Below are 230686 nucleotides of genomic sequence, written 5' to 3'. Positions count from 1 at the left end.
CAAAATCGAATTGCAGAGTTGGCAAAAGCATTGGCACATCCTGCAAGGATTGCAATTATTCAGCATTTGTTGAAAGAAAAGTCGTGTGTCTGTGGGGATTTGGTTGAAATCTTACCACTTGCACAGGCAACTGTTTCGCAACATCTGAAAGAGTTGAAACAAATCGGATTGTTGAAAGGCGAAATTGATCCTCCAAGGGTTTGCTATTGCATTAATGAGGAAGTCTGGGCAGAGGCCAAATTTATTTTCGGTGCGTTGTTTGAAGCAGAAGTTTCCATTAATAAATGTTGCTGAGTTTTATATTAATTATTAATCGTAATATCGCAATGAATAGTTTATCTCCTTTAACCTGGCAGCATTTTAAAAAAGTGCTTCTGGAAAATACCGGAAAAGTTCTTCAATTTGAATATTCGGATGGTCAAACTGTAGATGCTTCCTATCACATTACTGAAATCAAACAGGCACCGATTGTTTCTGTTGATTGTGGTGGTTTAATGAATAGCTGGACAGAAGTGATCGTTCAACTTTGGGAACCGGCTGTAAAAGAGACTGAGCGGGCAATGAAAGTTGAAAAGGCAATGTCAATCATCAATCTGGTTGAAAAGCTGCTTCCGTTGAATCCGTTGGGCACTGTAAAAATTGAATTTGGAAACTCGAAATTTGATACCAGACAGATGTATCCGGGAGATTTTTTTGTTGATGAAGATTCTATTACGGTACAGCTCGTTCCCGACTTTACGCAATGTAAGGCAATGACCAGAAATCAGACATGTGGTATAAATTCAAAAAATGAAACACAGAGCGAACCGGAAAATAATATGGTTGATGTAGAATTGGCGGAGAATTTGTCGTGCCAGCCGGGATCAAATTGCTGTTAATTTAAAGATCAAAATATGGTTACTATCAGGATTTTGCAGCCAAGTGACTGGGAAGCGGTGCGTCAAATATACATGGAAGGAATTTCGACTGGCAACGCTACATTTGAAACGAAAGCTCCCGAATGGGAAAGCTGGGACCAATCTCATGTTTCCGGGTTAAGGTTTGTGGCGATAAATGACGAAGGCAAAATTATGGGCTGGGCAGCACTCACACCCGTATCGGGACGCTGCGTTTATGCAGGCGTGGCGGAAGTCAGTGTTTATATAGGCGCTGAGTTCCGTGGACAGAAAACAGGCGATTTTCTGTTGTCTTATTTAATAAGAAAAAGTGAAGAAAGCGGTTATTGGACATTACAAGCCGGGATATTTGAAGAAAATGCTGCAAGTATTGGTCTGCATCAAAAACATGGTTTTCGTATCATAGGATATCGTGAGAAATTAGGGAAAATGAATGGAACCTGGCGGAATGTGAATCTGCTCGAAAGAAGAAGTAAAACAGTTGGCATAAAATAAAACATATGAAAAAGATACTTGTATTGTGCACAGGCAATAGCTGTCGAAGCCAGATTGCCGAGGGATATTTGCAAAAATTTGCCGGAAATAAGGCATCCGTATATAGCGCAGGGGTAGAGACGCACGGCGTTAATCCAAGAGCGGTTAACATTATGAAGGAAGATGGAATAGACATTTCCAGCCACACTTCCAATCATATGGATGAATACAAAGACATCAATTTTGACATTGTAATAACTGTTTGTGACAACGCAAAAGAACGGTGCCCTTATTTCCCTGCCCGTGCTGAAAAGTTTCATTACAATTTTCCGGACCCTGCAAAAGCAACCGGAACAGAGGAAGAAATTACCAGCGAATTCCGTAGAGTCAGGGAGATGATTAAAAACTATTCGGAAAATTTTGTCCGGGAAAATCTCTAAACTTCATTCATGTCAGTCAATAAATGCACACCGGTTACCGGGCGAAAAAAACTCGGATTTTTGGATCGTTATCTTTCTTTATGGATTTTCCTGGCTATGCTTTTAGGAATTGGTCTGGGTAATTTCGTACCTTCTTTTCCTGATTTTGTCAATTCGTTTACCCGTGGAACAACCAACATTCCTTTGGCTATTGGACTGATACTGATGATGTATCCGCCGCTGGCAAAAGTAAAGTATGAAAAGATCAGTGAGGTTTTCAAAAATACCCGTGTAATGGCCGTTTCACTTGTATTAAACTGGATTGTCGGTCCTGTATTGATGTTTGTACTGGCCATTATTTTTTTACACAATCATCCCGAATATATGACCGGATTAATCCTGATCGGATTGGCCCGTTGCATTGCTATGGTCCTTGTCTGGAACGAACTGGCAGGTGGAAGCAGTGAGTATGCAGCAGGTCTGGTTGCGATTAACAGCCTTTTTCAGATTTTCCTGTACAGTTTTTACACTTATTTGTTCATTACTTTTCTACCCGGTTTAATTGGTTTAAAAGGCATGGCAATCAATATTTCGATAAAAGAAATTTCAACAAGCGTGGCAATATACATGGGAATTCCATTTATCGCCGGCATTTCAAGCCGTTTTGGATTGTCACGTTTGAAAGGAAAAGTTTGGTATGAAAAGAAATTTATTCCTTTCATTTCGCCTGTAACGCTTACTGCCTTATTGCTGACAATTGTCCTGATGTTTAGTTTGAAGGGAAAATTATTACTGAGCCTTCCCGGCGACGTATTACTCATTACAGTACCATTGGTGATTTATTTCGTCCTGATGTTTTTTGCAAGTTTCTTTTTGTCAAAGTTTATGGGGGCAGATTACGCGCAAAATGCCTCCATTACATTTACAGCTGCCGGAAATAATTTTGAACTCGCGATAGCTGTTGCCATAGGTGTTTTTGGGATCAACTCTGGTCAGGCTTTTGTAGGTGTTATTGGTCCGTTGGTCGAAGTTCCGGCCCTTATCGGGCTTGTCAATTTAATATTATGGCTGCAAAGGAAATTTTATAAAAATGAAGTTTGATAAAATAAAAGTAATATATCGAACAATAATTTTACTGGATTCTATATGACAATAGCGCACTAACCGTACATTATGCTATATTTAGGACTGCCATTAAAAAAGACTGGCATGCTCAACATGGTAGACCCTAAATATTTAAATAAAGTTTTTAATGCTTTTCCTGCGCCCGGCGTAGTGTTACTTCCGGATTCTCCCAAATTTACGGTTATTGAGGTAAATCAAGCCTATCTCGATATCACCAACATTGCACGCGAGGATTTTATAGGAAAGGGCTTTTTTGGAGCACTTAGTAGAAATTCTTATTTCAAAGCACATCTTTGGAAAGATCTTTTGGAAAGATCAATTCGGGAAAAACTGCCCATGCAAACGCCGGTTTTTGATTATGAGATACCTGTAAAAGGCACTTCTGATTTTGTAATCAAACAACTGGTAACTTCTATAACACCAGTTTTAGGCGATGATAATGAAATAGAATTTATTATCAGATCCGTCACGGATGTCACGGAAATGCTTGCTGTAAAAGAAAATGAAAAGGCGGTGATTGATAATCTGGCAAGGAATGAAAAATTTCTTGAAGAGACACAGCGTTTGGCAAGGATTGGAAGTTGGGAGGCTGATCTGGTAAACCGGAAGATCAACTGGTCGGATGTTGTAAGGGAGATACATGAAGTAGCAAAAGATTATATCCCTTATGAAGACGCACCGGTATATTTTTTCAAAGAGGGGGAAAACAGAAATTTATTTCAGGCTGCCGTTAATAAAGCGCTTGAAAATGGTTTGGGATTTGACCTTGAATTACAAATTATTACCGCAAAGGGAAACGAGCGCTGGATCAGATTAACCGGGGATGCGGATTTTAATGATGGAATTTGTACCCGGATCTACGGTTCTATCCAGGATATCAACGACAGGAAAATTAACGAGCAAGAACTTCTTGATTCAAGAAACCGGCTGGAATCACTGATACATACCGTTGACGGAATTGTATGGGAGGCTGATGCGCAAACTTTTGAATTTTCATTTATTTCAGATCAGGTAATCAATATTCTTGGCTATACTCCCCGGGAATGGCTTGCAGAACCTGATTTTTGGGCAAATCATATCCATCCATTTGACCGGGTACAAGCTGTTGCCTATTGTCGGAGATGGGTAAAAGACGGCCGGAATCATACATTTGATTACAGAATGATCCGGGCAGACGGGAGTATGGTCTGGATAAAAGATGTAGTTTCTGTAATCCGCGAAGATGGTAAACCAACATTGCTGCGCGGAATCATGATGGATATTTCAGATGGAAAGCGTTTTACTGAGCTGGAATCGCTCGAAAAAAAGATACTGGAACTAAATTCACATAAGGAAATAGCGATCAAGGATATTCTGACAGAATATCTCAAAGGAATAGAGGCAATTTTTCCGCATATGAAATGCTCTATCCTTCAGGCAAAAAATGGCCGTCTTTATAATTGGGCGTCGCCATCCTTACCTCCTGAATATGTTGAAGCGATTCAAGGTTTTGTAATCGGTAATAATTTTGGCTCATGCGGCTCGGCAGCTTTTTTGAAAAAACCGGTTATTGTGAGTGATGTAACAAAAGATCTGCGTTGGGCAGATTACAAAGATCTGGCTTTAAAGTATGGTCTGCGTGCATGTTGGTCTCATCCGATTTTAAATGCCGAAGGAAAAGTAATCGCCACCCTGGGAATTTATTATCACGAGGTGAAAGAGCCGGTAGAGGAAGAATTGAAAGTTATCGAAAAATCAAATGCCATTTTAAAAGTTATTCTGGAAAACCGGCAAAGTTCGGAAATGCTGGAAGAGACTTTCTTTTTAATGAATCAAGGGCAGGAACTGGCTCATTTTGGCAACTGGCAGTGGGATATTGTAAATAATATCGTAAGCTGGTCGGATACGCTTTATGACATTTACGGTTTAAATCGAGCCGGATTTAGGGCTACTTTTGAAGCATATCAGGAATTGTTGCATCCGGATGACAAAACGAGGGTTTATCATTTAATCCAGAGTGTATTACAAACCAAAAAGGATATTGTTTTTGAAGAAAGAATTATTCGTCCTTCCGGTGAAATCCGGCACCTCAAATCATGGGGAAGATTAAAAACGGACGAAAAAGGGAAACCTTTAAAAATGATTGGTGCCTGCCTCGACATTACCGAGAGCAGGAAAGTGCAGGAAGAATTACTTGCCAGTGAATCCAGGTTGAGAAGCCTGGTGGACGCTCAGACAAATTATGTAGTAAGGCTTGATCTGGCTGGTCGTTACACTTATTATAACAAAAAATACAAGCAGGATTTTGGATGGTTTTTTCCGGATCAAAATCTCATTGGACATGATTGTCTCGAAATCACTATACCAGAACATCACGCCCGGCTTTTGGAAGTTTGCGAGTTATGTAAAGAAAAACCGGGAAAAGTTTATCAGATCGAAATAGATAAAATTCCAAATGGCAATGGCATTATTTCGACGTTGTGGGATTTTGTATGTTTAATTGATTCCAACGGCAGACCATCCGAAATACAATGTACGGGGCTGGATGTAACCGACCGGAAAAAAATGGAAGATGCGCTGAAAAACAGTAATGAGCGTTATGAATTGGTAAACCGGGCCACAAATGACGCAATTTACGACTGGGATTTGACAACAGATCACATTGCCTGGGGAGACGGATATCGCCGTTTGTTCGGTTATGAGGTGACTGATGAAAGGTATCCCGTTGAAAAATGGTCATCAAATGTTCATCCTGATGATATTGAAGCGGTAACTCATAATCTTAACAAAGCGCTTGCTGATAAAACGCAGCAAAACTGGGCATCCGAATATCGCTACCGGACACTTGCCGGAACCTATGCCTTTGCGCAGGAAAGAGGTTTCATTGTCAGAAACTCTAATGCTGAACCTGTAAGGATGATCGGCGTACTGCAAGATATAACCGAACGAAAACAAACTCAGATAAAACTTCTACGTAAATCGAAATTTTTGGCTGCCATTGCTGAGGTCAACAACAGTCTTTTACAATATAGTGACTGGTCGGAAGCATTGGATAAATCATTCGGGATTGTCGGATTGGCCATTATTGTCGACAGAGTTTATTATTTTGAGAATTACACGGATGGTATTTCCGGACAGAAATTTGCTAGTCAGAAATTTGAATGGAATGCCGGCACATTTGATTCACAGGTTGATAATCCCCTGCTACAAAATGTGCCGCACGAAAAATTGGCAAGTTTTATAAATTTGCTCAATGACAACAAGCCATTTACCGCTATCGTAAGCCAGTTGCCGGAGTCAGATTTGAAAATTGATCTCATTGAACAGGATGTTAAGTCCTTAATGATTGTACCGGTTTTTGTGAAAAACAAATTCCATGGATATGTGGGTTTTGATGATTGCCGGCTGGAAAGATTATGGGATGAGGATGAAATTTCTTTCCTGAAAACCATAGCAGTGAACCTGGCCAAAGTAATTGAAGGGCAGGAGGCAGATAAGGCGCTGTTTGATGCTTTTGAAGAAAAAAATAAAACGCTTGAAAGTATTCAGGATGGTTTTTTTGCCGTGAATGAAGACTGGATTGTAACGTACTGGAATAAAGAAGCCGAGAACTTGCTAAACATCAAACGTGAAGAAATCGTAAATCATAACTTCTGGGATATTTATAACAAATCCATTTCATCGAGATTTTATTATCAGTACAACAAAGCATTAAAAGAAAATACACCAGTTCGCTTTGAAGAACATTTTACGCCTTTGGACCGATGGTTTGAAGTGAGCGCTTTTCCGGCCAAGGCTGGTTTAACCGTTTACTTCAAAAATATTACGGAACGAAAATTTGCGGAAGAAAAGTTGAAAGAGCTTCATCAGGAACTGGAAAGTAATCTAAAAGTCCTGGCGATTTCCAATGCCGAACTTGAACAATTCGCCTATGTTGCCTCGCACGATTTGCAGGAACCCTTACGGATGGTAACCAGCTTTCTTACACTTCTTGAAAAAAAATATAGTAACGCATTGGATGAAAAGGCAAAAAGATACATTTTTTTCGCTGTCGACGGTGCAAAAAGAATGCGACAGATTATTTTGGATCTGCTTGATTTTTCGAGAGTTGGAAAGTCGGAAGAGAAACTTGAAGAAGTTGATTTGAATGAATTGTTAGAAGAAATAATTCTACTGTACAGGAAAAATATCGAAGAAAAACAAGCCGTAATCAGATTTTCGGATTTGCCTGCCCTTGTTACATTTAAAACACCGTTAAGACAGATTTTCCAGAATCTGATCAGCAACGGATTGAAATATCAACCTGATAATAGAATTCCGGAGATAGATATTTCTTCAAAAGAGACCGGGTCACACTGGGAATTTGCCGTCCAAGATAATGGAATCGGGATCGATGAGCAGTATTTCGATAAGATTTTTATTATCTTTCAAAGACTGCATAATAAAGACGAATATTCGGGGACTGGCATGGGGCTGGCGATTACGAAAAAAATTGTGGAAAACCTGGGTGGGAAAATCTGGTTAAAATCAGTGGAAGGAAAAGAAAGCACTTTTTATTTTAGCATTGCAAAACAGCAACCAACAACGTTATGAAAAGTATACATATACTATTAGTTGAAGATAATGAGGGAGATATTTTGCTCACGACAGAAGCTTTACAGGAAGGCAGGATTTCAAACACGATCAGTGTTGTCAGAGACGGAGAAGAGGCAATTGATTTTTTGAACCAGAAAGGCAGACACGCACTGGCGGAACAGCCGGATCTGGTACTGCTGGATGTAAACCTTCCAAAAAAGAATGGTCATGAGGTACTTCAGTATATTAAGAAAAGTGATGATATAAAGCATATCCCTGTCATTATGCTTACAACGTCATCGTCCGAAAAAGATATCAACCTTTCTTACAAAAACCATGCAAATTGCTATATCACAAAACCCGTTGAACTGGATAGCTTTTTAAATGTGGTAACGCAGATCGAAAATTTCTGGATCAGTATTGTAACCCTTCCATCTGTAAACAAAAATTGATGGAAAAGGATAAAAATCTATACAAAATCCTGGTCATTGAAGACAACCCCGGAGATTTTGCTTTGATTGAAGATTTTCTTGACGAGCAGATGGTTTCTCCTGAGATTTTTCAGGCTAAAACATTTAAGGAAGGCCAGGCCCTACTTGTAGAAAAAGGATTAGCTGTAAATGTCATTTTGCTGGATCTATCACTGCCAGATAAAAGCGGTGAAAACCTGATTATGGAAATTGTCGCCCTGAGCGCCGGAATTCCAATCATTGTATTAACAGGTTACCCGGATATTTCTTTTAGTGTAAAATCGCTGTCACTTGGCGTTTCTGATTATTTACTCAAAGACGAATTATCTGCTTCCAATCTATATAAAAGCATACTTTATAGTATTGAACGCAAGAAAAAATCGGCTGAACTGGAAGAATCCGAAAAAAGATACAGTGATCTTTTCCAGCTGAGTCCGCAGCCCATGTGGGTTTACGATCTTGAAACTTTGAAATTTTTGAACGTTAACGATGCCGCGATCAGGCACTATGGTTATAGTCTTGAAGAATTTCGGGGTATGACAATACGTGACATAAGGCCGGTTGAAGAGCTTCCTAAACTAGAAGAAGCGCTGTATCTGACCAGACGCCAGTCGTCAACGTTTCATTACAATGGAATATCGAGGCACAGAAAGAAAAATGGAGAAATAATCCAGGCTGAAATTCAAAGTAACGGCATTTATATTGATGGAAGGAGAGCCAGGGTAGTTTTGATAAATGACATCACTGAAAGACTGCGTTACATTGAAGCCATTGAAAGCCAAAATCAAAAATTGCAGGAAATAGCATGGCTTCAATCACACGTGGTAAGGGCGCCAGTGGCAAGGTTAATGGGAATTGTTGATTTGATCAAAAATTATCAGCATTCTGAAAACGAGCAAAACGAATTGCTTGATCACATTCTTATTTCGGCCAATGAGCTTGACGGGATTATCAGGGATATCGCAAATAAGACCCAGCATATTTGAAGAACTATCCTGATTAAAAATTAATCTAAATTTTCAGGCACAATATCATTAATGTATAAAATCTATTAAATTTGTGACGCAGTTGGGAGGTCTGACGTATTAGACCGTGTAGAACATTGCTTCTCCTTGACTGCTTTTTTTATGCACTTACTATACTGCGATGAATCCGGTAGTGCACCTGACCCTAATCAAAAACATTTTGTATTAGCAGGTATTTCTCTTTTTGAAAGACAAGGTTTTGCAATTGCTAATGAATTAGACAAAATTGTATCAAGGGTAAATCCTGATGATACTGCTTCAACCGAACTGCACGGTAGTCCCATATACGGTGGTAAGAAATTCTGGAGACATTATGAACGTTAATATCGATATGAGATAATAAAGGATTCTTTAAGGGTCCTGGCGAATTCACATGTTTCAAACCGGATATTTGCTTGTATAATTAATAAAGAAAAAGTTTCTCCCCGGGATCCTGTTGAACTTGCCTTTGAACAAATTGCCAGCCGATTCGATCATTATCTTGCAAGGCTTTATAATCAAAATAATACTCAGAGAGGAATTATAATTTTTGATAAATCGACTTATGAAACAACTATTCAAGGGTTGGCCACCAATTTTCGTACAATCGGGCACTCATGGGGAGTTTTAAGAAACTTATCAGAAGTTCCATTGTTTCTTGATTCAAAAGCTTCAAGATTAATTCAATTAGCAGATTTAGTTGCTTATTCCATTTTTAGAAAATACGAGCACGGAGACACCCAATTCTTTTCTATTATTGAAAATCGATTTGATCAGGTTGGGGGAATTAAACATGGTCTTTGTGAAAAACTGTGAATAAGTGTAATTTTCCAAGGCGTTCTATTCAATCTAAGCTTTGGTTTTTTTTAATAAGTTACAATAAACACTGTAACCCGGCTTATTGTAACTTATCAAATTTTTTCTAGCTCCGATCCCAAAAAGCAGGCGGTTCAATGCCAAGTGCTCTCAGATAAACGTATCCTTGTGCACGGTGATGAATTTCGTTGTCGATGATATATAAAGTAGTAAAGTAAACCGGACCGTCATACTGGCCAAAAGCGGCATCCAGTTCATGGAAACGAGAAACAGGAATTTTTGGCCAAAGTGTGTTAATTTCTTCTGTAATTTTATCCCAAAGCATAAGAACTTCCTGTTTGGTAGCCGGTGGTTGTGATGCAAAATTAAGCGGAGGATCTCCGTAGGTCCATTCGCCTGAAAAAATCCCATTAATTCCCGGTCCGGAAAGAACCATGATTTCCATTACCAACTCGGCAAAAGTGCGCATGCCTCCAATAGAGAACGTATAAAACTGATCGTCGGGAAAAGCTTCAATTACTCGGCGGGTAATCCGGCGATGTCCCTGCCAGTGTTCCAACAAGGCGTCCTGTGTAATGAAAACTTCTGATGGAAGAAGTTCTTTTAATTCACTTGTGTTATTTTCCATTTTGCTGAAAGGTTATGTTGTTAATATTTCCATCACAAAGAAAATATCAGCCAGTGACAGCCCTATGTCAACAAGTTTTTAATCAATAAAAAAATATTTTGATGACAAGGGATAAATGAATTCTCCAAAAAAAACGCAAGAATCAGGTTTTGGCTACAACAGCAAAAGTATAGTTTTGACAAGACAAGAGATGAACAAACTTTAACATTATGATACTGCATGCGAGCCTGGGAACCAGTGAGATGGAAATTCGCAGAAATCTTGGAAGATTAATCAAAAATGGAGGTATTACACTTGGCGGATATAAAAAGGCCGGAATCTACGGCACATTAAATTGCCGTTCGGGGAAAAGAATGAAAATAGAAAACAGAGTTTTCTTTAAAGATGAGAAGGAGGCTATTTCAGAAGGTTACCGGCCATGCGCCCATTGTTTGCCTGAAAAATATAAACTTTGGAAATCAAGTCAGGAGAGGGAAGACTATTAATTCTTCTAAGGTAATTTTTTTGCGAGACTTCTCCATAAATAGAAAACAATATAACTTTCCCACCCGCTCATTCCCTTAAAAAAATCGAGAATCTGTAAATGGTCTTTCTTGTCCGTGATGATATTGTGCAGGAATAAAGCCTGCACTAAACCCGCGTCCCCGTACGGAATACTTGACTGCTCTTTTAAACTTTTCATAAGCGCATAATTAGCCGTCCAAATACCAATTCCTTTAACCGACATCAACATTTTTTGCCTGGCCTCCATGTCTGGGAGAGACATTAACATTTCCTTGCTGAGTTTTCCTTCATCAAAAAGTTTGGCGATACCGATGATGTATTCTGATTTTTTGCCTGAAAACTGCATTGCTTTCAAATCCGCCGGATCGGCGTGTGCTAGTATTTTGAATGAAGGGAAAAGGTGAAATATTTGATTCTCAAACTCAATTTTGCTGCCGTATTTTTCAACAAGCCTCCTTTTTAGTTTATAGGCAAAAGTCAGATTGATTTGCTGACCTGTGATACTCCAGCATAAGGCTTCGAAAAGATCCGGAATTCCAATCATTCTTAAACCCTTAAATTCCTCAACCATATAAGATAGTTGACGATGCTGGTTGAGAAGTATATAAAATGGCCTTAAATCCCGGTTGATATCAAGCCAGTCAATTACATAATTTTTGATAGCCAAACTGTCTTCAGTATTACAAACTCCCGATAAAATTTCGACTTCCAGTGAATCCGCCTTCTGATATATTTGTAATAAAAACGGCTTTTCGTTAATAAGGACCGCCTTCATTATTTTAGTATCAGCTATTGAATGCATGCAATCATCATAATTGCGATGAAGGAACCATAAACATTCTCCGAAACTGAAAGTTGAATTTATGGGTATTGAAATAGTTTTTGCGCTCATTATAGGCTCCGTATAGTTTAATGATTGCGGTAAGAAAGTAAAAATAGCGGAGTCTAATCTGGCAACCAATCTGGTTCTTGCTATATGCAGTATGTTGTGCAGGATATATTAATTGTACGGCACTTATTTTCTCTCACCAAATGAGCTTCTCAGTAAAAACTGATTAAACAAGTTTTGTAACACTGCATTACAAACATACCGTTTTCCACTTAGCACAAGTTCAACTGCCCGTATGAGTTCGGATGGGTCATTTTGTTTTAATAAGTAACCTTCGATTCCAAATTCGAGATAGGGCAGGGTTTTGAAATCATAAATTATTTCGTCGTATATAATTATTGGTGTGGCAGGATAAAGCAGTTTGACCTTATTATAAAGGCTCAGATCTTTCTTTTTAGCATTATCATTAATTCCTAAAATTATCAGGTCGGTTTTATTATTATTCTCTCTTTGCAGAATATCATCCGCAGATGATAACTCACTAATTTCAAGGTCCCTGAAGTGATTTTTTAACAAATTGGCAATTCCAGTACGTAGGGTCGGATAATTATCTATTATCAAAAATGAAGTCATTGAGCAAAGTTTAGAATAGCAAGTTATGCAATTATCGTGCCAAAAAATACATAGTAAATAATTTGGCCCGATTATTGCAAAATTCTTATACTTTTTCTTCAAATTAGCTTTGGCCAGTTTTCCTTGGTGCAAAAAGCCTATTAGCATGCATCGTTTATTCTTGTGAATATTACTGCTGATGCCTTTTGATTTTCAAAAAGTGCAGATCCGTAATCCTATTATTTTTATTTTATGCTATACATATTATCGCCAGTAGTTTTTAAACATTGCTGGTCAGTTATGCAAACAGAACCTAAACCGTAGGGAACAGTTCATCTTTAATAATTATGTGTATTAAATGTGATTAGATGTAAATCGAAGTAGGATTACCATCTTAGAAAGTTGCTTTCTCCCGTGGTGAGATTGTCCGGAAAGGAGTAGTGTACTGGAAGCTTAAGGAAGAAGGGATAGTGTGTGATGTAGTGCGGAATTGAACCCGATTAGCCTTCTACAATCAGACATTGCAAAAGATTGTCTGTTATCTGACTTTGTTTTTTTCCAGTCTGCCTCCTGGAACAAATTCTCCTTCGATCCAGCGGACGAAGTTTTTGGCATGTGTAAGATAAATGTTTGCCGCTAATGGCTTCAATTCGGACGACTGAATCTCGTTGATGTACATGTCGAGTAGCCGGCTGATTTCCGTTAATGATTCTGAATCGGTTTGCATGATGCTAGGTTAAATATGTGTGAAAATAATTATTGAATTCTAAGTATATACAGCATACTGAGGAATTGAAATAACGGGCCAATTTTATTTCAATTAAATTTAAAGCCCTAACCGTTAAATAAATACATGTGAAAGTTCATTCTTTTTACATAGAAAAAACATGTATTATCCTTAATATTTTTTCAGTTAGGCCTTTTGATCAGTTACTTCAGTTTAACCAGGCCGTCAGAAGTCGTTTTGCAGATAGCGTGCGGAAAGATTTACTAAATAAGTCAGTGACATCAACAATCTACGCATCTGTATTTAAATTAATTAAGATGGTATAGTATTTTATTCTGATTATTAAAATTATTTGAAATAAAATGTTGTTGTACAAAGAGCAAGGATTAATTTTGGACCATTATTCGATTTTAGTCGAAAAATAATTGATAGACAATGTTAAATAAAGATGAAATAATTAAGGCAAAAATTCTGGAAGGGGCTAACAAACTTTTTCTCAGGTATGGGTTGAATAAAACAACCATGGAAGATATTGCCAAGGATGCGGGGAAAGGGAAAAGCACGCTTTATTATTATTTTAAAAGTAAAGAAGAAATTTTTCAAGCCATTATCAGCAGAGAAAAGGATGACTTTTTTCTGATACTTCAAGGCGAGATTGCCAAATCACCAACAGCCTGGGAGAAATTCAAGACATTTTATCTGAAACGTTTTGAAATGATGAAGAAAATGGCAAATCTCTACACCGTGCTGGTATCAGAAACCAGAGAAGCAATGTTTGCAACGGGTGGAGATTGTCACTGGCGTAAAAAATATGACGAAAAGGAGATTGTAATCCTGAAAAGTATCCTGGAATACGGAATGATCAGTGGTGAATTCAGAATTTTGTCTGATACAGAACTCAACAGACTTGCCTTCGTGCTGACAAGTGCGCAGCGAAGCATTGAGTTTGATCTTATCATGTATGACAAACTGGATGAGATGCACGACTATTTGAACCTGCTTATGCAATTAGTAATGAATGGACTAAAAAAATAATATTGGGTTTATGCATCGACCAGGATACGTTATTAGTCCTTAGTTTCAAAAGTGAGAATTCTTTGACCGTAACCAGTCAAATAACTGTCAGAAAATTAAGTGTTTGAAGAAAGCCGGGACGTCTGACATTGTTTTAGAATAAGTAGATTTATCTGTTGCTTTATTTAATTGTGTCTTCACAAAAAAATAACAAAAAATTAAATAAAGATTAAAATAAACAGATATTGAAAAAGAAGGAGTGGAGAAGTACCAGAAAAATATTTTCTTTGCCAAGGTCTATCCGGTTGTGAAAATAATAATTCTATTTAACACAAAAATGGGTCTGTTTTTTCGGAAAGAAAGTATTAAAAATACAATTTTTATATCTTTGTAAAAATATAATAAAATCGGTTTTTAAATTTTCAAAAAACGAGAGATATACATCGAAAACATTGAAATATCACTTGTCTGGTAACTTTAAAAGGAATAATGGTACACTTGGTGCCAAAACAGGTTTTTGAGAAAAGTTTTCATAAGAACAGGTTTTAATTCCTGCACCAACTGAAAAAAACTGTTTTTGTTATAAATTATTTTAAATAAATTAATTCAAGTAAAAACCTTTATTGAAGTTAACATGTTAGGTAATGCAGGCGAAACAATGCTTTAACATTGCCGTAATATGCTTAAATTACTTTTTTAATGACGAAAAAAATGCATAACCCACTGGAACTAACTGGAAATCAGGAAGTAGGTGCATGTTTCTGACACTAAATATTTATGGGGAATAAACTACATGCCCGGGTTTCTGAATTCAGAGATTCGAAGGTAATTAAGGAAAGGGGTCTTTACCCTTATTTTAGGCCAATTGAATCAGGTCAGGATACTGAGGTAATCATTCATGGCAAAAAAGTGCTGATGTTTGGTTCAAATTCATATCTCGGCTTGACAAATCATCCTAAGGTAGTGGAAGCGGCACGTGAGGCAACTACCAAATACGGAACCGGGTGCGCAGGCTCACGTTTCCTGAATGGTACATTAGATATCCATGAAGAGTTAGAGAAAAAACTTGCAATCTACACCGGAAAAGAAGCTTCTGTACTTTTCAGTACCGGTTTTCAGGCTAATTTGGGTGCACTTTCAAGCATTACCGGAAGAAATGATTACCTGATCCTGGATGATGCAAATCATGCTTCTATTATTGATGGAAGCCGCTTATCGTTTTCGAAAGTGGTTAAATACAGCCATAATAATATGGATGATTTGAGAAACAAACTTAAAAATCTTCCTGAAGACGCTATCAAGCTTATTGCCACTGATGGTATTTTCAGTATGGAAGGTGATATCGTGAAGCTTCCTGAAATGGCGGCTATTGCAGAAGAGTTTGGTGCGAATATCATGGTGGATGATGCTCATAGTCTGGGTGTTATCGGCGTTAATGGCTCTGGAACTGCTTCACATTTTGGTCTTACGGATAAGGTGGATCTTATCATGGGTACTTTTAGTAAATCTTTTGCTTCACTTGGTGGGTTTATCGCTGCGGATGAAGAAACGATCGAATATCTGAAGCACCGTGCACGTGCTTTGATGTTCAGTGCCAGTATGACACCATCTTCTGTTGCAAGCGTTTTGGCTGCTCTCGAAATCATTGAAAATGAGCCTGAGCACATCGAAAGACTTTGGGCAAATACTCATTATGCTAAAAAATTGCTGCTTGAAAGTGGCTTTGATTTAGGGAAAACGGAAAGTCCGATTCTTCCGATTTATATCAGAGACAACGAAAAAACTTTCCATATCACAAAAATTTTGCAGGAAGACGGTGTATTTGTGAATCCGGTTGTATCGCCAGCGGTACATACTACTGAATCACTGATTCGTTTTTCTTTGATGGCAACACATACTTTCGATCAGATTGAAGAAGCGGTTGATAAAATGACCAAAGCCTACAAACAAATATATTCCGACCCTATTATTTCTGAAAGTGTATGACCCGAGTTTTACCCGTTACCTCTAATAAGGAGCTGGACCGTTTTGTTGATTTTCCGCATGACTTGTATAAGGATGATGTAAACTACGTTCCGGAAATATTTATTGGGCAAAAAGATTTGCTTTCCCCCGGTAAACATCCTTTTTATGAACATTCTTCCGCGCAATGTTTTTTGGCGTTTGACGAAAGTGGTAAAATAACGGGTAGAATTGCTGCAATACATAATGTGAATCATAACGAGTTTGTAGGAGCAAAAGACGGTTTTTTCGGTTTTTTTGATTGCATAAATGATCAGGAAACTGCGAACCTGCTTTTTGAAAAAGCAACGGAATGGCTTAAAGAGAAGGGACTTAACAAAATCCAGGGACCTGCAAGTCCGACGACCAATGATGTCTGCGGACTTTTGGTTGATGGTTTTGATTTGCCTCCGGTTGCAATGATGCCTTATAATGCGCCTTATTATCTGACGCTTCTGGAAAATATCGGATTTACAAAAAAAACAGATTTGCTGGCTTACAAAGTGATGCACGCAACTGTAAATGACAAATCGATAAGAATGCTTGATTTACTTCAGAAAAGATTACTGGAAAGAAACGGTATCGTGATCAGAAAGGTAAATATCAAGGATTTTAAGAATGAGGTTGTTAAAATAAGAGAGATATATAACTCAGCGTGGGAAGAAAATCTTGGCTTTGTGCCGATGACTGAACATGAATTTGAGTATCTGGCCAAGGATTTAAAAATGATTCTGAATCCTGATTACTGCTTGCTTGCAGAAAAGGATAACAAGATTGTCGGTTTTGTGCTTGCGATTCCGGATATCAATCAGATTCTGATAAAGATCAAAAAAGGAAGATTACTACCGACAGGGATATTTAAGCTTCTTTTCCTCAAAAAGAATATTGACATGCTGCGTATTTTAACGCTGGGTGTTATCGATGGATACCGAAAACTGGGTATTGAAGCCTGTTTGTATGGAGGAATCATCAAAAATTCAAAGGGAACAAAAATAAAAGGTGGGGAGTGCTCGTGGATGCTGGAAGATAATCACATGATGAACCGGGCACTGGATCAGATGAACGGAGAACTTTACAAGCGTTACAGATTGCTTGAAAAAGAAATATGAGTAAAAGGATATTGATAACCGGAGCAAGTGGATTTATAGGTTATCACCTCATAAAAGCTGCACAAAAAGCCGGATTTGAGGTAGATGCCGCAGTACGTTCATCAAGCAGGTTATCACATTTGAATGCTCTGGCACCTAATTTTGTGACACTGGATTTTGGTTCAGAGGAATCATTGAAGAGGAGTTTGGAAGAAGGGCAATATGCATATATTATTCATGCTGCCGGGGCTACCAAAGCTAAAAATTTAGAAGAATATAATTTAGTAAACGCTGAATATACCAGAAATCTGGCTCAGGCAACAGAGAAGGCAGATATTCCACTTGAAAAGTTTGTATTCGTCAGCAGCCTGGCCGCTATTGGTCCTTCTGATTATCATGACGTTAAACTTTTTACAGAAAACAGAAAGCCAAATCCGGTAACGGCATACGGAAAAAGTAAGCTTTTGGCAGAGGAATATTTATCAGACAGCACTTTGCCGCTTGCTGTTTTAAGGCCGACGGCTGTTTATGGTCCTGGCGAAAAGGATTTATATATCGTTTTCAAAATGTTGCAGGATGGACTGGATCTGTACATTGGTAAAAAACCTCAACGTTTCAGTTTTGTTTATGTTCAGGATCTGGTGAATGCGATTATGCTTTCAATGCAAGCTGAAAATAAGGCAGAACGGACTTACAATATATCTGACGGAAACGTTTATGGGCGTTATGAGCTTGCTGATACCTTTAAGGATTTACTGAGCAAGAAAACAATACGTGTACATATTCCCGAAGGTATTGTAAAAATAGCGGCAAATGTATTGGAACTGGCTTATATGAATTCTGAAAAATCGCCGGTTCTGAATAAAGAAAAGTTGAACGAGCTTACAGCACCAAATTGGGCTTGCAGCATCGAAGCAGCAAAAAAGGATCTGCATTATCGTCCGGCTTATAATCTGAAAACAGGTTTGGCAGAATCTATGCAGTGGTATACAAAAGGAAAGTGGCTTTAAATCACCTCTAAATTGAAGAACATGATGTATCAAGATCAACATATCAGGCCACCGGGATTATTAACCGGACATCCGGCTTAGCTGACCGAAGTCTGATGATAGTAAAATAATTTGAAATGTCAGGGACAAAATAGTTGGTTCGCTTGTCCGTGTTTTTGGAAGCAGGACCTTGTAGAATTGAAATAACCTGAGAATAATGAGTCAGTTGCATAAAATAATTGCAACATCCCTGGGGATAGGATATGTCGGGAAAGGTGGCGGAACAGTCGCAGCTGTATTTACTTGTATTTGCTGGTATTTTTGGCAGGTTCATTTTACACCATCAATCTGGTTTGGTTTTGGAATAACACTCTTTATTACGATAATTGGGACGATTTCTTCGGATGCAGTTGAGCCTTTTTGGGGAAAAGATGATAAAAAAGTAGTGATCGATGAGGTCGCTGGAATGTGCATCAGCTTATTATTTTTGCCTTCAACAGGTGCTTATATTATAACAGGACTTATACTGTTCAGGTTTTTCGATATTGTAAAACCTCTCTACATCAGAAAAGCGGAAAAACTGCCCGGTGGGTATGGCGTGATGCTTGATGATGTGCTTGCCGGTATTTGTGCAAACATCCTTCTACAAATAGCCTTCAGATTTAATCTTTTGTAAAATAATGTTAACGTTTATCAAGGCGCAAGCCTCTTCTTTGATTGCTACATTTCTCGACTTTTCGACTGCAATCGTTCTGGTGAACTTTTTTGGTGTGGAACCGTTTACTTCAAGTATAGCAGGAACGTTTTTTGGAGGGGTTGCTAATTTTACGATTAACAGGTACTGGGTGTTCGAGGCAGCGGAAGATAAAATTGGTGGACAAGCGCTGAAATATTTTGTTGTTTGGGTCGGAAATCTGGTTTTAAATGCAGGAGGAATGTATTTGTTGCTCGAAAAGACAAATTTGAATTATGTTATCTCCAAAGCCATTGTGGCACTTATTGTTGGCTTTGGTTACAATTACATGTTTCAGAAAAAAGTGGTTTTCAGATGATCGTCACAGAACATAAATGAGTATTCCCTGCCTGATTAAAATAAAAGCGCAGGAGAAGCTAAAAAAAAATTAAAATGTCAGTAAAATTTAAAATAGCAGGTATATTATTCTTTCTGATTCTGTTTGGCTCAGACCATGTCCGGGCGCAAACTACAATCATCAGAGGAGTGCTTACGGACTCTGCTTCGAAGGAAACTTTACCTTATGCCAATGTGCAGATACCCGGAACCACGCTTGGGACGCTCGCTGATGATGAGGGCCGTTATTCAATTAAGGTGGAGGGGAATTACACTAAAATCCAGTTTGGTTATATTGGTTATAATACGCAGGTGAAAACGATCACACCAGGTATTGATCAGGTGATCAACGTGAAACTTAGCGTAAATGCTTCCATGCTCACGGAGGTAGTTATCAAAGGAAAAGCCAGGTACAGAAATCGGAATAATCCGGCGGTGGAATTGATCCAGAAAGTGATTGACCATAAAAAGGAAAATCAGATGGACGCCAACGATTTTGTCCAGTACGAGCAGTACGAGAAAATATCTCTGGCACTAAGTAATTTGTCCGACAAATTCCGGGAAAAGCGGATTTTCAGAAATTACCAGTTTCTTTTCACAGAGCAGGATTCAAGCACGATTGGTGGTAAAAACATGCTTCCGGCCTATCTGAGAGAAAGACTTTCACAGATTTATTTCCGGAAAGATCCTTACAAAAAGAAGCAGCGCGTGCTGGCAGACCAGCGTGCAGAATATGATTCACGCTTCATTGATAATGATGGATTAAGCACTTATTTCAACAGACTTTATGAAGATATAAATATCTACAATAATAACATTTCCGTTGTAACCAATCTTCTGCTTAGTCCGATTGCAGGTTCTGCGCCGACGTTTTACAAGTTTTTTATTACAGATACTGTAAAAACGCAGCAGCCATGGCTTGTCGAATTGAGTTTTATCCCAAGAAATAAAACGGATCTTCTGTTCCAGGGAAAACTGTACATTACGCTGGATGGGCATTATGGCGTTCAGCATGCTTATCTGACTGTTAATAAAGATATCAACCTGAACTTCATGCGTGACCTTGAAGCGAAGCTGGAATTCGATAAAAGTTCTGACGGAAGATACCACCTTAGCAAAAGTACGCTGGGAATGGAATTCGCTTTTGGAGATAAGGGAGGCGGGATTTATGGTCAAAGAACGGTGACGTTTAAAGATTACGAAATCAATAAACCGCAGAATGACAGCATTTACAGAGGCCCGGCAGAGGAAATAATGTACAAGGAAGACGAAAAGAAAAGTCCGGATTTTTGGGTTAACTCACGTCACATTCCTTTGGAACACCGAGAAGTTGAGATTTACAAAAATGTTGATACGTTGCAGACAATCAAGTCTTTCCGGCGTACCATGGATATCGGAACGCTTTTACTGGCGGGTTATAAAGCACTTGGTCCGGTAGAAATTGGTCCTGTAAATACGTTTTACAGTTTTAATCCGGTAGAGGGTTTAAGACTACGTTTTGGTGGAAGAACAACTCCGATTTTCAGCAAACGGGTGTATTTTGAAACTTATGCCGCTTACGGTTTTAAGGATCAGAAGTGGAAATATTTTGCCAGCGGTACTTATTCGCTGAATAATAAATCTATCTACCATTTCCCTCTGCATTATTTCAGATTCAGCTATCAGCACGATACCAAAATTCCCGGACAGGAATTGCAGTTTGTGCAGGAAGACAATTTCCTTTTGTCGTTCAAGAGAGGAAAAAATGATAAATGGCTTTACAATGATATCTATAAATTCGAATACGTTCGGGAATTTCCAAGCAGATTGTCTTATAAATTTGGATTTACACAATGGAAACAGGCGCCTGCCGGTGCTTTGGTTTACCAGCGTTATGATGCAGGAAGTGATGGTCTGATCAATATTAATTCCCTTTCCAATGCAGAAGTGAGTCTGGAATTGAGATATGCTCCGCACGAACAATATTATCAAGGGAAATTATACCGGACGCCAATTCCGAACAAATATCCGATTTTCACGATGCGATACAGCAAAGGGATTAAAGGACTATTACAGGGAGAAACGAACTATCAGAACTTCACAGGGAATATTGCGAAAAGATTTTTCCTTTCCCAGTTTGGTTATGCTGACGTGACGGCAGAAGGCGGATATATTATCGGAAAAAATATTCCTTTTCCTTTATTGACAATCCACCGCGCCAACCAGAGTTACGCATATCAGCTGAGTTCTTATAACTTGATGAACTTCCTGGAATTTGTCAGTGACCATTATGCGAGTATGAACGTGGAATACTATTTGAATGGATTTCTTTTTAACAAAATTCCGTTGCTGAAAAGATTAAAACTTAGAGAAGTGGTTGCGTTCAGAGGATTGTATGGTGGTTTGAGAAATGAGAATAACCCGGCTTATAATCCGAATTTGTATAAGTTTTTGACAAATCCGGATGGCAGCTCGGCAACTTACTCGCTTAATAAAGAGCCTTACATGGAAGGAAGTGTCGGGATCGCGAACATTTTTAAGTTATTACGAGTTGATTTGGTTAAACGGTTCAACTATCTTGACAATCCTAATGTTGCAGAGTGGGGTGTCAGAGCGAGAGTAAAGTTGGATTTCTAGTTTAAAAGAGTTTAAAATGAACAAAGACGAGTTGCGCGTTGCTTTACAGCAAGGCATTTATAAGGTAATCAATCCGTTTGTTAGGTTTCTTATCAAAGCCGGATTAACACCTAACATGGTGACTACCATTGGTTTGGTATTAAATATTGGAGTAGCCGTCATTTTTATTATAGGTGTTGAAGAAGGTAACCGAGGGGATTTGACATATGTTGGCTGGGCGGGATTTCTGGTACTTTTTGCCGGAATATTTGATATGCTCGACGGGCAGGTTGCAAGGCTTGGCAATATGAGTTCAACTTTTGGAGCTTTCTACGATTCTGTTTTGGACAGATACAGTGAAATGGTGATGTTTCTTGGGATTTGTTATTATCTGGTTGGACATCATTATTTTTTCAGTTCACTCTTTGCATTTATTGCGCTGATCGGTTCGGTCATGGTAAGTTATACGCGCGCCAGAGCGGAAGGTCTTCGTGTTGAATGTAAAGAAGGATTAATGCAGCGGCCGGAGCGTGTGGTTTTGGTCGGTATTGCAGCAATTTCCTGTGGTGTAGCGTCAAATTACATTGGTGGTGATTATAAATTGTTTATTCCCGGCATACCTTTTCATGTTTTTGAAACGATGTCAATTTTTACAATTCCGATCACCGTCATGGCTGTTTTGACCAATATTACCGCGGTAAACCGTTTGTTAAGTGTAAAAAAAATATTGGATAAAAAAGATTCCGATGAGATTTCTATTAATCGCTAGTCTGATTGCATTTCTTGCAACAGGCAGCAACGCGTTCGCAGACAAAAAAATGAAGGAAAATCCGGCAGTAGCGGCAGTCGATACTTTTCCTGTACCAAAATTACCCAACCTCCTTTTTTATATTCAAAGAGACCCGAATACAAACACGATTTGCTACGAACTTAATGTAAATGATCAGGGCCAGCTGGATGAAGAAAACCCGGTTCACCCGTTTTGGATCAGATATCCCGAAGGCGGAGGACGTAAAGAACTCAATTATTTACAGAAAAAATTCGCTTATGGAATTGTTGTAAAAAAAGCAGGCAAGGATTATTTTCAGTTAAAATCAGTAGCATATTCGAAAACACCACTATATCTTAAAAAAGGTACCAATAATAAGTACCAGGTATTCATGGCAATAAACCAGAAGCAGTGCGTTTTGACAAAGATTTTTGTAAGGATCGATGGCGGAACTTTCTGGGTCCCAAATGTCAAGTATATCGAAGTTACGGGAACGGATCCCGCAACTGGTAAGACAGTAGTAGAAAGAATTAGTAAATTTTCCTGATGTTTCGTCATGGCCAAGAACTATGTATCCAACTCTAGAGAATCGGTTCGGATGTTCAAAAGCGATATCCTCGAATCGGTTTCAAAAGTGCACTTTTCTGTGCCTCTTTTCATTTTCATTCCTGTAATTCTTTATTTTGGCTGGAAGGCGATCTGGCAGGAAGAACTTTCTCCGCTTGAATTTTCCGGTTATTATCTTTTAGGATTATTTATCTGGTCGCTTACAGAATACGTTTTGCACAGGTTCATTTTTCATCTTGAACCAAAAAAAGGTAACAAAACGCTGGAACGAATCCATTTCATTTTCCACGGCGTTCACCATGATTATCCGAGTGACGCGCATCGTTTGGTAATGCCGCCTTCGGTAAGTATTCCATTGGCTACGGCTTTTTATTATCTGTTTTCGCTTTTTTTGAGAACAGGTCCTTTGGCAGCATTCTTTTCAGCTTTTATGACCGGATATTTAATTTATGATATGACGCATTATGCACTACATCATGCTAACTTTAAAAATAAATTCTGGAAAAGACTGAAAAAACATCATATGCTGCACCATTACGACGATGCATCCAAAGGATATGGAGTAAGTTCGCCGCTGTGGGACAAAGTTTTCAGCTCCGATTTTTTAAAAAATAAAAATGATTGACAATTTAGAAAGTGCGGTAAGCATCCCTAAAACCGATTTTTACGGCATAAAACCGATCATCACCATGTTGCTGATATCGGTGGTGTATCTGGTTTTGTCTGCTTATCTGGTTGGATTCCGGAGTGATCAGATTGTTCTTTTGGTCCTTACAAATGGTTTTTACTTTTTCTCGGAAGCAACACGCAAATTCATAACCGCATTTTCTATCTTTATCGTGTACTGGGTTTTGTTTGATTATATGAAGGCATTCCCGAATTATAATTACAACACGGTACATATAAAAAGTCTTTACGATCTTGAAAAATCAATCTTTGGTATAACGAGCGGAGCATCAATTATCACTCCGAATGAGTACTGGATTTTGCACCAGCATTCGTTTCTGGATGTCATGTCGGGCTTGTTTTATCTGACCTGGATTCCGCTTCCTTTATCTTTGGCGGGATATCTTTTTTATAAAAATAGAACTCAGTTTTTCAATTTCGCCTTTACCTTTTTACTGGTCAATTTGATTGGTTTTGTGATTTATTACCTTTATCCGGCCGCGCCGCCCTGGTACAGTCAGCAGTACGGTTTTGAATTTATGGCAAACACAAGAGGTAATACGGCAGGACTTTCCCGTTTTGATGCTTTTTTCAATGTGGGAGTTTTTAAATCGATTTATGAGAAGAGCTCGAATGTGTTTGCGGCAATGCCTTCGCTGCATTCCTCTTATCCGCTTATCGCTTTATATTATGCGGTAAAAAGTAAAATAAACGCCGGATTGGCCACGGTCATTGGAATTACGATGCCGGGAATCTGGTTTGCAGCCGTTTACACCAGTCACCATTATGTACTTGATGTGATCGCGGGTGTTACCTGCGCAATTACAGGTATCATTATCGTGAATCTGATTGCCGCTAAAAGATTAGATAAACAAAATTAAAATGATGATATGGTTAAAGTTGGAAACATCTTGGGTTTAAAGATGTTTCCAACTTTTTCATTTATAAACCGTGTCTGTTTTAATGTCAATAAGAAAGAAGATTCCAACCTTGGCGGCATTTCTGTTGTCATTAAATAACAAGAAAACGGGAAAATTTCCGTTTCAATAATGATTGCCTTTTTCTGAAAATACCCGAAAATTAATGATATCGATAATAATCTGCTCTGCTGACGCCGAAGAACTAAAACAAGTTTCAAAGAATATTGATCAGACCATAGGTGTTCCTTTTGAAATTATTGGAATCGATAATAGTGAAGGAAAGCGGGGGATTTGTGCGGTTTATAATGAAGGAAAAAGAAAGGCGAAGTTTGATATTCTGTGTTTCATGCATGAGGATATTGAAATAAAAACGGAAAATTGGGGAAATATTCTTCTGAACATTTTTTCAGAAAATAAGGAAATCGGTGTTGTAGGCGTGGCTGGTGGAGGTTACAAGGCGCTGGCGCCTTCGGGATGGTATTGTGTTGAATATAACTCGCCTGACAGGTCCTTCCAAAATGTAGTTCAGGGTTTTAAACTTAAAAACAAGGAAGAAATTCACGCTTACCACAATCCTTATCTGCAAAAACTAAGTGAGGTAGTATGTGTTGACGGGATGTGGTTTTGCGCCAGAAAAAATGTTTTAAAGGATAAGCCTTTCGATGAAGAATTGCTCCGAGGTTTTCACGGATATGATGTTGATTTTTGCCTGAGCATTTTTGGCAAACATAAAATTGTGGTGACCTATGACATCCTGATGAAACATTCGTCTGAAGGAAATTTCGACCGGGAATGGTTTGAAACCATTTTGAAGCTTCACAGAAAATGGAATGCGCATCTTCCGCTGACAACAACTAAAATTGTTGACGAAAAGGTTATTTACCTCACTGAAAAAAGAGCGATTAAAAATGTTGTTGAGCAAATGTTGGAATGGGGTTATTCTTTCGGTGAAATTCAAAAAATGCTGCTTTCCGGTGCAAAATCCAAAAGAATGCCTTTAAGACTTTTCTTCAAAGGATATATCCATTTGGTTGAACAGCATTTTGGATTTGGTGAGTAATAATTATCCAAAAATTCTTGCCCACAAAATTTTTGATTTCATTCCCCAGATATGCCGGAAAACATATGCTGACTGACTGGCTTTTTTGTATTTTGGAATATAATATAACGATTGATATTCCTCATTCAGTAAACGGGAGTAGCGGAATGATAAAAACGTACTCAACCTTTCTTCAAAAAGCGTCACAAGGCGATTTACAAAATCCTGATACTTGTTGAATTTGTAACTCTGGCAATGTTTCAGCCATTTCAGCTCTTTCTGCATTTTGAGAATATCCCGGTTCTCATGATATTTTTTATTGATCTTTTTTCTTTTGTTCATAATATCTGTCGAGCTGGTGCTATGCTGACGATATTGAACCAGAGAATCGTGGATCACTTCAATTTTACCAACATTAGCAGCCACGTAAGCCAGCCACTGGTCATGAAAGAAATCCTTGTGAAAGGGAAGCGCCCAAGGCAACAAATCTTTCCGGATCATACAGCTATGGCCGGAAATACAATTGAAAAAAAGAAAGGTTTTCGGATTGTCGCCACTGTAAAGGTTAATGATATCCGACATTTTCTTACCCGTCGGTTTTCCCTTCTCATCAATCAGCGTAGAATCATGATATACAAGCTGGCTGTCACCAATGGCTTCTACTTGCAGCCGGATTTTATCTAGATCCCAAATATCGTCCTGATCGGATAGTGCGATCAATTCGCCGTTGCATAAAGAAATTGCCTTTTCGAAATTCTTGACGTAACCTAGATTTTCTTCATTTTCGTAGAATGTAAAAAAAGGATATTTATCAGCATATTCCTTTAAAATCGCCAGAGAAGAATCCTTGCTGCGGTCATCGACGGCGATAATTTCCAGATTAGGATATGTCTGGTTAACAAGCGTTTCCAGCTGTTCTCTCATGAACTTTTCTCCATTATAAATGCAAAGTGCAATAGAGACAAGCGGTGTATTTTGTTGATCGTTCATTCCGGACTGGCAGTCTGATGGCTGCACTTTTAGGTTTAGGAAGGGATTATTTACAGGCACTCAAACAATACGTTTAGTGCCGGGTCCCCATATTTTTCTTAACGTAAAGAAGAACTTACTGGTCTTGTTTTTTTTCAATAAAAATAAAAGCGATTCTTCATTTTTCCAGATTTTCAAGCCATAGGAAAAATTAACAAAGGAAGAATTTCTTTTAAGACAAAGTTGATAAAGCTTCATAACCAAATCAAAATTGAAACCGCTACTATGCTCAGCGCAAACTTTCAGCCAGAGACTTTCCTGTTTCAGTTTTTCAATTTTAACTTCCTTGCTTGTCTTCTGGTGCTTGCTTCGAACGGCAAGTATATCGGTGGTATTTTTATCATGCTGGCGGTACTGAACCAGACATTTTTCAACATAATCAATCTTCCCTTTATCCGCAGCAATATAAGCCAGCCACTGGTCATAATGAAAACCATCAGGAAACGGGAAAATATGCGCCAGAAGTGATTTTCTGATTAGCACACTGTGGCCTGAAACGCAATTCATATACAAAAAAGGAAGCGGACTCTTTCCTTTGTAAAAATTGAATTTATCCGACATTTTAAAGTTGATCGGATTGCCTAGTGAATCAATAAATTCAGAATCATGATAAATTAATTCACTGTCGCCGATGGCTTCAAACTGAATTTTTATTTTGTCTTTATCCCAGATATCGTCCTGGTCGCACATGGCTATGAATTCGCCGCTGCACAATTTGATAGCCTTCTCAAAATTCCTGTTGTAGCCAAGATTTTTGTCGTTTCTGTACAGTTTTATTTTGATATGGTTCAGAACAAACTGATTCAGAATGAAGGCGGTATTGTCTGTTGAACAATCATCAACAACGATAATTTCGAGATTGGAATAAGTTTGCGACAGCAAAGAATTCATCTGTTCCTTAATGAATTCTTCACCGTTGAAAGTGCATAAAGCAATAGAAATTAATGGTAATTCTTCCATTTATACTTCTGTAAACTGCTGCATGTCAATCAGTTTTTTGTACAAACCGTGACTTGCCATGAGCTGCATATGATTTCCTGTCTCAATAATTTGTCCGTCTTCAAGCACCACAATTAAATCGGCATTTTGAATTGTACTTAATCTGTGGGCAATCACCAGAGAAGTTCTGTTTTTCATCAGATTATTCAAAGCTTCCTGCACCAGTTTTTCTGATTCGGTATCAAGCGCCGAAGTGGCTTCATCCAAAAGCATGATCGGTGGATTTTTCAAAACGGCCCTGGCGATACAAATACGCTGTTTTTGTCCACCTGAAAGTTTCATTCCACGATCACCGATATTGCTTTCATAACCATGGTCAGTTTGAAGAATAAACTCGTGAGCATTTGCAATTTTTGCTGCATTTTCAACCTGTTCCTGCGTGGCATTTGGCATACCAAAAGCAATGTTGTTGAAAATAGTATCATTGAAAAGCATCGATTCCTGATTTACAACGCCAATCAGTGACCAAAGCGATTCCATGGTAATGTCTTTTACATCAACATTGTCAATCGTGACTTTCCCTTTTTCGGCTTCAATAAATCTTGGAATCAAATCCATTAAAGTAGATTTTCCTCCGCCAGAGGGTCCAACCAATGCAATGGTTTTTCCTTTTGGAATAGTAAGATTAATAGATTTAAGAACCGTTCTTTCCGAGTATGTAAAGGAAAGATTTTCCAGACGAATGGCTTCATTAAATGAAGTTATGGCTACGGCATCAGGAGAATCAACAATGGTTGGTTTTTCGTCAATCAGATCCAGAACACGCTCTCCGGCAGCAATACCAGCGTGAATTGTACTAAACGAATCTGTGATTGCTTTTGCAGGACGCATAACCTGCGAGAAAATACCGATGTAGGAAATAAATGCTGCAACGCTCAGATCAGACTGATTATCAAGAATCAGAGAACCACCATATAAAACAATGGAAGTAACCATACTTACACCTAAAAATTCGGAAACAGGACCTCCAAGTTGCTGACGGCGAGCCATTTTTCTTCCAAGATCTGAATAGCGCACGTTTTCGGAATCAAATTTTGTTTTGATTGCCTGAGTTGCGTTAAAAGACTTAATGATTTTGATACCTGTTAAAGCTTCGTCCAGATAACTGATCATCAACCCAAACATTTCCTGGGCTTGTTTAGCCTGTTCTTTTAACCGTTTTACAATTTTGGATATAATAAATGCTGAAATCGGGATTACAAGAACGGCGAAAATCGTCAATTTGAACGAAATGGAAAACAGCATAAACACATAAGCCAGCAGCTGCAAAGGCTCTTTAAAAAGAACCTGCAAAGTTCCTGTCACAGAAAACTGGACAACGCCTACGTCTGAGGCAATTTTCGCAATGATATCTCCCTTACGCTGATTGCTGAAATAACCGACCTGAAGGTTCATTACATTGTTAAAAACCGTTTTACGCAGATTCAACAATGTATGTATCCGAAGGTTTTCCATAATTCTCTGGGAAAAATAACGGAAGATGTTTCCAAGAAGAACCGATCCTACAATCACTGCACAAACAAGTTGTAAAGCACCATAAGGGCCATAGGTAAGATTGGCCTGCTGTGCAAAATAATTCAAGTAATCGGCTACATCAAACCAGCTTTTTGGCTCTTTAATCAATTCTGTTCCTGCTGTTCCACTTTTGAACAAAGTCATCAGTAATGGAGCAAGCAAGGCTAAATTTAATGTAGTGAAAATTACACCAAGAACCGTGCAGATAAGGTATGGAATGGCGAATCGTTCAATAGGCCTGGCAAAAGATAATAATCGGAAGTATGTTTTCATTTTTTATATAAAGGCACAAAGATAAGTTTTTATGCCATAAGGGACAGAACCCTTTCAAGATTTATATTGAGACAAGATATTTAGTAACAAAAAAGTAACGGTTTTAATTTTAAATAGCACTCGGAATTGTGTTTTTTCGGGAAATGCGTTTTGATAGGAGACCCATCCAAAAAGAAATGGTTGGAAATGGAAGAATAAATTTCACCATTGGAATAACTTTTTAATACCTGACCTGAAAAACCAGGCTTATGAAAAATGAGATATCAAGGCGGGAGGCGATGATGCAGATTGGTTGCATAGGCGCAGCTGCGTTATTGAATTATGAAAATATCATGGCTGAAAACCAACAGACTATGTTGCAAAGAAATATTCCGGGTACAAAGGAAAAATTGCCAGTTGTGGGGTTAGGATCGTGGATCCAATTTGACGTGGGAGATTCTCCTTCTGAAAAGGAAGGATTAACCGAAGTTTTAACCAGCATGAATAAGTTGGGTGGAAAAGTAATTGATTCTTCCCCGATGTATGGAAGGGCAGAGCAAGTAATAGGCGATCTTACTGCGGGTCTGGATTTTAAAGATAATTTCTTTTACGCTACGAAAGTCTGGACAACAGGAAAACAGGCAGGAATTGACCAGATGAATGAATCTTTTCTGAAAATGAGAAGAAAAACGATGGATCTCATGCAAGTTCATAATTTGCAGGATTGGCAGATGCATCTAAAAACGATCAAGGGATGGAAGGAAGAAGGGAAAGTCAGGTACGCCGGGATAACACATTATTCCGTTTCTGCACATCAGCAGCTGGAACAGATTGTTAGGTCAAAGGTGGTTGATTTTGTGCAGTTCAATTATTCCATCAAGGTAAGAAATGCAGAGAAAAGTCTGCTTAAAACGGCTCAGGATAACGGTGTGGCCGTTATCATTAATGAGCCTTTTGATAGCGGGTCGCTTTTTAAAATGGTAAAAGGTAAAGCGTTGCCGCCGTGGGCAGGGGATTATGATATCAAAAGCTGGGCGCAATTTTTCTTAAAATACATTCTTGCAAATCCGGCTGTCAACTGTGTGATTCCGGGCACTTCTGATAAAAAACATCTAGTTGACAACATGGGAGCGGGTTTTGGAAAACTTCCTGACGAGGCCGGTTTGAAGATGATGTTAAAATATATTGAAACGGTTTGATCATTTCTTTCGGATATTTTTGAATTTCAATTCACTTTCCGGTTACTTCATGCCCAAACGTATAGTATAGTCCTCGAAAAAATTAAATTGAAATTAAATAAGAATCGGGTTGCATCATTCACGGTCTTTTTTTCGTACGTAGTAAATATCGGCACGACGTATGAATCGGAGGCCCCTGACAAGCTCTAAATCGTCAACATTACCATCTTGAAAAAATGTCCAAATTAAATATTGATGCAATAAATTTATCCAAACTGGTTCTTATAATTTCTCTTCTGGCATTTCCTTTTTTTGTAAAAGCTCAGGAAAGATGTGCTACCATGCCGCTTTTGGAACAAAGATTTTCTGCAAATCCAGGTTTAAGGCAAAAATTCAGTGAAAGAGAGGAGCAGCTTCGCAAGCTCGTTGCTGAGCGTATTGCAAGCAGAAAATCTATGAAAACAGGAGAGCTGGTAACTGTACCGGTGGTTTTTCACGTTGTGATGAGAAACCAGGCACAGGTAACGGACGCACAAATTCGGGCTCAGCTCGATACCATCAATAAAGATTATGCAGGATTAAACGCAGGTGCTTCTAAAATCCCGTCATATTTCAAAAGCTTGTTCGGCTCGTCGGGAATTCAGTTTTGTCTTGCTCAGCGCACACCAAACGATGAACCAACAACAGGAATTGTCAGATATAGTACTACCCAAACATCTTTTGACTATACCAGTAATTATGTAAAACACTCCGCAACAGGAGGTGCAACGGCCTGGGATCCGGATAGTTATTTGAATATCTGGATTTGTGTTTTGTCTAACAATACCTTAGGTTATGCTACTTTCCCAAATGATGGAAGTCCTGAGGAGCAAGGAGTTGTAATTGCCTATAATAGCTTGCCCGGTGGAAATGCAACCGGATTTAATGAAGGTAAAACACTTACACACGAAATAGGACACTACTTTAACCTGATTCATATCTGGGGTGATGATAACGGAAGCTGCGCAGGAAGTGACGGCGTATCAGACACGCCTAATCAGGGAAACAGTTCAAGTACTTGCAGAACGGGGGTTGTGACTGACAATTGTACAACAACTTCGCCAGGTATCATGTATCAGAATTATATGGATTATACAGCGGATGCATGCCTTTTGATGTTTACAGTCGAGCAGGTTGCCAGGATGGAAACTGCTTTTGCAAACTACCGGTCGATTTTAAGCTCATCAAAAGGTTGTCAGGCATTGGATTTGAAAGGCAAGGATGCATCGATTAAGCAAATTACCCAGCCGGATCAGCGTTTATGTGCGAATACGTTTACGCCTCAGGTTATACTCAGAAACCGCGGATCCGAAACCATCACATCGGTAACGATTAACACAAGCGTGGATAATGGTCCGGTGGTGAGCTACAAATGGACAGGTTCGCTGGCCAGCTACTCGGAAACGACTGTTACCCTGGCCAGTATTACGACAGTTGAAGGAAATCATGTTCTGACTGTTACTTCTGTCAATCCAAACGGCGCTCAGGATGAGGATACTTCCAATGATATGCTCAGTTTCGATTTTATTTATTATTTACCTTCCGCACCGCCGATTGTTGAAGGTTTTGAAGGAACATTTCCGCCAACGGCCTGGGATGTTGTCAATCCGGACGGCGGACAAACCTGGGAAAAAACAACGGATGCTGCAAAAACCGGAAATGCTTCAGCAAGGGTCAGAAATTTCGATTACTTAGCTATTGGCCAGAAGGATTATTTACGTAGTCCTACTGTGAATATAGCGGGTGTAGATTCTGCATTTGTATCGTTTCAAGTGGCTGCTGCAACCTACACTTCGTCAACCACTACGGGAAATGTATGGGATACACTTCAGGTAATGATCAGTACAGACTGCGGATTGACCTATACGAGTTTATACAAAAAATGGGGACCAAATCTAATAACAAGAACAGCTGCTACCAGAACCGCATTTGCCCCGACAGCATCAGAATGGCGTCAGGAAGAGCTTAATATTACCGATTATATTAGCAAAGGAAATGTGCTTATTGCCTTCGTAAATATCAATGGTAACGAGAATGATATTTATCTGGATGATATTAATATTCGAACCGTGACGGTCAATCCAAACCTCAAAGAAGCTGGTTTTCTTGTCACGCCAAATCCCACAAGCGGAGAAATATCGGTGCAGTTCTATCCGCATCCGACAGGTTTACAGTCTATTACAATTTATTCGGTCACGGGAAATGAAGTCGCAAAACTGACTTTGCCAAGTGGAGAGGTGAGTACCAATGTTTTTGATTTTAACCTGCAAAATTCAGCAGCAGGATTGTACATTGTAAAAGCTGTATTTGATACAAAAACGCTTACCAAGAAAATAATGAAATATTAAAGGGCTTTCGGCAGTCGGCAAAGGACTATCAACTTGTTGAAATAGTCATTCCGAAACCGTCAGCCGATAGTATATAAAAAGTTTAACCTACGCTCAATTGTTACGTAACGCTTTACTTAGATTTCGGTCGGTAAAGCGTTTTTTTTATTTAGCATCATCGTTAAAAACGGGAATCAAAATAATTCCAGCTGCTCCGGGTCGCGCGGTTTTCTGGGTTTAATTTCTGGTTCGCCAAAATTTGACAGCGAAATTCCCAGTAAGCGTACTGTCTTTTCTTCCATATCAACCTTTTCCAAAAGTTGTTTGGCTGTATTGAAAATGGTTTCAAAATCTCCCACGGGATGGGAATAGGAAAAGTTTCTGGTGATTTGTGTGAAGTCGTTATATTTAATTTTCAGCGTAATCGTGCGTCCTTTTAATTGACTTTTTTGCAATCTTCTGAAAACGGTTTCCGCAATAATATCAAGCTCCTTATGCATTTCATCGACGGTACTTAAATCATAAGTAAACGTATCTTCCGCTCCAAGAGATTTGGTTTCTCTGTGGGTCTGCACTTCCCGTTCATCTATACCCCTTACAATTTTGAAATAAAAATGTCCTGCTTTTCCAAAATGCTTAACCAGTTCATTTTCTGTTAGTTTCTTTAAATCAGCTCCTGTGAATAACTGCATATTATTCATTTTTTGAGCCGTAACTCTTCCCACGCCAAAAAATTTCTCAACCGGAAGATTGTTTACGAATGTCTCAATTTTGGAAGGTCCAATAAAAGTAAGACCATCAGGTTTATTGATATCGGAGGCAATTTTGGCAACAAATTTATTAGTGGAAACGCCCGCCGACGCAGTCAGGTTAAGTTCATCTTTTATTGCTTTTTTGATCTGCTTTGCAATTTCAAGAGCAGAACCGATTTGCAGTTTATCTTGTGTAACATCCAGAAAAGCTTCATCCAGCGACAGCGGTTCGATAATATCGGTATAACGCTGAAATATTTCCCTGATACTTCGGGAAACTGCTTTGTAGGCATCAAATCTTGGGAAAACAAAAATAATATCCGGGCAAAGCTGAATTGCTTTTCGGGAAGACATCGCTGAACGTACGCCAAATTTTCTGGCTTCATAGCTAGCCGTTGCTACCACGCCACGTCCTGTTGGGGAACCTCCCACGGCCAAAGGTTTTCCTCTGTATTCGGGAAAGTCGCGCTGCTCCACGGACGCATAAAATGCATCCATATCAATGTGGATTATTTTACGGTGCGATGGCGGTGAATCAGACATGGATTAAGAAACATAGCAATTTTTATTTATGTTCCTTGGCAAAATTTTTCTCACCGGCCTCAATTTTGGCCGTCAAATGGTTAGCCGCTGGTGGAATCGGGCAATGATACCCGTCGCTATATGCGCAGTATGGATTATATGCTTTGTTGAAATCCAGTTCCACCACATTATCCTTGATATCACCCGTTCTTAAATCAATATAGCGGCCCCCGCCATAGGATTGCAATCCATTGGTTTTATCCTTAAAAGGTAAAAACAAATAATCACGATATTGAGGAAGAGATTGTAAACTCAAACTTCTGTAAACAATGAGTGATTGTCTGCGGCCGTGCAGACGGAATTTAAGCTGACCGTATTTTACATAAGTTTTATTGGTATCGCTGTAAGTGGGCATTTCAAAAGGCCTGCTTTTTTCGATTCTTTTAAAAATTGCTTTGACGCGATAGGTGGAATCAGGCTCGAAAAAACGGAGATAAGCGAGATCGTCCTTTTTTAAAGGCGAATTTTTAGATTTTAAAAAATCTTCTTTATAATGCTTTCTGAAAAGTTCGGTTTCTTTTTCGAAGGTCTGGGCTTTTCCGGAAATACAAATAATTAATAATAAAGCTAGGTTAAGAATATTTTTCATAGTGAGTAAAAAAATAAATCCGGTAAAAAGTTACCGGATTTTGTGATTTTTTCCAACCGTATCCTTTTTGCAATACAGTTATGAACCGGCTTCAAATATTATTTAGCAGGATACTTTGCTATTTTACTTTCGTCGATATTATAGAATTTTTTAACCGCTTCGTAATCGCTGTAATCAACTGTACCGCTTTTTCTTGAACTGAAATCAGATGGAATGATAACAACACGGAAAGTCTGGTTAGAAGTCCAGTCAGTTGATAACTTCGAGTAATCAACATTTCCGTCAAGGAAAATAGAAAAATCTGTTGCTGTCCGATCAAAGTTATAAATCAAAGTTCCCAATCCTGTATTGAAAGTAGTTTGTGGTAACAAACGCCACGCGTCTAGTTTATTGCCAAGAACATCTTCCCCCCAGTAAATATAAATGAGTACCAGGTCGGATTCCAGAACTTTTACATTCGGTGAAGTCGCTGCAAAAGTATAACTGGTTAAGTACTTGTTTGCAGAGGTGAAATTGACCTTTGTAAGATCAAAAGTTGTCCCTAATACAGTTCCTCCATCTACACCCGGAGCACCGTCATCACCTTTACATCCCTGGAAAAGAATTGCAATAACGAATAATAATGGAATTAGCTTTTTTGTCATGACTATTTAAATTTTATGAGTTGTACTTGCACAAATGTGCGCTAAGTTTTTTAAAACCCCTAATAAAGTAGGGACGTTAACTTTTTATTGACAAAATAATGCCAGAGGTATCAAAACAGGTGTAGTATTAATAATTAAATAATTTGCATTGGTAATTGTAAGGTAGTATTTTTCCCATTGGTAAGTTAACACAACTAATTATTCAAAAAATAAATAAAAATATGATCAATCGTAGAGCAAATGCCGTTTGGAAAGGTACCGGAAAAGAAGGAACTGGTACATTGAGTACTCAAAGCACTGTCCTTGAAAATACACAATATTCTTTTAATACCCGTTTCGCTGACGGTGTGGGAACAAATCCGGAAGAACTTATTGCAGCAGCACACGCAGGATGTTTTGCCATGCAATTGAGTTTTCTTTTGAACGAAGCTGGTTTTACTGCTGATGAACTTAGCGTTTCTGCGGTTATTACACTTGATCCCTCACAAGGTGCGATCACAAAAAGCGCATTGGTTTTGAAAGGGAAAGTACCTGGTATTACAGCTGAAAAATTTGATGAAATTGCTCATGCGGCAAAAGAAAAATGTCCTGTGTCAAAAGTTTTAAATGCAGAAAAAACTTTGGAAGTTGAGTTGCTTGCGTAATTTCTAACCAGTTTTCCGGAACTGACTATTGGCATCTGAATGGTTTGTAAAAATCATTCAGATGCCAATATTTTTTTGCCTATACCAAAATAAGGTTTCCATCATTTCTTTACGCTTCTTTTTGAAATAGAATTAGAACTGGATAATAAAGCAAAAAAATAACTTTACTAATAATTCTCAATGTCAGATTGTTCAAATCGCTCCGCACTGTACAATTACTTCGAAAGACTTGTAATTCTAGTTTTATGGTTTCTCGATAATTGTCTACATATTGGTAAAATACAATATAATTAATTCTACAAAAATTCAAATCTAAGCTTTTTATAATCATTTTTGCGAAACTAGCTTAATACGATTACTATATTTGTTCCAGTTAATATGCTATATATAAGTGCTTTGTGATTTTGTTGTAAAATATTTGATACTACGTAATCCAAAATTAATCGTTTCACGTAAATACAGAGAATTTTTACATAAAATTAAAATAGTGCAATTATTAATCTTAACCTGGACTCTATGAAAACGTTTTTTAGATTAAATTATGTCAGACTTGCGAGCCTGATTCTTGCCAGTTTTTCTCTTGGTTTACAAAACCAGATTTATGCCCAATGTAATTCAACCGTAGCGCTTACAGTACCTGGAAATTATTTCGGTTCAGGATTTAATGGTAATGGAAATTTTAATGCGATTGTCTTTGGAAATCTGCATGCTACGGGTGGTGATACGGAGGGAAGACTGGCCGTGGCTGGTGATTTTACCGCACCTTCAAGTTATTCAGTTGGCCACGGATCTATTGGAGCTCCTGCGCCGGACAATACTGATAACTTTATTGTCAATGGAAATTTTAACAATGCTAACAACTATTCGATTGTAGGTAATTTTATTTATAACACAGTAACAGCGGGATCACAATATCCCACCCATGCCAGCGGACAGGGAACCAATATCGGGCCGATTACAAATCGCCTTGCATTTGGAACGCTTAAAACAAATTATGTTAACTTATCCACTACTTTAGCCGCCATTACAACAACGGGAACAGTCGTTTACAATGACTACGGCAATTATGTAGACATCCAGCTAAATGGTACAACGGCATCAACTAATGTATTCAGCCTGACGCTTCCAACGGGAAAAACTTTTGGTTTGACTTTCAATAGTATCCCGCCCAATTCTCAGATACTGGTTAACGTAACCAATAAAATTGTTGATATAAATGGTGGCTCGATGCCAGATGATTTAAGAACCAGAATGTTATTTAATTTTCCTTTGGCCACAAATATATCCTTAGCCAGTTATGCTTTACAGGCTGCGGTGCTGGCGCCATCAGCGGATTTGTCAGGAAATGGTGGCAGTATCAACGGGCAGGCAATAATCGGCGGCAATGTTGAACAAACCAATGGTTTTGAATTTCACAATTTGTGTTCTTCATTCATTACACCAACGACAACACCGCTTCCGGTTACTTTAACTTCTTTTTCAGTGCAAAAAGAAGGGATTCAGACAAGCCTGAACTGGGCTACAACTGCTGAAACGAATAGTGATCGTTTTGAAATACAGCATAGTGTCGATGCTAAAAACTGGAATTTGATAGGGACCGTTATCGCAAAAGGTGAAAGCACTGTATTATCGAATTATCAGTTTACGCACAGTAATCCTGCAAATGGAGAAAATTATTACAGACTTAAAATGATTGACAGGGATGCTACGTTTGCATATAGCCGCGTCGTTGAGATTTCTCTTGATTTGCCTTCGGCAGTTTCTGTTTATCCAAATCCGGTTGTAAGCCAGGCCACCATTGAAACGCAGGATTGGACGAAAGTAAAAGAAGTATCGGTGATCAATACAGCAGGAAAAAGATTTTCAATGTCCGCAGCTTCCGGCAAACTTGATTTGTCAAATTTTAGCTCGGGCATATATATTATTCAGCTAAAACAATTGAATGGCGCAGTGAGCAGCACCAAAATTGTGAAGCAGTAAAGACAGTACCTAACCTAAGTTGAACTTTGAATTTTAATCGAAATGGGGTGTGTGGAATCTTTGATTCTATACGCCCCTTTTGACATTTTTAGCTGTCAGGGTAATAGTGATTGGCTTTTAGTGATAATAGCTGGAAATCCTAGTCCAGGAACAAATCGCTCGCAACGCGGTCTGCGAATAGTTTTCCCGCCTGAGTTAGAAGAATTGTTCCGTTGTCAATAAATAACAAGCCTTTTTGGGCCATCATGGAAATTTCAGCGCGGTTTTGTAGTTCAAACTGATTGTCAGATAAGCTGTTGAGTGTTGAAATTTCACATCCCCATTTAGTCCGAAGTCCGGTAAGCAAATATTCATTTACCTGATCGGCCTGAGTAAGATTCTCTATTGTTGAAGGAATTTTATCCTGCTGAATTGCGGCGAGATACTGTGCGTTGTTCGATACATTATACTCCCGGCTCACGCCATTATACGAATGAGCACTTGGTCCTACACCCAGATAATGATGCTGTTTCCAGTAAGAACTGTTGTGCCGGCTGTATTTTTTATTTCTGGCAAAATTTGAAATTTCGTATTGCTCATATCCATTTGAAGCGAGCCCGGCTGTTAAAATCTCAAATTGCTGGGCTGCAAATTCTTCATCAATCGGCTTTATTTTTTTCTTCTTCAACCAGCTGCCAAAAGCAGTTTGCGGTTCAATAGTCAGGCAATAGGCAGAAATATGAGCGATGTCTAATTCAAAAGCTTTTTGAATATCAGATTCTAAAATCGTATGATCGGGAGCTGGAATGGCATAGATCAAATCGATGGAAATATTATTAATACCAACTTCCTGCGCAAGTTTTACGCAATTTCCAGCCTCGTAGGAATCGTGTATCCGGTTAAGATGCCTGAGGTGCGGTTCGTGAAAAGACTGGATTCCTATACTTAACCTGTTAATTCCGGCATTAAATAACTGAGTCAGTTTTTCTCTGTCAAGATCATCAGGATTTGCTTCAAGCGTAATTTCCGCATTTTCATCAACCTCAAAATGAGTACGAATTGTTTCCATTAAAAAAGACAATTCAGATTCATCAAGCAAGGAGGGTGTACCACCACCAAAATAAATGGTTTCCAGTTCTTTCGAGGATAAATAATTCTTTCTTATAACAATCTCTCTCGCAATGGCTTCCACAATAGCGCGTTTATTTGTTGTATTCGTGCTAAAATGAAAATCACAATAATGACAGGCTTGTCTGCAAAAGGGAATATGGACGTAGAGGTGCAATTTTTAATGGTTAATTGTTAAGGGTTAATAATTGCTCATTGACAATTTTTGGCCCAATTAGTCTTAATGGATTTGAAAGGAACAGGGGAAATAGATTTGGAGTTTCATTTTTGATAATCAAGCCGAAAAAACTAGCTCAAGAAACTACCCAAAAAGCAAATAGATAGATAAGTCGAAAAATCCCAAATCGCCATCATTAACAATTAACAATTTACCATTAACAATTATTTTTTCCATTCCCAGCCAACTTTCACCCCTGCCCAAAGATTGTTTTTTGGTGCGGCGTTGTAATAGCGGCCTCCGAAGGCGTTTAAGTCATAACCCAGACTATAAATGGCAGCGTTAACTTTTTCGGCTGAGGCAGAAACTTCGCTGTAAAAATGATTTCCCCAGCTTTTTTTCCAGGCAGCACGTGCTGTAAACTGGTTGTATGGCGTATTTTTGATTGTATTTGCGTCGTCCAGATAAAGGGTGCTACCGTGCTGATAGGTTGCATAAAGAGACAGACCATATCTGAATTTTGCATCAAGGCCTGTTGTTTGTATCAATCTTGGAATTCCTGGGATTAATTTTCCGCTCAAATTAACGTCACCGGACTGGTAGTTGTCATAGGTATATTTTGTATAAGTTCCCGAATCCCAGATTCTTAACAAAATAGCAGATTTCGGGTTTGCTACAAGGTCATATCCGAGATTCCATTCCAAGCCAATCTGTTTTGTTTTTCCTGCATTGATAAAATATTCAGAGCCGGCTTCGTTTGTCCTTCTCACAATGGTTTGTTTCAGACCAAAATGATATGCATTAATCTCTGCCGTAATTCGGTTACTGATTTTACGAATTCCAATTTCCGTATTCATACCACGTTCCGCTTCAAGATCTCTGTGAAATCCACCAGCCGAAGGACGCACTTCCTGTAAGGTAGGAGGGGAGAATCCGCTGCTGTAAGATGCGGTAACTGCCCAGGTTTTTGCAATGATTTTGTTCAGCGCAAATCTTGGAACAAAAATTCCGTCAAAGGTTCTTTGCTCTTTGCTGTATGGAAGCACAAAGAAACGTTCGTATTTATATTTTGATGTGTTATAACTTACGCCTGCTGTGACAGTTAAATCAGAAAAAAGAACTGCTTCCAGTTGGGTAAATGCCGTTAGCGCACTTGTGCGGACATCTTCAACAGTTTGTTGTTTTCCAGGAACGCCTCCATTATTGTCATAATTTCTTTGTGCTGATTTGCTGTATTGCCATTCAAAACCGGTTGTCCAGTTTGTCTTTACATTTCCGATTTGAGAAGTATTCTGCCAGATATTTCTTCCGCCCATTCCTTGTTCATCTCTTTTTTCATAATTGGAAATAAACGGATTGGCAAAATCATTTGTGGTAAGGTAAAGTGCGGTGCTTTGTGTCCAGTTGTCATTAAGATTTATAGAATAATTACCTCCTAAAAGAGCAAATTTGCTATAAATGGCCGCATGTTGTGCTTCACTTCCCGGAACTGTTGGAGAAGACTGACGGGCTAGTTTCGGATCTGTTCTATATTGAGCCAAAGTAATTCCGCCAGGGGTTTGGTACATCAGATCGGAATACATTCCTAATAAAGAAAGTGTACCTTTTCCAACTTTACTATTCGAGGTAAATCGGATTGCATCACGCACCATTCCACTTTGTTTGCGGTAGCCATCCTGTTCCTGGTGACCGTATTGAACAGAAATATCGCCAACTTGCAAAGTCGTGCTTCTGCTTTGGAAACCGTATTTTCCATAACCAACGCTTTGCTCAACCCTGTTCATGGATGGATTATCAGTACGGCTTTGCATTAAAACTACGCCGCCTGTTCCTGCTCCGTACAAACTGCTTCCTGGTCCTTTAATCACTTCCATACTTTGGACGGCTCCAAAATCCAGGGAATTTAAAGGTGTATTTCCCCCCGCATCAGTGAAAGGTATTCCATTCCAGTAAAATTTAACATTACGAATACCAAATGGCGAGCGTATTAAACTTCCACGAACGGAAAACCGGTAACTCCCGGGTGAACGTTCTTCCATTCTGACTCCGGGAATTGCGTTTACGGCATTGGTCCAAGTCGTTGAAGAAAATCTTTCTATTGATTTTGCCGTGAGTAAACCTACGGTTGCGGTGGTCGAAAGTCGGTTGGTTCTTGATTCAAAAGCGTTGACAGTAATTTCATCAAGTTGTTTTGCCGTCAAAGTATCACTTGGTAAAGCTGTTTGGGCAAAGCTTTGTAAAATCGGCAAACAGGAAAAAATGGAAATTAATAAATATCGTGACATAGGTTTTGGTTAGGAATGTAAAGCAAAGCTCTCCATTAAATACATAGTAACAAAAGTGATGTGATAACGAAAGGCATTTGTGACTAAAATTATACTTTTGGTCTAAAACAGGTTCTGCATTAATAAAGTTGATTTTTTCAGCTAAAATCGATGCTTATGAGTACGTTTTTCCACAGCAAAAGTTTTTTGGTAACTAATAAAGGGCTGGTAGGATATTTTTAACCTCATTCCTGAATGATTAAGTTGATTCAAAGTTTTAATTTAAACACAAAAAAAATGAAAAAAATAACCTGGATCGTAGCTTCAATGTTAACAATTGGAATGTTAACTTTTAGCAGTTGCTCTGAAAAGACTAAAAATTCTGCTGATGAAACTGCGGAAGCAGCCAAAAATGACGCAAAGGAAAATATTGATGACGCCAAAGAAGATTTGAAAGATGCAGGTGATGATTTCAAATCAAAATTCAAGGATGAAAAAGAATCTTTGAAAACAGATATTGATGGCGCTATCAGCAAAATAGATAATAAAATAGAAGAGGCTGATGCTAAAATGGATAAAGCGACGGCGAAGGAAAAAGACAAGTGGAAAGAACGCAAAAAAGAGCTGCAAAAAGAAAAAGAAGATTTGAAAGAATCTCTAAATAAATTACAGGCCGAAACAGATGAGAAATGGGATAATTTCAAATCTGAAACGCGTGCTAAAATGGATAAAGTTAAAGCAGATTTGAAAGATTAATCAAATCTTATTTTAAACGAAAAAAGGTCGATCTATAAAGGGTCGGCCATTTTTTGTTACTGACAAATATTTTTTATTTAAGCGGTAAATGAATTTCTGTCATCATACACCGCGCCGAACCACCCCCGTTTGTTTCGATTATGGAAAGGTCGGTATGAATGATTCGGGCATAATCGAGAAGAATTTTATGTTGTGTTTCCGTTAATGTTTCATAGGCCTGCGTCGACATCATCAAAAACTTATCTCCTTTCAAGTTTCTTACCATCAGCATATTTCCTGCGAAATGCCTTACCTGTTCAAGGGAAATTTCAATAATGTACTTGTTCGTTTCTTCCAGCATGTTTCTCACATTCTGGCGTTCATCAGGATCTTTAATTGATTCAAGGCAAACCACGGCGAAAATATCGCCGACACACATCAGCACATTCGTGTGATAAATTGCTTTGTCATTTTCGTCAGAAGCTGAAAAAGTAACAATTTCATAACCTAATGCATCCGCAAAAGCGTCCAGAACTTCGGGATGTGTTCTTGGTGAAAGACAGGCATAAGCAATTTTATATCGTCGGTCCAAAACCATACTTCCGGTACCTTCCAGATATTTTCCTTCATTTTCAAAATGAGTAAGATCGATCACTTCTTCGACCAGGAAATCTTTTTTTAATGCTTCAATAATATCCAGCCGGCGTTCCGCTCTGCGATTTTCTGCCATCATGGGATATAAAACCACTTTCCCGCTTTGATGAAAAGAAATCCAGTTGTTTGAAAAAACAGCATCCGGTCGGTACACATCATCCGTATCATCAAAAATATGCAGATCCAAACCTGTTAGCGACAATTGAGAAATCATCAGGTCAAATTCTTCACGTGCTTTTGTCTGAGTTTCTTCGCTGCTGCTATGATCAAAATCCTTTTGCTGAAATTCATTGCTTGCAGCAGTTTCAGTATTAAAACCAAACTGAACCGGCCGGATCATCATGATTCTGGCAGTTGATTGTGGTTGTGTATGAATGGAAGTGGCTATCGGGCGCATAGGAGTTATTGGTTTCAGTGGTTGGGAAGTATATGCAATTTACGATTTAAGTAGTCGGTTTGCAATCCTTCTTAATCTCTTAATATTGGCATACTCATGCAATGCGATCCGCCCCTGGCTCTTGACAATTCCGCCGACGGAAGTGTTATAAAAGTATTTGTTAAATTATCCGGGGAAAGCTCGTCATTTTCAAATTTTTGAATCAGATCTTTCGCCTTAATGATCCTGAAACCTTTTTCCCGGAAGGCGTCCAGCGTTTTATCATTCCGGTCATAACCGATCACAACGCCATCTTTTATCGCCAATAAATTACAGGAATCTGTCCATTGTTCGCGTTCTCCATAGGGGAATTCATTATTGCCGGAATAAATAAATTGTACTTTTTCCTCACTTTTCAAATCTTGTTTACTGATTTCAGTAAGCAGATCTTCCAGATTTTCGATTTCAACAGGATTTTGTTCTTGCCCTTTGATAAACTGTAAAATCTGAAAATCAGGATTATGGACTTTCGGAGCAAAAAAATGCAAAACATCTTTCTTTTTTGCTTCATCGCCAAGTCTTCCAATACTGCTGAGCAAAACCCAGACATTTTTTTTGACCTGAGTGAAAATGGTATCGATGTGCATGTAATCCCGTTTTTTTGGAATTTTTATGATCGAAATTTTCTCTACCACATTTTTCTCAAACAATATTTTCATCACTTGCTGTGCTGCATAAATCGAAGTGCGCTCGCTGCAACCGATAAGTAAATGGTTCGGAGCAACCATCATTACATCACCACCTTCCAAAGTACAGCGGTGGTAATCACTTGCTTTTTCATCATCAGGAAGCAAAAAATGGCGCTCGTTTTCCGGGATTTCAATGATGTTATCTTTAAACGAAGCAAACATTGGATGGTGAAAGAAAATAAATTGTGCTAAAATAGATTCTCTCGTCCGGGCAGATTTTGCCGGCTTGTTCAGCAAAATATGATCATTGATTACAATGCCAATATCACGCATGAAAATCAGATTGGGCAAAGGCGCAAACAACATCCGCTTATCCGACAAAGAACCGGAAATGAATATTTTGGCAAGTTCATTCGCATCAAAAGTATTCAGTTCCTTTTGTGTTTGATACGAACAACGTTCAATACCACAAATGGCGGCTGTTAACTTGACCCTGATATTTGCATCGAGCAAAATCTCGGCTAAAAGTTTCTGAATATCAACGACTTTGTCAGAATTGAAATATTTTTCCGACCCTGGAATAAAAAAAGAGCGGGATTTATCGTCATTTATTTCTTTTAATTTTCCTTTGATTTTTCCGGGATCGAGGAAATAGAGAAGCAGTTTTACGTAATAATCATATTCCTTTTTCCGCATCGTGTCCAGATGAACAATATCTTCAAAAAGCCAGTCCTGAGCCTTTGAAGGAACAACTTTGCCAAGTCCACGGTCAGGACTGTGAATTAATAGTCTTCTTAACCTGCCTACTTCCGTTGAAACCTGTATTTCTTGTGAGAGCGATTTATCTGTTTTTATCATAATATCAAACTTAAACCCGGGCCGCAAAGTAATGCGGATAATTTACAATTGGGATATTTGTTAATTGCTTTGCCTACTTTTATAATAAAGTCTGTCCAAAATATCCTCATTTATGGAACATTGATGCCTTGAAAAAGGTTAATAAAGATGTATTACCATAATGTTTGTTTGGAACCGGGGTGGTTATTTTCATATACGACCAAAGCTTACTACTTTTGCGGTAAAATACCAAGAACTACATATACAAGTATAAAATTAGTTATGCTCTCAATTAATGGATTGCGTGCCTCAATAGACGGCAAAGAAATATTAAAAGGCATTAATCTGGAAATCAAACCAGGTGAGGTTCATGCCATCATGGGGCCAAACGGATCAGGGAAAAGTACTTTGGCATCCGTATTGGCAGGAAGAGAAGAGTATGAGGTGACTGGCGGAAGCGTTACTTTTGGCGGAAAAGATTTATTGGACCTTGCAGCAGAAGAAAGAGCAGCAGAAGGAATTTTCCTTGCTTTCCAGTATCCTGTTGAAATTCCGGGTGTTACTACTATAAATTTCCTGAAAACTGCGGTTAACGAAATTCGTAAATATAACGGCGAAGAACCTTTGGACGCGGCACGTTTCCTTAAAATGGTACGTGAAAAAGCGAAACTGGTTAGCATGAATGATTCCCTTTTGAAACGTGCTTTGAACGAAGGGTTCTCAGGTGGAGAGAAAAAACGTAACGAAATATTCCAGATGGCGGTTCTTGAACCGAAACTGGCGATTTTGGATGAAACGGATTCAGGACTTGATATTGATGCCTTGCGTATTGTTGCGGAAGGTGTGAATTCACTTCGTTCTCCTGAACGTTCTGCGATCGTTGTTACTCACTATCAGCGTCTTCTGGATTATATCGTTCCCGATTTTGTACACGTACTTTATAAAGGAAGAATTGTTAAATCCGGAGGAAAAGAGCTTGCTTTTGAATTGGAAGAAAAAGGATATGACTGGATTAAAGCCGAAGTTGAGGCTCAGGAAGTAAACTAATAATCTGTCAGTTTTAATTTTCAGGTTATTGTTGGATTGACCAGCGGGTTGATCAAATAACATCACTTTCAATACCAAAACGGAATGAGTACCGAAACAATAGATTTAAGAACAAAATTAATCACTGACTTTCACGCACGGGAATCCGTGATGAATGGCGAAGCAAAATCTGCTTTTCACCAGAAAAAACGTGCTGCCATCGTTCAGTTTGAGGAATTGGGTTTCCCAACGCCTCAAAACGAGGAATGGAAATACAGCAATGTTCGTGACCTGATCAGTGCTTCCTATAACTTTAATACAAGCGACACACTTTCGGCTGAAGATCTTATTGATCTTAAAATGCCTGAGCAGGCTGCTAATATATTGTATTTTGTAAACGGTCATTACAACGCCGCACTTTCTACGGTGGTTTCTTCTACGGATCAGATCATCATAGATTCTTTGCAGAATGCCTACAAAAACAATCCGGATCTTGTCAATTCTTATTTTGATGAATTGGTGAAGAAAGATACGGATGCATTTACTTCACTGAATACTGCTTTTGCTCACGACGGAGTTTTTATTTATGTACCAAACAATCAGACTGTTGAGCATCCGGTAATTCTTCGTTTTGTTAGTGATGCACGAGTTGAAAATGTGGGAAGTCAGCCGCGTAATATCATTGCGGTTGGGAAAAATGCACATGTAAAAATTGCAGAAGCTTTCAGAACTATCGGTGAAGAGCGCTCATTTACGAATGTTGTTACCGAAATCAATGTTGGTGAAGAAGCAGGCGTAGAATATTATAAAGTGCAGAATGAAAGTGAAAATGCTTACCATATCGGAACCACGCAGGTTCGTATGCTGGAGAAATCGCATTTTTACGCGGCAACGGTAACTTTGAACGGAAAGTTTACAAGAAACAATCTGAATATCGTTATTGACGGCGAACATTGCGAGGCGCACATGTATGGACTTTACTTCCCGGATGGATCGCAGCATGTTGATAACCATACGGTTGCTGATCACTGCAAACCAAATTCTGAAAGTAACGAGTTATACAAGGGAATTTTGCGCGATAGGTCGAAAGGTGTTTTCAATGGTAAAATATTTGTACGTCCTGACGCTCAGAAAACCAACGCATTTCAGTCTTGTAAAAACATTGTTTTGTCAACGGATGCGACGATGTATACAAAACCTCAGCTTGAAATCTTTGCTGACGACGTGAAATGTTCACACGGAACTACAACCGGACAAATCGATGAGGAAGCATTATTTTACATGCGTTCACGCGGAATTTCGAAGCAGGAAGCGATGTCTCTTTTGATGTTTGCATTCTGTGCCGACGTAGTTTCTCAGATAAAAATCGATTCAATTCGTGAATATCTTGAAAATGTAATCGCAGAGAAACTTTCGAGGAGCTAATTCTCGTTCTGTCTTTACAAATACTTATTATAATGCCCAACCTTCTCTTCAATTGGGTTGGGCATTTTTCTTAATACTTCATTAAAATGACTGATTTCCCAGATATAGCGTCCATCCGTAATGATTTCCCAATTCTTAATGAGATAGTTAACGGAAAACAACTCGTGTATTTTGACAATGCCGCTACAACGCAAAAACCTCGTATTGTACTGGACGCGCTGTCGGGATATTACGAACATTATAATGCCAACATTCACCGCGGAATTCATCATTTAGCGGAAAAAGCGACGGGAGCTTTTGAAGACTCACGCCGCAGATTACAGAAATTTATTAATGCTGAATTGTCCGAGGAAGTTATTTTTACTTACGGCACAACTGACAGTATTAATCTGGTAGCGCAAACTTACGGACGGAAATTTCTGAAAGAAGGAGATGAAATTATCATTTCCACAATGGAACATCATTCGAACATTGTTCCGTGGCAAATGCTTTGTGAGGAAAAAGGCTGTGTTTTAAGAGTAGTCCCGATTAATGATGAAGGAGAGCTTTTGATGGATGAGTATGAAAAGATGCTTTCGGAAAAAACAAAATTTGTCTCCGTTGTACATGTTTCAAATGCCTTAGGAACAATTAATCCGGTTGCTGAAATCATTGAAAAAGCGCATAAAGTAGGAGCTAAGGTTTTGCTGGATGGGGCACAGGCAAGTTCACATTTGACCATTGACGTGCGGGCACTGGATGTTGATTTTTACGCTTTGTCACTTCACAAAATATACGGACCAACCGGAATGGGTATTTTGTATGGAAAAAAGGAATTGCTTGAAGCGATGCCTCCTTACCGTGGCGGCGGTGAAATGATCAAGCACGTAACATTTGAAAAAACGACTTATAACGAATTGCCTTATAAATTCGAAGCAGGAACGCCTAATATCGCGGATGTCGTAGCTGCAAAATATGCGATCGATTATGTTGATACACTAGGAAAACCAAACATAGCAAAACATGAAAATGATCTGCTTTTGTACGCAACAGAAGCGGTGAAAGAAATTCCGGGTTTGAGAATTATCGGTCAGGCGAAAGAAAAAGTAAGCGTACTTTCCTTTGTTGTTGACGGTCTTCACCATCAGGATATTGCTGTGATTCTGGACAATCAGGGAATTGCAGTTCGTACAGGTCATCATTGCACCCAACCTTTAATGTCACGTTTGGGAATTCTAGGAACCACCAGAGCCTCTTTTGCTGTTTACAACACAGTTGAAGAAATTGATGGTTTGATCAAAGGCCTTCATAAGGCGAAGAAGATGTTGGGTTGATTGACATTACAATTTTTTATATTTACACACTAAAATTTTTAAAAAATGAATACTCATATTATTGAAGCAAGGCGATATCTTGATAATGCCAGAGAAATTTTGACCGACAAGGCAAAAAAGGAAGATGGAATTTATCAGGACCAAAAATATGTGAAAATGGCTGGACACACTGCTTATGTTGGTGTCCTAGTAGCATTGGATTCATTTTTAGGAAAAAAGGGAAAAGGAAGAAAGGACGTTGATTGGTATAAGCAACAATTATCAGTTCTTGATAAAAAGTTACTAGGGAGATTTCTTGCAGTTTATGATACTTTACATTTATCAATGAGCTATGATGGAAATCCAAGTGCTTTAGTTGCAAAAGCCGGCTTTGACGAGGCGGAAGTAATTATTCATTGGTTGGAAAACCGAATGGCAAATGCTTAAAATAGAGAATTGTTAAATTATGACAATTAACGAAGCACAAGACGAACTAATCGACGATTTTGAATTGTTTGATGATTGGGACAGTAAGTACGAGTACATTATAGATCTCGGAAAGCAGTTTCCAGCTTTGCAGGAACAATACAAAACCGAAGAAAATATAATCAGAGGATGCCAGTCCAGAGTGTGGTTAAATGCCTATATGGATGGTGATCTTTTAAAATTTGAGGCTGATAGTGACGCAGTTATAACGCGAGGATTGATTGGAATGCTTGTAAAAGTATTGTCGGGACATACACCGGAAGAAATAGCGAGTGCAGACCTTTATTTCATGGAAAGAGTTGGTCTTCACCAGCATTTGGCTCAAACAAGATCTAATGGACTGGCGTCAATGCTGAAACAAATGCGGGCTTACGGGATCGCTTACCAGGCTGCCAATTAAAAAAATATCAAAAGTGAAAACTAAGACGCTTCACTTGCTGTTATCATAAGTAAAAAAGAAATGAGCGAATCAGAACTAAGGGAAGAAGTTGTTAAGGCGATCAAAACGGTTTACGATCCGGAAATCCCGGTTGATGTTTATGAGCTTGGTTTGATTTACGACCTGAAAATATTTCCAGTAAATAATGTTTTCGTTTCGATGACACTTACTTCACCTTCTTGCCCTTCTGCGGGTACTTTGCCGGGTGAAGTTGAACAAAAAATCAGAGAGGTGGAAGGCGTGAATGATGTAAGTATTGAGCTTACTTTTGATCCTCCGTACACAACTGAAATGATGTCAGAAGAAGCGAAGCTGGAACTCGGATTTATGTGATATGGCCGTCGGCTTTTAGCTATCGGCAATCAAATTACGGATAACAAATAATTTATATAGGTCGAAGGCTAAATTGCTAATGACTGACAGTTAATCAAATTTTAACTTTAAACTTTTATAAAATATGTATCCTCCACAGTTAGTAGCGCCTATGAAGGCGGAGTTGACTAATGTCGGTTTTCAGGATTTGACAAGTGCGGAAGAAGTAGACAACTTCATGCAAAATATGAAAGGCACTGCTTTGGTAGTGATAAATTCAGTTTGCGGTTGTGCTGCTGGTGCTGCCCGCCCGGGTGTTAGAGCTTCTTTGGAGCGCAGTGAAATCAAGCCGGATCAATTGGCTACTGTTTTTGCTGGTTTTGATACTGAGGCTGTTTCAAAAATGCGTGAGTATACTTTACCGTATCCTCCATCATCTCCTGCGGTTGCTCTTTTTAAAGATGGTGAGTTGATCCATTTTGTAGAACGTCATCACATTGAAGGCCGTTCTGCTGAAATGATTGCTCAGCATTTGCAAATGGCATACGAAGAATTTTGTGCAGAAGAAGCATAATTAGTTCTTTCTGATATTTTAAACGGCTACTTTCAAAATTATTCGAAAGTAGCCGTCTGTTTTTTGTAGATTTATTTTTCAAATCTGAGTTTTATGCAAGGACATCGTTTCACCAAATTTGTACCGGCGGAGCAAACCGGAAATAGCAAGTTTGATCAGCTTTTTGATATTTTTCAGCAACTATTGCTGATGACATCGGGTGATGTAAGCGAGGCTATGTCGTGGCTGAGTGAGTTGGACAGACAATATAATCTTACCAATGATTCTTATGGTATCGGCGACTTTTTCGATGATTTGAAGAAAAAAGGATACATCACGGAAGAAAAAGGAAACGGCGAGGGCAAGCTCATCATGACCCCAAAATCCGAAAAAAGCATTCGTAAAAGTGCTTTGGATGAAATTTTTGGTAAATTGAAAAGGTCGAAGTCAGGTGGAAATCATCATACGCCTTACATGGGGACGGGTGATGAGTTGAGCAGTGATATCCGCCAATTCCAGTTTGGTGATACGCTGGATCAGATTGCCATGACTGAATCGATCAAAAATGCGCAGGTGAATCACGGAATCGGTGATTTTATGCTGATGGAAAATGATCTGGAAGTAGTTGAGCGCGAGCAAAAAACCACTACGGCTACGGTTGTAATGATTGACATCAGTCACTCTATGATTTTGTATGGAGAAGACAGAATTACGCCTGCAAAGAAAGTGGCGTTAGCTTTGGCCGAATTGATCCGTACAAAATACCCGAAGGATTCGCTGGATATTATTGTTTTTGGAAATGACGCCTGGCAAATCCAATTAAAAGATTTGCCATATCTCGAAGTTGGTCCTTATCACACCAATACAGTCGCAGGTCTGGAACTGGCGATGGACATTCTTCGTCGCAAGAAAACCAGAAACAAGCAGATTTTTATGATCACGGACGGTAAACCGACTTGTCTGAAAGAAGGAATCAAATATTATAAAAATAGCTTCGGTCTGGATCGTAAAATTATTAGTAAAACCCTTACGCTTGCAGCGCAATGCCGACGTTTGGAAATTCCGGTTACGACTTTTATGATTGCTACCGATCCTTATCTAAAACAGTTTGTTCAGAATTTTACGAAGGTAAACAACGGACGGGCTTATTATAGTAATCTTCAAGGTTTAGGTGGATTTGTACTGGAAGATTTCCAGCGGAACCGCAGAAAAAATATGAAATAACCGGCTCTCACCGGTTATTTTTTTATTTCTTACCTACCGAAATCATATTGGCAAAAAGGCGATAGGCGCCTGTTACGCCTGCCGGAAGTTCCCGGAAAAAAGAAAGTCCTGTGTAGATGTAATGTCCTTTGCCATATTGGGCATAAAGCACACTTCCCTCTTTTAAACTTTCATCTGTATCATTGCTGGAAAAAATCGCTTCGTAATGCGTTTTATCCCAGTCGCTGGCATAGTATAATCCACGTTCCTGAATCCAGCCGTTGAAATCTTTCTGCGTGATTTTATTTGGGTAATTTAACAAAGTGTGCTCAGGCTTCAGAAACCGCATTTCCGCATCTTCCTCCGCCACCCGATCCTGACTCAATTGAATAGGATATGGACCGATTTGTTTTACTTTCACTCTTTGAGGAATCGTATATTGAACAACCATCGTTCCTCCATTTTTGACGTATTCCATCAATTTGTCCTGGTAATAAGCCAAACGGTTTTCCGTATTGTAAGCTCTGATTCCAACAACAATGGCGTCATATCCGCTTAGATCTTTGGAAAGTGCCGCTTCATTCAGCATGGTTACGGTACAACCCATTTGTCTCAATGCGGTTGGCACATCATCACCAGCGCCGGCGATATATCCAATATTTTTGACAGTCGTTTTCACATCCAGTTTGGCAAGTTTTGCTTCGGCAGGAGGAAATAATGTCTGACTTGGAATGTGGCGGTAATCGATTGTTTTGATTGATCTTTCATAGTTTTTTCCGTCAACAGTAGCGACAGCTTTAACAACTGCTTCTTCATTTTTTGTCGGCGGCGTGATGTTAAAAATATAAGTCTGTTCCTGATATTTTTCCGTCATATCAAAATTTACACTGGCCGGATCCGATTTCCATCCTTTTGGCAAATCCAGTTTCAAGCTTCCTTTTACATTGCTTTTCTGTGCTTCAACCATAACACTGAGTGTTTTGGAAGTTGTGTTTGGAAAGATGAAAACAGGCTCATTGATATTAGCTGTAACGGCTGGGCGAATTTCGAAAGGACGATAAATTTCTCCCGAAGCAGGATCGGTGAATTTATAAATCCATGGTCTTGAATAAGTAAATCTTTGACCATCAATTTCAAACATAAAATCAGTTTTTGTTTCTGGTCTGTTTTCAGGATATCCTATATCCTGCTGATTGTCAATCTGGAAGATTCCCTTGTCAATTGGTTTTAGTAACCAGTATGGTTGCGTTGTTTTTAAATCGGATGGTAAAACCGCTTTTTTATTAAAAGCAGTCATTTCATTTTCTCCCAAAGTCAGATTCAAAACGCTGTCTGATTTAATACCTGTCCAGTTCAGAGAAATTAATTTTACAGGATATTTTGAGCGCTTAACCACGGTCACCTTAATATCAGCAGCATCACCTGCCACAGAGGAAAACTCATTTGGATTTGTTTCAAAAAATAAGCCCAGACATTGCACCAGCAAATCAGATATTTCCTGTTTTTTGGCTTTTACGTAAATATTTGTAGTATCGAGTTTGGTCAATTCCTGATTGATTTTCAATAATGCAGGAACCGAAGCAGACGGATTGCTGATGTCATAAGTTTTGATCGCATCAGAAACCAGTGATTGTACTTTCTGGCTTCCATCTACCCGTTTCCAGGTAATATCAACATCGTCAAAAAGATTACTCTTCGCAGGTATTCCTTCCTTATGAAGAAAATAATCAATTCTTTCTCCCCTCACCGGCGCACTTCCAAACCCCTGGCTTCTGTGTTGACTGCGACTTTCCGCAGCTATTTCGGTATATGATTTTCCTAAAACCGGATTGTAGCCGCCAATTTCCAAAGAGATAAACGGATTTTTTTCTCCCTCTGGCTGCTTGTTGGTGAAACCTGGTGTGAAGGTATTCCAGACTAAACGTTTTGCCTGCCAGCCTTTTACAAATTTCAACTGATCGGGATAAGCATTTGGATCAGCGGCCAGTTTAAAAGCTTCTTCTGCAAGATAAGCTGATGTTTGATGATGACCATGACCCGCACGAGGATCAGGTGGAAAACGTGTGATAATAACATCTGGTTGAAATTTCCGGATCATCCAAACCACATCGCCCAGCACTTTATTTTGATCCCAAAAGTTTAGCGTTTCTTTTCTCGTTTTAGAAAAACCAAAATCATAAGCTCTTGAAAAAAACTGTGTTGCTCCATCTATTTTTCGGGCACCTAACAATTCCTGCGTCCGGATTACGCCAATATTGGCACCCTGTTCAGCGCCGATTAGATTTTGTCCGCCGTCGCCTCGTGTCAAAGAAAGATAACCAGTCCGAACCAGCTGATCTTTTGACATGTACGACAGCATCAGCGTGTTTTCATCATCCGGATGCGCCGCGATATGGAGCACGGAACCAAGAACATTTAATTTTTTGATTCCCTGATAAATTTCACTTGAAGACAGGGTAGGGACTTGCGCCCGGATTTGGAAAGAAATAAAAAGGAGAACTACAATCGTAATTTTTTTCATAAGGGATTTGGGCTTAGCAATATCTAAAACGGAAGACGATGACATCCGGTTTTGGTACTACAATGTACGGGTAAGGACGTAATCTTCAAAGACTTCATACTGAATCGAAATCGTTTCGCGTTTTTCTTGTCCAAAACTGACAGTTATTTCACCATCAGGTTTCGCCAGAAAAGGATTTACTGACATATGATTCCTTGGATCCAGGTCTTTTATTCCGGCAAATTTATAAACTGATTCTTTCGCGGACCATAGAATATTAATCAGGATGAAATCTGTCTTATCAACCCATAATTGCTCGTCGTCGTTCAGGAAAAAGTCAATTCCTTTGCCTATATCCGCTTTTATTTTCTGAATATCAACACCGGCAGATTTTCCTTTGACAAGATAAACGGCGGCATATTTTTCTGAATGAGAAATGGAAATTTCATAATCCGTTGAATTCAGAAATGGTTTGCCATTCTCATCATAACTGATTTCAGGTTTTCCTTCAAGCAGTTGATCTAACAAAAGACGAACGGCAAGCGACTCGCTTTTTCTTTTATTATTTATTTTTTTATCTAATTTTTCCAGTTCGAAATCGGATGGTTTTAGTTGTAACATGAGTTCTTCCAGTGATTCTGAAATTTCCCATAATCCCAAAATTGATCTTCCGTTCAATATCTTTTTGTAGACCAAGCCCATTTAATTTGTAATTTTACGTTAATGAAAAAGGGGTGAATGCGTTGCAGAGATATTTCACGGTTTGAATGTTATTCAAGAAATTTTGCCCCGAATTGTCGTTTCAGCTATATGTGGCCCAAAAATAAATCAATACGCACGTTACTAAAATCACTCATCGTAATTCTTCTCGTTGCAGGATTAGTATTTGGCCTTTTTATCTGGGCCGTCAAACTGCCTGCGCCAAAGATAACAAGTAATAAAACCCCTCAAAGTTATACACGGGTTCAGCTTGGTCCGGATTCTTACAAAGTTGATAATTGCTGGCTGAAAAAAAACAAATATGGCATTTGGGAAATGTATCTTGAAGGAAGTCCTTATGAACGAGGTCTGATTTATGGTGTACTGGCAAAGGAGCTAATGGAAAAACAGGAAGTCCATTTTGTCGACCAGATCAAGGAAATTATTCCCAATGCGTTTTTTCTTCAAATACTAAAAGGTTTTGTAGCCTGGTTTAACAAGGATATCTACAAGTATATTCAGGATGAAAACTTGCAGGAAATTTATGGTGTTTCCCAATCTTTTTCAGACAAATTCAATTACATCGGCCCTAAATATTACCGGATTTTGAATTATCATGCAGCCCATGATATAGGTCACGCGTTAACGGATCTGAATATGGTCGGCTGCACTTCTTTTGCAGTTAAAAATTCTCTTTCTGCTGATTCCAGTTTGTTGATTGGCCGAAATTTTGATTTTTACATGGGTGATGCCTTTGCAGAGGACAAGCTGATCGTTTTTATCAATCCTGACAAAGGATATAAATTTGCTTCCTATTCCTGGGCCGGACTTACCGGTGTTGTTTCCGGCATCAATGAAAAGGGAATTACAGTAACTCTAAACGCATCTAAATCAGATATTCCCTACGGAGCAAAAGAACCTATTTCTTTACTGGCAAGAGAAATTTTGCAGTATGCAGCCACAATTGAGCAGGCAGATTCAATCGCAAAAAAACGTGATACTTTTGTTTCTGAATCACTTTTGATCGGATCCGCAAACGATAATAAAGCTGCCATTATTGAAAAATCACCGACGAAGATGGACCTGTATTCTTCAAGTTCCGACTATCTGGTCTGTGCAAATCATTATCAGGGAACTGCTTTTATCAAAGACTCGGTCAATATAAAAAATATAGCCGACACAGATTCCAAAGCGCGTTTTGACAGAATGAATCAGCTTATGGTGCGTTCGTACCCGGTGGATGTGCAGGAAGCGGCTGATATTTTGCGGAATAAAGAGGGGGTGAATGATACTTTTATCGGTTATGGCAATTCAAGATCCTTAAATCAATTGATTGCGCATCATGGAATTATTTTCAAGCCGTCGGAAAGAAAAGTCTGGATTTCTACGCCACCTTATCAGCTTGGTGCATTCATTTGTTATGATTTGAAAGACGTTTTCAGTCACCCGGAAACTTGTCATGCCATTGATTCACTTGCTATTGCCGCTGATCCATTTTTGACAACCGATGCTTACCGGAGGTTTGAAGCTTTCAAGGTTACGAAGCAAAAGATCCATAAATATGTGATGCTGGGCATTCCTTATAAGTTAAGTGCCAAAGATGAATATGCGATGGTGAGTAATAATCCCGAAAGTTATGTCACGTATCTGACGTTGGGTGAATATTTTCAGAAGAAAAAAAACTACGAAAAGGCCATCCGATATTACGAGGAATCTTTACAACATGAGGTTTCTTCAAAGAATGAAATGCTGGCGATCAAAGCGAAAATTGAAGAATGTAAAAAAGAAAAATCTTGACAGATTTTGGCAAGACAGATTTTTTAAAAACTTTTGCATTGAATAGACGGTAATTTTGAATCCGGATATTTCCAAAAATATTCCAGCCCAAACGACTTATCCCAATTTATGACAACCGAAATCAGTCCGTTACAAAGCAGCAAGTTGACCGATATTCTTCGATATCTCAATAAAAATTCCAAATATTACCAGCGCATTTTCGGACAGTCGGGAGTTGATATTGAAACGATAAAAACATTTGAAGATTTAACAAAAATACCTTTCACAACGAAAGATGATCTGGCACTTTATAACGATGATTTTCTTTGTGTTCCAAAAAGTAGAATTGCCGATTTTGTAACAACTTCTGGTACGTTAAGTGATCCGGTTGCATTTTACCTTACTGATCAGGATGTTGAAAGGTTGGCCAATAATGAGGCAGAAGCTTTCAAATGTGCCAATGGTTCTGAGGATGATGTTTACCAGTTAATGACAACAATCGACCGGCGTTTTATGGCTGGTCTGGCTTACTGGATGGGGGCGCGAAAAATGGGTGCCGGCATGATCCGGGTTGGTCCGGGTGCACCTTTTTTGCAATGGGAATCCATCCAGCGCTTTTCTCCAACAGTACTTATCGCGATTCCTTCCTTTATTCCAAGGCTGATCGATTACGCTTTGGAAAATAATATCGACTTCAAATCCTCCTCAGTCCGATCAATTTTGTGCATCGGAGAGCCGATCCGTAATCCTGATTTTACTTACAATGAACTGGGAAAACGAATCACATCTCAGTGGGATGTGAAATTATATTCGACCTATGCATCCACAGAAATGGGTGCGGCATTTACGGAATGTCAGGAAGGAAAAGGTGGACATTTAAACCCGGATCTGCTGATTCTGGAAGTGGTTGACGAAGAGGGGAAACGGGTGGGTGAAGGAGAATTGGGCGAAGTTGTCGTGACGACGCTTGGCGTTGAAGGAATGCCTTTGCTTCGTTATAAAACGGGTGATCTTTGTAATGTTTATTACGAACCTTGTGCATGCGGGCGATCGTCTACAAGACTTGGCCCTGTCGTTGGAAGAAAACAGCAAATGATCAAATTTAAAGGTACAACGATTTTTCCACCGGCGCTTTTTGATGTGCTGGATATGGTGCCGGAAGTGGATTTGTATCAGGTGGTTGTTTCTAAAAACGAGTTCGGGAATGATGAGATTTCTATCCTGCTAACCATGAATCTCGAAACCCCTTTATTCAAGGAAAAACTTCATTCTTTGTTCAAATCCAGGCTTCGTGTTACACCTTTACTTAAATTTATAACCGCTCAAGAATTAAATCACCGGATATTCAAACAGGAAAAAAGGAAACCCGAAAAGTTGATATATATTTGATTTTTTATCATTAAAATCACCCCTGAGTATGAAAAAGAATACTTTTACCGCATTTTTAGTAGTTCTGTTTTTTGCTTTTCAAACAGGTTTCGCTCAAAGAGTTGATTTGAGATCTGGCGATGTTGATGTTTTGGCCGGACAAAAAATCGTGAATGTTCAATATGATTATTCTGAATTTGGTGTAGGCAAATTTGCTACGGAAAAAGAATATCTTGATAAAAAATCTGCTGAATATAATGCCAAGGAAGCAGGTAAGGGCGATGAATGGAAAAAAGCATGGGTGTCGGATCGTCAGAATAAATACGAGCCGAAATTTGAAGAACTTTTCAATAAAGGTTTGGAAGATAAAGGATTGAAAGTTAATCAGGGAAATGATGCCAAATATACTTTCATTGTTCACACTACATATCTGGAACCAGGTTATAATGTTGGTGTGATGCGTAAAAATGCTTATTTGAACTACAAAATTGATCTGGTTGAAACCTCCGGAAAGAAAGCTGTGGCAGAAATGGTTTTGACAAATGTTCCTGGCGGACAGTTCGGTGGCTTTGATTTTGATTCAGGTACACGTATCGCCGAATCCTATGCGAAAGCGGGAAAAGTCCTGGCTGCGTTTATTGATAAAAAATTAAAATAAAGGTTATAATTCTTACTTTTGAAAGGGTTAAATAGCATTATAAAAATTTCAATGTCATGAGAAAATCACTATTATTTGTTGTCGCATTATTTTTTGCCGGACAGACTTCTGCTCAAACTTTATCTGATTTATTTGCCGGAAATGCCAAATTGACTTTTCTTGGTTTAGACTTTACGCAGGCCAAATACATCGGACGCGCCGGTTTCGTTGATCCGGTGGCTATTAAAAATCAGCATCTTGCAAGCTGGAACAACCTGATCGAATATGAACCGAAAAAATTCTCTCTGCAGGAAGCTTTTAAATTAAAACCTGAAATGTACGAAACCAAGGTTGCCGATATGCTTAAATTGAATGAATCGGCTGAGGTGAAAGATAACATCACAGAAGACGATTATAAGATCACGGAAGATCAGGTTAAGAAATCAGTTTCCAAATATTCACTAAGCGTAAAAGACGGAATTGGTATTGTTTACGTTGTGGAAAGTCTTAATAAAAAAGCTGAAAAGCTATTTGCCTGGGTTACATTTATTGATCTAAAATCTAAAAAAGTACTTTATACCGAAAGAGTTGATGGAGCAGCAGGCGGTTTTGGCTTCCGTAATTACTGGGCCGGTGGTGTTTATAAAATCAACAAAGCTATTGATTCCAAATATTACAAACAGTGGAGTAAAACATTAAAATAATGTTAGATTGTAATAAATCAGTTCGTTTTTAAATTGATAACGTATTGATTTTTAACATAAAAAAATAATATTGCTATCAGAAGCTGTACATGGCTCTTTCAAACGGGGAGATGTACAGCTTCTTAATTAACTGATCGTCCGGGACTTTGAAAAGAATTTTTATCTTGCTGCTGCTAACTGCCTATTTTTTACAAGGATGTACGAAGATATTTTATCGTTCGGCAGAGAAGGCATATCAAAAAGGATTGAAGGTTCAGCCATATGACGTGATCATTGTACCTGGCTTTCCTTATCAGGGCAAAGAATGGGATATGGTCCATAAAATGAGAATTCATTGGGCATATTATTTATACAAAAAAGGGATCGCCAAAAATGTAATTTTCTCAGGATCTGCGGTCGCGACTCCTTATATTGAAAGCAGAGTGATGGCTTATTATGCTGAATCACTGGGCATTCCCGCAAAAAATATTTTTACAGAAGAAAAAGCGCAGCACAGTACAGAAAACGTTTACTATTCCTATCGGCTGGCAAAAGATCTTGGATTTAAGAAGATTGCCCTCGCTACGGATCCTTTCCAAAGCAGCTACATGGGAAAGTTTATGAGGAAATTTGAAATACCTGTTGCACTTTTGCCTACGGTAATCGATACATTGAAAATTCTCGATCTGTACGAGCCGAAAATAGATGCCAGTCCGGCGATGTTAAAGGACTTCGTCAAATTATCAGCAAGGGAAAATTTTTTCCAGCGATTCAAGGGCACGATGGGCAAATATATTATCTGGCACGAAGAGGATTTAAAAAAGAAAAAATACAGAAGACGATTTAAAGACCGGATGATACCTGCACCCGGTTCGAGTAAGGAACCTTAATTAGTACAATGAAAAAAGAACTATCGGCTATTGAAGCCAAGTATGAAGCACAGAAAATAGCATTTGGACCTATGTATTTTCAGTCTGTCATTGCATTGAGAGACTTAGGGATACTTGAATTTATCAATAATCACCGAAAAGGCGTAAGTATTTCGACGATTATTGAAAAACTGGATGTCTCGGAATACGGGGTAGATCTGCTGATTGAAGCTGCCGAAATATTAGGCGTTGTGGAATGTTTTGACGAGGGAAAAGTTAAAATTACCAAAGTCGGTTTTTTTCTTTTAAAAGATGAAATGACAAAAGTGAACGTCAATTTCATGAATGACGTATGTTATCTGGGGGCAAAAGCCATGACGGACAGTATCAGAAATGGCAAACCGGAAGGACTTAAAGTGCTGGGAGACTGGCCGACAATCTACGAAGGTCTTTCAATTTTGCCTGAACCTGCGAAAAAATCCTGGTTTGATTTTGACCATTATTATTCTGACGGAGCCTTTCCGTCGGCTTTGAAAATTGTTTTCACTAAAAAGACAGGTACAATTTTTGATGTAGGTGGAAATACCGGAAAATGGTCTTTTGCGTGCTGTGCACATGATCCTGATGTAAAAATCAAAATTCTGGATCTGCCCGTTCAGCTCAGAGTTGCCAAACAAAATGCAACTGAAAAAGGATTGCTCGACAGGATTGAGTTTTATCCGATCAATTTGCTGGATACGGAACAGAAAATTCCCCAGGGCGCGGATGTGATCTGGATGAGCCAGTTCCTGGATTGTTTTTCAAAAGAGGAAATTCTTAGTATCTTGAAAAATGCTTATCAGGCGGCTTCTGAGGAAACGCGGTTATTTATTCTTGAACCGTTTTTCGATAATCAGGACTACCCCGCGGCACATTTTAGTCTGGTTGCTACCTCGTTGTACTTCACAATTATGGCCAACGGTAACAGCAAAATGTACCGGATTGAGGTAATGAAAAGCCTGGTACGGGAAGCAGGTTTTGAGGTGGTTGAAACGTATCCGCTTATCGGCGATAGTTATCACACAATTCTGGAATGCAAAAAGAAGATTTAGATCCGGTTTTTGTCACTATTGATAAGAAAAATGTATTGATATGAAACCAGTCACGTTTTTTGGCTTTATCTTTATTATTCTTTTTTCGGCGTTCGCGAGTAAGGAAGTTGAGAAAGCTGAGTTTTACAAAGCTTTTTCCGGTAAAACTGAGGAAGAAATTGACGGGATGATTTCTATTCTGGAAAAAGAAAAATCATCTTCTCTGACGTTAGCATATCAGGGTGCGCTTTACATGAAAAAAGCTGATTTTGTAAAGGGTGTTAATAATAAGATCAAAACCTTTAAAAAGGGAGCACGTATACTTGAAGATGAAATTGCCAAAAAGCCTTCAAATGCTGAATACAGGTTTTTAAGACTAGCCGTTCAGGAACACGCCCCGAAGATTTTAAAGTATAATAAAAATCTGAACGAGGATAAAAAAGCAGTGGGGGAAGGTTTTAAAAGTTTTGATCCCGAATTGAAGAAAATAGTAAAAGGTTATGCAGCCAGTTCGGCTGTTTTGAAAATGGATGACTTACAATAACTGCATCTGAGTACTGAAAATCTGAATAAAATAGTTGAATGAAAAAGGTGCTTGTCATTAATTATTCGCAATCAGGACAATTGAACGAGATAATCGACAATTTCCTGTTGCCGTTTGATTCTGCTGAAATAGAGAGAAAACAAATTGAAACCGTGAAACCGATCGCATTTCCGTGGACAAGCGACGTGTTTTATAATACAATGCCTGAATGCGTTAATGAAGAAGCAGTTGCTTTAAAGCCGATAAATTACGCTTCTGAAAAATATGATTTGATCATTCTGGGTTATCAGCCCTGGTTTTTATCACCTTCGTTACCTACTACGTCACTTTTGCAGGATCCGGTTTTTCAGAAAAAAATGAAGGATACACCGATTGTAACGGTCATTGGCGGACGGAATATGTGGCTTAATTCGCAGGAAAGTATTAAGGCATATATCAAAAAAGCGGGTGGAATTTTAGTTGGTAATGTGCCGCTGATGGACCGTGAACCAAATTTGATCAGTGTATTAACAATTTTTCACTGGATGCTTACTGGTAAAAAAGAGCGTAAATGGAATTTGTTACCAGTTCCGGGTGTGAGTCAGGAAGATATTTTGAGCGCAGATAAATTCGGAAGTATTGTTCAAACCGCATTGCAAAGCGACGATTATACCGGTTTGCAGAAAAAACTTTTATCTCTTGGACTTATTGATATTCCTACCGATATCTGGTTTATTGAAATGAGAGGTAAGAAAATTTTCAGGGTTTGGGCCAGCTTAATCAAGAAAAAGGGGACGACGCCTGAAAAAAGAAAGTTTTATGTAAACCTTTTTAGTTATTATCTGTTGATCGCTCTTTTCGTAGCATCACCGATCATACTATCTGTTTACTTCGTTTTCTTTGCGCCCTTTTTACAAAAATCAATCAAGAGATCGAAGGAATACTATTACGGTGTCAGTTAAATAGTTTGGTCAAACCAAGAGCTGCATCAACTTATTAATTATCAATACTATTATTGCAATGTCAGAAGCATTTATTACCAGGGTTTCAAAGTTTGTTCCCAATGAGCCGGTTGCCAATGAGGAAATGGAAGAGTATCTGGGGTTTATCAATGGAAAGTCATCCAAATCAAAGGCGATTGTTTTAAGAAATAACAAAATAAAAAGTCGCTATTACGCATATACAAAAGAAGGTGTTCCAACACACACGAATGCTGAAATGGCCTCTGAGGCGGTTAGACAGCTTTTTACAGAAAATCCGGAGGAGTTAAAAGAAATAGATTTGTTGAGCGCGGGTACTTCCAGTCCGGATCAGATTATGCCTTCGCATGGTGTGATGATACACGGCTGGCTTCCTGAAACGGGTACAATTGAAGTGGTTTCGCCATCAGGGGTTTGCTGCGCTGGGATGCATGCGTTGAAATATGCGTATATGTCTGTGAAACTGGAAGATAAGGAAAAGGCCGTTGCTGTTGCTTCGGAGCGTTTTTCACCTTCTTTGCGTGCCGATACATTTGAGGAAGAAGTTCAGGAACTGATCCGTCTGGAACAAAATCCTTACGTCTCTTTTGACAAAGATTTTCTTCGCTGGATGCTTTCTGACGGTGCCGGCGCATTTTTAGTTGAAGGTAAACCTAATGAAACCGGAGATTCTTTGAAAATTGAATGGATCGATGGATGCTCTTTTGCAAATGAGGAGGAAGCATGTATGTACATGGGTGCCTACAAACAGGAAGATGGTACATTGAAAAGTTTCAAGGATTTTTCAAACGAAGAGATTTTCAATAAATCGATTTTTAGTATCAAGCAGGATGTGAAACTGTTAAGCGAGAAAATCGTTAAACTTGGTTTTAATAACCTGAAACAGATATTAGACAAAAAAGGATTTGACATGAACGAAGTGGATTATTTCCTTCCGCACATTTCAAGCTACTTTTTTGAAAGTAAAATTGAAGACGTCCTGATTGAAAATGGTATCCCGGTTCCAAAAGAAAAATGGTTTACGAACCTTTCAACGATGGGAAATGTGGGAGCTGCTTCAATTTATATGATGGTTGAAGAAATTTTTAATAGTGGTAAATTGAAAAAAGGAGAAAAAATCCTACTTGCCGTTCCGGAAAGTTCAAGATTTTCTTACATGTTTTGTTTGCTGACTGTTTGTTAATACATCAAATTTTATCATTCAGATTTTAATACTCATACCCGATGAAAAAAGAAGATCTGCCACAGGAACCAGGCGCACTTTCCAGATTAACGAGGGAATTGTGTTATGTGAAAAATGAGGATGGTAAATATGAAACAGCGCTGAGCAAGGGCTGGGATATTAAAAAAGAAGCGCTAGACAGTGCCTGGGTTGAGGTGAATGATCGGGTAGAGGAGGCGAGGAAGGCTGTGGCGAATGGAGAGAAAAGTCCGGTATATTATTTTATGGAGCTTAATCTGATGGATCTTGTGGTACTTTCAGGTTATACGGGCTTTTTTAGTTTTTTTATCAAACGGCATTTCAAGCCTTCGGTGTTTAAGACATTGAGTGATAAAAAACTTGAAAAATATGCTCAGGTTTTTGATATATCGGTCAGCGAATTGAAAAATTTTAAAGGTTAATGAAGTGAATATCGACACCAAAACAGAAGAATTTCATCACGTACATGCCGCCCATTGCGAAAATGGCGTAACGACGGCTTTATTACGTCATCATGGTCTCGATTTTATGACCGAACCGCTTGCTTTTGGTATGGGTTCTGGTCTTTTTTATATACAAATACCATTTTTGACTATCAATAATGGGCCTGCCATTTCATTCAGGACCATGCCGGGAGCTATTTTCAAACGGACTTGCAAAGCACTTGGTGTTGAAGTTACCCGGAATAAATTCAGCGATCCGGCAAAAGCACAGCTGTTTTTGGATAAAAAAATAAAAGAAGGTGACCCGGTTGGTTGTCAGGTCGGCGTTTTTCATCTTACCTATTTTCCAAAGGAATACCGGTTTCACTTCAATGCACATAATTTAATTGTCTACGGACAAGAGGATAACCGCTATCTGATCAGTGATCCGATCATGGAAGAAGTGACGACGTTATCTTCGGAAGAATTGTCCCGTGTGCGTTTTGCACAAGGGCCTCTTGCTCCAAAAGGTCATATTTATTTCCCTGAAAAAGTTGGGGTGATTACAGACGATCTGATCCGTAAAGGAATTGTAAAAGGCATTAAACGCAATGTCCGCGATATGATCAGTATTCCCGGCAATTTTGCTGGGGTGAATGGAATTCGTTATACATCCAATAATATCCGAAAATGGAGAGATAAACTTGGGCTGAAAAAAGCTGGTTTATACCTCGGTCAGATCGTACGGATGCAGGAAGAAATTGGTACAGGCGGAGGTGGTTTCCGTTTTCTTTATGGTGCGTTTCTGGAAGAAGCAGCTGCTTATTTACAAGACGATCGTTTGATCGGACTTTCTGAGGAATTTACAAAATCGGGTGATATGTGGCGCGCCAGTGCTATCCAGATGGCGGGTGTTTATAAGGGAAGATTAACCGAGCAGCAAAGTTTTGACGAAATTGCAGACCGGCTTCTTGAAATCCGTTCTGTTGAAAAAGAAGCATTTTTAAAACTTTCTAAATTGAATCTGGGGAAATAATTTATTTCCTCATTCAACATTTGCTTCACGATGTACAACGGCCCGTCAATTCAGATTGAAAATGTTACCAAAAGATATAAATCTGCACAGGAAGACAGTCTGAGCCGGGTAAATCTGCAAATAAATGAGTCGGATGTGTATGGTTTGCTTGGGCCAAATGGCGCAGGAAAAACGACACTTATTTCTATTCTGTGCGGAATCATTCCGCCATCTCAGGGAAATATAGCTTATTACATTAACGGGACTGAAATTTCAAGTCAGGAGCGTAGAAGCCGGTTGGGATTTGTGCCGCAGGAATATGCTTTTTATCAGGAGCTTACCCCAAAACAGAATCTTGATTATTTCGGAGCCATGTACAATTTGTCAAAAGCTGAATTGTCTGTGCGGATTGATGAATTGCTGGAAGAACTTGGTTTGACAAAAGTTGCAGACAAAGAAGTTTTCAAGTTTTCGGGCGGGATGAAAAGGCGTGTGAATCTTGCCATTGGCCTTATTCACAAACCTGCCATTTTATTTCTTGACGAGCCGACCGTAGGCGTGGATGTGCAAAGCAAAAACGCGATCATAAAATATCTTGAAGAAATTAACAAGGCTGGCACAACGATTGTGTATACTTCTCATCATATGTCGGAAGCGGAAGAATTCTGTAATCGCATTGCTTTGATCGATCATGGAAAGGTGGTCGCAGAAGGTGGAATGAGCGATTTATTAGCAGGAAATGATGCTTCAAGTTTACAGGATTTATTTATAAAACTGACAGGAGAGGAGTACCGAGATTAACCCTATGTTCAAGATTTTTTCATCCATTCGTAAGGAGTTTCTTCTGCTTGTCAGTGACAAAGTTGGCCTGGCGCTTATGTTTGTGATGCCGCTGATATTGGTTTTTATTATCACAATAATCCAGGACAGCGCTTATAAAATCGTGAATGAAAACGAGATCCCGATGCTGGTTGTCAATCATGATGAAGGAAGTCAGGGTGCGAAATTGCTGGACTTGCTGATCACATCCAGACTTTTCAAAATTGATACTTTAAACAGTCTGCCCGAAAAATCTTTGAAAAAGGAATTATTGGCAAGGGGAAAACTGATCGCTCTTTTTATTCCGCCAAATTTTACGAGCGGACTGAATAGTAATACAGGTGAAATTAGCCATATGATGATGCGTGATCTGGGTCTGGAAACAGATTCTGCCAGCGGAAATACTGAAAAAATGCCGGCATTATCTTTTTATCATGATCCTGTTTTACAAGAGAATTACAGCGCATCGGTTATGGGTGTTGTAGATTCTTATCTTGGTATGATTGAGAAATCGATGATGATTGAGCGAATTTATGCCGATATGGACATGGGTCCTAAGTCAGAAAAGCTGAATAAAAAGATGGAAATTAACCGGGTTAAGATAAATCAGATTGTCGCGACCAATAGTAATTCGGTTGTTGTCCCAAATTCAACACAACATAACGTTCCGGCCTGGACGATCTTTGCCATGTTTTTCATGGTGGTTTCTCTGGGAAGTAATATTGTGAAGGAACGTGTGAATGGCAGTTTTCTGAGATTGAAAACAATGCCGACCAGTTTTATGCTGGTTATGTTTAGCAAAATGGCTGTTTATGTAGTTGTAGCAATTTTGCAGGTTGCACTGACTTTTTCAGTCGGGGTATGGATATTGCCTAAAATCGGTTTACCAGAACTGACAATCCCGACAAACTTCCCAGCCTTTGCAGCAGTCGTTTTTATCAGCAGTATGGCCGCTGTAAGTTACGCATTATTAATAGGATCCTGGGCAAAAACACAGGAACAGGCCAATGGATTTGGAGCGATATCGATCATTATTTTTGGTGCAATAGGCGGAATTTTAGTCCCTGCATTTGTAATGCCCGAATACATGCAGTTTGCCAGTAATTTTTCACCTTTGCACTGGTGCCTGGAAGGATTTTATATACTCTTTCTCAAAGGCGGCAGCTGGCATGAACTCAGGTGGGTGATACTGTTTTTGGGAGTATTCATTTTGATTTGCCAACTTTGCACTTATATTAAACTTAGAATAGAAAAAATTATCTGATACTAATGGAAATTGAAAGCTTAAAGCCAGTTATAAAAACCCAGATTGTACAATATTTGAATTTGCTGGATGTTAACCCGGAAGATATCAAAGACGACGAGCCTTTGTTTGGAGGCGACCTGGGATTGGATTCTATTGATTCACTGGAACTGGTGGTTTTATTGGAAAGAGAATATGGCATCAAGATTACGAACCCGGCTGAGGGTAGAAAAATTTTGATTGATGTAAATCATATGGCACAGTATATTGTCAGTAATGCAAAAACAGCGTGAGGTAGGAAACAGGGTCTTTGTTACAGGAATTGGTCTGATTTCTGCGCTTGGAAACAATGTGGCGGAAAACCATTCCAGTTTGGCTGCGGGGAAAGATGGCATAACAAAGGCGGTTCATTTTGAATCACTTTATACAGAAACACTGCCTTTTGGAGAAGTAAAATTAAGCAATGATGAGCTGAAAGCATTGCTGCATCTTGAAAACGAATTCGGTTACACCCGTACTTGTTTATTGGCTGTCAAAGCTTTCGAGGAGGCGGTAAATGATTCAGGTTTAAGTGCGGAAGAATTATCTTCTTTTGACACCGCGTTGATTTCTGCGAGTACGGTTGGAGGGATGTGTCTGACTGACCAGCTTTATGATGATGCCAATATGAAATTCGAAGGTTCCGAATATCTGGAAGCTTACGGGTGTGCGGCGCATACTATGCGATTGATCGAAAAATATAAAATCAACGGATTTACAGATACCATTAATACGGCTTGTTCCTCATCTGCAAATGCTATTATGATGGGAGCAAGGCTTATAAAAGCTGGTCGTGCCAAACGTGTGATTGTGGGTGGTGTGGATGCGCTGGCAAAATATACTGTCAATGGATTTAATGCATTAAAAATCCTTTCTGAATTTCCTTGTAAACCTTTTGATGAAAATCGGGATGGCTTAAATCTAGGCGAGGCAGGAGCATATCTGGTTTTAGAATCGGAGGAAGTTTCAGTTGGAAAAAGAAAATATGCGGAGATCGCTGGCTTTGGAAATTCCAATGACGCGCATCATCCATCTGCTATGTCTGATGACGCGGTTGGCGCTATTATTTCAATGAAAACCGCTATTGAATCGGCAGGTATTGATGCCACTAAAATTGATTATATCAACACGCACGGAACTGGAACGCCAAATAATGATCGTGTTGAATTATTTGGAATTTCTCAAATTTTCGAAAAAGTACCACCATTCAGCTCTACAAAATCATACACCGGACATACCTTGGGCGCTTCGGGAGCTGTGGAAGCGATATTCAGTATTTTGAGTATTCAGTATTCTGAAATATATCCGAGCCTGCATATTGAAACAAATATGGAAGGTTTTGATGCTGCGCCAATTACTGAATTTCAATCGGATGTTTCGGTAAATTATGTGCTTTCGAATTCTTTTGGTTTTGGCGGGAATTGTACTTCGCTGGTAATTGGAAGGGTGAATTAGTCATCCATCAATTCCTTCAAAATCTTTTGCGCAGCCACAGAAATGATCGTTCCAGGTCCGAAAATACCTTTCACACCGGCATCATACAAAAACTGATAATCCTGAGATGGAATGACACCTCCTGCAATGACCATAATATCCGGACGACCAATTTTTTTTAGTTCTTCGATAAGCTGAGGAATCAATGTTTTGTGGCCAGCAGCCAGACTGGATGTTCCTACAACATGCACGTCATTTTCAGCAGCGTTTTTTGCCACTTCTTCCGGTGTTTGAAATAAAGGCCCGATGTCCACATCAAAACCAAGGTCAGCAAAACTGGTGGCAATTATTTTAGCGCCACGGTCATGTCCGTCCTGGCCCATTTTGGCAACTAAAATCCGTGGTCTCCGGCCTTCAAGTTCGGAAAACTGATCTGCCATTTCTTTTGCCAGACGGAAATTTTCATCATCTGAAACCTCCGATTTATAAATTCCGGAAACTGACCGGATCACGGCTTTATACCTTCCGAATTCTTCTTCCATCGCATCTGAAATTTCACCTAATGTAGCTCTTTTACGAGCGGCGTCCACAGCCAATGCCAACAAATTGCTGCTGAAATCTTTACCCCCGGATTTTTTGCAAGCGTCAGTAATGGCAATCAAAGCTTCTTTTACCTGTTTTTGATCTCGCTCGAATTTGATTTTTGTCAGTCGCGCTATCTGGGCTTCCCTCACGCTGTTGTTATCAATAGCACGAATTTCCAGTTCATCTTTTGAGTCTGTTTTAAATTTATTTACTCCAACGATAATATCTTTTCCGGAATCAATTCTTGCCTGTTTTCTGGCGGCAGCTTCTTCAATCCGCATTTTGGGTAAACCGGTTTCGATGGCTTTTGTCATACCGCCAATTGCTTCAACTTCTTCAATCAATGCCCAAGCCTTTTCCGCCAATTCATTTGTTAAGTATTCAACATAATAAGAACCGCCCCAAGGATCAACGGCTTTACAAATGTCAGTTTCATGCTGCAAAAATAACTGTGTGTTCCGGGCAATTCTCGCCGAGGAATCGGTTGGTAAAGCAATCGCTTCATCCAGAGAATTCGTGTGGAGCGATTGTGTATGTCCCAAAACTGCGGCCATCGCTTCGATGCAAGTTCTCGCTACGTTATTGTAAGGGTCCTGTTCGGTCAGACTATACCCGCTGGTTTGACAGTGCGTCCTTAAAGCCAGTGATTTTTCTGATTTTGGATTGAATTGTTTTACAATTTTTGCCCACAACATTCTACCTGCGCGCAGCTTGGCGATTTCCATAAAATGATTCATGCCAATTCCCCAGAAAAAGGATAATCTTGGTGCGAAATCATCAATTTCCATTCCAGCTTTTAAACCGGTTTTGATGTATTCCAAACCATCTGCAAGCGTATAAGCGAGTTCGATATGAGCAGGTGCGCCAGCCTCGTGCATATGATAACCGCTGATACTGATGGAATTGAATTTCGGCATGAACTGCGCCGTGTAAGCAAAGATGTCACTTACAATCCGCATCGAAGGCGCCGGCGGATATATGTAGGTATTGCGCACCATAAACTCTTTCAGAATATCATTCTGAATGGTCCCCGAAAGTTTTTCTGCGGATACGCCCTGTTCCTCAGCTGCCGCAATATAAAACGCCATAATCGGAATAACAGCACCATTCATCGTCATCGATACAGACATTTCGTCCAGTGGAATCTGATCAAAAAGAATTTTCATATCCTCAACTGAATCTATCGCAACGCCTGCTTTTCCGACGTCACCCGTTACACGCGGGTGATCTGAATCATAACCGCGGTGCGTCGCCAGATCGAACGCCACAGACAAGCCTTTTTGTCCGCCGGCAAGATTGCGCCTGTAAAATGCATTAGACTCCTCAGCGGTAGAAAAACCAGCATACTGGCGTATCGTCCAGGGACGATCAAGATACATACTGGCATAGGGTCCTCGAAGATATGGAGCAGTGCCTGCTCCAAAATGAAGATGTTCTGATGCTGATAAATCTTCGTTTTTATAAGAAGTCTTTAATTTTATTCCTTCCTGTGTTGAAATCGGCTTCGCTGACTTTTCAGGTATTGAACCCGTTGTTTCATTTGTTTGAAGCGCAATATTTTTAAAATCAGGCTTCATAGTTTCGTTTTTATTAAAAGCAGGTTGGACGATTTATTTCCTCAAAATCGCTGTTGGTAAATTTCTATTTGGCAAGAGCTTAGAATCTGCCTTATTATTTTCCAATGTATCAAAAGACTGGGATTCATCAATTTTTTCATTGGTTTTATATTTATTTACACCGATCATAACTTTTTCGTTATTGAAATCTGTGATTTTTTTCTCCCATGAATCTTCAATTTCAGATTGGATAAAACCATTCTGGAAACAGGGAATCAATCCACCTTTTTCTTCGGTTAGTAAAAATAATTTCCAGGCTGCATCAGCGATTTTTAGCGACATCATATCCAGTTGGTAAGAACCTGCGGCGGGATCGGCAACGGCGCTCAGATAACTTTCATTTCCAAGCAAAGAAGAAATATTTCTTGCAATTCTTTCGCTGAATTCAGTAGATAAATTCGAAGCATTATCCAATGGAATAACAGTCAATCCATCACATCCGCCAGTGACTGCACTCATAGCCTCGGATGTATTGCGTATGAGGTTATTTTCAGACGAATATGCTGAATCATAAAATGAAGAAGTTTGCGTGTGAATAAATACATGACAAAGCTCGTCCGGAATCTGATAAGCACGGCTGATCTTTCGATATAAAAACCTTAAAGCTCTGAGTTTGGCTATTTCAATAAGATATTCGGTTCCAACAGAAACAGAGTAAAAAAAACGGTTTAAAGCATGAAGCGGAGAAATCCCGGCATCCGTTAATTTATCGAGATAGTGAACGGTTGAAGCGAGTAAAAAAGCCAATTCCTGAACGACGTTAGCGCCTGCATTATGGAACACGTGACTTTCAATCATCAATGGCCGGAATTCGCGCATCATTTTTGTCTTTTCAAGGACATTACAAATATTTTTCTGAGCCTCCTGAAAATCATTTCCGGTATGCATCCAGTTTGCCAAAGGGTCGTTATAAATCCCGCCTTTCAGGTAATATCCGGCTCCGCGAGGAATTTCTTTAAATAATTTTTCAGAATTATTTGTGGTACGAAAAAAAATGGCTGTCTCACTAAGTCTTATACCGTGCAGTGTTTTGGAGAGCTCTGATTTTACCAGATCAGTTTCTTTCAGATCAAGAATTGCCGCATCGGCTCCGGATTCCAAAGAAGATTTTATTTTGGTATTGGTTGCCCAGGCATTGTCAAAAGAAATGAAAGGTATGTTGAGCCAGCCCGGTATTTTTTTCTGAGCTTTTTGCAGGTTAGAGATCTGCTCATTGTCAACATCTTCCGCTGTATAATAGGGATCTACAAATAAATCAGAAGCAATTTCCCAGCTGCCAATTTTCGTTTTATTTTCTCCCAATTCTTTTTCAGCCTGCTTTTTCCATGCTTCTTTTTGAGAAGAATTGAATTCTGAAAAATGCAATTTTGACATAATTTTCAATTTGACAGAACAATTTTTTTAACTGGTAAGGCAGGCTGGCAAAGCTACAAATTTGGTATTACATTTTTTCAATTCGTATGTTACCAGACAGGAAATTGGGCGTCAATACGTTGGATTATTCCAATGGATTTATTTTCGGGCTTGATATTCCTTCGGAATGGTTTTAAATTCAACACTGGTTTATCTGCAGAGACCATCTATTTTCTTATCTTTGCCGTCCTTTTGATTTATGATATCTGATTACGCAAGTTTGACATTGGAAAGAGTAACCGCACATAGAGAAGTAGACCAAATATGGGATAGTTGCCTTCGGGTGATTCAGCAGCATATTCCTGAGCAGAGTTTTAAAACGTGGTTCGAGCCAATCCGACCACTGAAAATCTATGGTAAAGTCCTTACGATTCAGGTACCTAGTCAGTTTTTTTATGAATGGCTGGAAGATAATTACGTAAATCTTCTAAGAAAAGCATTGGATTACGCGATTGGCCGCGACGGGCTTTTGGAGTACTCGATCATTGTTGATACCGGGAATGAAAAACACCAGCCCCTGACCATGAACGTGTCGACTGTGAAGTCGCCAAAATATTCCAAGCCTGATAATTTTGCTACGGACCCAAGAATGGGTTCGAATAATAACAATGTGAAAGATCAGGATTCTATGAATCTTGATACCTATCTGAATCCGAATTATTCTTTTGACAATTTTATAGAAGGAGATTGTAATCGTCTGGCGCGTTCTGCGGGCTTTGCCGTGGCTCAGCGTCCTGGTCTGACATCCTTCAACCCTTTGATGATGTACGGCGGCGTAGGGCTGGGTAAAACACACCTTGTTCAAGCGATCGGTAACTACATCATGAACCACTTTGACAATAAACTGGTACTTTATGTATCTTCTGAAAAATTCACCAACCAGTTTATTAACTCGATCAAAAATAATACACTTCAGAACTTCACTGATTTTTACATGAAAGTGGATGTGCTGGCGATTGATGACGTTCAGTTTTTATCAGGTAAGGAAAAGACTCAGGATACATTCTTCCATATTTTCAACCATTTACATCAGTTAGGCAAGCAGATTATTATGACCAGCGACCGTCCGCCAAGAGAATTGGAGGGATTGCAGGATCGTTTGCTTTCACGTTTTAAATGGGGTTTGACAGCAGATTTGCAAACGCCCGATTTTGAAACGCGTATTGCCATCATTCAAAAGAAAATCCAGGCTGAGGGAATCGATATAAATTACGACGTAATTGAATACATTGCCCATAGTGTGAATTCAAACGTTCGTGAGCTGGAAGGTGTGATTGTTTCGTTGATGGCTCAGGCTTCATTGACCCGTCGTGAAATTGATGTTGAACTGGCGAAAAATACGCTGAAAAACATCGTAATGAACGAGGATAAAGAAGTTACGATTGATACGATACAGGAAATTGTAGCGGATTATTTCAAAGTAACAATCGCTGATCTGAAAAGTAAAAGCCGGAAAAAAGAAGTGGTTTATCCGCGCCAGCTTGCTATGTTTTTGGCCAAAGAGTATACAGATTTGCCTTTGAAATCAATCGGTTATCATTTTGGAGGAAGAGATCACAGTACGGTAATCCACTCGATCCAGAGTGTTAATTTGCTGATGGGAGAAACGCCGGATGTGGAGGAGACTTTGCAAAAATTACGCAGTTATTTTAAGTAGGAGGTCATTAAGTCCATGACTTTGCCAATCCTGCTTTCACGCTCTGAAATAAACGATGCACGTTGGAATGAGCTGATTGCAAAATCCGGACAAAGCGTAATTTATGGTTTCAGTTGGTATCTGGATATTGTTTGCGACAACTGGAAAGCATTAGTTTGGCCTTCCACAGACAATTATCAGATAGTAATGCCATTGCCAATTAAGCGCAAATGGAATATTGAGGTTGTCCAGCAACCTTTATTTTGCCAATATCTTGGCCTTTTCTCAATTGAAAATCTTACAGATCAACAGCTTGATCTGTTTTTGAAAGGTTTGTCTTCTAGCTTTTCCTACATCTCTGCTTACCATTTCAATCCTGATAATTCATCCCTTCTTCAAAACGTTTTACATCAGTTTTCCAAATTTGAAGTAAGACAAAACCATACTTTCTGGCTTTCCTTATCTGGTTCATCTTCTGAAATTTGGGCGAAATATTCTTCTGACAGAAAAGCGAATTTAAAACGGGGTGTAAGATTTGAATGGGTTATTAGTCCGGGTGAAGATATCGAGCTGCTTATCCATTTATTTAAGGAACATCATGCCTCCGGTATCAATGGCGGAGTTTCGGATAAAGCCTATACCATGTTATCTGATATGGTGGCAAGTTTAAAACTGCGTGATGCCATAGAAGTTCTTTATGCGCAAATAGGAGGCACAGTTCATGCAGGAGTACTTTTTGTAAGAACTGGCAATAAGGTTATTTTCTTATTCAATGCGGCCGATGAAATTGGTAGGCGGGGAAACGCAAGAACGATTTTGCTTGATCATTATTTTCAATCCAACTCGGAAAGACCAATCACATTTGACTTTGAAAGTCCGCAGTTAAAATCAATTGCTTCTTTTTATAAAAGCTTTGGAGCGGATCCAATTCCCTATTTCTCTGTCAGGAAAAATGATCTGCCATTTCCTCTCAAACAAATTCAAAACTGGCGGGTACGAAAATTAATTAATACCATTGAAGCTCCGTCTGAAGATTCTTCACAGATTTAATATCCATTTCCAAAGAGCCGATTGCCAGTTCAACTTCTGCTTTAAGCGGAATTCTGTTGATATCATCCGAAACCCATAATTTCACTGCGCCTTCTCCCTTAAATAGCTTATTGTCAGGGATTAATGGATTTAATTTCAAAACTTTAATCTTGCCAAATTTCGTTTTGATCACATCCTTTCCTGCATATTTGATACGTAGTTTATAAACCTCACCATCAAAAAAGGTCGGGATTTCTATTACTTCTCCCAAAGTTATTTTTTCGAAATTTATCGTGCGCAGGTAAAAATAGCCGCTGATAATATCGTTGATATTTTTGGGCGTATTATAAGCTTTGGTTTCTTCCTTGATTGTCGAAATCGCCTGATCCTTATCGTGATTGAAAACCACAGTTTCCTCTTTCCGGTATTTATTTTCCTGTATGCTGCGGTAAAACATATGCGGAACAATCGACAACGTATCCACATAGGACCTCCAATTGTCACGAACACGGGAGATCAGATCAAAGGCGCCAACAGTCCTTCCCGTAACATTGATCTTGTAGCAGGGATGATTGTTAACGATTGACAGGTTTCTTGCAATTTCAACTTTGGCCTCAGCCGCATTGATAAATCCGTAATGAACCCGGTACTCTACTCTTTCACCAAAACTGAAACTTTTATTTACGATAACTCTATTCTGTTCAAATTGCCTGAAAGCCAGCACTGTTAAAAGTGATAAGACTGCAATAATCGTAATTTTCAATCTCTTCATAAATATCGTTGTAGTACTATAAAGAAGGATATTTTTCTTTCAGATAGGATAAATATTTTTTGAAATCCCCTCCGAATTTTGTCTCAAATTCATTTCGAAATAAATTCTGCTTTGATTTATAAGTTTGGTAACTGATAAAGTAAGCGTTATTAGGCAAATTTTTATCATCCCATCTGCTTTTGGTTTTCAACGCTTTTTTGTCTGCAAACAGTGTATCGGCATCATTAAGTATTTTTAAAATAACCTGATTTTTCAAAATATCTTTTGCTGAGGTATCCAGTTTAATTTTCTCAAAAGTGCCGTACAAACTGTCCAGTTTTGAAATTCCCCGAAGCACATGCTGCGAATAGGCATCATTATACTTTTTGGAAAATTCATATGTACGAAGTTCTTTCGACTCCGGACCATATTTTTGTTTCAAAAAGCGGATTGCTCCCAAATCACCGACAAAGCTGGCCAGGTTTTCATTTAATTCAAGATCGTTTTTGACAAAAAGCGTACCATGGGTAAGCTCATGAAGAATTAAATTGGCAAGACTTCCTTCCCGTCGCCTTAGCATACTTGAAAGAATCGGGTCTTTAAGATATCCAAGTGTCGACCAGGCTGAAACTTCACCAATATCCGTATCAAAACCTTCCTGTTTTAAAACTTTTTCCTCCCGTACTGCTCGTGTTGAGTCGAAATAGCCCTTGTATGGAAATGTACCAATAATTGGAAATGACCATTTGTAAGCATTGATACGATATCTGTCGGAAGCGTTAATGACCCAAATCAGCGGTTTCCCGTGCTGATTATAAAAAGTTGTATAGTTTTTGGATGGACTCAAACCGAGCGAATCAACACCAAATTGCTTGATTTCTTCAATTAAACGGATTCTTGATTTTAAAGAATCGGGAAATGCAGGGTCATTCAGAACCTCTTCAACATCCTGAACATTCATTAGAATGGTAACCTGGCCTTTTGCCTGCATCCAGCCGTAACTCACCAGGTCGTGATAATAGAAACCAAGCAGGATCAGGAATATTAAAAGACCCAGAAATATTTTTTTGATCACAGATTTTCTCTTTTGTTGATATGAAAAAGGCCAGTTAATATAACCGGCCTTTTTCGATAAAACAAAAATAGAGAAAAGCTGTTAGTTTATTTACGGTATTACAATTTCTTAATAACTGTATCAGACTTTGAAAGTAAAAAGGTCCTTTTATCCAATTCCTGAAAAATTTGTGCATTCGTGGCAAAAGTTACCACGACGCACAAACTTTAAATATTGAGGAGGATAATTGATCACATATAATTCAAATCATTATTCGATTTGAGACGGATTATTTTTAATTTATTAAGCACTAGAATAAAGGGATAAGTAGGGTCAAATTCGTGCCATTTAAATCCGAAATTGGCTCTGCCGCCGAATTTATGGTGATTGTTATGATAAGATTCTCCCATCATAAGAAAATCAAAAGGAAGCAGGTTTTTCGCCGTATCATCAACTTTAAAATTGACATATCCGTAGCGGTGCGCATACCAGTTGATAATCACACCATGCACTGGTCCCATTAAAAAATGAATTGGAAGTAATAAAAACATCCACCAGGCTGTTGCGAACTGAATATAAAAAGCCACATAAAAAAGCCCCCAGCCAATTCTGGAAATCCACGAGTCACCAAGTTTTTCCATGAATTCCCAGTGCGGTACTCCTTTTTTGAATTTGGGTTCTATCGAGTCCGTTTTATGGACAATTTTATTATAGTAATTTTTCGTCTTCCACATCATATCGACGATGCTATCTGAGAAACTTGGTGAATGCGGATCCAGCTCTGTATCCGCGTAGGCGTGGTGTAGTCTGTGCATTACCCCATAAGCATATGGACTAAGAAAAGAAGAACCCTGAAAAATCCATGTTGCGGTATAGAAAAATTTTTCCCAGGCCGGGCTCATCGTAAACATTTTGTGAGCCGCGTAACGATGCAGGAAAAAAGTTTGCATCAACAACGAAAGGTACCAATGCGCAATAAAAAAGATTAATATGAACATTTAAGAAGATCCGAGATAACAATTTGTTTCAATGCGACAAAGTTATTTGGTCTGTAATCGAAGAAAGATGATGAAAATCATTTTTATAAAGGATTTTCATCTGGAAATGAATACCCGATTTCAGGATACGTTTTTCTGATTGATTTAGAGTATCAAATATTTATGTTAGGCCCAAATTTATTTTTGATATTAAGATGAATAAATTGTGCCAAATCAACCAGATTTTGGAGACTAAACGTCTCTTTGATATTATGTTATAAATTTTTTGCATAATATTTTAATTGATACGGAAAATATCATATCTTTGTTACTGAGTTTATCTGTTAGCAGTTTTCGGCTTTCTTAAACTTAAATATATAATACGTTATGCGAGCGGATTTATCTTTTAAGTTTCATTAAAAAGGGGTAAATTTACACTTGTCAAATAAGTGATTTCATGCGGTTTTCGAACAAAAGGCCGCTTTTATGTACAAACTAAATCAACTTGTCCTGCTTTATGGCACAACCAACAACAACGGATAAAGAAAACAAATTAAAAGCACTTCAGACAACGCTTGAAAAACTTGACAAAACTTACGGTAAGGGAACTGTAATGCGTTTGAGCGATACCAAGGTGTTGGATATTCCTGTTATTTCAACGGGTTCTCTTGGGCTTGATCTTGCCTTGGGAGTAGGAGGAGTACCTCGTGGTCGTGTGGTTGAGATTTACGGTCCGGAATCTTCTGGTAAAACTACATTGTCAATGCATTGTATAGCAGAAGCACAGAAAAGAGGCGGACTGGCAGCATTCATTGATGCAGAACATGCTTTCGACCGTGCTTATGCTGAAAAGCTTGGTATTGATACAAAAAATCTTTTGATATCGCAGCCTGACAATGGTGAGCAGGCTTTGGAAATTGCTGAGCATTTGATCAGCAGTGGTGCGGTTGATATAATCGTAATTGACTCAGTTGCAGCTTTGGTACCACGTGCGGAGCTTGAAGGTGAAATGGGAGATAGTAAAATGGGTCTACAGGCTCGTTTGATGTCTCAGGCGTTACGTAAGCTTACCGGTGTAATTAACAAAACAGGATGCTGCTGTATTTTCATCAACCAGCTGCGTGAGAAGATCGGTGTGATGTTTGGTAATCCTGAAACGACAACGGGTGGTAATGCATTGAAATATTATGCTTCCGTACGTTTGGATATTCGCCGTGTTGGTCAGATTAAAGAAAGTGCTGACCAGATTCTTGGTAACCGTACACGTGTTAAGGTTGTAAAAAATAAAGTTGCACCTCCATTTAAGGTAGTTGAATTCGACATCATGTATGGCGAAGGTATCTCGAAAGTAGGGGAGATCATTGACCTTGCTGTGGAACTTGAAATTGTTAAAAAGTCAGGTTCATGGTTTAGCTATGAGGGAAATCGTCTTGGACAAGGCCGTGATGCGGTAAAGGCGCTTATCAAAGATAATCCTGAGTTGATGGATGAGCTGGAAGCAAAAGTTCGTGCGAAAGTAAACCACGAGCCAGATGTTTTGGTTGATACTTTGGAGCCAAATATTGTTGACGAAGGATCTCCTGAGTAATTTTTAGGGAAATTATTCTTTTCCATATAAAAGTAAAGCCCTCCGGAAATTCCGGAGGGCTTTACTTTTATATGGAAAAGTTTGATTTAAAATCTTCCTTTTTCGTCATCATCATCGTCAAAATCGAAATCTTCATCATCAGGTCCCGAGAACATACTGCTCACAAGATCCTGGAATTTGATTCCCTGGTCAAGTGATTGTTTTCCGATTAGTGAATATTCAGCCATACCGTGAAGAGCAAATTCCATCATGAAAAGTTTTTCATTAGAATCGCCATAGGCACTAAGCATATCCACGAAATCATCCAGTCCGTCTATGGTTTTGAGACGGGCGATGTATTCGCGATCAGGCATATCGCCGATCATTTCCATCTCGTTTCCTGAGCCAAACCATTCGATCACTTTCGCAAACGGATTGATCTTGCTTTTCTTGGATTTTTCCGGATCCGGGAAATAATTCAGGAATTGAGTACGTATTGCTTTTCCAATCAGGTTTTGCGCAACGATGACCGGTCCTTCAACTTCACCTTCATAAACCAATTCAACCTTACCGCAAATTGCTGGAATTACGCCATAAAGATCAGAAATCCTCACATAGGTAGAATCTTCACCATTGATTAGCGCTCTTCTTTCCGCAGCACTTAAAAGACTTTCGTATGCAGAAATTGTCAAACGCGCTGAAACACCACTTTTGCTATCCACATATTCACTTTCCCTCGCTTCAAAGGCAATTTGTTCAATCAGAGTTTTGATCAATTCGTTAACCTTAACGATCTCTTTTTGCTCTTTCTTAACACTGGCTTCCTGCTCAGTAATTTTCTTACCTACTTCAAGCGTTTTCGGATAATGTGTTACAATCTGGCTTTCAATACGGTCTTTCAACGGTGTTACAATACTTCCACGATTTGTATAATCTTCCGGGTTAGCCGTAAATACGAACTGAATATCCAGCGGTAATCTCAATTTAAAACCACGGATCTGGATATCGCCTTCCTGCAAAATATTGAAAAGAGCGACCTGGATACGAGCCTGTAAATCGGGTAATTCATTAATTACAAAAATTCCTCTGTGCGAACGTGGAATCAATCCGTAATGAATAACGCGCTCGTCAGAATATGGCAATCTTAAAGTTGCCGCTTTGATCGGATCCACATCACCAATTAAATCAGCCACAGAAACGTCCGGTGTAGCCAGTTTTTCTGTGTAGCGCTCATTTCTGTGAAGCCATTCGATCGGTGTATTATCACCTTTTTCTTCAATGACATCTTTTGCAAAACGGGATAACGGTGCCAACGGATCATCGTGAAGTTCAGAGTCTTTCACATATGGAATGTATTCATCCAGCAAATTTACCATCATACGCGCAATACGCGTTTTCGCTTGTCCACGTAACCCTAATAAATTGATGTTGTGCATCGATAAAATAGCACGCTCAACATCAGGAATTACCGTTTCTTCATAACCCCAGATTCCAGGGAAAACTTCTGTTTTGCTTTTTATTTTCTCAATAAGGTTATCCCGAAGTTCCTGCTTGATAGAACGGGATTCATAACCAGCTTTTTTTAATTCACCAAGCGTATGAATGCCTAATGTTTGTGTACTTGTCAGCTCTGAATATTTCATGTATCATTAGGCTAGTTTACCGCGCATAAGCCACTGAGCGCATTTCGCGGATTACAGTAATTTTTATTTGTCCCGGATACTGCATTTCTTTTTCAATTTTTTGCGAGATATCAAAAGAAAGCATACCCGCTTTTTCATCAGAAACGTTATCGGCATCGATGATCACACGAAGTTCGCGACCAGCCTGAATGGCGTAACATTTCTCAACACCATCAAACGACATGGCCATATTTTCAAGGTCACGCAGACGCTGAATGTAAGATTCCATCATCTCGCGACGGGCACCCGGACGTGATCCTGAAATCGCATCACACACCTGAATGATTGGAGACAAGATACTTGTCATTTCAATTTCATCATGGTGAGCTCCGATTGCATTACATACTTCCGGATTTTCCTTGAATTTTTTGGCAAGTTCCATACCCAGAATTGCGTGCGGCAAATCTGATTCTTCCGGCCAAACTTTTCCAATATCGTGTAAAAGACCGGCACGTTTTGCCAGTTTAGTATTTAACCCTAATTCCGACGCCATAGTTGCACAAAGCTTTGCAACTTCTCTCGAATGCTGTAAAAGATTTTGTCCGTAAGATGAACGGAAGCGCATACGTCCGATCATTTTTACAAGCTCAGGGTGAAGACCATGAATACCCATATCGATGACGGTACGCTCACCAATTTCAACGATTTCGTCGTCAATATTTTTACGCGTTTTCGCAACAACTTCTTCAATACGTGCAGGGTGAATACGCCCATCCTGAACCAAACGGTGTAAAGAAAGACGGGCAATTTCACGGCGAACCGGATCAAATCCGGAAATTACAATCGCTTCCGGGGTATCATCTACAATAATTTCAACCCCTGTTGCAGCTTCCAAAGCACGAATATTTCGTCCTTCACGTCCAATGATTTTACCTTTGATATCGTCATTTTCAATATTGAAAACAGATACGCAGTTTTCAATCGCATGTTCCGCGGCTGTACGCTGGATTGTTTCGATAACGATTTTCTTAGCTTCTTTCGTGGCAGTAAGACGGGCTTCTTCCATCGCACTTTTCACGTAAGAACCTGCTCTTGTATCAGCTTCTGCTTTCAAGGCATCCACCAGTTGTTCTCTTGCCTGATCAGCCGTCAAATTAGCCAGTTTTTCAAGTTGGGAAACTTGCTGACTTAGCATTTTTTCTGCTTCTTCCCGCTTTTTAGTAGCGGTTTCCAGCTGATGGTTTAAGTTATTTTTAAGCGTTTCCAGCTCAGCTTCTTTGCGTTTGCTTTGCTCAACCGTTTGCTGAAGACTTTGTTCGCGCTGTTTTAGCTTTTGTTCGTTGGTTTGAAGAATTACTCTTTTCTTGTTCGATTCCTCTTCAAATTCAGTTTTCAGTCGCAGATACTTTTCTTTTGCTTCGAGAATACGGTCTCTTTTGATATTTTCAGCTGATTGCTCGGCATTGCGTACGATCTCTGCAGCCCTGTCCTGGGCTTCTTTTTCTTTTTGATCGAATGACTTTTTGAAAATGTATTTACCTGCAAATACCCCCACACCCAGTGCGATGATATCAGATAGAAGGACAATAAAAATTAAAGAATTTGACATTTTAGTAATGTGTTTACAATAGTTGGGTTCTACCGACTACATGCGTTTTAAAATGCCGAACTTCTGTGTTTTACGGTTATAAGGAGATCTTTTACGATTAATAAAAAGTTTAAATGACTGCAAACAAGCTTGCTGGTTGTCTGCAAGGCAGAAATTTACTGACTAGTTAGGGATACCTTCTGAAACTTTCTCATCCAGAATATTCACCCTGTTATCGAACATGGACATAAGACGTTCTGTCTCGACCTGGTTTCTTTGCAATGCCACCAGGCACTCAATAGAAGCAAGCGCTATGGCCTCGATATCGTCGTAACCTTTCCCTTTTCCTTTATTCTTAATTATTCGTACTCGTTCCATGAATGTATCATAACCTTCCCTGTAAAATATTTCCTGGTCAGCCGGAACACTCAACTTAAAACCTCTGTCAAGTATCTTAATGAAGACTGAAACATCGGGATTGGGTATATGATTATTTTTCATAAGGTATCTTCAAGCAATTCAATGCACTTATCGATCTCTTCAATATAGCGTTCAACGGATTCTTTCAGTTCGGACAAACCGCCTGTTGGTGTCAGTTTACTAGTGACAATTTTAACGAAAGTTTTAGACTTATTAAAGTCTTTTTGCAAAGTAGTGTATTTTTTCTTTATTTCTTTTACTTCTTCTTTTAACTCATTGTTGTTGTTGCGCAGCTCCGAGTTTTCACGTAGTAATTCTGAAACTGACCAACTTAGTTTCTCTTTCGTCATGATTAAGATGTCCAACTTCTTCTCCAAGTCGGATAATTTTCTTTCAATCATTCGGGGAGTGAGCTCTTCCATTTTTTTGACGAAAGCGGAGCTAGCCGCAGTTAAAATTTAAAACCGGACGGATTGCCGCCCGGTTTTAAGATCGTTTGTACGTTTTACAAAGCCATTATATCACTTAAATTCCGTGTTGGTCGACGGAGCGTTTTTCATTATTTTCTAATGACTGCACCCAATTCACGTTCGTAGGTCGAAATTAATCGCTGCATCGACTTTTCAATTACTTTATCCGTCAGCGTTTGCTGATCATCCTGTAATATGAAACTGATCGAATAAGACTTTTTTCCTTCCAGATTTGCGCCTTCATAAACATCAAAAACATTTACTGAACGTAATAATTGACGTTCTGTTTTATAAGCGATCTGACGAAGTTCTTCAAAAGTGATTTTCTTTTCAACTACTAGTGATAAATCTCTTCTCACTTCCGGGAAACGGGAAACTTCTTTAAACTGAACTGCATAATTATATTGACGAAGCAAATAATCCCAGTCAAAATCAGCAAAGTATACCGGAGATTTGATATCATTTTTTTTGGTAATTGAAGATTTCAACAACCCAAAAGTTACCAGCGGCTTTTTATTTAAAGTCAAAGTAATTCCTTGCTGGAAGATGTTAGCATCTGCTTCTTCTTTTTCAACATTCTTCACTTTCATAGCAGACAAAATCTGGTTAACCGAAGCTGCCAGATCATGGAAAGTTACATCTCTTGATTTTTCCAGCCATGTTTCTTCCTGGAAATTCCCTGAAATGAAAAGGGCAATACGTTCTTTTTCAGAATATTTTCCATTCAGTTCATGATAGGTTTTCCCAAATTCGAAAAGTTTAAGATCTTTTTGACGGCGGTTTGCATTGTAAGCAACAACTTCCAGGCCTGAGAAAATCAAAGTCTGGCGCATTACCGACAAGTCTTCACTCAGGTAATTCAAAATCTTAACCGGATTGCCAAAAACACTTTCTCCCAACGAAGCCTGCGGTTCAGGTTTGGTTAAAGAATTTGTAATGATTTCATTATATCCGTTGGCCGCCAGCAATTCCGAAAGACGCATTTTCAATTTCTCCGGATCGTTAACCGGGAAATCAGAAAGAAAATCAGAACTTAAACCGGCTGATAATTCAATCTGCCCAAAACCGTAAATACGAAGAATTTCTTCAATCACGTCAGCTTCGCGCTGAACATCCACGCGGTAAGGCGGAACGACCGCAGTAAAACCGATTTCGTCTTCGTTCTGAATTTTGATATCAAGTCCTGTCAAAATCGTTTTGATTAACGACTTATCCAGTGGCTTTCCAAGCAAACGGTCGATATGACGATACTTCACTTTAACTTCAAAATCTTCAACAGGATTTGGATAAATATCTGTGATTTCAGAAGAAATAGTTCCGCCAGCGATTTCCTTAACCAAAAGTGCAGCGCGTTTTAATGCGTAAAGCGGCATGTTTGGATCAGTTCCTCTTTCAAAACGGAAAGAAGAATCAGTTTTCAAACTAAAACGTTGCGCGGTACGGCGAACCCAGGCTGGTGAAAAATATGCAGATTCTAAAAATATTGAAGTAGTTTCTGAAGTTACACCAGAAGTAAGTCCACCAAAAACACCGGCGATACACATCGGCTCTGTTTCATTGCAGATCATCAGATCAAGATCAGAAAGTTTTCTTTCCTGTCCGTCCAATGTAACAAATGGAGTTCCTGCCGCTACCGTTTTTACGATTACTTTATTACCTGTGATTTTATCAGCGTCAAAAGCATGCATCGGCTGTCCAAGATCGTGGCAAATGAAATTGGTAATATCAACGATTGAATTGATTGAACGAATTCCAATGGTAGCCAAACGTTGTTTCAACCATTCCGGAGAATCTGAAACTTTTATTCCGGTAATTGTAACACCGGCATAACGTGGCGCCGCTTCTTCATTTTCAACCGTTACTGTAATTGGCAAATTGTGGTTTTCAACCGCAAAAGATTCAACCGAAGGCAACTTTATTTCACGATTCAAAACCGCTTTCAAATCACGCGCTACGCCATAATGAGAGGCTGCATCTGCACGGTTGGGTGTCAACCCGATTTCAATCATGAAATCAGAAGAAATTCCGAAATATTCTGATGCCGGTGTTCCGTTTGGCAAATCAGTATCCAAAACAAGAATTCCGGCGTGAGATTCGCCAAGACCTAATTCATCTTCTGCGCAGATCATACCTTCTGATACCGCTCCTCTGATTTTTGATTTTTTCAAAACCAAGGGTTCATCACTTCCTGTTGGATATAAAGTTGCACCAACCGTGGCCACGATCACTTTTTGTCCAGAAGCTACATTTGGTGCGCCGCAAACAATATTTAATGGTTGTTCCAAACCAACATCAACCGTTGTAATTTTTAAACGATCAGCTTCCGGATGTTTTTCACAAGTCAACACTTCACCGATTACAACACCTTTCAAGCCTCCTTTTATGGATTCAACTTCTTCAATTCCTTCTACTTCCAGGCCAGTTCCGGTGAGTAATACACCAATTTCTTCGGGAGATTCAGTTATTTCAATTATTTCTTTAAGCCACTTATACGAGATCTTCATGCGGGTATTTTATATAGGTACGAGGTGAGAAGTGGTTTAAAACCTCTTATCTTTATTTCCTGATTAATGTTTTAACAAAATTAATGATTTCCTTGTTCTCCCGCGCGAATTGCTACTGATAAAGTATTTTCTTTGGGAGGAACCGGACATGCGTAGGTTGGAGCATACACGCAATAAGGGTTGTAGGCGGTATTGAAATCCAGCACCAGAGAATCTCCTTTTATTTTAGAAACGGGGTAGTCAAGATATCTTCCGCCGCCATACGTTTCTTTTCCGCTGGTTGCATCTTTGAAAAGAACAGATATAACAGCTTCATTTTTTAACAGCAAAAGTTTTTGTGCTACGCCATTTACGCTAAAATTAGCATAACCCATTTTTTCATAGGTTGTTGTGCTTCCGTCTGTATACGGAACTTTGAGATCTTTGTCCGATTTTTCATAAGGGGTGATGAATGCTTTTACCCGATATGCCGGATCAATTTCAAAATAATGAAGCCCGTGAAAGTTGTCTTTATCCTGAATCGGGGAGTCTTTTGTGGTACGAAACTGGTCGTCTTTTGAAACTCTTTCCTGGGTGATTTTCTCGATATATTGCTGCGGATTTGCGGCAATTAAATCATCTTTATCTGCCTCAGCATTGCCTGAGCTAAAATTTTCCATAAAAAAATAAGCCAGTATAGCCACAAGCATAGCCAGGGTGCTCCAGCGTATTACTTTGTTTTTGAACATAATCTTGCAAATCAAAAAGTAAAAAGAATTACAAACTTACACCTGAAATATGCGTTTGTAAAAATCAGAACCGGATTATTTATTTTTTTATGATAATTTTGGAACTTCCCGGCTGCGGAATTTGCGTTGTTGAATGAAATATACCTAAATTCACCTGCCAAATAATTAAAAAACAATACCTGATCCATTATATGTCCTACACAAAACGAGTACTCATTGCCGAAGACAGCTCAGTAATTCAAAATCTGGCAAGGAAGATTCTGGAATTTCAACACTATGAGATTACTTCCGTAAAGAATGGAGAACAAGTGTTACAGCTTCTTGAAAAGGAAGATTTTGACATCATTTTGCTGGATATCAATATGCCTGTGATGGATGGAATGGAGTGTGCACGGAATATTAGAAAATTGGCGGATGCTGACAAAGCCAAAACACCAATTGTAGCGATAACTGGCAACGCCAAAAATTATTCGGAAGAAGACTTTAAAGAAGCCGGATTTGACGATGCGCTAATGAAACCATTAAACTTTGACCGTTTGGTAGAAGTGGTTGCGCATTTGACAGAATAATTTGTTGCATGAAGATTACATTTTTAGGAACCGGCACATCACAAGGAGTACCTGTTATTGCTTGTGATTGTGTCGTTTGCCGTTCAACTGATTTCCACGACAAACGCCTCAGAACCTCCGTCTGGATTCAGGTTCATGGAAAATCATTTGTAATTGACACAGGTCCGGATTTTCGGCAGCAAATGCTTAGAGCAAATGTCAGAGATCTGGATGCCATTATTTACACACATCAGCACAAAGATCATACTGCCGGACTCGACGATGCACGCGCCTTCAATCATCGTCAGGGAAAAGATATTCCACTTTATAGTCGGCAGGAAGTACTGAACCAGATTCAGGTGGAATTTGCATATGCATTTCAGGAAAAACGATATCCCGGCGTACCTCATTTTGAGCTGCATCCAATCGAAAATGAACCATTTGAAGTTCAGGGTGTTACGTTCATACCCATTGAAGTGATGCACTATAAGCTCGCCGTTTATGGCTACCGTGTTGGGGATTTTACGTACATAACCGACGCGAATTATATTTCCGAAATAGAACAGGAAAAAATTGCCGGAACCCGTGTTTTAGTTCTGGACACACTTCAAAAAGAACCGCATCTTTCTCATTTTACACTTTCACAGGCACTGGAATTAATTGATAAGCTCAATGTGCCTATGGCTTATCTGACACACATCAGTCACAGACTTGGATTGCATGCTGAGGTTGAGAAGGAATTGCCACCGAATGTGAGGCTGGCTTATGATGGGTTGGTTTTGGATTTGTGAGGATAAGAAGGTAGAAGATAGATTTGTTTAAATTTACCAAACTGTCTTCAAATCATACTGCTTTATATATTCGTCTAGTGTGATTACAATTAAATTCAAGCTTATAGCAGATGCCATTATGATTCTGTCAAAAGGATCTTTATGAATGGGAGGTAATAATTGTAATTCTTTCAAAGAGGCTATTTCAATAGGAATAATAATGATGTTGGCGATGTTACATGCATTAACCAGATCATCAATAGTGTATCCCAGTTCTAGTTTTCCCAATTGTAATTTGATTGTAATTTCCCAGAAAGACGCAATGCTTACATACAGCTCCGAATGTTCATCACTTAATATTTTCTTCACCAATGGAGAAAGATTTTTATTATCATCTTGCATCCAAAGTAGTGTGTGCGTATCTAAAAGATATTGTTGCATTTACATATAATCCTTAAAATCATCCAGCGGAGCGTCGAAGTCCTCTCTCATTTTCATTTTTCCTTTCAATAAGCCCAAAGTACGCTTTTTCTCTATCTTAGGAAGATTGATTTTTTTTTCCAAAATGGAGTCAACAAAATCCTCAACTTCCTTTTGATAGGCAGCCGGTAATTTTTTTAGTTTTTCTATTAGTTGAATCTCTGACATTTTACAATATTCTTTAAATTCAATTAAAGTTAATTAAATTAAGATAAAAAATTCATACTTACTTATTCCAAAATGTGAGATGACGCAATCGGTATTCATCAACACATTATAAATCTTCCTCTACTTGCTTTCCATAATTAAGCGGTAATCTTTGTGTAAATTATCGCAAAGTCTACGATCAGCCTATAATGAGCCACCCATTACATATTGACAAAACGTCCTGGATCGGAAATGCCATTTCAAAAATTGAATCGGATTACCAGCGTTCGGCGGATACACATTTGATTTTTTTGAAACTTCCTTCTTTTCCTGATATCGATTTTTATTTCAAAGACGAATCAACGCATCCTTCAGGAAGTTTGAAACACAGGTTGGCCAGATCGTTATTCTTATATGCAATTTGTAATGGCTGGGTGCATGAAGGGACCACCATTGTTGAAGCTTCAAGTGGATCCACGGCAGTTTCAGAAGCTTATTTTGCTAAACTTTTGGGGTTGCCTTTTGTGGCTGTTATGCCAAAATCAACAAGTCCCGATAAGATTCAGGCGATTGAATTTTATGGCGGAAGGTGTCATTTTATAAATCATCCTGCCGAAGTTTATGAGGTTTCAAGGCAAATAGCCCAGGAAACAAACGGTCATTTTATGGACCAGTTTACTTTCGCAGAACGGGCAACAGACTGGCGTGGAAATAATAATATTGCCGAGTCTATTTTCCGCCAGATGAAATACGAAAATCATCCGGTTCCAAAATGGATTGTAACCGGTGCAGGTACAGGAGGAACTTCTGCGACGCTAGGCCGATATGTGCGATATGAACAACATGCTACCAAAATCTGCGTTGTTGATCCGGAGAACTCGGTTTTTTTTGATTTCTGGAAAAATAACGATCCGGAAATTTGCAGTGAAATTGGATCAAGAGTAGAAGGTATAGGTCGTCCTCGCGTAGAACCCTCGTTTTTAAGAACCGTTGTGGATCATATGATTCAGGTGCCTGACGCTGGAAGTTTTGCTGCCATGTTAACACTGACTACTTTGCTAAACAAAAGAGTCGGGGGTTCATCAGGAACAAATTTCTGGGGCGTATTGGAATTGGCAAAAGAAATGAAATTAAAAGGAGAAGCCGGTTCAATTGTGACTTTAATTTGTGACTCAGGAGAGCGTTATATGAACACCTATTATAACGAGGAATGGCTTGAAATAAATGGGTATTCAAAAGAAGTTTCAAGGCATCAGCAAATAATCCATTCGATTTAGAACTTACGCTCTGTGTCCCTCTTATTTTCTCCGTGGTCCTCTGTGTAACCATAATCGGAAAGTAACAATAGTTAAAACAAACAAAGTGCACCAAAATTATTACTTCTTAAAAAAACTTGCTCCGCGCCTTAACCAGGAATTGGCCGGAAAAAAATTCATTGAAGCATTCAGCCAGGAAAAGGATGAGATTGTTTTGGTATTTGCCGAATCTGAAATTGAAGAAGTTTTACAAAAACCTTTTTTTATCAAAGCTACATTACGCTCTGACTTCGCTTGTCTGAGTTTTCCCGACAAGTTTGACCGCGCGCGAAGAAACAGTGTTAATTTATTCACTCATTTATACGACCGGCAAGTTGTTCATGTGCGGGTTTTTACTAATGAAAGGGCTATTGAAATTATTTTTAAAAATGGTGAGGTCCTTGTTTTAAAGCTATTTGGAAACCGTTCCAATCTTATTGCTTTTGATAAAGACGGATCTGTTAATCAGTTATTTAATAATAAACTAGCAACCGATTTAACGCTTTCGCTGGAAACACTGGATCGACCTATTGACCAGTCTTTTCAAGCTTTTGTAATTAATGATCTGAGCTTCGAACCTCTTTTCCCGACTTTTGGAAAGCTTGTGAATAAATATCTGAATGGTTTATTGCAGGAAATAACCCAGGCTGAAAAGCGTTGGGACATTGTTCATTCTGTATTAAAACAACTTAAAAACCCTGTTTTCTACATCACAAAAGTTGAGCTTGTTCCCGTACTTTCATTGCTGCCGGTTGGAGAAATCGTAGAAACTTACAGCGATCCAATTGAAGCTTTAAACGCATATTATTATGCGTTTATTCGTCTTACGGGTATTGAAAGGGAAAAGGCTGAGATTTTAAGAATCCTGAAAAAGCGTATTGCTCAAACTGAAAATTATCTTGACAACACGTTTAAGAAATTAGTCGAGCTGGAAGAAGGGACCAAGAATGATGAGATCGCCAATATCATTATGGCCAATCTTCATCTGATTCCTGAACGCGTAGACTCAGTGGAATTATATGATTTTTACCGTGACCAACCCATAAAAATACGTCTGAAAAAGGATCTTACGCCACAAAAAACAGCGGAAGGTTATTACCGGAAATCAAAAAACGAAAAGATTGAAATTGCCCGTTTGCACGACAGTCTGGATGCAAGAGAAAAAGAAAAAGAGAAAATGATAGGTTATGTTAAATCGATTGAAACCATCGAATTATTACGAGAGCTCAGGACATTTATCAAAGCCAACGGATTGAATGGCGGGAATACAGCTTCGGTTGAACAGGCTGATTTATTCAAAAAAATAGATTTTCTTGGTTATTCTATTTTGATCGGAAAAAATGCTAAAAACAATGATTTATTGACCAAACAGTATGCCCATAAAGAAGATTTGTGGCTCCATGCAAGAGACGTTACAGGATCTCACGTTGTAATAAAACATCAGTCTGGCAAGAAATTCCCTGCCCCTGTAATTGAAAGAGCAGCTCAACTGGCTGCCTGGCATTCCAAACGGCGGACGGATAGTTTATGTCCTGTTATTGTAACACCAAAAAAATACGTCCGTAAGCCTAAGGGACTTCCGGAAGGGGCGGTAGTGATTGATAAAGAGGACGTAATTATGGTCGTTCCGATAGGGGAATAGCATTTGATATTTTAGGTATCAAAGGGCTTTGATAAGTCTTTCGATATCACGAACTTCGTGTCAAAATTGTGAGAACAGGAATATTTAGTGCAGAATGCTTGAAAATCGTCGCTTTGTAATTATTGGCTTTTTTGCTTTAATAGGTTTTATTTACCTGTTTCGTTTATTTTATCTTCAAGTACTGGATGAAAGTTATTCCATAGAATCGTCCAGTAACTCCATCAAACGTGTAATTGAAGTTCCTTTCCGTGGTCAAATTTATGACCGAAACGGAAAACTGATTGTATATAATACCCCAGTTTATGATTTGCTGGTTACGCCTAACAAAGTAAAGGTGGATGATACTTTGCGTTTTTGCAGAGTGTTGGGTATTGAAAAACGCGAATTTGATAGTCTGATTATCGCAGCCGGTGCTTATTCGAGAAATAAGCCTTCCTTGTTTCTACGGCAATTATCCAAAGAAGATTTCGCATCTATCCAGGACATTATGGTGGATTATTCCGGTTTTGAATTTGCAAAAAGTTCGATGCGGACATACAAAGGCGCAACGTTAGCTAATACGTTAGGTTATGTAAGCGAGATTAGTAAAACACAGCTTGAGAAGCAGGAAGAGCCTTACTACCGTCAAAGTGATTACATCGGTCAAACGGGAATCGAAAAAATTTACGAAAACGTATTACGCGGGAAACGTGGTACCAAGTTTGTCATGCAAAATGTAAGCGGCGTTTACAAAGGTGCCTGGAAAAATGGCGAACTGGATACGATGGCTGTTGCCGGGGAAAATCTTTATTCAGGTATTGACATTGACATTCAGCAATACGCAGATAGTTTGATGGTTAATAAAGTGGGAAGTATTGTGGCAATCGAACCTAAAACGGGTCAGATTATTTCCATGGTTTCGGCTCCTACGTATGACCCAAACTTTTTGGCAACAAGGCATTTTTCCAAAAATTACACTGCGCTTTATAGAAATCCATACAAACCGTTATTTAATCGTCCGGTTATGGCGAGTTATCGGCCAGGTTCTACTTTTAAATTAATTCAGGCTTTAATTGGTTTACAAGAAGGCGTTATTACGCCGAATAGTGGTTTTACGCATGCAAATTGTCCGATTGGCTGTCACAATCACCCCGGCACGCCGACGGTTGCGCTAGGTGTAACACATTCCTGCAACCCGTATTTCTACAATGTTTTTCGCAGGATTATTTACAATAACAAGATTTCAAATACCTTCAAAGCTTCTGCCGCCGGGCTGGACGACTGGCATGATAAAATCAGTAAATTTGGTATAGGCCAGCAGTTGGGAATTGATTTACCAAGTGAACGAAAAGGGAATTTACCGGACAAAAAATATTACGATAAGATCTACGGAGAAAATCGCTGGAAGTTTTCAAATATTTATTCGTTGAGTATTGGTGAAGGAGAAATCCTGATCACGCCTTTAAAAATGGCAAACGTAGCTGCCATTATTGCAAACAGAGGTTATTATTACACGCCTCACGTGATCCACGGCGTTGGAGAAAGCAAAACGGTAAATCCTGATTTTATGGTGAGACATGAAACAGGCGTTGCTCCTCATAATTTTGAACCCGTGATTGAAGGAATGGTGGGCGCGGTAGAAGGCGGAACGGCCAGAAGATCAAAAGTGGAAGGGATTGAGATTGCCGGTAAAACGGGAACTTCCCAAAACAAAAGGGGGATGGACCATTCCATTTTTATTGCCTTCGCGCCTGTGAACGACCCGAAAATTGCGATTGCAGTTTTTGTTGAAAATGCAGGAGCGGGAGGTTCGGCAGCGGCACCAATTGCCAACCTTATCATTGAAAAATACCTGACAAGGAAAGTTACAAATAAGGGTTTGGAAGAAAGAATTATGAAAGCGGATTTTATGAAAAATGTAATTCTGCCTGCTCCGCCTAAGCCAGTTGTAAAAGATACAGTTAAAAGAAGACAAGGAATTCCGATGGCACCGATTGAAAAACCAATCCCATCAGAGATCAATTGGTTTAAGAAATTCTAATTCGGGTCAGTTCAATAATATTAATTCATCAATAGTATAAAAGTTAAGTAATGGAAGAGGGAAAACCCATAACCAAAAACGTCGATTGGATGGTCGTGCTGATCTATATCGCATGTCTTGGGATAGGATGGGTCAATATTTATGCCGCTGTTTACAATCCGGAAACACATAGCAGTATTTTCGATTTATCGAATAATGCCGGTAAGCAGCTCATGTGGATCGGTACTACTTTTATATTGATTATCTGCATTTTAGTCATTGATTATAAATTTTATGAGACGTTCTCATTTATCATTTATGCAATCGTAATATTTCTACTGGTCGTCGTTTTATTTGCAGGGTCCAATATTAACGGTTCTAGGTCCTGGATAAAATTTGGACCAATGTCCCTTCAACCGGCGCAGTTTGCTAACCTTGCTGTGAGTCTGGCGATAGCGAAATATTTAAGTGATCCCGCCATTAGTTTATCCAGAAAATTAAAAGATTATTATCCTATTTTGGGAATTATCGCTCTGCCATCGGTTCTGATTCTTTTGTCAAATGAAACAGGCTCGATGCTCGTTTTTGCGTCGTTTGCAATTATTCTTTATCGTGAGGGAATGCCTGGATTTATTCCGGCCATTGGTATTACTTCCGCAGCACTGCTGATTATTTCTTTGCTTTATAATTCCTGGTATATCTCCGGCGCTATCATTATAATTGCGGGAATTGTGATTTGGGCCATGCCCGTTATGACGCGTCGGCGAGGTGGACTTATGGCAACCGTCCTGATTGCATTTGTCATGATTTCCATCGTTTTTGGTGTAGATTTTTTTATGAATAATGTCTTGCAAAAACACCAGCGCGGACGGATTATGGTGCTTTTGGATCCGGATTCTGATCCTCGCGGAATTGGCTGGAATGTTATTCAATCCAAAATTGCAATTGGTTCAGGTGGCTTTACAGGAAAAGGATTTTTGCAGGGAACGCAAACAAAATTTGACTTTGTACCTGAACAAAGTACTGATTTTATTTTCTGTACAGTAGGCGAGGAGCACGGCTTCGTCGGAACTGCCGTAGTTGTCACGCTATTTATATTATTGATTTCCCGACTCGTTGTCCTGGCAGAACGACAGCGAAGCAGATTCGCTCGTGTATACGGCTATTGCGTAGCAGGAATTTTCTTTTTTCACTTCCTGGTGAATATCGGAATGACAATTGGATTAATGCCGGTTATCGGAATTCCATTGCCGTTTTTCAGTTACGGAGGATCGTCCCTTTGGTCGTTTTCTGTTTTGTTATTTATCTTTTTGAAGATAGATGCGCAGAGGCCATTTACGCTTTCTAGGGGTTAATTTTATTGAAGATCAGAAGTTTAAACCAATTTTTCGAATAATTCGGCAGTGGTAATCGTACGGTCAAAACCTAGCGTATTTAGATGGTTGACTAGTTTTTTATCTCCCGTCCATAGCCAACCATTTGTTTGTAAAGTCAAGGCTACATAATTAATGTCAAAGGCATCAACATCAATAGTTAAACGTTCAGCCTCTTTCCAATGCTGTTGTTCGATCAGTGTCTCGTTAAAAAACTCAATATGTCTCAATGCTGAATATAAAATATCCAAAACCTCATTTTGAGATCTTTTTGAATACTTTATAATTTGGGGTTGATGTTTAAACAACTCAATAAAAGCATAATAACAGCTTATTTTCTCAAATGGAGAAGAGGGGTGAGCAATTATTTGTCCTATCCGGCTGTCTGGTGCAATCACTGCACTAAACATAATATTCATGTCAATGATTACGATCATTTAATGAACAGGCTGCGGTTTTTTATCCACCATTCGTTATGAACATCACGTGCTACTTCGGTAGCTTGTTCTTCTGTTCCCTGATTTTTAGAAATAGATTCCATCAAATTAAGATAGTCCACAACTTTTTGAGTCGCTCTGATATCTGCCGGTGCTGTAACTCTAATAACCAAATCCTGATTTTGCTGTTCAATTATCATTTGTTATCCTTTTAAACAAATATAATAAACTTATGATCAACAGTCAACCTGTATATTGTGAGTTGATTAATGATGATATTCCTGCTTAATAAAAAAAATTAAGCCAACTTTCCGGCCGCCATTACCAGCAATATCCATCCAACAATCAGCAATAAACCCCCAATAGGCGCGGTTGCTCCAAATTTTGTTATGCCAGTAAAACAGATTGCGTATAACGATCCTGAAAATATAATTACTCCAAAAATGAAAGCGTGACCAGACCAGCCTAGTAATTTTACTGCATCTTCTCCTGCGCGCTGTAATAAGAGACCGATTAAAATCATGGCTAACGCATGGTAAAACTGGTATTTTACAGCCGTTTCAAATGTGTCCATTCTGCCGGAGGCTTCCAGCATTCCTTTTAATGCATGCGCGCCAAATGCGCCAAGTGCTACGGCTAATGCACCTAAAATACCGCCCGCCTGAATTATAAATTTCATATATACTGATCGTTTGAAAGTTTTCTTTTTCGTCATGATGACTTAGAGCAAAGTTAGGTTCGGGAAAAAGGGCAACCAACTCTTTGATGAAAATTTATTTTAACTTGCAGGCAGAATAGAAAATCCGGAAAAATAATGCCGGGAAAAGATTACAAAATGACAATAGAACGTTTTAGACAGCTTTGGACACACCGCTATTTTAAGTATTCACATATTCTTAAAGCCCACCTTTTGGCTTACCAGGCCTGGATTTATTTCAAAAAGAAAAAAGCCAAATTTGCACCGGGTCAGGAGTTGATTGCGATTGTAAGAACTGAACATTTTGGAGATATTGTGGCCGCTGAGCCTATAAGCAGATATGTCCGCTCGTTGCATCCCAATGCGTTTATTGTCTGGTTTGTTAAGCCTTCCTATCATGAATTGATTGATTTTAATCCATCGATTGATGAAACTTTCGGTGAGTTTTGTGTTACACAACGCAGGATTTTGTTTGAAAAAAACGTTTTTGATAAAGTCTATCCACTTCAATTCAGTAATAATAATCACTGTGCGAAATGTCAGGTTTTTCTTGACAATCCTATTGCTGATCGGAAGGGAATTAATGTACATACCTATTTCAACTTCGGCAATTTGCTGGAAGTTTTTGCTCAGACTGCTGATTTGATTAATAGCCGAACTCCATTTCCGGCCGACGATCAGCCAAGATTATATTTACAGGATCAACACAGGCAAAAGGCAGATTCTCTTCATTTGCCTGAAAATTTTATCGTTATCCATTGTCAATCCAACTATGCTCCAAAAGACTGGCCGGCAGCGCGTTGGGATCAGCTTGTACAGTGGCTTTCTGAAAATTATTCTTATCATATTGTTGAAATAGGACTTAAAAGTAATTTGACAACGAAGGAATCGTCTTACAGAAATTTATGCGGGCAGCTTTCTATTCTGGAAACCGCAGAAGTTATCAGAAGAGCTGATTTTTTTATTGGTCTTGATAGTGGGCCGTCACATTTGGCTAATGCCGGTGGAACAACAGGTATTATTTTGATGGGTTCTTTAGGCGCGTTTCCTTCCTATAATCCCTATTCAGGAAGTTACGGGCGGCAGGAAAATGCTTTTTTTGTTCGTCAGGAAGGGAAAATGTGTTCTGAGCTTTCCTGCGAATTCGTGAAGGAGAAGGTTGCTAATGCACTTGAAACTTCTGCTTTAACGAAAGGAGAATAATCCTCTCGTTAAAGCAGAATTAAATTATCTGGCGCCGAAAATTGCACTTCCAACTCTGACCAGCGTACTTCCTTCTTCGACGGCCAGCAAAAAATCTCCGCTCATTCCCATGGAAATCTCACGCATTTCTATGTTGGCTTTTTCATAAACTTTGAAAGAATCAAAAAGCGTTTTTAAATGACGGAATTCCAGTCGAACTTTTTCTTCGTCATCAGAATTTGAGGCCATACCCATCAGTCCGACAATCCGGATATTTGTAAGGGAAACCAAGTCACCGGATTCGAGAATTTCTTTCGCTTCTTCATCTGAAAGACCGAATTTGGTTTCTTCCTCGGCTATAAATATTTGAAGAAGGCAGTCAATAACCCGGTTGTTTTTTGCAGCCTCTTTGTTGATCTCTTTTAAAAGTTTGAAATTATCAACAGAGTGGATCATCGCAACATAGGGCGCCATGTATTTCACCTTGTTGGATTGAAGGTGCCCAATCATGTGCCATTCGATATCTTTGGGTAAAACTTCGTACTTTGCCGTCATTTCCTGAACTTTGTTCTCACCAAAACGACGGAAACCTGCCTGGTAAGTTTCTTCCAGAACCTCAACCGGTTTGGTTTTGGTCACAGCAATTAACCGTGCCTTTTGTTGTAACTGATCTTCAATTTGCTTGATGTTTTGGGCAATGTCAGGCATTATATGGATATGAAATTTTTGATAATGAATGATTTATACCGAATATTTGAAAGTTAGTTTTCACAAATCGGTCTTAACTTATTTCAAAATTGAAAAAAACATAGTTCTTTTACCAACTAATTAAAAAATTAACTCTCTATATGGACTATAATCAAGAACAAAAGCAAGATCGGAAAACTCTTCTATGGGCTGCTCTGGCCGTTTTAGCATTGCTTAATTTGGTACTTGTTTATTTTATCTATCACGAAAAACAGGAAAACAGGGTTAAAGACGATATTATTACTGCAAAAACCGAAGAGGTTTTGTTTACGAAAACAAAACTGGATTCTATTTCTGCTGAACTGGATACAAAAATTGCCGAGATACAGCAATTAGGTGGAAGTGTTGATTCTTTGATTGAATTGAAGAAACAACTTGAAAAAGATAAAGAAGAACTTAAAAACGTAAATAATTTCTCTGCGGCGAATTTTGATAAGAAGATAAAATCTTATGAAAATGTATTATCTCAAAAAGATACGGAAATCGCTAATCTGCGTGAGGAGCTCGGAATTGTAACAAGTAAAAATCAGGAACTAAGCCAGCAGGTAACTGGTCTCGAATCTGAAAAACAACAGTTGAATGATTCGGTTAACAATTATTCAGCTCAAAATCGTGAGTTGGCAGAAAAAGTCACTTTGGCTTCTGCACTTCGTACTGAGGAGCTTTCTATTCACGCTGTTTCTGCAAAAGGGAAAGAACGTGATGGTGATAAATTCAGAGCGAAACGTATTGATAAATTGAGAGTTAGCTTCAAGCTTGGTGAAAACGCAGTGGCCAAACAAAATGAAAAAGATATTTATCTTCGAATTCTTGATCCGGATGGAGCAGTGCTTTCGGATATGGCAACAGGCTCAGGCGCATTCAGCTTTAATGGCAAAGAAATGATTTACAGCTCGAAACAAACTGTAAACTTTACAAATAGCCGTCAGCAGGTTGATATTTTCTATGGTCGCGGTGGAATTCCGATGAAAGCTGGGAAATATGCAATCGAAGTATATAGTGAAGGATTCAAAATAGGACAGGGAGATTTTACTGTTAAATAATATATAACAGCTTAACTTTCTGATAAATACAAATAGGGCTTGGAATTCTCAATTCCAAGCCCTATTTTTGCACCCTCATTATGGATTCCTGTAATCCCGAATGAGAATTAAAATCAATTTATATTTAAATATTTGCCGTATGTCTAAGCAGTATGAAACGGTGTTCATTCTAACTCCCATCTTGTCTGAGGCTCAGATGAGGGACGCCGTTGAAAAATTCCGTACGCTTATCACTGAGAATGGTGGTACGCTTGTACACGAAGAAAACTGGGGATTGCGTAAGCTAGCCTACCCTATCCAAAAGAAAAACACAGGTTATTACAATGTGTTTGAGTATGCATCTGAAAGTGGAGCTGTTGTTGATGTTTTGGAAACAGAATTCCGTCGTGATGAACGCGTTATGCGTTTTTTAACAATTGCCCTTGACAAAGATTCTCTTGCTTACAACGAGAAAAAACGTAAAGGTCTGATTGGCAGAAAGAAGGAAGAAACAACTGAATCTAAAACCGAAGCATAAGCTATGTCACTCGTAAACGAACCGGTTGAAAAAAACATCAACCGCAAAAAATATTGCCGCTTTAAGAAAGCAGGCATCAAGTACATTGATTACAAGAATCCTGACTTTTTGTTGAAACTTGTAAATGAGCAGGGAAAGATCTTGCCACGTCGTCTTACAGGTACTAGCTTGAAATACCAGCGTAAAGTATCTCAGGCAATTAAAAGAGCACGTCACTTGGCTTTATTGCCATTTGTTGCTGATCAATTGAAATAAAATAGAAAGAGATACTAACAATGGAAATCATACTAATAACTGATATTGCCGGAGTAGGTTATAAGAACGACATCGTGAATGTAAAAGCGGGTTTCGGTCGTAACTACCTTATTCCGCAGGGTTTTGCCTTATTGGCTAATGACTCTAATCGTAAAATCGTTGCAGAAAACGTACGTCAGGCGTCTCACAAAGCTGAAAAGCTTAAGAAAGATGCAGAAGACATCGCAGCTGCAATCGGCGATTTGACAATTGACATTCGCACTGTTGTTGGAGAAAGCGGCCGTATTTTCGGACGTGTTACCAACACTCAGGTTGCAGACGTACTTAAATCAAAAGGTTTTGATATCGACCGTAAGAAAATTACTGTTGATGACGTAAAATCTGTTGGTACTTACTCAGCACTTATCGATCTACACAAAGAAGTGAAACACAAAGTAACTTTGAACGTAATCGCAGCAGAAGATTAATTATCAGTCTTCTTCGAAAAAAAAAAATGACAACCCGAAAGAGTTGTCATTTTTTTATTTGTCTGTTTTCAAAATCTGAAAGCCGACTGCCGAAAGCTGATGGCTATTACAATGCCGGAATTCTTAATACCTGACCTGGATAAATTTTATCCGGATGTGTCAACATTGGCTTATTCGCCTCAAAAATAATCGGATATTTCATCATATCTCCATAAACCGCTTTCGCGATCAGAGAAAGCGTATCTCCTTTTACAACTGTATGATAAGTAGCTTCCGGGGCTGGTGTAGCAACCTTCAGGCGGTTATCTACGATCTTAACTCCTTCCACATTACCAACTGCAAGAGCGATTTTTTCTGCGTCTTCCTGTTTGGCAACTTCACCTTCGATGGTTACAGTATCGGTTGAAGTTTTTACCGACAGGGAATTATATGCCAATCCAAGTTGCTTTACGTGAGCCAAAAGAGCACTGGCACGAAGTGGTTCTGTCTCCGGTGTTGGAGCTGCTGCTGCTTCCTTGTGGAAAATTTTTTCTCCTACTCCCTGAAAAAAAGACATTAGTCCCATGGTAATATTTGTTTTTTGTGTGTAAAAAAAGTTTAACTATTGAGTTCAAAGCTACTGTATTTTTGAAATACAACAACTCTCAGACGGAAAAATAGCAAAGACGTCACCTCATCGATAGAATTTATTTTATAAATTATTTAATGCGATAACAATGTTCAACTTTGTACTTTTGTATCTTACTAATAGGTACAAATATTATACCCGCTTTGCATGAATCGTAACGAGTCACTCCTTAGATTAAAAAATGAGCATTTTGATATTTGTATTATTGGAGCCGGCGCAAGTGGAGCAGGTTGTGCACTGGATGCTGTTTTGAGAGGTTATAAAGTTGCTTTAATTGACAGGAAGGATTTTGCTTCCGAAACATCTTCGCGCTCTACGAAACTGATTCATGGCGGCGTCCGCTATCTGGAACAAGCTTTCAAAAACCTTGATTTTGCCCAGTTGAAACAGGTTCGTCATGGACTTGAAGAAAGACATATTGTACTTAATAACGCACCTCACCTGGCAAGACCACTGGCTTTAATGACGCCGGTAAGTTCCTGGATTGAAGGGCTTTATTTTAGTATTGGATTGAGAATGTACGATTGGTTCGCTACAAATGATTCGCTGCCAAAAAGTAAATGGCTGAAAAAAGAGGAGGTCCTGACGAAAATTCCAACACTCAACAGAAGTAAATTACACAGTGCTGTCATGTATTATGATGGCCAGCTTGATGATGCACGTTATTGTCTGGCTCTTTCAACTTCTGCCTCGGAAGCAGGAGCTGCGGTCGCCAATTATATACAAGTTAACGGGTTTGAAAAAACTGCGGATGGGAAATTAACCGGCGTGAAGGTTCGGGATACCCAAACTGAGGAAGAGTTTACAATCAATACAAAAATTATAATCAACTGTACCGGGCCATTTTCTGATAAAATCAGGCATTTTGCAAATAGCTCTTTACCAAGTCGGATAAGACCAAGTAAAGGGGTTCACGTGGTACTTCCTTACGAAGTTTTGAATAGCGAACATGCCATGTTGATTCCGAAAACGCCGGATGGGCGCGTGGTTTTCGCTATTCCTTTTGAAGGCTCTATGTTGCTAGGAACAACGGACACGGATTCGGATGATGTTATAAATGAGTCAACTTTAAATAAAAAGGAAGTTGATTATCTGGTCAGTACTTTAAATCCTTATCTGGATAAAGCAATTGATATCTCGAAAATAAAAGCCGGTTACGGAGGTTTACGTCCGCTTCTTTCAGCCGATCCAAATAAGTCGACTAAAACATTATTAAGGGACCACGAAATTGAAATAGATTCTGTTTCAGGCCTTGTCAGTTTGTTAGGAGGAAAGTGGACGACATACCGTTTGATGGCAAAGGATACCATCGATCAGGCAGACATTATTTTTGAACAAAACAATGATTGCAAAACTGCAAATCATTTACTGACCGGTGGCGCGAATTTTGATTACAATTCTTGGAAATTTCTTGTTAAGGATTTTGGTTTGGCAGAAGATGTAAGCAAGCATCTGGTAAGTAAGTACGGTTCGAGAGCGAATGAAATTGGAAAACTTGTTACCGCCAACCCTGCGCTAAAAGAAAAACTGGACTCGAATTATCCTTACATCACAGCAGAGATAATTTACAGTGTAAGAAATGAAATGGCCATTACGCCACGGGATATTTTAGCTAGAAGAATCCGTATGGAAATTACGGATTGGCAGGCAACATTAAGGTGTTTGCCGGTGGTAGCGGACCTGATGGGTGAGGAGCTGAGTTGGAGTCGGATTCTTAAAGAAAAATATATTCAGGAATACAGCCAGGAAATAAAACAATTCATGGCCAATGCCGCAGGGACGGTGGTTGTATAACAGGCTGATTTAGTGAAATTCATAACATGTTTATAAAAGATTTATCCTGCATTTCAGCGCAACCAACTTATGAGGAGACTTTCTTTGAAGGAGAGCTCAAAGTAAATAGGGGAAACAGATATGTGGCTTTGGAGCCAGCCTATGGAAATTTAATTCCCGCAGGTTTGCTGAGAAGAATGGGAAAAGCGGTGCGCATTGGTGTTGGCGCGGGACTTCCGTTAATTCAAAAAAATCCTGATCTGGATGGTATTATTCTGGGAACTGCGAATGGTGGCCTGGATGATTGTCTTAAATTTCTGAATCAGATTGTTGACTATAACGAAGGAACTTTAACACCTACCAATTTTGTCCAGAGTACTCCCAATGCCGTGGCTGGAAACCTGGCGTTGATGAGTAAAAATACGGGTTATAATGCCACGCACGTCAATAAAGGTCTGGCTTTTGAAGGCGTTTTGATGGATGCTTTTCTACTTTTCGGGGAAGGAAAAGCGCAGTCTTTGCTGCTTGGAAGTATCGAGGAAATTTCTGATTACAACTATAATATAGACCAGCTTGCCGGATCCTGGAAAAAAGAAGAAACAACATCTGAAACGCTTTTAAACTCAGCTACAGCTGGAACGGTTTGCGGAGAAGCTGCTGTCATGTTTGTTGCAGAAGCTGAAAAATCGGATAATTCTATTGCGGAAATTGTTGACGTTGAGCAGATTAATTTTGCAGACGAAAAAAGGATTTCAGAGAAGCTTATCTATTTTTTAAAAAGAAATAAGATTGATTTGTCAGAAATTGACACGTTGATTTTGGGATATAACGGAGATAGCCGAAGTGATCATTGGTATAATTGGCTGCGTGAGACATTTTTTCCTGAAAGCACAGTCTATAATTACAAAAACCTGATCGGCGATTTTCCAACTGCTGTTGCCTTTGGGGTATGGATGGGCGCTCATATTTTAGCAGGCAAGAATATGCCCAATGAGACTTTGTTGACAAAAAATTCAGATCAGAAATCGAAGAAAATTCTGCTTTATAATCACCATAAAGGCGTACAGAATGGATTTATCTTGATGTCAGGTCTATAATGGATAAAAGAAAAATGCTTTCTAAAACAGAGATATCTGTGCCAGGAAGCATTTTTATATTTTATCTTTTGAAATAAATTATCACAAATTGATTTTGGGATTTTCCTTCATTTTAATTACTTTGGCCAGCGTTGGTAAAATGGTATCATGCTTTTTGACAAAAGGGTTTGATTGATCCCAGACGTAACCTGCTAATACAGAGCATATTTGCTTTTTAATATCTTCATTAACGCTTTGTGCAAAAACAATCGTTTGGAAATCGCCGCTGTACCAACCAGTAACGTAACTTCTGAAAACGTTAATTCCTCCCTGCACAACATCTTCATATTCCGTTTTCCAATCAACAGTTTCACCTTGTAAATGTTTGTGCGTCATTTTTGCAGAAAGAAGACCTGAAGCAGTGGCAAAAGTAACACCGGATGAAAATATAGGATCAAGGAATTCTGTGCTATTTCCTGACAACACAAATCCTTCGCCATGCATTTGTTTCACGCCGACCGAGTATCCAAGAATATGTTTTGGCTCCCATTTTAGCTCTGCATTTTTAAAACGGCCGTTCAGATCTTCAAATTCGCGGATGAAATTTTTATATTTTTCTCCGTCATTTTCAGCCATTTCTTCAATTTTTTCTCTGTTTCCAACTACACCAACCGAAGTTGAACCATCGGAAAATGGTATAGCCCAAATCCACGATTTGTTATCGTCAAAAGAGTGGACGAAGATATTATTACTAGCTTTTTCCGTACGGTTTTTATCTTCCAAATGAGAGAAAATGGCGCCGCGCGGAGAAAAAGCTGACGGTTTACTCAAATCAAAAAGTTTGGGTAAAACACGGCCGTATCCACTTGAATCAATGATAAATTTGGCTTCAATCGTAAACTTATTTCCATCAATATCCTTATAATCAACAATTTGTTTGTCTTTACTACATGTGACATTTAAAACTTCACACTCAAAATTTACATCAACACCTTTTGCCCTTGTTGCTTCGGCCAGTGTCATGTCAAAATCTGCCCGTTTTACCTGCCAGGTCCATGTCCAGCCTTTTGTAAATTGCTCCGAAAAGAAAAATTCACAACGATTTTCCCCACGCATAAATGCAGCTCCGGTCTTTTTCTGGAAATTTTTTGGAACAACGGCCTCCAATAATCCCGACTGGTCCAGATGTTCCATGCAGCATGGAAGCAGGCTTTCGCCAATTTGAAAACGGGGGAATTTTTCTTTTTCTAAAATAGTAACATCATATCCCTGTTTTTTTAAATATGATGCAGCAACAGTACCGGCAGGCCCGGCTCCGATAACCACTACATCAACCTTTGCATGATCACGCATCTTTGACTTTTTGAATAAGTTTATCTTTATCTACAAATGAAAAGCAGGTAACAAATGCACTGGCAGTCACGCCCAAAATGCCGTGCATGGCAATATTTTGGCCCGTTAAATGCAAATTCGGGATTCTTGTTTTTGTATTGATCTGAGTTCGGGTAGGAGAGGCGGAATTTTGTAAAACACCATATAGTGAGCCATCTTTATTCCCGATATAATCACGAAAAGTAAGCGGAGAAGTGCTATGGACCGACCGTATTTTCTCATCAATACCAGGGAAAAGCTGCCTTACCCTCACCATTATTTGTTCTTCCTTATGTTTTTTAAAGCGCAGATACGACTCGTCACGTTCACTCGGTTCCGATACTGTTCGCAAACTATGGCTCCATTCCTCAATCTCCTCACTTTTCATGTAAGTCATGATCGACATGGATTCTGCATATTTTTCGTTTTTTGAAATGAATGGTGTGCAAACAAAATAAGTCTGCGGCCATGTTTCCTGATCATATTCGATACCACTCCAGACATCCTCATTATGATGCTGGTAAATATTGTAATTCAGATATTCAAAAGAATTTTCCTGGAAAGTAAGGTGTACAATAAAGGTTGAAATGCTGTTTCTCAGCGAACGAATCCGGTTTCTATAAACCGGAAGAAACCGGTTTTCTCCAAAAATATCAATGGTAACAGCCGGATGTATGTTAGAAATAAATTCTTTCCCTCTAAAAATTTCTCCGTTTTCAGTAACTACTCCGGTAATTTGTCCCGCATCATTATACTGCGCACCAACAACTTTTTTTCTTTTTAAGATCTCTCCTCCAAAGCTTCTGATTCCACGGCTCAGCTGGATCGCTATTTGAGAGCCACCGTTTATAAATTTGTAAGATCCTGATAAGTAACTATTTAGTATAAGTGCGTGAACATAAAAAGGAGTCATTTCCTTTACACCTGCATACAGCAGATTTGTACCTGCCAACACATTTCTCAATCTCTCATTCGTAGTAAGTGAGGAAATATAATCATAGGCATTGAGCTCCATCATGTCACTGTCCATCTGGTAATTTGGCCCCGTGGCGGTCAAATTATACAATGGAAATTTGGCGCAGGTTTCTTTTATTTTGGCACAATAGGTTTCAATTACATCTTTTTCGTCCGGAAAATATCCAAACATGTTTTTCTTGAACTGATCATATCCTTGTCCATAAAAATATTCGGATCCATCATCAAAACGAATGACATCAAACTTTTCTTCATCCATTCGTTTGAGCTTCATTTTATCCAGAATACCGAAATATTTGAAAAACTGATAAAGATTTTCTCCTTTATCCAGACTTCCCACATAATGAACGCCCGTATCAAAGATGGTTTTGTCCCGGCTGTATACCTGAAGAAGGCCGCCGATTTGATGGTTTTTTTCAAGAACAATCACGCTATGGCCTTCCGAAGCCAGAATGTATGCACACACCAACCCTCCTAATCCACTGCCAACGATTACAAAATCATACTCCTTTTCAGACGCTTGCTGCATGTAAATGATGGTTTCAAATATATTATCCAGCCGGAAAAGCCGGCAAGATTTATAAATATTTTGTTATTTCTTCTTTTTTTGATTGAACGGCTAGATCCGACAAATCATAATTGATGAAAATTATTCTGTCTCAGATGTTTGTGGTTGCTTTCTCAGGATAATCAATACGTTGGAGGTGTTTTTTGAATGTTCCTGCATTTCAAAATTCAGGTAATTTTTTTCTGCAAATATTCTTATATCAGAGGAGGAGAAAAAGTGAAATTCGCTATCTTTTTTATTAAAAGAAAACAGGCCAGTTGATAATGCTTCGGTTCTTTCTGTGTTTTTATGTTTTTCTTTCAGATCTGTAATGCCGTCGCGGATAAATAAAATTCCACCGGGATTCAGCGCGGTTGCACAACGGTTTAGGATTATCTGCTGATTTTCTTCTGAAAGATAATGAAGTATATCATTTAAAAATATTATATCCTGTTTTGCCATATCAGTAGCCATAATATTCTCAAATCTGAATTGCAGATTTTCGGTTTTATTATAACTATTCCGGGCAATTAAAATTTTGTCTTCATCATAATCAACACCTGTTATTAACCGGTGTTCGTTTTTATAATGAAGATAAAACGAAAGATAACCGTAACCGCAGCCGACATCCAGAATGTTTTTCCGGTCTCCAATTAATTCGTTGTAGTACGTATAATTTTTCGCTTCCAGATTCCATTTTGTTTTGAAATACCATTCCAGAACCGGGCCTTTGAAAACGTAGTTTGTGAAAATTTTATGTTTGAGATAGCTGGTATCTTCCATTTCATCCTTATACAACTCAAATTCTGATTTGAAATGAGCCGAGATATTTTTGGTCTTATCACGAAGACTTTCTCCCCATTTCGGGTCACTATAAGTTAATCGCGGCAAAACCCGCACATTCAAAGCACCGGGACGAATCAGAAAATCACCTTTTGGCAAAACATCAGAAGCACCATGAATTAGTATCGGCTGGATATCAAGATTTAATTCCTGAGCCAGGTGAAATGCGCCTTTATGAAACCGGCCAATTTTCCCGTCTTCCGAACGCGTGCCTTCCGGAAAAACAAGAATGGAATAACCTTCTTCAATCAGTTTTCTCATCCGGGCAATGTTTTCTTCCGGACCTGCTTCTGTGTAGATATAACCTGCAAAACGAATGATCGGTCCGAAAAATGGCGAGTTATAAACCCAGCCTTTTACCATCATGACGATCTTAGGGTTGATCATAATGGCCAGTAAAATGTCCAGAAAAGAAGTGTGATTGGCTATGTAAATGACTGGTTTTGAGATATCCATATGCTCTGTGCCGGAGAAATTTTTCTTTACATGCGGACCGGAATAAATAACAGTTTTAGCAAAAAACGCCAGTGAATTATTGATCATCCGTTTTTTTCTGAGTTTGGAAATCGGAAGCAGAATGATGAGTACAAGTTTGGAATGAAGAAACAGACAGCCCGAAAGAAAGTAAGTAAAACTGGTAATACTCAGAATAAAAGGGAGCATAGTTACCGGGGCTTTTTTTCGTTTAATTCGGTTTTCAACAAAGAAATTAAATACGACAGGCTGAACAATGAAGGACACAAAAAGTATGCAGACAATACCCAAAACACTGATCAGTGCAATAGAATGAATGGCCGGATGTTGTGCAAAAATTAAAACACCTGTTCCGACAATGGTTGTGAACGCAGAAAGTACAATCGCGGATTGGTAGGAGCGAAGAGTATCTTTTCCGTATTTATATTTGCTTAAAAGTCCTTCTGTTACAAAAATGCTGAAATCATCACCCAGACCAAAGATGAAAGTAGTGATGACAACATTGACGAAATTGAATTTTATTCCCAGTAAAGCTGCAATTCCCAAAATCCATATCCAGCTGATTACCATAGGCATAAATGACAAAATCGTCAATTCAAACCGGCCATATACAATCAGTAAAGTCAGGAAAACAATGGAGGCAGAAATGATCAGGATATAATTGAAGTCATCTTTTACCATCGTCAGCAGTTCCGCGGCCAGTTCGCCACGGTCGAAAATTTCAACACCTTGGATTCTTCTTAATTCTGTTTTTACAGTTGATAATTGATTCTGATTGGCGACAATCGTTGTAATGAGCGTCGTTTTTCCGGGATTGCTTTCGATCAGATTATTCAAACCTAGCTCTGAAAACAATTCTTTTTCATCAACGGGGTTTTCGTTTTCTCTGGAAACCCAGGTTTTAAAATTATCAAAAGCAGCGCCGTTGAATCCGTTTTGTGAAGCGGACTGATCGATTGCTGAAAAAGTCTTCGCCTTTTTCTCACCATTCCAAAAGTTGGTCCAACGCGTTTGCCGCTCCTTTTTTAATTTTTCAGGAATAAGAAATGAGCCGGAAGACACGAATCCGTTAATTTTTTTATTTGCTTTAAGCGCCGTCAGTTTTTGAAAAACCTGATAATTTAATTCCTCCGCCTTTTCTTTGTTTTTATCCATTGAAAAAACATAAATCCTCTTCTCATTTTCAGGATTTATTCCGGTAAGTAGTTGCTCTTTTTCTTTCAGATCGGCACTATGAATACTAAGATTTTCAAAGCTGCTGTCGAATTCTGTGAATTGCGAATAGTACAGAAAAACAACAGTTAAAATCGCGACCAAAAACAGAATACCAGACCGGAATTTTGCGGGAATCTTCGGGAAATTGAAAAATTTGATTTCGCCCGGAATATTTTTATAATCAAAATTAAAGGCCTGTAAAATAACCGGTAGGCCGATTAAAGTAAAAAAAGCCGCGCCGGACAAACTCAAAGAAGCGAATAATCCAAAGTCCTGCAAAACGACAGAGTTAGCAAAATGAAGCGCACTAAAAGCAAGAATGGTTGTTAAACTTCCGGTCAAAAGTGGCACACTAACTTCTTTAACAGCAATTTTTACTGATCCGGTATGCCGGAGATGGGTGAAAAAATGGAAGGAATAATCCAGCAAAATCCCAAACAAAACTGCGCCGGTTGCCAGCGAAATTCCTGAAATTTCCGGTCTGAAAAAACCAATGATTCCCAGCGCAAAAACGCCTCCGAAAATAGCCGGAAGGACGATATAAAATGGAATCAGAATTTTCCGGTAATACAAAATCATGATCAGTAAAATCGCTGATAATGCGATGATCATCGTCGTATAGGAATCATGTTTTACTTGAATGGCATTCTGCGCGGCAATTTCAAAAGTACCGAAATAAGAGAACTGATTGTCAGGATGTTGTTTGCCCCAACTGGCTTTGAAAGTCTCAACGCGATTGTACAATTCAATATTTTTGGCAGAATTTCCCGAATCGTAATTTGTTCCGGCCATGACTATGATCTGTTTTCTGTCTTTTGAAAACATCAAACCATCGTCAACTGTCATGCCGTTTGAATTGTTGATAGCATTTAGGTCACGAAAATATTTGCCGGAAACTCCCAGCGGATCATTTAATATAAACTGACGAAGAAATGTTCCACCCGGCGCCAGGAGTTGTTTGTAAGAATTTGATACGGAGATCTTGATAGAATCTACCTTTGTTTTATTTGCAATATGCTGATAATAAGAAGAATCGATGAGTTCAGGGAAACGCGCAAAGGTATAATCATAAACATCCTGCTGAATGTTCGGCCGCACAGCCTGAATGTTTTTGATATATTCTTTTGTATTTTTTTCAAGGTCGCTGGCGAAATTCTCTGCAAGCGTTTTGGCATCTTCGGTATCGGTTTCTTCCTTAATATTGATAGAAAAAACAATCTGATTAATAATGCTTTTATTTTCAACAAGTCTGTTGAATTCCTCAAATGTTTTGCCTTTGGGTAAGGTAGAAAAAATGCTTTCGGTAATCTTTAACCGTGATATTCCAAAACCAAGTACAGCAATAATGGCGAGCAGCGAGAGAAAGAAAGCGGTTTTATTGCGGGAAAGGAGGGTATTTAGTCTAAGTAATAAATCTCCAATCATGGATTTGAACGTGAGTTTGGGGTAAATTTATACAAATGTACATGTCCTGACTAAATATTGATGTCCTTGCCGGTAAATTGCGTTTCTTGTCAAAACCACAAAAAAAGATTTATTTTACATGGGTTTTAATTACAGTAACTATAAATGAATAGTATTTCATTAGCTCAGATCGAGCAATATGCCATTGATAAGAAAGAATTTTTACTAGCTGAAGACGCACTCAACAACGTTTCAAAGTCATTCGATTTCTTAACTGAATTTTCAAAAGATAAAATCATATACGGTATCAATACCGGTTTTGGGCCAATGGCGCAGTACCGGATTGACACGGATAAATTAAATCATTTGCAGTATAATCTCATCCGCAGCCATTCCAGTGGAATCGGCAAACCGCTGGATGAAACGTATGCGCGAAGCGTGATGGTTGCCCGTCTGAATTCGTTTTTACAGGGAAATTCGGGGATTAGCAGCGGCGTTATACAGCAATTGGTACTGTTTTTAAATAAAGGAATTGTTCCTGAAATTTTTGAACACGGCAGCGTCGGCGCCAGCGGTGACCTTGTTCAGCTTTCTCATTTAGGGTTAAATCTGATCGGTGAAGGTTATGTTTATGAAAATGGCGTTCGTCAGAAAACGGCGGATGTTTTGGCAAAACATGGCATTGCTCCACTGAAAATGGAACTTCGTGATGGTTTGGGATTAATTAACGGAACTTCCTGCATGACAGGAATCGCCGCTGTTAATTTGATTTATGCCCAGCGTCTTGTTCAATGGGCAATCGCCGCTTCATCCATGATCAATGAAATTATGGAAGCATTTGATGATTCGTTTTCAAAGGAATTAAATGCTGTAAAACATCATAAGGGACAGCAATATGTTGCGTCTCAAATGCGTGATTTCCTTGCCGGCAGCGAAATGATCCGCAGCCGTGAGGAATTGTTTAAAGATGATACTGCGCTGACAACCAGGGAATTTGAACGGAAAATTCAGGAGTATTATTCAATCCGTTGTGTGCCGCAAATTATCGGACCGATTGTTGATACGATCAATTACGCACAGGAAGTAGTTGAAAATGAATTAAATTCTACAAATGATAATCCGATTGTAAGACCGGATGAAAATAATGTTTTCCATGGAGGAAATTTCCATGGAGATTACATTTCGCTGGAAATGGATAAGGTCAAAATTGTGCTGACCAAACTTTCCATGCTGATGGAACGCCAGCTTAACTTTTTGATGAACAGCAAGTTGAACGGTAAATTCCCGCCTTTCCTGAATGCAGGAACCTGGGGATTGAATTTCGGTTTTCAGGGAATTCAGTTTACTGCGACGTCAACAACGGCTGAAAGTCAGGCGCTGTCTACTTCGGTTTACATCCATAGTATTCCAAATAATAATGATAATCAGGACATTGTGAGCATGGGTACAAATAGTGCTGTGCTTGCCAAGCAGGTTCTTGAAAATTCTTATCAGGTGATGTCAATCCATATTATGGCGATTTGCCAGGCGATTGATTTGCTTGAACCGGAAGAAAAAGAAAGATTGTCATCAAAAACAAAATCAATTTACGCACAGATACGAACGAAAGCGTCATTCATTAAGGAAGATGTTCCGCCGGCAGAAAGCATCGCTGATGTGTATCAATTAATTAAGGAAACCCCGTTTACGATATGAATTGCGCACTTGTAACAGGAGCATCCAGAGGATTGGGAAGAGCGATAGCGGTGCAATTGGCTAAGGATCACGAACTTTTTATTCTGGTAAATTACTCAACAAACCAGGAAGCAGCAGAAGAAACGTTAACGGAAATCAAGGCGCATGGAGGAAACGGCGAACTTTTACAGTTCAACGTACAGACCAAAACCGAAGTGGACGAAGCTTTAAACGGCTGGAAAGAAGCAAATCCTGATAATTTTATCAGCGTTTTGGTTAATAATGCAGGAATTACGCGTGACGGATTATTTATGTGGATGCCTGAAAAAGATTGGGACGATGTGCTAAATACCTCAACCAAAGGACTTTTCAATGTAACGCAGAATGTAATCCAGCAGATGCTTCGTAAAAGAACGGGCCGGATTATCAATATCGCTTCGGTTTCGGGATTAAAAGGAGTAGCAGGACAAACCAATTATTCGGCGGCGAAAGGTGCTATGATTGCTTCAACAAAAGCGCTGGCCCAGGAAGTTGCCAAAAGAAAAATTACGGTCAATGCAGTGGCGCCGGGTTTCATCACCAGCGACATGACAAAAGACCTAAATGAAGACGAATTGAAACAAATGATCCCGATGAATCGTTTTGGGAAAGCGGAAGAAGTTGCGCACCTCGTAAGTTTTCTCGCTTCGGAAAAAGCTTCTTACATCACGGGAGAAGTAATTAACATCAACGGAGGAATTTATTCATAATGAACCACAGAGTCGTTATCACCGGAATTGGCATTTATTCCTGTCTGGGAGAAAATCTTGGAGAGGTTACCAAATCACTATATGCCGGAAAAAGTGGTATTATTTTTGACCAGGAACGTAAAGATTTCGGTTTTCGATCTGCCCTTACCGGTATGGTTAAGGAGCCTGATTTGAAACCATTTTTGTCGAGAAGACAGCGTTTGGGCATGCATCAGCCTGCTATGTACGCCTATATGTCGACGAAGGAAGCAATGGAAATGTCTGGTCTGGACATAGATTTTCTTGACACAACAGAAACCGGAATTATTTTTGGAAATGACAGTACGGCTGCATCGGTTGTAGAAGCTTTCGACAAAGCAAGAGAAAAATTTGATACTACGTTGATCGGAAGCGGTGCTATTTTTCAGAATATGAATAGCACGGTGAATATGAATCTTTCAACTATTTTCAAGCTGAAAGGAATTAATTTTACTTTAAGTGCAGCTTGTGCTTCCGGTTCTCATTCTATTGGAATGGGATATATTATGATTAAACAGGGTTTGCAGGATAGAATTATTTGTGGTGGCGCACAGGAAATCAATATGGCTGCCATGTGCAGCTTTGATGGTTTGGGTACTTTTTCTGTCCACGAATCTGATCCTGCCAAAGCATCCCGTCCATTCGACAAAGATAGAGACGGACTTGTTCCCAGCGGCGGCGCTGCAACGGTTATTCTGGAATCCTATGAAGCTGCTGTAAAACGCGGAGCACCGATTCTTGGTGAAGTTGTCGGTTACGGTTTTTCTTCAAATGGTGATCATATTTCAAATCCAAGCATGAAGGGGCAGGTCAGATCGCTGGAAATGGCTTTAACTAATGCCGGTCTTTCGGTTAGCGAAATCGATTATATCAATGCCCATGCGACTTCAACGCCGGTTGGTGACAGTAGTGAGGCAAACGCGATTTATGAAGTTTTTGGTGGTAATGTTCCTGTGAGTTCAACCAAATCCATGACTGGACATGAATGCTGGATGGCTGGCGCGAGCGAGATCGTTTATTCACTTTTGATGATGAAGGATGGCTTTGTGGCACCGAATATCAATTTTGAAAACCCGGACGAGGAATCTGCTAAAATTAATATTATCGCACAAACCAAAGAACAGAATATAGATTGTTTTCTATCTAACTCTTTTGGTTTTGGTGGTACAAATTCTACATTGATTATTAAAAAAATTTAACCAAGAGCTTTAATTTGGCTGTTTAATTCCGGTAAGATTTCCGGATTGTGGGTAAAGTGTGCGATTGTCAAAGAATAAGATCATTTGCAATTGTTACTGACCGGTTAACATTTTCAAACCAAATTTTGACATTTTTGTGCTTATAAAGCTGTTGCCTAACGTTTTAAAGCACGAAAAATTATAGGCTGTGTGAAATTTATAAGAATTTAACAGATTATATGTTAAAAATTAACGCGAATTTGAAAACTATAACCAAAGAATAAATTAATTTTGTAGCCATGAATGATAAATTTGTTACGATGGGATTGGGAGATATTATCGAGGATACCAGAGATTTTTTGTCAGAGGAGTTTGAGGTAAATAGAGATCTTATACTTCCTGAGAATAGTTTGAAAGATACATTGGATCTGGATAGCCTGGATTATGTTGACCTGGTTGTGCTCATTGAGGAGAATCTGAACATCAAAGTTACCGGTGAAGATTTTAAGGAAATTGAAACTTTTGGTGATTTTTACGCGCTGATTCAAAAGAAGTTATCGCTGTAACGAATGAACCGTTGGGATGGTAAAACCAAGGGATCTTTATTTGGCTATAAAATTTTCCTTTTCTTGATTAACGCCCTGGGGCTGAATTTTGCTTACGGGCTTTTGCGGATAGTATCGTATTATTACTATCTGTTTGCTGCAAAACCCAAGGAAGCACTTCTGGATTTTTATAGTAAAACGCTTAATATTTCCGGGGGCCAGGCACTTGATCTGGTGAGACGGAATTTTTTCATTCTCGGACAAACCTTGCTTGACCGGGCCGCTTTTCTTCTTGGAAAAGACAAAAATTTTACCCATATTTTTGAAAACGAGCAGTATCTGCTCGATATGAGAGATGGCGGAAAAGGCGGAATTTTGCTGAGTGCGCACCTGGGAAACTGGGAAACCGCCGGTAATCTTTTAAAAGGACGAATTACTCCCACAATAAATATCGTGATGCTGGACGCTGAGGTTGAAAGCATCAAAAAATTCATGGATCTTTCCACAGGAGGTTCCAGATTTAAGATCATACCCATCAAAAATGATTTATCGCATGTTATTTCAATACGTAACGCGCTGTTAAATAATGAGTTTGTGGCAATTCACGCGGATCGTTATCTGGAAGGAGCAAAATATATTGAACTTGATTTTTTTGATAAAAAAGCAAAATTTCCACACGGCCCATTTATAATTGCATCGAAATTTGATGCGCCGGTAACCTTTGTTTTTGCGGCGAAAGATGGAAAATACAGTTACCATTTAAGTGCAACCAAACCAATCAGCGGCAAAGTAAAACCGGAAGAAATTGCAAAACTATATGTAGCAGAGTTAGAGCGGAAAGTCCGGGAATATCCGGAGCAATGGTTTAACTATTTCAAATTTTTTCAGGAATGATCATTAAAAAAGAAGATATAACGAATTTCATTCCGCACAGAGCACCGTTTTTAATGATTGATAATCTGATTCTGGCAAACGCTGAGCGTTTTGAATCGGATTTTTTTATTGAAGACGATAACGTGCTGGTTCATTCCGGTCATTTTGAAGAATCTGGTTTGATAGAAAATATTGCACAAACCTGTGCGGCTGGTTTTGGTTTTCTTGATCATGGAAAAGATGAAACACCGAAGATCGGTTTCATAGGAGCTGTGTCAAAACTTGAAGTTTTTGAGCTTCCGCCTGTACATTCCAAAATCGATACGGTTGCTACGCCTACACATCAATTAGGTAATATTTTTCTGGTAAAGGGGGAAAATTACTGTAATGGGCGTAAATTGCTTGAATGTGAAATTAAAATTGTGGTTACGTAAATCGTTTTAGACTGTGATTGTCGTAGCTGATTATAAAAAATATGCTTTCTTCTGAAATTGAAATTGATATAAGATTTAGTGAAACAGATGCCATGGGCGTCGTCTGGCATGGCAACTATCTCAAATTTTTTGAAGATGGAAGAGAGGCTTTTGGCAGAGAATTCGGACTGGAATATTTAACAATTTTCGATAAGGGATATTTTACACCCATTGTAAAATCAGAAATTGACCATAAGGCATCGGTTTTTTATGGACAGAAAATTAAAGTGATTACCAAATTTGTTTCTTCCAAAGCGGCAAAGATCATGTTTGAATATCAGGTGATTAACCTGTCTACAAATGAAATTTGCGCTGTTGGGAAAACCATGCAGGTGTTTCTGGACCGTGAAACAAGACTGCTGGAATTATTAACACCAGAGTTTTACAGGGTCTGGAAAGAAAATTATCAGGTCTGAATGTCAGAGAAATAACAATGTTAATTGTCGTGGCCGACAGAATTTTAATTGCGGAATGATTTATATCGGTGCTGAGGAAATAATAAGTCCGTTAGGACAAAATATGGAAGAAAACTTTCAGGCGGTTTGTGAAAACCGTTCGGGGATTTCTTTAATTCCAAGTGCCGGTTTTAATAATGAATCTGTTCATTTATCTAAAATTACCAGTATTTCCACTGAGCATAAATTTGAATATTTACTGATCGCCATAACAGAAAAAGTGTTGAAACGGATTGACCCGGAAATTTTGTCATCCGGAAAAACCATTGTAGTTATCAGCTCGACAAAAGGAGATTTGGATAGAAATATTTCGAGTCCTTTTGCAGAATCAATTGCTGCCTTTAAAAAACATTATCAGTTTGAAAATGAGCCTGTTGTTGTTTCAAACGCCTGTATTTCCGGTGTTTTGGCAATCAATGCTGCTGGCAATTTTATTAAATCAGGACTATATGATCACGCTATTGTTTTAGGCTGTGACGTCATTTCTGATTTTGTTTTATACGGATTTCAGTCACTTTTCGCGGTAAGTTCTACGCCCTGTGCGCCGTTTGATGCAAACAGAAACGGCATTACGCTGGGTGAAGGATGTGCGGCAGTTGTGTTATCTAACACAAGAGAAATATTTCAGAAATCAGCTTTTCAATTATTTACAGGCACATCTGCAAATGATGCAAATCACATTTCCGGACCTTCCCGGACCGGCGAAGGTTTGTTTAGAAGTGTAAATAAAACGCTTGAACAAAATCATATTTCAGGTAACGAAATTGATTTTATTTCGGCACATGGCACGGCCACTGTTTTTAATGATGAAATGGAAGCCATCGCATTTGACAGACTTCAAATCAGTGAAAAACCACTGAATAGTCTGAAAGGCTATTTTGGTCATACCTTGGGAGCAGCAGGTATTATTGAAACAGCAATTTCCATGCAGATGATGCGAAATAATTTGCTGGTGAAAAGTCTAGGGTATAAGGAATCAGGCACTTCAAAAACCTTGAATATTGCTACCGAAAATAAATCTTCCGAATTAAAAACAATCTTGAAAACCGCCTCAGGTTTCGGAGGTTGTAACGCATCCCTTGTCATTCGGAAATTATGAGTTTTATTACTGCTTATTGTCATATCAATGAAAATTCCTGTTCTGTAAACGGTGAGGTCATTTTACTGAAAAATGAGGAATCGGCAGACAGCTGGTTCAAGCAATTATACAAAGAGCTCGCGCTGGAATATCCTAAATTTTATAAAATGGATATGCTTTCCCAGGCCGGATTTTTAGGATCGGAGCTAATAAAAAAAGCTAATCCGGATTTGATCTCAAATTATAAAGATGACGAAATAGCGCTTCTTTTCGCCAACAGCGAATCCAGTGCGGACACAGACATTCGTTTCAAAGAATCATATCAAGATAAAAAAACGCCAAGTCCATCGCTATTTGTTTACACATTGCCCAATATCGTTCTGGGTGAAATTGCGATTAGAAATAAGTGGTTTGGTGAAAATATGTTTGCTGTTTTACCTAAATTCACACCAGATTTTTACGTTCAATATGGTACGATTCTATTGAACACAGGTTCTAAAGCTGTACTTGCCGGATGGCTTGGAATACTGGAAGGACAGGTGGAAGTTTTTATGTTTTTAATTCAAAATGGAAACAGTAACGGCAAACCGTTTGATAAAGAAAATGTTATAAAATACGCCGGTTTTTAATGCCGGCTGATAAAAATTCATTCACAGCAAGCTGAATAAACGATTTATTATAAATGGAAACGTTAAAGGAAGATTTAAAAAAACAAATTATAGAGCAATTGAATCTTGAAGATTTGCAGGTTTCGGATATTGATGACGATGCGTTGCTTTTCAGTTCGGAAGGAATCGGGTTGGACTCGATTGATGCGCTGGAATTAATTGTTTTGATGGAAAAATATTACGGCATACAGGTTACAAATCCGGATGAAGGAAAAGTTGCTTTCCTGTCAATAAACACCATGGCCGATTACATAGAAAAAAGAAGAGCGAGTTAATTTCCCAAAGGAACTCAAAAGGTAATTTACTTTCAATTTTCCACTTTCAACTAAAAAATGTCCGTTCGCATCACAGGTATTGGAATTGTTTCAGCCATTGGATTAAATGTGGCTGAAAATCTGTTTTCACTTGAAAATGGCAAATCCGGTATTAGCCCGATACAGTATCTGGCTCAAAAAGGGGATTATCTGGTTGGCGAAGTGAAGTGCTCAAATGACGAACTGGTAAATAGATTGGGCGTAACATCCCTGCCGATTTCGAGGACATCGTTATTAGGATTGGCTGCGGCGAAAGAAGCATGGGGAGAAAATAAACACTCATCTAAATTGCGAACTGGTATCATTTCTGCGACTTCGGTGGGTGGAATGGATCAGACGGAACATTTTTACCGTGATTATCTGGATCAGAATAATCCTGATTTCCAGGTTTTAAAATGTCATGATAGCGGAAATACCACCGAGCGCATTGCAGCTGAATTAGGGATTTCCGGTTATATCAATACACTTTCTACCGCCTGTTCCTCAGGAGCAAACGCGATTATGCTGGGTGCGCGTCTGATCGAACAAGGCAAACTTGACCGTGTGCTGGTTGGAGGCACAGACGCTTTGACGCAGTTTACATTGAATGGGTTTCGCTCTTTGATGATCTATGACGATCAGTGGTGCAGGCCTTTTGATGAATCAAGAAGCGGACTGAATCTGGGTGAAGGCGCTGCTTTTTTGTTGTTGGAAAATGAAAAAAGTGTGGAATTCTCAGGAAATGAAATCCTTTGCTGTTTAAGTGGCTGGGCAAATGCGGCCGACGCTTATCACCAGACTGCATCTTCTCCTGACGGAAAAGGAGCGACACTGGCCATTCAAAATGCTATTGAAGTTTCAGGATTAAGCGCCTTGGACATTTCCTACGTTAATGCGCATGGAACAGGAACCAAGAATAATGATCTGTCTGAGTCGGTTGCCTTATTAAATATTTTTGGAGATAATTGTCCTGATTTTAGCTCGACAAAACCATTTACCGGACATACTCTGGCGGCTGCTGGCGCGATTGAGGCGGTTTTTTCAGTACTCGCCATTCAAAATGGCATTATTTTCCCAAACCTGAATTACAATCATGCAATTGCGGAAACGGGCTTGGTGCCCATTACAGAATTTCAGTCAGATCAGCCGGTAACTTCTGTTTTGTCCAATTCTTTCGGGTTTGGAGGGAATAATTCGTCATTGGTTTTTTCTGTTAATAATTCATAAAGCATCTTTTTTGCTACCGATTTCTATTAAAGTCAAATGTATATAACTGCCGCTTCGACAATTTCTCATCAGCCTACATTTAAAAATGCGGGTTTTTCGAAATTGATTGAGCCATTGAAACAGGATTCCGAACTGATCAGCCCGAATTTTAAAGATTATATTGATGCCGGTTTGCTTCGCCGCATGAGCAAGATTTTGCGTATCTCCGTGACGGCTGCGAAAGATTGTTTACAGCAGGCAGAAATTGATCAGCCAGGCGCAATCATTGTCGGGACAGGGCTTGGTTGTTTACAGGACACGGAAAAATTTCTTCATAACTTCCTGACCATCGAAGGACTTTTACCTCCAACTTCATTTATTCAATCTACGCATAATACCATAGCCGGACAGATTTCCCTAAGCATCGGAAATCATGGTTATAACATGACGCACACACAAAACACGCTCTCTTTCGAACATGCTTTGATTGATACCGGCTTGCTTTTGGGTGAAGGAAACGACAATATTATCGTAGGAGCTGCGGACGAATATATTGAGATACTAAGTACAATAGGGGAGCATCTGAAATTGAAACCCCAGATTAATCTTACTTCGGGGGCATCGTTTTTTATAGTATCCAAAGAACAATCCGGCAAGTCAATCGCTAAAATTAAGGATATTGAAACCATTGGTCTGGTTCAAAATATTGACGAAGCAGTTTCGAATTTTCTTGTTAATAATGATTTGAAAAAATCAGCTATTGATCTTGTTCTTTATTCAAAATCTGGGGATTTAAAGGGATCAGAGCAGGATTCAGATGTTCTTAAAGATTTTGACGCCGACTCAGAGTTAGTCAATTATACGGAGTTGATAGGGATTTATCCATCAAATTCCTCTTTTGCTTTACATTATGCATTGGATAGAATTCAAACTGAGAATTCAATAAAAAAAGTGTTGATTATCAATGGTTTGAATAAAATAAATTTAGGATTAACCTTAATCGAATCTCTTGAAGCATAACATCGTTACGGCAATTTCCGCGATCGCACTGGTTTTGTGTGGTTTTGCTTTTTGGGAGACAGGTTATGTGGAAATAATCTTAGGTTTGATTGTTTTCATTTATCTGGTAAGTACGATTTATGGTTCGTTTCAAATCAAAGCCAATTATTTTGTAAAATCCATTCACAAAGGAAATAAAAAGTCGATAGCGCTGACATTTGACGACGGTCCTGATCCCGATGTAACACCAAAAATTTTGGCTATTTTAAAGGAAAAAGGAGTGAAAGCGACCTTTTTTGTCATTGGAAAAAAGGCAGAACTGTATCCTGATTTAGTGAGACAGATTGATGAAGAAGGACATATCGTCGCTAATCATTCTTATAGCCATAATCATTTGATCGGATTTTTTTCTAAGAAACGGTTGAGTGCGGATTTGGCTCATTGTAATAAAGCCATCACAATTGCACTTGGGAAATCTCCCATATTTTTCCGTCCGCCTTTTGGTGTTACCAATCCAAGATATGCCAAAGTTTTAAAAGACTTGAAAATGCAGTCAATTGGCTGGTCGCTAAGGAGTTTTGATACCCGTGCGAAGAATAAATATCAGCTGATTGAAAAAGTAATTTCCAATTTAAAGAAAAGAGATATTGTTTTGCTGCATGATAACCGTGCTGTAACTGCTGATGCGCTGGAAGATCTTATTGAACATTGTTTTAATAAAAATATCGAAATTCAGCCTCTTTCCACAATCATCAACAAAGAACCATATGAAACTGTTTAAGATATATTTTTTCCTGATTTTCAGTTTATTAGCAACAACATTATTCGCTCAGGATTTCAAACCCGCCGCTAATCCTGACAAAATCCTGGCTGATCTAAGAAAATCGTCACTGGCAACTTCTTCCATTCAGGCTGATTTTAAAGAAGAAAAACATTTGTCTTTTCTGAAAGAACCAGAGAAATCATCCGGCGTTTTTTATTACAAAAAAGAAGATCAGATGCGCTGGGAACAGCAGACTCCTTTCAAATATGTAATCCTGATCAACGGAGAAAAACTGCGCGTGCTGGATGCCGGAAAAGAGAAAAATGTAGGCTCGGCCGGAAAAATGGCCGGACAAATAAAACAGGTTATGCTTGGGCTTGTTAACGGAGATTTTCAGCAAAGTAAGGCTTTCACGCAGGTTTGCATGGAAAATGCCGATTACTATCAAATCACATTAACGCCGACGAACAAGCGGATGAGAAATGTATATGCAAAGATTAATCTGCTATTTCCCAGAAGCACTTTGCGTTTAAAAGAACTGACATTTTTTGAAAAAGGCGGCGATAAAAGTGTTATGAAATTCCAGAATGAAAAGTTTAACCAGTCAATTCCTGAGACTGTTTTTACAAATTTATAACGCATATTCCAACCCGGATTTTCCAAATTGACCTCACAAATGTTTCTCGACAATCTTTATAAAATAAAAAATTTCGACGTTACCCCGGAAACGATTCTGGCAGCAATTTCTCTTGATCCGGATCATACTATATTTGAGGGACATTTTCCAAATTCACCAGTATTGCCGGGAGTCGTTCAGCTGCAAATCGTTAAGGAATTATTGGAAAAACATCTGGGAAGAAATGTGAAAATGAAATCGATGCGGACTTCCAAATTTATTCAGGTAATAAATCCAAAAGAAACGCCTGACGTATATATTGATATTAAATTTAAGAATGCCGAATTTTTAGAAGTAGTAGCTTCCGGAAGCTGGGAAGGTGTAACTTTTTTTAAAGCGCAAGTTTCTTATATTTAAATAGTTCCGTTTCATCATTCAAAAAAAATGACTTTAAAAGATATACACTGCTGCATTCTTATTCCAACTTATAACAACCAAAAAACGCTAAGGCGGGTTATTGATGGTGTTTTGGTGTGCAGCAGTGGTGAGGATGTTATTGTCATTAATGATGGTTCAACAGATGATACGGTCAGCATTTTGTCCGAATACGGAAGCAGAATTCAGGTTATCCATAATGACAGAAATAGGGGAAAAGGTTTTTCTTTAAGACGTGGATTTAAAGAAGCACTGAATCTCGGTTATAAAAATGCAATTTCAATTGATTCGGACGGTCAACATTTGCCTTCCGATATTCCTCTTTTTATTGAAAAAGCTTATCAAAATCCGGGCGCGTTGATCATGGGCTCCCGTAATATGGAGCAGGAAGGAGTGCCGGGAAAAAGTTCTTTTGGACATAAATTTTCCAACTTTTGGTTTAAGGTTGAAACGGGTCTGGTGTTGCCGGATACGCAAACAGGGTTTCGGCTTTACCCGCTCGAAGAAGTTAGTAAAATCAGACTTCTTACCACTAAATTTGAAACAGAAATTGAAGTCATAGTGAAACTTGCCTGGCGTAATGTGAAGATATTACCCATTGATATTCAGGTGATTTATGATAAAAATGAGCGTGTGACGCATTTTCGCCCGTTCAAGGATTTTACACGAATAAGCATTTTAAATACCTACTTCGTCATTCTTACTTTGTTATTTTATTTACCGAAACGACTCTTTCTTTTTGTTAAAAAAAAAGGACTTTGGAAGATCATAAAGGAGGAAGCGGTCAAACCCGATGAAAGTAATTTCAGCAAAGCACGTTCAATTGCTTTTGGCATTTTTATGGGGATTGTGCCAATCTGGGGTTTTCAACTTTTGGTTGGTATTCCGCTTTCTGTTTATTTCAAAATGAACAAAGTGCTTTTTCTGACGGCGGCCAACATCAGCCTCCCACCGCTGATTCCAATTATTATCTTTTTTAGTTACAAATTCGGCGGATTGTTTTACAGAAATGGCGTTCAGCTTGATTCAATTAAAGATCTTTCACTGGGTTCAATCCATAAAAACTTTGTTCAGTATTTTTTGGGTGGAAGTTTACTTGCGCTTTCGGCAGGTTTCCTCGCTTTTGGCGTTTCTTTTATCCTATTCAATGCTTTAAGAAAAGAAACTTCATCGTACTGATTAAATATTTTCTCCCTTCATTCGAACCATAACGATTTATGAATGCACCGATCACTACCACGGAAGACCTGAAAAATCATTACCAGAATCTTTTCAGATCGGCGCGGGTAAGGGCGATTGGCTGGGAACTGGGTGTAATGATTTTATTTGGTTTGCTGGCGTATTTCAGCCATAAAACGGTATTATATCTTGCCGGATTTTTGGTGGTAGGAATCATTGCTATTTTTCATCGTCGTTATCACAACAAATCATACAAGAGACTGGCTGTTTTTAAAACGCCATTTCCCACAGCCTGGCGTCAGATTCTTGAAAAACATTCGGTTTTCTTTAAAAGTCTGGATGATCCGAAAAAGGCTTTATTTGAAAAAAGAGTGCAGTTATTTTTACTTGCAAAAAGAGTGGAAGGTATTGATACTGAAATTGATGATGAAATTCGTGTGTTGGTAGCCGCAAGTTCCATCATTCCCACTTTTGCTTTTCCTGCCTTTGATTATCCTGATCTGAATGAAGTTTTGGTCTATCCGGCATCTTTCAGCGAAAAATTTGAGATTGGCGCTCACAAGCACGATGAAAATATTGAGGGAATGGTCGGTAACCGGTATATGAATCATTCCCTGCTTTTATCCAAGCCGGCTTTGTTGAGCGGATTTAATGGCAGAAAAGGAGAAAATAATGTCGGCATCCATGAATTTGTTCATCTTCTGGACCGCGAAGATGGCGATACGGACGGCGTTCCGGAACGTCTGGCTGATCACGCTTATGCTCTGCCGTGGCTTCATTTAATCAAAAAAGAAATGCAGTATATCCGAAGCGGTGAGTCGGATATCAATCCTTATGCGATTACAAATAATGCAGAATTTCTTGCCGTTGTGAGTGAATATTTCTTCAATAATCCGGAAGAATTTCAGCATAAACACCCTGAATTGTATGAGATTTTATCAAAGTTCTATCACATTGAACCTGCTTCCGAAGTAATATCCTGACTTACAATGATATAAATATACTATCATGATAGTTAACTTTGATCAGTTAAGTTTTATATCAATTTACTTCTATTAAATTTCTGAGTATTTTTACAAAAAAAATACGAATTAAACAAAAATAAGGCGTTTTTGATTTTGTTATGAGGTCGCTTTCTCTATATTTACGAGAATTTAAAACCTTTTAACTAATTCATATCGCGCATGAGTAATATTACCTATTTAGTGCCAGTTTTAGGCCTGATTGGCTTGCTGGTTATGTTTTTCAAAAGAGGTTGGGTGATCAGGCAGGATGCCGGCGACGGCAACATGAAAGAAATTGCAGATGCCATCGCAGATGGTGCACTTGCATTTCTCAAAGCCGAATGGCGGGTTCTGATCGTCTTTGGTATTATCGTTAGTATTTTATTAGGTTATTCTGGCACACTGGTCGAAAATTCCAGTGTTTTTATTGGTGCCTCCTTTCTTGTAGGTGCCTTCATCTCGGCATTTGCCGGATATATCGGGATGAATATTGCAACCAAATCCAACGTGCGGACCACGCAGGCTGCACGCACAAGTCTGACCAAAGCGCTTGAGGTTTCATTCACCGGAGGTTCTGTAATGGGAATCGGGGTGGCGAGTTTGGCTGTGATCGGACTAGGTGGTTTGTTTATAATTCTTTACAGTGTTTTTGTTGGAGATAGCAGTGAAGTCAACGGACTTGGTATGGAGAAAGTGCTGGAAGTACTTGCCGGTTTCTCTTTGGGCGCAGAATCTATCGCACTTTTTGCACGTGTAGGCGGGGGGATTTACACAAAAGCAGCGGATGTAGGAGCGGATCTGGTTGGAAAAGTAGAAGCGGGAATTCCGGAAGACGATCCAAGAAATCCAGCTACAATTGCTGATAACGTGGGAGATAACGTGGGTGATGTGGCCGGTATGGGAGCGGATTTATTTGGTTCTTATGTAGCCACAATTCTGGCAACCATGGTTTTGGGAAGAGAAATTATCGCCGAAGGAACAGATAATTTTGGAGGAATTGCGCCAATTTTATTACCTATGGTTATTGCCGGCGTTGGTTTGATCGCATCAATTATCAGTATGCTTTTTGTCCGTATCAGTGGTGATCATGGGGATGTACAAGGTGCTTTAAACCGGGGAAACTGGGGCTCAATTGTTCTGACCTTAATAGCCTGTTATCCATTGACAATCTGGATGTTGCCCGAAGGTATTCTTACCATTCGTGGTGTTGAATTTACTTCCATGCATGTTTTTTACGCGATTTTATTAGGCTCTATCGTTGGTGCTATTATGTCAACGGTGACAGAATATTATACAGCAATGGGAAAACGTCCGGTTCAGTCTATCGTAAACCAGTCTTCCACAGGACATGCTACCAATATTATCGGGGGACTTTCTGTCGGGATGGAATCAACCGTTATTCCAACACTTGTTTTAGCTGCCGGGATTTTTATCAGTTATGAATTTGCAGGTTTATACGGCGTGGCCATTGCGGCTGCCGGTATGATGGCAACTACCGCTATGCAATTGGCCATTGATGCTTTCGGTCCAATCGCGGATAATGCTGGCGGTATCGCAGAGATGGCACATTTGCCGGAAGAAGTTCGTGGACGTACGGATGTTCTGGACGCTGTGGGAAATACCACTGCCGCTTCCGGAAAGGGTTTTGCCATTGCCTCTGCTGCGCTTACTTCCCTTGCACTTTTCGCTGCGTTTTGCGGTGTTGCCGGGATTAGCTCGATTGATATTTACAAAGCCAATGTACTGGCGGGACTTTTCGTCGGAGCGATGATTCCGTTTATATTTTCATCTCTTGCTATTGCCGCCGTTGGGCGCGCCGCTATGAAAATGGTGGAAGAAGTACGCCGTCAGTTCCGTGAGATTCCCGGAATTATGGAAGGAACTGCGAAACCTGAATATGATAAATGTGTAGCGATTTCCACGGAAGCTTCCATCAGGGAAATGGTTGCACCGGGATTAATTGCATTGCTTGTTCCGGTTATTGTCGGATTTTTATTTGGTCCGGAAGTGTTGGGCGGCACACTTGCCGGTGTTACTGTATCAGGCGTGTTGATGGGGATTTTTCAGAACAATGCCGGTGGTGCCTGGGATAATGCGAAAAAATCTTTTGAAAAAGGTGCTGTAATTAATGGAAAAACTTATTTTAAAGGCTCAGATCCACATAAAGCTGCGGTAACGGGTGATACAGTTGGTGATCCGTTTAAAGATACTTCCGGGCCATCAATGAATATTCTGATTAAATTAATGTCTATCGTTTCATTGGTAATTGCCCCGCATATCGCTGTAATTCCTGCCGGTGTTGAAGTGGTTGAAGAAGAAATTATTGAAGTGCCGATGGCAGAGGTGGAAACAACAGTTCTTGATTTGAACGGAACAAAACTTAATATTGCTGCGTCCGGAAATCCTGTTGAAGCTTCTTTGCTGGACTTTATCAAATCAGATAAAAAAGTAGACAAAGAAACCTGGTTTGATTTTGACCGTTTATTATTTAAAACCGGAAGTGATAAACTTGAACCGAGATCCAAGGAACAGCTTGAAAATGTGGCTGAAATATTGAAAGCATATCCGGATGTGAATATTAAATTGGGCGGTTACACTGATAACACTGGTGATGCTGCCGCCAATCTGAAACTTTCAAATGAAAGAGCAGAATCGGTAAGAAAATCTTTGGAAGATCTGGGTATTGATAAATCGCGCCTGGAAGCAGAAGGTTATGGAGAAGAACATCCCGTAGCTTCCAATGAAACAGATAAAGGAAGAGCAGAAAACCGCCGTATATCAATTCGGGTAACAAAGAAGTAACAATTATTTAATCATGAAAAAGCCAGGTCAAGTTTTGCTTGACCTGGCTTTTTTTAATCCCTTTACTCAAACTGCGCGGTGCGCGAATATAATGTTACTATTATTCCACATTGGATAACTTCGTGCCTGTGTATTTTTAGGCTTCGTTTGTACAAATGTTTCTGTAACTATTGATTCAATATCTGTCTTTTCAATATATTCTTCAAGTAAGGCAATAGAGCTATTCAAAGAGGAAAAGCTGATGCCGGCATCATTAAGCGTGTGGAACAGATCTCTTAGTACAGCAAGATCTGTCTTTGCCATCATTAAGTTTTCAGGATTCGTTACGTAAGATTCAAGATTCATTTTTTAATTATTAAGCTGGTTATTTAGTTGTGATATTTAATTGTAAAAAAGTGTACCAGCGGGAATGGGATAGGTATTGGTAAAATGATATTTGAAATACATGGTCAAGCTTACATCTTACCACGTCAAAACTGAATTTTAAAACAAATTAATAATGTCCTGCACCCAACGAGATTCGAAGTCTTATCGCCATAATCACTTCAAAAACCATCCTTCTCCAACAGCCTTTGCCGTCAATTCTGCCATATTTTTCACATCACATTTGGCAAACATATTTGTTCTGTGATGCTTCACGGTATTCTCACTGATTTTAAGTAGATCAGCGATCATTTTTATGCTTTTGCCTTGCGCAATTAATTCTAAAACCCGCTTTTCGGCCGCTGTGATGGGTAGGAGAGCAGGGTTTCGATTGATGCCGGGCTGGATTGGGATATTTTTCATATGATTTGAATCTGCCGTATCAAGTATAAAAAACCTTAGCTGAGGTATTGGATCAAGATGTGTGATATCGGTGATCAAATCAAACTGGTAAACACCATTCCCTTGTTTGTCGAGAAAAATGGTAGAACTCTGCTGTAAGGCATGAAAAGTGCTGCCGTCTTTTCTGATGAATTTATAGGTATAGGAAGATTTTACATGCAGCCGGTTTTCTGGCGGCTGCATGTAAAAATAACCCCAGAAATATTCAGCTGCCTGAACAATTGTATATAAAAACTCGGGACTTGTAAAGCGGGCTGCATTGATAAAAGATTTACCAAGCATTTCATCTTCGCTGTAACCGGTCATTTGCTTTAAAGCACCTCCTGTTTTCACAAAAACTGCTTTTCTCATATCCGAAATAAACCAGCAGTAAGGACCGACAGCATAAATTTTCTCAATTACTTCTCCAAAGGAAAACTGGTTCAGATACAAATCCAGATCAGGATCACGGGGCAGCTGGTCGTAAAAATTTTTAAGTTTTTTGTAAGCACCGATAATTTCATTGCGTAGAGATAAAGGTTTCATAAACGGCTGAGAATAAGTTAGGATATGGCACAAAAGTGCTATTTACTCAGTAGGGCGATTCTTTTACTTTTGATCTAAAATTAAACAATTTCAACGTGAAAAAATTACTACTTCTTTGCATAACATTAACACTTTTTGGCTTGCCATCTCATGCGCAGGATCTTTTGAACAGAGTAAGAAATAAAGTCAATCAGAGAGCGAATCAAAAGACGGATGAAGCGATAAATAAGAGTCTGGATAAGGCCGAGGATGCGGTGACCGGAAAGAAAACCAGTACTAAAACAGAGACAAATCAGGATAAACAAAACACTTCATCAGCAACCGAATCCGGTTCAGCTTCCAGTGAAACTGCCGCTGGCGCGCCTGGCACAGAGTTGCCCATCAAAGCGTACCTAAACTTCGATTTTGTACCGGGCGATTCTGTAATTTTTGAAGATAATTTTGTCGGGGAAACCGCTGAGGAAATTCCATCACTTTGGGTCCCGACGGGCGGTGTTGTGGAAATAACAAAAATCAACGGAGAAACCGTAACAGGATTTCTGGATGGATTTTACACCGGAATGTATCCCAGAATGAAAAAGTACAATTATCTGCCGCAACGTTTTTCTGTCGAATTTGATTATTTGTTCCGCTCTAATAAGGGAAAAAAATGGGGACTCTACCGGGGTGAAGGAAGTGAAGGAGGACTGGATATTGTTTTTCACTTGGATGATCAGGATATGGATGCCAGACAATTAGGTGATTACGAGCATGCCATACACCTTGAAAGTTCAGGAGCAGTTACATTCAAAGATTTCAGGGGGAAATATAAGGGAGTTGATGACTTTGGAGATGCTGAGATTTATGATAGATGGGTCCATGTGTCGGTCGCCGGAACCGAGCGAGGTTTGAAAGTTTACCTCAATAATCAACGAATCGTGAACGCGCCGATTGGCTCAGGAAAAGCCGCTTCCATTAAAATTTATAGCGAGGGAAATACCGCGGAACCTGATGGAAGGCAGCTTTTTATCCGTAATGTAAGAATCGCAGGCGGAGGAAAAGACCCTTATAAACAACTTACATCAACAGCGAAGGCAACTTATGTGGCCCGCGGAATTAATTTTGATTATAACAAGGCAACACTCAAACCTGAAAGTATGGGTGAGATCAATAAAATAATCGGGATATTAAAAGATCATCCTGATTTGAAATTCGAAATTGGCGGCCATACTGATAGTGAAGGTGATGACGCTTATAACCTTAAATTATCCCAGCAACGATCGGATACCGTAAAGGCAAAACTGGTTGAATTGGGCGTTGACGAATCCAGAATTACGACCAAAGGTTTTGGAGAAACAAAACCAATTGCAAGTAATGAAACGCCCGAAGGAAGGGCAAGTAACAGAAGAGTAGAATTGGTGAAAAAATAACAGTAAAACCCGTTAGCCGGAAATTTCTGGCTAACGGGTTTTCTTATTTCAAAGAATTTCTTTCTGCAATTCCTGCTTTATCTACCAGAATTCCTAATCCATTCAAAAGCGGATAACTGAATAAACTTTGCCCGGTTTCAAGCGCAATATCGATAGCCGCTTGCCTTACTTCGGTTAAACTTTCTGTGTTGTGAAAAACGGTGCAATCAGAATGCCTCGCTGTCCATAAGCCACATTCATATGTTTCATCGTAATGTTTTAACCCGTCAATATGGGCAAAATTATACCGGGATTGATCAGTTTTTATCCATTCTCTATAATCCGATCTGAATAGTTTTATATTCTTATAAGCTGCCAGAGTGGATTTGGTTTCATCGAAATATTCCTGCTCTTTATCAGGAAAAGATTTATTGACAAATATGTAAATACCGGTTACTTGCTCAAAATAGTTTGAAAAAGCTGCGGTTGAAAATCCGGACCCAACACCAAATTCAATGCAGGAAGTGCGTTCCAGGTCAAATCCGTCAAGAATATCTTCAATAATCAATTCAAGGCCTTTCCATGAAGAGCTAACATCAGGAAGGTTGGCAGGTCTTATAAGTTTGGCTGGTTTATAAACCGGAATGTAATTTTTTGTGAACGTCTTTTTTATAGTTTGTGCGTTATCCATGAATTTAGAATAAAGTGAGAATCAATTTTGACTGGTAAAAGACCATTCCTTTTCTGGATGCTTTATGTAATGAATCCGGAAACTTATTTAATGGTATATACTTTTGTCAAAACCGGTAAACCAATCACTAATTCTTGACAATGCGCAGGTTTTTAACCTTGGCCTCTTCCAGAACTTCCGGATTATGAGAGCAAATAAAAATGCCGGCAATGATTTTATCCGGAAGATTATCCATTTGATGTGACCCCACCACTTTCAGTTCTTCTCCTTTTTTTGCGGCCCACATTGTATACTCTTTTCCTTTTCGTTGAAGCTGTACAGTTTGCACATCTTTTTCTTTGCTGAAAATCTCATCCTCCGGATCACGCATTTTATCGCCTTTTGCAACGCGCCATTGCAGCACAGTCAATCCGTCGCCGTGCAAAACTGCGCTAACATGAGAAGCATTATCATAAAGTGATTCTCTTATCATCCAGCCAACTTTTCTATGTGGATCCTTACCCGATCCAACAAACTCAAAATCCGCCGTCATGGTAAAATCGCCATCAAGCTCCTTATAAAGAAATTGAAATTCATCTCTTTCAAACCAGATATTATATCCTGAACCTTTTAACGTATAGGTTTTTGTGTTTTTATCGTAACTGGAAGTACCCACCAATTTGGGATTTCCAATATCGGTAGTCATGTCAAATTCGCCAATTTTTTTAATCAGTACAAAGCCGGAAAGCACCGCGGTTGCGATGATAGCGTAAAGGATTTTTTTGGAATTCATATACTTTAAATGATGTATTTGGAGTCGAGTTATTGTCGCTTAAATGTACATTTTTTTAGATAATTAGTGATAACCTCCGGATAGTAAATCTGCTGTATTTTGAAAAAATCATTCAGGCTGTCAAAGTATTTTACAAAGTCATCCGGCTTTATTGATAGAATGTAATTTTCTAAACCGGCGGGACCAGCCTGAAAACTTATCTTAAATGAACCATTTTAATATCAATCGCCGGCAATTCCTCTACGGAGCTACGGCCTCACTTGCACTGAGTACTTTTGGTGCACGCGGGATGGATTTAATTAATCCGGCAAAACCTTTTCGTGTGGGTTTGATCGGAACGGGATGGTATGGCAAAAGTGATTTGTTTCGATTGATGCAGGTAGCGCCTGTGGAAGTGATTGCACTTTGCGACGTTGATAAAAATCAGTTGGCAGAAGCCGCAAAGCTTGTAACCCAACGTCAAAAATCTGGTAAAACGCCGCGATTGTATGGTAATTATCAAAAAATGTTATCCGAAAATCAGCTTGATATAGTGCTGGTGGGCACACCGGATCATTGGCATTCGCTGCAAATGATTGATGCTGTAAAAGCAGGTGCACACGTTTATGTTCAAAAGCCGATCAGTGTGGATGTGATGGAAGGAGAAGCGATGGTTGCTGCCGCTAGAAAATATAATAAAGTGGTACAGGTAGGAACCCAACGGAAAAGTACACCGCATTTGATTGAAGCAAAGAAAAAGATTGTGGATGCGGGCCTGCTTGGAAAAATCTCGCATGTTGAAATGTGCTGTTATTATCACATGAAAGCCAATGGAAATCCTCCAGTACAGGCCGTTCCGGATTTTCTGGATTATGAAATGTGGACCGGTCCTGCTCCCTTACGGCCCTATGACGGGCTGCCGCACGTGCGCTGGTGGCGTACTTTTATGGAATATGGAAACGGAATTATGGGTGATATGTGTATCCATATGTTTGACACCGTGCGCTGGATGCTGAAACTTGGCTGGCCCAATAAAATCAGTTCGACAGGCGGAATTTATGTTCAAAAAGAAGGGAAATCCAATATTGCAGATACTCAATCTGCTATTTTTGAATATGATGAGCTGAACTGCGTTTGGCAGCACAGATCATGGGGAACGCCGGCGGATCCGGATTATCCATGGTCGTTCACACTTTTCGGGGAAAAAGGAACATTAAGAGCCAGTACGATGTCCTATGATTTTACCCCGGAAGGCAAGGGCGAGAAAATTCACGGAGATTGTGTATTTGAAAAGGAAAAATACCCGGAAGATCTTAAAGAAGACAAAATTGAGCTAAATGCTGCTCCTGCCACCCGTCTTCATATGCTTGATTTTATCAGTGCCATTGATAACAGCAGCAAACCTGTTGCGGATATTCAGGAAGGACATATTTCAACAGCCAGTTGTATCATGGCTAATCTATCTATGAAAACCGGCAGGCCCATTGTTTACGATCCCAAGAAAAGGGAAATTGTAGGGGACAGGGAGGCAAATGCTTTGCTGACACGTCCTTACCGTGATCCTTACAAACATCCGCATTACGATAAGGTTTAAAAAAATATTGTTAGTTTTTTGATAGCGCTATGCACAGACCTGCATAGCGCTATTTATACCATTTAATATATTTTATTTTCTTTTATCCAGTTTGTTACATTCCTTCCGGTCCAACAGCAAATAGACTTTCTTTTACTGCCTTCCTGTTATTCTGGCTCTTTGTTTTTGCAGGGAAAATATTCCGGTTCAACGCAAATTTGAAGGTTTATCGGTATTGCTGCCGTAGACAACTATGCAATAGCAAAATACTATATGGTTTTCGGCATATAATTTTTCAAAACAAAGTGTCTACATTTAGGCTTTAATCAAAGCTTTTTAATGCAGATAAAACATTACGATATCATTATTTGCGGAGCGGGAATGGCAGGGCTAAGTCTGGTGTACCGTGCTTTAAGGGAGAAGGTCTGGATTACAGAAAAAATATTGATTATTGATAAAGACACCAAGGACAAAAACGACCGGACCTGGTGTTTCTGGCAAAAAGAAGGGATTCAAAACGAGTTTGAGCATATTGTTTATAAACGCTGGAAAGATCTATTATTTTTCTCCAATAAGAAGGAAAAAATAAACCTTGATACCGGTCCCTATGTTTATAAAATGATCAGAAGTATTGATTTTTATAAACATGTTCTGGGTTATATCCGCCAGTTTGATCAGGTTGAATTTGTTTATCAGGATATCATTTCGATCGGGAATCTTGGAAATAAAGCTGTTGTAAAAACGTCAGAATCTATATTTGAATCAAAATATATTTTCAACTCTGTTTATAAAAAACCGGAACTAGGGCCGGAAAACCAATATTTTCTTCAGCATTTCAAGGGAATAACCATTCGTACGAATCAGTTCAAAACAGATCCTTCTGAAATGTTTTTCATGGATTTCAGAACGACGCAGGAAAATGGTACTACTTTTTTCTACACGCTGCCTTTTAGTCAGAATGAAATATTTATCGAATATACTTTATTCTCAAAATCGCTGCTGAAACCGGAAGAATACAACGCCAAAATCAAAATATATATATCCGAAATATTACAAATTGATGATTTTGAAATTATCGAAGAAGAATTCGGTGCGATTCCGATGACAGATTTTTCGTTTGAAAGAAGATCCGGCAATATCATTAATATTGGAAGCGCAGGCGGCGATACCCGGGCATCTACCGGATATACTTTTTTAAACACGCAAAAAACAATTTCCAAAATCCTGACTTCCCTGAAAGAAAAAAATCATCCTTTTTTTGAAGAGGAAAATATAAGTAGTAAACATAAGATACTGGATGCTACCATTTTGAGTGTACTGGACAATGACATTTACAAAGGCAATGAAATTTTTACGGATCTTTTTAATCGTGTAAAGGCGAAAACAGTTTTTGCTTTTCTTGACGGAGAAAGTACAATTTCGGATGATTTGAAAGTTATGGCCAGCCTTAAAGCCAGGTATTTTATCGGGCCTTTCCTTAAAGTAATTACCAGGTGAGTTGTTTTGACAACAATCAATTCTAAAACCGATTTATATCATTTCGTGGTATTGTTGTAAAATAAGATTATTCTAAGATTTTCGGAACTTACACCACTTTCATATGGTTTATCAAATGTAAGTTCCGTTAAAAGTGCATGAGTCGTAAACAATATTCTTTCATGATCCTGATTCTGGGGTCATTAGCAACCATCAGTCCATTTTCAATAGACATGTATTTGCCTGGCTTTCCGAGAATTGCCACGGATTTGAATACAACAATTGATAAAGTCCAGTTATCTCTTACCGGTTACCTGATCGGAATTTGTATCGGACAGATAATTTACGGGCCTTTGCTTGACAGATTTGGCAGAAAAATGCCATTGTATGCTGGTTTGGCCATTTATATTATGGCTTGCATCGGCTGCGCTTTGACATCTTCGGTTGAGGCATTGGTGGCTATGCGGTTTTTTCAGGCCATTGGTGGCTGTGTGGGTTTGGTTTCTTCTCAGGCTCTTGTCAGCGATTTATTTACAAAAGATAAAAGAGCAGAAGTTTTTTCAATGATCACGCTCGTGATTGCTGTTTCTCCAATGGTGGCTCCAACGATCGGTGGTTATGTGACAGCAGCTTTCGGCTGGCACTGGGTTTTTATTATATTGGCCTTTATCGCACTGCTTATTATCGGAGCAATTTATTTCTTTCTGCCAACCGGAAAAATGCCTGATAATACGGTTTCATTAAAACCACAAGCTGTAATGAACAGCTTTTTTACGGTAATCAGACAGCCTCAGTTTTTGATTTATACTATGGCCGGCGGACTCGCTACTGCTGCGCCTTTTGCCTATATCGCTGGTTCATCTGATGTTTTTATGAATATTTATAAAGTTTCAGAACAGCAATACGGATGGATTTTTGCATTTCTGGCAGTTGCCATGATTGGCTCTACCCAGTTGAACCATTTCCTTTTGAAAAAATTCAACAGTGAGCAGATCATCAAAACCACATTACTTTATCAAAGTGTTGTTGGTACGCTGCTTGTTTTAGGTGTTTATAATAACTGGTATAATTTGTACACGCTGATCGGGATGATGTTTATTTTCCTGACTGGCCAGGGACTAACCGGACCGAATACTTCGGCACTTTCCTTGGCTCCGTTTAAAAAACATACCGGAAGTGCTTCGGCTCTGATGGGCAGCTGGCGGATGGGCGCCGGTGCTATTATCTCCATTATTGTCAGTGTTTTACATAACAATACGGCTATTCCAATGGTAGGTATGATGGCGGCATGTTCTTTGGTGAGCCTCGTTATTTTATTCGTCGGCAACGCAACCGTAAACAATTCTGCACGTAAAAGAGATGTGGAAGGTGAAGTTTCCGTTCTTCTCTGATTTTTTTATTAACCTAACGACTAAACATAACCTATGAAAATTTCGAAAATTTACCTTACAGCAGCTTTTTTTCTTACGACAACGATGTCTTTTGCCCAGCTTCAATCTGTTAATTATACGGACGGAGCACAGAAGTTAAGTGGCTTTGCAGCCAAACCAAAAACGGCTTCAAAAAAGAAAGCGGGCGTTCTTGTTTTACCTGCCTGGATGGGAATTGATGCTCATGCCAAAACGAGTGCAGAAGAATTGGCAGCAATGGGATATTATGCTTTTGTGGCCGATATTTACGGAGTAGATAAAAGGCCGAAGGATATGAAAAGCGCGGCTGAACTTTCGGGTTATTACAAAAAAAATATAGCTGAGTACCAGAAACGTATCCAGCTGGGATTGGAGCAACTAATAAAGGCCGGAGCTGATCCTGCGAATATTGCGGTGATCGGCTACTGTTTCGGAGGGACGGGAGCTGTTGAAGCTGCCAGAGAAAATTTTCCGGTTAAGGGAATTGTATCGTTTCATGGCGGGTTGGCGAAAGATTCTACCCGTGCGGTTTCTGCCATCAAACCAAAATTATTGATTCTTCACGGTGCTGATGATAATTATGTACCTGCCAAAGAAGTGGCAGCTTTCCAGAATGAAATGAGAAAAGCGAATGCTGACTGGGAAATGAATTATTATGCGAATTCCGTACATAGTTTCACCGACCCTGATGCGGGTACAGACAATTCAAAAGGTGCTGCCTATAACGAAAAAGCCGCAAAGCGCTCATGGAAAGCAATGCTGGTATTTTTTGACGAGATATTCTGATTGATGATTGAATAATAGATTGAGAGAATGATTGAATATGTGTTGCCGAATCTATTAATTAGAGAGCTCTTTTAGAGCTCTTTTTTTGTTTTAATCTGAAATTAGAATCTTATTAATTCTTCTGAATAAGGCCTTTTCGAAGAAATAAAATTAGATTTTTCCGACTCTTTTGCCAATCTTGGGCAGGAAATTTCCGGGTGAGACCCGAATCTTTGCATAACCCATAATCTTAAAATTTTGCATATGAATAAAAGCCTATTTCTGACATTGGTTCTTGGTATTATTTTGTCTGCCTGCCAGCAAAAAGCTTCTGAGGATTTGTTGCCACCAGTTGGTGAGTTGTTTGAAAATTATTATGAAGAAAGATTGCCGCTTTACCCTTTTGAAGCAACGCAAATTGGAGATAAACGGTATAACGACCTTTTTCCAAATGATTTAACAAAGGAAGTAAGACAGCAGCAGGTTGATTTCTATCAAAAATATAAAACGGAACTTGTCAAATACAATCGTGCGGAACTTACCGAAGAAGAGAAAACGAGCTGGGATCTGTTGAATTGGGAGTGTAATATAAATCTGGAATTACTGGCATTTCCAACGCATTTAATGCCAATCAACCAGTTTGCATCAACCCATTTAATGATTGCAACCATGGCAGGCGGAAGTGGCGTTCAACCTTTCAAAACAACGGATGATTATGACAACTGGTTGAAAAGAGTGGATGGTTTTGTTGCATGGAGCGATACGGCGATCGTCAACATGAAAGAAGGGATAAAAAAAGGTTACGTTTTACCAATCCCATTGATTAAAAAGGTTATTCCCCAATTGGCTAGTCTAGATCATGGTACTGCTGAACAGCACTTATTTTACACACCGGTTACCAAATTTCCGGAATCCTTCTCTGCCGATGACAAAGCCCGGTTGACCAAAAGTTACAAGGAAATGGTTGAAGAAAAAGTGATACCCGCCTTTAACCGTCTTCATGTTTTTATGGAAAAGGAATATTTGCCTGCTGGTCGCAAAACAAGTGGATATGCTGATCTTCCCAATGGAAAAGCACTGTATGATACCTATATTAAGTACTATACAACAACCTCAAAAACATCTGACGAAATTCATAAACTTGGTTTAAGCGAAGTAGAGCGCATTTCCAAGGAAATGTTGAAAGTTAAAGACCAGGTAGGATTTAAAGGAAGTTTGAAAGCGTTTTTCAATGATCTAAGGTCAAACAAAAAACTAATGCCTTATACAAAACCGGAAGAAGTTATCGCTCATTTCAACGCTATTCATGAGACGATGAAACCGAATTTAAAAAAGTTGTTTGATCTTACACCCAAAGCAGCTTTTGAAGTTCGCAGGACAGAAGCATTCAGGGAGGCATCGGCATCAGCAGAATATAATCCGGCTTCGCCAGATGGCTCGCGGCCCGGGATTTTTTATGTGCCAATTCCTGATGTAAAAGCCTATAATACCGTCTCAGATGAAAGTTTGTTTTTGCACGAGGCGATTCCAGGTCATCATTACCAGGGTTCTTTGCAGCAAGAAAATAAGGCGCTTCCATCGTTCCGTAAGAATTTGTGGTACAGCGCATATGGAGAAGGCTGGGCATTGTATAGCGAATCGCTTGGTAAAGAACTGGGCTTATATACTGACCCATATCAATATTTTGGAATGTTAAGTGCCGAGATGCACCGGGCCATCCGACTGGTTGTAGACACCGGAATTCATTCCAAAGGCTGGACCCGAGAGCAGGCTATTCAGTACTCACTGGATCATGAGGCCGAAACAGAAGAAAGTATTGTAGCAGAAATTGAAAGATATATGACTGCGGCCGGACAGGCTTTATCCTATAAAATAGGGCAGCTGAAAATTCGTGAACTGCGTACAAAAGCTGAAAAGGCAGGAATTAATTTTGATATCAAAAAATTTCATAACAAAGTGCTCGAATCAGGCTGCGTTCCACTGAATATTCTGGAAGATAAAATTAATGTCTGGATTAAAGCAGGAGGGAAGGAGCAAAAATAGAGCGATAAGCTAAACGAATAAAAAAAGCGTCAAAGTCTTACAGTTTCTGTAAACTTTGACGCTTTGTGTATTTTAAGGATAGTAATGAGGGAGTGAATTTGATTGCTCAATGTAAAAATTCAGTCATAGATTTCCAGGGAAAGCTTACCGGCACTCCTTTCAAAATGACAATAAATTTATAACATGGCTTGGCAAGTCAGAAAAGAAATTTCTGAAAAAAGACTCAATGACGAGTTAACTGGCAATAGCGGTATAACCTTTTGAATCGGACAACACATGTCCATTACTCATTTTTTTCTTCATCGCTTCCAAACCGATAATAACCAGTTCTTTGTAAAGCTCCTGAAGGGTAATTCTTTGATCATTTTCTTCTAGTTCAAGTTGAAGCTGTTTTGCTTTCAGGTGAACTTTGTCGGGTACGTCAAGATTAACTTTTGCCATAGTAGCGGAGATATTTATATTATTTAGTTAGGTTTTATTACTGGGATACGCAAGAAATGTCTAAACTGACTAGAAAATATGAAATATTTTTTCGGTACTAAATTCAGCGGCTGAAATCCTCTGTCAGCTTTGTTTGTCAGATATTAGAATCCGAAATTCTACTCTAATCTAAATTTACTTTATTAACAGAATATTATTAAACAGGATTGTAAAATGATTTAAAGATTCTTTTAAATGTTACATAAGAATTAAAATTAATTACAGTTACTTCTGACTTTCTCCCAAACGCTTCCACATTTCGGCACATGCGCGGGCGTTGTGATATGGACATTTCCAAAAATTTACCTTATCTCCACGCACCGGACTACCGTCTTCTTTCACTGCACCAAACCATTCACCTCTTTCCTTGTCAATAAATTTGCTGTCGATATATGCCCAGCTTCTTTCTGCTTTAACTTTGAAATCCTTATTTTTTGTGAGTTGATATGCGTTGTAAAATCCTACCAGTTGTTCTGCGGCAACCCACCAGCTTCTTTCCGTTTTTGTATGTTTGGTTTCAGGATCATACTCATAGTTAAGCGCACCGTCCGCGCTTAAACCAGTACTCACTGCGGTGGCCATTTTGATGCAGCGCTCCCTGGTTTTTTTTAATAACTTTTCATCTTTTAACACTTCCGCTGTTTCGTAAAGCAACCAGGATGCTTCAACATCGTGGCCATAGGAAATCACCTTGTCTTTTGATTCCCACTTTTCGGTAAAGAAAAGCTCCATCCGGTTCGTTTCATTGTTGACGATATGATCCAGAATTGCTTCCAGCATTGCTGCTGTTTGCTTTTTTAATGTTTTATCGGGCCAAACTCTGTAAAGGTTAGTATAGGCCTCAACAAGGTGCAAATGCGTATTCATGCTTTTGTTATACGGACTTTTACTCAAAATATAATCGTCCGTTTCTGACCAGTCTCTTGCAAATGCTTCGCGGTAGCCGCCATTTACGGGATCAAAAGCATGTTTTTCCAAAACATGGAAAATGTCTTTTGCACGTTCCAGAGCTGGTGGGAAATTTGTTGCCCGGTAGTATTCACTCAATCCGTACATGGCAAAAGCATTTCCATAAACCTGCTTTTTCATTTCAAGTGGTTTCCCACTTGCCTCTGTCGACCAAAAAACGCCTCCATCCTTGGCATCTATAAAATGAATCGAAAGATCCTGAAATGCGCGATCCGCAAGTGTCAGATATTTTGGGTTATTCAAAAGCCTTTTAGCCATCGAATAGGTCCATAAGATCCGGCTTGTGATCACAACTGCCTTTGGCGCATCAGCAATACCTTCGTTGTCATAATTTACTCTGCCGTAAAAACCACCATTTTTACGGTCTACGGCATATTTTTCCCAGTAATCCAGGATATTTATTAATTCTTTTTTAAAAGTTTCCGGTGTGAAGTCAGCCATGATAAATGTTGTTTCCTTGCAAAAGAATCAAGATTTGTAAACTTACTTACTCCCCTTATTTAGTTGCGCTTCCACAAGGGAAGCGCAATTTTTTCAATTTATATTTTTCTATTTCAATGGTATAAACTGCTCTTTCACATTCCAGCCGTCAATGGATACCAAGGGCAATTCACCTGAGGTCTGTGAATAATCCATTACCACAGTTTTCTTTTCTCCGGGTAATACCGATACATAATTGTCATCATAAAAAACCGGAAGTACTCGTTTTTTTGTTTTTGGATCAACCAGCGCCAGACGGTTAAAAAAGGCAACCGGATTTTTGGCAGGATTAGACAAGGTAACCTCAACTTTTCCTTTTTCAGACTGACGAACCTGTACGTCGATATCCGCTGCTGACATTTTATTCAGTCCGCTGTATGCTCCTTCGCTGTCTGGCAGCCAGTACAAGTTGTCGCTCAATATTTCTTTTTTAGTATTTGAAAGACGCAGCGAAAGGAACATTCCTTCTTTTTTTGCAAGCTCACGTATTTCATTTTTGATTGACATAATCATGCGTGTTGTTGACGGTCCGATTTCTACGAAAACCTGCCCAAGGCTTTTTTCCTTTCCGCTTATATCAACCGCAGTGATGTTGAGCATCATGTCGTATTGATGTTTGAAGGTATTATTGGTTATCATAACGGTGCTGTCGGCCTGGTTGAACATAACATGCAAAGGGGCGCTTCCGTTGTGTAATCCGTACAAACAGGCGTTTGGATCCAGGTAATAATCGTACATCTGACCGCGCAATGCCGTCCATGGATTTTGTGTTTTCCAGATGATCACACCTGTATACCAATCCCACATATGCGCGCTAAAACCTTCCATTAAAGAGCGGTATTGATCGTAATTAATCAACTGCGCCTTTTTTCCAAAATCGCGCAGATCTTTTACTTTTCCGTAAGGCGCGACATACTTCTCGTAACCAATATATTTGTGATAATTCCAAACAGAATCCACCGTTTCTTTTCCTGTTTTTTCAGAATAAATTGGGGCGATCATATTTTCCTTTGGTAAAAATCTTTCCAAAGATTCATAATCTCCGACACCTACCGAACCTATTTCAGAGTTGAACGGCCATGTTTTGTATTCAAAAAAACGTTTTAAAGGCTGAATGCCGTAAGGTCCGTCGCCATTTCCGCCAAGTGAGTTGAAAGACATATCATCCGAATTCGAATAATCGATAAACCAGCGGGTTCCATCCAGTTTTGGAAGAATGGTATCACGAAGCGGGACCATAATATCTTCCGGTAAAGTAATTTCATTTCCTCCGCACCAGATTGCCAGAGAAGGATAATTACGGATCATTTTAATTTGGTCAGCAGCCGATTCAAGAAACAGGCCATGATCATCCGGATATTTACGACGTACCCATTGGTCATCTTTTTTCATTGGATCAACCCAGCGGCCATTGCAATCACCCGATCCCCAGAAATCCTGCATAACAAGAATTCCATATTTATCACAAGCCTGATAAAATTCAGGACGCTCCGTCAAGGCTCCGCCCCAGATTCGTAACAAATTCAAATTCATATCTCTGTGAAATCGAACTTCTGCGTCATAACGGGCATCTGTAAAACGAAGCATCGCATCAGAAATAATCCAGTTCCCGCCCTTTATAAAAACCCGCTGGCCGTTGACAGATATTTGTTTGCTTCGGGTAGTTGAATTCCAGTCAGCCTGAATTTCCCGGACACCAACATTTATATTTTCTTCGTCAGAAACCGCTCCATTCAACAGAAACTGCATTTTTAAAGCATACAAATGCTGTGCACCGTAACCGAAAGGCCACCAAAGTTTAGGATTTTCAAGTTGAAGATCTGGTAATGTTATTTCGGTAGTACTTCTTGGTTTGATTGTAACTTCTTTCGAAATTTTCTTTCCGTCCAGAACATATTGTAAAACACCTTTCAGTGGTGCATCTGTCGGGTTTTCCAGTTCAGCAGTAGCTTTTATTGTGGCGGGTTTCTGAGCGCCTTCCGGTTTTCTTTGTCCTGGAACAAGCGTGATGATATGCGGATTTTTGATATTGATTTTTCCTGTTTTTTCAATCAAAACCTTATCCCAAATTCCTGTATTGCGGTCACGAACGGGCTGAATCCAGTCCCATCCGGCAACGTACTGGTGGGCTACGTTCTTTGCTATTGTTCCGTCTCCCCCTTGTCCGCCGTTTGCATTTCCAACGGCATCAGGAGGAAAAACAATAACGGCCAGTCTGTTTGATCCGGTTTTCAAAAGTAAGGAAGTGATGTTGTAAGACTGGCGCAGAAACATGCCGCTGTGTCTTTTGCTGTTTAATTTTTTACCGTTCAGGTATATGTCAAAACTATAATTAACACCACGGAAATGAAGCCATACCTGTTCGCCGGCTTTTACGGTTTCATTAAAATCTTTTACAAACCAATACGTGTAATACTCAGGGCCGGTTTTGAAAATATCAGGTATTTTTTCATTGTTCATTCCGAAAAAAGGATCCGGAATCTGTTTGTTTTCAAGCATTGTGGTAAGCACTGTGCCCGGTACAACTGCGGGGATCCAGCTACTTAAAGAATAAGAAGGATTTGAAACTGCGGAGCCGTCTTCTTTAACCTTGGCCATAGGGCTGCATTTCCAACCAGAATTTAATTCATATTTATGTTGTGCATAAGCATTTATACACAGAAGTTGCAGGGAAATGAATAAAGAGGTAAAAAGGAATTTCATTAGAATATTATATTATAAAAATAACTATTACAACAAATATATTCCAATGAAAATACATAAAAAAGAAATATTATTAGTTTAATTAAAATATTGAACAAGAATCATCTTATTATTAAATTAATTTACAAAATATGGAATATGGGTACGTAACCGTTTTTGTTGCCGGATTGCCCAATTGCATATTTAAAAAAATATCCCGGCGTTGGGCCGGGATAATAATATCTATACGAGCGAGAGTAACGATGTTTTAGTCCCCCTGATTCTCTTCAAGGTCATTGTGGTTATCTCCACCAAGACTATAATAATTGTTTTCTTCGTCCTCGTTGCCGTCTATTTCATCTTCGTCATCAAGGTCAGAGCCCGGAACATCCAGATCGTCGCCAACCAGATCTTCGTCAAAGCCTTTTTCATTCCACTCGTCAGAATCCAGTCCCAATTCTTCCTTAATTTTGCTTATGTCCTCCGGATCGATATCATCTTCAATCAGACCACGGCTATAAACATCATCAGACGCAGGATAAAGAGGGTATCCTGGCAAATCATCATCCTCGTCATCAAGTGGAAAATCGTCGTCAATTATCATATCAATTGTTTTTAAGGTTAGCTGAAGTTTTAATAAGTCTTTTGGTCAAAAATAATACTGCCATAGTGTAAACTGATTTTTTAAAAAATCATTCCAAAAAAAATCAAAATTTCTCTAAATTTTAAATTTGCTGCTGAATGTCCGAGTATTAAAACGCTATTTTACTGCTTTATTATTTTAAGTCAGCCTGATTGGCTGAAACATTTTTATAAAGTTAAACTATTATCGACCTATTGGTGAATCGCATGCAAAGAAGATTTTTAAAAACTGCCGTAATGTTTGCTGGTATTGCAGGAATTGGAGCACTACTGGCTTACAAGGGCATTTCTGAACCCCTTAAAAAAAATGAAGAAAAGAAAATCAATGAAATAGCAAAGGATATTAAACTTCCAGTCGGCTTTACTGCCACGGTTTTAGCCTCCGACCTTGGATCTGCCCGTCATATTGCCATTTCAAAAAGTGGTGATATTTATGTGAAATTGTCCAAACTGAAAGAAGGAAAGGGAATTTATATTCTGCGTGATACCAATAAGGACGGTGTTATTGACGAAAAGAAATTGTTTGGAAATTATCCGGGAACCGGAATCCGGATACAGGGCGGCTATTTGTATTCTTCTTCCAATACGGGTGTTTACCGCTATAAATTGAATGAAAAAGAAGAGATCATTGACACAGAAAATCCTGAAAAATTACTTGACGGATTGGTTGATAAAGGCCGGGATAATGCAAAACCTATAGCGCTGGACAAGAACGGAAATATTTATGTGACGGTTGGTTCTTACAGCGACGATTGCCGGGTTAAGGGAACCGGGCAGGGAATGTCGCCCTGCACTGTGCTGGATTCGGCAGGTGGAATATGGAAATTCAAAGCAGATCAGCTGAATCAGACCTTTGCTGATGGTAAACGTTACACCACGGGTTTGAAAAACGCGGTTGGTATCGACTGGGATTCTAAAACCAATACTTTGTTTGCTACCCAGCACGGGAGAGGAAAATTTGATGATTTCTATCCGCAGTATTACACGGCAAAACAAAGTGCTGAATTGCCTGCTGAAACTTTGTTTCAGTTAAGTGAAGGCGCTGATGCCGGCTGGCCGTATGTTTATTTTGATCATATTCAAAATAAGAAAATTCTTTCGCCTGAATATGGCGGAGACGGTAAGAAAACCGGCGGAGAAAAAGCGTTAACTCCGGTTGCTGCTTTTCCGGCTCATTTAGGTCCTAATGCTCTGATGTTTTATACTGGAAATATGTTTCCGGCAAAATATAAAAATGGTGCTTTTATCGCTTTTCATAATCAATCGGTGCCGCTTCACAAGGGATATATGGTTGCATTCGTTCCTTTCGTAAATGGAAAAGCTGGAAAATGGGAGATTTTTGCTGACAATTTTGCTGGTGTAAATCTTGCCGCGCCTGAGGGGCCGATCCAACACAGACCATGCGGACTCGCTCAGGGGCCGGATGGTGCTTTGTATGTTACCGATGATTTAAACGGAACGATTTTTAGAATCGATTATAAGAAAAAGTGAGCTTAAAATGAGAAAAGGATATGATCAACAAATACTTGCTGATCATATCCTTTCGCTAAGTATTTCCGTCAGGAAATGATGTGAATTGTGAAGGATGTCAACTATTCCCGCCTGATTGACTAATTATTGTTTTATAATTTTTGTCGCAGCGATATTTCCGGTATTGTTGGTAATTCTGACAATATACATTCCGGAAGGAAAATTTTTAACATCTACCTTGTCTGACAAGTTAGAGGCAGCTTTGCTGATATCATAAACATTTACACCCAGAATATTGCTGATCTGGATTCGTTGGATCATACTGATATCATCCACATGAAGTGTCAGATAATCAATTGCCGGATTAGGGTATAACACCGTTTTTGCAAGCATTTTAAATTCTGTGCTCTGTATGCGGCTGTATGCAAAAGTTTCATCCTTATCAATCATTTTCAGGCGATACAAATTTGTCCCGTTCTCTGGTTTTGTATCTGAATATTGATATGAAGACAGGGTTGTACTCTCTCCCTTGGCAAATATTGTAGCAATTGGATTCCAGACTTTACCATTATTGCTTCGTTGTATTTCAAAACGATCACTGTTTGTCTCGGCAGTTGTTGTCCATTTAAGTAATGTAGTTTGCAATTCACCTTTTTTGGCTGTAAAGCTGGTCAGTGTTACGGGTAGCGGCGTTTCTGATGCATAAATCGTATTTCCTTGCAGATTAATTGCTCCGGCGCCAGACAAAAGCCTACCCTGAACGACTGATCCTGATGACAAACTGATTACGCCGCTTGTAATTGCGGTACCTCTGAAAATCGAAGTTGTGGGAGATGTGATTTGGTTAAGATTAAATGCACCATTAACAATAAAATATACATTATTCCAGGATGCTGAGCCAGTAAGTATAATATTGGCATCAGTCGCTGTAAGTTCGCCGCCAATGTTAAAGACAAAGATGGAACTTGGATCACCTCCGCCATTAAGCGTAAGATTGCCGGTTAATACTCCAGCAGTTCCCAGACAGTAATTACCTGGGGTTAAAGTAGCTCCGTTTCCAAAGGTAGTGGCGAGCGTTTGGCAGGTGCCGCCACTGGCACTAAATGATGCCAAAACATTAGTTATTTCCGATTCCGCATTTATAGAAGTCTGATCGTTAATATGGGACTGTCCGGAATAGGATATAGAGGAACCTGTTATACTTCCCGTGTGTGTCCCCACACTTCCTTTTACCGTGGTTGTACCACTATTTGTTATAGCGCCGCTTCCGGTAAATACTCCAAATTCAGATGCAATAGGAATTGCCGGAGCCTGCGCAAAAATTTTTCCGGCCGTGCATAATATTAATACTGCGCATCGAATAATTGTAGTAGTTTTTGTCATATTAGTTTTATGTAAGTAGATGAATTAGTTTTACTTATTCAAAGTACCAACTAAAATGAAAGTATCGTACTACACAATTTTTGCTTTTAATTACATTATTCACACATTTTCCAGAGTCTTTCGTTGATTGATCTGAAGCTGTTTGTAGACTGTCGGAGATAACCCGGTTACTTTTTTGAACTGGCTGGATAAGTGGGCTACACTGCTGTAATTCAGCTTGTAAGAAATTTCGGTCAGATTCAGTTCAGCATAAAGTAACAACTCTTTTACGCGCTCTACTTTGTGCGCAATAATATAGTGCTCTATGGTTGTACCTTCTGATTCAGAAAAGACATTGGCCAGGTATGTGTAATCATGATTGAGCTTTTTACTGATGTACTCCGAGTTTTTTATTTTAAGAGTTTCTTCGGAATAATGTACCAATTCTACAACTACATTTTTGATCCTTTCTATTAGTACGGCCCTTTTATCATAGATTAGTTCCAATCCTGATTTTAAAAGCAAAACGTTTAATCTATCGCGTTGTTGGGGCGTAAGGCCCTCCTGAATATCTACCTCACCTAAATCAACTGTAAAGTTGTGTAATCCAAGTTGGTTTAATTTTTGCTGCACAGTCATTTTGCACCGAATGCTGACCATGTTTTTGATATATAATTTCAATTCATAAAATGCTAACTATGAAATTTTTACGTATAGTATTAAATAGGGTGATGCAAGTATCATGCCATAGCCCTTTGGCATGATACTTGCACCGGTTAGACGATTTTTGACCAGATTTGCCTGAATGCAGATGGAATTGTTAAAAAGAATCAATGAATTATCTTAAAACCTGTTTTACATATATCCCATTTCGGGATATATGTAAGAAATTATGGTTTGCGAATTATGAGGTCAGATAAGCAATGTAGCAAATGCCCGGACCGGGAAAGTCCCTGCGCCTTTGAATTTTGGAGGAACCGCACTAAAATGATAATTTTCAGCTGGAAGCTTTTCCAGATTACATAAATGTTCAACAATCAGTATTTCTGAACCTAATAGGGTAGTGTGTACCGGACGACATTTTCCTCTTGTATCATCAATATTGTGGCTGTCGATACCAACCAGTTTTACATTGCAATCGCGCAGATATTCGGCCGCATCCTGTGTGAGGAAAGGATGATTTTCAAAATATTGATCAGTATTCCAATGTTTTGACCAATCCGTTCTTACCATTACCGCCTTGTTTCTTAATTCCAGATTCTTGAAATATTCAGCACCAATTGACAGTACATCGGGTACAGAAACAGTAATCGCTTCCAGATTTGCGAACGCTTCGAGTTCTACTTCTGAAAGATCCTTTCCATGTTCAAAACGGTGGAACGGACAATCTATATAGGTACCGGTGTTGGTTACCATTTCTATTTTTCCAATCTGGAATTCTGTTCCTTCTTCATAAATGGCTTTTGATTTTTCGCGGCTGAGGTAATCACAAATAATGGGCGCGGGAAGTCCTTTGTAAGTTATTAATCCGTCAAAAATTACATGGCTAAGATCTATGAATTTCGAATCAGTAAATGAGGGTATAACAGTTCGTTTGTGCTTTTCTTCAATGTAATGTTTGTTCAGAATTTTTACTTTCCCAACCATCAAAAGGCGCAGATCCTCAACGATGAAATCTGCCAGTTCTTTATCCGAAATAGTATCATTTGAAATATCCAGACGAAAATCCTGTCCCTGGATTCCACCGCCATTTGTAAAATCAATTTCAAAATCAAAAACAACTCTTTTCTCCATAAGTGGAAATTTCTGGTTTAGTTGAACCTGTAATTAAATATTCGAGAAGACATTATCGGTTCAATCCTTGTAAAGCATACCGTTTTTCATCACCAGCTTTACTTTTCGGATGGCGCTGATATCAATTTCAGGTTTTCCTTCCACAGCCACGATATCAGCCAGAAAACCAGATTTGATCTGCCCAAGATTATCCTGATGAAAGACTTTTGCGTTAACAGATGTTGCGGAGCGAAGTACATCAATGGGTCTCATTCCGTATTCAGCCAGCATTTCCAATTCCCTCGCATTGTCGCCATGTGAGAAAACACCCACATCGCCGCCGGCCAAAATGGTTACGCCGGCATCAAGTGCATTTTTAAAAGTGATTCGTTTATTTTTGATTCTTTCCGGTTCGGCGTCCGTTCCTTTTTTCCAGCCTCTGTATTGACTTGTGGCATCTCCAGCCGCCAGTGTAGGGCATAAAGCCACACCATGTTCACGCATCAATTTGAAAATTTCAGGCGTTCCGCCATCGCCATGTTCTAAGGTTTCTACGCCTCCTAAAATGGCCCGTTTCATTCCTTCTGCGCTGCTTGCATGAGCAACAACTGGCCGTCCACTACTTTTGGCAGTTTCTACAATAAGTTTGATTTCATCGGTGGAAAATGTCGGTCTGGTTTCTCCATTCAAACCCCAGCGGTAATCTGCATAAATCTTGATAACATCCGCGCCTTTCCCGATCTGACTTCTCACCGCTTTAATTAAATCTTGTCCATCTGCTTCTTCTGCACCTTGTGGAATGGTGATGTCCGCACTAAAACCTCTTGGCCCGTAACTTCCGGTTGCTATCAAAGCTTTGGTTGCAATGATCATGCGCGGTCCTGGGATAATTCCCTGATTGATGGCCTGTTTTAAACCAAAATCATCGTATTCCGCACCTTCTGTTCCCAGATCACGAACCGTAGTAAATCCGGCCATCAGCGTTCGCTTGGCATGTAAAGTTGCACGGGCGGTTCTGAAAGAGCGGGATTCTTTTAAAACCTGGTCGTCCCAGGATGTTTCATTGTATGGATGAAGAAAAAGATGTGAATGACCTTCAATAAATCCGGGAAGCAAGGTGCATCCCTTTAAGTCGATCACTTCTGCATTTTGGGAATCTGCGGTTAACTGACTGGCCGGACCGACGCCTGTGATTTTTTCATTTTTAACGAGAACAACCCAGTTTTCATGACTTTCCTGACCGTCAAAAACCCGGTCGGGGCGAAGCAAATATGTCTTTTGCGCAAAAAGACTGTTTGTTAAAAAAGAAAATAAAAGGACGGAAAGAAGAAAGTTGGCTCGCATAAAACAAAAATAGCGAAACCAACTTTAAATAGGCTATTTCTCAGGGAATTTAGGTTACGCAGAGAACCACAGAGTGGTAAGGAGGTGCACCGAGAATTTTCTTTTTTAATTTTAGAGAAATATTTGTGGGTCTTCTTTTAACGGTGCGGTGGTCACTCTACTTTGTTCAGTGTTAAAATCAGAACTTGGCTATACTTAAAAGTTTGTATCTGCTTTTGTTAAAACTTCCGGTTTAATCCAGATATTTCTAAAATAGACGTTATGTCCTTCTGATTGTAATTTTAATCCGCCAGGAACGTCTGTAATTCCTTTTCCTCCGTCGTTGCCGCCATCAATTCCCGAATTTGGTCCGCCCCAAACCTGGCTGATGGAATGGTTGGTATGTACTTTTTTACCATTGAAATATAAAGTTACCAATGGCTTTTCTACTAGTTTTCCATCTTTAAAACGTGCCGCCCGGAACTGAATATCATAGGCATTCCATTTTCCAACGCCGTTGTATGCATAGTAGGGTGACTTGGTTTCGTTGATAATCGCAGCCATTCCATGAGACGTGGTGTCGCCGTCAAGAACTTGAATTTCATAACGATTTTGCAGATAAACACCGCTGTTGCCACCTTCTTTGGTAATAAAAAACTCAACATGCGCACGGAAATCACGGAATTCCTTTTTTGTTACAATGTCTGCGGACCCGTACAAACCTCCGGCAGCAGCTGCATCAAAACAATTAATCACGGTTCCCTTATCTGTCGGATCATTAACAACGGTCCATTTTATTGGTAATTCGGCTTTCAGACGGGGGCCTTTCCAATAAGTCCATTTTTCATCCAGCATTTTGCGGGAACCATCCATAAATACTTCTGCACCTTTTTCAGGTTTTGTACCTACGCCGACTTGTGCTTGGGCTGATGTAGTCAAGCACAGATTAACCAGAAAAATTGAAAAAAGACCAGTAAGATTGAAAGGAGAAATATAATTTTTCATTATTTGGTTTTGTTGTTATGAGGTGAAAAAAGATCAACTCTTCACATAAGACAAATTGTTTTTTTTATTACTCGATGTTTATAAAATTTGTAACATGGGTTATTCGTCAGGATTGTTATAATTGTTATTTATTCAATATATTAGTGATGAAAATAATCCGAGAAAGAGGAGTTTATTATTGGGTAAATATTTGAATTATGAAATTACAGGTAATACAAGACGGATCAGGAAAGAGCGCGGGTGTATTTATTCCTATCGAAGACTGGACCTTGATCAAAGCGAACTATCCCGACATTGAAACATTGGAAAGTCAAATTCCGGATTGGCAAAAAGAACTGCTAGATCTTCGAATTAATGCTATCAGTAAAAATCCGGAAAAACTAAGACCAATAGAAGAACTGTTTGATGAATTGGATAGAGAAATTTAATTATGGCGTATTCAATCGTCTTTTTGATGAAGCTAAACATGATGTTCATGAAGCCAAAATTTGGTATAAAGAACAAAAACCAGGTTTGGAAAAGCGATTTGCAAAGGTCATAAAGAGTTCAATTATTTCAATTTAAAAAAATCCCTTCATTTACGCTATCCAATATAGAAATATAAGAATTGCGCATACACCATTGTTTCCTTTCGGTATTCATTTTTTATTGATGATGTTAAATCTGAAATTGTGATCATTGCTGTTTTCCATCACAAACGAAGTCCAACTGTGACCGGAAAAAGATAGACTTGGCAATTCATTTCACCTTCACATAAAAATGCGAAGTATTGTTCTTCCCGGTATGCCGCTCTTCCACCTGCATCGTTTTTATTGACCTTATCAAATCCAGCAGTTTTTTGTGGCCATAATTTCGGGAATCAAATTCCGGCCGTTTTTTCAGGATCATATTTCCTAAAACGCCCAGAAAAATCCAGCCGTCTTCATCAGCTATATCGTTGATACTTTCAGAAATTAGTTTGATAAGACCTTTGTCAATTTTTGCAACCGGAGGCGTTTCTTCCTTAATGATTACTTCCGATTTTGAAGTTTCCGGCGTAGGAGTTTCCACCTTCACTTCCTTTTTTAGTATTTCAATATAAATAAATTTGTTGCAGGCAGCGATAAAAGCAGACGGCGTCTTCTTTTCCCCAATGCCAAAAACCTTCATACCCGCTTCCCGAAGTCTGGTTGCTAACCTCGTAAAATCACTGTCACTGGAAACGATACAAAAACCATCAACATTTCCGGTGTACAAAATATCCATCGCATCAATAATCAATGCCGAATCAGAAGAGTTTTTCCCGGAGGTATAGCTATACTGCTGAATTGGTGTAATAGCATTTTCCAGTAGAACTGTTTTCCAGCCAGATAGCGTAGGTTTTGTCCAGTCGCCGTAAATCCGTTTGAACGTTGGCGTGCCATAAATTGCAATTTCTTCCAGCATACCCTTTACATTTGCGTAGGGCACATTATCCGCATCGATCAACACGGCAAGTCTGAGTTCTCTGGTAGTTTCCATGCGTGTAAAGGTAGGCGAAAGTCGGGAAGGGGCAAAGTGGCGGATTTGTTGAAAAATCCGGGGAAGAATATTGAATTAATATCCCTTCCCCAAACTCTTCGATTACTATTATTTCAGCTTTTCATTAAATAGTTTCAAAATCCTTTTGTACTCGTCTGTCCAGGAAGAAGCTTCTACAAAACCATGATCTTCCATTGGGTAAGATGCAAGTTCCCAATTGTTTTTGCCAAGTTCAATCAGCCTTTGTGATAATCTTACAACATCCTGATAATGAACATTTACATCCACCATCCCGTGACAAATCAGCAAGTGATTTTTCAATCCTGCCGCATGGTAAATCGGCGAACTTTTGTGGTAAGCAATACTGTCAGATTGCGGCTCATTCAAAATATTTGCCGTGTAACCATGATTGTAGGCAGCCCAGTCTGTAACGGGACGTAACGCAGCACCAGCTTTGAAAACATCCGGTGTTGTGAAAAGTCCCATCAGGGTAATAAAACCGCCGTACGATCCGCCGTAAACACCGATTTTTTTGCTGTCGATGCCGTATTCTTTTACCAGATATTTAGCGCCGTCCACATTATCTGTCAAATCCTTTCCGCCCATGAAACGGTAAATTCCTGTACGCCAGTCGCGGCCATAGCCAGCACTTCCTCGGTAATCAAGATCAAGAACTGTGTATCCCTGATCAGTCAGTAAATTGTGAAACATGTATTCCCGGAAATAGCTGCTCCACCATTTGTGTGCATTTTGCAGGTATCCAGCCCCATGGACAAAAATCACAGCCCGGCCATTTGATTTCTTAGGTTCATAAACACGTGCATAAACATCAGCTCCGTCAGTGGCTTTGAAAGTGATCATTTTCGCTTCGCGCCACGGATAAGATTGAAATTCGGCAGATATGGATTTGGTGATCTGTTCCGGTTTTGCCAACGGTTTGTTTTCCATCATAAAAAGCTCCCATGGCTTATTACTAGCCGAATAACGTACCGCCAGTTTGGTTTCGTCGGGAGATAAAGTTACCTCGTTGGCGCCAACTGCCTGTGTGATCTGAGTTCTTTTTCCACCGGTTACCGGCATACTGTAAAAATGCTGCTCACCGGGATTGACTTCATTGGTAGTCAGGTAAAAAGTTTTTTTATCTTTTGAAAGCTGTAATTTCTGAATCTCAAATTTCCCGCTTGTCAACTGCGTTTTTTTACCAGAAACAATGTCCACAGCGTATAAATGCGAATATCCGCTTGCCTCGCTTTGGAAATAAATCGTTTGATCATCAATCCAGCCAATTTCTCCTGAACTCATTGCATAACCGCCCACACCAGGACCGCCAATCCAGGCTTCATCCCGCTGTCTGTCCAGCAAACGAAGCGACAAAGTATCCGGATTGAAGGCCATAATCCAGCGGTCTTTGCTGTCAGATGATCTTACCACAACCACAGCATTTTTCCCGTTATCCGACCAGAATGGGCTATGCACGATCACTGGACGCTCTTTGTCTTTTTTTGCGGTATCCTGTTTTGGATAATCTTTCAAATAATCCGGTTTGTCGCTGATACCCGGAATGTTTTTTACACTCAATTTCCTCGTTGTGTCTTTTTTGATATCATACACCCAGAATTCATAACTGGAAGCCGGAGCGCCTACTTTTGTGCGGCCTGAAATATCTTCCGTAAAACCGGATTCTGTCACATAATTTGGGACAATGGTCGTCTTGGCGGATTTATCAGGCTGACCTAACTGATAGGTCACAAACCTGTTGTCCGGACTGATTTTCTGATTTTGAATGCGTTTTTCTCCCAGATAAATTTCTTTCGGATAAGTCGGTTTTTCGGCTTTGTCTATTTTTTTACCGGCATCTTTTTTCTCTTTTCTTTCCTTCAAAATTTGAAACGTTGCCAGCTGATCCTCTTTTAAGACCTTTTCTTCGGCGCTGAGTTTCGCTTCTGCTTTTTTGTTTCCGGTTTTAAAATCTGTGTGCTGCTTTATTAATCCGGTTGCCAGTTCAAAACTGAAAAGATTATTATCCCGCTCAAAAACGATACTTTTTTCATTTCCGCTAAACAACGGATCCGATTCTTTTTCAACTGTATTGGTCAATTGACGGATAGTAAAATCTTTATAACTCACCACAAAAATATCACCGTCTTTCTCATAAGTTTTTAAAGAATGATCACGGTTGAAGTTCCCATCTTTCGCCGGAAGTTTTTTGCGATCGGCAATTAAAACTTTCGCGATTTTTTTGTCAGTCAGCGAATAACTGTAAAGCGAATCGCCCATATTTTTATCCGGATTCCAGTTGAAATAGATAGTCTTGGAATCACTCGACCAGAAAATATCAGAAGGCGAAGTACCGAGCCACATCTTGGGATCACGCATGATTTTTTCAACCGTGAGCGGCCCCAGTTTTTGTGCTTTTAATGGTATTAATGTAATGATTAACAGGAGTGATGTTACTTGCAAAAAGTGTTTCATAAATAGCAGGCAGGTAGGTTAGTTGTCATGACATGCAATTTAGAAGTTTTATTAAACTCTTGATGATAATTCCCTAATATATGCCGTATCTGTGCTATTTTTGTCTGCTCCTCAATAAACGCGTTTCAAGATGAACAAGTTAGTTTTACTGCTTTTTTCCTGTTTTTGTTTTCATTCTTTACAAGCGCAACCAGTCAAATTCGAGTTGGCTGATTATACAGTTCTTGCCAAAAAACCGGCGGGTCCGTTGCACGGTATTTCAGGAATTGAATATATTTCTTCAAAAAAACAATGGCATCTGGCAAGCGATAGAGGAAATTATTTCATTTTAGACAGCATTAGAAACATTCGTGATTTTGAAAAAAAACAGGATTTGGCTGTTACCAAAAAGACTGGTTACTGGTTTGAAGCAATCCGTTTCGATCCTCGTTTTTCGACTTTTCTGTACGCGGTAGAAAACGAATACAAACCCAATAAAGACACAAATGATACCACAACTTATGTTGGCTATTACGACTCATTTCCGCCCGCTTATTTAATTCCGCCGATGCATCTGCCAGCGGATAATAAAGGAATTGAAGCCGTTGCAGTTACCGATAGCGGGGCAGTTTGGATCGCGCCCGAAGCGGGCTGGCAAGGCGAGACGGAAGTTGGAAATGATACGATTCACTTTTGGAAGTTTGATAGAAAAAATTCTGGTTATGGCAAGGCCGTTCCTTACACTTATGTGATCGACAGAAGTGGTTGTCCTTTGAGCACAACGGAAAAAAGAGGAGGGATTTCTGAAATAATTGCGATTCAGGAAAATCAGCTGCTCGTTTTGGAAAGATGTTTTGATGAAAAAGCTTCCAAAAAAATCAAGGCAAAACTTTGGCAAGTTTCAGTAAACGGATCTCATTTAAAAAAGGGTCAGGCACCGGCTTTTGATTTTAATGACAATTTTCCAATTGTAGTTGACAATCTGGAAGGGATGTCGTGGTGGCCGAATGAAAATGGGAAACGGGAGTTGCTTTTGGTGACTGACGATAATCCGGGACTAAATAATAACCAGAGAACGCAATTGATTTTGTTAAAGGAAAAATAAAAAACTCCTGTTAATAGTACTGAATTTAAAATTGACTCAATGCAAACCCGCTATCTAATTTTGTTTTTCATCAGTATTATGCTGACAAACCTGAGTTGTAAAAATACAAAAAATGATGCTCCTGATAAAGGCGTTTCTTTTGGATTGAATGAGTATAGAAAGGAAATGATTGACAGTATTCAATATGCTATTGAACTGGAAATTCCTGCTCAGAAATCTCAGCCGACTCAAGGTAAGCAGCTTATAACCTTCAATTTAAAATCCCTTGATTCCGCACTGGTTTTGGATTTTAACACGGATAGTGCTCATATACATTCGGTGAAAGCGGAGGGTAAAGAAATTGCTTACGAGTTTGTAAATGAACACATTGTTATAAATAAGGATAAGCTTATAAAAGGAAAAAACCAGGTTGAAATTGTATTTACGGCCGGTGATCTTTCGCTGAACCGAAACGAAGAATATTTATATACACTTTTTGTTCCAGACCGCGCTTCAACTTGTTTTCCGCTTTTTGATCAGCCAAATTTAAAGGCTTCTTACACCCTGACCTTAAAAACGCCGAAAACCTGGGAAGCTGTTTCAAATGGTATTCTAAAAGAAAAAACATCAGGCGCAGATCAGAATATTTATCAGTTTGAAAAAACAAAACCGATAAGTTCATATCTGTTCGCATTTGCTGCCGGCAAGTTTTTCAAGACCGAAAAAACGGTTGGTAACAGGGCAATGACCATGTATTACCGTGAGACGGATAGTGTAAAAGTGAAGCGGAACAGTGATGAGGTTTTCAATTTGCATGCAAAATCTTTGGCCTGGCTGGAAAATTATACCGCTATAAAATATCCGTTCGGGAAATTTGATTTTGTACTGATTCCTTCTTTCCAGTATGGCGGAATGGAGCATCCTGGTTCTATTTTTTACAATGAATCATCACTTTTTCTTGATGAAAATGCCCCGGTTAACCGGAAACTTGCCCGTGCCAGTGTGATTGCCCATGAGTCTGCGCACATGTGGTTTGGTGATCTGGTGACGATGGACTGGTTTAGTGACGTTTGGTTAAAAGAGGTTTTTGCCAATTTTATGGCCGCCAAAATTGTCCAGCCAAGTTTTCCTGAAATTAATTTTGAGCTGCGTTTTCTGCTTGCGCATTATCCTGGTGCATATGAAGTGGATAGGAGCAGCGGGACCAATCCGATTCTTCAAAAACTGGGAAATCTTAAAAATGCCGGAACACTTTACGGCGGAATTATTTATCAAAAAGCGCCTATTATAATGCGTCAGCTGGAAAAGAAAATCGGTGAAAATATGATGCGCGAAAGTCTGAGGGAATATTTGAAATCTTTTTCGTTTGGCAATGCAAAATGGGATGATCTGATTGGTATTATTGATAAAAAAAGTCCGGAGGATATTACCACATGGAGCAATGTTTGGGTGAAAACGCCAGGTATGCCCGAATATGAATTTGTGGGAGATAAGGATGAAATATTAATTCAACAGAAAAAAGATTCGCTTTCTGACCGGATCTGGCAGCAGCCCGTGCTTACTTACTGGAAGGAAATGTTTGCCCAGGGAAGCGTTAGTATTAATCTTGACAATAAGCCGCAAAGTGTCAGAAAGCCGGATCTTCCTGCGATGGTTTTTCCAAATTCTAATGGACAGGGTTATGGTTATTTTAAGATGGATTCTGTTTCGGAAGATTACTTTTTGAAGAATTACAATTCGAAAAAAGATACCATGTTAACCGATCCGGTTTTCCGGGGAGCGATGCTGGTTAATATCTGGGAAGGATTTTTGCGGGGTGACGGTGCTACACCCGTGAACTTTGCTAAAACGCTATTGGATATTTTACCAAAAGAAAACAACGCACTGATTTCTGACAATCTACTTGGAGATATCCAGACAACCTGGTGGACATTCCTGACCGAATCAGAAAGAAATCAATATCAGCAAAACGCAGAAAAAATTCTATGGACTTTACTGGAAACCACACCGGATAAAGGGATGAAAAATTCCTATTTCAGGGCTTTTAGAAATATTTCTATGACAGAAGACGGATTAGGGAAATTAGAATCTTTATGGAATGAAAAATTGAAAGTGAAAGATCTGATTTTATCAGAAGATGATAAAATTTCGCTGGCTTATGAATTGGTTTTAAAAGGCAGGGGAGATGGAAAGGCGATATTTGAAAAGCAGTTAAGCGATACGAAAAATCCGGATCGCAAGTCAAAAATGAAATTTGTCATTCCCGCTTTAAGTCCGGAGCAAAACATTCGTGATGCTTTTTTTGAATCGCTTAAAAAACCGGAAAACAGAGAACATGAAGCCTGGGTTTTGGAAGCCTTGGGATATCTGCATCATCCCTTGCGCGCTAAAAATTCAACCAAATATTTAAAAACATCGTTGGATCTTTTACAGGAAGTTCAGCTGACGGGTGATATTTTCTTCCCGCAAAGGTGGCTGGGTGCCACTTTTTCCGGTCATTCGGATCAGGAAGCTGCTGATATTGCGAATACATTTTTAAAGGAAAATCCTGAATATCCTTATTACTTGAAAAACAAGATTTTGCAGTCTACGGATATGCTCGACAGAGCTGTGAAATTGAAAAAATAAATATTTAAATCGTTTTTTATATTTGGAAAATGCCCCAAAATCCAGTCATTCCACTTCATTCTTTAAGTGACCGGACAAATCTTGGTCTGGAAATTCACAGGATCGATGCGAAGAAATCCACTGAGGTAGCCAGATATGGGGCGCATCGCGACGATCATTATATTTTCATATTTCAAAAAAGCGGAAATATTAAAATGATGATTGATTTTCAGGAGGTTAACTTTGAAGGATGTGTGATTTTTTGTATTCTGCCAGGTCAGATTCATCATTCCTATACATCTTTTGATTCGCAAGGCTGGTTTATCGCCACTGATCTTGCTTCGCTCGATGATAGTTACAGGGCTGTTTTTGAAGATTATATGGCACATTCGGAACCTGTTCCGGTGAATGAAAAAACTGCTGAGATTCTGGATAAATCCATTGAATTATTGTTCGAAATGCTCGGAAGTCAGGAGGACTTACCATTTCAGCAAGCTGCGCTTCGTTCTATGATTCAGGTTTGCGCGGGTGGTTTTGCCACGGTTTTTCAACAGCATAAACAACAGCATTCGCTGGGAAATTCTCGTCCCGTAATCATCAATAACGCCTTTAAGAAAATGGTTTTGGGGAATTTTAAAACCATAAAAAGTCCTGCGGAATATGCTGAGGCTTTAAATATAACGCCTTCCTATTTGAATGAAGTTGTCAAGAGCATAAGCGGCTTTTCGGTAAGTTACTGGATTCAGCGCGAGGTGATAATGGAAGCAAAAAGACTTCTGTATTACACAAACCTGAATATCAAAGAAATATCTTTTCAAATTGGCTATACCGATCCTACCTATTTTTCCCGTTTATTTCATAAAGTGACCGGAAGTTATCCGGCAGCCTTTCGGAAGGAATACCGTAAATAGTCCAACCTTTCCCGCTCTTTCTCTCTTTCTGTTTTTCGTTTTCATGTGTTGCTTTGTATTGTCAATTAGTTATGGCGTCTAAGACTTTTTTAATTTTTTTTTCTTGAATTAAAGTAAAACAAAGAATGAATTCGTCTACCCGGTTATAGTTGATTGCCAGGAATTAATCATTAACACCAAATAGCCATAATCATGAATATTCTCAAACAAACAGCCCTAACGTTATTTGAAAACGCACTAGCAAAAGAAGGAACAATATTAGCCATCAGGGCCTGGAACCCTGCGACCTTTTTCGAACTTGATGTACACTTTCCTTCCCTCGATATGTCCGGCTGGGATCGTGTTCAACATATGAAAGTAAAAGTTGCTCCCGGAGTATACCGCGATTATACGCCCGCTGGCTGGGACGTTGAAACCAGAACTTGTACATTATATATCAATGCCATGCAGGAAGGGCCGGGCAGCGACTGGGTAAGATCCTTAAATACAGGAGACAAAATAACATACGTTGGCGTTGGTGCTACGATGCACCGGCCTGTTGAAGGCGGTGACATGGTTGCACTGGGCGATATGACAACAATCGGGCATTACCTTGCTTTGCAGCAGTTGGCCGGGTCAAAAAACATTACCGGTGCAATTGCCATTGAAGAAGAAAACCACCGTGCCGAATTTATGCAGTATTTCAACTGGAATATTCAACCCGTTCCCCAAACCGACCAGGGAGGTTTTCATGCCTTGACGAAATGGGCCAGAAAGAAAGATTTTAATCACGCTACGGTTTATGTAGCGGGACATATTCCCAGCTGTGTACATTTAAGAAAAGAATTAAAGAAAAGTGATTGCGACACCGTTCGTGTGCAAGGTTTCTGGTCGTAGTTATTCTTTTTACTTAAATCTGATGTTTTGTTTATAAAATTATTACTATCAAAATGCCCTTCAAGTTTAGTTTGAAGGGCATTTTTTATTATTGTAATTCCGTGGTCTGTGTTCTCACAGACCTGTTATTTTTAAAATTGATTTGGTCCTAAACTAATAAAGTGGCGAAGAGGTCTGTGAAGACACAGACCACGGAATCAGATGACATAAGATTTAGTCACAGATCATTGAATCATGACATTTATCTATGAAACCTGAAATTCAACCAAACCATATTACCAAATCCCCGCACTAACTGAAAATTTCAAAGAACCCCATACCTTTGCAGTCTAAACCTGTCATCATCAAATGAAACAAACTATTTTTATAACCGGCGCTTCAACTGGCCTCGGAAAAGCTACGGCTTTGTTATTTGCCAAAAAAGGCTGGCAGGTAATAGCCACCATGCGAAATATTCAGGATTCGTTGGATTGGGCCGATATAGAAAATATTTCTGTTTTGACCTTAGACGTTTCAAATCCGGAGCAAATCATATCCGTCAGTAAAGAGGTTATTGAAAAATTCGGTCCGATCGATGTGGTTTTTAATAACGCAGGATATGGACTGGCCGGACCGCTGGAAGGTATTGAAGATGAAAAGCTTGTTCGTCAGCTGGATACCAATTTGCTCGGTGTGCTGCGTGTTACCAAAGCTTTTATTGAACATTTCAGAGAAAACAAAAAGGGCTTATTTATTACCACAACTTCCATCGGTGGACATGTCGCTATTCCCTTCAACTCAGTTTATCACGCCACGAAATTTGCACTCGAAGGTTGGAGTGAAAGTATGTGGTATGAATTAAAACCGTTTGGTATCAAGATCAAAACTGTGGCACCAGGTGGGATTTTAACAGACTTTGCCGGTCGGTCTCTGGACAAGGGAAGTCATCCTGCTTACGAGAAAAACCTTTCATCTTTTATCGGTATTCTATCTTCACCGGAAAGGCGAAAAAATTATTCAACTGCTGAACAAATTGCCGAAGTAGTATATGAAGCCGCAACGGACGGGACGGACCAGCTTCGCTATATTGCAGGAAATGATGCAAAAAGTTTCTATGCATTGAGAAAACAAACAAGCGATGAAGAATATATGGAATCTGCGGAAAAGCGATTTTTTGGAGAAAGTAAGTAATTGTTAAATTTTCACCGTGGTCTGTGTCTTCTCAGACCTGTTGTTTTCAAACTGATTTGATATTAGTAGATAGTTCGTCGAAGAGGTCTGTGAGGACACAGACCATGGAAATGAGGCAATAAGTAATTGTTAAACAACACGTTGAAATTGTGCAGGTAGTTAATATCTGAAATTTATGAATCCCCGAAAGAAACGTATTGAGGAAAGAAAATTGATTAAACAATCAATTTGGCTTGGTTCCGTTTTTACGGTTTGGGCAATTATTATTGGAATTGTTGTTGATTCAAAAGCGATTATTTTCGATGCGCTTTTCTCCATGATTGGTATCAGTCTTTCGGGTGTTTCTTTGTTTGTCAATAACTTTATCAGAAAGCCAGACGACGATAATCTGCCTTTTGGCCGTTCTCAATTTGAACCATTTGCAATTACCGTTCAAACCTCTGTTATCATTTTTCTTTGTCTTTATTCCCTGACAACATCTGTTATCGATTTGATTAATGGCGGTAAAATCGTGGAGATGGATCTGGCATTGCCTTATCTGATTTTTTCCATTGTCGGATGTTTTATTCTCTGGCTTTATTTTAAATCCAACGCTGCTAAACTAGGTTCAGAATATGTCCGGATCGAATCGACCGAATGGCAGCTGGATGCGTTTTTGAGTTTTGGCGTTTTGGCCGGATTGTCCCTTGCTTTTTTTATTACCAAAACAAAATACGAATACCTGGTTCCCTACATTGATCCGACGATGGTCGTCATCATTTCGCTTTTGTTTCTTCGAATCCCTGCCCAAACGTTCAAGAAGAATATCCGCGAATTACTTCAATTTGCTCCTGACGACGAGGTTGAAGATCTGATGCATACGAACGTCGATGAAATTACAGCGCAATACGGTTTTCTGGAATCGGTTGTCAGAGTTGCAAAAACCGGAAGCAGTTACACGGTTGAAATTGATTTTCTTCTGCCAAAATCCATGTCAGAAATGAAGGTAGCGGAGCTGGACAGAATCAGACAGGAAGTGTACGAGCGCATTAAAGGAAATTATACCATGTGGTTAACCATTTCATTTACGACAGAAAGAAAATGGATTATCTGATTAGCTAAACTGACCTTGAAGTTTAACTTAGTAAAAACAGCGTCGTTGGTACTTTCTTAGAGACCGGATTTATCAACTTGAAAATTCGAACTCTGACAAATATCGAAAAACCAATACTTATGTTTTTACATATTTCTGCCCAAAAAATCACAGGATTTGCCTTATTGATAACTTCTTTTTGTGCCGTTCCCGGACAGGTCAATGCGCAGAAAGTTCAGGCCGCTCCTTCATTTCTGGAATCCCAACCTTATCATCAGCTTCCTTTAAATGCAATTAAACCCAAGGGTTGGTTGCTTGATCAGCTGAAAACCATGCGTGATGGTACCACGGGGCATCTGGATGAAGTTTATGCCAAAGTGAAAAATGATAATGGCTGGCTTGGGGGCAAAGGTGATGGTTGGGAGGAAACACCTTACTGGCTTGATGGCGCAGTGCCACTGGCTTATCTTTTGGATGACAAAGTGGTACAGGATAAGGTTTTACAATACATCAACTGGACAATTGACCATCAACGTCCTTCCGGATATTTTGGTCCTGTAACAAAAGAAGAGCGAGAACATAAAGCTGTTATAACACCCGGAAATTGTTCGGCAGGAGAGGATTGGTGGCCAAAAATGGTGATGCTCAAAGTAATTCGTCAGTATTATCTGGCTTCGAATGACCCAAGGGTAATTCCATTTATGAGTAAGTTTTTCAAATATCAGTTGCAATCTTTGAAAGCCTGTCCCATCAACAAATGGTCAGAATGGGCGGAATCCAGAGGTGCAGATAATATTATGATCGCGCAGTGGCTTTACAGTATCAATCATGACAAATCTTTAATTGAACTTGCAAATCTGATCGAAACGCAGTCTTTCCAATGGAGCGAATGGTTTGGTAACAGAAACTGGGCAATCAATGCGGCTACCCAGCAAAATGATCAATACTGGATGCGCCGTCACGCAGTAAATGTAGCGATGGCTTTGAAATCACCATCAATAAATTACCAAAGAACCAAAAATCCGAAATACCTAACCCAGCTAAAAACCGGTTTTAATGACCTGATGACGCTTCACGGACTGCCAATGGGCATTTTTTCCGGAGATGAGGATATTCACGGCAATGCGCCCACCCAAGGCGTCGAACTTTGTGCAATAACCGAGGCCATGTTTTCGCTCGAAGAAATCATTGGAATCACTGGTGATATTCAATATATGGATGCGCTGGAACGTATGACTTTCAACGCATTACCAACTCAGACGACGGACGATTATAACGCCAAGCAATATTTCCAGGTAGCCAATCAGGTTCAAATTAGCCGGGGTGTTTTTGATTTTTCTTTACCTTTTGAAAGAGAAATGTGTAATGTACTAGGGATGAAAAGCGGTTATACCTGCTGTCTTGCAAACATGCATCAGGGTTGGACGAAGTTTGCGAGCCATCTCTGGTATGGAACTGCGGCAAATGGCTTGGCTGCTTTGGAATATAGCCCTAATGAGATTACCGCCAAAGTCGGTAAAACCAATTCTGAAATTACTATCAAAGAAATAACAACTTATCCTTTTGAGGATAAAATCAATTTTGAATTTGTGACAAAAAAAGATGTTGCATTTTCTCTTCAATTAAGAATTCCGGGCTGGTGTAAAGAAGCTGTTCTGATGCTTAATGGAAAAGAATTGAAAAGAGAAAAAGGAGGACAAGTAATAACGCTGGACCGCATCTGGAAAAATGATGATAAGCTGACGCTGGAATTCCCGATGGAAATGATAACTTCAAACTGGGGTAAAAATTCGAGAACCATTGAACGCGGACCTTTGGTTTACGCATTAAAACTGGAAGAAAAATGGGAAAAAGGAAATGACAAAGTCGAAGGAGATTATTTCAGCGTTTTCCCAAAATCGGACTGGAACTATGGGCTTTTGGAGAGCATTGTAAAAGATCCAAAAAGTAATCTGACGGTTTCCGTTAAACCTGTTTCCGAAAAGTTTGTCTGGAATTTGGCACATGCACCAATTGAAATTACAGCTTCCGGTAAGAAAATTCCGAACTGGAAAGTGGTTGACGGCATGGCGCGACAACCAATTACGGACCGGACAGGAATTTATCGTGGAGAAGTTGACGACAAAACGGAGAAAATAACGCTGGTTCCTTATGGATTTACTAAAGTTAGAATTGTAGCTTTTCCTGTTGTTAAATAACTTAATATCATATTTTTGCGCGTTGCAACGGTTCTGACTTACTTAGCGTAAAGCTAAATGAAGTCAGAACTTAATTTTTATGAAGTCAATTTACACCCTTCTTTTTTTTATGTTTTGTGCCGGCGCCGTTGTCGGGCAAAACAATGAAGATTATTATAATCCGGTCACAGCTCCGGTAAAAGAATTTTATGATCCTGTAACGCCTAAGGTTAATACTTTTAAAACAAACAGGGAAAAAGCAATTTTTGCCAAATACACAACCGAGAAAGTTCATAACCGCTGGTATATAGGTTTCGATGGCTTTATAGGAACCGATAAAAGCACGTTGAATAATAACTTTCAGGGATTGGTTGATACAAAATCCGCCAGCCGCTCTGGTTACAGTGCTTCCATTGGCTGGGTAAATCAGGAAAAATGGGGCCTTGAACTGGAATACGCCCGTTCACCTATCCATAACACATTGATTATAAACGGATATAATCCATTAGAATATAAGATGGATAATGATAAGAATAACATTGCTTTACGCGCCAAACGCAGGATTTTGTTTGGCAAAAGAAATTCTTCCGTTCGCCGCTCTGCATTCTGGATTGGCGCGGGTGCGGGTATTGTGCCAAATTCCGGAAAACAGAAGGATTTTATGGAGTTTGAAGGATATTTGAGACGTTCGAGAGTAAGCAGTGATACGCTATATTTGAGTAGCGATACCCGGACCAGCGCCAAAATAACCGGCTTTGCGGACGCTACTGCGGAATATGTGATCAAAATTGCCAAAGCATTTGATCTAAGTTTTTATGCAAGAAAACGCTGGGGATTTGGAAATTCCTTAACGACAGACCTTGATTACTACGTAAATAAAGTACAGACTCAAACCGCGACAATCAAGGCAGATGGAAGTGGTTTGGCTTTCGGAATTTCTCTTCGTTATATGCTTTTTGTGGGTTCAGATGACGATACCAAACGTGAAAGAGAGTAGACGAAGTATTTGTTTCGAAATTCATTCAACAAAAAGCCAGCGATCGTTTTTATTGATCGCTGGCTTTTATATTTCAGAATATTATTTATTGAAAATCAAAGCGTTAGCCTTTTCAATTTCATCATGGCTGATGGTATGTCCCATGCCAGGATATATTTTTTCAAAAACCTCGGCATGCATTGATTCCAGAACTGCCGTCGTTTCCTGAACTCTTGAAACCGGAACGTGCGGATCAGGATTGCTGGTACCGATGAAAATGGGCGTCCCTGCAAAATCTCCTGAATAGTTTTCAGAATATATTCTGTCACCTATCAGTCCGCCAGTAAAAGCAGCAACGCCACCGTATTTTGTCGCATTTCGGGTAACATATTCAAGCGTAAGACAAGCACCTTGTGAAAATCCTAAGAAGAAAATATTCTCTTTCAAGATTCCTTTGGCGACCACGTCCGCAACAACTTCATCAATCACTTCAATTGCCGAAGAAAGCCAGGGCTCGTTTACGGAAGGTGCAGCCAAAAATGATGTTGGATACCAGGTATTGTTGGTGGCCTGGGGAGCAAGAAGCGCGTAATCATTAGTATTCAGATGTGCAGCCAGCGATAGAATATCCTGTGCGCTTCCGCCCCGGCCATGAATCATGATCAAAACTTTATCAGTTTCATCAATAGCTTTTCCGGCTGTTATTACTTTTTTGGTATGCATGACAATGTTGAATCTAAATTGATTGTTAAAATATTGCAATTTCGGATCTTTAGAAAGTAAGGATTTGATCGTCTCAGATCCTTACTTTTTTTCCAAAAAACTTTCTGGATTAAACCAGTTTTGGCAATATTTTTTCAATTTCAGCACGTGAACTTTCATACTGTTTTGGCAATCTCAAACTGCTTCCTAAATTTTCCACAGTTTCATCAATCGCAAATCCAGGATTTTCAGAAGCGAGTTCAAATAATACTCCACCTGGTTCTCTGAAATATAAAGAGAAGAAATAATCACGGTCAATTTTTGGCGTGATATTCAAACCTTTACTCGCGATTTTTTCACGGAATTCCATCAAAACCTGATCATTTTTGACACGGAAAGCAACGTGGTGATTCGTGCCTCCGGCGTTATATCCACGTTCTTCATTTGGCGATTCGATCAGATCAACGATGGCCGCGTTTTCAACAGCATCCGTGATAAATCTGTAACGGTTTCCTTCCTGTTCCAATAATTTATATCCGAAAATATCGGTCAAAATCTCAGCAGTCGGTTTTATATTTTTTAATGTCAAAACGATGCTATGAAATCCTTTGGTAGCAACGTCAGCTTTCACATCACCTGTTTCCCATGGTTTTCTGGTATCTTCGTTTTTTGATTCTATCAGGTTGATTTTCAATCCATCAGGATCTTGAAATGGAAGATATAACTCTCCGAATTTCTGGTCTTTGTTTCCTTGTTTTACTTTAAACTCTGTAAAACGGTCAGCCCAAAAATCAAGACTTCCTTTTGGAACTGAATATCCGATATCAGTTGCCAAACCTGTTCCGGTACGGCCTTGTGCTGTTCCTTCCCAAGGGAAAAATGTCAGGATGGTACCGGCTGATCCAACTTCATCACCGTAATAAAAATGGTATGTTCCGGGATCATCAAAATTCACAGTTTTTTTCACTAATCTCAGGCCAAGAACTTTGGTATAAAAGTCGTGATTACGTTTTGCGTTTCCTGCTATGGCAGTGATATGATGCAGACCTAAGATTTGATTTTCCATGATTGTTTTTGTTTTTTGTTATACAAATTTCCGAAGATTTGAGGCCCTGGACATTGAACTAGGACAAGAAAATCAGGAATTTGAATTTGGTAAATTATTACGTTTTGAAAGCGCATGAATGATTTCATTACTCAATAATCCGCTTCCTCCGCCGTAATGCTGGATGATAATGATTTCAGGATTTTTTTCTATGAAAGTATTACGCAGCACAACTTCGCATTCTTCTTCAATACCGCCGCATAAAAGAACGATATCAAATTTTTGTTCATCAAATAATGCAATTGCCTTTTCATCGGTTAAAGCGCCTTGGGCTGTCCAGTTTTTGCTTTTATTGATGATCCGCAAAACAGTTTCAAGAATTTCTTCATGCCGGCCGATCGCCAGGATATTTACTTTCACAGGTTCCATGATCTTATCAGTTTTTAGAGAAAACAAACTCGTTTAACGGTTTACGAACACGCGGCGAAAGTTCTCTGGTTTTAAAAGGTTCTTCCAATTTTTCAGCTTCGTCCAGATATCCCAATGCAATAATGGCAACAGGGAATTGGTTTTCTGTCAAATCCAGGGTTTCTGAAATTTTTGCTTTATCAAAACCGCCCATCATATGGCTGTAAATATTCAGGGCTGATGCCTGCAATAATAAATGTGCATTGGCCATGCCCAGATCGTGCATTGCAGCACCGTTTTCTGACTGGTTTGCTTCAAAAGTTTTTCTGGCAACAGACACAATTAATACATCGGCATGTTGCGCCCAAGGCTTGTTTCCACCTGCTAGACTTTCTGTGATTTGTACAAATCCATCATGGCCTTTTGAAGCGTAATAATACTGCCAAGGCTGTTCATTATTTGCACTGGCAGCCCATCCGGCCGCTTCAAGAATTGTATGTAAATCGTTCTCAGGAATTACCTTATCTGAAAAAGAACGTGGACTCCATCTGTTTTTAATCAAATCAAGCACATCGTGCTCTGTGTTTGCAATTTTAATATGACTCATTGTTTGGCTACTAGCTTTTAGGCGTTAGCGGTTAGTTGGTACTTCCGGCCTTTCGGACGAATTAAATTATTTTTTTATTATGTTGAATATCAGTTGTTAGCACTTAGTCTTTTGGAAATAACCAAATCTTGGAATCGGGCAATTTAGCTAATAGCCAAATGCTAAAAGCTAAACCGACATTGGAACTTCCATCAAAAGCACCTCGGCATCCTGCGTATTTGCTTTAATTGAAATGCTGTTTGTGTCCCAGATTCCAAGTCCATCGCGTTGATTTAACTCATGGTCTTCGATGGTGATATCACCTTTTAATACAAATGCATAGACGCCGTTTGCCGGATTTTTCAATTTGTATTCTATGCTGAAATCTTTATCAAACTTGCCCATATGAAACCAGGCATCCTGATTGATCCAAACACCGGCATCGTCAGGATTTGGGGATAAAACCTGCTGTAAATTGTTATGTCTGTCTTCCACATTCAGTGTCAGCTGATCATATCTTGGCGTTACATTTTTAGTTTTCGGGAACAGCCAGATTTGTAAAAATTTGGCGTCCTGATCTTCATTTTTGTTGTATTCGCTATGGAAAATTCCGGTTCCGGCGCTCATCGCCTGGATGTCGCCATGTTTGATCACAGCCACATTATCCATACTGTCTTTATGTTCCAAATCACCTTCCAAAGGAATTGAAATGATTTCCATGTTATCATGCGGATGTCTGCCGAAGCCTTTTCCTCCATCAACACGGTCATCGTTCAAAACACGCAGCACGCCAAAATGCATGCGGTCCGGATTGTAATAATTGGCAAAGCTGAAACTGTGGTGACTGTCCAGCCAGCCGTGGTTTGCATGTCCGCGGGTATCTGCTTTATGAAGTACTGTATTTGCTTTCACTTTCGATTCTGTATTTGGCAAATGATTGAAACCAATCACGTCCAGTTCTTTTAATTCGTCAATATCGTTTTTGATAACATTTCCAACCGAAGCTGATGCCACGAACATTCCGGTTCCCATCAGGCCTTTACGGATAAAATCTTTTCTTTCCATAATTTATAGTCGTTTACCGATTTAATGATACAAATTTCGTTATTCCGTGAGCGGCAGGCATTGAACTAGGACAAGAAAATCAAAATCTGAAATATTTCTGATTTGTTTGAATTGTCGCTGTTCATTAGTCCGTTCATCGTTGTTTGTTTTAATAAATTAACAATACAAAGGAACGGCTACCGGGATGCGGAAACATTGAACTGGGACAAGAAAGAAGAAAAAATGAAATTTATTTTTTGGCAAGTTTGGTTCTGACTTTACTCAGAAATTCGGCGGAAATGCCAAGGTAAGAAGCAATGTAATGTTGAGGAACGCGCTGTGGAATAGTCGGATAGCGTTTGATGAAATCCAGATATTTGTCTTGTGCGCTGGTGGCAATGGTTTTGAAAAGTCGTCCTTGTAAACCGGAAAGATTTCGCTGCACCAAAATCCGGAACATTCTTTCCAGCTGAGGCACATGAGCAAGCAATAATTCCTTTGTCTGTGGGGAAAGTATCAGAAGTTCGCATTCTTCCAGTGTTTCTATAAACATATTACTGGGTTTCTGATCATGAAAACTGGCAATATCGCTGACCCACCAATCTTCAATGGCAAATTGCAGTGTTACCTCAAAACCGTTTTCGTCAATATAATACATGCGAATACAGCCCTTATTAATAAATGCTTCGAAATTACAGATTTCACCTTCGTGAAGTAAAATCGTTTTTTTGGGGAAGGTTTTAAATTGAAGGATTGAATTAAAATAAGATAGTTCGTCCGCGTTCAGGTTTGCATGGTTAATCATGTAGGTGTTGATGCGGTCGAACATTAGAGAATTAAAATTTGGCTTGGAGAATGATTTTCAGAGAAAAACAGAGAAGTCAAAAAGAATGTTGTTCTGACTTCTCTGTTCTAATTATAAAAGGTTTCTTAACCTTTTCTTGGCGCGCAAATCCTTACTTCGAAAGTATAGGACCAGACAATTTCTTTGGCAAATTCTTCACCGAATAATTCTGGTGTTCTATGGTCAACATCTGCTTTCAAATCAAAATTGACACCCAGATTTTTGAATGGTTCAACAAAATAGGGTTCGTTTGTAACAATATAGGAAACCGGAACTTTATCTTTCGGACCTTCGAAATCTTCTATTAGCGCTTCTCCATCCTGTTTTTCAATCAACCATGCATAAAATGCATCGTATAATTTCTCAGCAAGATCTTCCGCCGGATTACCTATGGCCGCTTTGCAGGTTAAAATTTCAAATGTTTTGGTGACAACATCGTCTGGCATTTCATACAATTCATATCCAACCGGGCCATCCGAAATTTTCCCGTTTGATTCAGTACCAGCACTTTTATTATATAAAATTCCGACTGCCTGATCCAGAACTTCAATGAGTTCTGCATTGGTTGCATTACTTTCAAAACCTCTTAAATAGCGACTCATAATCAATATATTTTTACCGTAACAAATTCTTTTTACCTGTTTGTCCTTTCTGATTACCAGTCAAAAGTAACTGGCTAATCGCTGCTGTGCAACCCTGACGCACTATTTGGCAATATTTATAAAACAAACAAGATAAATTGCTAACCTCTTATTGTAGGTTTTGGGTTCCTGTTATCGACGTTATAAAGAAGGAAATGTGAAAAGCTAATTATAATTTAATTTTTGATTGGTTGAAAACCATTGGATCTATGTCGATCATGCCTACGGCATTTTTGGCGTGATTTGAATGGGTTAATTTCCGTGGGTTCAAACCCACGGCTATGATATCGGTCATACTTACGGCATTTTAAGCAGGTTTGCATTGGTTGGTTTCTCATGATTTGAAATCAGTATATAGAAAATCGGTTTTGTTTTCGGCGGTGAACAGGTGCAGAGCACCGAAATATTTGTAGAAAATTGCAATATGATCATCAAAGCCCAAGGTGCGGAGCACCGTAATAAATGACGACAAATAATTCAATTATAATAACTGATGACTTAATTAATCATTACTTTTGTCTCATTCAAATGTCTTTGTAAAATATCGAAACCAATAGAAGCAGGTCATAAGATCTCTTCAAATTTCTGTCTTTTTCAATCCGAAAATCACAGCTGAAATATTGTATCCATATTTTACAAAAGAGAAAATGAATAAAAATATAAAAGTAGCCGTGCTTGGCGGCGGTGGTAAAACAGGAAAATTTCTTGTTAACCATTTAGTTGAAAAAGGATATAGTTTAAAAATCCTTTTAAGAAACCCTCCTGTCTCCGAAGATTCAGCAAATCAGTTTTCCTTAGATCTAACTAATCCACTTGTTGAAATTGTTAAGGGAGATGCAGTAAATCTGCATGACATAGAAACACTACTTACTGATTGTCAGGTTGTAATAAGTACAATCGGGCAAAGAGCTGGTGAGCCGATGGTTGCAAGTAATGCCACTCAGCATATTTTGAAAGTAATGCAAGAATGTAATATCGTGCGTTACATTCTTGTCGGTGGCGTTAATATTGACACACCTTTTGACAAAAAGGGTGAACAGACAAAAGCTGCAACTGAATGGATGAAAAGCAAATTTCCGGAAATCCATGCGGACCGCGTAAAGGCTTACAATCTCTTAATTCAAAGTGATGCCAACTGGACGCTGGTCAGACTTCCTGTAATTGAATATACAGATCAAATTTTTCCTGTGGAAGCAAATGTGGAAGACTGCCTGGGTAGTAAGATCAGCTCAAAAAACATTGCTATATTTCTGGAAGAGCAGATTTTTGATAAAACCTATGCCCGGAAAGCACCGTTTTTATATAATGTCTAAGATCTGAAAACTGAATAGAAGAATTGTTTTAATCAGGCAAAACAATTCTTCTAATCAATCATTCTCAAAGATTTCCGGCTAAAATCGTTCATGCCTTTTTTGTTTAGAATACGATTAGTCCGGGACCATTTTTAAATTTTTGTACACATTCGGGATTCTTTTTTTCAGAGAACTGCGCATGGTTTGGGGCCTGGCTACAATCTTTGCACCCGTCCAGGTCGATGCGATTACCATTCCGGCAGCGATCAGAATAATATCTTTAATAATGTACTGTGCCGCCAAAGTTGGTGCGTGCATTGGCCCCGGAAATAATTCACCGGTATAAATAAGTAAAGGAGACATAGCACCAATCATTTGCACAGCAAGCAGCCACACACCAACGCGTAGAAACATTCCTGTCAGGAAACATAATCCGATCACACATTCGAGACTGGCAACAAAAATCATCGCATTATGTCCGGCGAAGACACCCAGCGTTAGAACAGTCGTTGTGCGTGTAGCAAGGGATTCAATAGGACTAACACCGATAAAGAATTTCAGAATGCCGAAACCTAGGAAGACTAGTCCCATGGAAATGCGAAGCAGTAAAATGCTGTTGTTTACAAGCCATTTGTTGATACTGGTGTCTAGCCTGTCAAAGCGGCCGAATAAGTTAATCAGGATTTTCATGAGTATTGAAGCGTTCGTTGATGATGATGCGGAATCTACGTTATTTGCTTACTAATAGATTTATACTACCAAAAAGGTTTATTTTCAGTTTTGCGGAAATTATGTTTTAGCCGGTCAAAATTGAAATAAAAAATGCAGCAGCGATCAGGATACCGGATCGTTGCTGCATTTTTTATTTTAAAAAGATATGGGCTTGGTTTTAAAATCTGAGTCCTAACCGCGTAAAAAGAAACGCTCCGTTACTTCCCATCTGAACCGGATCCCAGGCTCCTCCGGATTCTGTCAGATAAGGTTTGGACATATTCGGATAAACATTCAGGATATTACTTCCTCCAACTGACAGCGAAAATTGCTTGCTGAATTTATAATTGACGGTAATATCTGTCTGAACTTTCGGTTTGTAAACGTCGGTGTATTCTGGCTGCGTATATTCCTGGTTAGTATCAGGATTTATCGAGCCATAATTCCAGTTTGTCAGTTTTATTTCTCCAAAACGCACAAATCTAAGCATGAAACTTAGTTTGCTTATTGTGTAATCAAACGTTAGGTTGATTTTGGAAGGAGGAGCGGAGGCAAGTACAAAACTGCGTTCTCTCTGGTTGAAATAAGTATTTTCTTTTCCTGCAAGTTTTGGGCTTGTATTGATTGGTCCCAACTTCATCCAGTTAAAATTGGATGCCAGTGTCGTACTAAACCGGCCTTGGCCCAGCGGTGTTGAATGTGCAATAATTACATCAATTCCTTTTGTAGTAGTGTAGGAAAGCGCATTGGTGAAAAACTGAGCCTGACCCACATTTAACGATTTTAAAAGTGGGCCTATCGCCTCATCTTCATCACTGAACTGACCTGTTAAAACAACACGATTTTTTACTTTTACATAATATCCATCAACCGTAATCGACAAGGAAGAAGCTTTTGGAGTTACTGTAATACCTAAACTGGCATTTTCAGATGTCTCTTGTTTGAGTTGCGGGATTCCCAGGGCTTTTGTAACGGCACTATTATTATTTGCCAAAAGAACCTGAACCGCTTGTCCGTTTACGAAATTAGTGAAAGTGGAATTGAAATATTTTTGGGCAAGAGAAGGCGCCCGGAAACCTGTACTTACCGACCCGCGGATGGCAATGTCGTCAGTGAGCTTGTATCTTGCCCCTAATTTACCATTTAAAGTGCTACCAAAATCGCTGTAATTTTCGAAACGGGCTGCGGCATCCACCAAAAGTTTTTTGGTAATATCCGCCTCAACATCCAGATAAGCAGCCACATTGGAACGACCGTGATTGGTAACATCAACCGGACTGAATCCTGGAAAACCCTGAGAGCCGCCAGCGAAATTCTGATCATAGGTTTTGTATGACGCTTCTTCACCTGCAAAAATCTTGTAACGCTCCATACGGTATTCACCACCAAAAGCCACATTTAAGCCGCTTAAAACACTTTTATAATTTCGAGTAAAATTCAGGTTCGTAACATTTTGGCCTAATTGAAACCCACCGGCATCGAATGAGGTCGGAGATTGCAGACCTAACGAGGTGTTAAGTGAATTTTTTACCGAAAAATGAAAACGGTTAAAGCCATAAGTATTACTCAGATCAATATCCCACTGCTTCCAAACACCGCGAATTCCAATGGTTGCAGCGTTGTCAGTTATTTTACTTGCGATAATCGGATCAAATCCGTTTGGATAAATCGCTGGAATATTTTTTACGTCATCTGCAAAACGGGTCCACGCATAGGCATCACCGTTTCTGGTGTTGTGGCCGCCGAAGCTGTAAACCTGGATATTTTTTCCTAGTGGAATTTTGGCGTTGTAATAAATCGCAGTATTTTTCATCTGCGGATCTCCGTACTGTCTGCGGCTGATTTCATCGATCGGACTTGTATTTGCGCGGTTGGTATGATCGCGGAAGTTGTAATCTGCCGTGACATTCAAAAATCCGGTTTTGGCAATTTTTACACCATAATTGAGATTGACATTGTAATTCTGGCCGTCAAATTTTTTGTTATCGTAACGATATTTCGCACTGTACATTCCGGCATTGACATTTGCAGTCAGTTGATTAACTGTCTCTTTCAAAACAATATTAATCACGCCGGCAATCGCATCCGACCCATATTGCGCGGCTGCACCGTCACGTAAAATCTCAATTCTTTCTATTGCCGCAGCAGGAATTGCATTTAAGTCTGTACCCGTATTTCCACGTCCACGCGAACCAAATAAATTCACAAGTGCAGATTGGTGACGGCGTTTTCCATTGATAAGTACCAACGTCTGATCTGGACCCAAGCCCCGCAAGGAAGCAGGATCCACATGATCTGCACCATCCGAACCAGTCTGTCTGTTTGAGTTAAATGAAGGAGCCGCGAATTGCAAAAGCTGGTTTACATCCAGCTGCCCCTGTTTTGTAGTGACTTCCTGAATGTTAATTACGTCAATCGGCGCCGGGGTATCAGTAGAGGAACGGTTCAGGTTTCTGGAACCAACAACCGTAACCTGGCTTAATACTGTTGCATCAGTCAGTGTGAAATTCTGTGTTTCCTGGCCGTTAATTTCCTTTTCAATTTTGTTGTAACCAACATAGGTTACGATCAGTGTCGCGTTGGAATAGCCAACTGCCAATGTGTAAATCCCGTTGCCATCCGTACTGGTGCCATTACTTGTACCTTTCTCAACGACAGATGCACCAATAAGCGCTTCTCCCTTTTCGTCCGTTACTCTTCCAGTTACTTTCATTTTCTGTGCGAAGGTTGAAAGTGACAATAAAATGAAAAACAGAGCGTAATAAATTTTAGTCATGTGATGAAATTTTAGTAAAATAAAGGCGCAAAATAAAGGAATAAAATTTTATCAGTTTCAAATATTTTGAAAATAATATTTCTTCTATTTTTGTTTTGGCGGAATTTTTTAGAACATATTCGATAGTTAAGAAGCTAATTTATCGCTCGTGAAATTCCTGTTTCTGTCTGTAATTCTTGTCCTTTTCTTAATTGTGGTTGTGTTTCTAGTTTGTGTCTTCACAGACTTTTCTGTTGTATAGAAAATCGGTCTGTGGAGACATAGACAATGGATTAATCAATTCTACATCATAAAAAAAAATGCCTTACAAATCAGTTTTACCTGATCTATAAAGCATTTTAAAAAAAGAGAAACCAAATCTTACTGGTAACCCGGATTTTGTACGATCTCTTTATTCTGATCTCGAACGGCCTGCGGAACCGGATTGATGTACATTTTTTTATGAAAAACATGCGGATGATTAAGTCCTACCACTTCATAAACCCATCTTCCTTTGTTATCAGAAGGAGATGAATTTGTGATTTTCATACCATGCAGATCTTTATTCATAACATCTTCGGCGATAACCCAGCGGATAATGTCGTAGAATCTTTTTGCTTCAAAACAAAGCTCCACCCGGCGTTCCCTGCGGATGGCGGCACGCATAGTTTCCTGGGTTAATCCTGCCGGAAGTTCAGGCAGATTTGAGCGTTTTCTGATGGCGTTGATTGCTGAATAAACGGATGCGTCAGGACCGGCAGCTTCGTTTTGTGCTTCGGCGTAATTAAGCAAAACCTCTGCATAACGGTAATAAACATAGTTTTGTCCACTGGATGCACCACCTCTTGGTTTCAAAGGATTTATTTTCTTTTTGAAATAATAACCTGTGTTTCCAACATCATCAGTACCAAAATCGATCTGGTTTTTGGAAGGTTTTACTTTGTCAATTCTGGTATAAATGGTATCGGTTTTGGCCATCCAGTCTTGCTTGTAAGGAGCACCGTCATAAACGATGAAATCATAAAAACGTTTTTCACGATTTACGTAGGGGTTTTGGGGATCATAACCGGAAGTGGGATCCGAAATTGTTTTTCCGTTTGCCATGCAAAATTGATCGACAAGTTCCTGCGTAGGATCATAATTTCCCCAGGTATAATAGACGCCATCAATCCAGACAGGTCCTCCATATTGTTCATAATTTGAACCCATGATGACAGCAACAATTTGTCTGTCCCAGATTATCTCAGAGTTGTATTCATTTTTCTCCCACCACAAGGCAGAAACATCAGGAAACAGGCCATAAGTGCCGCCATAGGTATCCATAAATTGTTTGTTGGTGGCAGCCGCTTTTTTCCAGCGTTCAGGATCGTAGTTTCCGAAACTTGCCATTTTGTTGGGATCTGAACCAACCGCAGGAGTTGCCGCGTTGAATGCCGGACTGGCCGCATACAATTCCAGCCATCCTTTTAGTGCGAGCGCGGCACCCAAAGTAGCCCTGCCGGCATTGGCATCCCCATTATTGAATTTAACGGGCAAAGCTTTATTGTTGACAATGGCTTCGAGTTCAGACGTGATAAATTTGAATGTTTCTTCAAAAGTGCTTCGTTTGGTATACAATTCGGCCGGAGCCATGGTAGCTCTGTCAAGCGTTTTGGTGATGATAGGCAAGCCGCCGATATGCATCCATAATTCGCTGTAAAGATAGGCCCTTAAAAATTTGACTTCGTCCACGCGTTGTTTTACATAACCGGCTGAAAAGTTAGCCGAGTTTTCAGCTATTTTTTCCAGAAATAAATTGCACTTTCTGATTTTATAAAAACCGGCGCCCCAGGTAGCATAATCTGTTGCGTGATTGGTGGAATTGGTAATTACCGCCGTATTATACTCCTGATCCATCGGCGACCCCTGATTAACAGAAGGATCAACAATTCCCTGTTTCCAGCTGTACGAACGCCAGTAAAATCCGGCATCGTTATCATCTGTGAAATTATCAAGATTTTCCGGGGAGTTCCATTTATTGGAAAGATCATGGTAAATATCATTGAGGAAAATATCCGCGTTTCCTTCTGATGCCCACTGGGTGGCGTCTGTTAACTGGCTCTTGATATCGTTTTCAAGAAAATCGTCATTACAGGATGTCATGCAAAGGCCAAGCAGCATCGTAAAAATGATCTTTTTAGTATTTTTCATATTTCGTTTATTTACAGGAACATAAAATCAGAAAGTGACATTTAAACCAAGTACATATACCTTCTGGTTGGGATAAGCCGTTTCACGATCGGTGTAACCCACTTCCGGATCCATGAATTTTAACTTGCTCAAAGTGAACAGATTTTGTCCCGAAGCATAAATTCGCACGGACTGGATCTTCAAAGAATGCATAATACTTTTTGGAAGGGTATAACCGATAATCGCTGTTTTCAGGCGTATATGTGCGGTGCTTGACCACCAGAAATCCGAGTCCTGTGTGTTGTTGGCATAAGGTGCCTGTGTAGCTCTTGGATAGCGCGCGCCCTGAGTCGTTGGTGTCCAGTGGTTATTGAAATATTCGTAGCTTGAATTGCTGTTATTATTATTGAAAGGAATGGTCTGAAATTGACGGATATCAAGACTTGCCATCGACGATCCCTGGAAAAACAGACTTACATCAAAACCTTTCCAGTTCGCGGTAGTCGTAATACCATAGCTTAAAAAGGGATAAACAGGTTTTCCGATAACGGTCTGGTCATTGGCGTCAATTTTACCATCCGGTTTTCCGTCCGGGCCGCTCAAATCTGCATAACGAATATCACCAGGATGCAGGGTACCAAACTGCGCTACATTGTATCCATCTTTGCTGTCGATAATGCCATCATCATTTTTGTCATCTGCTGTGCCAAATATGCCAAGTGCATGGTATCCAAATGGCGTGCCGAATGGCCGGCCTGTTCTGCTGCGGTTTGGATTGTTTCGTGTAGCAGCAGTTTCAAAAACCTGCACCATTTTGTTTTTGGAATAACTCATGTTTCCGTTGAAACCAAGTTTTAGCCCATTGGCAAATTTGTGGCTGGTACCAAGGCTGAACTCAAATCCGCCATTTGTCATAATCCCGGCATTTTCGTCGGCCAGTCCAAGACCATATTCTACCGGTACGCTCACAGCAGGAGGCAAAAGCATCCCTGTTCTTTTTTCATGGAAATAGTCAAATTCAACATTCAGTAAACCTCTCCATAGCGAAGCTTCAAAACCAACGTCAGTTTTGGTAGAAATTTCCCAGGTAATATTTTTATTGGCCTCGTTTGGAATGTAAGAACCCTGGACCATTGATCCCGTTCCAAGTGCGTAAGCATTTCCGTACAGATTGTATCCTGTCAGATATTGAAATGCAGTACCGGCAAGGTTTCCTGATTTTCCCCAAGATCCTCTCAGTTTCAGATTATCAACCATAGGCAGGTTTTTTTTGATAAAATCTTCTTCTGATAAAACCCATCCGACAGAAAAAGCAGGGAAATAACCGTAACGTTTTCCGGGAGCAAAATAGTAATGCCCGTCATAACGCCCTGATGCCTCAAATAAATATTTGCCGGCATAGGCATAACCAAGTCTGTAAACATAACCGATCTGACTTCCCGTGGATGAAGTTCCTGAATTGTCAAAATCGTTTTTGTTGGAACTTCCCATATCGAGTTCATCTACATTGATGGCGTAGTTATTCCGTCGTGCAGCGAAAATTTCATAGGTATTATTCCGCGCTTCCGCAACCAGCAAACCTGTAAAATCATGTTTACCAAAAGAATTGTGGTAATTCAGATATGCCTGATAGCTGAAAGTCTGCGTTTTTCTGTATTCCTGTCTCAAATAGGTAAAAGACGGAGCACCACCTTCGGAAGTAGAAATTTCTTTATTGTAGGTATAGGGCGTTACGTTGGTATTTTGGGTGTAATAATAGAAAGGCGTGTGCCATCCTTTTGTTGTACGCTGGTTTGGATCATAGCTGAAAGTACCTTTTGCGCTCAAACCTTTTACAAATGGAAGTTTTTGCTCAATTGCAATGGTGGTAAGCAATGTATTGTTGGTATTTTTTAAATAACCTGCATTTAACACACCAACCGGCGAATTTCCTGCAAATTCTCCCCACAAACCATTGCTGTAATAGAGGCTTCGGATGGGAATATATTTAAATCCGTTACGGAAAAGGTTTGTTGCCGAAACCGCATCATCAACCGATTTTGTATTTTCAATTGAACCGATCAGTGCCAGCGAAACCGTTGTTGTTTTGGTAGCCTGCGCTTCCAGATTCAGATTATAGTTGTAGCGGGTATATTTTACAGGATCAAACATTCCTTTCTGCTGCAAAAATCCCAAACCGGCGTAGTACTTGATTTTATCCGTTCCACCACTTAGCTGCAAATTATAGTTCTGCATCGGTGCGTGCATATTCACAAGCTTTTTGGTATTGCTGATTGGATAAAGATCAGGATCTTTTGCATTCAAACTGATATAATTTTCGATCAGGTCATTGGCAAAAGGCTGCTGGGTTCCTGTTGGATTTTCGTTCATATATGCCTCGTTTTTTAACCGCATATAATCCTGGGCTGATAATAATTTAGGATAGTAAGTTGGCGTCTGCGTGCCGTAATAACTGCTGAACGACAAACTCGGCGCTCCTGTTTTTCCTTTTTTTGTTGTAATTAATACCACACCATTTGCACCACCCAGGCCGTAGGGCGCAACCGCAGCTGCATCTTTCAAAATAGATATTGTTTCAATGGCCGTCGGGTCGATCTGGTTGATGTTGTCGCGGATAATCCCGTCAACTACAATAAGTGGTTTATTGTTGCCGGTGGTGCCTATACCCCGGATGTGAATGTCGGGAGAATCCGATCCCGGCTGACCTCCGTTTGGTCGCATGCTTACACCCGCCACTTTTCCGGCCATGGAATTGGAAATATTTGGAACCGGAGTTTCGGCAATTTCTCCTCCTTTTATAGAAGCAACTGAACCTGTCAGTGTGGATTTTTTCTGAGTTCCATACCCAACGACCACTACTTCATCAAGCGCTTTTGTATCTGCTTTCAGAGATAAATCCAGCGTTGTGCGGTTTCCTACAACAATTTCCTGTGAAACGTATCCTACGAAAGAAAGTATCAGCGTCGCGCTACCATCCGGGACATCAAGTTGGAATTTTCCATTGACATCCGTTGTCGTTCCACGCTGTGTACCTTTTAAAATAATACTTACGCCTGGAAGCGGTTCATTATTTTCAGCAGCTTTTACAGTTCCGGAAATATTAATTTCAGCCGGATTAGCGGCTAAAAGCATTTTTTCTGAATTTATTTCCGAAGTGTTTTTCTGCGCTTTTGACAAAAGAATCTGGTCATTACTGACACGATAGGTTATGCCCTTTGGAAATAATAACTGATCAAGGATCAGTCCCAGTTTTTGATTTTTAGCGGAAATATTTACCTGCTGTCCCATGTCAAGAAGGTCACTGCTGTACGCAAAGCGTATTTTTGCCTTTTGTTCAAGCTTGGTCAGTGCTTCCTGAAGCGTGACATTTTGCAATTGAATTGTAATGCCTCTGTTCAGCAAATCCTGAGCAGGCGAGTTGTGCGCATAAGCCATTGCCGATAGCAGACCGATGCAAACGAGTTGGTAGAAAGTTAACCGCATGATTTTGAATAGCAATCCATGCCTTGGATGAAGATGTTTTTTCATAATTTTACTGAGAATTGATTAGTGTTGGAAACAACGATCCTGTAAATCGCCGAAAGGCGATGGTTCTGAACTGCGCGTTCTTGGGAGTTCCTGGTCATTTTACATTCAGGAGTGTTGCAACCACTCCTGATTTTTTTTGACTAAGAATTTTGATCCGGATTTGATAGTTTATCTACGTCATATAAAACATATTTAAGGTGTATCTATTAATTTAATCCTTAACCATTGGCAATTAACCATTACATCCATCTCCTTTAAGCACAATCCTGCTTCCGTCAATCTCGTAAGTGGTACCCAGCAAAATGTCTATCATATCCAGTATTTCGGGTAACCGCTGATTATTGAAATCGACTTTTAGCCTGCATTTTTTGATGTTAAGATTGGCAAATTCAATTTTGATTTTAAAAGTCATCTGCAAGCGGTTTGCCACTTCACTCATGGGCGTTTCGTCGAAAGCCAGCGAAACCGATTGCCAGTTTTCCTGATTGGATGCAGCATTTTTCAAATGATTCACTGTTACATTTTGTGACGCCTTTTCGTAAATGGCCTGTTCTTTTGGTTGTAGAACTACCGTTTCCATGTTATTTTTCCCTTTGGGTGTACTGACCGAAACACTGCCGGTAACAACCGAAACCTGAAAAGTGGATTCCTCAGTATTTGCCCGTACGCTGAAAGTTGTACCGAGTACCTGCGTTTTAACGCTTCCACAATTCACGATAAATGGGTGTTTTTTGTCATGAACGATATCAAAAAAACCTTCACCGCTAAACCGGATCTCTCTGTTTTTTTTATGCTTAAATTCCTTTGGATGAACCAGATTTGCACCCGGCCGAAGCCATACAATACTATGATCGGGAAGGGTGTACCTGATTATTTTTTTCTGATTATTTTGAAAAGTGACGAGTGACGAATCAGCGTTGGTTTTTATTGCTGTCCTGTTTTTTGAGTGAAACTGGAAAAAATAAAATAAGCCGAAAGAAAGAAATATGACAGCCGCTGCCGCCTTAATAAACTTCCAGATTCGGAATGTGAACCGGGCTTTTTCAGAAGAGGAACTTTCGGCCTTATGTATTTGACTTTGAATACGCTGATACAGTTCAGATTCGTCAGATACTGAAAATGCTTCGCCGGAATCAAGGTTCAGTTTTTGATACCACGCATCTACCATGGCCCGTTCCTCGCTGCTGCATAAGTTGGACAGATATTTTTTTAAAATCTGAGAAGAAGGAATGTTGGGATTCATTTTATGTGTAAGGTTTACACTTATAAAAACAGGTTTACTTATACAGTCTACCAAATCCCTATGTATCCCTTACTCAAATATGAATTTATTTTTAAAAAATTGAATTGATTAAATAAAAGATGCGCTGATTAGCATTAAAGCGATATAATCTTTCATTTCAACGCGAAGGATCCGGAGTGCCTTACTGATATGTGCTTCAACCGTTTTTTCTGAAATTTCAAGCTTGCCGGCAATTTCTTTCAGGCTGTGACCCTTTCGGCTTAATACAAATACCTGGCGGCATTTTTCAGGAAGTTTTAAAAGCGATTGTTCGTAAAGCTCACTGAGCAGGTTATAGTCCAGGTTTTCACGGGTTACGTCATCCGCGGGAGACTCCACTTCATCAATTGAAAAAATGTGCTGACGCTGCTCTTTATAGTAGTGTGAAACAATGACATTTTTGAGCATGCCCTGCAGGTAAGCCTGCGCGTTCTTTTGTATATCAAATTTATGTCGGCCTAGCCAGAATTTGAAAAATACTTCCTGCACCAGGTCTTCGGCAATCGTTTTAGCACCGGTTTTACGAATTGCAGTGTGCACCAATAGACGCGCATGCCGGGTATATAACGTGCTGAAAGCCAACTCGTCATTATTCTGGCAGATGAGTTTGGTCAACTCATCGTCTGAAAGATAATTGTGATGCGTTATCAAATTTGTTAGGAGTATGTGTAAAATTTCTTTTTTAACAATTGTAATATGTACACTTATTGGGCAAAGACTCCCAGGCATAATATTTACCTGATAGATTGATATAAAATATTTTCAATCAGGAATTCATTCAGCCAAAACAAATCCGGAACCAGATAAAACTTTCCAGCACAACTTGTTCAGAAATTCATACAATTTTGATATTTAATTGTTAATATTTATAAATATTTCCAGTATTAAGAAAAAAAATAATTTTTCAAGATGAATAATCAAACCGTAAATATCAGTTCAAACCTGAATCATCATTTTGTCATTATTGAGAATATCATACCTGAGAATCTCCACGGTGCCTATGCTGTAAAAGTTATTTCGGGTGATACAATCATAGTTCAGGCTGATATTTTGACCCACGGAGATTCAGCATTGGCTGCAAGGATATTTTATAAAAACAAAGAGGAAAACTGGGAAAAAGCTTACATGAAACCCGTAGGAAATGACCGGTGGGAAGGACAGTTTTCAGTTGAAAAAGCAGGTAAATATGTATACAAAATTGTTGCCTGGGTTGATCCCATCGCAACCTGGCAGGGGGAGATTAGCCGGCGCCTGCAAAAATATCTGCCGGTTAGTGACCTGATTCCTGAAGGATTAAAGCTTTTGGAGAAAATGTCAAAACTGGCCTTAAAAGATGATAAAGCACTTATAAAAGAAGCGATACGGCTTTTTAAGGATAAAAATCGTGAAGATGAGGCCGGACAATTGGCAGGAAGTTTTCGTTTTACCGAATGGTTGAACCGCTATCCTGACATAGGCTTTTCTGATGAATCCGCAGAATTTCCATTACTGGTATACCGTAAAAAACTTGAATTCAGTTCCTGGTATACAATGTTTCCAAGATCAGCCTCCGATGATTTCGGGAAACACGGTACGTTTAAAGATGTGATAAAACGTTTGCCAAGAATTGCAGATATGGGATTTGACGTCCTGCACTTTCCACCAATTAATCCAATTGGTTTTCGATATAAAAAGGGTAAAAACGGTGGGCAGAAAGCAGACGAATCGGATCCGGGATCGCCTTTTTCAATCGGGAATTCCACGGGTGGGCACCAAGCCATTCACCCTGAACTTGGCAATATTGATGACTTTAAAAATCTTGTACTGGAAGCTGGGAAACGAGATGTTGAAATTGCCCTGGATCTTTCCTTGCAGTTTTCCCCGGATCATCCGTGGGTCATACAAAATCCGGGATGGTTTGAAAAAAACAGCTTGAAACAAACTTTTTTATCGGGTCAGTTAATCTCGGTTGAACCTGATTTTTACAACATCCAAATAGATGAAAATAATGAAGAAACTTTAAGTAAGGCTTTTAAAGAAATAATACAATTATGGATTTCGTGGGGAATCCGTATTATCCGGGTTATTCAACCTGAAAAACATCCGTTTTACTTTTGGAAGAATCTGATAAGCGACATAACTGCCCAATATCCTGATCTGATTTTCTACGCCGGTACTTTTACGAGGCCAAAGATTATGAATGCGCTGTCTAACTCCGGTTTTGCACTTTCTGATTCTTATTTTATGTGGCGGAATCGAAAGTATGAGCTTGAACAATATATTAATGAACTTGCATATTCATCTCAAAAGGATTTTTACAAACCCATTTTCTGGACAAATACACCGGATATTAATCCATTTAATCTGCAATCGGGACATGAGCCTCAGCAGCTCATCCGGTTCTTTCTTGCAGCTACATTGTCTGGTAGTTATGGAATATACGGGCCGGTTTTTGAACAGTTGGTTTATGAATCTTTTCCAGGAAAGGAAGAGTACTGGAATTCTGAAAAGTTTGAAATCAAGCATTGGGACTGGGAAAAAGATACCAAGGTGCATTATCTGATCGGACTAATTAATAAATTAAGAAAGGAGAATCCGGCTTTGCAGAAGACCAATGATGTGCATACCTGTTTTCTGGAAAACAACCAGATACTGGCCTTTTTGAAAAATGATTTTGCGGGTAATAAATTGCTCTGTGTAGTTAATCTTGATTCATACCACCGTCAATCGGGCATGGTGGAAGTTCCTGTTCACATGATTAATAAAAATTATGATGAAAAATATATTGCACATGACCTGATCACGGATGCGCGCTATGAGTGGAAAGGAGATTGGAACTACGTGGAACTGGATCCACACATTCTGCCATTTCATATATTACGAATTGAGGAATATCATGGAGAAAACCATTAGAGATTCGGCTAATGTGTTAAATAGGCAAATAAGAATTGGGTTTTTATAGAAAAAAGGGTGAATTTGAAAGGCGCAGAAAATAACTGCAAAATTTTCACTCTTACTCGTTGAATTAATTTATGAAAAAGTTACTACTCTTACTTGCTCTCCCTTTACTTTCTCAGGCGCAGACAACTCCGGATGCGATCAAAGAAAAAGCGGCGAAAATTCATGAAAAAGCATTGACTATTGATACACATGCCGATGTGCCGATCAATATGATGAAAGAAGGGTTTGATGTTTCTGTGGAGCATGATTATGCAAAAGACGGTTCGCAAATCGATTTTCCAAGAATGAAAAAAGGCGGAATGGACGGAATGTTCTTTGCGGTTTATTTAGGACAGGGAAAACGCAGCCCCGAAGCTAACGCCGAAGCGAAGCAAAAAGCGCTGGCAATTTTTGATAAAATTCATGAAGCGGTTAAACTTCATCCTGAAATGGCCGGCATTGCCACTACGCCAAAAGATGCATACAGATTGCAGAAAGAAGGAAAGAGAGCTGTTTTCATCGGAATGGAAAACGGCTGGCCGGTTAATAATGATCTGGCGAACCTGAAATTATATTATGATCTGGGACTGCGTTATATCACGCTTTCGCATTCAGCCAATAACGATATCGCTGATTCTTCAACAGATCCAGACGGTCCGGAATGGAATGGTTTAAGTCCTTTTGGTGAGCAGGTTGTGAAAGAAATGAACCGTTTGGGTATGATGGTGGATATTTCCCACGTATCGGATTCTACGTTTTATGATGTGATCAAACTTACCAAGGTTCCGGTCATTGCTTCCCATTCTTCATGCCGCGCTTTGTGTGATGTGCCAAGAAATATGACGGATGATATGATCAAAACGCTTGCGAAAAATGGTGGTGTGATTCAGATTAATTTTGTGCCTGGTTTTGTGAAAAAACCATCGATGCAGCAGGAATTATCAATGAAAGCATTACGTCTGAAACTTCGTCAAACTGATTTGTCAGCCGACGATAAAAAAGCGCTTTTTGAAGAAATGAAGGCTACTGCAAAGAAATATGAATCCGACATGCCTACGATTAAAGATGCAGTCGATCATATTGAACATGTAATTAAACTAACAAGCGTGGATCATGTAGGAATTGGTATGGATCTTGATGGTGGAGGAAAAGTGATCGGTCTGGATGATGTGAGCGATATTGGCGTGATTACAGAAGAACTTGTCCGTCGCGGATATTCAGCAAAAGACATTGAAAAAATCTGGGGCGGAAATATTATGCGCGTTCTGGCTGCTGTTGAGAAAGGTAAGTCTATATAATGAAAGTACTATGGCATTGGTTTTTTAGATGAGATATGAAATAATAGATACATTTTAAGAAATAGTTTAATAAAATTGTAAATTGAAGCGATTACGGGTTCCCTAAACGGTAACCAGTGGAGCCTATACTCTCATCCGATTATTGTAAATTGTATATTAACCAATGACTAAGTCAACCAGTAAAAATAAAAAGAATTCGTCCCAAGCGTCTTCCCAGGAACAGGACTTGGTTGCGGTGCCAAAGCGTGACTTGAAACCAGTGGAAACGATAAGCCGTTTCACCGACTTTGATATTCATCTTTTCAAGCAGGGAAAACATTTCAAACTATATGAAAAACTCGGTTCCCATGTAATGGATGTGGAAGGTGTAACGGGAACTTACTTTGCGGTATGGGCTCCGAATGCATCCCATATTTCTGTGATTGGTAACTTTAACGGTTGGAACAGAGATGCTCACGGACTTGCACCACGCTGGGACAGTTCCGGAATCTGGGAAGGCTGGATTCCGAATATCGGAGTAGGAGAGGTTTATAAATATCTGATCGTAACCAGCGATGGTCAACATCTTGAAAAGTCTGATCCGTTTGCTTTATGGTGTGAAGTAGCGCCGAGAACAGCCTCAATTGTATGGGATACCTGGTATGAATGGGGTGATGCGGACTGGATGAAACTCCGTAAAGAAAAGAATAAACTCAACGCACCGATTTCGGTATACGAAGTACATTTAGGTTCATGGCAACGTGATCCGTCTGATCCGGAACGTTTCCTGACCTATAAGGAAATTGCAGAATCGCTGGTTCCTTACGTGAAGGAAATGGGTTTTACCCATGTGGAATTAATGCCTATAATGGAGCATCCTTATCCACCATCCTGGGGATATCAGATCACCGGTTATTTTTCGTGCGCTTCCCGTATGGGAACTCCTCAGGAATTAATGCACCTGATCGATCGCCTGCATCAGGAAGAAATCGGGGTTTATATTGACTGGGTACCGTCACATTTTCCCGGTGATGCGCACGGACTTTTTCGTTTTGACGGAACAGCGCTTTATGAGCATGAAGACCCAAGAAAAGGATATCACCCGGACTGGAAAAGTTACATTTTCAACTACGGCCGCAATGAGGTAAAATCGTTTTTGATCAGTAATTCCATTTTCTGGATGGATCGCTATCATACGGACGGACTTCGTGTAGATGCGGTGGCTTCCATGCTTTATCTTGATTATTCAAGAAAACATAATGAGTGGATCCCGAATGAATTTGGCGGCAGGGAAAATCTTGAAGCAATTGCTTTGCTAAGAGAAATGAATATTGCGGCCTATACCGAGTTTCCGGATATCCAGAGTATTGCTGAGGAATCAACTGCATTTCCAGGCGTTTCCCGTCCGGTTTTTGTAGGCGGACTTGGTTTTGGAATGAAATGGATGATGGGCTGGATGAACGATACCTTAAAGTATTTCGAAAAAGATCCGGCTTTCCGTAAATGGCATCAGGATCAGCTTTCTTTCAGTTTGGTTTATGCTTTTTCTGAAAACTTTATGCTTCCGTTGTCACATGACGAGGTTGTGTATGGCAAAAAATCGCTGATCAACAAAATGCCCGGCGATGAATGGCAGAAATTCGCGAACCTGAGACTGATGTTTGCCTATATGTTTACGCATCCGGGAACGAAACTTGTTTTCATGGGCGGAGAATTTGCGCAGACCTCTGAGTGGAATTTTGAACAAAGTCTGGACTGGCATCTTCTGGATTTCGCTCCTCATAAAGGGATGAAAGAATGTATAAAAGCGCTTAACAGAATTTATAAATCTGAGATTGCGCTTTCTGAATATTCATTTTCGAGTGAAGGTTTTGAATGGATTGACACGCAGGATCGCGAAAATTCTGTTCTGATTTATGCACGGAAAGCTTCTGATCCAAATCAAAATCTGGTTATTGTTCTGAATCTTACCGCAGTGCCAAGGCCTAATTATAGGGTGGGTGTACTGTCGGCAGGAACGTGGGAAGAAATTTTCAATTCGGATGATACCTTGTTTTGGGGCAGTGGCCAGAAAAATTCCGCACCGGTAACATCGGAAAATAGTTTATGGCACGGCAAGGAAAATTCAATTCAGCTTAGTTTGCCTCCAATGGGCGCAGTCATACTGAAGAAAATTCCAAAGGCGAAGTGAATTTCACAGGAATTTGATGAAAATAAATAATAAGTATAAGGCAGAGACATCTCTGCCTTATTTTTTTAAGTTATATTTGGAAGAAGCGATTTGGGCACAAAAATTGCCATTTCTGCACAAAAAGCCCGGCGTTGTGCTGATTATAAGAAATCACTTATTAACAAATTAGATCATGAATAAGGAAACCGAAGATGCGCTTTTGCTATTTCTTACAGCAACAGACAGAAATTTTATTGAATTCCCGACCGAGACCCAGGATCTTTTTCAAGAGGCAACTGAACTGCTTAGAAAACAGGGACTTGTAACGGTAACCAAACTGGAAGATCAGGGATATAATATCACAGCCAGCCTTACAGAATCAGGTTTGGAACAGGTTCATATTTTACGTGAAAAGAGAGGCGTTTAATGACCGCAGAATAAGGTAATCAGGATTGCGAACTTGTTTTTTTGTACATTTTTTTACCTTTACGCCAGCATAATAATTTTTACAAATGAAAATCATTCGATTAGCTGTAGTATTATTTTTACTAAGTACGGTTGCAAGTCACGCGCAATATCCTTCCCGGGTTACCTCAGGAGTAGATTTGGGAACCGGTTATAATGATAAAGCCTGGGCGCCGTCAATCGGGTATCATCAGGAATTAAGCATCAATGGTTTTCCATGGTTTAATCTGACCTGGGGAGCACGCACCGCTGGTTATTATACAGGTGAAAAGACTCTTTTGCCAAAAGAAAGTTTTTCAAGCGGAGATTCTCTGAAATTTGGCAGACTTACTGTCAACAGTTTAAGTATTCTGGCTGGAATTACCCTTAAATTTGGAAAATGGGATATCGGTGCAAACACAGATATCATAGGCATTGCCATTGGCGTAAAACGCAAAGGTCTTTATACCAAAAACTCTTTTCCGCAAGGAGAGGGCTCTGAGTATTACAACAGTCTTATTCCAAGTTCTCCTAATTTCTTTAATGTTTTGCCATTAGGCATGGATAAAAACAGTGGACAGTCAGAAGTGTTTGTACGCTACTGGATTACCAATAGAATCGGGGTAAAAGCGGGCTATGTTCATGGCCGTACAACTTACAAAACGGACGTTAAACTCGACAACAACCAAAACCGTTTTTCAACTACTTACGACATGCCTTATGTCTCCATCTGCTTCCCATTATATAATTAATAAACTAAAGCGGATAGCAGCACAAATTTATTATGGACGAAAAACTTGTTGATTCCCACAAATATAACCTGTGGAAGGGAAGGCTGGAAAAAAATGGCCTTGACGTTCACAATGTTGACGAATTATACTCACGAAGAAACGGAAAAGGAGAAGTACTTTTTTCACTTTTATATACCGATGCGACGACACCGGAAGGAGATAAAATCCCGCCAATCTGTTTTTTGAAAGGTGAAGTAGTATGTGTCCTGATCTGTTTTGTTGAAATTGAAACCAGAGAAAAATACTTACTGCTGGTTCGTCAACGCAGAATTTGCGATGGTTCGCTTACCTATGAACATCCGGCTGGCATGCTCGACAGTGAAAGTGACGCGGCTTCTGTTGCGGCCAGAGAAGTTTTTGAAGAAACCGGAATTCCAATTAAAAAAGAAGATCTGGTTGAACTTAATAAGGGACCTTTCTTTCCATCAACCGGCACAAGCGATGAGGCGATGTATTTATTTTACAGTGAAATAGAATTGTCCTTCGAAGAAATTGCAAAACATCATAATCAAACACAAGGTCTGATTTCTGATCACGAGCATATTACCACGCATGTTGTGCCTTTTGTAGAAGGACACAAATTAATTACCAATGTTAACGGTATTCTCCTGGATTTCATGTATTTGAAAGATGTTGGAGATTGGGATTTGATGAAAAGATTATAAGGTCGGAAAATGCCTCATAGTTTATTTGCAATAAATTCTGTCAGGAATTGACAAGAAATCAAATTAGAGGCTATATTTGCACCCCGTTACAGGCTATAAAGCCCAAAGCACCCATAGTTCAATGGATAGAATTTCGGTTTCCGGTACCGACGATATGAGTTCGAATCTCGTTGGGTGCACAAAAAAGGAGAAAACAGTGATGTTTCTCCTTTTTTCAGATATAACCTCTTTTAAATGTTGATTTTCGATTTTTATCTGTTAGAAACTTCCTTCTGCATGGAATTTTTCATGGCATTGTCCATCATTCGTTCGGGTAAAAGAGAAAGCAGGTAGGTTTGCGCGGCATGAGGCCAGTACGGCATAACGCTTTTTTTGCCACAGCCTACGACTGACAAGACCTTTTTTGCAAAATGTTGACTGGAAGGTCTCAAAAAGCTAACAGGCTTCTTATTAGAGCCCGTATGGACGCTTCCGGTAAGTATCGAAATGGTCTCAATGTTCTCAAGTTCTATTGATAGTGATTTTGAAAATGCATTGTTATAAGCCTTTGTGGCCGCATAAACTGCAAGGAATGGAGGTGGAAGTATCCCAGCGTAGGACGATATATTCAGAATCAGTGAATCGCCGGAGAGAAAAGGAAGCAAACGATTGGTAAGCTGCGTAGCAAAAAGTATGTTTACATTGACAATCGCGTCGATTTCGGCTGCTGAAAGTTGGGAGAAAGCTTTGATCGGTCCAATGCCAACGTTATTGACCAGTATCTTAATCGGGAGGTGCTCAATCCCGGAAATGTCAGGAATGCCATATACACTGCTGTCATGGATAACACACCGGATATCTAATGACGGATTTATCATCAACGCGTCACTGATAACCGTGTTCATTTTCACCGAATCTTTTGCATGTAAAATAAGATTAAACCCTTTTGCCGCCAGCTCCAGAGCAATGCCTTTACCTATTCCATCTGATGCCCCGGTCACAACTGCATAAGCACCTTCTGTTTTATATCTTAAAATCGATGATGGTCTTATGTAAATATAAACGAAGGTAACAAAGCGAAAAATTATCCGAAACACCGCTACAATGCCGATAAAATTTACCAAATGGGTAAATGTGACTTGATATATTTTCATCCTTATGTCGTTGAATTAATTGAAATACAAAACAACAGGATAAGGCAAGTTGTACCAATGGTGAAACGGTTGTAAGTAATGGACTATTTGCGGTACTGCTGTTTGAAAATCATGGGCGACATACCGGTGCCCTTTTTGAAAAAGCGGGAAAAATAATGCTGATCTTCAAAACCAAGGATAGATGAAATCTCTTTTACGGAATAATCCGTGTAAAATAACACTCGTTTCGCCTCCATAATGACCTGCTGTTGAATCCAGTAGCTTGCCGAAAATCCAGTTACCTGTTTAACAACTTCGTTAAGATAAGAGGCAGAAATATTCAGCCTTTTTGCGTAGCCCGAAGGCGTTCGCTCGATATGATAAGATTGAGAAAGATATCTTTTAAATTGCTTGGTAATAATAACCGAACGTAAAGTGCTACCGTAATTTGAATCTTCTACGGCATCAAATTCGCAGGCAATCATGCCGGTACATGTATCTGTTAGTGAGCGAATTATCTCCAATTGGAGACTGCCTTTATCTGCATGTTCGGATAAGGCCACGAGCAGGTCAATGCTCTGTTCAAGCAAAATAGAATCATTTTCAGCCAAATGTGTAATTGCTTGTTGAGGAACCTTTTCTTCAAAAATATGTCGGAGAGAATCTTTTATCAGAGCGGTTTCGATGGCAATGAACAAAGCTTCTACTTTATCAGCAGAGACGCCCCGATGAACCTGACCTGGAAGAATACAAAGTATGGCGCAGCCTTCAAGTGCTATTTCCTTAAAATCAACCATAATCCGGCTTGTGCCTTGAAGCTGGAAAACAAATATATAGTGATCATCCCGATGGGCAGCTTTGAAAAGTATATCCTGATCATCCAATTCTTTGTACCGTGTTATCTTTAATCCGTGCCGTGTTATTTCTTTTAGTAATAGAATTGGAATATCTTTTTTCTGTTTCATAACGATGTAATAATAGATTACGAGGTAGGTATCAAAATATTTTGACTTACTCAGAAAGCTCGTTGGAACTTTAACTTATTTGCGGGCTTCATATCAATTATTCAGTTTGGTTAATCCTTTAATATAATTGGCAGATGAAACGACAATATGTAGACCGAGCATAATCGACCCGGAACAAGCAACAAGTACTGCTTGATACATCCGGCTTCCGTGTAAATCACAACTAGATTATCCAAATTCCAATTATCATTTGAATAGAATTTACCGCAAGTTAGGAGCGATCCTTGATATAACAGAACTCGTGGAAGCTCAAAGGCAGCTAAATATGAGTGAAGAGATGCTGCGCTCGATGACTCAGCAGTCACCGGTTGCGATTGGTCTTTTTGAAACGGAGGCGTTAATTATAAAATCTGCAAATCCTGCCATGCTTTCCATTGTAGGTAAAAATGAAATGGTCATTGGCATGGAGCTGGAAAAAGTATTACCAGAGCTTACAGAGCAGGATATTATTCGCGTATTCAAACAGGTTTTAAAATCTGGACAACCCTATGATAGTAATGATATTCCTGTATTTTTGAGGGGTAATACTGGATTGGAAAATCGTTATTTTAATGTCATTTGTACACCGATACATGGAGCAGACAATGAAATAACGGGAATTATGGTAATGTCCTCCGATTTTACCTGGAAGCATCATGCACAAATTGAGATAAAGGCAGGTGAAAGCAAGTTTCGTAACCTTATTGAGCAGTCCCCCGTGGGATGTTCACTCATGGTTGGCAGGGAGCTTATTATCGAATTTACAAATGAAGCCATGATCAAAATATGGGGGAAAGGCCATTCCGTTGTTGGTAAAAAACTTATTGAAGCTCTGCCAGAATTAATGGGACAACCCTATATCCAGATTTTGGAAAACGTTTATGATTCCGGACAACCGTACCATTCGCAGAGCGCTCGGGCGGATCTGAAGATGAGCGGGATCATGTCGACGTTTATTTCGATATTACCTATACACCACTTTTTGATGTTGAAAAAAAAGTTTACGGAATTTTGTAAATGGCTATTGAGGTAACCGCACGCGTAGAAGCGCAAATGGAGCTTGAAAGAAGTGAAAAACTTTACCGTGAGCTAGCCGGCCAACTGGAAACAAGGGTACAGCTCCGTACGACTGAGCTCAATCACGTAAATGGTCAATTAATAAGTTCAAATCAGAGTCTGGAACAATTTGCTTACGCGGCAAGCCACGACCTTCAGAAACCACTCCGCAAGGTAGTATCGTTTGGTAGCCGTCTGGAATCCCGTCATCGTGATCAACTGGACGATGAAGGGAAGTTCCTTCTTTCCAGAATGCAGGACGCAGCCAATCGAATGAGCTCAATGATTTCCGATTTGCTGACTTTTTCCAGATTAGAAGCTAATCATAAAGCTTTTGCAAAAGTGGACATGAATTTAATTGTAGATGCTGTCCTGTCAGATCTGGAAATGGTTATTGAAGAAACAAAGGCGGTGCTCGATATTAAGCCATTGGATAGCGTTTGGGGAGATTCAGCGCAACTAACCCAGCTTTTATTGAATTTGGTAAATAATGCGTTAAAATATCAACCGAAAGGACAGGTTCCTCATATTACAATTTCAACAACATCCGCAGATCCTTCCGAGTTGACTCAAATAGTTTTGGCTGGCCACGCTTACCTAAAACTCCAGGTCCAAGACAACGGCATTGGTTTTGATCAAAAAAATGTCCAGCGCAGTTTCCAAATGTTTCAAAGGCTTCATGGTAGAAGTGAATATGCCGGTACTGGAATCGGACTCGCACTGGGCAATAAAGTTGTCCAAAACCATTATGGACTTTTAACAGCAGAAAGTGAAATAGGGAATGGGGCTAATTTTATCGTCTATTTACCTATGTCTAAAAATTAAAGCAGTGATAATCCTAGGGTACGATTTATTTTCAGGAACTGGGTGCCTTCTGATGATTCCAGCTAGATTGATGTCACCGACGCGGCTGAATCGTCGTGCGACGCTTCTATACTTAAACCAGGACTGAATTGATTTTGGGGTTGTCAATAGTGGAAAATTATCCTGTCCGAAGCTAATCCTTAAAACTTGCCTTGTTACCGCTGAACATACCATCTTTAAATATAGACCCATGTTCAGCAGTATAAAACAGGACCATTTCTGCACCTGTCCCGGTTTTAATGGAAATCACCTCTTTTACTACAATAAGCGCTTCATTTTTCTCTAAGTCAATGTGCCCATTAACTTGGACCGATCCCTGATAAATATATAAGAGAGCCGTCAGGTCATTATCTGGCATTTCGGGCAGTTCTGTAATTGTTCCAGCAGACACATTGTTATCATACAGCCAGCTCTGGCTACTGAAACGAAGAGTTGTCTGGGATGTTGGAGATGCCAGTAGGCGCCAGGTATTTTCGCTGTCTCGTTGCCCTAGGTTCTGGAAGGTAACTTCCGGTTTGAGATTCTTAGCACCCGGGCGGATGAAGATTTGCAACCCTTCAAACGGTTCACTTTGACCGTCAATTAATTCTTCATGATAGAAAAGTTTACCGGCTTTCATAAGCATTAGCCGAGTACTCGTTATGGTATCTTTATAACCTTCTGAGTCTATGTGCTCCACTTTTCCCGCCCTGAAATAAGATAATATCTCATCATTGACATGCGGGTGCATGGCAATATGCTGTTTCCCTCGTACATATGCATGATCAATCCTCCCAATGCTTCCTATGCCAGAATCTGATCCTGAAATTGTGTATCCCGGATAAAGCGTTTGAATTGGACCGTGGCCCATAAATGCAGTTTTATCTATTTTCTTTAACATCGCAAAAAGGTTATTTAGCGCCGGCAGTGTGCCGGCGCCGGTTTGGTAATCAATTAAATAGTTTGAAATAAATTTCTTCGAAAAGTATTGGCTTGACTTTTTCACCTTCTGGTGTTGCCCAGCTACCAATCAACTCGGAGACAAACTGACTGATCGTTGATGTGCGCACACCTTGGCTTTCCCAGGTTTTTCTGGCTACGTCCTCAGCGATTTCCGTTGGTGAGCCTCCGCCGTCGATCACAACTTGTACATCAAAACCTTCTTCTTGCATAGAAATAGAGGGCCAGACAATACATACGTCATTGGTCAGACCAGCCATCACCACATTTTTCCTTCCGTTTGCAGCTTTAAGCACCGCCGCTTTAAATTCCTGGTCATCCCAGGCATTAGTAATACCTTGTCTTTTTACACGGTCAGCGAATTGCTTTGGCAGTATTTCCTCCATGTCTTTGATCAATGGCCCCTGTGCCAGCTCTTCCTGACTAGAAGTTAGAACTACCGGAATGTCTAAGTCTTTGGCGATCCTAGCCAATGCACGGGCCCGTGAAATGATCACTTCATGTGAACGATTGGCTGAGAAATTGAGTGTACCTACTTGGTGATCAATCAGTAATATTACTGTGTCTTCGATTTTGAACTTTTTCATGATCTTGATTTTGCTATTGTTTATGTCGCTTGAAACTTCGTGTTTCTTCCGACTTGCTTAGCAAAATTACCAGGTCAAGAAGCCTTAAAACGGTGATTTTTGTCACAATCGCCTGATGATGAAAATCACGTATTCTGGTAATCAAAAATTAACAACTAGCGGATTGGTTTTCTGGCCCGGCTCAACGTTTCTCTGGCAATTCCCAAATAGGACGCGATCTGGTGCTGCGGAAATCTTTGGACGATTTCAGGATAATGGCGCTGAAAATTTTCATAGCGTTTTATCGGATTTAAAGTAATTGTATCTTCCACGCGTTTTTGGGATGCAATATGATTGTTTTGGCTCATCTGCCAGAACATTGTATTAATTGCCGGAATTCTTAAAATCTCATCCAGTTTATTGATCGGGAAAACAAGCAGTAAAGAGTCTTCCCATGCTTCAATGAAATATTTGGATGGAGTTTGGTTAAGAAAGCTTTCACGGTCTACCACCCACCAGTTTTCGATCGCTAACTGGAGAATATGCTCAATCCCTGATTCGTCAACGCTAAACTGACGAAATGCCCCTTTAAAGACAAAGCCTGTATGGGTACACACTTTTCCCTCTTCCAGAAAGTACTGTCTTTTTCTAAGTTTTTTTAGTTCAAAGGCAGATTTTACAATTTCTTTTTCTTCATTGGTTAAAGGCTCGTTACTGTAACGCTGGATATACTCGAAGAGTGGTTCGTACATCGTTTTGCAAGTTTGAACAGATTTACATCGGCAAGTTAAATATAAATCGAACAACCAGCCTGACTTTCGTATCGTTGCAGTAAATTCGTTCCAAGCCTCGAAAATTCAGCTGCCATCTCTAAATGACTTACGCAGTTCAATTTGACATTTTTTGAATGCCACATCACAAATGTCAAATAAGCGTACCAACAGGCAATTCAACGTCTGTTTTGTGTTAACAAAACAAAGAATGTTTATATTTATTGAAATAATTGTGTAACTTTCGGCTACTTAGTTATCCAGAAAATTATGAAGATTTTTCTTTACTGCTTTCTTCTCATCGTTACTTTGTCCTGTAACAAGCCGGATTCTGATGTGACTGACAGTAGCCAGGACACCGTTTTAGATGAATATCCAGATTGGTATACCCTGAAATCTCCCGACGATCATATGATACTGGGCGTTTGGGGAAATTATAATAAAACTGTGGTCATCTCAACCGGCGCGAAGTTATTTCGTACTGATGATCAGGGAAAGCATTGGAAAAAGGTTCTTCAATTGACTGCCATATTATTTGGCGTAGTGCAATATCAGGATACCTTATTTGCAATGAATGGTTTATCGAATCAGACTAAACAAGCCGTCTATCAGCAGGTGCTGACAACCGCAGATCATTATAGCGTGGATGATGGCAAATCATGGAAGCGGTACTCGGGCAGCAATCATGTTTTATACGATATTCCGGAATTTGAATCTGCTGACAAATTTTTAATAAATCCGGTTTTCACACCTGACAAGGATACCTATAAGATCAACATGGTATTTAAAAACGGGCCAGATGCAACGACTGGTGGTTTTACTACGCCTGGTGTCATCACATCCAATGGCCGGCGGATCGATCTTCCACAACTCCATCAGCTGCAAAGCCTTTTTCTGGACGATCAGCAGCGGCTTTACATCGCGTGCAGTGATGCAGTTTGCGGTTCAGAAAATTCGTTCAAATTTTGCAATAGCCAGGGCGGAAGAGGTGTGGTATACATTTCCAAAAAACCTCTTCCTAGATAGTTTGAGGTGTAGGTTGATAGCAATCTTTTCGTGGTTGTGATATGGAGACCTTCTTCTGTATCACTTGATGTAGTGCTCCTTAATATGAAATACTGCATTATCCTATACAAATAAGGCCTTTCAAACTTTAAACAACTTAAAGTGATCAGGTCTGGAATGATATTATTTAACACTGCGGTATCATTTCATATTTTGATCAAAAAGATGCAGCCCATATATATTGCCGATGATTCTGCCGATCAGCGTTATTTGTTCGGTTACTTTCTTAAACGTGTTAATCCGGAATATCCGGTTGTATTTTTTGACAGAGCTCAGAAGCTGCTTGATTCATTGCAATCTTCCATTCAAACCGGTGGTGTTCTTCCCATGGTGGTATTTCTGGATTTGCAAATGCCCGAAGTAAATGGTTTCAAAGCACTTGAAATAATCATGAGCCTGAATGAAAGAGGAGGGAATTGGCCGGAAATACCCGTTGTTACTTATAGTGGTGATTCCGATCCGGATATGATACGTAAATGCCTGGATGCCGGCGCACTGGCATTTTTGCAAAAACCGGTAGACTTAGAAAAGCTTAAAAATCTATTGTTATTAGTTCAGCCATAGCCGTATTATTACTGCTGATCGTGATGAATAATGGCTACACAAGTTTATTAGGCTCTTGTCGGGATTGAAAACGGATGCGAACAAGTGTTCCCTGTCCTGGTTTGCTTTCTATATCCATAGTGGCTTTCATAAGTTCACAGATTTTTTTTACAATAAATAGACCTAAACCTTCACTTTCCTTAAAATGATCATTGGTGGTCTGGTCTGGCCCCGCTGGTGCTGGCTCCTGAAGCATTTTTCCTTCCTGATGTACGGCAGTTGTATGTATGGAAGGTCTCAGCTGTTCTGCAAAAAGAGCCAAAGTACTATTTTCGGCAAATCCCGGTCCGGTATCCTGAATACTTAAAATCCAGCGTGAATCATTTTCCGGCGCCCAGGATACATATACTCCACCTGAATTAGTGTATTTCAAGGCGTTATGAAGCAAATTTTGGAAAACGCGCTGTATTTGTACAGGATCACTGTGGACTATCAAATGTTTTGGACCTGTCCCTTCCAGCACTACTTTCTTTTTCTCTGCCAGTGGCAACGTGTTTTTGATCAGGGAATTCAGTAATTCTGATACATCAAATTCTTTGATATGCAGCGTTTCCTGACCGGCCTCTATACGTGAATAATCGGTCAGTTGTAATAACAGATCCCGTATCGACGACAAGTTTTTATTGAGCATTCCCATCAGTTCTGAGCGGTCTTGCTCGGACGATGGCATTTCCCATAACTGAGAAGCCATCATCAGTACACTAAAGCTGGAACGCAGGTCGTGTGAACTATGCCGAAGATGTTCATTTCGCGTTTTGCTTAACTGCTGCAACTGGTCGAGGGCATTTTGAAGATTCAGTGCCTGTTCAGCAGCAGCGGTTTGTCTAAGCTGATGGTAATAAGTGACACTTCCCCGGATGGAATCTGAGTATATTCTGAATACATCACTGTGAATAGATAAGAGAGACTGGGAAGAAAACTTCGGATTATTTTCAGCGTATGCTTGAATCTGTTCGAGCAGCAGATTAAACAAATGCTCAAACTCAATGATAAGTTCATGAAGTTCATAACCGGTTTGCCACCTGTGAAGTCCATGCTCACTGGCAACTTTTACGGCATCTTCAATTTCTGGTTCTTTCAGCAGCCGTTGTTCTAAAATATTTAACAGAACCGGTATCTGATCATTAAATTCTTCACGCGAGAAGCTGGCTTTACTGCTAAGATTATCGTCCTGCGTACAAGCCTCCCGCCATTTGTTAAGAAGTGTTTCCCTTTTGGTGCGTAGTAAACCAACTAAATCCTCGTATTGCTGATTGCCTGTTAATTTCGACATAGTATCAGTTTGAGTGTTTTTATTTATTAAAAATATTTGACAAACCTCGGTTTTGAGGCTAATGCTTACAGTGTATCAATCCCAAAAGAACAACGCTTTCGTAACTATAAATACCATACCTGATTTGAACTAACCTTTATCGTAAAATTTTGTAGAATTAAGTAAACCAGTTAAATATTAAAGTCATAAATTTGGTTGTTCGTAAGCTTACGATACAAATAACCCAGAGGTTTGAACGATGCTTTTATGAACAGGGCCAAAACAATTCTTATCGCAGATGATGATGAAGACGACAGGATGCTGCTTAGCGAAGCAATTCGCGGTATTATTTCCGGGATTGTCATCAAGGAGGTCTGTGACGGTGAAGCATTGATTGACCAGATCAGGCTGGAAGGACCGGAAAGCGAAATAGTAATTCTGCTGGATATGAATATGCCCAGAATGAATGGTCTTGAAGCGTTGGAAATTATTAAATCAGATCCTGATTTGATACACATTCCAATCATTATGATATCGACTTCTTCAAACCCGGAATTAATTACCAATGCCTATCTGAGGGGAATCAACGCCTACATCGCGAAGCCTTATCTGATAAATGAATATGAGGAGCTGGCAAGGGCGATCAATGTTTGTTTTTTGCATGACTACCCTTCATTTGATCAAGCTGCCACTATCAAAAATGTGTCTACAAAAAGCATTTTGGTTATTGATGATAATACGGATGAAAGTAAGTTGATCAATCTTGCTTTGAAGCATAGTTTGCCCAATGTGGATATAATTCACATGAATGATCATGCTACTTCGATAGAATTTATAGCATCGCAATGGGATAAGTGCGTTGCTACGCCGCAGTTGATTTTGCTGGACCTGTATCTGCCGGATCGAAAAAGCGGTCTTGATTTGCTTGAAATGATTAAGCAGTTTCTGGTTTCAAAAAACTTATCTACCATTCCCATTATTATGTTAAGTCAATCGGATGATCCTTTGGATATACAGGATTGCTACCGCTTGCAGGCTAATGCCTACATGACTAAATCATCAGATCTGACGGTCTGGTTTGCCTTTTTTTCCTACTTATGCCATTTCTGGATGGATACCATCATTACGCAGAGTAAACTGTCAAGATATTAATCTCAGGAAAATTTTGAACAGTCACCAAAATTTGGTCGGATAAAAATTCATTGTTATAATCACTCTTATATACAAACGTATATAGGTTAGTGTCTGCCTTTTTAGTATTATGCGATTTCGTAAAAGAGGTATTATTTGAATAATCACTGTACGGCTAATACGGAACAAGCTTAGCAGGCCGTGAAAAATAAAAAAATGGCCATTTCAGATACCCTATTAAGGATCTCTAAAACGACCAAAGAAACCGGAATTTGTAACACGTCGAAAGGCAGAATGGCTATTATACCTTCAAGCTATTTAATCAACTCTTCCAATTTCCTCCTTTAACTTATACCACTTTTCTATATCCTTATCTTCCGCATCGGTATACTCACTCGAAAGGAAGTCCAGGAATTCAAATCTATTTTCATCGTTTTCAAGAAGCAAAGTGTCTTCACTTCCTTCTGCCTTCACATGATAGATATTTCCTGTATTGGTAATTTCTTTTGACGTGTAGAATATACCTGAACCTTCAAAATTGCTTACTGAATTATAAAGCTGGTAAACATTTTCATGATTTTCCAGATCAACGCCGGATAACCAGTTTTTATAGTCTGTAACTTTTGCCATGATCGTATAATTAGATTAGACTTATACATTCAAGTAAAAACTGTACCAAAGGTCTTAATCAATCGAGGTCTAGGAAAAACAGCATTTAATGATCAAAATAGTAGTCAGGAATTAGAAAAAAATGTGTCCGAATCCGAAAATATTAAACTCCGCCATTGATATGATCATTGATCCAAAACTTGCAAATGGAGTGGATAGTATTTTTCATCTCATTGAAATCAAACGGTTTAATAATTACCGCATTGGCTCCGGCATTATAACATTGATTGATCTGCGTCAGCGTGATATCGCTGCTCATGATGACAATCGGGATATATTGCATCGGTATTTCATTCGCCCCGGACAATTGCCTGAACTGCTTAATTAAACCAAGCCCGTTCATGCCCGGCATATTTAAATCTGAAATGATCAGGGATGGCAGCGATTCGGCTTGCCCGTTCTGCGCTAACATCTTTACATGACGAAATAACGCTTGCCCAGTGTCAAAGAATTTGATCGGATAAGATGCAGCAGTATCTTTTAAAAGCTTATACATCAAAAATTGATGGTCAGCATTATCGTCGACAATGTATAAATCCCTGCTCATAACGCTTATTGAATTCAAATGGTTAGTGTGTAATTAATATATTAACAGTATTACAATTCCGGTGCTACGCCGGAATAATAATGCGATTTTTTTGCGTGGTTGGTCTGGAAAGCTATTCCAAAATGGACCTTTAACTTAAAATGCCATGCCAGAAGAATCTGACATTTCAGGGACTTTTTTGATAAGGAAAAATGTGCCGTATGATAGCTGTCCTTATCATAAAATCTAATTCAAATCATTAAATTGAAGATAATGATTCAGAAAATTACGAAGTTCTTCAACCTGATTTTTGAGATTTTTTATTTTAATAGAGTCTCCGGCCGTTAGTTGACTGTCCGAATTTTCCAGGTTTAGAATGGCATCTTTTTCAACAATCATTACGGCTTCTTCCAGACTTCGCAATGCCGCCCAAAGCTTATGCTCAGTTGTTTCCGTTACAGATTCGAAAAGCGAGGCTGATGTATAAGCATGTCCGGTATGGCACCGGTAACGGGCAAATTTTCCTTCCCTGAAAGAATTTAATGCCCCACCACACTCGGGACAAGTTAGCATTGTGTGTTCTCCCATTTGGACAATACCTTTATTGAAAGCGTTTGCCAGAGCAGCAATGTCCACTTCCATTTTCAAAAGGTTTATCTCATCTTTATTTGCTATTGATTTTCGGGTGATATTTTCCCCAGTCAGTTCAGTGAGTATCTCCACCATTTTTGAAACAGGAACAACATAGTCTGCGTCAATGTACTCTAATACACTGGCTGGCATACTGGGATATAAGGCCTGTTCAGGATCCTGAACAATGGTTGTTCCACCCATTCGTTTTAATGACTACATCCCCGAACATCCATCATCAAGCATGCCGGTCAACACAATTCCGACTGCGCCTGACCCGTAAGAGTATGCCGCTGATCTGAACAAAGCATCAATAGAAGGCCGGAAACGGTTTTCCTTGGGTCCTTTTTTAACCAATATATGTCCTTTTTCGATTAACATGTGATAGTCAGGTGGAGCGACATAAATCGTAGCTTTTTCGATTTTGGCTCCATCGGCAGGATGCAGCACCCGCAATGGACCGGAACTATCCAGAATGTTGACTAAATATGAGTCTTTGGCCGCAGCCATATGCTGCACGATAAAAATCGGGGTCTTAAAATCGGCCGGTAAAGCAGCTACCAATTGTCGGAGCACCATTACCCCACCTGCGGAGGATCCGATAACAATAACATCAACACTTCTCATATCCCAGTTCTATTTAAAATAAAATTCAGGGTGCCTGTACTAATATTATACCAGTATTTTGTATAATTATATAATTTTATATAGAAATTACCAGAATTATATATGATAAATCAACGAAAACTCTTTTTATTCAAACTGATCGGCAGTGTAGAAGAAAGCTGGTATATGCAACTGCCCCTTTATTTTTGGGGATGAAAAATTGAAAGAACAACCTTTAAATTTTAAAAGAAATTCAATTTTCCGGATTTAATAGAAGTAAAAAGTTATATTTTATCTTTATTTATGTTAATTAACGAAATGAGTCAGCAACAATGAAAATGGCTGGTTGAGGTTGTGATTTTACACTTTGCTATTTTATCAAATCAATAATTTACGACTGACCTTGTGTATATGTTTAATTCTTTTTGCAGTTTAACTTTTTCATATTCTAACAATTAAATTTTTTAACGATGAAAACAAAGTTATTACCATTGATCATTGTTGCCGTCTGCATCTTTTCAGTTGCAGCGCAACGGATTACGGCCAACGACATAATAGGCACCTGGCTATATAGGATTTCCGATGTTCCGCCTGAATATGAAACGGGTTCTTTCATCTTTGAAGAAAAGGACGGTAAATTGATCGGATACTCCGGACAATCTGAAAAACAGCAAATGAAAAATCTGGTGGTTGACCAGGGAAAAGTGTCTTTTTCAACGGATTTTGACGGTGGTTCGATCAAGTACACCCTGAATCAAAAAGGCGATACACTGCTTGGGGCCGTTTCAACACAGTATGGAGATTTTACAGTGACCGCAGTTAAGGAGAAAAAGTAGCTTTTATTTAAAATGATATTCCGGAAAGGAGATTGTCTGTCCACGACAATCTCCTTTCTTTATGGTCATATATGGCAGGTGGAATGTTATTCTAAGATGATAGCCTTGTAGATGAAATAATAAGATAAATAAAATTTATAAGTGGTAACTACTTGACCTGGACGTGTTAGATGCATTATATTTGTGTTTCAATCCCTGGGTATATGATCAGCAAAATTTGTACATTTCTATTATTGGCGTTTTCCAATATTCTGCTTTATTATTTAATTGTAATCCTGGAACCCCAGGTAGACTACCGATTACTCTTCACAATGATAAGGGCAGTTTTCGTGACCAGTCTGTTAATGCAGTTACTGACTGCCACTGGCATAGCGAAAGCGCAAAGTATGTGGTGATAGTAGAAAACAATTAATTTTTCGGCCCATTTTATCGTGCTCTTGTCGCCGGATGGAAATCATTTGAGGAAGCTAGCAGCCGGCCGGGATATTCTTTATTACCGGCCAGCAAAAGTTTCACATGTCCTGGACATTTCTGTCTTTTCGCCTGTACTTTAAAATTCTTTTTTTTTGAAACGACCTTAAACAACGTGCTGAATGTTACTGCTTTGTCTTCTGCAATCTTCGTTAAATAAGTAAAGCAATTTTTATTGGACAATTCGGATTGCGCTTTAAACCTTTTATATATATTGTGATTTGAAACTAAATCACCTCAATGAGCAGTACCTATTCGTCAATTCGTTTTATAGCAATTGATGACAACCCGCTGGACTTACTTTCGATATCAGAATACGCGAAAGCCTTTCCATTTCTTGAAAATTGCGGCACATTTTCCAATCCGCTGGAAGGATCCGAGGCGCAGAAATATATTAAACCGGATCTGATGTTTCTGGATATTGAAATGCCTAACGTAAATGGTCTGGACCTGTTTCGGAAAATCCGGCAGGAAGTTTCAATGGTTGTGCTCATTACCTCACATCCCGAGTTTGCCCTGGATGGATTTGAATTATCAGCACTTGATTATGTTTTAAAACCTTTGACCGAAAAACGTTTCGCCCAAACCGCGCTGAAAGTTCAGGAATATTGGGAAATGAAACAAAAGTCAGAAGCATACGAAGTGCTTTTTGAAAAGGATATGCTCACAATCAAGGAAGGCTACAACCAGGTTCGCGTGGCGCAGCGTGACATCATTTACCTGGAAGCGATGCAGGATTACACCAAAATTGTAACACTCAAAAAGAATTACCTGACGCTGTCTTCGCTTTCCTATTTCATGGAACAATTAACGCCCGATCGTTTTCTGCGCGTTCACAGAAGTTACGCTGTTTCGCTGGGACAGATCAGGGAGTTGCGATATTCGGAGTTGCTATGCAATAACACCGTTATTCCGGTTGGTAAAACGTACAGATCCATTGTAGCCAAGCTTAAACTCTGAACGATGGGAAGAACTGCTCTACTTTTTTTCGTTTTTTTGGGAATACTAAAAACTGCTCATGCACAGGTCATTCGTGATCTGAAACCTTTTAAAACCAACGCGCAAAAGCTGGATTATCTCAGCAAAGTTTGTGACTCCTTATCCCATGCAGGAAAGGTGGAAGATGAACGGGCCGTGGCCAGATTTGCTTTGAAAATGATAAAGCCGGATGATCTGAAAAATCTGACAAGATTCAATTTTTTTCTGGCCTTTACCTATGGAGAGACCGGCCAAGGAGACAGCACCATCTACTATTATGAAAAATCCATTGTTTATGGCAGGAAAGATAAAAATCCCGTTGAGATTAAGAAGGCGCTGCAAAGGCTTTTGTTTTCCTATGTGAATGAAAAAAAGTATAGTAATAAAGCCAACAACGCACTGAAAGAATTGCTGGCTATAAGTGATACAACAAAGGATGAGTTGGGGAAAGTAGAGACGTTTGTCACAATTTCCTATTACTATGGCATGAACGGGCAGTATGAAAAACAGATCCAGTATTTATTGAAATCAATTGAAATAAAAAAGCGGTTGATTGCAAGCGGACAATTAAAGGATCGTGAAAAAGTTGTGGCGGATTTGATGAATCTGGCAGAAATGTATATTGAAACTGACCAGGTAGAACTTGGACTCAAATATTCGCTCGAAGCCCGGAAATATATTGTGAGCTATCCAAATTATCTGGCGCATCATTACAAAGACATGGCCGATATTTTGCTGATCAAAAAAAATACGAGCCTGGCCAGAATCTATTACGATAGTCTGACAGCCATGCTTACGGAGGCCAATCAAAGTTCTGTGCATAGGAACAACCGGATGGCATCGGACCTGGCTTTTACAGATTATTATCTCAAAAAAAGTCAGGTCGACAGCGCATTTATTTATATCAGTCGTGCCAACAAAATGGCTGAAAAGTGGGCCGACGCTTACACAAAACCGCAAATCGATTATATGACGGCCGAGGTTTATCTGGCCAAAAAAGATTATGCAAAAGCCCTTCCTTTATTGCAGGCCTCCGAACCGGTGATGAAAGATTCGGATCCGCAGATTTATGTTGCTTTATTGCAATCATTGGCGCGTTGTTATGCGGCCACCGGACAGTACAAACAGTCTTTTGAAGCCTATGAGAAGTATGCTCCGCTCCGTGATTCCCTTTATATGCAAGCCTCAAAAAAAAGCATTGCAGATGCGGAAGCCCGTTATCAAAACAAAGAAAAACAGCAGGAGATCGAATTGAAAAATATTCAGATCGATGATGCGAAAAAGCAAAGAATCTGGCTGATTTCCGGGCTTTTGCTGCTCGGATTTTCTCTTGCGCTTCTTGGAGTTATTTACCGGAATAAAAGAAAAAATGCTCAAATCCTGGATTTGAAAAACAAAGAACTGGCAAATGCAATCAGTGAACTGGAAGAAGCCAATCGGACGAAGGCGAAACTTTTCAGTATTATCAGCCACGATTTGCGCTCGCCGATCAGTCAGGTTTATCAGTTTTTGAAGTTACAGCAGTTGAATCCAAAGCTGCTGAATGATTCACAACGAAATGAGCTTAGTGAGAAAATTCAGACTGCTACCGGTTCGCTTCTGGAGACAATGGAAGATTTGCTTCTCTGGTCAAAAACGCAGATGAATCAGTTTAAAGCGGACATCCAGTCTGTCGATCTTTATTACATTACTGATCAATGTCTGAAACTTTTACAATTAAACATTGAAGCAAAAAATATTATCATAAGTAACAAGTTGCAACCCGGAACAATCGTAAAAGCGGATCCTTATTATTTGCAGGCAATTGTCAGGAACTTACTTCAAAACGCTATCAAAGCGTCGGAAGAAAGTGGTTTGATCAAACTTGAAATTAAAAATGATGAAACAAATCCTGTGTTCTCAATAGAAAATGCCGGTCATGCTTTCAGTCAGAAAGACTATCTTTCATTATTGGCACAAAAAGAAAACGAGCAGGGATTATCCGGTTTAGGTCTTCGGTTGGTAGATGAACTTTCTGAAAAAACGGGTTTGAAAATCGAATTCGAAAATCCTGTTGAAAATCATACGAAAGCTTCTCTGACATTTCAATAATCAATATTACGAATTATGGCGGAAGAAATCAGAATTAAAGAAGCAAACCACAGTGACTTACATGAACTTCGGAATTTGGGGCTGATTTCTTTTGGCCAGTTCAAAGATATTTTGACTCCTGAAAACTGGGAAAAGCTCCGTAAATCTCTGGCGGACGAAAATACATACCTGAATTTACTGAATCAATCCAAGGCTTTTATTTATCTCAGCGATAAGAAAATCGTTGGCGTGGCTTATTTTATTGCCAACGGAAATCCGACAGAAATTTATCTTCCGGATTGGTGTTACGTCAGAATGGTTGGCGTTCACCCGGATTTCTCTGGCCGTGGAATTGGAAGAAAGTTAATGCAGCACTGCATTACACACGCAAAGAAAACCGGTGAAAAAACGATTGCGCTCCATACTTCCGAGTTTATGGACGCGGCAAGACATATCTATGAAAAGCTGGGATTTATCAGATTGAGGGAAATTGAACCCAGATTTGGGAAAAAATACTGGATTTACACGCTCGAGCTTTAACCGTTTATTCCGGGATCAACTCATACTCGTTCACTGAATTTCCTGTTTTTCTGCTTTCTGCCGTGCGTTTCAAAGATAGCTTGTTATTTGTGGGCGGAACGTTGATATAAAACTCAATATTTCCAATCGTTTCGCTCGGAGGTGGAGAAAGATTTTCGAGTATCAAACGCTGATTGTCGGTAGATAAAGACCATGTGCCCATAGTTTTCCGGCCATCGATATCGGTGAAAATTACCTGTTCGCTACTGGTCAAATCAAGCCGGAACCGGGAATATCCGGGTCTGGCATTAGTGGCAGCTCCATCCTGGTAGACCAATGTTCCGTTTTCCTTTACCGAAACCGGTTTCCAGACTTTCCCAACCGAAACGGGTTCTACTTTTTTGGGCTGACAGGCTGCCAAAAAAAGTATCGACATAAGAATTGAAAATATATAATTTTTCATATTGGCTATTAGTCAGTTATTTAATATAAAACTATTTTTTGTGTGACGATCTGTTTTTCTGATTCAATCAGCACGATGTAGATGCCGGATGATAATACAGACAAGTCGGTCTGTGTGGTCTGATTTGCTGCCAGTACTGTTAATATTTTACCATTTAAATCCAATAGCGTTAGCTTGTATTTTCCTGGTTTTGTGATTTTTACAAACAAAGTTTTATCTGCTGCGTAAACGAGATTTTCGGTTTGCGAAGGCTCAGTTCCTGTTATGATGGCAGAAGCCGGAACTTTGGCCACTTCGCTGTAAGGGGACTCACCGGCGGCATTTACAGCCTTGATGCGGTAGTAATAATCGTTGACATCCAGAATTTCGTGATCTGGAAATTGAATAATCGAAGCGTTCTGAGCTCCGATCTGAACAAAATCTGCGTCAGGTTTTTGCGATCTTTCAATGATTACATTTGTAGCATTTTCTGATAATGCAGTCCAGTTCAACTGAATCAGGTCAAAGTCTACCGGGGTAGCCACCAGATTTTGTGGTTTGTCAGGAATAGGTGCTCTTGGAGTTGTAGCTTCGGCAGTATTGCTGTAAGCAGAAAAGCCAATTTTGTTAACAGCCCGGATACGGTAGAAATATTTTGTAAGCGACAAAACCGCCTTATCCTGAAAAGTTGATGCATTGGCTGGAAGATCGGTAATTTTTGAAAAAGTCGTTCCATCCATTGACCTCTCCAATTCAAAGGAAGTTTCATTGGTTGAAATATCTGCCCAGGAAAGATCAATTTGTTGATAGGAAACTGCATTTGCTGCTAACCTGGCTGGCGGGATGGGCGCCACATCGACTGTCGTTGCCTCAGCAACATTTGAGAAATCGGACGGATTTGCTGAATTAACTGCCCGCACCCGGAAGTAGTAATGAGTAGCCGGCGACAATCCGGTATTTTGATAAGTTGTTGTATTTGCACTCACTTCCGCAATTTTTGAAAAACTTGCGCCGTCCGTCGACCGTTCAATTTCAAAACCGGTTTCATTAGCGGACTGATCCTTCCAGCTTAAATTAATCTGACTACTGGAAATCACAGCCGCGGCCAGCTCAACCGGAGCGGTTGGAGGCGTATCAAAAGTTGTGGCATCGGCCACATTCGAATATCCCGAATTACCAACCGCATTTTTTGTCCTGATTCGATACCAATAACGTGTAAATGCATTCAGGCCGGTGTTTTGGTAACTCGTTGTATTGGGCGAAAGATCGATCAACTTGGTGTATGAAGCTCCGTCCGTGGATCTTTCCAGTTCAAACCCGGTTTCATTTGCAGAAATGTCGGCCCAGGAAAGATTGATTTGCGAGGTTGAAACAGCAGTGGCAGTCAGGCGCTGTGGCGCATCAGGCGCGACTTCACCAGTTGTTGCATCGGCTACGTTGGAATATCCGGAAAATCCAGCTGAATTTTTTGAGCGGATCCGGTAATAATATTTTGTTGAAGCGCTTAAACCCGTATTTTGATAGAAAGTCGTGTTAGCACCAAGATCAGTGATTTTTGAAAAACCAACGCCGTCCGTAGATCTTTCCAGTTCAAACCCGTCTTCGTTATCCGCATTATCCATCCAGGTCAAATTAATCTGGTTTGGCGAAACTGCGGAAGCGGTTAATGAACCTGGCGGACGAGGAATTGTAACGGCCGGGGCATAGGTAGATGCATCCGCTACATTGGAATAAGCTGAAAAACCAGCAGAATTCTTGGCTCGAATCCGGTAATAATATTTCGTTGAAGCGTTTAAATCCGTGTTTTGATAAGAAGTCACGTTCGCGCCAAGATCTGTGATTTTTGAAAAACCAACGCCGTCCGTAGATCTTTCCAGTTCAAACCCGTCTTCGTTATCTGCATTATCTTCCCAGGCCAGATTGATCTGGTTTGGCGAAACTGCGGCAGCGGTTAATAAACCTGACGGGCGAGGAATTGTAATGGTTGGTACTTTTGTTGTTGCACACACAGGACTAGCGTAACCAGAATTTCCAGAAGCATTTTTTGCTCTAATCCGGTAACAATAGGTTGTTTGAGAAGATAAATTCTGGTCGGAATAAGTTGAAGAATTAGCTCCCAAATCTGCAATTTTGGCAAATGTCCCATTTTCAGAAGAGCCACGTTCTACTTCGAAACCGGTTTCATTGTCTGAAATGTCCGCCCAGCTCAAATCAATCTGGCCAGCAGAAACAGCTGTTGCAGTAAGGCGGCCGGGAGCAGTTGGTGTGTCCTGCGGTGTGTTTGCGCAGGAAGTGTTGGAATATCCAGATTCACCACTCTCATTATGTGCTCTTACCCGGTAGCAAAAATCTGTCCCGGTTGCAAGACCCGCATCATCGTAAACCAATGTTCGGCTATAATTTACGACGGCAATCTGCGTAAAAGAACCTCCTCCTGACCGGTTCATCCGTTCAACGTAAAATGTTGTGCCGCCGGAATTATTACCGTCCCAGGTTAGCCGGATCGTATTTGAATTGATTAGTGTCGTAGCTAAATTACCCGGCGCACTGGGTGGTGCAACCCGTGTTGTTACAGAAACATCACTGGACGGAAGTGATTGCTGGCGCGTATTCGTAGCGCGGATCCGGTAGTTATACAAAGTATTTGCAGCAACCGTCTTGTCTGAATAAGAGGTTGCATTTTTTGCTGTGGTAGCAATAAGCTGAAAATCAGTACCAAGACCGGGATCACGGTAAATCTCAAATCCGGTTTCCAGCTCACCGGAATTATCCGTCCATTTCAGCACGACTTCATTGTAAGATGGTGCTGTGGCCGATAAATTTGTAGGAGCTGGCAATGCGGTTTGCGCGATGGACAAAGACCAGCCGGAAGTGAGCAGTATAAAAAAGACCAGCAACCGGGCTGCCTGGGTTTGATAAAATTTTTTCATTTGACGTTCACTTCAATGATTTTAGACAATCCGGACTCCATTCCATCTTTGTAGATAACCCTTACTGCATATTGCAGAGGCCCTTTTTCAGCTTTTTTATCGCGATATTCCATTGTATCATAAATGGCGTCGTAGCTTGCAAACCCTGAATTTCCGGCAGCTTTATAAATCACAAAACGGCAATTCGCAACGGCGTAATTCCAGTAAAGTGAAACGCTTTTATCAGGATTCACAAAAGCTCTCAGCGCGTTGACGCTGGCCGGCGTAATTTTCGGCGTGGTCACATTTAAGGGAAATGAAACATCCGAGCGCAGTCCGGAACTATCGACAGACACAAGCGCATAACCATAAGTCGAGTGTCCTTTAATGCTTTTGTCCGAATAGGTAGTTACATTTTTATCTAGTTTTGCCAGTTCCACCCAGCGCTCCGTGTTTTTTCCACGCCGCATTAAAATTTGTTGCGCCAAATCGGTACTGTTACTTTTCGACCAGGAAATAACCACCGAAGAATCGCTCACTGTGTATCCGCTGATAACCGCAGCAGTTGGTTTTACTATGTCGGGTCGTTTCAGTTCCAGAATATCAGAGGGCTCGCTCGGATTATAACTTTTATCATAAGCGATGATGCGGAAAAATTTCTTATTGGTCAGTGTGTTTAAAGTTGTTGTATCATTAAATAATGGCAAAGCCAGATAACCCTTCGTGTCGCCTGTGAAAACATGGTCGGCCTGATTGGCCGAAACGACCCGGTAACCGAAAATATCGGGTTCGGGATTTGGGTCCCACACAATTCTTACAAAACCTGTCGTATCAATATATCCCTGGACTCCCTTTGGTTTTGATGGTCCATCGCTATCTTTAATCATACAAAAAACAGGCAGGCTCAACCCCAGATTTCTTGCCGTGTCAATCGCTGTAACTTTGTAATAATTAGGTAAATGCGGAAAAGCGGTTGTGTCGGTAAATTCTCTTGCAGCAGTGTTTAGAGGCTGGCTCGTCAATGGCATGAAGGTCCCATCCAGGCTCGTAGATTTGGATACTACAAATCCGCCCAGATCAGCGGGTTGTTTTGTATATTTCCAGGAAACCTTCACTTTTGATCCATACATATGTTTTGCAGAAATGTTTTCCACAGAAGGTGGGGGTGTTCTGTCAACCGCCGACGCGCTGATGATTTCGGAAGGAATCAATTCGCCAAAAGGTGTTATACCAAAAACCTTGTATTGATAAGCTTTGTAATTCTGCGGTACTGAATCTGAGTACTGAATTATGTCATCGAGCAAAGAGGCAGGCGGTTGTGTCCAGGGGCGGCTTGTAATACGGCGGAACGTTTTTCCACCATCGTCGGACCTTTGCACGTAATAGGAAGAAAACGAGTTTTCCGCCATCCTGCGATTCCATTTTAACATCACAAGATGCTCGGAAACTTCTGTTTTCAGCGGCAGCATATGCGCCTGTTCAGTTGCCCTGATATTTACAACCGAGGTTCCGGTTACATCTACCGGATACAATTTCGGATCCGTAAGCGGAATGATATAGTAATTGTACTGAACACCTTTTTTTACGTTTTTATCGATCCAGCCCAAGGCCATTCCGCGTGCGTTACGGGGACTGACATCACCAAGAATCAATGCGAGCATCATCCGAAGATCATTCTGATTTTGCTGATCAAGAATTTTGTCCAGCGTTATATCTTCCTTCGCGCCGATGGGCGTGTTGGTGCCATTTACCAGCTGGGCACAAGCCGCGGCAAGTGTATCTTTTACAGAAACATTTTTGAGCCATTCTTCTTTTGTCCAGGGTTTTACAGTGATCTGGTAATCCAGTTTCATTTTTTTGTCGTCACCCAAACTTCTGCGCGTCAGCATATAACCAGATTTTAAGGCCTGGCGAAAAAGCGCCGCATGATTTGGTGCCCAGCGAATAACTATGGAATCGCCAAAAGCTTTGGCAATAATGCCGATTTTATAACGACCCAAAACCGAGGAGTCTATTTCCGATATAACTTTTTCATTTGCTAATGCCTTTTTTATTTTTTGCTGCGCCTTGGAAGAAATTGGTGAAAGCAAAGCAAAAACAAGGATCAGTATAATGGATTTGTATAGATATTTCATACGCCGGAATATTATTTCAATGTGTTTAGAATGCTGGCTGTTCGTACAGGTTTTCCCATACCCAAAAATCCATAGGCCAGGGGAGAAGGGCATTTATTGTCCTTATCATAATAAGTATAAAGCGTTCCTTCTTTGGTAGCCGTTTGCAGGGCTTTCATTTTAATGGTATGTATTTCAAAAGCCGAATTTTGGTTTTTATAGTCCAGTAGCGGGCGAAAAAAAATCCCTATTTTAGCCATTTGAAGATCATCCGTGAGCTTGCTGTTAATTTTTATTGTTTCAATATTACTTTTCGCGATAATTGTAGCGATTGCACAATTATTTTTTGCAGCAAAACCTGTCATAAAGAAAAAGGAATTGCTACGATCGTCGTTACAGCTCATCGACGATCCGATACATGAATTTAATCCGGTAGAGGTCCTGTTATAAATGTTGACCAGGTGGTCTTCGTAATAGTCGGCGTTTTTACTTTCATCAGGAAAAGGATCATACAGAAACTCAACCATTATTTCCTTCCGAAGCTTATCCCGGGAGCCATATGTTGTATAAACATTTGTATTTTCTGCACACAAAATGAGCTGGTCCGCAATTTTGGAAGCGATTATCATATTGAAAACTCCTCCTTTGTAGATTTCATCATTTTGTTCCAGAAAATCGACAACATATGGCGCGATGTAATTATCATAGGCTTTTTTGACAGGCGCGGACGAATAAGTAATACCATAAGTAGCCGGCGTTCCATTGCCGAAAAGCGCATCGGAAATCTGCTTTTCCTTCGCTTGTGTTGCTTGTTCTTCACTTAATCCGGTGTATGAAAAGTTACCTTTTTTATCCGGTAGAACTAATGAAAGATCACCCGGTCCGGCCGCGTTAGCCAAAGAAACCATGTCAGTGGCAGAAAGCTGCATGGAAAATCCCGGCTGATTAACTTTCGTGTTGGCCGTCGCTGCTTTCGAAGTATTCAGCTTTGTTTTTACCTGTGCGTGAAGTGACACGTTTATCAATACGTTTAAGATTATTAGATTGATAATCAGGTGATAGAAAATTAATTTTATTTTTTTCATAACATTTTCTCGTTTACTTCGCCTTCTTTTTTTCAGACGGAATAAGGTTAAGTATTTCTTCGTTTTTAAACGGCTTTTGTATCTGATCATTCATGTTGTTGAAGTTCACCATCGAGCGGCGGAAAACATCTACTGCTGTTTGCTTCGTTTCGAAAGGACGGGTTTTATCAACATTGGAATAAAAAGCAGGCGGAATTCTTACCAGCAAATCTGCTACCGGATCGGCAATACTCTTAAACCAATTGCTGGACATATCCGCCCGAAGCAGCACCAGTGGCGGGCGGTAATTATCACCCCCGAGAAACTCAGTTTCCATTTCATAGGAATCAAAACCTTCCTTCGAGGTCATTTTCCCGGTCAACGCATCCACCAGTTTTCCCAGCGGCAATGTCTCCGTTTGCGGGAATTCTGCTGCCATTATTTTTTCGTTCAAGGTATTAAACTGGCTTGTTTTGAAGTAGTAGCGGTACATTTTCACTTCGAGCGATTTGCCAAACTGCTCCTGGTCTTTTTGCTTTGCTGCAAATTCGGATGAGATTTTTATGGTAAATTTCGCATCATTGAAAAACTTCTCAGTCGACACATTAATCTTTGTCTCCGTACCATAGCCTTTTGCAATTTTCTCATATTCGTCTGAGGAAATTGTCGTATACTTTTCATAGACGCCGTTGTATTTCGCATTTACAGCTGGGCCTTGTTTTGCACCCATACCAACGTTGTCAAACTTGTTATTACTCGCAAGATTCTGGCTCAGTGATTGGAATTGATCTGAATTGACAGCCTTGTATATATTGGCATATGTAAACTTTTTGGCCAGTTCCTTCGCCTTTTGCATGGAGGCAAACTGCTCTTTAACAAAAGCCGGTTTGGGAATCCTGACAAGTTCAAAACGGTAAAGTGTCTTGTTTTTTAGTCCCGCCGGCAGCTGATAAGTAACTTTATCTTTTAAAAACTCAGCACCTGCCAAAAGAACGGAACCTGTTTTGTCATCTGCAAAAGTTGTCCCTTCAAGTGGTGTAAACCTGACTTTCAGATCAAAATTCTCATCAGAGTTAAGATTTGTCATACAGCAGCTCATGTTTGTTTTTAGTTTGATGAAGGTTTCTGCTGCGTCTCCTTTCATAAAATACCGCTGTCCTTCATAAGGATAGGAAGTCAGAATCGGATCCTGATCACTTGTTCCTTTACTTAAAACGGAAATACATGGGCCGGTCCGGAAGCTTACCGTTTCCTTTTGTTCGACGTAACTTCCTTTGAAAACATAAGGCGTCATTTTTCCCTTATCCCTAATAAAAACCTGCAAATCAAGCGAGAGATCATAGGATGACTTGGGCAGCAAGGCATTATACCGGTAGAAGGTTGCGCTGTAATTCGGGTCGCCGTCTTCATTTTTATCATAACTGATTCGCCCGGTGTTATCGGATTCGCAGTTAGCATAGCCCGCACCAATCTTGGTAACCTTGGCTGTAAATCCATCTTTGTATTTTAATTGAAATTCTCGGTGAAGAATCGTCGAGCCATTTGGACCTGCTGTTACGCTGCCTTGCGTTCCTGCTTCGACTTTTTGTCCCCCCGGAATTTCAAGATCAATGATCAGATCACTTTGAACCGGATAATTGAATTCTGCATAAAATGGAGACAAGATGGAAACTTCCTCATCAGTACCGGAGGGTCCAAGCGAAGCGATCAGCGGCTGACCGGCAAATGGATTTGGCGGTGCAAAAGTTGGCTCGCATCGTCCACCTTTGTTATACCAGAATTCAAGATTTACCTTACCTTTTACCAAACCACCCAGCACCCTGTATTTCAATAAAACGTGCCCGTTTAACCAGACCGGATTTACCATTCCGCCCCGAAGCAAGGCGGCAGCTTCCAGTTCCACGACGGTAAAAGTGCCTTCATAAACCCAGGTATCAATATCCAGATCAAGTGCCATATGCATATAGGCGTACATCTGGCCCATCGCATACCAATTGTTGATACCGGGCGTGACGCCATTACACTTGTCATTGGTTTTCGACAAAGCCAGATCAAAGCCGATCGCACCTCCATAACGCAGGTGAAATGGTCCGACACCAAAATCAGAATCCAGGCTGTATCCCGCCCCGAAGGCAATCAGTGGAGAGCCGTCTTTGAAAGTTTGTGAATTCTGGTTTTTGTAGTTGAGTTCTTTCAAGATATTTTCATGATTAAGAAAACCAAAAGGATCGGCAGGGAGATTAGAACCTGAACCGTTGTAGTTCCCCAGCATAAAATAAGAGCCGAAAGTAAAATCAGCAAGGCTGGCCATATCAATGTTCAGGCTTACCCGGTCGGTCGGAACACCCATTGACAAAAACCAAAGTCCCTGGCTGTCAAAATGAAGATGAGTACTTTTCACCTCCGCTGAAATTGTTATAGCGGGCACTTTGTAGCTAGCACCCAGGTTTAGGTTTGCATCAAAAATTTTGTTTTCAAAATCATATTCCACATTGCCATCGCCTTGTGCAAAAGATGACGATTTGGATTCTCCCAACAACCAGGCTCCGACGTGCAGCGCCATTTTTCCTAAACTACCGTTAGAAAATTCCAGAGTCATGTCGCCTTCCATAGTAAGCACATCCGGCGTTACCAAACCGATACCAACCAAAGCATTAAAACCAATTGCAACATCAGGTTTGGGTACGTATAAAATTTCTCCATTAGCGTCCACCTTTCTGGTAACATTCGAATACAAACCGCCTCCAAAGCTTCTCAAAACCAGCGGAGATGGCGGTGCAAATGGAATTCCTGTTGCCCCGATACTGATTTTTCCACCTATATACCAATATCTGAAACCACCCGCCTTTTCATTTGTTCTGCCAAAACGCGCGGCGACTTTTCCCCCTACCAGTCCGGTAACTGTCATTTCAACATTGCCAGCAATTCCGTTTCCGTAAATCTCATCATTTTTATAAAATGCCAGTGAGCCTTTCACATGAACCGGCCCCAAGGGCGCATCAACGGCTATGGTATCTGGTTTAATTTTAGCGAAATCCCAGTTGGGACGGCCATTTTCAAGACCGGTTTTGAAAAACAAAGTAGCTCCGGCCGTGGCACTTAATCCTTTATCACCACCACCAGTCAGATCGAGTGCTCCTACAAATTTGAACCCGATTAATTTCGGATCAACAGGATCTGATACGAGCTCCCCTGATTTTAGGGTAAGTGGAAAATCTTCCATCATTTTTTGAGGCGAAGCAAAGCCAAATTTGGCGTCTTTCAAGGAAACGTATGGCGCTTTTGAGCTGAGCGTCAGTTCCTGGAACTTTGCTGCCGGAATAGTGAAATATTCTGCATCAATATCAAGCGCTCCGGTAAGGACAGCTTTTGCCTCGGCTCCTTGTCCGTTATAAGTTACGCTAACCGTGCTGGTATTATCCAATTTGAGTTTTGCCCGCCAGATATCGACGTTCATTTCCTCGGTTGGTTTCGCCTGAAACAAAACAGATAAAGCGCCATTTTGCTCTTCTTTGGATAATGTACAGGAATAAGGAAGCTGTGAAGCTGCATCCGTCGGGGTTTTGAATACCGGCAAAACAATCTTTCCGTTCATTGAAGAATTTTGAAATGTGCTTTTCAAAAAGCTGACCGAGAGCTCATCGACAGAGAAATACCAGCTATCCAGCGAACCGCTATCGATAGCTACAATATTTTTTACAAAAGCTTTCCCTGAAAATCCGTTGTTATCCGAAATCATATCCTGAACACCCACGGTCAAAGGTTTGCCATCACTTCTCTTCATGAATGAAGGTAATTCCAAGTCGATTTCAGGGAAATAAAGTCCCTGCCAAAGGTTAACCTCAGGGCCGGAAAGATAACCTTCGGGCAGTTTTGCCGGTGTTTTGCTTTCGGAATGATCATAGAGTGCAGGTTTTCCCGGCTGCATCGAAAATTTAAAATCGGAGAGTCCCTCCACATAAAATTTAGGAAACGAAAGCTGCGCTGTCCAGTCCTGAAAATTCACCAGGCCTGCATTGACGCTGATTTCTACTTTTCCTTGGGTTTGCGCATCCACAAGTCCGGGAGGCGTTAGCAATCCATGAACACGCATCTGTTTAAAACCGGATTGATCAAAAACCACATGCGTAACCTGCGTGGTATCAGGTCCACCGAAGACACCGTCGGGGCCAACCGGCGCACCTTCTGCACCTTTCAAAGCAAAAAACGGCGATAACTCCATCTTTTTAGCCAGGTATAAAATTCCTTCCCCACAAGGTTTTTGAGGAGAAAAACACATATTGTAGCCGCTCAGCGGAATTCCCGAAACCAGCGCATTGGCGGTATTGATCCAGGTATTAGCGTCAAAAAAAGCTTCTTTTGGCGTAAAAGTCATGTTAGTGATCGCAATCACAGTATTGACCGGACCAAATGTTTTGTCAATACCGAGGGGCAATTCAAAGCCCACACTTTTTGCAGAATTGGTCAGAGACGAAACCAGCTGATCCTTGGCAGTGCTGAAAAATCCGCTCAGATTCTGCATCGTGGCAGGCGTCATTTCCAGTGCAGGCATTTCTGGTTTATCGTAATCCGGTGTGTAGCCGGGTGCTCCATTTTTGTAAATGGCTCTGACAAAACCACCGATTACCTGTCCCTGCGCATTACATTGTACATCAAAAAGATTGACACGCATTTTGACATAACTGTTGTTGATCATCGGAACCGGAATCATACCCGTGCCCGTCAGCGCTCCTTTTTCTTCTTTCACATTGGCTAGAAGCTCCATCTGGAATCCGGCAATGGTAGCTTTTCTGGATTTTAAAACGGTACTGTTATCTACATTATCGCTTTCATTCACCGGTACCTGACACGAACATTGGACAGGTAATTTCGACGAAAGCATATATTTGGTTGCCTGTTTTGTCGTATCCGTTCCTGAGCCCAGCCCGGGGATTACCGGCAGTGCCGCCTGTGCAATTTCAATTCCCGGCTGCTGGGCGATCAATCCAAACTTTCCATAGGTGAAGGATTGCACAGGACTTTTCCCATCATTCAAAATATTGAACCGGCCATTAACGGGCACGGCCTGAACCCGCCAGGCGTACCGTTTTCCGGCTTGCAACGGCGGATGCTGGGGACCGTAAAGAAAAGTGGTCGTTTTTAAATTTTTAATTTCAATGCCAGATTTGGGCAGCGCGACCGCGTCGATAAAGACATTCGGATCGATGTTGGAAATGGGAAGCTCAACGATTCTTAATGTGTATTCGATCTGGTTTGGCAAAATTCCTACCGGAGCCGTCCATGTAAAAATCTGTGTTTGGGGCGTATTGGCTGTAACTTCCGCATCTGGTTGTGGGAAAATAAGAATTGGCGGCTCAATAACACGCACAGGAATCAAACCTGAACATCCCATCGGAAATTCAGCCGAAAGCGGACGAATCGTTGCGTTGTCAAAAGCCTGAACACAAAGCTGATAGTTACCTTCGGGCAGAGGAAAGCCACGATACAATAAATTTTTGTCCATTCCCTGAACTTCAATCTGATTCAGGTCAAACAACCCTTCCAGCTCATTTCTTGTAATTAAACGGTTTACATCAGTTGGCAAAAGTTGCTGCGGTTGCAAAGGCCGGTAATTGGCGGAAGTTTTGATGACCACACCATTATCGCCTTCCAGTTTTCCCAGAAGACGGACGCTTAACGACCTGCCCGAAAGATTGGAAATGAAGACCTGAACCCGGTTGCCAGTTCCAGGATAATCCTGGATATATGGGCTGTAAGGAGGCAAAACGTTCGTTGTTATACGCACAGGGTCCTGTGCCATTGAATAAAAGCTCAACAGCAGCAGCAAAACCAGCTGCGAAAAACCGAAGTCTGATTTGTGACTGATCCTTAATATTATTTTAGAAAGAAATTCCATAGCCAATATTTCCTCTGAATTCATTGAATTTTTCTGATTGCTGCCCTGTGTTCGAGTTGAGATAATTAAGCATCAAACTCAGACTTTGTCTCTTTGCTAATTGATAACCCGCGTTGGTCGAAGCCGTCAGAACTTTCCCGGTCTGGCCATATTGCTGATTTATGAGATAGGAGAAATTGGCAGAAGTCGATAATTTCTTTTTGAAAAATGTATAGTTGGTGCCCAGCGTTGGACCGTAAAATTTCACCTTCGGACTTTCTGTCGAACCTGCCGGTAAAGGCAGGCCCGATTGCGTGTAAGAAAGCATAAGATTGAGACCAAAGCCACTGCGGTTTTGTTGCAGAAAATAGCCCAGGTTTACATTCTGATTATCATTTTCAGTTTGTTGAGCGGTAGTTTTATTTAAATCTGACAGCTGCTGGTGGGAGGCCGTCAGTGTGAAAATATGTGATAAGTCTGCATTGAAAATTGAATACCGGGAATTGACGGTCGCTGAGAAATTGTTTTGAGCAATACGCAAAGTATCAATCAGTGGCCTCAGCCCTGCTTTCTGGCTCAGACCGTAATTCGATAGTGCGACATCAAATCCAAAAACCGGATCAGGATTAAAAGAGGCCATCAAGGAACCAATTGAGCGGCCGGTTCCTGCATTTTTATTGTTTGCCAGATTATCAAACTGACGGCCGTAACTTGCTGAAATCCTTGCTTTTCCTCTGAGTAAATTCAACGAAGTAGCTACCGTATAGCTTTCAATATCACTTTGAAAATAGTATGCGCCCATCGTCTGGAAATTCGGATCGATGCGTTTATACTGCACTTTGAGAGAACCCCATTTATCCTGATATCCTACGGCCGCCTGCGTAGCCTGAGTCAGTTGGGAGGAAAGTCTGGGTGTGATCATTTTTCCAAACACCCTGCTTAATGGATTTTTACCTTCGGCTTCTACTTCGGTCGCAAATATGTCGCGGGTGTAGGAACTTGCTGCCGCGTCCAGCTCTACTAAAAAATGTTTCACCAAAAGAAGCCTTGATGTAATTCCAATCACCAGGTTTTCAGCGGGTGTAACGCTTTGCTCCGCACTTTGAGCAGGTTTTATAATAGAACTTGTATCATCGTTCGCCCGCAGCATTACCAGATCGATATAATTATTTGCTTTTCCGTAACCCAGTTTCACGGCATATCCGGTTCTTTTAAACGAGGGAATGATATCAGGATCGGCAAGCGTGGAAGAAACTGCTTTATTGAAACGGCCATAAACCGCGCCAAACCTGAGCATTCCAGGATTAAGCTCAATACCGGCACCTAAAAAACTATGGCCCGCAAGTGTGAAAGGAGAAAAGGAAACATTGCGATAACCGGCATGAACAGTGGCCCATTTGTAAGCCGGACTAACACCAAACTGATTGAAAGGCTGACGAAAACTTGATCCCTGATTTCCAAGCACACCTGAAAATGGTAAACTGATGCCGCCCGGCAAAGTCAGCGTCAAAGAACCGCTTAGCCCGAAAGGTGTAGCCTGGTTTCTGGCGGCAATTCCGCTTGGCGTGTAAAAGCCGGCATAAGCGTTTAGCCCTCCTGAAAGTTTCGCTACTTTCGAAATCTTGGGCTTATCCTGGCAGAATGCATTTATTAGCAAACTCTCACCAAAGACAATCAGAAAAAGAAAGAGGTAAAATTTTATCATGCAATTTAATTGATAAATCTGCTTTGTTTCTGCTTGGAAAATCCCAAGGCAGATCTGGGTTTTCTTATCCTCGAAAGTATAGGATGGTGCTGCTTTTTGCAGGAAGTAATCGATGAATGGAATTGAAAAATCGCTGAACGGACATTTTCTTTTTAATCCTCACAAAAAGACGGCGTACCTGAAAATGACAATACATCAGGATGTTTGCCGCTTTCCGGATTAACTGAGTTTAACAGGGTAGGGGGCTAATCAGAATTGTAACTGTATCGATGGCCGCTAACCACACAATTTCGACCCTCGGATTGCTTTGAAGCTTAAATATTGATATTGTTAAAGTCTAATGCGTTGAAGTTTAGCCGATTGTAGAAAGTTCCATACGTTTAGAAATAATTTTGACAAAAAATCACCTTGAAAAAAAAAGTGTACAAATTATTTTAGTTAAATAACTGTATTTCAATTATTTGATATTTTTTCATTTTTAAAAAGTTTACAAAAAATTTTAACTTATAAGATTAACTGATAGATTTGTTTTCTCAAAGAAGGCTGGGATAATTTGATTTCTTGCGTTCAAACTGCCCTTATTTATTCAGAAATAGGGGATAGTAATGAATGAAAAATCAATTGTTTTATCCCTGATTGCTCTCTTTCAACAAGTTATAAATCAGTTTTTTTTATGAGTATTTTTGATAAACGTCTTCAATATAAACCGTTCGAGTATCCGGAAATATTACAGTTTACAGAAGCGATTAATAAGTCCTACTGGGTGCATTCGGAAGTAGATTTTACGGCAGACACACAGGATTTTCATTCTCATCTGAGCTCGGCTGAGAGAACTGCGGTAAAAAATAGCCTGCTTGCTATCGCTCAAATCGAAGTCGCAGTAAAATCTTTCTGGGGAAATCTTTTTCACCATTTGCCAAAACCGGAATTCAACGGTCTGGGAAGTACTTTCGCAGAGTGTGAATTTCGCCATTCGGAGGCTTATTCGCGTCTTCTGGAAGTTCTGGGATACAACGATCAATTTGAGACACTTATCGAAATTCCGGTAATTCGTGAGCGTATTGATTATTTGTCAGAAGCTCTGGGAAACTCCAAATCGACCGATAAAAAAGAATATGCTTTTTCGCTGATCCTTTTTTCAATTTTGATAGAAAATGTCAGTCTGTTCAGTCAGTTCGCGATCATTTTATCATTTGCGCGTTTTAAAGGTTTGATGAAAAATGTGAGCAACATCATCGCCTGGACTTCAATCGACGAGCAGATTCATGCCAACGCCGGTATTTTTCTTGTCAACAAAATCAAAGAAGAATTTCCTGATATGTTTGACCAGCAGACCGTTGCTGAAATTACACGTCTGGTGCGCTCTTCCATCGATGTGGAATCCCGCATCATCGACTGGATATTCAACGAAGGTGAAATTGATAGTATCAATAAAGAAGATCTGATCAACTTTATGAAGTACCGCGCTGACGACAGTCTTCAAAAAATCGGCTTGCCACGTCAGTTCAATCTGGCCGTTGCTGATGTGAAATTATTGCAATGGTTTGAAGAAGAGGTTTTTGCAAACAGTCTGGATGACTTTTTCGCGAAACGTCCTGTGGATTATACAAAACATGATAAAAGTATTTCTGCTTACGATTTGTTCTAAAAACAGATCGAAGGTTAAAGATACAGTGAGAAATCAACAAATATTAATCAGAAAAAAGAAATGAAAATTGCCGAATTGGATCTGCTGGAAGTTGTAACGCCCCAGTATGAAATGCCAAAGCTTTGGTGGAAAAATACAGAAAGCGAGCAGGTACTTAACAGAGGATATCTGCTGAAGGGAGAAACGGTTGAAGGAGCAATTGAGCGCGTTTGTGCTGCTGCTGCAAAACGTCTTTACCGTCCGGAATTAAAGGAAGCTTTTCAGGAAATGATTGAAAGAGGCTGGATGAGCCTGAGCTCGCCGATCTGGGCGAATATGGGCACAGAGCGTGGTTTGCCTATTTCCTGCTTCAATGTGCACGTGCCGGATAATATCGAAGGCATTACCCATAAACTTGGTGAGGTGATCATGCAGACCAAAATTGGTGGCGGAACATCTGCTTATTTTGGAGATTTGCGTTCCCGTGGAAGTGCGGTTACAGACAACGGGAAAAGTAGCGGAGCGGTAAGTTTTATGCGGCTTTTTGATACAGCAATGGATACCATTTCCCAGGGTGGTGTACGCCGTGGTGCTTTTGCTGCCTACATGGATATTGATCACGAGGATATAGAAGAATTTTTGCAGATTAAGGATATCGGGCACCCGATTCAGAATCTTTTCTCCGGAGTTTGTGTGCCCGATTACTGGATGCAGGATATGATTGACGGGGATATGTCCAAAAGAGAAATCTGGGCAAAAATCCTGCAAAGCCGGCAGCAAAAAGGACTTCCGTATATTTTCTTTTCGGATAATGTAAACCAGAATAAACCCCAGGTTTATAAAGATAAAAATCTTCGTATCAACGCCAGTAATTTATGCTCTGAGATCATGCTTCCTTCAACAGAAGATGAATCTTTTATCTGCTGTCTGTCATCGATGAACCTTGAATTATTCGATGAGTGGAAAGATACTGACGCAGTCAGGCTGGCTATTTTCTTTTTAGACGCAGTTCTTCAGGAGTTTATTGAAAAAACGGAAGGAAATCATTTTTTGGCCAGTGCAAACCGGTTCGCAAAACGTCACCGCGCGCTTGGACTTGGTGTGCTGGGGTGGCATTCTTATCTTCAAAAGAATATGATTCCTTTTGAAGGTATGCAGGCTAAGCAGCTAACCACACAGATATTTAAAACAATCCAGGATAAATCCGAAAAAGCAACACAGGAACTTGCGATGATATATGGTGAGCCCGAACTTTTGAAAGGGTACGGCCGCAGAAATACCACACTTCTTGCGATTGCACCTACGACATCATCTTCGGCAATCCTTGGACAAACTTCACCCGGAATTGAGCCTTTCAGCAGTAATTATTACAAGGCAGGTCTTGCAAAAGGAAATTTCATGCGCAAGAACAAGTATCTGAAAGTATTACTGGAAGAAAAAGGGCTTGACAATGAAGAAACCTGGCGTACCATTATGTTGAACCACGGAAGTGTGCAGCATATGCCCGAACTTACAGCTGAGGAAAAAGATGTTTTCAAGACATTTAAAGAAATCAGTCAGTTGGAGATTATCCAGCAGGCATCAATCCGGCAAAAATATGTGGATCAGGCGCAGAGTCTGAATCTTAATATCCCTTCGAACCTTCCTGTTAAAGAAGTAAATAAATTGCTGATAGAAGCGTGGAAATTGGGAATTAAGACCCTTTATTACCAAAGAAGCCAAAGTGTTTCCAAAGAACTTGTTACCAGTTTGGTAAGTTGTTCTTCCTGCGAATCTTAATCGGAATTAGTGACCTTTTCGAAGGTTGATCATTTCGGAATTTATAATAGTGAAAAGAAGACCCGTGCACCGTACGGATCTTCTTTTTTGTGTAAGCTGTCAGTATAATAAGGAATCAGATTTGACATATTTTTGTAAAAACAGCGGCTGGAATTTTCACTATGTAAAAAATAACAGCAAAACATTTAATCCTGCTGACATACCTCTGTCACAGGGTAGTTGCAACTTTGTCTTATCATTAAAAACCAAGAAAATGAAAGACAGCAAAATCAAAGTTGTACCGGATCATTACACAACTGTAACACCTTGGATTATATCACCGTCATCTGCCAAACTAATTGAATTTTTGAAAACTGCCTTTGATGCGGAGGAAATTGCCGGCAGCAGAATAAGTGGTGAAGACGGCGTAATAATCCATGTAGTAGTAAAAATAGGAGATTCTTTGGTTATGCTTTTTGACGCAAGAGAGGGCTGGGCACCAACGCCGGCTTTTTTGAATTTATACGTTGAAAACGCAGAAAAAACTTATCAGCAGGCGCTTGAAACGGGAGCGAAATCAGTCACTGAACTTACCAGATTATGGTTCGGAGAAAAAGTTTGCAGAATTTTGGATCCGTTTGGTAATCTGTGGTGGATAAACGAGCGCATGGAAGAAATTGATTTTACAGACCCCGAAACTGCTAAACGAGCCTCTGATCCTGATGCGGTAAAAGCAATAGCCTATATTCAAAAATCGTTGAATGAGGCTTTGTTAACTCAAAAGAAGTTTTTTGAAAATAGTCGTGATTGAAAGCTGGAAAGGCAAGGTTTACCGGATGGTCTGTCCGAAAAAATCGCCGGCATTCCATTTTGGTCTTTCTGTGGTTTGTGCTATGGAATAGCTGATGAGAAAATTGAGCTGCACATATTTTTTCGCTGCTCCAAAATCAAAACCGTTCGTAATTTCGTCGGAAGGTCTATGATAATTAGCATCTCTCCATTGCTTGGTGAATTTGACAAGATCAAAAGAAGGATCCAGGGTTTTTGTGCCATATTTGATATGCAGGGCCGGTATCCCTTCCAACACGAAGCTGTACTGGTCACTGCGGACAAAACGCGCTTCTTCCGGCATAGGATCTTTTTGTTTTTCGATACCTAGTTCTGCACAGGCAAAATCGACACTTTTCTCGATCGTGGAATGCTCTGCGCCCAGCGGCGCCACTGACAAAAGCGGGGCAATAAGTGTAGGCATATCTGTATTTACATCGGCAACAATTTGCGATTTTGATACCGTAGGAAACGCTGCGAAATAAGCAGATCCCAACAATCCCATTTCCTCTGATGTGGTCATAACAATCAAAACTGAACGCCTAGGTTTTACACCTCTGCTTTTATAAATTCTGGCAATTTCCAGCAGAGAAGCCACGCCCGATGCGTTGTCATGTGCACCATTATAAATGGAATCGCCGTTTACGGGCCGAGCAATACCCAAATGATCCAAGTGTGCAGTGTGGATTACATATTCGTCTTTCAGGGTTTTATCCGTTCCCTCGATTTTTCCAATAACATTATAGCTTTCGATATCTTTATACTCACTTGTGTATTGTACCCGAATGGATAAAGGCAATTCAAAAGAAGACGGTTTTCCTTGCTCTAAAACTGTAAAAACCTGTTTTAAGTTTTTGCCAGAATTCATAAAAATTCTCAGCAGTCCTGCGTACGTTAGCCGGGCGCCAAGTTGAAGCTTTCCAATGGCATTAGAGCCAGTTGCAACAGTTTTGGCAGTATCCATTGCTACATTTATTCCTCTTCCCAATGCCATTACTGAGGCGGGAGAATCTGTACTAATCAGGATTCCTGTCGCACCTTTGGCTGCTGCCAGACGTATTTTTGCAGTCGGACTACCAAAGTGCGCTTCGATACTGGAAGGTAATTTCAAGCCTTTAGGCGCCCCAGAAAGCACAACGACAATTTTCCCTTTTACATCCAATCCTTCATAATCAGAATATTTGCCGGGAACATCTATGCCATAGCCGGCAAATACCAGGGGAGCTTCTACCACTACTTTTTTCTGGATCGCATTTGGAAATAACGCAATGTCTTTTCCCAGGCCAAGTGTATCCTCATTACCATTTTTATCTTTGAGCGCAGCTGATGATACAAGGGGATTGATAACTGCTTTGCGAAGAATCAGTTTTTGTAAATACGTCCCATGATCACCTGATGGTGTCAATCCGGTTTGTTTAAATTGGCTCACTACATAATCAACGGCCATTTGATAGCCTTCCTTACCCGGAAGCCTACCCTTTAATTTATCATCTGCAAGATATTTTATATCTCTTTTTATTCGTGCTGTATCTACTTTGCTTAAAGCGGTTTTTATGTCCTTGTCCAGTTTCAGATTCTGGGATGTAGCTGGAAAAAATGAAACGCAGAAAAAGGAAAACAGTAATAAAGACCGGATGCACATAAAATGGTTGTTTGGGCTCAGTTAATAGTTATTTCTTTCAAGTAACCAGTCGAATATAGTACAATTATATAAATGGCAGTTCTTTTAATTAATATTCTTCAAAAGAATTTCAAATTGAAATAGCCATTGTGACTTATAATTACAAATTACCATTTTAGCTGGCTTATTTTAAGCATTCAATTTGCACAAATGCAAAAAAGCTATCCTCATTTTTGGATAGCCTTTTTACTTAATCGAGAAGATGTGATATTAAAAATAAATGAGGATGCTTACCTGCGGTACCGGCAACGGATGAAGTTATCATGATACTTCCGCCATCGTTCGTGTTCGGAAGTACATATTTATTTACCAGCCAGGTTCCTTTTACATTTACCACGATTACTTTGTCAAAAATATCCTCCGGATAATCAACTTTATGAACTTGCTTGCCTATATATTACCATAGCTGTTGGATTGGCCACCGTCAATGGCAATCGTTTGCCCGTTGATATATGAGCAGTCCTCACTTAGCAGAAAGGCAACAACTTTGGCAACTTCTTCTGGTAATCCTAATCTTTTACTTGGGTTTGACTGTGCATATTCGGTTTCCGCTGCTTTTGGATCTGCTGCATTTAACTGGACAAAAGCCTCCGCTACCATAGGCGTAAGAATGGCTCCGGGAGCAATTGCATTGGCGGTGATGCCAAATTTTGCATACTCCAAAGCCGCATTTTTAGTCATTCCTGAAACGGCATGTTTGCTGGCAACATAGGGTGTCTGGTTCATTACGCCACGGATACCGCCTACCGAAGCTACGTTTACGATCCTGCCGTATTTTTGATCCTGCATCACAGGAATGACATAACGCAAACCGTAATAAACACCCATCAGATTAATATCGATCACCTTTTTGAAAATGTCGATATCATATTCAGTCATAGGAGCCTGACGACCTTCAATGCCGGCATTGTTGTAAAACCCGTCAATACGGCCAAATGTTTTTACCGTTTGTTCCACATAGGATTTTACTGTGTCCTCACTGGAAACATCAGCAACAATACTTAAAAGCTTTGTCTGCGGGAATTTTTCCAGGATAGCTGTCTCTGCTTTTTTCAAAGAAGCTTCATTAAAATCTATAAGGGTTAGGTTTGCTTCTTGTGATGCACATTCGATCGCGGACGCAAGGCCAAGTCCCATGGCTGCACCGGTAATTATTATCGTTTTATTTTTAAGGTTACTCATATTGAAATTTATTTTAATTGAAAAAGTATTCGGTTAAAAATTAAATTTTTTTATTGTGTGATTCCGCGCCATAACAAATCGAAGCAATCATCAA

The 230686-nt window shown here is 39.7% G+C and carries 202 protein-coding genes, 1 tRNA gene and 1 pseudogene (2 of these 204 only partly in view); 121 read left to right on the top strand and 83 right to left on the bottom strand.

Annotated elements, in window-relative coordinates:
- The 10 genes from IEE83_RS19935 to IEE83_RS33615 form a co-directional block, all read left to right on the top strand.
- A protein-coding gene (locus tag IEE83_RS19935; protein WP_194122264.1) for an ArsR/SmtB family transcription factor crosses the window boundary here: on the top strand, window positions 1-294 show its 3' portion. Its footprint begins 36 nt before the window's first position; 294 of the gene's 330 nt are visible here — the last part of the coding sequence; its start codon lies beyond the left edge, outside the window; the stop codon is at window positions 292-294.
- A 32-nt stretch (window positions 295-326) separates the two neighbouring features.
- On the top strand, window positions 327-878 hold the full coding sequence (locus tag IEE83_RS19930) for a DUF6428 family protein (RefSeq protein ID WP_194122263.1): 552 nt from the start codon (window positions 327-329) through the stop codon (window positions 876-878).
- A 15-nt stretch (window positions 879-893) separates the two neighbouring features.
- Window positions 894-1391 (top strand): GNAT family N-acetyltransferase, encoded by a 498-nt coding sequence (locus IEE83_RS19925; RefSeq protein WP_194122262.1) that lies wholly within the window; start codon window positions 894-896, stop codon window positions 1389-1391.
- A 5-nt stretch (window positions 1392-1396) separates the two neighbouring features.
- Entirely contained in the window at window positions 1397-1810 is a 414-nt protein-coding gene (locus tag IEE83_RS19920; protein ID WP_194122261.1) for an arsenate reductase ArsC, read from the top strand.
- Between the two features lie 9 nt (window positions 1811-1819).
- A complete protein-coding gene (gene arsB, locus IEE83_RS19915) occupies window positions 1820-2890 on the top strand; it encodes an ACR3 family arsenite efflux transporter (protein WP_194122260.1) in 1071 nt (356 codons plus the stop codon).
- Window positions 2891-2962: 72 nt separating this feature from the next.
- The gene (locus tag IEE83_RS19910) at window positions 2963-7486 is read left to right on the top strand and encodes a PAS domain-containing protein (protein WP_194122259.1); all 4524 of its coding nucleotides are present in this window, start codon (window positions 2963-2965) and stop codon (window positions 7484-7486) included.
- Window positions 7483-7920: a response regulator gene (locus IEE83_RS19905; protein WP_194122258.1), complete on the top strand. Its 438-nt coding sequence runs from the start codon at window positions 7483-7485 to the stop codon at window positions 7918-7920. The genes IEE83_RS19910 and IEE83_RS19905 overlap by 4 nt, the downstream gene beginning before the upstream one ends.
- A complete protein-coding gene (locus tag IEE83_RS19900) occupies window positions 7920-8924 on the top strand; it encodes a PAS domain S-box protein (RefSeq protein WP_194122257.1) in 1005 nt (334 codons plus the stop codon). The genes IEE83_RS19905 and IEE83_RS19900 overlap by 1 nt, the downstream gene beginning before the upstream one ends.
- Window positions 8925-9065: 141 nt before the next feature.
- On the top strand, window positions 9066-9287 hold the full coding sequence (locus IEE83_RS33025) for a DUF3800 domain-containing protein (protein ID WP_228101892.1): 222 nt from the start codon (window positions 9066-9068) through the stop codon (window positions 9285-9287).
- 12 nt (window positions 9288-9299) lie between these two features.
- Entirely contained in the window at window positions 9300-9758 is a 459-nt protein-coding gene (locus IEE83_RS33615) for a DUF3800 domain-containing protein (RefSeq protein ID WP_369009354.1), read from the top strand.
- A 106-nt stretch (window positions 9759-9864) separates the two neighbouring features.
- Here IEE83_RS33615 and IEE83_RS19890 read toward each other — a convergent pair whose 3' ends face one another.
- A complete protein-coding gene (locus IEE83_RS19890) occupies window positions 9865-10386 on the bottom strand; it encodes a DinB family protein (RefSeq protein ID WP_194122256.1) in 522 nt (173 codons plus the stop codon).
- 209 nt (window positions 10387-10595) lie between these two features.
- Between IEE83_RS19890 and IEE83_RS19885 the strand changes: the two genes are divergently transcribed.
- Window positions 10596-10871 carry an Ada metal-binding domain-containing protein gene (locus tag IEE83_RS19885; protein WP_194122255.1) on the top strand — a complete coding sequence of 92 codons (276 nt, stop codon included), beginning with the start codon at window positions 10596-10598 and terminating at the stop codon, window positions 10869-10871.
- A 5-nt stretch (window positions 10872-10876) separates the two neighbouring features.
- Here the strand turns inward: IEE83_RS19885 and IEE83_RS19880 are convergent, their stop codons facing one another.
- The 3 genes from IEE83_RS19880 to IEE83_RS19870 form a co-directional block, all read right to left on the bottom strand.
- The gene (locus IEE83_RS19880; protein ID WP_228101891.1) at window positions 10877-11692 is read right to left on the bottom strand and encodes a DNA-3-methyladenine glycosylase family protein; all 816 of its coding nucleotides are present in this window, start codon (window positions 11690-11692) and stop codon (window positions 10877-10879) included.
- A gap of 213 nt (window positions 11693-11905) precedes the next feature.
- The gene (locus IEE83_RS19875) at window positions 11906-12352 is read right to left on the bottom strand and encodes a response regulator (RefSeq protein WP_194122253.1); all 447 of its coding nucleotides are present in this window, start codon (window positions 12350-12352) and stop codon (window positions 11906-11908) included.
- 517 nt (window positions 12353-12869) lie between these two features.
- Window positions 12870-13058: a hypothetical protein gene (locus IEE83_RS19870; RefSeq protein ID WP_194122252.1), complete on the bottom strand. Its 189-nt coding sequence runs from the start codon at window positions 13056-13058 to the stop codon at window positions 12870-12872.
- Window positions 13059-13493: 435 nt separating this feature from the next.
- Between IEE83_RS19870 and IEE83_RS19865 the strand changes: the two genes are divergently transcribed.
- The 12 genes from IEE83_RS19865 (at window position 13494) to IEE83_RS19810 (ending at window position 25796) form a co-directional block, all read left to right on the top strand.
- A complete protein-coding gene (locus tag IEE83_RS19865; protein WP_194122251.1) occupies window positions 13494-14093 on the top strand; it encodes a TetR/AcrR family transcriptional regulator in 600 nt (199 codons plus the stop codon).
- Window positions 14094-14849: 756 nt separating this feature from the next.
- The gene (spt, locus tag IEE83_RS19860; protein WP_194122250.1) at window positions 14850-16058 is read left to right on the top strand and encodes a serine palmitoyltransferase; all 1209 of its coding nucleotides are present in this window, start codon (window positions 14850-14852) and stop codon (window positions 16056-16058) included.
- A complete protein-coding gene (locus IEE83_RS19855) occupies window positions 16055-17182 on the top strand; it encodes a GNAT family N-acetyltransferase (RefSeq protein ID WP_194122249.1) in 1128 nt (375 codons plus the stop codon). Before spt ends, IEE83_RS19855 begins: the two co-directional genes overlap by 4 nt.
- The gene (locus tag IEE83_RS19850) at window positions 17179-18171 is read left to right on the top strand and encodes an NAD-dependent epimerase/dehydratase family protein (protein ID WP_194122248.1); all 993 of its coding nucleotides are present in this window, start codon (window positions 17179-17181) and stop codon (window positions 18169-18171) included. The genes IEE83_RS19855 and IEE83_RS19850 overlap by 4 nt, the downstream gene beginning before the upstream one ends.
- 196 nt (window positions 18172-18367) lie before the next feature.
- Window positions 18368-18826, top strand: coding sequence for a phosphatidylglycerophosphatase A family protein (locus IEE83_RS19845; protein WP_194122247.1), 459 nt, complete (start codon window positions 18368-18370; stop codon window positions 18824-18826).
- Window positions 18827-18830: 4 nt separating this feature from the next.
- On the top strand, window positions 18831-19202 hold the full coding sequence (locus IEE83_RS19840) for a GtrA family protein (RefSeq protein ID WP_194122246.1): 372 nt from the start codon (window positions 18831-18833) through the stop codon (window positions 19200-19202).
- A 74-nt stretch (window positions 19203-19276) separates the two neighbouring features.
- Complete coding sequence (locus tag IEE83_RS19835; protein ID WP_194122245.1) at window positions 19277-21835, top strand: DUF5686 and carboxypeptidase-like regulatory domain-containing protein; 2559 nt, start codon at window positions 19277-19279, stop codon at window positions 21833-21835.
- 16 nt (window positions 21836-21851) lie between these two features.
- Entirely contained in the window at window positions 21852-22583 is a 732-nt protein-coding gene (locus IEE83_RS19830; RefSeq protein WP_194122244.1) for a CDP-alcohol phosphatidyltransferase family protein, read from the top strand.
- Complete coding sequence (locus IEE83_RS19825) at window positions 22561-23130, top strand: DUF4833 domain-containing protein (protein ID WP_194122243.1); 570 nt, start codon at window positions 22561-22563, stop codon at window positions 23128-23130. The genes IEE83_RS19830 and IEE83_RS19825 overlap by 23 nt, the downstream gene beginning before the upstream one ends.
- Window positions 23131-23139: 9 nt before the next feature.
- The gene (locus IEE83_RS19820; RefSeq protein ID WP_194122242.1) at window positions 23140-23775 is read left to right on the top strand and encodes a sterol desaturase family protein; all 636 of its coding nucleotides are present in this window, start codon (window positions 23140-23142) and stop codon (window positions 23773-23775) included.
- Complete coding sequence (locus tag IEE83_RS19815; protein ID WP_194122241.1) at window positions 23768-24697, top strand: phosphatase PAP2 family protein; 930 nt, start codon at window positions 23768-23770, stop codon at window positions 24695-24697. The genes IEE83_RS19820 and IEE83_RS19815 overlap by 8 nt, the downstream gene beginning before the upstream one ends.
- A gap of 202 nt (window positions 24698-24899) precedes the next feature.
- Window positions 24900-25796 carry a glycosyltransferase gene (locus tag IEE83_RS19810; RefSeq protein ID WP_194122240.1) on the top strand — a complete coding sequence of 299 codons (897 nt, stop codon included), beginning with the start codon at window positions 24900-24902 and terminating at the stop codon, window positions 25794-25796.
- A gap of 3 nt (window positions 25797-25799) precedes the next feature.
- Here IEE83_RS19810 and IEE83_RS19805 read toward each other — a convergent pair whose 3' ends face one another.
- The 3 genes from IEE83_RS19805 to IEE83_RS19795 are packed head-to-tail and all read right to left on the bottom strand — an operon-like array spanning window position 25800 to window position 29591.
- Complete coding sequence (locus tag IEE83_RS19805; RefSeq protein ID WP_194122239.1) at window positions 25800-26765, bottom strand: glycosyltransferase family 2 protein; 966 nt, start codon at window positions 26763-26765, stop codon at window positions 25800-25802.
- A gap of 60 nt (window positions 26766-26825) precedes the next feature.
- On the bottom strand, window positions 26826-27764 hold the full coding sequence (locus IEE83_RS19800; RefSeq protein WP_194122238.1) for a glycosyltransferase family 2 protein: 939 nt from the start codon (window positions 27762-27764) through the stop codon (window positions 26826-26828).
- Window positions 27765-29591: an ABC transporter ATP-binding protein gene (locus IEE83_RS19795; protein WP_194122237.1), complete on the bottom strand. Its 1827-nt coding sequence runs from the start codon at window positions 29589-29591 to the stop codon at window positions 27765-27767.
- Window positions 29592-29839: 248 nt separating this feature from the next.
- On the opposite strand from IEE83_RS19795, the gene IEE83_RS19790 reads away from it, so the two are divergent.
- Together IEE83_RS19790 and IEE83_RS19785 are read left to right on the top strand one after the other, a co-directional pair.
- Window positions 29840-30769 carry an aldo/keto reductase gene (locus tag IEE83_RS19790; protein ID WP_194122236.1) on the top strand — a complete coding sequence of 310 codons (930 nt, stop codon included), beginning with the start codon at window positions 29840-29842 and terminating at the stop codon, window positions 30767-30769.
- A gap of 215 nt (window positions 30770-30984) precedes the next feature.
- Window positions 30985-33135, top strand: coding sequence for a M43 family zinc metalloprotease (locus IEE83_RS19785; RefSeq protein WP_228101890.1), 2151 nt, complete (start codon window positions 30985-30987; stop codon window positions 33133-33135).
- A gap of 173 nt (window positions 33136-33308) precedes the next feature.
- Here the strand turns inward: IEE83_RS19785 and dinB are convergent, their stop codons facing one another.
- The 3 genes from dinB to IEE83_RS19770 all read right to left on the bottom strand — a co-directional run bounded on the left by dinB (window position 33309) and on the right by IEE83_RS19770 (window position 35681).
- Window positions 33309-34409 (bottom strand): DNA polymerase IV, encoded by a 1101-nt coding sequence (gene dinB / locus IEE83_RS19780; RefSeq protein ID WP_194122235.1) that lies wholly within the window; start codon window positions 34407-34409, stop codon window positions 33309-33311.
- A gap of 22 nt (window positions 34410-34431) precedes the next feature.
- Window positions 34432-35037: a DUF1684 domain-containing protein gene (locus tag IEE83_RS19775; RefSeq protein WP_194122234.1), complete on the bottom strand. Its 606-nt coding sequence runs from the start codon at window positions 35035-35037 to the stop codon at window positions 34432-34434.
- Window positions 35038-35135: 98 nt separating this feature from the next.
- On the bottom strand, window positions 35136-35681 hold the full coding sequence (locus IEE83_RS19770) for a hypothetical protein (RefSeq protein ID WP_194122233.1): 546 nt from the start codon (window positions 35679-35681) through the stop codon (window positions 35136-35138).
- A 221-nt stretch (window positions 35682-35902) separates the two neighbouring features.
- On the opposite strand from IEE83_RS19770, the gene IEE83_RS19765 reads away from it, so the two are divergent.
- Window positions 35903-36325 (top strand): OsmC family protein, encoded by a 423-nt coding sequence (locus IEE83_RS19765; protein WP_194122232.1) that lies wholly within the window; start codon window positions 35903-35905, stop codon window positions 36323-36325.
- 516 nt (window positions 36326-36841) lie between these two features.
- Window positions 36842-38305: a choice-of-anchor A family protein gene (locus tag IEE83_RS19760; RefSeq protein ID WP_194122231.1), complete on the top strand. Its 1464-nt coding sequence runs from the start codon at window positions 36842-36844 to the stop codon at window positions 38303-38305.
- A 139-nt stretch (window positions 38306-38444) separates the two neighbouring features.
- Here the strand turns inward: IEE83_RS19760 and hemW are convergent, their stop codons facing one another.
- Window positions 38445-39569, bottom strand: coding sequence for a radical SAM family heme chaperone HemW (gene hemW / locus IEE83_RS19755; RefSeq protein ID WP_194122230.1), 1125 nt, complete (start codon window positions 39567-39569; stop codon window positions 38445-38447).
- Between the two features lie 224 nt (window positions 39570-39793).
- The gene (locus IEE83_RS19750; RefSeq protein WP_194122229.1) at window positions 39794-41854 is read right to left on the bottom strand and encodes a TonB-dependent receptor; all 2061 of its coding nucleotides are present in this window, start codon (window positions 41852-41854) and stop codon (window positions 39794-39796) included.
- Between the two features lie 276 nt (window positions 41855-42130).
- Between IEE83_RS19750 and IEE83_RS19745 the strand changes: the two genes are divergently transcribed.
- The gene (locus IEE83_RS19745; protein ID WP_194122228.1) at window positions 42131-42589 is read left to right on the top strand and encodes a coiled-coil domain-containing protein; all 459 of its coding nucleotides are present in this window, start codon (window positions 42131-42133) and stop codon (window positions 42587-42589) included.
- A 73-nt stretch (window positions 42590-42662) separates the two neighbouring features.
- Here IEE83_RS19745 and ctlX read toward each other — a convergent pair whose 3' ends face one another.
- Together ctlX and IEE83_RS19735 are read right to left on the bottom strand one after the other, a co-directional pair.
- Complete coding sequence (gene ctlX / locus IEE83_RS19740) at window positions 42663-43619, bottom strand: citrulline utilization hydrolase CtlX (RefSeq protein WP_194122227.1); 957 nt, start codon at window positions 43617-43619, stop codon at window positions 42663-42665.
- Window positions 43620-43690: 71 nt separating this feature from the next.
- The gene (locus IEE83_RS19735) at window positions 43691-45145 is read right to left on the bottom strand and encodes an arginine deiminase family protein (protein ID WP_194122226.1); all 1455 of its coding nucleotides are present in this window, start codon (window positions 45143-45145) and stop codon (window positions 43691-43693) included.
- 261 nt (window positions 45146-45406) lie between these two features.
- On the opposite strand from IEE83_RS19735, the gene sufC reads away from it, so the two are divergent.
- The 8 genes from sufC to IEE83_RS19695 all read left to right on the top strand — a co-directional run bounded on the left by sufC (window position 45407) and on the right by IEE83_RS19695 (window position 51881).
- Entirely contained in the window at window positions 45407-46171 is a 765-nt protein-coding gene (gene sufC, locus IEE83_RS19730; RefSeq protein ID WP_194122225.1) for a Fe-S cluster assembly ATPase SufC, read from the top strand.
- Window positions 46172-46255: 84 nt separating this feature from the next.
- Window positions 46256-47575, top strand: a complete 1320-nt coding sequence (gene sufD / locus IEE83_RS19725; RefSeq protein WP_194122224.1) for a Fe-S cluster assembly protein SufD — start codon at window positions 46256-46258, stop codon at window positions 47573-47575.
- Window positions 47576-47661: 86 nt separating this feature from the next.
- The gene (locus IEE83_RS19720) at window positions 47662-48888 is read left to right on the top strand and encodes a cysteine desulfurase (RefSeq protein WP_194122223.1); all 1227 of its coding nucleotides are present in this window, start codon (window positions 47662-47664) and stop codon (window positions 48886-48888) included.
- A 45-nt stretch (window positions 48889-48933) separates the two neighbouring features.
- Window positions 48934-49314, top strand: coding sequence for a DUF5618 family protein (locus IEE83_RS19715; protein WP_194122222.1), 381 nt, complete (start codon window positions 48934-48936; stop codon window positions 49312-49314).
- Between the two features lie 19 nt (window positions 49315-49333).
- The gene (locus IEE83_RS19710; protein WP_194122221.1) at window positions 49334-49753 is read left to right on the top strand and encodes a SufE family protein; all 420 of its coding nucleotides are present in this window, start codon (window positions 49334-49336) and stop codon (window positions 49751-49753) included.
- A 60-nt stretch (window positions 49754-49813) separates the two neighbouring features.
- A complete protein-coding gene (locus IEE83_RS19705) occupies window positions 49814-50125 on the top strand; it encodes an SUF system Fe-S cluster assembly protein (RefSeq protein WP_194122220.1) in 312 nt (103 codons plus the stop codon).
- Between the two features lie 124 nt (window positions 50126-50249).
- The gene (locus IEE83_RS19700) at window positions 50250-50678 is read left to right on the top strand and encodes a BrxA/BrxB family bacilliredoxin (protein ID WP_194122219.1); all 429 of its coding nucleotides are present in this window, start codon (window positions 50250-50252) and stop codon (window positions 50676-50678) included.
- 93 nt (window positions 50679-50771) lie between these two features.
- Entirely contained in the window at window positions 50772-51881 is a 1110-nt protein-coding gene (locus tag IEE83_RS19695; protein ID WP_194122218.1) for a vWA domain-containing protein, read from the top strand.
- A gap of 22 nt (window positions 51882-51903) precedes the next feature.
- Here the strand turns inward: IEE83_RS19695 and IEE83_RS19690 are convergent, their stop codons facing one another.
- Both IEE83_RS19690 and IEE83_RS19685 read right to left on the bottom strand, forming a co-directional pair.
- Window positions 51904-54381 carry a PIG-L family deacetylase gene (locus IEE83_RS19690; protein ID WP_194122217.1) on the bottom strand — a complete coding sequence of 826 codons (2478 nt, stop codon included), beginning with the start codon at window positions 54379-54381 and terminating at the stop codon, window positions 51904-51906.
- Window positions 54382-54438: 57 nt separating this feature from the next.
- On the bottom strand, window positions 54439-55062 hold the full coding sequence (locus tag IEE83_RS19685) for a 4'-phosphopantetheinyl transferase family protein (RefSeq protein WP_194122216.1): 624 nt from the start codon (window positions 55060-55062) through the stop codon (window positions 54439-54441).
- Between the two features lie 108 nt (window positions 55063-55170).
- Between IEE83_RS19685 and IEE83_RS19680 the strand changes: the two genes are divergently transcribed.
- The 15 genes from IEE83_RS19680 to IEE83_RS19610 all read left to right on the top strand — a co-directional run bounded on the left by IEE83_RS19680 (window position 55171) and on the right by IEE83_RS19610 (window position 69159).
- Window positions 55171-56856, top strand: a complete 1686-nt coding sequence (locus tag IEE83_RS19680) for a C45 family autoproteolytic acyltransferase/hydrolase (RefSeq protein WP_194122215.1) — start codon at window positions 55171-55173, stop codon at window positions 56854-56856.
- A 108-nt stretch (window positions 56857-56964) separates the two neighbouring features.
- A complete protein-coding gene (flxY, locus tag IEE83_RS19675; protein ID WP_194122214.1) occupies window positions 56965-58224 on the top strand; it encodes a flexirubin biosynthesis putative acyl-CoA ligase FlxY in 1260 nt (419 codons plus the stop codon).
- A gap of 28 nt (window positions 58225-58252) precedes the next feature.
- On the top strand, window positions 58253-58861 hold the full coding sequence (locus IEE83_RS19670) for a hypothetical protein (protein WP_194122213.1): 609 nt from the start codon (window positions 58253-58255) through the stop codon (window positions 58859-58861).
- Window positions 58862-58917: 56 nt separating this feature from the next.
- The gene (locus IEE83_RS19665) at window positions 58918-59544 is read left to right on the top strand and encodes a hypothetical protein (protein WP_194122212.1); all 627 of its coding nucleotides are present in this window, start codon (window positions 58918-58920) and stop codon (window positions 59542-59544) included.
- A gap of 146 nt (window positions 59545-59690) precedes the next feature.
- Window positions 59691-60413: a YdcF family protein gene (locus tag IEE83_RS19660; RefSeq protein WP_228101889.1), complete on the top strand. Its 723-nt coding sequence runs from the start codon at window positions 59691-59693 to the stop codon at window positions 60411-60413.
- 8 nt (window positions 60414-60421) lie between these two features.
- Window positions 60422-61483, top strand: coding sequence for a methyltransferase (locus IEE83_RS19655; protein WP_194122211.1), 1062 nt, complete (start codon window positions 60422-60424; stop codon window positions 61481-61483).
- 40 nt (window positions 61484-61523) lie between these two features.
- The gene (locus IEE83_RS19650) at window positions 61524-62006 is read left to right on the top strand and encodes a hypothetical protein (RefSeq protein WP_194122210.1); all 483 of its coding nucleotides are present in this window, start codon (window positions 61524-61526) and stop codon (window positions 62004-62006) included.
- Between the two features lie 38 nt (window positions 62007-62044).
- Complete coding sequence (locus tag IEE83_RS19645; RefSeq protein ID WP_194122209.1) at window positions 62045-62947, top strand: hypothetical protein; 903 nt, start codon at window positions 62045-62047, stop codon at window positions 62945-62947.
- 58 nt (window positions 62948-63005) lie between these two features.
- Window positions 63006-64148 carry a dialkylresorcinol biosynthesis protein DarB gene (gene darB / locus IEE83_RS19640; protein ID WP_194122208.1) on the top strand — a complete coding sequence of 381 codons (1143 nt, stop codon included), beginning with the start codon at window positions 63006-63008 and terminating at the stop codon, window positions 64146-64148.
- A 41-nt stretch (window positions 64149-64189) separates the two neighbouring features.
- The gene (gene DarG, locus IEE83_RS19635; protein WP_194122207.1) at window positions 64190-64588 is read left to right on the top strand and encodes a flexirubin biosynthesis protein DarG; all 399 of its coding nucleotides are present in this window, start codon (window positions 64190-64192) and stop codon (window positions 64586-64588) included.
- A 4-nt stretch (window positions 64589-64592) separates the two neighbouring features.
- Window positions 64593-65624 carry a BtrH-related acyltransferase DarH gene (darH, locus tag IEE83_RS33460; protein WP_194122206.1) on the top strand — a complete coding sequence of 344 codons (1032 nt, stop codon included), beginning with the start codon at window positions 64593-64595 and terminating at the stop codon, window positions 65622-65624.
- A gap of 30 nt (window positions 65625-65654) precedes the next feature.
- Complete coding sequence (locus IEE83_RS19625) at window positions 65655-66404, top strand: ABC transporter ATP-binding protein (protein WP_194122205.1); 750 nt, start codon at window positions 65655-65657, stop codon at window positions 66402-66404.
- A 4-nt stretch (window positions 66405-66408) separates the two neighbouring features.
- Entirely contained in the window at window positions 66409-67686 is a 1278-nt protein-coding gene (locus IEE83_RS19620) for an ABC transporter permease (RefSeq protein WP_194122204.1), read from the top strand.
- A gap of 5 nt (window positions 67687-67691) precedes the next feature.
- Window positions 67692-67958, top strand: coding sequence for a phosphopantetheine-binding protein (locus IEE83_RS19615; RefSeq protein WP_194122203.1), 267 nt, complete (start codon window positions 67692-67694; stop codon window positions 67956-67958).
- Window positions 67942-69159, top strand: a complete 1218-nt coding sequence (locus IEE83_RS19610; RefSeq protein WP_194122202.1) for a beta-ketoacyl-[acyl-carrier-protein] synthase family protein — start codon at window positions 67942-67944, stop codon at window positions 69157-69159. Before IEE83_RS19615 ends, IEE83_RS19610 begins: the two co-directional genes overlap by 17 nt.
- Here the strand turns inward: IEE83_RS19610 and scpA are convergent.
- Together scpA and IEE83_RS19600 are read right to left on the bottom strand one after the other, a co-directional pair.
- Entirely contained in the window at window positions 69156-71300 is a 2145-nt protein-coding gene (scpA, locus tag IEE83_RS19605) for a methylmalonyl-CoA mutase (protein WP_194122201.1), read from the bottom strand. The genes IEE83_RS19610 and scpA overlap by 4 nt on opposite strands.
- Window positions 71301-71333: 33 nt before the next feature.
- A complete protein-coding gene (locus IEE83_RS19600) occupies window positions 71334-72713 on the bottom strand; it encodes a methylmalonyl-CoA mutase family protein (RefSeq protein WP_194122200.1) in 1380 nt (459 codons plus the stop codon).
- Between the two features lie 238 nt (window positions 72714-72951).
- Between IEE83_RS19600 and dnaA the strand changes: the two genes are divergently transcribed.
- Both dnaA and IEE83_RS19590 read left to right on the top strand, forming a co-directional pair.
- Window positions 72952-74409, top strand: a complete 1458-nt coding sequence (dnaA, locus tag IEE83_RS19595; RefSeq protein ID WP_194122199.1) for a chromosomal replication initiator protein DnaA — start codon at window positions 72952-72954, stop codon at window positions 74407-74409.
- Between the two features lie 15 nt (window positions 74410-74424).
- Complete coding sequence (locus IEE83_RS19590) at window positions 74425-75438, top strand: GNAT family N-acetyltransferase (RefSeq protein ID WP_194122198.1); 1014 nt, start codon at window positions 74425-74427, stop codon at window positions 75436-75438.
- Here IEE83_RS19590 and IEE83_RS19585 read toward each other — a convergent pair.
- From IEE83_RS19585 to IEE83_RS19575, 3 genes are all read right to left on the bottom strand, one after another.
- Window positions 75395-76189 (bottom strand): DUF3108 domain-containing protein, encoded by a 795-nt coding sequence (locus tag IEE83_RS19585; RefSeq protein ID WP_194122197.1) that lies wholly within the window; start codon window positions 76187-76189, stop codon window positions 75395-75397. The genes IEE83_RS19590 and IEE83_RS19585 overlap by 44 nt on opposite strands.
- Window positions 76190-76205: 16 nt before the next feature.
- On the bottom strand, window positions 76206-77243 hold the full coding sequence (locus tag IEE83_RS19580; RefSeq protein WP_194122196.1) for an aminopeptidase: 1038 nt from the start codon (window positions 77241-77243) through the stop codon (window positions 76206-76208).
- Window positions 77244-77473: 230 nt separating this feature from the next.
- Entirely contained in the window at window positions 77474-78220 is a 747-nt protein-coding gene (locus IEE83_RS19575; RefSeq protein ID WP_194122195.1) for an acyl-CoA desaturase, read from the bottom strand.
- Window positions 78221-78716: 496 nt separating this feature from the next.
- Here IEE83_RS19575 and recA point away from each other — a divergent pair, with 496 nt between their 5' ends.
- Complete coding sequence (recA, locus tag IEE83_RS19570) at window positions 78717-79787, top strand: recombinase RecA (RefSeq protein WP_194122194.1); 1071 nt, start codon at window positions 78717-78719, stop codon at window positions 79785-79787.
- 86 nt (window positions 79788-79873) lie between these two features.
- Here the strand turns inward: recA and IEE83_RS19565 are convergent, their stop codons facing one another.
- The 6 genes from IEE83_RS19565 to IEE83_RS19540 form a co-directional block, all read right to left on the bottom strand.
- Window positions 79874-81409: a sigma 54-interacting transcriptional regulator gene (locus IEE83_RS19565; protein ID WP_194122193.1), complete on the bottom strand. Its 1536-nt coding sequence runs from the start codon at window positions 81407-81409 to the stop codon at window positions 79874-79876.
- A gap of 16 nt (window positions 81410-81425) precedes the next feature.
- A complete protein-coding gene (gene rny, locus IEE83_RS19560) occupies window positions 81426-82997 on the bottom strand; it encodes a ribonuclease Y (RefSeq protein WP_194122192.1) in 1572 nt (523 codons plus the stop codon).
- Window positions 82998-83159: 162 nt separating this feature from the next.
- On the bottom strand, window positions 83160-83477 hold the full coding sequence (locus tag IEE83_RS19555) for a cell division protein ZapA (RefSeq protein ID WP_194122191.1): 318 nt from the start codon (window positions 83475-83477) through the stop codon (window positions 83160-83162).
- Window positions 83474-83818: a hypothetical protein gene (locus IEE83_RS19550; RefSeq protein WP_194122190.1), complete on the bottom strand. Its 345-nt coding sequence runs from the start codon at window positions 83816-83818 to the stop codon at window positions 83474-83476. The genes IEE83_RS19555 and IEE83_RS19550 overlap by 4 nt, the downstream gene beginning before the upstream one ends.
- A 137-nt stretch (window positions 83819-83955) precedes the next feature.
- Window positions 83956-86370 (bottom strand): phenylalanine--tRNA ligase subunit beta, encoded by a 2415-nt coding sequence (gene pheT / locus IEE83_RS19545; protein ID WP_194122189.1) that lies wholly within the window; start codon window positions 86368-86370, stop codon window positions 83956-83958.
- An 80-nt stretch (window positions 86371-86450) separates the two neighbouring features.
- The gene (locus tag IEE83_RS19540; RefSeq protein WP_194122188.1) at window positions 86451-87098 is read right to left on the bottom strand and encodes a DUF1684 domain-containing protein; all 648 of its coding nucleotides are present in this window, start codon (window positions 87096-87098) and stop codon (window positions 86451-86453) included.
- A 191-nt stretch (window positions 87099-87289) separates the two neighbouring features.
- Here IEE83_RS19540 and IEE83_RS19535 point away from each other — a divergent pair, with 191 nt between their 5' ends.
- A complete protein-coding gene (locus tag IEE83_RS19535) occupies window positions 87290-87667 on the top strand; it encodes a response regulator (RefSeq protein ID WP_090334913.1) in 378 nt (125 codons plus the stop codon).
- 8 nt (window positions 87668-87675) lie between these two features.
- Window positions 87676-88437, top strand: a complete 762-nt coding sequence (locus IEE83_RS19530) for an MBL fold metallo-hydrolase (RefSeq protein ID WP_194122187.1) — start codon at window positions 87676-87678, stop codon at window positions 88435-88437.
- Window positions 88438-88470: 33 nt separating this feature from the next.
- Here the strand turns inward: IEE83_RS19530 and IEE83_RS19525 are convergent, their stop codons facing one another.
- Entirely contained in the window at window positions 88471-88857 is a 387-nt protein-coding gene (locus tag IEE83_RS19525) for a type II toxin-antitoxin system VapC family toxin (RefSeq protein ID WP_228101888.1), read from the bottom strand.
- Window positions 88858-89064, bottom strand: a complete 207-nt coding sequence (gene vapB / locus IEE83_RS19520; protein ID WP_194122185.1) for a type II toxin-antitoxin system VapB family antitoxin — start codon at window positions 89062-89064, stop codon at window positions 88858-88860. It lies immediately after the preceding gene.
- A gap of 188 nt (window positions 89065-89252) precedes the next feature.
- On the opposite strand from vapB, the gene IEE83_RS19515 reads away from it, so the two are divergent.
- The 4 genes from IEE83_RS19515 (at window position 89253) to rodA (ending at window position 95334) form a co-directional block, all read left to right on the top strand.
- Window positions 89253-90320, top strand: a complete 1068-nt coding sequence (locus IEE83_RS19515) for a PLP-dependent cysteine synthase family protein (protein WP_194122184.1) — start codon at window positions 89253-89255, stop codon at window positions 90318-90320.
- 85 nt (window positions 90321-90405) lie between these two features.
- On the top strand, window positions 90406-91980 hold the full coding sequence (locus IEE83_RS19510; protein WP_194122183.1) for an NFACT RNA binding domain-containing protein: 1575 nt from the start codon (window positions 90406-90408) through the stop codon (window positions 91978-91980).
- Between the two features lie 94 nt (window positions 91981-92074).
- Window positions 92075-94000: a penicillin-binding protein 2 gene (gene mrdA, locus IEE83_RS19505; protein WP_194122182.1), complete on the top strand. Its 1926-nt coding sequence runs from the start codon at window positions 92075-92077 to the stop codon at window positions 93998-94000.
- A gap of 50 nt (window positions 94001-94050) precedes the next feature.
- Window positions 94051-95334, top strand: a complete 1284-nt coding sequence (rodA, locus tag IEE83_RS19500; protein ID WP_194122181.1) for a rod shape-determining protein RodA — start codon at window positions 94051-94053, stop codon at window positions 95332-95334.
- Between the two features lie 20 nt (window positions 95335-95354).
- Here the strand turns inward: rodA and IEE83_RS19495 are convergent, their stop codons facing one another.
- From IEE83_RS19495 to IEE83_RS19485, 3 genes are all read right to left on the bottom strand, one after another.
- The gene (locus IEE83_RS19495) at window positions 95355-95789 is read right to left on the bottom strand and encodes a PIN domain-containing protein (RefSeq protein WP_194122180.1); all 435 of its coding nucleotides are present in this window, start codon (window positions 95787-95789) and stop codon (window positions 95355-95357) included.
- A complete protein-coding gene (locus IEE83_RS19490; RefSeq protein WP_194122179.1) occupies window positions 95786-95989 on the bottom strand; it encodes a hypothetical protein in 204 nt (67 codons plus the stop codon). Before IEE83_RS19490 ends, IEE83_RS19495 begins: the two co-directional genes overlap by 4 nt.
- A 98-nt stretch (window positions 95990-96087) precedes the next feature.
- The gene (locus IEE83_RS19485; RefSeq protein ID WP_194122178.1) at window positions 96088-96468 is read right to left on the bottom strand and encodes a DUF423 domain-containing protein; all 381 of its coding nucleotides are present in this window, start codon (window positions 96466-96468) and stop codon (window positions 96088-96090) included.
- A gap of 156 nt (window positions 96469-96624) precedes the next feature.
- On the opposite strand from IEE83_RS19485, the gene IEE83_RS19480 reads away from it, so the two are divergent.
- On the top strand, window positions 96625-97689 hold the full coding sequence (locus IEE83_RS19480) for a glycosyltransferase family 9 protein (protein ID WP_194122177.1): 1065 nt from the start codon (window positions 96625-96627) through the stop codon (window positions 97687-97689).
- A gap of 24 nt (window positions 97690-97713) precedes the next feature.
- Here the strand turns inward: IEE83_RS19480 and IEE83_RS19475 are convergent, their stop codons facing one another.
- Complete coding sequence (locus IEE83_RS19475) at window positions 97714-98376, bottom strand: YggS family pyridoxal phosphate-dependent enzyme (protein ID WP_194122176.1); 663 nt, start codon at window positions 98374-98376, stop codon at window positions 97714-97716.
- A 140-nt stretch (window positions 98377-98516) separates the two neighbouring features.
- On the opposite strand from IEE83_RS19475, the gene IEE83_RS19470 reads away from it, so the two are divergent.
- The 4 genes from IEE83_RS19470 to rplI all read left to right on the top strand — a co-directional run bounded on the left by IEE83_RS19470 (window position 98517) and on the right by rplI (window position 100697).
- On the top strand, window positions 98517-99458 hold the full coding sequence (locus tag IEE83_RS19470) for a DUF8428 domain-containing protein (RefSeq protein ID WP_194122175.1): 942 nt from the start codon (window positions 98517-98519) through the stop codon (window positions 99456-99458).
- A gap of 139 nt (window positions 99459-99597) precedes the next feature.
- Complete coding sequence (gene rpsF, locus IEE83_RS19465) at window positions 99598-99975, top strand: 30S ribosomal protein S6 (RefSeq protein ID WP_194122174.1); 378 nt, start codon at window positions 99598-99600, stop codon at window positions 99973-99975.
- Window positions 99976-99978: 3 nt separating this feature from the next.
- Window positions 99979-100230, top strand: coding sequence for a 30S ribosomal protein S18 (gene rpsR, locus IEE83_RS19460; RefSeq protein ID WP_015811483.1), 252 nt, complete (start codon window positions 99979-99981; stop codon window positions 100228-100230).
- 20 nt (window positions 100231-100250) lie between these two features.
- Window positions 100251-100697 (top strand): 50S ribosomal protein L9, encoded by a 447-nt coding sequence (gene rplI, locus IEE83_RS19455; RefSeq protein ID WP_194122173.1) that lies wholly within the window; start codon window positions 100251-100253, stop codon window positions 100695-100697.
- A gap of 106 nt (window positions 100698-100803) precedes the next feature.
- On the opposite strand, the gene lysM is transcribed toward rplI, so the two are convergent.
- Window positions 100804-101262, bottom strand: coding sequence for a peptidoglycan-binding protein LysM (gene lysM / locus IEE83_RS19450; RefSeq protein WP_194122172.1), 459 nt, complete (start codon window positions 101260-101262; stop codon window positions 100804-100806).
- Between the two features lie 210 nt (window positions 101263-101472).
- On the opposite strand from lysM, the gene IEE83_RS19445 reads away from it, so the two are divergent.
- Together IEE83_RS19445 and IEE83_RS19440 are read left to right on the top strand one after the other, a co-directional pair.
- The gene (locus IEE83_RS19445) at window positions 101473-103119 is read left to right on the top strand and encodes a glycerol-3-phosphate dehydrogenase/oxidase (RefSeq protein ID WP_194122171.1); all 1647 of its coding nucleotides are present in this window, start codon (window positions 101473-101475) and stop codon (window positions 103117-103119) included.
- Between the two features lie 26 nt (window positions 103120-103145).
- On the top strand, window positions 103146-104195 hold the full coding sequence (locus IEE83_RS19440) for a beta-ketoacyl synthase chain length factor (protein ID WP_194122170.1): 1050 nt from the start codon (window positions 103146-103148) through the stop codon (window positions 104193-104195).
- An 81-nt stretch (window positions 104196-104276) separates the two neighbouring features.
- On the opposite strand, the gene IEE83_RS19435 is transcribed toward IEE83_RS19440, so the two are convergent.
- From IEE83_RS19435 to IEE83_RS19425, 3 genes are all read right to left on the bottom strand, one after another.
- Window positions 104277-105527 carry an NAD(P)/FAD-dependent oxidoreductase gene (locus IEE83_RS19435; protein WP_194122169.1) on the bottom strand — a complete coding sequence of 417 codons (1251 nt, stop codon included), beginning with the start codon at window positions 105525-105527 and terminating at the stop codon, window positions 104277-104279.
- Window positions 105520-107049, bottom strand: a complete 1530-nt coding sequence (locus IEE83_RS19430; protein ID WP_194122168.1) for a phytoene desaturase family protein — start codon at window positions 107047-107049, stop codon at window positions 105520-105522. The genes IEE83_RS19435 and IEE83_RS19430 overlap by 8 nt, the downstream gene beginning before the upstream one ends.
- Before the next feature lie 120 nt (window positions 107050-107169).
- Complete coding sequence (locus tag IEE83_RS19425) at window positions 107170-111024, bottom strand: trifunctional MMPL family transporter/lysophospholipid acyltransferase/class I SAM-dependent methyltransferase (RefSeq protein WP_194122167.1); 3855 nt, start codon at window positions 111022-111024, stop codon at window positions 107170-107172.
- A 144-nt stretch (window positions 111025-111168) separates the two neighbouring features.
- Here IEE83_RS19425 and flxA point away from each other — a divergent pair, with 144 nt between their 5' ends.
- The 18 genes from flxA to IEE83_RS19335 all read left to right on the top strand — a co-directional run bounded on the left by flxA (window position 111169) and on the right by IEE83_RS19335 (window position 128011).
- Entirely contained in the window at window positions 111169-112698 is a 1530-nt protein-coding gene (gene flxA, locus IEE83_RS19420; protein ID WP_194122166.1) for a flexirubin biosynthesis tyrosine ammonia-lyase FlxA, read from the top strand.
- Window positions 112695-113426 (top strand): flexirubin biosynthesis SDR family reductase FlxB, encoded by a 732-nt coding sequence (gene flxB / locus IEE83_RS19415; protein ID WP_194122165.1) that lies wholly within the window; start codon window positions 112695-112697, stop codon window positions 113424-113426. The genes flxA and flxB overlap by 4 nt, the downstream gene beginning before the upstream one ends.
- The gene (locus tag IEE83_RS19410) at window positions 113426-114643 is read left to right on the top strand and encodes a beta-ketoacyl-[acyl-carrier-protein] synthase family protein (RefSeq protein ID WP_194122164.1); all 1218 of its coding nucleotides are present in this window, start codon (window positions 113426-113428) and stop codon (window positions 114641-114643) included. The genes flxB and IEE83_RS19410 overlap by 1 nt, the downstream gene beginning before the upstream one ends.
- Before the next feature lie 278 nt (window positions 114644-114921).
- The gene (locus IEE83_RS19405) at window positions 114922-115188 is read left to right on the top strand and encodes an acyl carrier protein (RefSeq protein ID WP_228101887.1); all 267 of its coding nucleotides are present in this window, start codon (window positions 114922-114924) and stop codon (window positions 115186-115188) included.
- 63 nt (window positions 115189-115251) lie between these two features.
- Window positions 115252-116061, top strand: a complete 810-nt coding sequence (locus IEE83_RS19400; RefSeq protein ID WP_228101886.1) for a lysophospholipid acyltransferase family protein — start codon at window positions 115252-115254, stop codon at window positions 116059-116061.
- Window positions 116058-116474, top strand: a complete 417-nt coding sequence (locus IEE83_RS19395) for a hotdog family protein (protein ID WP_194122162.1) — start codon at window positions 116058-116060, stop codon at window positions 116472-116474. The genes IEE83_RS19400 and IEE83_RS19395 overlap by 4 nt, the downstream gene beginning before the upstream one ends.
- A gap of 41 nt (window positions 116475-116515) precedes the next feature.
- A complete protein-coding gene (locus IEE83_RS19390) occupies window positions 116516-116929 on the top strand; it encodes an acyl-CoA thioesterase (protein WP_194122161.1) in 414 nt (137 codons plus the stop codon).
- A 103-nt stretch (window positions 116930-117032) separates the two neighbouring features.
- Window positions 117033-118067 carry a beta-ketoacyl synthase N-terminal-like domain-containing protein gene (locus tag IEE83_RS19385; RefSeq protein WP_228101885.1) on the top strand — a complete coding sequence of 345 codons (1035 nt, stop codon included), beginning with the start codon at window positions 117033-117035 and terminating at the stop codon, window positions 118065-118067.
- A complete protein-coding gene (locus IEE83_RS19380) occupies window positions 118064-118675 on the top strand; it encodes a hypothetical protein (protein WP_194122159.1) in 612 nt (203 codons plus the stop codon). Before IEE83_RS19385 ends, IEE83_RS19380 begins: the two co-directional genes overlap by 4 nt.
- 53 nt (window positions 118676-118728) lie before the next feature.
- Window positions 118729-118989: a phosphopantetheine-binding protein gene (locus tag IEE83_RS19375; protein ID WP_194122158.1), complete on the top strand. Its 261-nt coding sequence runs from the start codon at window positions 118729-118731 to the stop codon at window positions 118987-118989.
- 57 nt (window positions 118990-119046) lie between these two features.
- Window positions 119047-120234: a beta-ketoacyl-[acyl-carrier-protein] synthase family protein gene (locus IEE83_RS19370; protein ID WP_194122157.1), complete on the top strand. Its 1188-nt coding sequence runs from the start codon at window positions 119047-119049 to the stop codon at window positions 120232-120234.
- A gap of 36 nt (window positions 120235-120270) precedes the next feature.
- On the top strand, window positions 120271-121233 hold the full coding sequence (locus tag IEE83_RS19365) for a beta-ketoacyl synthase chain length factor (protein WP_194122156.1): 963 nt from the start codon (window positions 120271-120273) through the stop codon (window positions 121231-121233).
- Complete coding sequence (locus IEE83_RS19360; RefSeq protein WP_194122155.1) at window positions 121223-121993, top strand: polysaccharide deacetylase family protein; 771 nt, start codon at window positions 121223-121225, stop codon at window positions 121991-121993. The genes IEE83_RS19365 and IEE83_RS19360 overlap by 11 nt, the downstream gene beginning before the upstream one ends.
- Entirely contained in the window at window positions 121980-122612 is a 633-nt protein-coding gene (gene lolA2, locus IEE83_RS19355) for a flexirubin biosynthesis/transport protein LolA2 (RefSeq protein WP_194122154.1), read from the top strand. Before IEE83_RS19360 ends, lolA2 begins: the two co-directional genes overlap by 14 nt.
- Before the next feature lie 39 nt (window positions 122613-122651).
- Complete coding sequence (locus IEE83_RS19350) at window positions 122652-123008, top strand: ApeI family dehydratase (RefSeq protein WP_194122153.1); 357 nt, start codon at window positions 122652-122654, stop codon at window positions 123006-123008.
- A gap of 27 nt (window positions 123009-123035) precedes the next feature.
- Entirely contained in the window at window positions 123036-124205 is a 1170-nt protein-coding gene (locus IEE83_RS19345; RefSeq protein WP_194122152.1) for a DUF2062 domain-containing protein, read from the top strand.
- A 38-nt stretch (window positions 124206-124243) separates the two neighbouring features.
- Window positions 124244-125188, top strand: coding sequence for a M90 family metallopeptidase (locus IEE83_RS19340; protein WP_194122151.1), 945 nt, complete (start codon window positions 124244-124246; stop codon window positions 125186-125188).
- Between the two features lie 201 nt (window positions 125189-125389).
- Window positions 125390-128011: a sodium-translocating pyrophosphatase gene (locus tag IEE83_RS19335; protein WP_194122150.1), complete on the top strand. Its 2622-nt coding sequence runs from the start codon at window positions 125390-125392 to the stop codon at window positions 128009-128011.
- A gap of 66 nt (window positions 128012-128077) precedes the next feature.
- On the opposite strand, the gene IEE83_RS19330 is transcribed toward IEE83_RS19335, so the two are convergent.
- Together IEE83_RS19330 and IEE83_RS19325 are read right to left on the bottom strand one after the other, a co-directional pair.
- Entirely contained in the window at window positions 128078-128356 is a 279-nt protein-coding gene (locus IEE83_RS19330) for a hypothetical protein (protein ID WP_194122149.1), read from the bottom strand.
- A gap of 195 nt (window positions 128357-128551) precedes the next feature.
- Window positions 128552-129361 carry a LuxR C-terminal-related transcriptional regulator gene (locus IEE83_RS19325; protein WP_194122148.1) on the bottom strand — a complete coding sequence of 270 codons (810 nt, stop codon included), beginning with the start codon at window positions 129359-129361 and terminating at the stop codon, window positions 128552-128554.
- A 95-nt stretch (window positions 129362-129456) separates the two neighbouring features.
- Between IEE83_RS19325 and IEE83_RS33455 the strand changes: the two genes are divergently transcribed.
- Window positions 129457-130770 carry an OmpA family protein gene (locus IEE83_RS33455; RefSeq protein WP_194122147.1) on the top strand — a complete coding sequence of 438 codons (1314 nt, stop codon included), beginning with the start codon at window positions 129457-129459 and terminating at the stop codon, window positions 130768-130770.
- A 43-nt stretch (window positions 130771-130813) separates the two neighbouring features.
- Here the strand turns inward: IEE83_RS33455 and IEE83_RS19315 are convergent, their stop codons facing one another.
- Both IEE83_RS19315 and IEE83_RS19310 read right to left on the bottom strand, forming a co-directional pair.
- Complete coding sequence (locus IEE83_RS19315; protein ID WP_194122146.1) at window positions 130814-131440, bottom strand: class I SAM-dependent methyltransferase; 627 nt, start codon at window positions 131438-131440, stop codon at window positions 130814-130816.
- 127 nt (window positions 131441-131567) lie between these two features.
- Window positions 131568-132212, bottom strand: coding sequence for a hypothetical protein (locus IEE83_RS19310; protein WP_194122145.1), 645 nt, complete (start codon window positions 132210-132212; stop codon window positions 131568-131570).
- A 205-nt stretch (window positions 132213-132417) separates the two neighbouring features.
- Here IEE83_RS19310 and IEE83_RS19305 point away from each other — a divergent pair, with 205 nt between their 5' ends.
- The 5 genes from IEE83_RS19305 to IEE83_RS19285 all read left to right on the top strand — a co-directional run bounded on the left by IEE83_RS19305 (window position 132418) and on the right by IEE83_RS19285 (window position 139457).
- The gene (locus tag IEE83_RS19305; RefSeq protein ID WP_194122144.1) at window positions 132418-133785 is read left to right on the top strand and encodes a Gfo/Idh/MocA family protein; all 1368 of its coding nucleotides are present in this window, start codon (window positions 132418-132420) and stop codon (window positions 133783-133785) included.
- A 318-nt stretch (window positions 133786-134103) separates the two neighbouring features.
- Entirely contained in the window at window positions 134104-135261 is a 1158-nt protein-coding gene (locus tag IEE83_RS19300) for a lycopene cyclase family protein (protein ID WP_194122143.1), read from the top strand.
- A 137-nt stretch (window positions 135262-135398) separates the two neighbouring features.
- The gene (locus IEE83_RS19295) at window positions 135399-136631 is read left to right on the top strand and encodes a multidrug effflux MFS transporter (protein ID WP_194122142.1); all 1233 of its coding nucleotides are present in this window, start codon (window positions 135399-135401) and stop codon (window positions 136629-136631) included.
- Between the two features lie 33 nt (window positions 136632-136664).
- Complete coding sequence (locus IEE83_RS19290) at window positions 136665-137435, top strand: dienelactone hydrolase family protein (protein ID WP_194122141.1); 771 nt, start codon at window positions 136665-136667, stop codon at window positions 137433-137435.
- Window positions 137436-137678: 243 nt separating this feature from the next.
- Window positions 137679-139457 carry a DUF885 domain-containing protein gene (locus IEE83_RS19285; RefSeq protein WP_194122140.1) on the top strand — a complete coding sequence of 593 codons (1779 nt, stop codon included), beginning with the start codon at window positions 137679-137681 and terminating at the stop codon, window positions 139455-139457.
- A gap of 234 nt (window positions 139458-139691) precedes the next feature.
- On the opposite strand, the gene IEE83_RS19280 is transcribed toward IEE83_RS19285, so the two are convergent.
- The 4 genes from IEE83_RS19280 to IEE83_RS19265 all read right to left on the bottom strand — a co-directional run bounded on the left by IEE83_RS19280 (window position 139692) and on the right by IEE83_RS19265 (window position 144672).
- Window positions 139692-139898 (bottom strand): hypothetical protein, encoded by a 207-nt coding sequence (locus IEE83_RS19280; protein WP_159470070.1) that lies wholly within the window; start codon window positions 139896-139898, stop codon window positions 139692-139694.
- Window positions 139899-140162: 264 nt separating this feature from the next.
- Window positions 140163-141347: an AGE family epimerase/isomerase gene (locus IEE83_RS19275; RefSeq protein ID WP_194122139.1), complete on the bottom strand. Its 1185-nt coding sequence runs from the start codon at window positions 141345-141347 to the stop codon at window positions 140163-140165.
- 108 nt (window positions 141348-141455) lie between these two features.
- On the bottom strand, window positions 141456-143984 hold the full coding sequence (locus IEE83_RS19270) for a glycoside hydrolase family 2 protein (protein ID WP_228101884.1): 2529 nt from the start codon (window positions 143982-143984) through the stop codon (window positions 141456-141458).
- A gap of 352 nt (window positions 143985-144336) precedes the next feature.
- Window positions 144337-144672 (bottom strand): hypothetical protein, encoded by a 336-nt coding sequence (locus tag IEE83_RS19265; RefSeq protein ID WP_194122137.1) that lies wholly within the window; start codon window positions 144670-144672, stop codon window positions 144337-144339.
- Window positions 144673-144917: 245 nt separating this feature from the next.
- On the opposite strand from IEE83_RS19265, the gene IEE83_RS19260 reads away from it, so the two are divergent.
- On the top strand, window positions 144918-146201 hold the full coding sequence (locus IEE83_RS19260; protein WP_194122136.1) for a PQQ-dependent sugar dehydrogenase: 1284 nt from the start codon (window positions 144918-144920) through the stop codon (window positions 146199-146201).
- A gap of 123 nt (window positions 146202-146324) precedes the next feature.
- Here the strand turns inward: IEE83_RS19260 and IEE83_RS19255 are convergent, their stop codons facing one another.
- The 5 genes from IEE83_RS19255 to IEE83_RS19235 form a co-directional block, all read right to left on the bottom strand.
- Window positions 146325-147563 carry an ice-binding family protein gene (locus tag IEE83_RS19255; protein WP_194122135.1) on the bottom strand — a complete coding sequence of 413 codons (1239 nt, stop codon included), beginning with the start codon at window positions 147561-147563 and terminating at the stop codon, window positions 146325-146327.
- A gap of 99 nt (window positions 147564-147662) precedes the next feature.
- Window positions 147663-148181, bottom strand: coding sequence for a helix-turn-helix domain-containing protein (locus IEE83_RS19250; RefSeq protein ID WP_228101883.1), 519 nt, complete (start codon window positions 148179-148181; stop codon window positions 147663-147665).
- A gap of 273 nt (window positions 148182-148454) precedes the next feature.
- A complete protein-coding gene (locus IEE83_RS19245) occupies window positions 148455-149336 on the bottom strand; it encodes a cyclase family protein (RefSeq protein ID WP_194122133.1) in 882 nt (293 codons plus the stop codon).
- Between the two features lie 60 nt (window positions 149337-149396).
- On the bottom strand, window positions 149397-150659 hold the full coding sequence (locus tag IEE83_RS19240; protein ID WP_194122132.1) for a metal-dependent hydrolase family protein: 1263 nt from the start codon (window positions 150657-150659) through the stop codon (window positions 149397-149399).
- Window positions 150660-150854: 195 nt separating this feature from the next.
- Window positions 150855-151643 (bottom strand): 3-keto-disaccharide hydrolase, encoded by a 789-nt coding sequence (locus IEE83_RS19235; protein ID WP_194122131.1) that lies wholly within the window; start codon window positions 151641-151643, stop codon window positions 150855-150857.
- A gap of 197 nt (window positions 151644-151840) precedes the next feature.
- Here IEE83_RS19235 and IEE83_RS19230 point away from each other — a divergent pair, with 197 nt between their 5' ends.
- Window positions 151841-152071 (top strand): addiction module protein, encoded by a 231-nt coding sequence (locus IEE83_RS19230; RefSeq protein WP_194122130.1) that lies wholly within the window; start codon window positions 151841-151843, stop codon window positions 152069-152071.
- A 310-nt stretch (window positions 152072-152381) separates the two neighbouring features.
- Here IEE83_RS19230 and IEE83_RS19225 read toward each other — a convergent pair whose 3' ends face one another.
- Both IEE83_RS19225 and IEE83_RS19220 read right to left on the bottom strand, forming a co-directional pair.
- Entirely contained in the window at window positions 152382-153143 is a 762-nt protein-coding gene (locus IEE83_RS19225) for an NYN domain-containing protein (RefSeq protein ID WP_194122129.1), read from the bottom strand.
- 108 nt (window positions 153144-153251) lie between these two features.
- Entirely contained in the window at window positions 153252-155615 is a 2364-nt protein-coding gene (locus IEE83_RS19220; protein ID WP_194122128.1) for a S9 family peptidase, read from the bottom strand.
- Window positions 155616-155745: 130 nt separating this feature from the next.
- Between IEE83_RS19220 and IEE83_RS19215 the strand changes: the two genes are divergently transcribed.
- From IEE83_RS19215 to IEE83_RS19180, 8 genes are all read left to right on the top strand, one after another.
- Window positions 155746-156699: an esterase-like activity of phytase family protein gene (locus IEE83_RS19215; RefSeq protein WP_194122127.1), complete on the top strand. Its 954-nt coding sequence runs from the start codon at window positions 155746-155748 to the stop codon at window positions 156697-156699.
- 39 nt (window positions 156700-156738) lie between these two features.
- Entirely contained in the window at window positions 156739-159306 is a 2568-nt protein-coding gene (locus IEE83_RS19210; protein ID WP_228101882.1) for a M1 family metallopeptidase, read from the top strand.
- Window positions 159307-159335: 29 nt separating this feature from the next.
- Window positions 159336-160196, top strand: coding sequence for a helix-turn-helix domain-containing protein (locus IEE83_RS19205; protein ID WP_194122126.1), 861 nt, complete (start codon window positions 159336-159338; stop codon window positions 160194-160196).
- Window positions 160197-160388: 192 nt separating this feature from the next.
- On the top strand, window positions 160389-161072 hold the full coding sequence (locus IEE83_RS19200; RefSeq protein WP_194122125.1) for a ferredoxin reductase domain-containing protein: 684 nt from the start codon (window positions 160389-160391) through the stop codon (window positions 161070-161072).
- A 348-nt stretch (window positions 161073-161420) separates the two neighbouring features.
- Window positions 161421-162242 (top strand): SDR family oxidoreductase, encoded by an 822-nt coding sequence (locus tag IEE83_RS19195; RefSeq protein ID WP_194122124.1) that lies wholly within the window; start codon window positions 161421-161423, stop codon window positions 162240-162242.
- 175 nt (window positions 162243-162417) lie between these two features.
- Complete coding sequence (locus IEE83_RS19190) at window positions 162418-163335, top strand: cation diffusion facilitator family transporter (RefSeq protein ID WP_194122123.1); 918 nt, start codon at window positions 162418-162420, stop codon at window positions 163333-163335.
- Window positions 163336-163454: 119 nt separating this feature from the next.
- The gene (locus tag IEE83_RS19185) at window positions 163455-165512 is read left to right on the top strand and encodes a beta-L-arabinofuranosidase domain-containing protein (protein ID WP_194122122.1); all 2058 of its coding nucleotides are present in this window, start codon (window positions 163455-163457) and stop codon (window positions 165510-165512) included.
- A 79-nt stretch (window positions 165513-165591) separates the two neighbouring features.
- Window positions 165592-166488, top strand: a complete 897-nt coding sequence (locus IEE83_RS19180; RefSeq protein WP_194122121.1) for a hypothetical protein — start codon at window positions 165592-165594, stop codon at window positions 166486-166488.
- Window positions 166489-166569: 81 nt separating this feature from the next.
- Here the strand turns inward: IEE83_RS19180 and IEE83_RS19175 are convergent, their stop codons facing one another.
- The 7 genes from IEE83_RS19175 to IEE83_RS19145 form a co-directional block, all read right to left on the bottom strand.
- Window positions 166570-167190, bottom strand: coding sequence for an alpha/beta hydrolase (locus tag IEE83_RS19175; RefSeq protein ID WP_194122120.1), 621 nt, complete (start codon window positions 167188-167190; stop codon window positions 166570-166572).
- A 109-nt stretch (window positions 167191-167299) separates the two neighbouring features.
- Window positions 167300-168235 carry a ring-cleaving dioxygenase gene (locus IEE83_RS19170; RefSeq protein ID WP_194122119.1) on the bottom strand — a complete coding sequence of 312 codons (936 nt, stop codon included), beginning with the start codon at window positions 168233-168235 and terminating at the stop codon, window positions 167300-167302.
- A 72-nt stretch (window positions 168236-168307) separates the two neighbouring features.
- Window positions 168308-168643, bottom strand: a complete 336-nt coding sequence (locus IEE83_RS19165) for a hypothetical protein (protein WP_194122118.1) — start codon at window positions 168641-168643, stop codon at window positions 168308-168310.
- Between the two features lie 7 nt (window positions 168644-168650).
- Window positions 168651-169229: a nitroreductase family protein gene (locus tag IEE83_RS19160; RefSeq protein WP_194122117.1), complete on the bottom strand. Its 579-nt coding sequence runs from the start codon at window positions 169227-169229 to the stop codon at window positions 168651-168653.
- A gap of 168 nt (window positions 169230-169397) precedes the next feature.
- Window positions 169398-170273 carry a pirin family protein gene (locus IEE83_RS19155; RefSeq protein ID WP_194122116.1) on the bottom strand — a complete coding sequence of 292 codons (876 nt, stop codon included), beginning with the start codon at window positions 170271-170273 and terminating at the stop codon, window positions 169398-169400.
- A gap of 229 nt (window positions 170274-170502) precedes the next feature.
- Window positions 170503-171081, bottom strand: coding sequence for a Crp/Fnr family transcriptional regulator (locus IEE83_RS19150; RefSeq protein ID WP_194122115.1), 579 nt, complete (start codon window positions 171079-171081; stop codon window positions 170503-170505).
- A 101-nt stretch (window positions 171082-171182) separates the two neighbouring features.
- Window positions 171183-171698, bottom strand: a complete 516-nt coding sequence (locus tag IEE83_RS19145) for a hypothetical protein (protein ID WP_194122114.1) — start codon at window positions 171696-171698, stop codon at window positions 171183-171185.
- A gap of 686 nt (window positions 171699-172384) precedes the next feature.
- On the opposite strand from IEE83_RS19145, the gene IEE83_RS19140 reads away from it, so the two are divergent.
- A complete protein-coding gene (locus IEE83_RS19140) occupies window positions 172385-173050 on the top strand; it encodes an NAD(P)-dependent oxidoreductase (protein ID WP_194122113.1) in 666 nt (221 codons plus the stop codon).
- A 114-nt stretch (window positions 173051-173164) separates the two neighbouring features.
- Here the strand turns inward: IEE83_RS19140 and IEE83_RS19135 are convergent, their stop codons facing one another.
- The 6 genes from IEE83_RS19135 to IEE83_RS19110 all read right to left on the bottom strand — a co-directional run bounded on the left by IEE83_RS19135 (window position 173165) and on the right by IEE83_RS19110 (window position 184125).
- Window positions 173165-173719 carry a DoxX family protein gene (locus tag IEE83_RS19135; RefSeq protein WP_194122112.1) on the bottom strand — a complete coding sequence of 185 codons (555 nt, stop codon included), beginning with the start codon at window positions 173717-173719 and terminating at the stop codon, window positions 173165-173167.
- 199 nt (window positions 173720-173918) lie between these two features.
- Window positions 173919-176516, bottom strand: a complete 2598-nt coding sequence (locus tag IEE83_RS19130) for a TonB-dependent receptor (protein WP_194122111.1) — start codon at window positions 176514-176516, stop codon at window positions 173919-173921.
- 360 nt (window positions 176517-176876) lie between these two features.
- Window positions 176877-178685, bottom strand: a complete 1809-nt coding sequence (locus tag IEE83_RS19125) for a RagB/SusD family nutrient uptake outer membrane protein (protein ID WP_194122110.1) — start codon at window positions 178683-178685, stop codon at window positions 176877-176879.
- A gap of 27 nt (window positions 178686-178712) precedes the next feature.
- A complete protein-coding gene (locus tag IEE83_RS19120) occupies window positions 178713-182192 on the bottom strand; it encodes a TonB-dependent receptor (protein WP_228101881.1) in 3480 nt (1159 codons plus the stop codon).
- 232 nt (window positions 182193-182424) lie between these two features.
- Window positions 182425-183435: a FecR family protein gene (locus IEE83_RS19115; protein ID WP_194122109.1), complete on the bottom strand. Its 1011-nt coding sequence runs from the start codon at window positions 183433-183435 to the stop codon at window positions 182425-182427.
- A gap of 108 nt (window positions 183436-183543) precedes the next feature.
- Window positions 183544-184125: an RNA polymerase sigma factor gene (locus IEE83_RS19110; protein ID WP_194122108.1), complete on the bottom strand. Its 582-nt coding sequence runs from the start codon at window positions 184123-184125 to the stop codon at window positions 183544-183546.
- Window positions 184126-184383: 258 nt separating this feature from the next.
- On the opposite strand from IEE83_RS19110, the gene IEE83_RS19105 reads away from it, so the two are divergent.
- The 7 genes from IEE83_RS19105 to IEE83_RS19075 all read left to right on the top strand — a co-directional run bounded on the left by IEE83_RS19105 (window position 184384) and on the right by IEE83_RS19075 (window position 191919).
- Window positions 184384-186366, top strand: coding sequence for a maltotransferase domain-containing protein (locus IEE83_RS19105; RefSeq protein ID WP_194122107.1), 1983 nt, complete (start codon window positions 184384-184386; stop codon window positions 186364-186366).
- A 119-nt stretch (window positions 186367-186485) separates the two neighbouring features.
- Entirely contained in the window at window positions 186486-187691 is a 1206-nt protein-coding gene (locus IEE83_RS19100) for a dipeptidase (RefSeq protein WP_194122106.1), read from the top strand.
- 163 nt (window positions 187692-187854) lie between these two features.
- The gene (glgB, locus tag IEE83_RS19095) at window positions 187855-189861 is read left to right on the top strand and encodes a 1,4-alpha-glucan branching protein GlgB (protein WP_194122105.1); all 2007 of its coding nucleotides are present in this window, start codon (window positions 187855-187857) and stop codon (window positions 189859-189861) included.
- Window positions 189862-190033: 172 nt separating this feature from the next.
- Entirely contained in the window at window positions 190034-190267 is a 234-nt protein-coding gene (locus IEE83_RS19090; protein ID WP_194122104.1) for a hypothetical protein, read from the top strand.
- Window positions 190268-190352: 85 nt separating this feature from the next.
- On the top strand, window positions 190353-191036 hold the full coding sequence (locus IEE83_RS19085; protein WP_194122103.1) for a hypothetical protein: 684 nt from the start codon (window positions 190353-190355) through the stop codon (window positions 191034-191036).
- Window positions 191037-191068: 32 nt separating this feature from the next.
- A complete protein-coding gene (locus IEE83_RS19080) occupies window positions 191069-191740 on the top strand; it encodes an NUDIX domain-containing protein (protein ID WP_194122102.1) in 672 nt (223 codons plus the stop codon).
- A gap of 107 nt (window positions 191741-191847) precedes the next feature.
- Window positions 191848-191919: transfer RNA gene (locus IEE83_RS19075), tRNA-Arg, on the top strand.
- Window positions 191920-191991: 72 nt separating this feature from the next.
- Here IEE83_RS19075 and IEE83_RS19070 read toward each other — a convergent pair.
- Window positions 191992-192873 (bottom strand): SDR family NAD(P)-dependent oxidoreductase, encoded by an 882-nt coding sequence (locus tag IEE83_RS19070; protein ID WP_194122101.1) that lies wholly within the window; start codon window positions 192871-192873, stop codon window positions 191992-191994.
- Between the two features lie 83 nt (window positions 192874-192956).
- Window positions 192957-193817 carry an AraC family transcriptional regulator gene (locus IEE83_RS19065; protein ID WP_194122100.1) on the bottom strand — a complete coding sequence of 287 codons (861 nt, stop codon included), beginning with the start codon at window positions 193815-193817 and terminating at the stop codon, window positions 192957-192959.
- Window positions 193818-194067: 250 nt separating this feature from the next.
- Between IEE83_RS19065 and IEE83_RS19060 the strand changes: the two genes are divergently transcribed.
- On the top strand, window positions 194068-194889 hold the full coding sequence (locus tag IEE83_RS19060; RefSeq protein WP_194122099.1) for a PAS domain-containing protein: 822 nt from the start codon (window positions 194068-194070) through the stop codon (window positions 194887-194889).
- Window positions 194874-195737: a sensor histidine kinase gene (locus IEE83_RS19055; protein ID WP_194122098.1), complete on the top strand. Its 864-nt coding sequence runs from the start codon at window positions 194874-194876 to the stop codon at window positions 195735-195737. Before IEE83_RS19060 ends, IEE83_RS19055 begins: the two co-directional genes overlap by 16 nt.
- A gap of 172 nt (window positions 195738-195909) precedes the next feature.
- On the opposite strand, the gene IEE83_RS19050 is transcribed toward IEE83_RS19055, so the two are convergent.
- From IEE83_RS19050 to IEE83_RS19040, 3 genes are all read right to left on the bottom strand, one after another.
- On the bottom strand, window positions 195910-196761 hold the full coding sequence (locus IEE83_RS19050; RefSeq protein WP_310588534.1) for a pirin family protein: 852 nt from the start codon (window positions 196759-196761) through the stop codon (window positions 195910-195912).
- Window positions 196706-197302 carry an isochorismatase family protein gene (locus tag IEE83_RS19045; protein WP_194122097.1) on the bottom strand — a complete coding sequence of 199 codons (597 nt, stop codon included), beginning with the start codon at window positions 197300-197302 and terminating at the stop codon, window positions 196706-196708. Before IEE83_RS19045 ends, IEE83_RS19050 begins: the two co-directional genes overlap by 56 nt.
- Window positions 197303-197457: 155 nt before the next feature.
- The gene (locus IEE83_RS19040; RefSeq protein ID WP_194122096.1) at window positions 197458-198033 is read right to left on the bottom strand and encodes a Crp/Fnr family transcriptional regulator; all 576 of its coding nucleotides are present in this window, start codon (window positions 198031-198033) and stop codon (window positions 197458-197460) included.
- Window positions 198034-198321: 288 nt separating this feature from the next.
- Between IEE83_RS19040 and IEE83_RS19035 the strand changes: the two genes are divergently transcribed.
- Window positions 198322-199077, top strand: coding sequence for a beta propeller repeat protein (locus IEE83_RS19035; protein ID WP_194122095.1), 756 nt, complete (start codon window positions 198322-198324; stop codon window positions 199075-199077).
- A gap of 204 nt (window positions 199078-199281) precedes the next feature.
- Complete coding sequence (locus IEE83_RS19030) at window positions 199282-199680, top strand: response regulator (protein WP_194122094.1); 399 nt, start codon at window positions 199282-199284, stop codon at window positions 199678-199680.
- A 34-nt stretch (window positions 199681-199714) separates the two neighbouring features.
- On the opposite strand, the gene IEE83_RS19025 is transcribed toward IEE83_RS19030, so the two are convergent.
- Window positions 199715-200992: a sensor histidine kinase gene (locus IEE83_RS19025; RefSeq protein ID WP_194122093.1), complete on the bottom strand. Its 1278-nt coding sequence runs from the start codon at window positions 200990-200992 to the stop codon at window positions 199715-199717.
- A gap of 246 nt (window positions 200993-201238) precedes the next feature.
- Here IEE83_RS19025 and IEE83_RS19020 point away from each other — a divergent pair, with 246 nt between their 5' ends.
- Window positions 201239-202123 (top strand): response regulator, encoded by an 885-nt coding sequence (locus IEE83_RS19020; protein ID WP_194122092.1) that lies wholly within the window; start codon window positions 201239-201241, stop codon window positions 202121-202123.
- Between the two features lie 297 nt (window positions 202124-202420).
- Here IEE83_RS19020 and IEE83_RS19015 read toward each other — a convergent pair whose 3' ends face one another.
- The 3 genes and pseudogenes from IEE83_RS19015 to IEE83_RS33015 all read right to left on the bottom strand — a co-directional run bounded on the left by IEE83_RS19015 (window position 202421) and on the right by IEE83_RS33015 (window position 204554).
- A complete protein-coding gene (locus IEE83_RS19015; RefSeq protein WP_194122091.1) occupies window positions 202421-202732 on the bottom strand; it encodes a hypothetical protein in 312 nt (103 codons plus the stop codon).
- Window positions 202733-202874: 142 nt separating this feature from the next.
- Window positions 202875-203318, bottom strand: coding sequence for a response regulator (locus IEE83_RS19010; protein ID WP_194122090.1), 444 nt, complete (start codon window positions 203316-203318; stop codon window positions 202875-202877).
- Between the two features lie 225 nt (window positions 203319-203543).
- Window positions 203544-204554, bottom strand: a pseudogene (locus IEE83_RS33015) (chemotaxis protein CheB).
- Between the two features lie 449 nt (window positions 204555-205003).
- On the opposite strand from IEE83_RS33015, the gene IEE83_RS18995 reads away from it, so the two are divergent.
- The 4 genes from IEE83_RS18995 (at window position 205004) to IEE83_RS18980 (ending at window position 209428) form a co-directional block, all read left to right on the top strand.
- Window positions 205004-205369 (top strand): hypothetical protein, encoded by a 366-nt coding sequence (locus IEE83_RS18995; protein ID WP_194122087.1) that lies wholly within the window; start codon window positions 205004-205006, stop codon window positions 205367-205369.
- A gap of 711 nt (window positions 205370-206080) precedes the next feature.
- Window positions 206081-206800, top strand: a complete 720-nt coding sequence (locus tag IEE83_RS18990) for a LytR/AlgR family response regulator transcription factor (RefSeq protein WP_194122086.1) — start codon at window positions 206081-206083, stop codon at window positions 206798-206800.
- Between the two features lie 3 nt (window positions 206801-206803).
- Entirely contained in the window at window positions 206804-208909 is a 2106-nt protein-coding gene (locus IEE83_RS18985) for a tetratricopeptide repeat-containing sensor histidine kinase (RefSeq protein WP_194122085.1), read from the top strand.
- Window positions 208910-208924: 15 nt separating this feature from the next.
- A complete protein-coding gene (locus IEE83_RS18980; RefSeq protein WP_194122084.1) occupies window positions 208925-209428 on the top strand; it encodes a GNAT family N-acetyltransferase in 504 nt (167 codons plus the stop codon).
- A 4-nt stretch (window positions 209429-209432) separates the two neighbouring features.
- On the opposite strand, the gene IEE83_RS18975 is transcribed toward IEE83_RS18980, so the two are convergent.
- From IEE83_RS18975 to IEE83_RS18950, 6 genes are read right to left on the bottom strand one after another with little or no spacing between them, the layout of a single operon-like run.
- Window positions 209433-209870, bottom strand: coding sequence for a hypothetical protein (locus IEE83_RS18975; RefSeq protein WP_194122083.1), 438 nt, complete (start codon window positions 209868-209870; stop codon window positions 209433-209435).
- Between the two features lie 20 nt (window positions 209871-209890).
- Window positions 209891-212779, bottom strand: a complete 2889-nt coding sequence (locus IEE83_RS18970) for a fibronectin type III domain-containing protein (protein WP_194122082.1) — start codon at window positions 212777-212779, stop codon at window positions 209891-209893.
- On the bottom strand, window positions 212776-214893 hold the full coding sequence (locus tag IEE83_RS18965) for a fibronectin type III domain-containing protein (RefSeq protein ID WP_194122081.1): 2118 nt from the start codon (window positions 214891-214893) through the stop codon (window positions 212776-212778). The genes IEE83_RS18970 and IEE83_RS18965 overlap by 4 nt, the downstream gene beginning before the upstream one ends.
- Before the next feature lie 11 nt (window positions 214894-214904).
- On the bottom strand, window positions 214905-215957 hold the full coding sequence (locus tag IEE83_RS18960) for a hypothetical protein (protein WP_194122080.1): 1053 nt from the start codon (window positions 215955-215957) through the stop codon (window positions 214905-214907).
- A 13-nt stretch (window positions 215958-215970) separates the two neighbouring features.
- Complete coding sequence (locus IEE83_RS18955; protein ID WP_194122078.1) at window positions 215971-221856, bottom strand: hypothetical protein; 5886 nt, start codon at window positions 221854-221856, stop codon at window positions 215971-215973.
- Window positions 221816-223516, bottom strand: coding sequence for a hypothetical protein (locus IEE83_RS18950; RefSeq protein WP_228101880.1), 1701 nt, complete (start codon window positions 223514-223516; stop codon window positions 221816-221818). Before IEE83_RS18950 ends, IEE83_RS18955 begins: the two co-directional genes overlap by 41 nt.
- Before the next feature lie 673 nt (window positions 223517-224189).
- On the opposite strand from IEE83_RS18950, the gene IEE83_RS18945 reads away from it, so the two are divergent.
- From IEE83_RS18945 to IEE83_RS18935, 3 genes are all read left to right on the top strand, one after another.
- Complete coding sequence (locus IEE83_RS18945) at window positions 224190-225164, top strand: ribonucleotide-diphosphate reductase subunit beta (RefSeq protein WP_194122077.1); 975 nt, start codon at window positions 224190-224192, stop codon at window positions 225162-225164.
- Window positions 225165-225224: 60 nt separating this feature from the next.
- Window positions 225225-226922, top strand: coding sequence for a ribonucleoside-diphosphate reductase subunit alpha (locus IEE83_RS18940; RefSeq protein ID WP_228101879.1), 1698 nt, complete (start codon window positions 225225-225227; stop codon window positions 226920-226922).
- Between the two features lie 253 nt (window positions 226923-227175).
- Window positions 227176-227712, top strand: a complete 537-nt coding sequence (locus IEE83_RS18935; RefSeq protein ID WP_194122076.1) for a VOC family protein — start codon at window positions 227176-227178, stop codon at window positions 227710-227712.
- A gap of 18 nt (window positions 227713-227730) precedes the next feature.
- Here the strand turns inward: IEE83_RS18935 and IEE83_RS18930 are convergent, their stop codons facing one another.
- The 3 genes from IEE83_RS18930 to IEE83_RS18915 form a co-directional block, all read right to left on the bottom strand.
- Window positions 227731-229371, bottom strand: coding sequence for a M28 family peptidase (locus tag IEE83_RS18930; RefSeq protein ID WP_194122075.1), 1641 nt, complete (start codon window positions 229369-229371; stop codon window positions 227731-227733).
- Window positions 229372-229800: 429 nt separating this feature from the next.
- Window positions 229801-230592, bottom strand: a complete 792-nt coding sequence (locus IEE83_RS18920) for an SDR family oxidoreductase (protein ID WP_194122074.1) — start codon at window positions 230590-230592, stop codon at window positions 229801-229803.
- Between the two features lie 50 nt (window positions 230593-230642).
- Window positions 230643-230686, bottom strand: partial view of a TetR/AcrR family transcriptional regulator gene (locus tag IEE83_RS18915; protein WP_194122073.1) — the end only. The gene runs 538 nt beyond the window's last position; only the last 44 of its 582 coding nucleotides appear in the window; its start codon lies beyond the right edge, outside the window — the gene reads right to left on this strand; it ends in the stop codon at window positions 230643-230645.

Source organism: Dyadobacter subterraneus, assembly GCF_015221875.1.
In the GTDB taxonomy this organism is placed as follows: domain Bacteria; phylum Bacteroidota; class Bacteroidia; order Cytophagales; family Spirosomataceae; genus Dyadobacter; species Dyadobacter subterraneus.
This window is presented reverse-complemented; position numbering and strand designations above follow the sequence as displayed.

Excerpts from the sequence above, each read along its gene's own strand:
- IEE83_RS19930 (WP_194122263.1), top strand. The coding sequence starts at position 327 with ATGAATAGTTTATCTCCTTTAACCTGGCAGCATTTTAAAAAAGTGCTT.
- IEE83_RS19925 (WP_194122262.1), top strand. The coding sequence starts at position 894 with ATGGTTACTATCAGGATTTTGCAGCCAAGTGACTGGGAAGCGGTGCGT.
- IEE83_RS19920 (WP_194122261.1), top strand. The coding sequence starts at position 1,397 with ATGAAAAAGATACTTGTATTGTGCACAGGCAATAGCTGTCGAAGCCAG.
- arsB (WP_194122260.1), top strand. The coding sequence starts at position 1,820 with ATGTCAGTCAATAAATGCACACCGGTTACCGGGCGAAAAAAACTCGGA.
- IEE83_RS19910 (WP_194122259.1), top strand. The coding sequence starts at position 2,963 with ATGCTATATTTAGGACTGCCATTAAAAAAGACTGGCATGCTCAACATG.
- IEE83_RS19905 (WP_194122258.1), top strand. The coding sequence starts at position 7,483 with ATGAAAAGTATACATATACTATTAGTTGAAGATAATGAGGGAGATATT.
- IEE83_RS19900 (WP_194122257.1), top strand. The coding sequence starts at position 7,920 with ATGGAAAAGGATAAAAATCTATACAAAATCCTGGTCATTGAAGACAAC.
- IEE83_RS33025 (WP_228101892.1), top strand. The coding sequence starts at position 9,066 with ATGCACTTACTATACTGCGATGAATCCGGTAGTGCACCTGACCCTAAT.
- IEE83_RS19890 (WP_194122256.1), bottom strand. The coding sequence starts at position 10,386 with ATGGAAAATAACACAAGTGAATTAAAAGAACTTCTTCCATCAGAAGTT.
- IEE83_RS19885 (WP_194122255.1), top strand. The coding sequence starts at position 10,596 with ATGATACTGCATGCGAGCCTGGGAACCAGTGAGATGGAAATTCGCAGA.
- IEE83_RS19880 (WP_228101891.1), bottom strand. The coding sequence starts at position 11,692 with ATGCATTCAATAGCTGATACTAAAATAATGAAGGCGGTCCTTATTAAC.
- IEE83_RS19875 (WP_194122253.1), bottom strand. The coding sequence starts at position 12,352 with ATGACTTCATTTTTGATAATAGATAATTATCCGACCCTACGTACTGGA.
- IEE83_RS19870 (WP_194122252.1), bottom strand. The coding sequence starts at position 13,058 with ATGCAAACCGATTCAGAATCATTAACGGAAATCAGCCGGCTACTCGAC.
- IEE83_RS19865 (WP_194122251.1), top strand. The coding sequence starts at position 13,494 with ATGTTAAATAAAGATGAAATAATTAAGGCAAAAATTCTGGAAGGGGCT.
- spt (WP_194122250.1), top strand. The coding sequence starts at position 14,850 with ATGGGGAATAAACTACATGCCCGGGTTTCTGAATTCAGAGATTCGAAG.
- IEE83_RS19855 (WP_194122249.1), top strand. The coding sequence starts at position 16,055 with ATGACCCGAGTTTTACCCGTTACCTCTAATAAGGAGCTGGACCGTTTT.
- IEE83_RS19850 (WP_194122248.1), top strand. The coding sequence starts at position 17,179 with ATGAGTAAAAGGATATTGATAACCGGAGCAAGTGGATTTATAGGTTAT.
- IEE83_RS19845 (WP_194122247.1), top strand. The coding sequence starts at position 18,368 with ATGAGTCAGTTGCATAAAATAATTGCAACATCCCTGGGGATAGGATAT.
- IEE83_RS19840 (WP_194122246.1), top strand. The coding sequence starts at position 18,831 with ATGTTAACGTTTATCAAGGCGCAAGCCTCTTCTTTGATTGCTACATTT.
- IEE83_RS19835 (WP_194122245.1), top strand. The coding sequence starts at position 19,277 with ATGTCAGTAAAATTTAAAATAGCAGGTATATTATTCTTTCTGATTCTG.
- IEE83_RS19830 (WP_194122244.1), top strand. The coding sequence starts at position 21,852 with ATGAACAAAGACGAGTTGCGCGTTGCTTTACAGCAAGGCATTTATAAG.
- IEE83_RS19825 (WP_194122243.1), top strand. The coding sequence starts at position 22,561 with ATGAGATTTCTATTAATCGCTAGTCTGATTGCATTTCTTGCAACAGGC.
- IEE83_RS19820 (WP_194122242.1), top strand. The coding sequence starts at position 23,140 with ATGGCCAAGAACTATGTATCCAACTCTAGAGAATCGGTTCGGATGTTC.
- IEE83_RS19815 (WP_194122241.1), top strand. The coding sequence starts at position 23,768 with ATGATTGACAATTTAGAAAGTGCGGTAAGCATCCCTAAAACCGATTTT.
- IEE83_RS19810 (WP_194122240.1), top strand. The coding sequence starts at position 24,900 with ATGATATCGATAATAATCTGCTCTGCTGACGCCGAAGAACTAAAACAA.
- IEE83_RS19805 (WP_194122239.1), bottom strand. The coding sequence starts at position 26,765 with ATGAACGATCAACAAAATACACCGCTTGTCTCTATTGCACTTTGCATT.
- IEE83_RS19800 (WP_194122238.1), bottom strand. The coding sequence starts at position 27,764 with ATGGAAGAATTACCATTAATTTCTATTGCTTTATGCACTTTCAACGGT.
- IEE83_RS19795 (WP_194122237.1), bottom strand. The coding sequence starts at position 29,591 with ATGAAAACATACTTCCGATTATTATCTTTTGCCAGGCCTATTGAACGA.
- IEE83_RS19790 (WP_194122236.1), top strand. The coding sequence starts at position 29,840 with ATGAAAAATGAGATATCAAGGCGGGAGGCGATGATGCAGATTGGTTGC.
- IEE83_RS19785 (WP_228101890.1), top strand. The coding sequence starts at position 30,985 with ATGTCCAAATTAAATATTGATGCAATAAATTTATCCAAACTGGTTCTT.
- dinB (WP_194122235.1), bottom strand. The coding sequence starts at position 34,409 with ATGTCTGATTCACCGCCATCGCACCGTAAAATAATCCACATTGATATG.
- IEE83_RS19775 (WP_194122234.1), bottom strand. The coding sequence starts at position 35,037 with ATGAAAAATATTCTTAACCTAGCTTTATTATTAATTATTTGTATTTCC.
- IEE83_RS19770 (WP_194122233.1), bottom strand. The coding sequence starts at position 35,681 with ATGACAAAAAAGCTAATTCCATTATTATTCGTTATTGCAATTCTTTTC.
- IEE83_RS19765 (WP_194122232.1), top strand. The coding sequence starts at position 35,903 with ATGATCAATCGTAGAGCAAATGCCGTTTGGAAAGGTACCGGAAAAGAA.
- IEE83_RS19760 (WP_194122231.1), top strand. The coding sequence starts at position 36,842 with ATGAAAACGTTTTTTAGATTAAATTATGTCAGACTTGCGAGCCTGATT.
- IEE83_RS19750 (WP_194122229.1), bottom strand. The coding sequence starts at position 41,854 with ATGTCACGATATTTATTAATTTCCATTTTTTCCTGTTTGCCGATTTTA.
- IEE83_RS19745 (WP_194122228.1), top strand. The coding sequence starts at position 42,131 with ATGAAAAAAATAACCTGGATCGTAGCTTCAATGTTAACAATTGGAATG.
- ctlX (WP_194122227.1), bottom strand. The coding sequence starts at position 43,619 with ATGCGCCCGATAGCCACTTCCATTCATACACAACCACAATCAACTGCC.
- IEE83_RS19735 (WP_194122226.1), bottom strand. The coding sequence starts at position 45,145 with ATGATAAAAACAGATAAATCGCTCTCACAAGAAATACAGGTTTCAACG.
- sufC (WP_194122225.1), top strand. The coding sequence starts at position 45,407 with ATGCTCTCAATTAATGGATTGCGTGCCTCAATAGACGGCAAAGAAATA.
- sufD (WP_194122224.1), top strand. The coding sequence starts at position 46,256 with ATGAGTACCGAAACAATAGATTTAAGAACAAAATTAATCACTGACTTT.
- IEE83_RS19720 (WP_194122223.1), top strand. The coding sequence starts at position 47,662 with ATGACTGATTTCCCAGATATAGCGTCCATCCGTAATGATTTCCCAATT.
- IEE83_RS19715 (WP_194122222.1), top strand. The coding sequence starts at position 48,934 with ATGAATACTCATATTATTGAAGCAAGGCGATATCTTGATAATGCCAGA.
- IEE83_RS19710 (WP_194122221.1), top strand. The coding sequence starts at position 49,334 with ATGACAATTAACGAAGCACAAGACGAACTAATCGACGATTTTGAATTG.
- IEE83_RS19705 (WP_194122220.1), top strand. The coding sequence starts at position 49,814 with ATGAGCGAATCAGAACTAAGGGAAGAAGTTGTTAAGGCGATCAAAACG.
- IEE83_RS19700 (WP_194122219.1), top strand. The coding sequence starts at position 50,250 with ATGTATCCTCCACAGTTAGTAGCGCCTATGAAGGCGGAGTTGACTAAT.
- IEE83_RS19695 (WP_194122218.1), top strand. The coding sequence starts at position 50,772 with ATGCAAGGACATCGTTTCACCAAATTTGTACCGGCGGAGCAAACCGGA.
- IEE83_RS19690 (WP_194122217.1), bottom strand. The coding sequence starts at position 54,381 with ATGAAAAAAATTACGATTGTAGTTCTCCTTTTTATTTCTTTCCAAATC.
- IEE83_RS19685 (WP_194122216.1), bottom strand. The coding sequence starts at position 55,062 with ATGGGCTTGGTCTACAAAAAGATATTGAACGGAAGATCAATTTTGGGA.
- IEE83_RS19680 (WP_194122215.1), top strand. The coding sequence starts at position 55,171 with ATGTGGCCCAAAAATAAATCAATACGCACGTTACTAAAATCACTCATC.
- flxY (WP_194122214.1), top strand. The coding sequence starts at position 56,965 with ATGACAACCGAAATCAGTCCGTTACAAAGCAGCAAGTTGACCGATATT.
- IEE83_RS19670 (WP_194122213.1), top strand. The coding sequence starts at position 58,253 with ATGAAAAAGAATACTTTTACCGCATTTTTAGTAGTTCTGTTTTTTGCT.
- IEE83_RS19665 (WP_194122212.1), top strand. The coding sequence starts at position 58,918 with ATGAGAAAATCACTATTATTTGTTGTCGCATTATTTTTTGCCGGACAG.
- IEE83_RS19655 (WP_194122211.1), top strand. The coding sequence starts at position 60,422 with ATGAAAAAAGAACTATCGGCTATTGAAGCCAAGTATGAAGCACAGAAA.
- IEE83_RS19650 (WP_194122210.1), top strand. The coding sequence starts at position 61,524 with ATGAAACCAGTCACGTTTTTTGGCTTTATCTTTATTATTCTTTTTTCG.
- IEE83_RS19645 (WP_194122209.1), top strand. The coding sequence starts at position 62,045 with ATGAAAAAGGTGCTTGTCATTAATTATTCGCAATCAGGACAATTGAAC.
- darB (WP_194122208.1), top strand. The coding sequence starts at position 63,006 with ATGTCAGAAGCATTTATTACCAGGGTTTCAAAGTTTGTTCCCAATGAG.
- DarG (WP_194122207.1), top strand. The coding sequence starts at position 64,190 with ATGAAAAAAGAAGATCTGCCACAGGAACCAGGCGCACTTTCCAGATTA.
- IEE83_RS19625 (WP_194122205.1), top strand. The coding sequence starts at position 65,655 with ATGTACAACGGCCCGTCAATTCAGATTGAAAATGTTACCAAAAGATAT.
- IEE83_RS19620 (WP_194122204.1), top strand. The coding sequence starts at position 66,409 with ATGTTCAAGATTTTTTCATCCATTCGTAAGGAGTTTCTTCTGCTTGTC.
- IEE83_RS19615 (WP_194122203.1), top strand. The coding sequence starts at position 67,692 with ATGGAAATTGAAAGCTTAAAGCCAGTTATAAAAACCCAGATTGTACAA.
- IEE83_RS19610 (WP_194122202.1), top strand. The coding sequence starts at position 67,942 with ATGCAAAAACAGCGTGAGGTAGGAAACAGGGTCTTTGTTACAGGAATT.
- scpA (WP_194122201.1), bottom strand. The coding sequence starts at position 71,300 with ATGAAGCCTGATTTTAAAAATATTGCGCTTCAAACAAATGAAACAACG.
- IEE83_RS19600 (WP_194122200.1), bottom strand. The coding sequence starts at position 72,713 with ATGTCAAAATTGCATTTTTCAGAATTCAATTCTTCTCAAAAAGAAGCA.
- dnaA (WP_194122199.1), top strand. The coding sequence starts at position 72,952 with ATGATATCTGATTACGCAAGTTTGACATTGGAAAGAGTAACCGCACAT.
- IEE83_RS19590 (WP_194122198.1), top strand. The coding sequence starts at position 74,425 with ATGACTTTGCCAATCCTGCTTTCACGCTCTGAAATAAACGATGCACGT.
- IEE83_RS19585 (WP_194122197.1), bottom strand. The coding sequence starts at position 76,189 with ATGAAGAGATTGAAAATTACGATTATTGCAGTCTTATCACTTTTAACA.
- IEE83_RS19575 (WP_194122195.1), bottom strand. The coding sequence starts at position 78,220 with ATGTTCATATTAATCTTTTTTATTGCGCATTGGTACCTTTCGTTGTTG.
- recA (WP_194122194.1), top strand. The coding sequence starts at position 78,717 with ATGGCACAACCAACAACAACGGATAAAGAAAACAAATTAAAAGCACTT.
- IEE83_RS19565 (WP_194122193.1), bottom strand. The coding sequence starts at position 81,409 with ATGAAATATTCAGAGCTGACAAGTACACAAACATTAGGCATTCATACG.
- rny (WP_194122192.1), bottom strand. The coding sequence starts at position 82,997 with ATGTCAAATTCTTTAATTTTTATTGTCCTTCTATCTGATATCATCGCA.
- IEE83_RS19555 (WP_194122191.1), bottom strand. The coding sequence starts at position 83,477 with ATGAAAAATAATCATATACCCAATCCCGATGTTTCAGTCTTCATTAAG.
- IEE83_RS19550 (WP_194122190.1), bottom strand. The coding sequence starts at position 83,818 with ATGGAAGAGCTCACTCCCCGAATGATTGAAAGAAAATTATCCGACTTG.
- pheT (WP_194122189.1), bottom strand. The coding sequence starts at position 86,370 with ATGAAGATCTCGTATAAGTGGCTTAAAGAAATAATTGAAATAACTGAA.
- IEE83_RS19540 (WP_194122188.1), bottom strand. The coding sequence starts at position 87,098 with ATGTTCAAAAACAAAGTAATACGCTGGAGCACCCTGGCTATGCTTGTG.
- IEE83_RS19535 (WP_090334913.1), top strand. The coding sequence starts at position 87,290 with ATGTCCTACACAAAACGAGTACTCATTGCCGAAGACAGCTCAGTAATT.
- IEE83_RS19530 (WP_194122187.1), top strand. The coding sequence starts at position 87,676 with ATGAAGATTACATTTTTAGGAACCGGCACATCACAAGGAGTACCTGTT.
- IEE83_RS19525 (WP_228101888.1), bottom strand. The coding sequence starts at position 88,857 with ATGCAACAATATCTTTTAGATACGCACACACTACTTTGGATGCAAGAT.
- vapB (WP_194122185.1), bottom strand. The coding sequence starts at position 89,064 with ATGTCAGAGATTCAACTAATAGAAAAACTAAAAAAATTACCGGCTGCC.
- IEE83_RS19515 (WP_194122184.1), top strand. The coding sequence starts at position 89,253 with ATGAGCCACCCATTACATATTGACAAAACGTCCTGGATCGGAAATGCC.
- mrdA (WP_194122182.1), top strand. The coding sequence starts at position 92,075 with ATGCTTGAAAATCGTCGCTTTGTAATTATTGGCTTTTTTGCTTTAATA.
- rodA (WP_194122181.1), top strand. The coding sequence starts at position 94,051 with ATGGAAGAGGGAAAACCCATAACCAAAAACGTCGATTGGATGGTCGTG.
- IEE83_RS19495 (WP_194122180.1), bottom strand. The coding sequence starts at position 95,789 with ATGATCGTAATCATTGACATGAATATTATGTTTAGTGCAGTGATTGCA.
- IEE83_RS19490 (WP_194122179.1), bottom strand. The coding sequence starts at position 95,989 with ATGATAATTGAACAGCAAAATCAGGATTTGGTTATTAGAGTTACAGCA.
- IEE83_RS19485 (WP_194122178.1), bottom strand. The coding sequence starts at position 96,468 with ATGAAATTTATAATTCAGGCGGGCGGTATTTTAGGTGCATTAGCCGTA.
- IEE83_RS19480 (WP_194122177.1), top strand. The coding sequence starts at position 96,625 with ATGACAATAGAACGTTTTAGACAGCTTTGGACACACCGCTATTTTAAG.
- IEE83_RS19475 (WP_194122176.1), bottom strand. The coding sequence starts at position 98,376 with ATGCCTGACATTGCCCAAAACATCAAGCAAATTGAAGATCAGTTACAA.
- IEE83_RS19470 (WP_194122175.1), top strand. The coding sequence starts at position 98,517 with ATGGACTATAATCAAGAACAAAAGCAAGATCGGAAAACTCTTCTATGG.
- rpsF (WP_194122174.1), top strand. The coding sequence starts at position 99,598 with ATGTCTAAGCAGTATGAAACGGTGTTCATTCTAACTCCCATCTTGTCT.
- rpsR (WP_015811483.1), top strand. The coding sequence starts at position 99,979 with ATGTCACTCGTAAACGAACCGGTTGAAAAAAACATCAACCGCAAAAAA.
- rplI (WP_194122173.1), top strand. The coding sequence starts at position 100,251 with ATGGAAATCATACTAATAACTGATATTGCCGGAGTAGGTTATAAGAAC.
- lysM (WP_194122172.1), bottom strand. The coding sequence starts at position 101,262 with ATGGGACTAATGTCTTTTTTTCAGGGAGTAGGAGAAAAAATTTTCCAC.
- IEE83_RS19445 (WP_194122171.1), top strand. The coding sequence starts at position 101,473 with ATGAATCGTAACGAGTCACTCCTTAGATTAAAAAATGAGCATTTTGAT.
- IEE83_RS19440 (WP_194122170.1), top strand. The coding sequence starts at position 103,146 with ATGTTTATAAAAGATTTATCCTGCATTTCAGCGCAACCAACTTATGAG.
- IEE83_RS19435 (WP_194122169.1), bottom strand. The coding sequence starts at position 105,527 with ATGCGTGATCATGCAAAGGTTGATGTAGTGGTTATCGGAGCCGGGCCT.
- IEE83_RS19430 (WP_194122168.1), bottom strand. The coding sequence starts at position 107,049 with ATGCAGCAAGCGTCTGAAAAGGAGTATGATTTTGTAATCGTTGGCAGT.
- IEE83_RS19425 (WP_194122167.1), bottom strand. The coding sequence starts at position 111,024 with ATGATTGGAGATTTATTACTTAGACTAAATACCCTCCTTTCCCGCAAT.
- flxA (WP_194122166.1), top strand. The coding sequence starts at position 111,169 with ATGAATAGTATTTCATTAGCTCAGATCGAGCAATATGCCATTGATAAG.
- flxB (WP_194122165.1), top strand. The coding sequence starts at position 112,695 with ATGAATTGCGCACTTGTAACAGGAGCATCCAGAGGATTGGGAAGAGCG.
- IEE83_RS19410 (WP_194122164.1), top strand. The coding sequence starts at position 113,426 with ATGAACCACAGAGTCGTTATCACCGGAATTGGCATTTATTCCTGTCTG.
- IEE83_RS19405 (WP_228101887.1), top strand. The coding sequence starts at position 114,922 with ATGAATGATAAATTTGTTACGATGGGATTGGGAGATATTATCGAGGAT.
- IEE83_RS19395 (WP_194122162.1), top strand. The coding sequence starts at position 116,058 with ATGATCATTAAAAAAGAAGATATAACGAATTTCATTCCGCACAGAGCA.
- IEE83_RS19390 (WP_194122161.1), top strand. The coding sequence starts at position 116,516 with ATGCTTTCTTCTGAAATTGAAATTGATATAAGATTTAGTGAAACAGAT.
- IEE83_RS19385 (WP_228101885.1), top strand. The coding sequence starts at position 117,033 with ATGGAAGAAAACTTTCAGGCGGTTTGTGAAAACCGTTCGGGGATTTCT.
- IEE83_RS19380 (WP_194122159.1), top strand. The coding sequence starts at position 118,064 with ATGAGTTTTATTACTGCTTATTGTCATATCAATGAAAATTCCTGTTCT.
- IEE83_RS19375 (WP_194122158.1), top strand. The coding sequence starts at position 118,729 with ATGGAAACGTTAAAGGAAGATTTAAAAAAACAAATTATAGAGCAATTG.
- IEE83_RS19370 (WP_194122157.1), top strand. The coding sequence starts at position 119,047 with ATGTCCGTTCGCATCACAGGTATTGGAATTGTTTCAGCCATTGGATTA.
- IEE83_RS19365 (WP_194122156.1), top strand. The coding sequence starts at position 120,271 with ATGTATATAACTGCCGCTTCGACAATTTCTCATCAGCCTACATTTAAA.
- lolA2 (WP_194122154.1), top strand. The coding sequence starts at position 121,980 with ATGAAACTGTTTAAGATATATTTTTTCCTGATTTTCAGTTTATTAGCA.
- IEE83_RS19350 (WP_194122153.1), top strand. The coding sequence starts at position 122,652 with ATGTTTCTCGACAATCTTTATAAAATAAAAAATTTCGACGTTACCCCG.
- IEE83_RS19345 (WP_194122152.1), top strand. The coding sequence starts at position 123,036 with ATGACTTTAAAAGATATACACTGCTGCATTCTTATTCCAACTTATAAC.
- IEE83_RS19340 (WP_194122151.1), top strand. The coding sequence starts at position 124,244 with ATGAATGCACCGATCACTACCACGGAAGACCTGAAAAATCATTACCAG.
- IEE83_RS19335 (WP_194122150.1), top strand. The coding sequence starts at position 125,390 with ATGAGTAATATTACCTATTTAGTGCCAGTTTTAGGCCTGATTGGCTTG.
- IEE83_RS19330 (WP_194122149.1), bottom strand. The coding sequence starts at position 128,356 with ATGAATCTTGAATCTTACGTAACGAATCCTGAAAACTTAATGATGGCA.
- IEE83_RS19325 (WP_194122148.1), bottom strand. The coding sequence starts at position 129,361 with ATGAAACCTTTATCTCTACGCAATGAAATTATCGGTGCTTACAAAAAA.
- IEE83_RS19315 (WP_194122146.1), bottom strand. The coding sequence starts at position 131,440 with ATGGATAACGCACAAACTATAAAAAAGACGTTCACAAAAAATTACATT.
- IEE83_RS19310 (WP_194122145.1), bottom strand. The coding sequence starts at position 132,212 with ATGAATTCCAAAAAAATCCTTTACGCTATCATCGCAACCGCGGTGCTT.
- IEE83_RS19305 (WP_194122144.1), top strand. The coding sequence starts at position 132,418 with ATGAACCATTTTAATATCAATCGCCGGCAATTCCTCTACGGAGCTACG.
- IEE83_RS19300 (WP_194122143.1), top strand. The coding sequence starts at position 134,104 with ATGCAGATAAAACATTACGATATCATTATTTGCGGAGCGGGAATGGCA.
- IEE83_RS19295 (WP_194122142.1), top strand. The coding sequence starts at position 135,399 with ATGAGTCGTAAACAATATTCTTTCATGATCCTGATTCTGGGGTCATTA.
- IEE83_RS19290 (WP_194122141.1), top strand. The coding sequence starts at position 136,665 with ATGAAAATTTCGAAAATTTACCTTACAGCAGCTTTTTTTCTTACGACA.
- IEE83_RS19285 (WP_194122140.1), top strand. The coding sequence starts at position 137,679 with ATGAATAAAAGCCTATTTCTGACATTGGTTCTTGGTATTATTTTGTCT.
- IEE83_RS19280 (WP_159470070.1), bottom strand. The coding sequence starts at position 139,898 with ATGGCAAAAGTTAATCTTGACGTACCCGACAAAGTTCACCTGAAAGCA.
- IEE83_RS19275 (WP_194122139.1), bottom strand. The coding sequence starts at position 141,347 with ATGGCTGACTTCACACCGGAAACTTTTAAAAAAGAATTAATAAATATC.
- IEE83_RS19270 (WP_228101884.1), bottom strand. The coding sequence starts at position 143,984 with ATGGCCAAGGTTAAAGAAGACGGCTCCGCAGTTTCAAATCCTTCTTAT.
- IEE83_RS19265 (WP_194122137.1), bottom strand. The coding sequence starts at position 144,672 with ATGATAATTGACGACGATTTTCCACTTGATGACGAGGATGATGATTTG.
- IEE83_RS19260 (WP_194122136.1), top strand. The coding sequence starts at position 144,918 with ATGCAAAGAAGATTTTTAAAAACTGCCGTAATGTTTGCTGGTATTGCA.
- IEE83_RS19255 (WP_194122135.1), bottom strand. The coding sequence starts at position 147,563 with ATGACAAAAACTACTACAATTATTCGATGCGCAGTATTAATATTATGC.
- IEE83_RS19250 (WP_228101883.1), bottom strand. The coding sequence starts at position 148,181 with ATGACTGTGCAGCAAAAATTAAACCAACTTGGATTACACAACTTTACA.
- IEE83_RS19245 (WP_194122133.1), bottom strand. The coding sequence starts at position 149,336 with ATGGAGAAAAGAGTTGTTTTTGATTTTGAAATTGATTTTACAAATGGC.
- IEE83_RS19240 (WP_194122132.1), bottom strand. The coding sequence starts at position 150,659 with ATGCGAGCCAACTTTCTTCTTTCCGTCCTTTTATTTTCTTTTTTAACA.
- IEE83_RS19235 (WP_194122131.1), bottom strand. The coding sequence starts at position 151,643 with ATGAAAAATTATATTTCTCCTTTCAATCTTACTGGTCTTTTTTCAATT.
- IEE83_RS19230 (WP_194122130.1), top strand. The coding sequence starts at position 151,841 with ATGAAATTACAGGTAATACAAGACGGATCAGGAAAGAGCGCGGGTGTA.
- IEE83_RS19225 (WP_194122129.1), bottom strand. The coding sequence starts at position 153,143 with ATGGAAACTACCAGAGAACTCAGACTTGCCGTGTTGATCGATGCGGAT.
- IEE83_RS19220 (WP_194122128.1), bottom strand. The coding sequence starts at position 155,615 with ATGAAACACTTTTTGCAAGTAACATCACTCCTGTTAATCATTACATTA.
- IEE83_RS19215 (WP_194122127.1), top strand. The coding sequence starts at position 155,746 with ATGAACAAGTTAGTTTTACTGCTTTTTTCCTGTTTTTGTTTTCATTCT.
- IEE83_RS19210 (WP_228101882.1), top strand. The coding sequence starts at position 156,739 with ATGCAAACCCGCTATCTAATTTTGTTTTTCATCAGTATTATGCTGACA.
- IEE83_RS19205 (WP_194122126.1), top strand. The coding sequence starts at position 159,336 with ATGCCCCAAAATCCAGTCATTCCACTTCATTCTTTAAGTGACCGGACA.
- IEE83_RS19200 (WP_194122125.1), top strand. The coding sequence starts at position 160,389 with ATGAATATTCTCAAACAAACAGCCCTAACGTTATTTGAAAACGCACTA.
- IEE83_RS19195 (WP_194122124.1), top strand. The coding sequence starts at position 161,421 with ATGAAACAAACTATTTTTATAACCGGCGCTTCAACTGGCCTCGGAAAA.
- IEE83_RS19190 (WP_194122123.1), top strand. The coding sequence starts at position 162,418 with ATGAATCCCCGAAAGAAACGTATTGAGGAAAGAAAATTGATTAAACAA.
- IEE83_RS19185 (WP_194122122.1), top strand. The coding sequence starts at position 163,455 with ATGTTTTTACATATTTCTGCCCAAAAAATCACAGGATTTGCCTTATTG.
- IEE83_RS19180 (WP_194122121.1), top strand. The coding sequence starts at position 165,592 with ATGAAGTCAATTTACACCCTTCTTTTTTTTATGTTTTGTGCCGGCGCC.
- IEE83_RS19175 (WP_194122120.1), bottom strand. The coding sequence starts at position 167,190 with ATGCATACCAAAAAAGTAATAACAGCCGGAAAAGCTATTGATGAAACT.
- IEE83_RS19170 (WP_194122119.1), bottom strand. The coding sequence starts at position 168,235 with ATGGAAAATCAAATCTTAGGTCTGCATCATATCACTGCCATAGCAGGA.
- IEE83_RS19165 (WP_194122118.1), bottom strand. The coding sequence starts at position 168,643 with ATGGAACCTGTGAAAGTAAATATCCTGGCGATCGGCCGGCATGAAGAA.
- IEE83_RS19160 (WP_194122117.1), bottom strand. The coding sequence starts at position 169,229 with ATGAGTCATATTAAAATTGCAAACACAGAGCACGATGTGCTTGATTTG.
- IEE83_RS19155 (WP_194122116.1), bottom strand. The coding sequence starts at position 170,273 with ATGGAAAGAAAAGATTTTATCCGTAAAGGCCTGATGGGAACCGGAATG.
- IEE83_RS19150 (WP_194122115.1), bottom strand. The coding sequence starts at position 171,081 with ATGTTCGACCGCATCAACACCTACATGATTAACCATGCAAACCTGAAC.
- IEE83_RS19145 (WP_194122114.1), bottom strand. The coding sequence starts at position 171,698 with ATGAGTCGCTATTTAAGAGGTTTTGAAAGTAATGCAACCAATGCAGAA.
- IEE83_RS19140 (WP_194122113.1), top strand. The coding sequence starts at position 172,385 with ATGAATAAAAATATAAAAGTAGCCGTGCTTGGCGGCGGTGGTAAAACA.
- IEE83_RS19135 (WP_194122112.1), bottom strand. The coding sequence starts at position 173,719 with ATGAAAATCCTGATTAACTTATTCGGCCGCTTTGACAGGCTAGACACC.
- IEE83_RS19130 (WP_194122111.1), bottom strand. The coding sequence starts at position 176,516 with ATGACTAAAATTTATTACGCTCTGTTTTTCATTTTATTGTCACTTTCA.
- IEE83_RS19125 (WP_194122110.1), bottom strand. The coding sequence starts at position 178,685 with ATGAAAAATACTAAAAAGATCATTTTTACGATGCTGCTTGGCCTTTGC.
- IEE83_RS19120 (WP_228101881.1), bottom strand. The coding sequence starts at position 182,192 with ATGAAAAAACATCTTCATCCAAGGCATGGATTGCTATTCAAAATCATG.
- IEE83_RS19115 (WP_194122109.1), bottom strand. The coding sequence starts at position 183,435 with ATGAATCCCAACATTCCTTCTTCTCAGATTTTAAAAAAATATCTGTCC.
- IEE83_RS19105 (WP_194122107.1), top strand. The coding sequence starts at position 184,384 with ATGAATAATCAAACCGTAAATATCAGTTCAAACCTGAATCATCATTTT.
- IEE83_RS19100 (WP_194122106.1), top strand. The coding sequence starts at position 186,486 with ATGAAAAAGTTACTACTCTTACTTGCTCTCCCTTTACTTTCTCAGGCG.
- glgB (WP_194122105.1), top strand. The coding sequence starts at position 187,855 with ATGACTAAGTCAACCAGTAAAAATAAAAAGAATTCGTCCCAAGCGTCT.
- IEE83_RS19090 (WP_194122104.1), top strand. The coding sequence starts at position 190,034 with ATGAATAAGGAAACCGAAGATGCGCTTTTGCTATTTCTTACAGCAACA.
- IEE83_RS19085 (WP_194122103.1), top strand. The coding sequence starts at position 190,353 with ATGAAAATCATTCGATTAGCTGTAGTATTATTTTTACTAAGTACGGTT.
- IEE83_RS19080 (WP_194122102.1), top strand. The coding sequence starts at position 191,069 with ATGGACGAAAAACTTGTTGATTCCCACAAATATAACCTGTGGAAGGGA.
- IEE83_RS19070 (WP_194122101.1), bottom strand. The coding sequence starts at position 192,873 with ATGAAAATATATCAAGTCACATTTACCCATTTGGTAAATTTTATCGGC.
- IEE83_RS19065 (WP_194122100.1), bottom strand. The coding sequence starts at position 193,817 with ATGAAACAGAAAAAAGATATTCCAATTCTATTACTAAAAGAAATAACA.
- IEE83_RS19055 (WP_194122098.1), top strand. The coding sequence starts at position 194,874 with ATGGCTATTGAGGTAACCGCACGCGTAGAAGCGCAAATGGAGCTTGAA.
- IEE83_RS19045 (WP_194122097.1), bottom strand. The coding sequence starts at position 197,302 with ATGAAAAAGTTCAAAATCGAAGACACAGTAATATTACTGATTGATCAC.
- IEE83_RS19040 (WP_194122096.1), bottom strand. The coding sequence starts at position 198,033 with ATGTACGAACCACTCTTCGAGTATATCCAGCGTTACAGTAACGAGCCT.
- IEE83_RS19035 (WP_194122095.1), top strand. The coding sequence starts at position 198,322 with ATGAAGATTTTTCTTTACTGCTTTCTTCTCATCGTTACTTTGTCCTGT.
- IEE83_RS19030 (WP_194122094.1), top strand. The coding sequence starts at position 199,282 with ATGCAGCCCATATATATTGCCGATGATTCTGCCGATCAGCGTTATTTG.
- IEE83_RS19025 (WP_194122093.1), bottom strand. The coding sequence starts at position 200,992 with ATGTCGAAATTAACAGGCAATCAGCAATACGAGGATTTAGTTGGTTTA.
- IEE83_RS19020 (WP_194122092.1), top strand. The coding sequence starts at position 201,239 with ATGAACAGGGCCAAAACAATTCTTATCGCAGATGATGATGAAGACGAC.
- IEE83_RS19015 (WP_194122091.1), bottom strand. The coding sequence starts at position 202,732 with ATGGCAAAAGTTACAGACTATAAAAACTGGTTATCCGGCGTTGATCTG.
- IEE83_RS19010 (WP_194122090.1), bottom strand. The coding sequence starts at position 203,318 with ATGAGCAGGGATTTATACATTGTCGACGATAATGCTGACCATCAATTT.
- IEE83_RS18995 (WP_194122087.1), top strand. The coding sequence starts at position 205,004 with ATGAAAACAAAGTTATTACCATTGATCATTGTTGCCGTCTGCATCTTT.
- IEE83_RS18990 (WP_194122086.1), top strand. The coding sequence starts at position 206,081 with ATGAGCAGTACCTATTCGTCAATTCGTTTTATAGCAATTGATGACAAC.
- IEE83_RS18985 (WP_194122085.1), top strand. The coding sequence starts at position 206,804 with ATGGGAAGAACTGCTCTACTTTTTTTCGTTTTTTTGGGAATACTAAAA.
- IEE83_RS18980 (WP_194122084.1), top strand. The coding sequence starts at position 208,925 with ATGGCGGAAGAAATCAGAATTAAAGAAGCAAACCACAGTGACTTACAT.
- IEE83_RS18975 (WP_194122083.1), bottom strand. The coding sequence starts at position 209,870 with ATGAAAAATTATATATTTTCAATTCTTATGTCGATACTTTTTTTGGCA.
- IEE83_RS18970 (WP_194122082.1), bottom strand. The coding sequence starts at position 212,779 with ATGAAAAAATTTTATCAAACCCAGGCAGCCCGGTTGCTGGTCTTTTTT.
- IEE83_RS18965 (WP_194122081.1), bottom strand. The coding sequence starts at position 214,893 with ATGAAATATCTATACAAATCCATTATACTGATCCTTGTTTTTGCTTTG.
- IEE83_RS18960 (WP_194122080.1), bottom strand. The coding sequence starts at position 215,957 with ATGAAAAAAATAAAATTAATTTTCTATCACCTGATTATCAATCTAATA.
- IEE83_RS18955 (WP_194122078.1), bottom strand. The coding sequence starts at position 221,856 with ATGAATTCAGAGGAAATATTGGCTATGGAATTTCTTTCTAAAATAATA.
- IEE83_RS18950 (WP_228101880.1), bottom strand. The coding sequence starts at position 223,516 with ATGATAAAATTTTACCTCTTTCTTTTTCTGATTGTCTTTGGTGAGAGT.
- IEE83_RS18945 (WP_194122077.1), top strand. The coding sequence starts at position 224,190 with ATGAGTATTTTTGATAAACGTCTTCAATATAAACCGTTCGAGTATCCG.
- IEE83_RS18940 (WP_228101879.1), top strand. The coding sequence starts at position 225,225 with ATGAAAATTGCCGAATTGGATCTGCTGGAAGTTGTAACGCCCCAGTAT.
- IEE83_RS18935 (WP_194122076.1), top strand. The coding sequence starts at position 227,176 with ATGAAAGACAGCAAAATCAAAGTTGTACCGGATCATTACACAACTGTA.
- IEE83_RS18930 (WP_194122075.1), bottom strand. The coding sequence starts at position 229,371 with ATGTGCATCCGGTCTTTATTACTGTTTTCCTTTTTCTGCGTTTCATTT.
- IEE83_RS18920 (WP_194122074.1), bottom strand. The coding sequence starts at position 230,592 with ATGAGTAACCTTAAAAATAAAACGATAATAATTACCGGTGCAGCCATG.